The sequence below is a fragment of the Paenibacillus sp. FSL H8-0317 genome, assembly GCF_045040685.1.
Classification (GTDB): Bacteria; Bacillota; Bacilli; order Paenibacillales; family Paenibacillaceae; genus Paenibacillus.
In genome coordinates this window covers 4,670,170-4,900,855 of the sequence record NZ_CP150294.1, presented here as the reverse complement: position 1 = coordinate 4,900,855, position 230,686 = coordinate 4,670,170, and the positions used below count along the sequence as shown (strand labels likewise).

Sequence of the window (230,686 nt, the reverse complement as noted above, 5' to 3'; positions counted from 1 at the left end):
ATTTTGCTGTTCGTGCAGGGCTCCTTCCAGAAGGTGCAGGTAAGCAGCTGGTTAGCGCGCTTGAGCGGAATTTGGCAATTCTATATGAAGCCTTGAACAAGAAGAATGAGCAATAGCCTGCAAATGCGCGGGTCAGAATAGAAGGCATGCAGGCGTTTATGCATGCTTTTTTTGTGCGTCTGAACGGGGATGGAGATATAGCCAGGCGGAAGGCGTATACAAACAAAGAGACAGCACCGAATATATATTCGGGCTGCCTCTTATAGTTTAGATCGGAAGGTTGTTCTGTCATCGGAGTGTTCAGTGTAAATATTCTTTAGTTCAACTTATATCGCTACGTGAGGGCCTGGTTACACCAGGAAGAAGGATACACCGAGTATGATATATACCACGAGCAGGAGTAAACCTTCGTACCAATTCGTTGAACCATCTTGGGTAATGGACTTTGCAATAAATACGGATACGCCGATGGCGACCAACTCAATCGTTGTAAATACGATATCCATGGTTCTGCCTGTGAAGTAGCTGACAAAAATCAGAACAGGAGCAACGAAGAGTGCGATCTGCAAACTGCTTCCAACCGCAATCTCAACGGCGGCTCCAATTTTATTTTTCATGGCAAGCATGATGGCTGCACTGTGTTCGGCCGCATTACCGATGATGGCGACAAGGAATGCACCGACAAACAGTTCGCTAAGTCCAAATTCCGAAGTGAAGACTTCAAGCGTGCCCACCAGCCATTCACTGACGAAGGCAACCATGACTGTTGCGAGCACCAGGTAGAGAATAGATTTTTTCTTGGACCATGCCGGAGCATGCTCATGAGGTAGCTCTTCATCGCGATCCTCAGTGACGTCTGCAAGGTAGTTCTTATGCGTAACCATGGAGAATAGCAACCACGCAATATACGCGAGAATGAGCAATCCGGCCACGATGAGACTAAGTGTATTGGTGTCTTTCTGTGTAATGGAATGTGTATTGAGAAAGACTGCTGGAATAAACAGGGCAATGATGGCAACAATCATCAGAGAACCATTCAGACCTGCAAGTGAAACATTATAATTCTGAATTTTGAACTTGAGTCCCCCGGCAAAAATACTTAACCCGAGCACTAACAGCAGATTTCCGATGATGGAACCTGTCAGACTTGCTTTGACCATGTCGAACAGTCCCTCTTTGACGAGGAAAATGGCGATGATCAATTCGGCGGCATTGCCGAAGGTTGCATTCAAGAATCCACCCAGCCGCTGTCCGGCGTAGTGGGCCACATTTTCGGTGGCTTTGCCTAAAAAACCGGCCACAAAAATAACCGAAATGGCTGATATCACGAACTGTAGAATCGAATCCCATTTCAAGTAGTGGGCGATGGCACTGAGTGCAAAGAATGCAATCAGCAAAATGGATGAAATCCGGTTTCTCACAACAAACACCTCGGTTATAAATTATTTTGTTTTGAATTACACTGTAAATCGCTTATGAGATTATTTTCATATTTCAATATAACCAAATGGTGGTAGGTTGTAAACGCATCTTTTTGAGTTTAATTTGCTTTTTGGGGTGGAAAGGATTTAAAATACGAGTAACGAAGTGAAGGAGGATGTGGCATGGCAGAACAACTTCAACTGGAGAGCGGAAACATCCGGATTGCCGATGACGTGGTTGCAAAAATTGCCGGAATGGCTGCAATGGAAACGCCCGGAATTGCCGCAATGTCTGGAGGATTGTCAGAGGGCTGGGCGAAGCGACTCAGCGGTAAAAACGTACAGAAAGGCGTGAGCGTTGAGGTCGGCCAGCTGGAAGCAGCCATTGACCTGCGCATCATCGTCCTGTACGAAACCCCGATTCATGAAGTTTCCCGTATGCTTCAGCAGAATGTAAGAGAAGCGGTAGAGACCATGACCGGATTACGCGTGGTTGAAGTCAATGTAAAGGTAGAAGGCGTATCTTTCAAAGGCGACGATCTGTAGAATTCGCAATCCGCAATGGAGGACAGAGCGATATTGACCTGTTCTTCATCTTGATAGACAGAATTGTACCGAGTACACAGAAAAAGGCTGCGCATCCATTGGGTGCACAGCCTTTTTTGTGTTGTTTTTTTATCGAATCCGACGGATGGACTCCCGTGAACGAAGAGCAGGAGAGGTGCGAGTCTGCGTCTGTACAGTCACGGACTTGGTTTTCTCTTCCTTAATCACGTCCAGATTGTTGGTGCGTGAGATACTGAGCAGAATGCCCATGGCAACCATCATCACAAAGAGTGAGGTACCTCCATAACTTATAAACGGAAGCGTGACCCCCGTCACCGGAATGGTCTGAGTTACACCACCGATGTTGATAAATGCCTGAATCGCGATCAGTCCCATGATGCCTATGCCAACCAGTGTTCCGAATGGATCGGGACAGCGCAGAGAGACAATAATTCCTCGCCAGATGAAGTACAGGTAAACAAGCAGGAATAATGCACTTCCGATGAATCCGAGTTCTTCCCCAATTACGGAGAAAATAAAGTCATTATACGCATTTGGCAAATAGTGCAGCTTCATCGTACCTTGTCCAATCCCGGAACCTGTCATGCCGCCATCACCAATGGCAACAAGAGAACGGTAGAGGTTAAGACTTCCGCCATTAATATCGGATAATGGATTCAAGAAAGCCTGAATACGTCCGATCTTGTAGTTCTGCTCCGCAGTGACTGCTGTTGTAGCAGTTGTTGTGTCGGAAGGAGACATGGAAGAAAACAAGGAATTTGCTCCAAACGCCAGTGCCCCACCGAGCACAACCAGGAGAATCGAACCCAGGATATGTTTCATACTGGCTCCACCGGCATAGATCAAGAGACCACAGGTGGACACCAGGATGAAGGTGGTACCGAAGTCTGGCTGCAGCATAATCAGTCCTGCGATGAATCCAACGATGAACAGGACGGGAAAATACCCTGTCTTGAGAACTCTAAATTTCTCGCCTTTTTTGGTAATCAGAGCAGAGAGGTACAGAATAATAGCAATTTTGGCAAACTCGGCAGGCTGAAGACTGAAGCCGACAATTTCAATCCAGCTTCGGGCACCGTTTACCTTCTTACCTGCGACCAACACAATGAGAAGCAGTACCGTAGTGAACAGGAAAAAGGGTGCATAGAGCTTTTTGTACTTGTTGAAGCGGATATTCATGGCAAAAAACATGCCAAATAGACCGATAATCGCCCACATAAGTTGTTTTTTCGTGAAGTAAAGGGCATCATTGTTAAATCTTTCGCTTGCGATTGCAATGCTGGAACTGGAGCTGAATACCATCACCAGTCCAAAGCCCACCAACAATAAAGTGAGGATTAGCAGTTGAAAATCCGGCGTGCCTCTCTTCGTTTTCGTTTGGGCCGTTTGTTGTTTCATCGTTTGGCCCAGCCTATGCTTCCAGCAGTTCTTTGAGCTGCTGTAATTTTTCGGCTGCCAGCTTCACGACTGGTTGCGGAACGGAAGAGTCATAATCCAGGCCGTGAGGGAAAGTGGCTTTGCCAAGGTATACTGCTTCAACAGCAAGAACGGTATCCGGTTTTTCCAATTTGCCTTCCACAGCGCGGGTATTAATGCGTACAAAGTATTCTGAGTTGGTTTGTTCATCTTCAATTTTGTAGTCATATGTAGCACGGTAATATTCCCATTGCCACCGGACAAATCCGACTTTCTCGGCGCTCTCATCCAGGTATGCCAAGTCGCTCTTCAAGCCATCCAAGCCTGTATTCTCAAAAATCATAAGCGTTTGATCCTCCTCATAAGCTTCCGAGTATAATTTCTCGAGTATTTCTCTAGTTCATGATAGTATGTTTCCCCTTCCCGTGCAAGCTTTCCAAAGGCGTTTCGTATCGGTTTTCTTCCAATTCTGCTACAATATACAGCAATAGGTTTGAAGAGGAAGGTTCGGGCTTGATCCAAGTCCCGTTTAAGATTGAAAGGGTGGAGAGACATGACTAATAATATATGGTGGGAAGATCTGCAGATCCACATGGTGGAATGGCGGCGTCACCTTCATCGCAATCCAGAGGTTTCCTTTCATGAGGAGAAGACATCCTCTTTTGTAGCGGATATGTTGGAGAGCTTTGGCGTGGAAGTGAGGCGTCATGTTGGTGGTCACGGGGTCATCGGTACCATTCGTGGGGACAAGCCGGGTCCTGTCGTCATGCTGCGAGCTGACATGGACGCACTGCCAATTCAGGATGAGAAGAATATTGAGTATGCATCACAACAAGCAGGGGCGATGCATGCATGCGGCCACGATGGTCATATCTCAATCTTGCTCGGTACGGCATTGTATTTCAGCCGTCACAAGCAGGAGATCCAAGGCGAGATTCGTTTTTTGTTCCAGCCAGCAGAAGAACTGCTGCCGGGCGGTGCAGTTCAGGTCATTGCGGATGGTGCGCTTGAAGGCGTGGATGTCATATACGGAATTCATCTGTGGACCCCGCTGCCTGTAGGTGTTGTTGCCAGTAAAGCAGGACCGATGATGGCGGCGGCGGACGATTTTTACATTGAGATCAAAGGCAAAGGTGGACATGGCGGGATGCCACAATCCACGATAGATAGTCTTATCGCGGGTTCTGCGCTTGTGATGCAGCTTCAGACCGTTGTCAGTCGTTCGGTTGATCCATTGCAACCCGCGGTGCTGACCATTGGTACAATGCAGGCGGGCTCGGCTCAGAATGTAATTGCAGAGCAATGCAAAATGAGCGGTACGGTAAGAACGTTTGATGAAGAGACCCGAAACGGGATGAAAGAGCGTGTGCTTACCATGGTAGCCCAGACAGGGGCAGCTTATGGAGCAGAAACGCAAGTGAAATATATTATGGGATATCCGCCTGTGGTGAACGATGAACAGGAGACAGCACGTTTCTTCAGAGAAGCTACAGAATTATTTGGGGCAGAACGAGTGCAAGCTTCCCCAATGCTGATGCCAGCGGAAGATTTTGCTTATTATCTACAGAAGGTTCCAGGGTGCTTTATGTTTGTTGGAGCAGGTAACCCGGATAAAAATGCGATCTATCCGCATCATCATCCGATGTTTGATTTTGATGAAGACGCGATGCAGACAGCCGTGAGATTATTTATCGCCATGGCTAAGGGTTACACAGCCGAATGACTTTATAGCCAGTTGGGCATCCTGTTCATACCGAGGTATGGGCAGGATGTTTTTTTGTGGATTTTTATAGATGTTGTTCAAAAAGTCCATCTTCTCGGTACTGAAAACCAGACTTTTTGAACTCGCAATTATAGAGGTTCATTTTCGGAAGCTGCCGGAACTGGACTTTTTTTGTGATAGGAGGAAGGCTCCAAATGGAAGGAACAGAACATATGGTAAGGACAGATGCTTGTATCGTTCAGCGAGATTTTACAGTTTTGCTGGAAGTTGGCCACCCCGGATTCGAAAGAGCAAGAGAGCAGCTTGGGATGTATTCAGAACTGGTTAAGACACCGGCAGCGTTTCATACCTACCGAATCACTCCGTTATCGCTCTGGAATGCGGCTGCGCTGGGATGGAATGCAGATCAGGTCATCGCAAGTTTGGAGCTGGTATCCCGCTGGAACGTACCTGCTGCACTCATACAGGATGTTCGGAGAATCATGGATCAGTATGGCAAATTAAGGCTGCATTCCGAAGCAGATCACACCAGAATGCGTCTTTACAGTGAGGATGAGCGGTTGCTGGATGAATTAAGTGGATTGAAAACGATAGCTGCCTTTCGCATGGAACGCAAGGACGCTCATGAACTACTGCTTCCAGGAGAACAGCGAGGGTTATTAAAAAGGGAATTAACAAGGTTAGGTTACCCCGTACTTGATTACGTGGGGTATCGGGAGGGAACCAAGCTTTCATTCCAATGGCGAACCAATGGTCCGGGGGACCACTCTGAGCAATTTGCGCTGCGTTCTTACCAGAGAGAGGCTGTGGATGCATTCGAAGGTAGTGAGGGCATGGGAGGAAGTGGTTTACTCGTACTTCCTTGCGGGGCAGGCAAAACGGTCATTGGCATGGCCGTGCTGGAGCGGCTTCAATGTGAATGCTTGATTTTAACGTCCAATACAACGTCTGTGCGACAGTGGATTCAGGAAATTCAAGACAAAACCACGATTACCAGCGAACAGATTGGTGAGTATTCAGGTCAGAAAAAACAGGTAAAACCTGTGACTGTAGCTACATATCAGATTCTTACACACCGGAAATCAAAGGATGCTGATTTTACCCACATTAAACTGCTCAGTGAGCGGCAATGGGGGCTGATCATATATGATGAAGTACATTTGCTGCCAGCACCAGTGTTTCGTGCAACTGCGGATATTCAAGCTACGCGAAGACTGGGATTAACGGCTACATTGGTTCGAGAAGATGGCTGTGAACAGGATGTTTTCTCGCTGATTGGTCCAAAGCTCTATGATATGCCGTGGAAACAACTGGAGCAGCAAGGGTGGATTGCTGATGTACAATGTCAGGAGATACGTATCCCGTTTTCCCCGGAACTAAGATCGAATTATCTGCAAGCTGAGGTTAAGCACCAATTTCGATTGGCTGCCGAGAATCCGGCAAAAGTACGTGTAGTCAAGCGTTTGCTGGAACGTCATCGAGATTTACCTGCGTTAGTGATTGGACAATATCTGGATCAACTCGAGTTGATTGCCCGGGAAATTGAAGCACCTCTGATCTCGGGAACCATGTCACAGCAAGAGCGAATCAAATGGTTTGCCGCTTTTCGACGAGGGGAGATTAAAACGATTGTTGTATCCAAGGTTGCCAATTTTGCTGTGGATCTACCCGATGCTGCTGTTGCGCTTGAGATATCCGGAAGTTTCGGGTCAAGGCAGGAAGAGGCACAACGTTTGGGGAGAATTCTGAGACCGAAAGCTGGAGAAAACAAAGCATATTTCTATGCACTGGTATCAGAGGATAGTAAGGAACAGGAGTTTGCATTAAATCGTCAGATGTTCTTGGTGGAGCAAGGATATGAATATGCCATCGTGCATGAGAACGAATAGTTCATTTATACTCGCGAAAAGAGGAGGGATTGGGATATGTCTTCATTTGAACCAATAGATGAGCCTATGGTACTGAATCTTGATTCATGGTCAAAGCTTGCTTTGGTGGAGCAAAAAGTGCTTGGTGCAATTTTTCACAAACATGCCGGTCAGCCTTTTTCCTCCCTCCTGTCGCGAGAACAGTGGGCCATCGAAGGACTAAGTGTCGCAGAAGTCAAATCCTCATTCGTCAACCTTAGGCAGCAAAGATGGATTGAATCTGCATATAAGAGCTGGGGGGAGCAATTATTCTATATTCCTGCTTCACTGATGGAGACATTGACGAGTGCTTACGCACAAAGAGTGGGCATAACCGTTGAACAGATAACACAACATGCTCAAGTACTACAGGAGGGAAAGCCGGATATTGCTGCAGAGTTACTTCATTTGGTCGCGTGGATTGAAAGAGAAGGACTTCCTTTGACAGGTAAAGGCACTATACATAAAAAAAGTGTTCAAAAATTAAGTGTGATCACGGTATTATCTTCGACAGACTTTGAAGGTCTGGGTATCCAATATGAACATTCGGATTTGTATCCGACCCACGTAGCAATCCTTCTCGATCTACTGCTCAGTCTGAATCTCGTTCAGAAGTCAGATGGCCAAATTCAAATTGTAGATCATCGATTACAAAAATGGTTGAAGCTTTCGTGGAGACAGATGCATCGGGAAATATATCAAGCGTGTATGGAAAGATACGGTGAAGCTGAACCCGCGTTGCAGCATTTCCGTTATCAATTGGCAGTGCTTGCTCCAGAAAAAAACATATGGTGCCATATAGAGAATTCGGAATTGAAACCACGAGTCAGGGGCTGGCTCTGCGCACTGGCTGGCTGGGGTTATGGTGAAGTAGGAGAAGATCAGTCGGGAGAGCTGGCATTCCGCTGGTTGATCGAACCGCAGAGCCTGTTAAATCGGGAACAAGAGATGGTAAGTGAGACGGAGCCGTCTGGATTTTACATGCAGCCTGATTTTGAAATGTTGGTGCCGCCGGAAGCAGGGCCTGATGTGATCTGGATGCTTGAGCAATACGCAGAACGGGTGACACGTGATCAAATGTCCATCTACCGTTTGACAAGAGAACGATTCATTTCGGCCATTGCCAGAGGGTATGGACTACATGAAGTGATGGAGTTTCTGGATCAATATGCTCTGACAGGCATACCGGAGAATGTACGGATTGCGTTAGCAGATTGGGGAAAGGGGACGGGTGCTACACCGTTGACTGTAGATCGGAGTATGAAGGTAATGGAGGCAAGTACAGGCCCCACAGATGATCCGAAGTTATCAGAAAAAGATATGTTGAGCGGTGTATATTCTTCTTTCTACACACCCGATAATCAAGGTCTGGTTGATGTTCCTGCTTCTCTGCATGGGTTGGAGCGTGATCATTCTGTCATTGAGAAGAAGTTCTCTCTGTTGGGATTTGAGGAGATACCGGAGACCTGGTACAGGGGGTGGCGTCGATATCATAGTTCAACCGCACGACAGATTGCTGCCAAAGCCATTGAGTGGCAGACCAAGCTGGGTATACAACAGGAAAATCGTACGCAATACCTCATTCCACATCAGGTAGAGGGTCATGAACAATGGACTTTAAGCGGTTGGTGTATGCTGGATTCAAGTGAAAATACATCAGAGACGGAATGGCGTACATTCTCCCCGTCAGAGTGGGATACAATGCGTCTTATCCTGCCAGATGATGTCATAACCTGACTATTTCACGTGAATATCAGGTTGAAAGGCGAATTTTCGAGTTCCCCGTATTTCTAATTGCAGGAAAAACTCTTCTTAACTATTCATGGATATGCTATGATGAGGTAGTCTACGTTAAGTAGAACTTTATATATAGATAGGATGAATATTTCATGAGCGTAGCGGAAATGAACACGGTCGATATGGCCCAAGTGTTAACGGGCGCATATGAACTGGGCGACATGATTAACCAATCTGCCGAAGTATCGGATTATTTATATTGGAAGCAGCAAGTCGAGACTACCCCTGAGATTCAGATGGGGATTCGGAAGCTGAATGCCAAGAAGGAATTGTTTGAAGAAACACAACGTTTCGGTCATTTTCACCCGGATTATCATGCAGCAAAAGACCAGGTGAAGGCTCTGGAACAGGAGTTGGAAAATTTCGAGGCGGTAATCCGCTTCAAACAGGCAGAGAAGTCCCTGGATGATATGTTATTCCAGATGTCAGAGACCATTGCATTTGCAGTGTCAACGACCATTAAGGTACCGAGCAATGATCCGAATCCGAAGGGCGGCTGCGGTAGTGGCGGCAAGTGTGGTTGCAGTTAAGTAATCATTATAGAAGGGCGGGGAACGATGATGTTTGCGGAAAGGACAGGATTCATTATTTGGGTCAGTGATTTGAAGGCTGCCCGTAATCTCGAAAAATATGGCACCGTGCATTATATCTCCCGCCGTATGCATTATGTAGTCATGTATGTTAATGCAGAACGGGCTGATGATACGATGAAAAATGTGAAGCGACTTTCCTATGTGCGCAAGATCGAACGCTCGTATCGTAATGAGATCAAAACCGAGTATGCCAGCAAAACGATGGACAAAACGAGCTTTTACGGAATATAGACGAGAAACTGGAGGGACCCTTTGGGGTCGCTCTTTTCTTGAATTATACACAAATTGGCTATTGTGAAAAAAAGTTAAACTTACGCCTTGAGGTTGCGGGACTAATGTTGTAATATATTTGGTAATAAATAGATAGAAAGTCCTATCTGGTGGAGAGTGATTCCCATGCGTGATAAGGTGATGCAACGTTGGAGCACCTACGAGCCGTTTTTCGTGGCTCTTGGAGACAAGAAAGTGGCCGACATCGTCATTACCCATCATGCCAAGATGCGGTATGCAGACCGTATTGAGCCTGCACGTAGTGATGATGACCATATTGCGGCGTGGTTATGGGAGTGTCTGAAGCAGGACCGAATAACACCATACTACCGTAATGAACAGGACGTCTACCTGATTGATGAGGATCTGGTGGTGGTCGCCGAATTTTCCGAACTTGAAGGAGAATATGATATTGCGGGCAACCCGCTGCACAAAATGATTGTAGTTACGTTTCTGGGACGTATGTCGGAGACCATTGAATTAAGGGACCTGAAGTCATATTATTCATGGTTAAGACATTCAAGAAGAATGACGCTGGTCAAAAATAGCCGTAAGCATAAGTAAGTTGGAGTAGATTCAATATGTTGAACTCATAGATTCAAGTATTATCGCATGCAGACAAGCTGCATGCTTTTTTTGTTGCCAAGCGGGAAATCGGCTACAATGTAGAGAGTGTAATCGAAGAGGGGCGAAGATATGAATTTTCACCAATTGCATATTTTTTATACGGTAGCAGAGAAGGGGAGTTTCTCGGCTGCTGCACAAGCATTACATATGACTCAACCGGCAGTAACGATGCAGATTCAATCATTGGAAGACTATTTTGGCACCAAGTTACTGCATCGTTCCACCAAAAAAATAGAATTATCCGAGGCGGGCCGGACGTTATTACCTCATGCGAAACGGAGTGTAGAGCTGGTCAGACAGACGGACGAAGCGATGTCGGCGTTTACCCAGATGTTACAGGGCCGACTCCAGTTGGGAGCCAGTTTAACAATCGGGGAATATGTGCTTCCACGCATGCTCGGACCATTTGCACTTCAATATCCGGATATTTCCATCGTCATGAAAGTGATGAATACAACGCAAATTATGGATGATATATTGAAGCACCAGCTTAATTTTGGTCTGATTGAAGCGCCAGTGAACCACCCGGACATGATTGTAGAGCCTGTCATGCAGGACGAGCTGAAACTGATTGTACCTGCCGGGCATGATTTGGCTAAGCGCAGCAAAGTGAATATTGAGGATGTAATGAATTATCCTTTTGTGTTGCGTGAGAAGGGCTCGGGTACTCGTCAGGTGATGGAAGACCAATTGCAAAAGAAAAAGATTGATCCACAGGATATGAATGTTGTAATGGAACTTGGCAGTACAGGAGCGGTAAAATCGGCCGTAGAGGCAGGGGTAGGCATTACGATGTTATCTCCTTCTTCGGTGCAGCATGAACTGGCTCTGGGACTTGTTCATATTGTGGATATCCGCGGACTCGAATTCAAAAGGCAGTTCTATGCCATCCATCTAAAATCGTCCTTGTTGCCCCTGTCAGCAGTCGCTTTCCTGAATTATCTGCGTCAGCAGGAGCAGCCTAAGTCGGTACATAAGACGGGAAAGGCATAATCGTTGGCAACATCAATGATAGATAAGATTGAATCATAATCAATTTACACAAAGGAGCTGTTGTTCATGGATCAGCGCCAAGGACGCTGTGATCTTCATACGCATAGTCAGGCTTCAGATGGAATGCAGCCACCTGCTGATAATGTGAAGCTTGCCAAACAAAAAGGGCTATCTGCGGTTGCCCTAACAGACCATGATACAGTAGCCGGTGTAGCGGAAGCGCAACAAGCGGGAAAAGAGTACGATATTGATGTTGTTGCCGGAGTGGAGATCAGCACTCGGGCTGGTGGGAAAGATATTCATGTGCTTGGGTATTATGTGAATACAGAGGATGAGCAGTTCCTGCAACGGTTGCGCGGATTACGAGAAGCGCGAGATGAGCGCAATCATCTGATTATCGCCAAGCTCCAAGAACTTGGGCTTGATATAAGCTGGCAGGAGGTACTGAATGAGCTAGGACGACCGTTAGAGCCGGATGAGAGTATTGGCAGACCTCATATGGCCGATGTGCTGGTGAAGAAGGGATATGCGGTCGACATGCGGGATGCATTTGATCAGTATCTTGCTGAAGGCAAGCCAGGTTTTGTATCTGTACCCCGCGTTGCACCAGAGGATGCGTGCGAGTGGATCAGAGCCGCAGGTGGAGCCGCTGTAATTGCCCATCCGGGTCTATATAATGATGATGAATTGGTGCGACGTATCATCGAAGACTCTCGTCCAGATGGCATTGAGGTGTTTCATTCGGACCATGGCCCGGAAGAGGAACGCAGGTATGGTGAGCTGGCCAAGGAATACGAACTCATTGAAACAGGTGGATCTGATTATCATGGTAAACGGCAAGGTGTTGTTTTCCACGGGGATCTTGGTAGCAAGACCGTAACGGTCGATGTGTTGAAAAGATTGCAGGCGGCTGCAAACAGCAAGAGGTAGTCTAATCTAGACAGGTTAACACTTTATAGGGCTATGAGTTTTTTGTTGTTTATAGAGATACATTCTAAGGTAGGAAGAGCATAGGACATGGAAACATAGTAGGCTAAACCTACATGTATTCATGTCCTTTTTTTGTTAAAAAAAGTCTACGTGATCGAATAGTTTACCCAATCGCCACGTGTAGCCCCAAGACGTTCGAATAATTGCTGTGCCCGCTCATTGGTCACTGCTGTGATCCAAGACATATATGCACATCCATGGTCACGCGTATATTGCTGACAGTGTGCAAATAATTTGGCTTCCGCTTCGCCTTCTCTGAATGTTTCCGTAACGAATAGGTCATTCATGATGGCGAAACGCTCTGCTTTCATCGTGCTGTATGTAAAGAACAGGGTGGAAAATCCAATAAGCTTCCCGTCCTCTTCTGCCACGAATTGCGCACCGATCTGCTGATTAAGCAGGTTGTTGATCAAAAGCTGGATGGATTGATCACCAGGCCAGGGGTTGTTGTAGAATCCCACTACATAGTCATGCATTAATGCCATCAGGGGTTTCAGATCATCAGGTTGAGTTTCTCGAATATGTATGGTCATGGTACACTTCCTTTAACGACAAATTTTATTCATCAATTGAATTATTATACATATAAATGAATTAACATTCAAAAAGAAAGCTAAATAAGCTGAGCTTCACATATCATTCAAACAAGTACTGCAACCGCAAAAATCCCCTGAACCGTTAATGGTCAGGGGATTCTGTCTTTGTTACTTTTACATCTATATAAGTTGAACTAATCATTTACACGATAACGGAGGATAACAGCGATTGGAAGGTTGTTCTGTCATCGTAGTGTCAGTGTAAATAATCTTTAGTTCAATTTATATAGCCTTATCCATTTTTAATCGTGGATGGCAGACTTTTGATCAATTCATCATTTGGCGTAACAAATAAGGTCTTCTGATGATCATAGATGACAAAACCGGGCTTCGCACCACTTGGTTTGCGCACATGACGGATAAACGTGTAATCCACAGGTACACTGCTTGATTCTTTGGCTTGGCTGAAATAGGCAGCAAGCTGTGCTGCTTCTTCCAATGTAGCTTCACCAAAGTCCGTACTGCGAATAACAACATGTGAACCTGGAATGTCTTTGGTATGCAACCAGGTGTCGTTGGAAGAAGCGAGACGGTTGGTCACGTACTCATTCTGCAGGTTGTTTTTGCCCACAAGAATATCAATCCCCTCGGAGGAGGTGAACTGGTGTACGGTTGGACGGTCACTTTTCTTCTTCTTTTTACCCTTTTTATTGCGGTCACGAAGGTATCCTTGCTGCACAAGCTCGTCCCGTATTTCCTCAATGTCATTCATCGATGCAATAGAGAGCTGCTGTAACAGGTTATCGAGATAGTCAATCTCGTCTTTGGTTTTGCCAAGCTGCTCATGAATGACAGCCAGACTGTTCTTGTATTTGTTATACCGCTTGAAATAACGTTGTGCGTTGTCAGATGGTGTAAGCAGCGGATCAAGCTGAATGGTAATGTTGGCTTGGTCTTCATCGTAGAAGTTCACAAGCTCCACGCTCTTGTCCCCTTTGTGGACCTGATGCAGGGAGGCAAACAGCAACTCACCCCATAGTTTGAACTTGTCCGCATCATCCGCTTCCAGAAGGTCCTTGTTCAAGTTGTCCAGCTTTTTGATGTTCTTGCTTCGCTCATTCTGCAGAAAACGGAGCAGATCACTTACTCTTTGTTTTACCGTGTCCCGTTCAGCCTTGTCTCCGTAATAATCTTCCATGCACTTGCTCATCGTGTCATAGGTTTTCTCCACGTCCTGAATGCTCTGAAGATGAACGGCCGAGAAAATCATTTTGCCTTTGGCGTTCATTCCGGTTACAGGCGTGTAGATATGATCTCTGACAGGCCCCATCACGGCTTCAAAAGCGTTCCAGAGTGCACCAGCCTCAACTTGGCTCTCACCCTCCACCACAGCCTGAGTGCTCACTGGGCCTTCAGCAGCAATCCCACGTGCAGCAATCTCTCCCGCAATTAACGGGCTAAGACCGCTAAAGGAGTTCACAAGCCAGCGTGATGCCTCTTCTTCAGCGGCATGATAGCTGTCCTCGAATGCCGTACGACTTACTTCGAGCGGATTACTTTTATGTTGTTCGGGGGGAGCGGTATACGAGAATCCAGGCATGATTACCCGGTAGCTGCTGATGGACGGAGTCACATGATGAATACCATCCAGAATCGTTCCAGTTACAGGATCAAGCAAAATAATATTACTGTGACGCCCCATCAATTCAATGATGATCCGTTTAACCGATACATCCCCGAGTTCGTCGCGCTGGCGCACATTGATGTGAATAATACGCTCCATGCCAATCTGACGGATCTCCTCAATGATTGCACCTTCACAGTGCTTACGGAGCAACATGCAGAACATGGGTGCTTCCGTCGGGTTAAGGAAAGTCTTTTCTGTATAATGCACACGGGGATAGGTTGGGCTAGCCGAAACAAGCAATTTACTATTTCCGCGCTGAGCACGCAGGGTGAGAACTACGTCATGGCCATTCGGCTGATGGATTTTGCTGATACGTCCACCAATGCAGCCTTGCAGTTCATGAACAATGGCCCGTGTTACAATGCCGTCCAATGCCATTTTTTCCACTTCCTCTCTCTATCGAGCATCTGCATTTATCATGCCAAATGCTTCATCTATATAACTGAAACGTGCAACCAGGTATGTAAAAAAACAAGGACTGGCTACAGATTCTTCGTTGCTTGCCTGTTGAACGCTTGAATTGGTACTGCGCAGAACATCGCAGACTTTTATTTTAGCCTATTCTGTCCATCAGGGAAAGGATTCACCTTCCGGGTGCTAATCACAGACCTGTCCGAATACATATAGAGCAGGTAGTTTGTCCGGCATAGTGTACAGCCTGTCGACCAGCGCGCCGGTGAGTCATGTGAGCTTATTTTGCAGATGAAATACAGACTGGGAGGGAAACTTGAAGCATGGAACATACCAAGTGGCATCAACTTAGTGATGAAGAGCTTCGTAACACTCTTGGCGTCAGCCCGCAGGAAGGATTGACGGATGAAGCTGTAGCAGAGAAGAGGAAAGTGGTCGGTTCGAATGAACTGAGCGAGGGGAAACGCATTTCTCCAATTACATTGCTCTTGAATCAGTTCAAGGATTTTATGGTGCTGGTGTTGATGGGAGCAACGTTGGTATCCGGATTACTGGGTGAGTATCTGGATGCAGTAACGATTGTGGCTATTATCGTACTGAATGCAATTCTGGGGTTTGTACAGGAATTCCGGGCTGAACGATCTCTTCGTGCATTGAAACAGTTGTCTGCACCTCTTGCCAAAGTGCTTCGTTCAGGCCAGGAAGTACACCTTGCCGCCAAACAACTTGTCCCCGGGGATATTGTCATGGTGGAGAGTGGGGACCGTATACCCGCGGATGTGCGCTGGCTGCAAACGAACAGTCTGGATGTCGAGGAGTCGGCACTTACCGGGGAATCGGTTCCTGTAAGCAAACATTGCTTGCCGATTGCGGACGAGGACGTTCCGCTGGGTGATCAGAAGAATATTGGTTTTATGGGTACCATGGTCACTCGTGGCACAGCCAAAGGTGTGGTCATTCGTACAGGGATGGAGACGGAGATGGGGAAAATCGCCGATCTGATCCAAAATACGGAGGAGCAAGAAACACCTTTGCAGCACAGGCTGGAGCAATTGGGCAAAATTCTGATTTTTGTCGCATTGGGATTAACCATAATGGTTGTCGTCGCAGGGATATTGCACGGACAACCAGCCGTTGGCATGTTTCTGGCTGGGGTCAGCCTCGCGGTGGCTGCCATACCGGAGGGTCTGCCGGCCATTGTAACCATTGCACTCGCACTAGGCGTACAGCGTATGATCAAACGTAAGGCCATTGTACGCAAACTGCCTTCCGTCGAAACTCTGGGCTGTGCATCTGTAATCTGTTCGGATAAGACAGGTACGCTCACCCAGAACAAGATGACAGTAACGGATGTGTGGCTGGAGGGACGTAACATCAAGGTTACCGGGGATGGTTACACACCTGAAGGACAGATGCTGGAGAACGGTCGCATGGTGGAACTGAAGAGTGACCAGTCCCTGCGCAGAATGCTTCAGATTAGTGCGCTTTGCAACAATGCGAGTATTGTGGAAAGTGTTGCAAGCGAGGTGGGGAGCAAGAAAAAGGGCAAGGATAACAAAAAGGACAGCAAGAAAAACACGAAAAAAGGTGATCTTCAAGAAGAAACCGTTCAACGAGATAATGTACTCTGGGAGCTGAAAGGTGATCCGACGGAAGGGGCACTCGTCACACTGGCCTCCAAAATGGGGCTTACTCCTGCCGGACTCAAAGAGTTGTATGCCCGCCAGCAGGAATTCCCGTTTGATTCGGAGCGAAAACGCATGTCGGTCCTGGTTCATCATCAGGGAGGCCGAATGATCTATACCAAAGGTGCCCCGGATGTGTTGATCGGACACTGCAGTTATATTTTGTGGGAAGGCAAGGTCGTACCTTTCACTGGAACGCTGCGACAGAAAGTGATGGCAGCTAACGAGAGCATGGCCGGAGCGGCACTGCGTGTCCTCGGAATGGCCTATCGTGAAGTGCGACCGGAAGAAAAAGTGGCTGACGAACACGCCGCCGAGAGTCAGCTTGTCTTCGTAGGACTTGCAGGTATGATAGATCCACCGCGTCGTGAAGTGCGAGATGCAATTGCAACATGCCGCAAAGCAGGCATTCGTACCGTCATGATCACAGGTGATCATGGAACAACGGCAGAAGCCATTGCGCATCAGTTGGGGATTCTTCCACGCGGAGGCGCATCGTTAAGTGGTCAGCAACTTGCAGGCATGACAGACGAGCAACTGGATAAACAGGTAGAGGGCATATATGTGTTCTCAAGAGTGTCTCCTGAACACAAACTTCGCATCGTGAAATCGTTACAGCGCAAAGGGCATGTCGTCGCGATGACGGGTGATGGAGTGAACGATGCTCCGGCGATTAAAGCGGCTGACATCGGGATTGCGATGGGCATCACAGGCACAGATGTGACGAAGGAAGCTTCGGCGCTCATTCTGAGTGATGATAACTTCTCAACGATTGTGGCTGCGATTGAAGAAGGCCGTAATATTTATGAGAACATTCGCAAGTTTATCCGTTATTTGCTGGCGTCGAACGTGGGCGAAATATTGACAATGTTCTTTGCAATGATGATGGGCTTGCCGCTGCCACTCGTGCCTATTCAGATTCTGTGGGTTAACCTGGTGACGGATGGTTTGCCTGCAATGGCGCTGGGGGTAGATCAGCCTGAAAAAGATCTGATGGAACACAAACCCCGTGGAGCAAAGGAAAACATTTTTGCCCGCAGACTGGGTTGGAAAATCGTCAGCCGGGGTGTGTTGATTGGATTATGCACACTCGGAGCGTTCTGGCTTACCTTACAGGCTGCACCGGAGAATCCGGGTCAACTCATCAAGGCACAGTCTGTAGCTTTTGCTACACTCGTTTTGGCGCAACTTATCCATGTTTTTGATTGCCGTAGTTCACGGTCCATCTTCCACCGGAATCCTTTACAGAACAAATATCTGGTTCTTGCGGTGATTTCATCGGTTGTACTGATGCTGGTTGTCATGTACGTTGAACCATTGCAGCCAATCTTCAAAACCGTACCTCTGGGATTGCGTGAATGGGCGCTCTGTATCGTTGCTGCGGGCATTCCAACGTTCCTTATGGGCGCAGGCAGCGTGTGGGGTGGTCGTCGTAACCGCCGCCGTATGGGTGGTTCTGGCCGCTTCGTACCGAAAAGTACAAAGTTTTCAGCATAAAATCAATACCTTTTCCTTACCCATTTCGTTATGCTATCCTCAAAATGATTCAAAGCGGCAGCTTTGGCATTTTGCAGGATAGCTTTTTTTGTGTAAATATTGAATATGAATTTCTATGGTAATCCTGTAGAAGAGCAAGAATATAGCTTTGGCAGCAGACTGCCAAAAGGAGTGGGCAAGATTATGGAATTTACGAAAATGCATGGACTTGGTAACGATTTTATCGTTGTATTTGGTGAAAAGGAGCTTCCGGCAGATGCAGCAGAATTGGCTGTGAAATGGTGCAGCCGTTTCTTTGGCATTGGTGCGGACGGCCTGGTTTATATACTGCCTTCGGAGAAGGCGGACTTTCAGATGCGTATCATGAATTCGGACGGTTCGGAAGCAGAGCAGTGCGGTAATGCCATTCGCTGTGTATCCAAATATGTATACGATCATGGTCACGTGAACCAGGAGCAGATCACCATTGAAACGATTGGTGCAGGGGTACAACCTGTGAGTCTCAACATTCGTGATGGTAAAGTGGAAACGGTACGTGTCGACATGGGTGAGCCGATCCTGAATGGTCTTCAAGTGCCTACAACGGTGGATGCCAACCCAGTGGTTGATCACTACATTGAAGCGAATGGACATGCGTTCAAATTCACTGCCGTATCCATGGGTAACCCACATGCGGTTATCTATGTAGATGACGCTGTGAATTTTGACCTCACAACTTGGGGACCACTTCTTGAAGTGCATCCGATGTTTCCAAAAAAAATCAATGTGGAATTCGCCACAGTTCGTGACCGTGGATATGTGGACATGCGTGTATGGGAACGCGGAGCGGGTCCAACACTCGCTTGTGGAACCGGAGCTTGTGCGACACTGGTATCCTCTGTCCTGAACGGACATACAGATCGTACAGCTGTTATCAGCCTCAAGGGTGGGGATCTGCACATTGAGTGGAATGAAGCTGACAATCATGTGTACATGACTGGACCTGCTGAAGTTGTTTTTAAAGGAATCACTTCATAAAAAAGTGAAAGGTTTAACCAAAGGGGCCTGTGGGCCTCTTTTTTTGTCAAAAAGGATAGGTCGTGTCTCCTGTACAGAGACATATTGGGGGCTGTATGGCAAGAAAGTCCATATGAGCTGGATACTCATTAAAAACCTGTGTTTTTCTTCGTTTTTTAGCGTTTTTTGTGTTACATTAGTATGTAAATGATCACAGCTAGGCGGGGGGAAATGGGATGAAGGCGGATTTGCGCAAAGTTATGCAGGAACGGGTTCTCGTTGGAGATGGGGCCATGGGAACATTTCTGTACCAAATGGGGTTCCCGGTAGGGATTTCATATGAAGAATTAAACTTGATTTCACCTGAAGTGGTGGCGGATGTACATCGCCGTTATCGGGATGCAGGTACAGAAATATTTGAAACAAATACGTATTCTGCCAATTACGACAAGTTGTCCAAGTTCGGTCTGGAGTCCAAGGTGGAGGACGTGAACCGTGCCGGCGTTCGCATTGCCAAAGAGGTAGCTGGGGATACCGGTTATGTGCTTGGTGCAGTTGGTTCCATTCGAGGTGGCAAGCGGACAAACGTGTCAACGAGTGAACTGAAACGCTTTTATCAACAACAGATCTCTGCACTGCTTGATGAAGGCGTGGATGGCATTTTGCTTGAAACCTTCTATGATATCGAGGAAATGGATATTGCCCTTTTGCAAGCGCGCAAGCTGAGTGATCTGCCGGTGATTGGACAGTTCGCGGTAGAGGATGTAGGGCATACACTGGATGGATATACAATGCCTGAAGCCTTCCGGATCATGCGGGAGCAGGGTGCGGACGTCATTGGTTTTAACTGTCGCTCAGGTCCAAACGGGATTATGCGTGCCATGGAAACCGTCTCCGGACGTATTGGTATTCCAATGTCCGTCTACCCGAACGCGGGTGCAGCAGATTATGTGGATGGTCAGTTCCGTTATGGTGCGACTCCGGAGTACTTTGGTCAGACGGCAGTGCAATTTGCTGAACTGGGTGCTCGTATTATCGGCGGTTGCTGTGGTACGACACCTGATCATATTACCGCTATGAAAGAGGCGCTTGCTGACTATGTGCCTTCGCCTATTTTGGAGCCTGATCCGTCAGAATCCAAACCGCGTATTGTGTTGCATGAACATGTGGATGAGCGTTCCGGACGTGGAGGACAGCCTACAATCGTTGATCTGGTCAAGCAGCGTCACACGGTCATTGTTGAACTTGACCCGCCGCGTGACTTGGACATTGCCAAGTTCATGAAAGGTGCCGAGACATTAAAAGCAGCAGGAGCAGATGCCCTGACACTGGCTGATAATTCACTCGCGGTTACACGGATGAGCAACATGGCGCTGGGTCACCTCGTTCAGGATCGCACGGGCCTCCGTCCACTGGTGCATATTGCCTGCCGTGACCGGAATTTGATTGGAACGCAGTCCCACATGATGGGGTTTGATGCTCTGGGTATTAATCATGTACTGGCTGTAACAGGAGATCCTGCAAGGTTTGGTGATCTGCCGGGTTCAAGCTCGGTGTACGATCTGACTTCTTTTGAAATCATACGCATGATCAAACAGTTGAACGATGGAGTGGCTTTCTCAGGTAAACCGCTGAAGCAAAAAGCTGGTTTTGTCATCGGAGCAGCATTTAATCCCAATGTGAAATATTTGGAGAAAGCTGTACAACGTCTGGAGAAGAAAATTGCCTCTGGTGCAGATTACATCATGACACAACCGATCTATGATCCTGAGTTGATTGTAGCAATGCATGAAGCCACCAAACATCTGGATGTGCCCATTTTTGTAGGTGTAATGCCACTGGCAAGTGGACGGAATGCAGAGTATCTGCACAACGAGGTTCCCGGAATTCAGCTTTCGGACGAAGTGCGTTCCCGTATGGCAGGTCTGGAAGGCGAAGAAGGCCGTGCGATGGGGGTGAAAATTGCCAAGGAATTGCTGGACGTAGCAACAGCGCATTTCAAAGGCATCTATCTTATGACACCGTTTATGTTCTATGGCATGACGGCCGAACTGACTCAATACGTATGGGAGAAGTCGGAGCATCAATGTCCTACTTGTTTCAACCCTAATAATCAATTACAATAGTAAAACGGATGTGATGCCGATGTCATTCAGTATGACCGGATACGGTCAATCCGCCTTTCATTTTGGCGGCTATAAGGTACAATTAGAGATCAAATCTGTTAATCATCGTTATTGCGAAGTGATGATGCGTCTGCCAAGAGAGTGGACGTATTATGAAGACGGTTTGAGGAAGATCGTACAGAGTCGTTTGAAACGCGGGCGGATTGATGTTTATGTAATGAAAGAAAAAGTGGAAGACCAGGCTCTTCCCGCTGTTCTGAATGAACAGACGGTCAGGGCCTATCTGCAGGCTGCAGAGCAACTGGAGACCCAATATGGATTGCAGGGCAAACCAAGTATTGTGGATATGCTTGGGCTGCCGGACGTCATGGTTCATTCGGATGGGACAAGTTCCATTCCCGAAGAGCAGAAGGACGAATGGGAGCGAGTTCTGCAGGAAGGATTGAAAGAGGCTCTGTCCAGCCTTGAACAGATGCGCGCTCGCGAGGGTCTTCATCTGGCCAGTGATCTGGAACGGCGGATTACCCGTCTGGAGTCACTGCATACCGAAATGCTTGATCTTGCACCGACTGTGGTAAGTGATTATCGCAACAAGCTAAGACAAAGGCTTACGGAAATGCAGGAAGAAGGCTCTTTCCCTTTTGATGAGCATAAATTGGGTATGGAAATTGCAATGTTTGCCGATCGTTCTAACATAGAAGAGGAGCTTACGCGTCTACAGAGTCACTTTGGACAGAGCAGGGAACTGCTGAAGAGTGATGAACCCGTAGGTCGTAAGTTGGACTTTCTAATTCAAGAGATGAATCGGGAAGTCAATACGATTGGATCAAAAGCCAACCATTTGGCTCTGGTGAATCGTGTTGTCGAGATGAAGGCGGAGCTGGAGAAGATTCGTGAGCAAGCTGCGAATATCGAATGAACGGCCACATTTCGGCAAAAGAGTCGCATGTATAGGGGGAAGAACCTGATTATGGCAATCAAACTCATTAACATTGGATTCGGTAACATCGTATCGGCGAACCGGATTATATCCATCGTGAGTCCGGAATCGGCGCCGATCAAGAGAATTATACAAGAGGCAAGAGATCGTCACATGCTGATTGATGCAACGTACGGAAGACGTACTCGTGCCGTAATTATTACGGATAGCGATCATGTCATTTTGTCTGCAGTTCAGCCTGAGACGGTCGCCCATCGTCTTTCTTCGAAAGATGATGATAACGACGAATAAAATGGAGTGTAATATGTCTAAGGGATTACTGGTAGTGTTGTCCGGCCCATCTGGGGTCGGGAAGGGTACTGTATGCAGCGCTTTGCGCAAACGGGTGCCGGAATTGATCTATTCCGTATCGGCAACAACCCGTCAGCCTCGTCTTGGTGAAGAACATGGTGTGAACTATTTCTTCAGAAGTCATGAAGAGTTCCTGAACATGATTGCTGAAGATCAATTGTTGGAACATGCGGAGTATGTTGGTAATTATTACGGAACACCGCGTGATTTTGTGGAGAAAACGATTAACGAAGGCCGCGACATCATTCTGGAGATTGAGGTTCAAGGCGCGTTAAAAGTGAAAGAGAAATTCCCAGAAGGCATCTTTGTTTTCCTGCTTCCTCCTTCATTGGACGAGCTGAAAGATCGCATTCAGGGTCGTGGTACCGAAAGCCAAGCGACCATTGATCACCGGATGTCCGTGGCGGTTGATGAGATCAGTCTGCTGGAGCAGTATGATTACGCTGTTGTTAATGATGAAATTGATTTGGCGTGCAAGAGAATAGAAAGCATCATAATCGCCGAACATTGTAAGATCAATAAATAATCCCTTTTGCCGCTGCAGAATGCGATATAAGTGGGGCAGTTGTCATATCATATACTGAAGCACTCCTTCTCGGAATGCCCGGGTGTGAAGACATGCCACATCAGTTCTGTCAGGCGGCAACTTGCGATTATACTAATGCGAAGAGGTGTTTGTTAATATGCTGTATCCTTCTATTGATGAAATGATGAACAAAGTCGACAGCAAGTATTCCCTTGTTGTTGCTGCTTCCCGCCGGGCTAGACAGCTACGTGAAGGTGAAAAAACGGATTTAAGAGGTGCGAGATCGCATAAACAAGTTGGCGTTGCACTGGAAGAAATCTATGGAGACCTGCTCGTTGTCATCAAAGGACAGGACGAAGAAGAAGAGTAAGCCGCTTGCGGCTACTCTTCAACTGCATACGGCGTAAGCCGGATTAATTGACAACCGCGAGGTTGTTATTTTTTTACGAATAAGCATATTTTAACGGAATCTTCTTTAGACGTCGTATAAATATCGGGGGAAATAAACATGTTGAACGGTAAAAAAATCGTGCTTGGTGTGACTGGCGGCATAGCCGCTTACAAAGCGGCAACATTATGCAGCAGACTGGTGCAAAAGGGAGCGGATGTTCATGTGATCATGACAGCTTCCGCTACACAGTTTATTACCGAATTGACGCTGCAAACGTTGACCCGAAACACCGTATATACCGATACATTTGATGAACGTGAACCCGCAGTCGTATCTCATATTCATCTGGCCGATCTGGCGGATCTTGTTCTGGTTGCCCCGGCTACTGCGAATGTGATTGCCAAGATGGCACATGGCATGGCAGACGACATGCTCTCAACAACTCTTCTTGCCACGACAGCCCCTGTCATGATTGCTCCAGCGATGAATGTACATATGTATGATCATCCAGCTGTAAAGCATAATATGAACCTGCTTGTTGAACGGGGAGCCATGATGATTGAACCGGGTGAAGGTCTGCTTGCGTGTGGATATGTGGGCAAGGGACGTCTGGAAGAACCGGAGAGCATTGTGGATGTGGTGGAACGTTTCTTCGAACAGCGCGATTCTGCAGACATTAGTGGGCAGGGACAAGCTTCATTGTTAAAAGGCAAGAAGGTTGTTGTTACGGCTGGCGGTACGATTGAGCGCATTGACCCAGTACGATACATTACGAATGATTCATCTGGCAAAATGGGATTTGCCATAGCTGCAGCTGCGCGTGATCTGGGGGCAGATGTGAAATTGGTTATGGGCAATACCCAAGCCAAGCCACCGGAGAACGTTGAGTTGATCCCTGTACAGTCTGCACAGGATATGTATGAAGCCGTAACACGCGAGTGGGACGATGCTGATATCGTGGTTAAGGCGGCTGCAGTTGCCGATTATCGTCCAAAGGAAGTTTATACGGAGAAGATCAAGAAGAAAGGCGACACATTGTCGCTCGAACTTGTTAAAAATATAGATATTCTTGAAACGCTGGGCAAACAGAAGACCCATCAGTTTTTGATTGGTTTTGCTGCGGAGACTCAGTCGGTTGAGATGTATGCACGTGAAAAATTGGAACGGAAAAACTGTGATCTGATCGTAGCCAATGATGTAACCCGCACGGGTGCAGGATTTGGAACAGACACCAACGCGGTACATATCTATGACCGGGAAGGTTTGGTGGAGGAGCTTCCAGTGATGGCCAAGGACGATGTGGCTCATCGGTTGCTCCGGATTGCGGCGGAGCGCATTGCCGGGAGGAATTAGGATATGGAGATTGCCAAGGTCATAGTCGATGTTCCCGTGAAGGAAACAGACCGGCCGTTTGATTACCTGGTACCTGAATCGATGAGGGAATGGATCGAGATTGGCAGCCGGGTGGGTGTACCTTTTGGTCATCGGACGGTGCAGGGATTCGTGATTGATCTTGTGCCGCGTACCGGTGAGGAATCATTCAAGCTTAAGCAGATTCAGGAGTTGCTGGACATTGTTCCCCCGTTGTCAAAGGATTTGGTTGAGTTGGCCGAATGGATGAGTGGACGTTACGCCAGTAACCGGATTTTGTCATTACAGGTCATGGTGCCGACGGCATTGAAAGGGAAAGCAGAGCGATACATCTCGCTGGGAGATGCACTTGATGGACAGATGGCGGGTGCACAACCGGATGATGAGGTGTTATTTGTATGGGGAGAAGAGTCTACGACCGAGAAAGTACAGCAGGATATCATCCGTTTTGTCAAAAGTCGGGGTCAGGTACCGCTGCAACAACTGAGTCGAAAGTATCCCAATCATGCTGCACTAATTAAAAAATTATTGCTTGGTGGCGTGCTGCTGGAAAGTCAGGCCATCAAGGACAAGTTAAATAAAAAAACGATGAAGTCCGTTGATCTGGCTGTAGATATTGCTGCTGCTCAGGAAGCACTTGCTTCATTCCCGGCGAAAGCACAGCGGCAGAAGGAGATTCTGGCTTTTTTGCTGGAAATGAAAGAACTGCTACCCATGCCGATGAAAGAAGTGTTATCTACACTACAGGTATCGGCCGCAACAATTAAAGGTCTTGAGGAAAAGGGACTGATCGTCACCGAGGACGTTGAGGTCTTCCGTGACCCTTATCAGGGCAGGACGTTCAAAGCGACTGAACCGCTGGTTCTGACCGATGAGCAAAAACTTGTCTACGATAATATCAATGGCCGATTGCAGGAACAACGCCATGGGGTATTTTTGCTACATGGTGTTACGGGAAGTGGCAAGACGGAAGTCTATCTTCAAACCATTCAACAATGCATCGAACAGGATCGGCAGGCTATCGTACTGGTGCCCGAGATTGCACTCACACCACAGATGGTAGAACGTTTTAAAGGGCGATTTGGAGACCAAGTTGCTGTTATGCACAGTCGTCTGTCTGGTGGTGAACGTTATGATGAATGGCGCAAGATTCGTGAGGGTCAGGTCAAGGTTGCGATTGGGGCGCGTTCAGCTGTATTTGCTCCATTCAGTCGGCTTGGGTTGATTATTATGGATGAAGAACACGAGACTTCCTACAAACAGGAGGAAACGCCGAAATATCATGCTCGTGATGTGGCGGTAAAAAGAGCACAGCAGCACCAAGCCGTGGTTGTTCTGGGTTCAGCGACACCTTCGCTGGAAAGTTATTACGCGGCACGCTCGCAGAGTAATGATGATTTTGCACCACTCTTGCTGGAGATGCCAACACGGGCGCTGGGTAACAAGTTGCCTGAAGTGCGGATCGTTGACATGCGTGAAGAGTTGAAGGATGGCAACCGTTCCATGTTCAGCAGGGCTTTGCACAAAGGGCTGGAGGAGCGCTTGGAGCGTGGTGAACAGACGGTACTGCTGCTGAATCGCCGTGGATATTCGACCTTTGTCATGTGCCGAAGTTGTGGATATGTGGCAGGTTGTCCCGAATGTGATATTTCATTAACGTATCATCAGCGCTCGAATAATCTCCGTTGTCATTACTGCGGATATGCGGAAGCGGCTCCTGAAGTGTGTCCGGATTGTGGAAGTGAGCATATTCGATACTTTGGTACAGGTACACAACGGGTCGAGGAAGAACTTGCAAAGCTCTTTCCGGGCATTCGGGTCATTCGGATGGATGTGGATACAACAACAGAAAAAGGGGCGCACGAGAAGCTGCTGAAACAGTTTCGTGAGAAAAAGGCGGATGTATTGCTGGGCACCCAGATGGTGGCAAAGGGACTTGATTTCCCGGATGTAACCCTGGTTGGTGTGATAACAGCGGATTCAGCGTTGAATTTACCTGATTTCCGTGCTGCGGAAAAAACGTTTCAGTTATTAACACAGGTAGCTGGCCGAGCGGGTCGGCACCAATTGCCTGGTGAAGTGTTTGTTCAGTCCTATACGCCGGAACACTACTCAATCGGGCATGCGAGTCAGCATGACTACGTGTCGTTTGTACGTGAGGAATTGCTGCACCGTCGCAATTTGCAATATCCCCCATACTGTCGCCTGATTCTGGTCACCTTTTCGCATGAGCAGCTTCCGGTATTGATTCGTCTTGCCGAGAACTACACGCGAATACTGAAAGAGAAGGCTAATGCGGCCGGATGGCTCGGCAGTCTGGATCGATTCAGCAATGATGCCTTTGATGTGCTGGGGCCAGTAGCATCTCCGATTCCTCGGATCAAGAATAGATACAGATTCCAATGTATGATAAAATGGCGGGGGGATGTAGACGCCATAGGACTCGCTCTGGCTACGGCCCGGCGCATGGACGATGATGTTCAGGCGCAAAAATTGCTTATTAGTCTGGATGTAGACCCGCAAATGTTAATGTAAGCATTTTGCAGCAATGCGGATGTAAACAAGCGGTATAAACATAGATTAAATTGAATACCCCAAAATACAGATATCGTCCTGAAATTATGATGAGGATTAGGAAGGTGCTTACAACATGTCGATTCGCATTATCGTGCAAGAACCAGATGAGGTGCTCCACAAGAGAGCCAAAGAAGTAACCAAAATTACACCAAATGTACAAAAATTGCTGGATGATATGGCTGATACCATGTACGATGCAGAAGGTGTAGGTCTTGCTGCGCCACAGGTTGGTATTCTGAAACGTCTGATTGTTATCGACGCAGGTGATGAGCAAGGGCTGATCAAGATGATTAACCCGGAGATCATTGCAAGTGAGGGAGAACAATTTGGACCGGAAGGTTGTCTGAGTATCCCTGGAATTAATGGTGATGTTCGCCGTTTCGAGACCGTTACGGTTAAAGGTCTGGATCGTGAAGGCAAAGAGCTGATTATTACGGGTAGTGGCTTGCTGTCCCGTGCATTCCAGCATGAGATTGATCATCTGGATGGTGTACTCTTTACGGATGTCGCCGAGAAAGTGTACGAAATTGCAGCCGATCAAACGGGACCGCGTCGTAATTAAGGAGTGATCGATTTGAATATTGTTTTTATGGGAACACCTGAATTTGCAGTTCCTTCTCTCGATATGCTGATGGCAGAGGGATACAATGTGGTGGGTGTGGTGACTCAGCCTGATAAACCACAGGGACGCAAAAAAGTACTTACGCCAACACCGGTTAAGGCCGCGGCAGAACGCCACGGTCTGCCGGTGTTTCAACCTGTTAAATTGCGTGATCCGGAAGCCGTAGCCCGCTTGGCTGAATGGAAGCCGGATCTGATTGTGACCGCGGCTTTTGGACAGATTCTGCCCAAAGCCGTGCTGGATATGCCTGTTCGCGGTTGTGTGAACGTGCATGGCTCTCTTTTACCGAAATATCGGGGAGGAGCACCGATTCAACGTTCCATTATTAACGGGGAATCCGTGACAGGAGTCACATTGATGTATATGGCTGAAGGCCTGGACACCGGAGATATGATCTCGCGTGTGGAACTGCCAATTACGGATGAAGATACATCAGGATCGATGTTTGATAAATTAAGTGAGGCTGGTTCCAAACTGCTTCAGGCAGAAATGCCACGATTGATTGCAGGCGAGACAACGGCGGTCCCTCAGGATGATGCCGAGGCTTCGTATGCTCGCAATCTGACTCGGGATGACGAGAAAATGGACTGGAGTCGTACTTCACGCGAACTGTTCAATCAGATTCGTGGTCTTGTGCCGTTCTCCGGTGCATTTACGATGTGGGATGATCAGGTCTTCAAAGTCTGGGCAACGGCTAATCCCGATCAGATGGATCTGGCAACTTCTTCGGATGCTGGACAAGCAGAGCCGGGAACCGTGCTGCAATTGAACAAGGCAGGGATTGAAGTTCGCACTGGGGATGGGTCTCTGTGGTTGACTGAAGTGCAGCCTGCAGGCAAAAAGGTGATGCAGGCCGCTGACTTTGCTCGCGGTGGTACACTGAAACCTGGAACGGTGCTGCGATGAGTGGTAACATACCAGGTCGTTCGTCAGGAAAAGGCCAGAAACCTACTGGAAATTCATCCGGGCGTGAAGGAAACCGTCGTCCTAATTCGGGTAAATCGGGTGGTGCATCTCGCTCCCAGCAACCCAAAACATCTGCTCGTGCATTGGCAGTCAAGGTTCTGAGTGCTGTTGAGCAAGATGGAGCATACAGTAATCTGGAGTTGAACCGTCGTCTGAAAGAGGCGGATTTAAGCCCCGCAGATGCTGGACTAGCTACCGAATTGGTGTATGGAACAATCGCCAGATTGAATACACTTGATTATTTTCTGGAACGTTACGTCGCCAAAGGAGTAGCCAAACTGCAACCATGGGTTCGTAGCCTGCTGCGAATCAGCGTATATCAGATGATATACCTTGATCGTATTCCGGAGCATGCCGTGGTGAGCGAAGCGGTTAATCTGGCGAAGAAACTGGGCCATCAGGGAATCTCGGGTATGGTGAATGGAGTGCTCCGCAATATGATCCGCAATCGGGATGAACTTCGTATTCCAGAACATCTGCCTGTTGCCGAACGTATTTCACTGGAGCATTCCCACCCGTTATGGATGGTTGAACGCTGGATTGCCCAGTATGGCGAAGAGACGGCGGAAGCGATCTGTCGTGCGAATAATGAGCCGCCAGCGGTGAGTGTCCGGGTCAACACCACAATGACCACACGGGAGAAACTGATGCATGAGATGACCAGTACAGGTGCAATCGTTGAAGCTTCTCGCCTGAGTTCCGATGGTATTCTTGTACGTAGTGGCGGAAATATGGCTCTAACGTCCTGGTATCGGGACGGGTTGTTCTCTGTGCAGGACGAAAGTTCCATGCTTGTCGCTGAAGCAGTTGCGCCAGAAGTAGACCAACTTGTATTGGATTGCTGCGCAGCTCCAGGTGGTAAAACAGCTCACATGGCGGAGAAAATGCAGGATCGCGGTCGTATTGTCGCGAATGATGTACATCCTCACAAGCGCCAGCTGATCCTGGATCAGGCGGAGCGTCTCGGTCTGAGTTGCATCGATGCTGTAACTGGAGATGCGCTAGATCTGAACGAGCGGTATCCGGAAGCGTTGTTTGACCGCATTTTGCTGGATGCACCATGTTCAGGTCTGGGTGTTATTCGCCGCAAACCAGATGTGAAATGGACCAAAACCGTAGAAGATATCGAAGATATCGCAGGCTTACAGCGTGAATTGCTTGATCATGTTGCGCCGTTGTTAAAACTAGGTGGTATTCTGGTGTATAGCACGTGTACCATTGAGCCTGCTGAGAATGAGGATATGGTTGCTGACTTCTTGAATCGACATCCGGAATATAGTCCAGCAGAAGCATCCGTCTGGTCTGAATCGGAGACAGCGAACTTTAAGGTTGTGAACGGAGGCGTTCAGATTTTGCCACAATACGCTCACAGCGACGGGTTTTTCATCGCACGGTTGACAAAAACAACGGAATAACAGTTTAATAGAGCACGGAAGCATGACCGCCGAGGGGAACTTCGGCGGATTTCTTTGTGATGGGACTTCGATATAATTGTCAGAGAAAAGTGATGACAGGGTGCGATGGTGGCATTGAGGTGTTATAATGCATGAAGTACAGATATCAAGGGTATACATGGATGTAACGTGGTCTTTGTGATAGAATAGGACGAATGGAACGAAAAGAAGGAAGCCAACGAAAAGAAAAGAAGGAATAGGTGTTGACAACAAAATGAAACCTTTTATATATGATTATTCTCTGGAACAACTGCAGCAATGGGCTGTGGAGAATGGGGAGCCGGCGTTTCGCGGTGGCCAAATCTTTGACTGGATTTATGTAAAACGCGTGAATGATTTCAGTGAAATGACCAATCTGTCCAAGCCATTGCGTGAAAAACTGACAGAGCAATTTGAATTCGTAACGCTTAAGGAAATTACCAAGTTTGAATCCAAGGATGGAACGGTTAAATTCCTCTTTGGTCTTCATGATGATCATGCCATTGAGACGGTAATCATGAAGCATAACTACGGGAACAGCATCTGTGTAACCACACAGGTTGGTTGTCGTATTGGTTGTACGTTCTGTGCATCCACATTGGGTGGACTCAAGCGTAACCTTACGGCTGGGGAGATTGTTGCCCAAGTTGTGCAGGCTCAGAAAATTCTGGATGAACGCAACGAGCGTGTCAGCAGCATTGTAATCATGGGTTCAGGTGAACCTTTCGAAAACTATGAAGCTACGATGACTTTCCTGCGCATTATGATTCATGAAAAAGGGCTGAACATCGGTCAGCGTCACATCACGGTATCCACGAGTGGAATCGTTCCGAACATCTACAAGTTTGCGGATGAAGATACACAGATTAACCTCGCCATTTCGATCCATGCACCAAATGATGCACTTCGTTCGAAATTGATGCCGGTTAACCGTCGTTTTCCTTTTGAAGACGTGATGGAGTCCCTTCGTTATTATCTGGCCAAAACAGGTCGGAGAATTACGTTCGAGTATGCACTTATTGGTGGGGTAAACGACCAGCCAGAGCATGCAGCTGAACTGGCAAGTGTGCTTAAGAACATGTTGTGCCACGTGAATCTGATTCCGGTTAACCATGTACCTGAACGCAAATACGTAAGAACATCGAGAAACGACATTTTCAATTTTCAGAAGATACTCTCGGAACAGGGTGTTAATGTAACCATTCGTCGTGAACAGGGACATGATATTGCTGCCGCTTGCGGTCAGCTTCGTGCAAAGCATATGGAGTTGAGGTGAGAACGTTTTGATCAAAACAGTTCATGTGAGCCATATCGGACGAGTGCGTTCGGTGAATGAAGATTCAGCCTGGATTCGTAATCTCGATACAGGATATATTCTGGGTATTGTTGCCGATGGCATGGGTGGACATCTTGCAGGGGATACGGCAAGCCGCTTGGCAGTAGAGACGTTGGTGAAAGATCTGGGAACACTGGAACCAGGTCTGTCACATGCGTCTCTGTCTGCGGCTCTCAGCGATGCTATTTTGCATGCCAACGAAGTTATCTTCCGCACGGCATCAACAGATGACAAGTATCACAACATGGGAACAACGGTAGTTGCGGCTTTATTGAACGATACGGAAGGTGTTATTGGACACATCGGTGATAGCAGAGCCTACAAAATTGCGAACAAAGCTGTGATCCAGCTAACCGAGGACCATACACTGGTGAATGAATTGTTCAAAAATGGTCAGATTAGCAAAGAGGATGTGTCCCATCATCCACGTCGCAACGTACTAACTCGTGCGCTTGGAACAGATGCCGAGGTGAAGGTAGATCTGGATACCGTCAAGCTGGAGGAAGGCGAAGTTCTTCTCCTGTGCAGTGATGGTCTCAGTAACCTGGTCAGCAATGAGCAGATTATTCAGGTTGCCGGCAATCTGGAACTGGCATTGGAAGATCGTGCAGACCGACTGCTTCAGTTGGCTTTACTTGCTGGGGGAGACGACAACATCACGCTTGCTTTGTTCGAGTTGCAGAGGGAAGGTTCCGTGGATACGGAAACGGGGTGTGAGTCATGATTGGGCACCAACTAGGCGGACGCTATGAAGTGATTGAGCGTGTCGGCGGTGGCGGCATGGCTCTTGTGTACAAAGCCCAGGATCTTCTCTTGAACCGGAATGTAGCGATCAAAGTCCTTAGACAACAGTTTGTGCATGACGAAGAGTTTATTCGCCGTTTCCGCAGGGAAGCACAGTCGGCAGCATCGCTGTCTCATCCGAATGTAGTTAGCATTTATGACGTGGGGCAGGAAGATGACGTTCATTATATTGTCATGGAGTACGTGGAAGGCAAAAACTTGAATGAAATTATTAAAGAACGCGCCCCTCTGCAGGTGGACGAATCGGTGCGAATCGCTTCCCAGATTGCAGATGCTCTTGATCATGCACATCATAATCAAATCATTCATCGGGATATCAAACCCCACAATATATTAATTGGCCGGAATGGCCGTGTGAAAGTAACGGATTTCGGGATTGCCCGTGCGGTTACATCTACAACGATTACGCAGACCGGTTCCGTAGTTGGTTCTGTACATTACTTCTCACCAGAGCATGCCAAAGGCATCGTTACTGGTGAAAAATCGGACTTATATTCTCTTGGGATCGTACTTTACCAAATGCTTACCGGGCAACTTCCGTTTCTGGGTGAAAGTCCAATCAGTGTGGCATTGAAGCATTTGCAGGAAGAGTTCGATGAACCACGCAAATTCAATCCATTGATTCCGCAAAGTGTGGAAAATGTCATCTTAAAATCCATGCGTAAAAATCCGCAGGAACGTTATCAGTCGGCCAAAGAAATGCAGACCGATCTGGAAACTTGCCTGATGCCGGAGAGACGTAATGAAACGAAGATTGATTTTCCGGATGAGGACGATATAGACCAGACTCGCGTTATGCCAGCGATCAAGCCTGAACCTCGTGGAGTTACATCGACGGGTGCAGTGCCTGTGATGGAGTCTGATGAAGAAACTGGCAAGGGTAAGGCAAAATCCAAGAGCTGGAAGAAGCCAGCTCTACTCATTTCATTAACCGTTCTTATTCTAATCGCCATGGTGGGCGTTGTATGGTATGTCAAAGGTATGCTGGTTGTACCTGAAGTAACCGTCCCTAACGTGATCACCCAGACAGAAGAAAAGGCTCGGGAAATGCTTGAGGAGAAAGGACTCGTCGTAAGTGATGAGGTCATCCGTCTGTACCAGGAAGGCGTCGAACCCGGTATCGTCTATGAACAGAGCAGAAAAGAAGGCGATGTTGTCAAAGAAGGCTCCGAGGTCCAGATCAGTGTTGGTGCAAAAAAAGAACTGGTGAAGATGATTGATGTCAAACAAGAGACTTATGACGAGGCTGTCAAGAAATTGACTAAGCTTGGTATTAAGGAAGATCAGATTCAGCGGAAAGATGAGTTCTCCAATGATGTGGCTTCAGGTACTGTTATTTCCCAGACACCTGGCGTTAATGAGAAATTCGATCCAGAGGCGGTTCAGATTGAGTTAACCGTAAGTAAAGGCACTGAAACGGTCAAAATGCCTGATCTGAAAAATCTTACCCGCAGTGAAGCTGAAGAAAAGCTTAAATCTGCTGGACTGGAACTTGCTCAGGTGCAGGAAGAACCAAGTTATACGATGGAAAAGGGCAAAGTGACGCAGCAATGGCCTGTGGAAGCGGGCACAGAGGTGAATCCTGGTGATAAGATTACGATCTTTATTAGTACAGGGTATCCACCTGAAGCGCTGCAATATCCTTTTGATATTAATGTATCACCCAAAGAAGAGGGCAAAAACAGTAAAATCCGTATCACATATGAAGACGCACGTGGCAAGAATCAGGAATGGGGAACACGCACCGTGAACTCAACCCAGACCTTGACCATTCCACTTGTGCTCGCTCCAAATGAAAATGGGGCTGTGTCCGTATATCGTGATGGACAGTTCCTGGATACGTATCTTGTCTCCTACAGTGAAGCCAAAAACGGAACAGTAAACGTACCTTCCATTGACCCGGAACAAAGCACCGAGACGCCGCCAGAAAATGAGCCTGATCCAGGTGAAGGTAGCGTTGATGAGGGAAGTGTTGATCCCAATCAGGAAGGTGAACCTGAGTCCACACCGGCAGACGGTGAAGGTGACAGTGTAGATGAGGACACTTCTGCCATGAATAATGGTAAGGGGCACGGCAAGGAAAAAGAGAAGAAAAAGGAAGTCATTAACGCATCAAGCCGTCCATAAGGGCGGCTTATGCTGGCGTCTGGAGTAAATGTACCACCATCTAAAGGAGGGCGACGGAGCTATGCCAGAAGGTATCATCGTTAAAGCGCTAAGCGGTTACTATTATGTCATGCCAGTGGAAGACAACGGGGTTCCTTCGGTTGAAGGTTCCGCCGTTCAATGTCGAGCCAGAGGTATCTTCAGAAAGCGGGGAACGTCACCGCTTGTAGGTGATCGCGTCAGCTACATGTTGACTGAGAACGGAGAAGGAACGGTTGATGAAATTCGGAAGCGTGAGACGGAACTTATCCGTCCTCCTGTAGCGAATGTAAGTTTGGCTGTTCTCGTGTTCTCTGTGAAGGAACCGGATATGAACCTGAACCTGTTGGACAAGTTCCTTGTTCACATCGAGCAGGCGGGGCTGGATGCACTCATTGTTTTGACCAAACTGGATTTGGCTGATCCATCCAAAGACACTGTTGCTGAAGTGAAAGCATTGTATGAACAGGTTGGTTATGAAGTGATTTCCACAAGTTCACGTACCGGTGAAGGAAGTGAATTGCTCAGAGATCGTCTGGCTGGTAAGATCAGCGTATTCTCCGGACAATCCGGTGTAGGCAAGTCTTCGATGTTAAATGCATTGATGCCGGGCCTGACGCTGGAGACAAATGCAATCAGCATGCGTCTGGGGCGAGGGAAACACACCACCAGGCACGTGGAGCTTATTCCGTTGGATAATGGTGGATTTGTTGCGGATACGCCAGGATTCAGCCAACTGGACTTTCTGGAGATCGGTGTGGAGGAACTCTCCACTTGTTTCCGGGAATTCGCCCAGTTTGCAGATCAGTGCAAATTCCGAGGTTGTACCCATACACATGAACCAGGCTGTCGTGTGCTTGCGGCCAAAGAGGAAGGTCTGATCTCCGAAAGCCGATATCAGCACTATGTGCTGTTCCTGACCGAAATGAAAGATAAGAAGCGGAGGTATTAACATGATTAAAATTGCCCCATCGATATTATCAGCTGATTTTGCCCGCCTTGGTGCGGAAGTTGCAGAAGCCCAAGCTGCAGGAGGAGACTGGATTCATGTTGACGTTATGGACGGTCATTTCGTCCCTAATATTACACTTGGACCTGCTATTGTGAAGGCAATTGCTCCACATACAAGCTTGCCGCTCGATGTGCATTTGATGATTGAGAATCCGGAGCGTTATGTTGAGGAATTTGCCAAAGCGGGTGCAGCGGTAATTACTGTTCATGCTGAGGCTTGTGTGCATTTGCACCGCGTTATTCATCTCATTAAGGAGCAAGGAGTGAAGGCAGGAGTTGCCCTTAATCCAGGAACGCCAGCGTCTGCCATTCTCGAAGTTCTGGATGATGTGGACATGGTTCTTGTTATGACGGTCAATCCTGGCTTTGGCGGACAGGCATTTATCTCGGGTACCATGAACAAAATCAAGCAGATTCGTACCTGGTTGAACGAAAAGGGACGCCATGATGTACATATCGAAGTAGATGGCGGGATTGCAGCCGATACAGCTCCACTTGTAGTGGAGGCTGGAGCAGATGTGCTCGTTGCTGGGAGTGCCGTATTTGGACGTGAGGATCGCGCTGCAGCGATTACTGAAATTCGCCGTAGCTACGGAGGCTGATCTATGACCTTCAAGGAGACACTGTGGACGATGGCTGCGAGTCTCGTGACGGGACTTGTGCTTGCTTTGTTTGCGGTTATTCAATCCCCGTTTAATGCCATTACGTCATTAATCGGGGTAGGCGTTGTTATTATGTATTTCCGCAAATTTGATCGTACCGGACATCGGGTTACTTTTGTCATATTCAGCATACTGTATTATGTACTGAGTGTTTTCATGATCGCTGTCTATCAATATATTCCTTCCCAAACGTAAATGAACTGATCTTCGGGCTTGTCATTGTGGAATAGGGATCGAAGGTTCCGCATAAATATGGTTACATGAGCAGGTTTCTCATGTAGCCTTTTTTGTCGTGTTTGAGGTGAAGAAGGCCTGAAGCATAGGATACGGCGGACGCATGAGCATGATGGGGAGGGTGAATTATGAAATTTTACACATTCAAACTGCCGAAGTTTTTGGGAGGGTTTGTAAAGGCGATACTTAATACGTTTCAAAAGAACTGATCCGATTGATAAGGTAACAGGGAATACCGCCGCTTTGGCTCAGGCTTATCTGGAATTCGTACCTGCGAAGCGCCATGCGGCGGCCATTCACATGTTAATGAGCGTATTCAAGAATCCTTTTTTTGAATACCAAAAAAGCACCTGCAAGGAACAAGGTGCTTTTTGCTTACCCGATTTATAGTAGCTTTGCGTGATTATACGCGAGTCACTTTACCGGCTTTCAGTGCACGGGTGCTTACGTATACACGTTTTGGTTTGCCGTCAACGAGAATGCGGACCTTCTGAACGTTTACGCCCCAAGTACGACGGTTACGGTTGTTAGCGTGGGATACGTGGTTACCGGTGCCCGGTTTCTTACCTGTCACATAACATTTGCGAGACATAGATTACACCTCCTATCCTAAAATAACCAGTTGCCTTCAGAAACGAAAAGTCATTCCATAAGGGCTAAATTGTTCTTCCTGATCATAAAGATCAGGTTTCAGTAGCTAATGGCGTTGTTTAAGCCGGCATGAACCGGATCATTTCCATTACTTAACCTGCATAAAACAATACTTGAATATAATATCATAATTAAAAAAGCTTCGTCAACTGATCCAAAAACTTTATTTATTTCTCCTGTCTAATATAGTACAATGTTGAGTAGTCCATAATACAGTGGTGAACAGGCTGTTGCCGCGAGGAAGTCGGAGAATAAACCGTACTTAGAGGTCGGTGGTCTGCTTTTTGGCAACGCTGTGAGCTGCGGCATTCCATCATTGGCACCAGTCTCCATGCGGCATTCATGCCGGCTCTTGATACCGGTGCATATCCGTATGCCCCGAAGTTAGGGGTGCAGAGAGTGCAGGATATTGGTAGTCCGGCCGCCCAGACCGTTAATCCGGCTGACATGTTGTATTGTATGCCTGTGCCGGACAAGGTATGGACGAAGAATAACGCAGTCCGCGTTAGCGCATGAACAGACCAGACACATCTTGGTGCAAGGTGTTCGTGTATCAAGCTAGGAAGGGGAATTCTCACTTGAGTATACGTTCTTTAAATGGAACAGATTTCACCGCAATGGTACTTGCCGGAGCGGAACAACTTGGACAGCATGCAGAGCACGTCAATTCCCTGAATGTTTTCCCTGTGCCGGATGGTGACACGGGAACGAACATGAATTTGACAATGAGTGCAGGAGTCGCAGAGATTAAAAGAAAAAGTTCTGCCTCCATCGGCGAAGCTGCCGGTATTCTATCGAAAGGCCTGCTTATGGGCGCACGGGGGAATTCAGGTGTTATTCTGTCGCAATTGTTCCGTGGTTTTAGTCGTTCAGCTGCTCCCTATGAGGAACTGAATACGCTCCAATTTGCAGCAGCCCTGCAGAACGGTGTTGACGCAGCTTACAAAGCAGTCGTAAAGCCCGTTGAAGGGACCATTCTTACCGTAGCCAAGGAAGCGGCGAAACATGCCAACTACTACGCAAGACGGACGAATGATATTACTGAATTAATGAATGAAGTTTTGTTAAAAGCAAAAGAAGCACTGGCAATGACTCCGGAATTACTGCCTGTACTGAAACAGGTTGGTGTTGTGGATTCAGGTGGTCAGGGGCTTGTATATATCTACGAGGGCTTTATGGAAGTATTGCTGCAAAGTGACGGAGGGAGTCATACTTCGCTGAACAAAGAAGTAACCCCATCCTTGGCAGCATTTGCTTTGAAACCGGCTGCACCGACAGAAGTGGATATCAAGAAGCCTGCACAGCAGCAGGTGATTGCACCAGAGATGCCATTGTCTGCTCAGGCGAGATTGGAAACGGAAGATATTGAGTTCCTTTATGATATGGAATTTTTCATTAACCGTGAGCTTGGAGAGAACGCAGGAGTGGCATTTGATGACGAAGCATTCCGGAAAGCATTGTCAGTTAATGGAGATTCGATCATTATTATTGCCGATGATGAAGTCATTAAAGTTCATGTCCATTCCAAGACACCAGGCGATGTATTAAACCTGGCGCTGCATTATGGGGAGATTACACAGATTCATATTCTTAATATGCGTGAACAGCATCGGGATCTCCTCACAGCAGGCATGGACATCGCTCCATCACCTGAATTGTTTGCAGAGATTCCACCTGAGGCGGCGCGCAGTATGGAAGAGGCTGTGCTTCCTGCAGATGAGATGGCACCGTATGGTTTTATTGCGGTATCCTCCGGTGACGGTATAGCAGAGATCTTCCAAAGTCTTGGCGTTGATGTTGTTCTGTCCGGTGGACAGACGATGAATCCGAGTACTGAGGATTTTGTAAAAGCCGTTCGTTCCATTTCTGCGGAGCAGGTGTTTATACTCCCGAATAACTCGAATATTGTACTGGCTGCGGAGCAGGCTCGTGAACTGCTTGAAGATGAGCGCCGGGTTACGGTTATTCCAAGCAAAACCATTCCACAGGGGATGGCTGCTGCCTTTGCTTTCCAGGAAGATGAGTCTGCGGAAACAAACCGTGATCAAATGTTGGAGGCCATTAGCCGGGTACAGTCCGGTCAAGTGACTCATGCGGTTCGTGATACGCAATATGATGAATTAGATATTAAGCTGGGGCACTATATCGGTATTCATAACTCCAAAATTGTAGCGACGGATGAAACCATGCTTCAAGCATGTGAAGGTCTGCTCAAACAGATGATGGAGAGTGGAGATGAAGTGGTGACGATCCTTGAAGGGGAAGAAGCGGACCCTGAGGTTACTGCTGCCCTCGCTGCATGGCTTGAAGAACAGTATCCTGATGCTGAGGTAGAGGTACATCTTGGAGGACAGCCTGTATATTATTATTTGTTCTCCGTAGAGTCCTAATAGCACTCTAGCGAAGAGGAGGAGAGTCATGAGCCACAAGGTTGCGATAGTAACAGACAGTACGGCAGATATTCCCGAAGAACTCATTCGCAAATACGGAATTCACATTGTTCCGCTGCGTGTTCTTTTCGGTGAAGAGACCTATGCAGATGGCGTTGATCTGACTTCGGAACAGTTCTACGAAAAGTTGAAGAAGGTATCTGTGTTGCCTACAACTTCACAGCCATCTCCAACTGACTTCATGAATGTGTACCAAACACTTCTTGATGAGAACCCGGAACGCCCGATTGTATCGATCCACCTGTCATCCGGCATGAGTGGTACCTACCAATCGGCCATGCTTGGCAAGTCTTTGCTGGAGCGTGAGGGTGACATCACCGTGCTGGATTCGAAGTCAGCATCGTATGGATACGGTCTAATGGTAGTACAGGCTGCTGAACTTGCCGAACAGGGCAAGTCAGCAGTCGAAATCACTACTGCCATTGAAGGGATGCAACAATCTCGCAAATTGTTCTTTCTCGTGGATACCCTTGAGTATCTGCAAAAAGGCGGTCGGATTGGCAAAGCTTCAGCCATTTTGGGAACGTTGCTTAACATTAAGCCGATCCTGTCTATTGATGAAGAAGGCGTTATCTACGCAGTTGAGAAAGTCAGAGGTCATAAAAAAGCAATGGCACGCATTATTGAGCTGTTCCAGAAGGATCTTGCAGGCAAACGGGTTAACCTGGCGGTAGGTCATACCGCTGACCCGGGATCAGCGATCGCTTGTGCAGAACAGCTGCGGGGTCATTTTACACTGAATGAAGTGATCTATACCAATATTGGAGCCGTAATAGGCAGTCATGTTGGACCTGGTGTCATTGCGATCTTTATGTGGCCTGTTCCGGAATGAGGGATTAGACATGAAATTGGAAGAAATATCAGTTAAGCAAATTAACGGCGTGAGTGCTCTCAAAGAGGGAGAGCTTCACGCCTTTGGCATCTCTACTGTTAAAGACCTGCTTGAATATTATCCGTTCCGTTACGAGGATTATCGTCTGCGTTCCCTTAGTGAAGTGAAGGATGGGGACAAGATTACGGTCCAGGGACAGGTGATGGGTATTCCTGTATTACAACGATACGGTAAAAAGTCCCGTCTGACCTGTAAGATCATGACGGAAGAGTGGATGATTACAGCAACGTGGTTCAATCGCCATTTCCTCAAAGAGCAGCTTACGCCCAATCGGGAGATTGTGATTACGGGAAAATGGGAACAAAAACGTATGCAGATGACCGTGACTGACTCGGAGTTCCCCGATAAAGGGGATGGGCGTTCAGGTACACTGCAACCTGTATACTCGGTAACCGGCAAGCTGACGCAACAATGGATGAGGAAAACGATCAATCAGGGATTAATCCAATTCGGAGATATGATTCCTGAGATTCTGCCTCAGTCCTTGATGAAGAAATATAGCTTGATGCCTCGTAAACAAGCGATTGCTGGAATTCATCGTCCACAGGACAACCGGGAAGGTCAACAGGCCAGACAGCGGATGGTGTATGAAGAGCTGTTTCTGTTCCAGTTGAAAATGCAGGCGTATCGTGCGTTGAACCGAAATCGCATGGATGGTGTAGTGCATACCACGGACAATACGACGATTCGTGAGTTTGTACGAAGTTTACCTTTTGAATTAACAGATGCACAGAAAAAGGTGGAGCTTGAAATTCTGCATGATATGCGTTCGCCCTATGCGATGAATCGTTTATTGCAGGGTGATGTGGGATCGGGTAAAACGGTTATTGCGGCAATTGCGCTATACACAACTGTTCGATCCGGTTTCCAAGGGGCTCTGATGGTGCCTACAGAGATTCTGGCGGAGCAGCATATGCGCTCACTGCAAAAGCTGTTTGAACCGTTTGGGGTAACCTTAGGGCTGTTAACGGGCAGTGTAAATGGACGCAAACGTAAAGATCTGATCGCCTCGTTGCAAATGGGCATGATTGATATCGTGGTGGGTACACACGCCCTGATTCAGGAAGATGTTTTCTTCCGTGATCTGGGTCTTGTGGTGACGGACGAGCAGCATCGCTTCGGGGTGAATCAGCGCAGCGTTTTACGACGCAAAGGATATAATCCGGATGTGTTAACAATGACGGCAACGCCTATTCCCCGGACACTGGCCATTACAGCTTTTGGGGATATTGAAGTATCCACGATCTCAGAGCGTCCGAAAGGACGGATTCCCATCTCCACGTATTGGGTCAAACACGATATGATGGAGCGGGTGCTCGGGTTTATCTCCAGAGAAGTGGATCAGGGGCGTCAGGCTTATCTGATCTGTCCGCTCATTGAAGAGTCGGAGAAGTTGGATGTGCAGAATGCCATTGATCTGCATGTGCAGATGCAGCAGAACTTTCCAAAATATCGTGTAGGTCTGCTGCATGGACGGATGACAGCCTTGGAGAAAGAAGAGATGATGCGATACTTCTACAGCAATGATATTCAGTTGCTTGTCTCCACCACCGTTGTCGAGGTCGGGGTCGATGTGCCAAATGCCACGTTGATGGTCATTATGGACGCGGACCGCTTCGGTCTCTCCCAGCTGCATCAGCTTCGTGGTCGGGTCGGTCGTGGTGCGCATGCTTCCTATTGTGTACTCATTGCTGATCCCAAGACGGAGGTCGGACAGGAACGTATGAAGGTTATGACGGAAACGGAGGATGGATTCGAGGTATCCCGGCGTGACCTCGATCTCCGGGGTCCGGGTGATTTCTTTGGTACCAAACAAAGCGGATTGCCTGAGTTCCGTCTTGCCGATATGGTTGCCGATTTTGCTGTGCTGGAACAGGCCAGAGATGACGTGACCCACTTAATTGAGGATGCGACCTTCTGGACCTCTATGGACTATGCACCTCTGCGTGATTTCCTGCAGCAACAGCAAGTATTCAAGGGTGATCTGATTGACTAATGTATGCCATAATAGCGAGTTTTTCGTATTACCTTTGTAAAAAATGACAAGTGTACAAGCCCTCCCGACATATGAATAAGAAGTGAGTTCATTCTTTTGGGAGGTGCTATACGTTTTGGGTTACCAACAATATGGAATTAGTCCGCAGCTGGTGGAGCGGATCAAATTAAAGATGAAAAATCCCGCTGTCAAAGAGCGTATCAAAAAGTTGATTGATGGCGTAACCAAGTCTGATCTGCAAGATAAGGCCAAGGTCAGAAGGTTGGTTAAGTCTTCCGCTGTCATTATGAATGAGAATTTCTCTCCGGCGCAGGAGGAGCAGTTTGTTGCGTTTGTGCTCGCGCAGAAGATTGATCCAAACAATACGTTTCATTTGATTAAGCTGTGGGGGATGTTTAGGTAGGGATTCGATGTAATGTTGGGTGGGATAAAGAGCGTTGTTTACACGGGGGCACTACGAGTGCAGTACCATCTTTCGATCGCTGTTATCCCCGGATTTTTTTGATTCCCTTTTCTAAAGGGTAAAATCCGGGGATAAAGGCGCACGCTTCGCTTCTTCAGATTGGTTCTGCCCTCTCTGTTGTTGTGTAAACGAAAGTACTTTAGAAAAGCCAAATTACACTCAAGTTGGTGTGGTAATGTAAAGAAGGGTGTTCCATTAAGTCATCTGACTAATGGAACACCCTTTTTTTGGTGGAGGTAGGGATGAAGATCGTTTTAGTTGGGCTTTAAATGGTGTTTATGTATTTTCATCCGCTACATTTTTACTTTTATCCTGGAAAGAGCTGATGAATATTAAAGTTATGAGTAGAACTACAATTATAGTGCTATTGGAAGGGGATTCTTTGAGTATGTAGTCTTGCACAAGTAAGACCAAGATTGAGATAAATATAATAATTTGCAGGACAAGTCTTGTTGAGCGATCAGGGTTATTGGATCGTCTGGAGACAGCATATAGGGTAAGCCATATTAGGCTAAAAAGTAGAAGTGAACCCAGGAGTAGAATGGCAAGCATGCATGAACACCTTTCTGTGATTAAATTCATCAATAATTGGAATAACATGACAACTGATTATAACATAGGTTTTTCTGGAGTCGGACATTTTCATAGAAGTTAAGGGATGAACTATGGTGTGCTTGGTGCAATATAGTTGATGTATTTTCACAGGATGGACTTTGCTTTCCTTCAGGTGGAGCGGTAAACTGTTGCATACGAGCCTTTTGGATTAATGTCCTGGATTTTACTCAAAAAGGCGTGGCTATGTCGGTATGTATTTTATTTTCAGATAGATGTGGAGGAAGTACGATTGGAGATGTTTACGATGCTGCTGGGTTTATTTGAACGGGCGGCGCTGTTGATTATATTTTTATTCTTTCTGTCGAGGGTGCCGAGATTTAGGCAGATTCTGCAAAAGGGGAAATTAAGGTGGCAGGAATATATTGCGGTTACCTTGTTATTCTGTGCTTTTGCCATCTTCGGGACATATACGGGCATTAATGTTGAAGGTTCACTGGTGAACGTGCGGATCATCGCCGTGTTATCGGGTGGTATTTTGTTCGGAGCGCCTGTGGGTATTATTACGGGTATTGTATCTGGGGTGCATCGGTATTTGATCGATATGGATGGAGTCACAGCTATACCGTGTCTAATCACAAGTATCCTGGCAGGTCTGGTCTCTGGATATATACATAAGTACACGCCCAAGCCTAAACGATGGATTATCGGCATTGGTGCCGGAATGATCTGTGAAGCGCTGACGATGTTATTAATCCTGCTATTTTCCTATCCCGATCCACTGGGTGCCGATATTGTCTCGCAGATTGCGCTGCCTATGATTCTGGGTGAAGTCAACATTGGGCTGATTGTGCTCTTGGTGCAGAGTGTTGAAGGGGAAAAGGAAATGATTGCAGCCCGTCAGGCGAAGCTTGCATTGGAGATTGCGAACAAAACCTTGCCGTATTTCCGTTCAATTGATGAGGATTCTCTGCGCAAGATCTGCCGAATTATTCAGGAGGATATTCAGGCTGATGCGGTTGCAATTACGGATACCCGGAATGTACTGGCTTATGTAGGATTTGGTGAGGAACGATATCATATTGGTAATGAAATTATAAGTGAGATGACCAAGAAGACGATATCTAGCGGGGAGATTACGATCAGTAATGATGTCATTGATGAAAAAACACCCGATATCCACTCGCTGTTAATCATTCCGCTCAAAGAACGAGGAGATATTACAGGTGCGCTCAAAATCTATTATCGCAAAGCGTACAAAATTACGTATCCATTACAAACGATGGCTGTAGGTCTATCGCAGATCATCTCGACCCAGATGGAGGTATCGCGGGTAGAAGAGATCAAGGCTGCTGCCAAGAAAGCAGAGCTGCGTGCATTGCAGACGACCATACATCCTCATTTTCTATTTAATGCGCTAAATGCGATTGCATCGTCCATCCGAACCAAACCGGATCGAGCGCGCGAGTTGATTGTGAATCTATCCGGGTACATGCGTTACAATCTGGAGCTGTCGGATGAGTTAATTGATATTCATAAGGAACTGGAGCAGGTCCGCAATTATGTAGAGATTGAGAAAGCTCGCTTTGGCAGTCGACTTAATGTGATCTATGAGATTGATGAGGTCGCGGTGCATATTCCGAGTCTTGTTATCCAACCGCTCGTCGAAAATGCAATTATTCATGGCATTCTCAAGGTCAAAGGACCCGGGACTGTTCGAATTCGGGTACAGGATTATCCGGAGTTTGTACGAATCAGTGTCAGTGATACAGGAGCAGGCATCAGTGCAGATATTATTGAACGTGTCTACCATGACCGTATGCCTGGTAACCAGATCGGGCTATATAATGTGCATCGCCGGGTCAAACTTATTTACGGACAAGGTGTAACCATTACTAGGCTGGAACAAGGAACCGATATTTTATTTGATGTGCCCAAAGGAGATGTCGTAACAAGGTGATGATGGATCAATGAGAGCTCTTATTGTGGAAGACGAGATTCTGGCAAGTGAGGAATTGAATTATTTAATCCAGGAACATAGTCAGATTGAGGTGGTGGATCGCCTTGAAGACGGGCTGGATGTACTGAAGTTTTTGCAGGAACAAGAAATTGACGTCATTTTCCTCGATATTAATATTCCCTCGCTGGATGGCATGATGCTGGCCCATCATATTGGGAAGTTTGCAATTAAACCCTATATTGTATTTACTACGGCGTACAAGGAACATGCAGCAGAAGCTTTTGAGTTGGAGGCGTTTGATTATATTCTGAAGCCGTATGACGAGAAACGAATTGCTGCAATGCTCCATAAGCTGGAGCTCGCATTCAAACGTGATCATACGCCGGTGGAGCAACATGTTGAGGATGGACCAGCTACTATGGTGGACGGATCTGCTGCACAGGGAGATCTGTTACGAGAACGAGATACGAATTCCCATACAGACAGAAGAATTAATCTGCTGCGGAATGACAATATTATTGTTACGGATACGGCAGACATCTACTATGCGGAAGCGCAAGAGAAAGTGACGAAGGTATATACCAAAAATGGGGAGTTCACCATGCCAGTGAGCATATCGGATTTTCACAGCCGTCTGCCACAGGATATGTTCTTTCGCTGCCACCGTTCGTACGTCGTAAATCTGTCGCAAATCCGTGAAATTGTACCTTGGTTTAACAATACGTATCTGCTCCGTCTGCGCGATTTGGAAGCTGAAGTGCCCGTGAGTCGCGGGAAGGTCAAAGAATTCAGGCAACTCATGCGCATCTAGAAGCATTTCATTCCGCATCTGATGCAACTCATGCTCAAAACGGTGTGATGAATCCCCTTTCATGTATGATTAGCTTGTGAACGCATTCATGTATATGACATCGGCAAAGGGGAGATCACGATGAAAGCAACAATTTCATCCGTTTCATCAACACCTGAATCAACATCTGCACTTACAAAAATGAACCGCTGGCTTATTGTTTTGGGGACCATCATTGTACAAATGGGTCTTGGAACCATCTATACTTGGAGTTTATTTAATCAACCGTTGTCTGATCGTTTCGGATGGGACGTCAGCTCGGTCGCGATAACTTTTTCAATTACCAGTTTTGCTTTGGCATTTGCCACATTGTTTGCAGGCCGGTTGCAGGAACGTTGGGGTCTTCAGCGCCTGATCCGTGTAGCCGGGGTTGTGCTTGGGCTGGGTCTTATTCTGAGTTCCCAAGTCACCTCGTTAACACTGCTGTACATTTTGGCTGGATTTGTCGTTGGTTTTGCAGATGGTACGGCGTACATTACGTCGCTGTCTAATCTGATCAAATGGTTCCCGGAGCGTAAAGGTCTGATCTCGGGGATCTCGGTCGGAGCCTTTGGTACTGGTAGTTTATTGTTCAAATATGTGAACACGGCATTGATTGGTGCCGTTGGTCCTGCTCAGGCATTTATGTACTGGGGCATTATCGTTCTGGTTCTGGTCGTTGCGGGATCATTCCTGATCCGTGAAGCGGTTGTTCGTGAACAGGCTCCGGCAAGCAAGGAAGGATCCAAACAAGTCGTGGCACGTCATGATTACACGGTGAAAGAGATGCTGCGTACAAAAGAAGCGTACATGCTGTTTGTTATTTTCTTCACGGCGTGTATGAGCGGTTTGTATCTGATCGGTATTGTCAAAGATATCGGTGTACAGCTTGCAGGTCTTGATGTAGCTACCGCTGCGAACGCAGTGGCCATGGTTGCGATCTTTAACACGGCAGGACGTATTATTCTCGGTGCGCTGTCGGATAAAGTAGGACGAATGAAAGTCATCGCTGGTGCGCTGCTGGTTACAGCCGTAGCGGTCATGACACTTAGTCTGGTTCCACTGACCTTCGGGATCTTCTTCGCATGTGTGGCGGCCGTTGCATTCTGCTTTGGCGGTAACATTACGGTATTCCCGGCGATTGTGGCCGATTACTTCGGACTGAAAAATCAGAGCAAAAACTATGGTGTCATCTATCAGGGATTTGGATTTGGTGCTTTGGCTGGATCATTCATCAGCGCCCTGCTGGGCGGATTCCATTTAACCTTCATCGTGATTGCTGTACTCTGCGCTGTCTCGTTGTTGCTCGCACTGATCATCACCCCTCCAGGTGAAGGTCGTCGTGCACGTCAACGTGAAAAACAGATGAATCTTAACCCTTCATCACGGGCAAGCTAACAACATGCACTGGAAGTACGGAACAGAGAATATTTCTTCATCTTAAAAAGCAAATTAAAAAATAAAGTAAACAAAGCGGTCTCCAGATGAGGCCGCTTTTTGGTATCTACAGTTGTCAGATTGCCGGACTGTTAGCCTATCGGACCATCTGGCTGCCTGCAAGCGTGGTGCCTTGTGTGCATTCCATCATTCGCATCTGTTATACTCTAGGTGAATTCATCAAGACTAAGACCAAGTTATGTACCCCAGAGGAGGCATATCATGAAGTTCATTAAATACACACAACCTGATTTTGATGATTATTATGCATTGGTTTCCAATATGGAAGTAATGAAACAGATTACAGAACGTGCAATACCTGAGCAAGAGGCGAGAACACAATTCGAGTCCATGCTGGAGTTTAATGAGCGTTCCACTTGCGGACATTACCGGGTATTCAGTGAAGATGGGGCCGGTGTAGCGTATGCCAAATTGATTCCGGATCAGGAGGACCCGACCAGGGCTGAGATAGGTTACATGATCCTGCCTGAACATTGGGGCAAAGGTCAAGGCACATCCATAGCGTCACGGTTGATTATACAGGCACAAGCCGCAGGGATGGGATCACTCTATGCAGTTATCGATCCGGGTAACGCTGCTTCCCGCCGGATCTTGACCCGCCAGAACTTTGTATCCACCTGGACAGGCGATTACGATGGTCTCCCCGGCGAGATTTTGGAGTTGAATCTTCAAATGAAGCGGTAAAGGAACTGTTCTGAGGGTAATCAGATGTTTATATAGAGATGTGGAGGAGATGACATATGAGCAATTCAACCATGGAACGTCTGAATGCATTGCTGCCGGAGTGGCTGGAGACCAGTCGTTTGCACACCGGGCAGGGTAAGGTGGCTTCTTATATTCCAGAGCTTGTCAAAGCCTCTCAGGATGAGCTTGGTATACATATCATGGACGCTGAAGGGAACTATGTGTCGGCAGGGGATTGCGGTGTCCCATTTACGATGCAAAGTATCTCCAAAGTATTTACCCTTATTCTGGCTTTAATGGATCATGGAGAAGAAGCGGTCTTCTTTAATGTAGGAAAAGAACCCACAGGCGACGATTACGATTCGATGGTTAAGCTTGAACTAGTCGAACCCGGTATTCCATTTAATCCCTTGATTAATGCGGGTGCGATTACGGTGTCCTCGCTTGTTGGAGGAGACTGTAAGGAGGAGAAGTCACGGCGCATTCTGGAGTTTTTCCGCAAACTGGCACACAATGATCGTCTGGGCTATAACGAAGAGGTATTCCAGTCCGAATCGGAGAGTGGTCATATGAATCGTTCACTTGGCTACTTTTTGAAGCACAACGGAGTCATTAAGGATGACGTTGAAGACGTGCTTAACGTGTATTTCCGTCATTGCTCCATTGAAGTGACGTGTGCAGATCTGTCTCGAATGTCACTCGTTCTGGCCTATAATGGAACAGACCCAATTACGGGAGAAGAACTCATCCCTCGTCGCTATGTTCAGATTGCCAAAACCTTCATGACCACCTGTGGTATGTATAATGCATCAGGCGAATTTGCCATCGAGGTCGGATTGCCCGCCAAAAGTGGAGTATCTGGAGGGATACTGACCCTTGTACCGGGACAATTCGGCATAGGTCTTGTTGGCCCGGCTCTGAACCGCAAAGGCAACAGTATTGCCGGCGTGCATCTGCTCGAGCGTCTGTCGAAGGAATTTGACTGGAGCTTTTTCTAAAAGTTTTTCAGAAAAAAGAAGCTTTACCCTTATATGTAGCCGATGAATCACGTATCTGATATTTTGCTTCTTTAGAACGAAGTGAATGGTCTGGATATGTCTCGTCGGCTACTTTTGGTATTCACTTGGAAGTGTAGGAAGACAGTCCTGCATGGCAACGGGGATGCTGCATCTATCATGGAATATCCACAACATCGGGGTGAGTATATCTCCCTTCAGTCATCGGCTAGGGCCACATCTGTAATGAGGTTCATCTGAATATTCCGGGACCCATCTTCCATCAGTAGTCTGAGGGTTCGGGCAGGGCGGTCCAGCCGAAGCACCTGCCCCGTGTAACGGATATCGTCATGTTCGTGAAACAACGTAATAGTGACCTTATCTCCAAGCATCAACGAGTTGCTAAGCAAACGGGACATTTCTTCCGCGGCCTGGGCATCCAGGGATGGGCGGGTACGAGGAGCAAGTTGTTCCTGATGAAGAATGTAGGCTTCCCGGTGCTCGGGAAGCATCATGCGTGAGGATTCGAAGATACCGTTTTGCTGCAATTTTTTACTCATTTATAATGACCTCCAATTTTATGAGAACGTTCATGGGCTTGGGCGGACGAGCAGAGGGAGGATGCCCGCATGATGGCGGTTTCTCCGTACCTGCGCTTGATATCATCCGTGGCACGTTCCAATTCTCTTTTACGTTCGCGGTCATCAAACCAGGACAGCTGTACTTCGGAATCGGGTACAAGTCCGGTCAGTGACACGCTGATACGGCGGATGGGTAATCCGTCCCAATGGCGCAGGAACAGAGCTGCGGCTGCATCATATACTTCATCCGTAATGTTGGTGGGTTCATTCACCTTCATCTGGCGGGAGAAACCGGTTGGCCGATCATAATCCTGTCCGCGACATCCAACCGAGACCACATGGCCCATGAGTGATTTGTCCCGGGAACGTCGACTGACGAGTTCCGCCAGTTCAAGCAGTACCACTTTGATATCTTCCCAGGAGTCATAGTCCCGGGGCAGCGTCATCTGATGTCCGATCCCCTGCTGCTGATGAGCATATGTCCCGGGTTTGACCGGAGAATCGTCGATACCACGGGCAATACGCCACAGTACCTCGCCATTCACCCCCCAACGTTCTCTTAGTCGGGACAGTGGGGTCTGGGCCAGATCACCGATCGTATGGACCCCCATCTTGTAGAGATGCTGCGCCATGCGGGAACCAACCATGAACATGTCTCGCACAGGCTTCTTCCAGATGGTTGAAGGCAGATCTTTGCGAGGCAGCGTGCAGATGCCCCCGGGGACTTTCTTGGCGTACAGATCACAGGCCATCTTGCTAACAACCTTGGTATCACTGATGCCGATCCGAATGTATACACCCGTCTCATCCATCACTCTGGATTGAATGCTGCGTGCAATCGTCTCGGGACTGCCAAACAGATCCAGGCTTCCGGTGACATCGAGGAACTGTTCATCAATACTATAGGGTTCCACCAGATCGGTGTAAGACTGAAGGATACGCGTAATATGAAGGGACACCCGAATGTACTCGGCCATCCGGGGGCGAACAACAACAACATCCGGACATTTGGCGAGCGCTTCGCCCAGTCGTTCTGCTGTCGTAATTCCATAGGACTTGGCGAGTGGGCAGGCCGCAAGAATAATACCCGAACGGCGAGCCGGATCTCCCGCAACAACGAGGGGGCGGTCATTGTATTCGGGATGTGCAGACTTCTCCACACTGGCATAGAATGACTGGCAGTCTGCCAGCATGATGACACGTCTGTCTTGGCGGGGCATAAGACTTCTCTCCTTATCCGTGATGCTAAGCTCTTCTGTTAAGCATTCATTATCTTCATTTGTTCATTTGAACATCGATAATTAACAGTTTATTTACAGTATGGAACAAGTGTTCTTGTTTTATAAGCATATCTGACAATTCGAAATGCGGCAACCGGAATTATTTTGAAAATTGGACACAATTATGGATTAGCTATATTAGAGGCAGAAATTAGGAAATAAGATGTGCTTTTTTACATTTAATGTGAGAGATCTGTGACCTCTGGGTGATGACCGGGCGTTCATTTAGGTTTTTGTAAAAGGGTTATAAATGGGTACAGTCCTATAGAGGGGGACTGACGTCCTTTTTTGGTTTTCTGCATTTTTCAGAAAACCTTGATGTGACGCGGAATATCGCTGATGCGTTATCGGACTATAGTATCAATTTTGTAATCTTTATGGTTAATACTGTAAAAAGGTCCGCAACTTTAACATATGACTCGCGTTTAATGGGGTATGTGTTCAAACGTAAAACGATGCCTGTACCCGCGTTGCACATAACAATAAAGGTTCCAGAAGTGCAAGATCAGCAGGCATCTAATCCATGCAATTCGAGCAATTATTAGTGTTTGGGAATCAGAGGTATCCCAGAGGCTTCCGAGTGGTAGTTGATGGACCTTTTTACGAATCATGGGCAGAATGTTCCATTTCATGTTTGCTTCCATCAGCCTAGTTACAAATGCAGAGTCTTAGCGCTATAGTGAGAACTACACCGCTGACATCTCTACCAAGCGGACATCCGAAGCGGAATGATTCCTATGCTTCATGTTGGACCATTCGGTGTTGAAGCAGGATGCATAATAGAGAGGTGAGCAATCTAAAGACATGAGCAGACAAAGACGAAGACGCTGGTTATTAACGGTGTTGACAGGAGCAGTGGTGGTGACTGGCGGGATATTTGCCGGATGGCACTATATGCAACCCAAGCTCGTTACGTACACAGCGGAGAACGGCACGGAGATGAAATTCAAGACCGATGGAGACCGGTTCATGGAATACGGGCCAGATGGAACGTGGAGGGAGATGTTCGTCAAAGGTGTCAACCTGGGCGCAACTTCACCGGGGCATTACCCGGGAGAATTCCCGCTGACCAAAGAGGATTACTTGCGGTGGTTCCAGCAGATCGAGGATCTGGGAGCCAATGTAATCCGGGTATACACGGTTCACGAACCGATTTTCTACTCCGCATTAGTCGAATATAACCGCGGCCGGGAGCAACCGTTATATTTTATACAGGGCATATGGTCACCTGAAGAAGAGCTGATTGAGAAACAGGATGCCTATGCAGCCCATATTGAGCAGACGTTCAAGCAGGAGATTGAAAAGGCCGTATCTGCTGTCTATGGCGATGCGGACATTCCTGCCAAGCAGGGAGAGTCCAGCGGCAAATACAAAACGAATGCAGGAAAATACCTGATGGCCTGGCATGTGGGGACTGAATGGGACCCGGCAATGGTAGACAACACAAACGCACAACATGCGGACGTGCCGCAGTACAAGGGAGTTCATTTCTCGGCGAGTCCAGAAGCGTCACCGTTCGAGAACTGGCTGGCAGAGCTGCTGGATCATACGGCGGTCCTGGAGAAGAAGTATGGGTGGGAACATCCGATGACCTTCACCAACTGGGTAACGACCGATGTGCTGGATCATCCCGGCGAGCCGCTGTATGAAGAGGATCTCGTCAGTGTGGATGCCCGACATATTCAGCCGGAGGCGTGGCAGGGAGGTTATTTTGTAGCCTACCATGTGTACCCGTATTACCCGGATCTGTTCCATATCGATAAAACGCTCCAAACCATCAAGGATGAGAACGGTGAGTACAACACGTACAAAAGTTATCTGCGCAAGCTGAAAGCCGAGTTTTCCGATATGCCTGTAATGATTACGGAGTATGGCGTACCCTCTTCTCTTGGTATTTCCCATCTGGGTATGGGAGGACGGAATCAGGGTGGACATAACGAAGTAGAGCAGGGAGATATCGACGCGTCACTGACGCAGGATATCTATGATGAAGGATACTCGGGAGCAATTGTGTTCATGTGGCAGGATGAATGGTTCAAAAAAACATGGAACACGATGCCACTGGAAATCCCGGCTGATCGCCGTGCATATTGGTTGAACGTGCTGACAAACGAGAAGATGTTTGGTCTGCTTGCCATGGACCCGGGTAAACAGGAACAGTTGACCATCGACGGATCACTGGATGACTGGGATGATCTGAAGGATGAAGAGGTCACGACCTGGCAGGGCCAAGTGGACGGCATTCAGGAAATGAAGATGACCCATGATGAAGCCTATCTGTATATTGGGCTGACCTTGGATCAACCGTTTGACTCGGCTAAGACAGTGCTGCGAATTGGGACCGATACACTTGCTGGAGGCAGTCAGCCTGACAAGTTACTCCCGGGCCGGACGCTCAGTGATGGTCTTGAGACGGTGATTACACTGGGGCAGGATGAAGAATCTCAGGTGGAGATCGCCAAGGATTATGACTTTAATCAGCGTCTGTATGGCAAGGATGGATACGACATGCTGCCAGATCAGCAGTCAGACTCCACAGATCCGTTCCACCCATGGAATCTGGCAGTTAGCCTGAGGATGACACCGCCGGATACCCGATCTGCTCAACCGTTCATGAATGAAAAGGTCGGAACATTGAAACGGGGAACGACAGCTCCCGGTCAGTCAGATACGGATTCATTAACGGCATGGCAGTATAACGGCAATCAAGTGGAGATGCGAATTCCCTGGATGCTGCTTGGGTTCGGTGATCCGAGTTCGCTGCAAGCGATTGACTATGGACCGCTCAAGAATGGACGTGAGTTCTCCACAGTTGCTGTGGAAGGCGTTACCCTCATTCCGTGGTTAACGGACCGCGCCACGAAGAAAGTATCTTGGCCTGGGGGTGAACAGACGACCCTGGATCTGAAGACATTGCCGGTATATAGCTGGCAGCCTTGGGAGCAGGTGCAGTATAGTGAACGCCTGAAGCTAAGCTACGAAAAAATGAAGAAGAGTTATGAAAAAATTCCTAGTTTTCAGATCGAATAAATGAGTATAAAGGAGGACCTTTTCACATGTTTCCAAGTTTGGCTTTGGCCTATCTGTTTTTGTACATCTGTATCGCACTTGTTGTTGTAGGCGTCATCGTATTGTTTGCCATGAAAATGTCCCACAATGGCAAACGACGTAAGACGGCGTTTTATGAATTGAAGCAGCGTGACTATTTCACCTATCTGCAAACAGCCTTGACTGAGAATAGTCCACTCAGATTGCCACCAGGCAAACTGGCTCCGCTGGAACGCAGAGTCATTCAGGACAGACTGATTGAATGGATCGACCAGTTCAAGGGTGAGTATCGCGACAAATTAATCGCACTGTGTCGTGAAGCAGGATTCGTAGAGCATGATCTGAAGGAACTGGGCCGTCTGCGTTATGGTCGTCAGATTGATGCGGCTTATCGCTTGGGTGGCATGCGTTGTCCCGAAGCCGTTCCGGGTTTGATGGAATTGCTGAAGGATGAGAAACCGGGCCCGATGGCCATTATGATTGGTCGATCCATCTCCAGATGTACGACTCGGCAAGGTGAACTGAAAGACATGCTCGCTTTGCTGTTAACCAAAGGTAAGTCCATTCACCATCTGGCAGCAGATATTCTGCTCGAAACGAGTCTGGATACGAGCAGAATTCTAATTGAATTGCTGGAAGACCGGAATCCTGATTTTGTCAAAGTCGGACTGGTTGCCATGTGGGGACAGGCTGTACCTGAAGTGATGCCTGCACTCGACAGACTGGTAGGCGCAGAACATCAGGATGTACGTGCCGAGGCGGTGAAGCTGTATCTTAGCGCAAGTCCGGCACTCCGGGATGAGACAATCCTGAAGCTGATCCAGGACCCCGATCCGGAAGTTCGCGCCGAAGTGGTACAAGCGCTTGGTTACAAGCATGCATCTGGCAGCATTCCATTGCTGCGCAAAGCGCTTCGGGATGAAGACTGGAGAGTTCGATATAACAGTGCGGAGAGTCTGAGCAAGCTCGGTGAACCGGGATTCGAAGCGCTGTGTCAGGCTGCGGTGCAAGGTACAGTTGCTGAGCGCGAGATTGCGATGCAGCAGATTGAGAGTACCATGCAGCACACGAGAACCGATGACAGAGCTGTAGAGCAGATGATTGCACATAACAAAAAAAGACTGCTGTACGATCGCTATTTTGGCCCTGTACGAGAGAACAGAACCAGCAAGAAGCGCACAGGTGTCGCTACGGTAGGAGGGGATTACACTGCTTAGGGATCTACTATTAATCTACGGCATGGTCGCAATCTACTATGTTGTTTTTGTAAATACGCTCTATTTTTCCATTCTGGCCTTATCGTTCCGTAACATCTGGACGATCTTCCGGCGGTCGCATTATTCCAAATACAATACATTGTCAGGCTCGGAACTGGTACCTTCGGTTTCTCTGCTGGTACCGGCATACAACGAGGAACTGACGATTATTGAAAATGTAAACTGCCTGATGACGCTGAATTATCCAACGTATGAAGTCATTGTTGTGAATGATGGCTCCAGTGATGCGACACTGAATATCCTTTTGGAAGAATATCGTCTGAAGCCAGTACCCAATACGAAGATTCGGGGCAAGATCGCCTGTCAGAAAATTCGTGGGATCTACCATAACCCGGAGTTCCCGGATCTGTATGTCATTGATAAGGAAAACGGCGGTAAGGCCGATTCCCTCAATGCCGGGATCAACCTGTCCCATTATCCGTTGATCTCTTCCATCGATGCCGATTCGTTGCTGGAGAAGGATGCCCTGATCCGCATGGCACGCATGTATATGGAGAATCCGGAAGAGACGGTAGCCATCGGTGGAGATGTAAGGATCGCCAATGGCTGCAAAATTGAAAACGGGGCAGTGCAAGATGTATCGCTGCCACGCAAGATCTGGCCCATGTTCCAGTCGATTGAATATCTCAAAGCCTTCCTGGGCGGACGGATTGGCTGGAGTCACATGAACGGGCTAATCATTGTCTCCGGTGCCTTCGGCATGTTCCGTAAGGACGCTGTAATCGCCGTGGGTGGATACCGGGATGGTTATCCTGGGGAAGACATGAACATCATCATCAAACTTCACCGTTACATGCTGGAAAACAAATTGAAGTACCGCATTGCCTTCTGTCCTGAGGCCGTATGTTGGACGCAGGCACCGGATTCCTACCGGATCTTGTCCAGTCAGCGTAAGCGCTGGGGCCGCGGGAATCTGAAGAACATGATCGAGAATCGTGGCATGTTGTTCAATCCAAAATATAAGGTTATGGGTATGGTGACCATGCCATATAACGTCCTTTTTGAAGCGCTCAACCCGTATTTCCGGATTACCGGACTTCTGGCTCTCGCTGGATATGTCCTTCTGGATATGACGCAATGGCCGATTCTGGTTCTGTTCGGACTGCTGAACTTTGTGAGTGGTTATCTGCTGAGTGTAGGCGCACTTGTCCTGGAGGAGATTGCTTTCAAACGTTACAACAAACTCTCCGATCTGGTCAAAATGCTCGTCTACTCCGCGCTGAAATTCGTGGGTTACCACCAGCTCGGCGTACTGTGGAGATTGCAGGGTCATGTGCAGTTCATGCAAAACAACAACTCATGGGGTACCATGACACGTCAAAGCTGGTCCGAGGATGAGAAGAAAACAAGCGAAGCCGCTTGATTAAAGAATAATCAAAGCAATTATATGTCCAACTAGACATTTACACGATAACGGAGAGGGCAGAAAAAGTCTGAAGAAGCGAAGCGTGCACCTAAAAGCTTTCTGAAAGAAAGCTGCATCGAAAGCATACCTTTATCCCCGGATTTCCCCTTGTATAAAGGAATCAAAAAATCTGGGGATAACAGTGATCGAAAGGCTGTTCTGTCATCGGAGTGTCAGTGTAAATAATATTTTTTGGACTTATAGATAATCGAGGAGAAGGGTGGAAAAGAACATGCCAAATACGGCGACATTGCAGCGTGAGGCTGCCGTTAATGTGTACCGAAGTGTAGAACAGGGATTGAAGGAAACGGGTGCCGAAACATGCGGCTTAATGTTCATCCATTGTGCAGGAAACTCTCAACCTGAGCAGCAGGTCAGGACACATCTGGAACAAACGAGTGAGTCTGCCTTCCAGGTGTGGAAGGATGGGGCTACCCAAGCGATTGCCGTCCTGTTGCCAGGTTTGTCACTGGATGAAGTTCATTATGAAGGACTTCGGATCAAACATGAGTTGCAAGAGACTGTACCCGGTGCCGATCCACAGATTACACTGGCCAGTTTCCCGGAAGGGGAGCGCCCTTCGAAGGCAACTATTCAGCATATGGCTGAGTCCTCGAAGCTCGTAGATTCGTCGGAGATTCATATCTACACGCTGGACAATACGGCGGACGAGCCGGAACGAATTTTGATTGTGGACAACGATCCGACGGTACGCGAATTCCTGCAATTGCGGTTGAAGATGCAGGGATACGAAACCTATGAAGCCGTTGATGGACTGGCTGCACTGGAGTTGATCGAGAAAGTCACACCAGATCTGGTGCTCACCGAACTGAATCTGTATGGCATCGATGGTCTGCCGTTCATCCATCATATTCAGAATCTGGAGATGGAGCAGCCGCCCAAAATTGTCGTGTTGACCGAGCAACGTGTCGAGCAGACGATTAGTCAATGCTTCCGCAGCGGAGTCGATGATTACATGACCAAACCGTTCTCGCCTGTAGAGCTGGATGCCCGAATCAGACGCTGCCTGCATTAGAAGACGGCTTGAATAAGCTGATTGTGTGAAGTGCAAAGTAAGAGCTTTTTTTACACTATGAATCAGATAGATTAGAGCAACATTTAGAGCACAGACACTCATCTATTTATATGGATTTTAAGCACCACCAAATACACTGCCCGGAGGGAATATCATGGAGAATCAACAATTCCACACATTACTGAATGCGATTGAAAATAAAGAAGCTGTACTCGGCGTCGTCGGGCTCGGTTACGTAGGACTTCCACTTGCCGTGGAAATGGTCAATCAAGGTTTCACGGTAATCGGAATTGATCTGGATGCGTCCAAAGTAGACAGTATCTATCAAGGAGATTCCTATATTCACGATATTTCGTCCGATGAGTTGAAAAAAGTAATGCAAAGCGGTCGTTTCCAGCCAACGACAGATTACAGTATGCTACGCGTGATCGACGCACTCAGTATCTGCGTACCAACACCGCTTAGTGAGAATCAGGACCCGGATACGTCTTACATCGAGACTGTTGTAGATCAGATCAAACTGCATATGAAACCAGGCATGCTGATTACGCTGGAAAGTACCACTTATCCAGGTACAACCGAAGAACTGATCCAGCAGCAGCTGGACAAGATCGGACAAGAAGCAGGTAAAGACTATTTCCTCTGCTTCTCGCCTGAGCGTGTGGACCCGTCGAACGGACGTTTCACAACATTTAATACGCCGAAAGTAATCGGGGGCACGACTGAAGCTTGCTTGAAGCTCGGAACAGCGCTATATGGAAAATATGTAGAAACCGTAGTACCGGTATCCTCACCAAAAGTGGCCGAGATGTCCAAACTGCTGGAGAACACATTCCGCAGTGTGAACATTGCCTTTGTAAATGAAATGGCGATGATGTGTGACCGCATGGGCATCGATATCTGGGAAGTTATTGACGCGGCGGCGACGAAACCATTTGGTTTCATGCCATTCTATCCAGGCCCAGGCATCGGTGGACACTGCATTCCACTTGATCCGATGTACCTGTCATGGAAGGCCAAAGGCTTCCGTTTCTATAGCAAATTCATTGAGCTGGCGCAATCCACCAATGACAACATGCCATATTATGTGCTAAACAAAACGTCAACGATTCTGAACGAATACGCTAAATCCGTACGTAAATCCAATATTCTGCTCCTCGGTATGTCGTATAAACCAAATATTGCCGACCTGCGTGAATCACCAGGACTGGAAGTATATGAACTGTTCAAGGAAAGTGGAGCTAACGTTAGCTACTACGATCCACATGCGGATTCCTTCCAGGACAAACATGGCGAGACCGTACACAGCGAAGCGTTCAATCTGGAGCAGTTCAAGAAGTACGATTGCATCGTGCTGATCACCAACCACAGCGATTTGCCTTACTTTGATATTGCCGAGATGGGTGTGCCGATTCTGGATACACGTAATGCGTTCCGTTCGTACACACATCCGCATATCTACAAGATTGGTCACTCGGTACAGCATCCTGTGCTTGAACCAAGTGAAGCGTTGCTCGTCTGAGGAAATATATGAGGCAACGGGGCAAACTGGTGGGTATGGCGAAATGGGCTATTCTGGCTGTGGTGTTGTGCCTGCTGCTTCTGTCCTGGATGTTCAAATGGTTCTCGGCAGAGGAACACAAAGCGACCTGGCTGTGGGACGCGTCCATTATTGCAGAGCAGACACCTGAGATTATTGCTTTCTCCAAAGAACAGGGCGTGGATACCATCTTCCTGCAAATCCAGGATGAGTTGCCTGACGCAACATACCGCAAATTCATTGCGGCTGCCCGACAGGCTGAGATTGAAGTGCATGGACTTAACGGTCATGCAGACTGGGCCTACGAGGAGAAGCGGGATGAAGGACTTGCTTTTATCGAGCGAGTACGAGCATACAATGCAGCTTCGGCCAAGAATGAACGCTTCCAAGGTATTCAACTGGATGTGGAGCCGTATCAGTTAAAGCGCTGGGAGAACGAGGAGAGCAGCGTCATTGCAGAGTGGCAGAACAACATGAAGGCCTGGACAAAAGCCGGCGAGGATGCCGGACTGTACATGAGCGCTGCCATTCCGTTCTGGCTTGATGCCCGTCAGTCGGCTGAAGGTGAGGGTACATTCAGTCGCTGGATGATCTCCCACTTTGATGCGGTGGCCATTATGGCTTACCGGGATAGTGGGCAGCAGATGTATGATCTGTCCAAGGAAGAACTGGACGAAGCGGATGATCTCGGCAAGAAAGTCTGGATCGGAGCGGAACTCGCGGATACACACGAGGGGGATCACCTGACCTTTTTCCGTAAACCGGTTAGCAATATGAATGAAGAGATGGCAAAGGTGTTTGATCTCGGTACCTCTCATTCTTCTTTTGCAGGTGTGGCTGTGCATCATTATGAAGCATGGTATGCCAAGGAGAACGGTATTCCGCTTGCGCGCAAGGATGAAAAGAAGGAATAGCGTTAGGTCAACGTAAAAAAGTTTCTAGTTTCAGGTAGTACGTGTAGTCAAGACTATAGTATAGAAAGAAGGCAAGTCCCGGGTAGATGGGGCTTGCCTTTTTGGTGGTGGATTTCGTAATGGGTTTGGCAGCACTATGATGTGCAGGATATGAAACTCAGGAGTCCGTTGTACTTTGGTAGAGGGAACATCTTACACACAGCACACAAGGCGTGGTGCATGAGGCATGGAGTATAGGCTGAGGAGGGAAAGTCGCTCCCTCATTCTTTCGTGCTCTCCGCTGTGCGATAGCGATTGGGCGGCAGACCAACTTGCTTTTTGAACGCTTTAGAGAAGGAGAACAAGTCCGGGTAACCTACCGAATGAGCCACTTCAGTTAAGCTTAGCGGCGTCTGCACGAGTAGACGTTTGGCTTGGGTCATTTTCAATTGCTGGATATATTGCACAGGGGACAGACCATAGGCTTTGCGGAACTGTTTGGCAAAATGGGTTCGATCCACACCCGCATGAGCGGACACACCTTCCACGGAGATGCCGCCTGCAAAATGAATGTCCATGTATTCCTTGCCTTTCTGGAGCCAAGGTGTAGCTGAATCCGGTTGCAATCCTTTGGTTCCGGGGGAGCGGGCAATCCGGTCGAATAGAGTTAGAAACCGGGTGAGTCGTCCCAGATCACTCGCTCCGTCCTGCGGTTTGCGAACATCCTCCATGAATGAGCGCATGGCACTTGCAGTCTCCGGGGTAAGTACACCTGAACGGTATGGTGAGTCGGGTGTAAGTCCAATTCGGGAAAGCAGTTCGGCTGCATGTGCACCATCAAAGGCAATAAATATTTTCTGCAACGTATCCTCGGGGTCCGTCCAGTACTCATGGGTAACATGTGGAAACAGACAGAACGCATCCCTGGGACGAAGGGCGTGACACTGTCCGTTCTGTATGAATGTACCTTCCCCCTCCAGCACAAACAGCAAATAATAATAAGGTGTGGTACGCGGGCCAATATGATAGTTGGTCTTGGCTATATTACGGCCGATGCGGATCGGCCAGGCGCCACCAGCTTTCTCGAATTCAGATGGAGTGAAGAAATTAAGTTCCAAAAACTCATGGTGGTCCTCCTTCATGCTCTCGGTCATCAGGAACACCTCTTTATTGTATAAGTATCGTTTGTACATTCTAAAAGTTTCACTTATAGATGTAGTTCAAAAAGTCCACTTTTGATTACGAATCATGCCTAGTGGCATCATCAACATCGAAGCTGAAATTCAGCCGAAATAAGCAGGAGGCTTACGAAATATGTTTCCTTTGGAAACATTGTGGTTGCTCACGTAGTTTTCCTACGCTCCGCTACTCCATTTCTAGCTTCATTCCATCTTCTCGGTACTAAAAACCAGACTTTTTGAACATGTATTTAAACCTATTATACAGGTGGGTTTTATATATATTCAAGATCAGGAAGACCTAAATCTGAGAAAAGACCACAAAATGACAAAATAAAATTGCCGCGAAATGACATTGATCATAGACAAATCAATTGTTATGATGTCCATACCTATTAAACCAAGTTAATTAATCGGCATTTGAGTTTGGATATGCCTAATAAATCATTTTAAAGAATGACACGACAACGGAGGGTACAGAAAGGACCTGAAGAAGCGAAGCGTGCGCCTTTGTCACCGGATTTCCCCGTGAAAGGGGAATGAGAAGAAATCTGGGGACAAGAGTGCTCGAAAGGTTTTCTGTAACCGAAGTGCTTGAGTGAAACATTTTTAGAGCAATTTATCATAGAAGGGATTGACTTTTGTGAGCGAACAGGAAGAGATGAAGTTTGGATGGTTTTTGCCTACAGCAGGGGATGGTAAGTATGTAGGGGTTGCCCCGGAGCGGGAACCGAGTCTGGAGTATCTGGTCGATGTGGCACAGACGGCGGAGAAGGCAGGATTCGAATTTGTACTGATTCCGACAGGGGGAGCCTGTCTGGACGCGTGGGTGGTTGGCTCGGCTGTGATGAGTCACACGAAGACATTGCGTCCCCTTGTCGCCATTCGCCCGGGATTGGTTACCCCCGTACTCGCTGCACGAATGGGAGCCGCACTGGATCAGCTCTCTGGTGGTCGCGCCATGATCAATGTGGTGACAGGCAGTTCTGTTCGAGATCTGGAGGAGCTCGGCGATCCACTGGCACATGCGCATGATGAACGGTATGTACGAGCGAGCGAGTACATGGAGGTCATGAAGCGTTCATGGACCCAATCGACGGGACTGAATCTGACGGAGTTTGCAGGAAGTGATTCAAAATCTGGTGCAGACGCACCCAGCGATCCCAATCCTGAATTCAACGGCCAGTATTATAATTTCAAAGGACCGGTAGGCATGCCGGAGACGGTGCAAAATCCGCATCCACCATTCTATCTGGGAGGAAGTTCTCCGATTGCGAAAAAGGTCGCTGTTGAACATGCGGATACGTTCCTCATGTGGGGCGAGCCTCATGACTGGATTCAGGAGCAGATCGAAGAGATTGAGGTCATTCGTCAGCAGGTGAAAGAGGAAACGGGACAAGATCGTCAGCTCCGTTACGGCATGCGTGCTCAGGTACTCATTCGGGATACCGAAGAAGAAGCATGGGCAGCAGCTTGGGAGATTATTAGCAAAGTACCACCAGAAGCGATCGAGAAAGCCAAAGCCGCTTTTGCCGAGACGGATGCAACCAACCAACGCAGACAGAACGAGTTACGTGAACTGTCCGAGAAGCAGCAGTTTGTCGTAGGTCCTAACCTGTGGACAGGCTTGTCCGTTGTGCGTTCCGGCGGTGCGATACTCATTGTAGGTACAGCCGAACAGGTGGCAGAGCGTTTGATGGAATATGGAGATCTGGGCGTTACGACTTTCATTCTGTCCGGTTACCCGCATCTGGAAGAGGCCGAAATCTTCGGACGTACCGTGATGCCGATCATTCGCGAGAAATGGAAAACAAGACAGAAGCAACACTCAGTTACTACTAACTAAGTAAGTTTAACTAATCTTTTTATACGAAAACGGAGAGGACAGAAATAACGTGAAGAAGCGAAGCGTTCGCCTTTATCCCCGGATTTTTCCTTTTATAAAAAGGAATCAAATAAATCTGGGGATAACAGCGATCGGAAGGTTATTCTGTCATCGGAGTGGTCAGTATAAACATTCTTTAGTTAAAATATCAAGCATCCTCAGGAGGTCGTCTTTCATGAAAAAAAATAAAAAATTGATCCTGCCGCTTGTCAGTATGCTGGTGATGTCCATCCTGCTGTCAGCTTGCGGCGGTGGAGATAACGCGTCATCTGGAGAGAACGGCTCCTCGGGTTCAGGTAAAGTTACGATCAGCTTCATGCACTGGCGTGGAGAAGATGTGGAAGCACTGAACAAAACCATTGACGCTTTTGAGACAGCAAATCCGAACATTAAAGTGGAGATGCAGACGCTGCCTTCCGATCAATATCAGTCCACCGTACAATCCAAAATCAGTGACGGTTCGGTAGGAGATGTATTTGCCTCCTTCCCGGGTGCACAGTTCGAAGCTTTCACCAAAGCCGGCTTGTTCACGGACCTGACCGGATCATCGTTTCTGTCGGCCTACAATTCAAAGCTGATTGAATCAGGACAGCACGATGGCAAGCAATATGCGATCCCGTATCAACTCGTATATAACGATCCAATTTATAGTGTAAAACTGTTTGAACAATACGGCTTGACGCCGCCGACCGATTGGGAAGGTTTCCTGGCCCTTTGCCAGAAGCTGAAAGACAATGGCATCATTCCGATTGCCTTTGCCGGAGCGGACATTGGCCCAGGGCAATTCATGAATACAATGGTGATGAACAATGCACCGAGTGACGACATTTTTACCAAAGTAGAAGCGGGCGAAGCCAAACTGACGGATGAGTTTTGGGTGAAAACGTTGACTCAAATCAAGGAACTGAACGATAAAGGTTACTTCCAGCAAGATGCACTGGGTACGAAGGACCCTGCGGCTGGAGCACTGTTTATCCAAGAGAAAGCAGCGATGCTGGCAAGTGGATCGTATCAATTGGCTCAGAACAAGCAGCAGAATCCGAACCTGGAGCAAAAACTGCTTGCACCGATTACAGTAAGTGCCGATCAAGCGAAGTATGAAGGGGTGCATACGACCACATTCATGCTAGCCGTGAACAGCAAGTCTAAACATCCGGAAGAAGCGAAGAAGTTCCTCGAATTCCTTAGCAATCCCGATGTAGCGAGTAACTATGCCAACCAAACGGGACAGAATGTAACGGTGAATGATGTGAAGTACGATACGCCTGAGCTTCAGGTAGCCGGAGAATGGGCAACCAAAAAGACCGTGTTCCAGCCACGGTTCACCATCCTGAACGGAGATAATCAAAAAGCAGTAACCAACTCCATCCAGTCTGTACTGAGCGGCACTTCTCCAGAAGAAGCAACACAGCAGGCACAAGCGATCATTGATCAGCATATCGGGAAATAAACGATGAAAAACCGTCTTCAGCTATCCCTATTTCTGATCCCCGGGTTGCTGCTGTACGTTGGATTGTTCGTATTTCCTACATTGACGGGGCTGTTCTATTCCTTTACGGACTGGGATGGGGTATCCCCGTCGTATGCATTTGTAGGGCTGGATAATTACAAGGACAGTCTCAGCAGCATCGTATTCCGCAAAGCCTTTGGCAATAACGTGGAGTTCATGTTAACGGTTGTTATAGCACAAACCTTTATTTCACTTGTCCTGGCTCTGCTCCTGGTACGCAATACCAAGACACGCATTGTGCTTCGGGCATTGTATTTCCTGCCTGCGATTCTGTCCTCCGTATCGGTCGGACTGATCTGGGCATTTATGTATGATCCATCCATTGGATTGATCAACTATGGACTGAATGAGGCCGGGATGAGCAGCATCGCTCGTAACTGGATTGGTGATCCCAAGATCGCCATCTATTCCATCGCTGCGGTACAGGTATGGGCACATGCCGGACAGATGATGATTGTATTCATCGCAGGTCTGCAAGGCATTCCAGCAGAACTGTATGAAGCGGCTCGCATGGATGGCGGTAGCAAATGGCAGGTATTCCGTACCGTGACCTGGCCGCTGCTGGCACCTTCGGCAACGATAGTTGTGGCTTATACGACCATACAGTCGTTCAAGGCATTTGACCTCATTTTCACAATGACGGACGGAGGCCCGAACTACGCAACTGAAATTTTGACAACATATATCTATCATACCGCCTTTGGCAGCTATTCATTTGGTCTGGCTTCTGCCGGTTCCATGATCTTCCTGGTGTTGCTCGCGCTCTTGACGCTGTTGCAGTTCAAGGCACTGCGTGCCGACCGGGTAAGTTATTGAGGTTGATGTTGGAGCATTCATCCTGCAACCGAGGCAGAAGGGAGTTCACATGTTTTTAAAATGGTTCAATCGCCTGATCCTATTAGTGTACGCGCTGCTGATTCTGGTGCCGCTGTACTTTGTATTTGTATCTTCGTTCAAAACAAGCAGCAACTTCTTCACCAGTCCATTCAGCTGGCCGGACCCGTTTACGTGGGATAACATCACTGGCATGTTCCGCAATCAGCCGATGTGGCAATATTTCGGGAACAGTCTGGTCGTGACGCTTGGTACGGTTGCCATTGAGTTGTTGCTGAGTAGCATGATTGCTTACGCCATTGTCCGCTGGGGCGGTAGTGTAGGTAAAATCGTGTTTGCTCTGTTCGTAGCAGGTCTGATCGTTCCATCCCAAGTGAGTATGCTGCCGATCTATTCTCTCACGCGTACACTCGGGTGGTCGGACAGTCTCACGGGATTGATTGTCGTATCCGCGGCTATGCTGATGCCTGTCTCAGTATTTATGCTGACAGGTTTCATGCGCATGCTCAATTCGGAGATTCTGGAAGCGGGTAGTATGGATGGAGCAAGTGAATGGAGACTCTATACCCGGATTGCACTGCCACTCGCTGCACCTTCACTGGCGGCAACGGCTACGTTCCTGCTCGTCATGGTCTGGAATGACTTGCTTATTCCGATGTTAATGCTCAGCAGTAAGTCCAAGCTAACGTTACCACTCGCGCTTATGCAGTTCCGCGGAGAATACGTGACGAACTATCCGATGATGCTTACGGGTGTACTGGTAACGACCATTCCGATGATTGCGCTGTTCCTTATACTCCAGCGTTACTTTGTAGCAGGTCTGACAGCGGGTTCACTCAAGGGGTGAGGTATCGCAGAAATCGGAAGGAAAAGCTTATTTTGCATTGATTTCTGGAGCATTCTGCATAATAATGATTTAGTGTCAGAATGACTACATAGAGATCAAGGGAGCTATAAGTGATGAGCAAACTGGAAGTATTGCGGAATCCCAAGCAGCGCAAGCTGCTGTTCAGTGCCGGCATGAGCTGGCTGTTTGATGCGATGGAAGTTGGTATGATCTCCTTTATCGTGGCTGCACTCGCCAAGGAATGGAGTCTCAGTCCCGGACAAGTCGGCGTGCTTACGAGTATTAACTCGATCGGTATGGCGCTCGGTGCTTTGCTTGCAGGTGCACTTGCGGACCGTTTTGGACGGAAAGCCATTCTGATGTGGACCTTGTTAATATTTACCATTGCAAGCGGTCTATCTGCATTGGCGACTGGATTCGCCGTATTGTGTGCACTGCGTCTGGTTGCAGGTATTGGACTTGGCGGAGAGCTGCCCGTGGCATCCACACTGGTATCGGAGTCGATGCCTACAGCGGAACGGGGACGTGCCGTTGTATTATTGGAAAGTTTCTGGGCAGGGGGCTGGATTGTATCCGCGCTGATTGCAAACTTTGTTATCCCGGAGTACGGATGGAGAATTGCTTTTGCCATTGGTGCACTTCCGGCGTTCTATGCACTATATCTGCGTCGTGCCATTCAGGACCCGCCGCGGTACAAGAATCATACCAAGCTTCATAAAATCACGTTCCGCGAGAAAGTGGCTACCGTCTGGTCAGCACCACATCGCCGTACAACGTTGATGCTCTGGATTTTGTGGTTTACCGTCATTTTCTCTTATTATGGTATGTTCCTGTGGCTACCTTCGGTTGTGATGGCAAAAGGATTCACGTTGGTTAAAAGCTTCCAATACGTGCTGATCATGACGATCGCACAGTTGCCAGGTTACTTCACCGCGGCGTACTTCATTGAACGTTACGGTCGCAAGTTCGTACTTGTTGTGTACCTTACCTTAACTGCATTCAGTGCGATTGCGTTTGGACTGGCAACAACGGAAGCGACAATCCTGACCGCAGGAATCTGTCTTTCCTTCTTCAATCTGGGAGCCTGGGGTGGTCTGTACGCCTACAGCCCTGAATTGTATCCGACTTCCGTTCGTTCGACAGGTGTTGGACTTGCCACATCGGTTGGCCGAATCGGTGGTGTACTTGCCCCATTAATGGTCGGTATGCTGGTTCAACGTGAAGTTGCGATCAGCCTGATTTTCACGATTTTCTTCGTGACAATCCTCATTGGAGCAGCGGCTGTACTGTTCTGGGGCCGGGAAACGAAGGGTCAGGAACTGGCCGAGTAATTGTCAATAAATACAACGCAACTTTTGTACGGGTCTGCCTGCCTACGGAAATAATGGGTTGGACAAGCGGTATATGGTTGATACAAGAAGGGGCATGACCATGGTGTGACCATGGGCTCATGCCTCTTTTTGCTATGTTCAGCGTCGTTTTTTCACTGCGTCATCGGTCCGATAGACTTCATTTTTTCTATATCCTATAATGACACTCGGGATGTCCAACCGTGAGGATTCAGGGCAAAGAAGTGGGATCTGGATTCAGAAAAGTGGAGGTTAATGGAATGATGAAGAACAATATTGGAATGGATCAACCGAATGAAATCAATGAAAAGAATATGATAAGTGAATTAGATAGCGTGAGTGAGATGAAAGAGATGAAGGTGGTTAGCCATATGAACAGTAATGAACGCACTACAGTTGATAGCACGAATAAGGGGTTAGATCTGTTAACGATTGCTGACAACATGGAGCCTATCACTGTCAGTCGGAAAGTCACTCATGGGAAGGGGAACATGGCTGGCAAAAGAGCAGGGCGGGTCAGCATGCTTCTCGGTGCCTGCGCATTGACTCTGGGATTGACCGTGGCAGCTCCTTCAGCGGGAGCACAGAAGTTGGAACAGGGCGTTCGCAGCGAGCATGTACTGCAATTGCAGGAGCAATTAAGCGATCTGGGCTACTTCGATGCTGGAATGACTGGATATTACGGTACCATCACCAAAGGTGCTGTCCGCAAGTTCCAGCAGGCGCAGGGACTGAGTGCAGACGGCATTGCAGGTCCAGCGACGCTGAATAGGCTGAACAAAAAGGCCAAAGCCGAAGGCGAGACGTTACGCCAGTTGGCGAAGCTGATCCATGGTGAAGCGCGCGGAGAATCTTTTGAAGGACAAGTCGCAGTAGGAGCGGTTGTGTTGAATCGGGTACATTCGAGTGAATTCCCGTCGTCTATTTCGAAGGTTATTTTCCAGAAAGGGCAATTCACGGCTATAGATGATGGGCAGTTTAATACCAAGCCAACCCAGACTTCTTACAGGGCTGCTCGTAAGGCATTGAATGGCGCTGATCCGACGAACGGAGCGCTGTATTATTACAATCCGAAGATTGCCACTTCAGTGTGGAGTAAGAGCAGGCCGACGCTGCTGACTATTGGGCAGCATGATTTTACAAGATGAGTTTAAGTAGAGATATGTGGTGTAATATTTGAAATGATAATGGTGAACCTCGGCCGTACGCTGCTGAATGCAGACGTGTACCGGGGTTTGTTTTATATTTTGGTTGTGTAGGCGAGGAGTGGCTACTCATCCTTTAACCGCCATTGATACAAAATAACAGACACAATCGTTAATACAACCGTCCATATCAAAATAATGAGGAGGGGTTTAAATAGGTCTCCAAATGTAAAGCCTGCGTTGGGTATATTTAGCAAAGTCACAAGTTGAATGCTTGGTGTATAATCCAGCATTTTAAAAATCGGGAAATCTCCAAACAAGATTGTTGCAACAGGAGGAGCAGAAAATACCATTGCTGCAGGAATGATTGATAATGAAGCTTCAAGGACCGTTTTAGAGAATAAACCACATATCGTTCCTACTGCTGTGTATAGAATTATTGAAAGAATGATTGCAATTGCAAATGCCCATATACTAGGTGGCTCATAGCCTAATATATACGTAGCAATAGCCAGAACAATAGCAGACATGACAAAGACTAAGGTGCTTTTACCAACTAATACATCCATCGTTGTGGCTGGAGTCATCATTAATGATCGTAAGGTGTTACGTTCCTTTTCTTCCGCGATCAAACATGCTTGTGCGAAAGAGGTTAAGAGCACAAACGAAATATTTAGAAGAAAACCTATTGCCCCAGGGAAAGAAGGGCCTGCAGTGCGAAAAAGAAATGCGAATAGAATCGGAACAAGCAACATGATGGAAATGCCATAATTGCGTGAAAACTCTTTGTAGTCCTTTACAAATATTGCTCTCGCACGTTTTAACGAGATACTCATAACAGTTCACCTCCTGTCACTTTAATAAAGATATCGCCTAAACTTGGCTCTTTCGATTCCAATCGCTCGATTAAGCCTCGCTTCATCCAATCGGCAATTTGCTCAGCCGTTCCTTCATTCATCGGGAGCTCGTAGGTTTCCCCGTTTACCAATTCTACACAAACGACGTTTTCCCGATGCTGTTTTCTAAGCGCCTTAGGCGAGCCAATAGCTTGGATTTCTCCTTGATACAAAATCGCTACACGGTCACATAACAATTCCGCTTCTGACATATCGTGTGTCGTTAGAAAAATTGTTGTCCCTTTCTCATTTAAGTAGCGTAGCCCTTTATAAATATGTGTGGAGTTTACCGGATCCAAAGCTGAAGTAGGTTCATCTAAAAATAATAATTCCGGCTCATGGATAATTGCGCATGCCAGCATAACACGCTGACGCATCCCTTTCGATAAGTGGATGACTTTCTTTTTGCGTTCTTCGCTTAAGTTTACAAACTGCAATACTGTATCGATCGAAGTTTTAGGAAGGTCATATAATTGGCGATACAACTCCAGATTTTCATCTATCGATAATCTTTCATATAGACCACTGTTATCTGACAAAATACCAAAGCGCATCTTCTGTGCAGACTGATGCATCATCGCCACTGGCTGGTTAAATACAGTTGCCTGTCCACTTGTCGGATTTAATTGCGCAGTTAAAATCTTAATTAAAGTTGTTTTTCCAGAACCACTTGGACCCAGGAAACCTAAAATTTCACCTTTTGGAATTGAAAAAGATACTTCTGATAATGCATTCTTATTTCCAAATCTCTTTCGAATACGTTCTACTCGGATAACATCCATGCATATCACTTCCTTGGAGTTGATGACTTAAGCATATAAAGATTACATGCCTCCAACCATCGAAATCCGCCGAAATGTAGCTGTTAACGGCTGAATGGTACCATTAATTGCTGGATAGATTCGATATTTCCCCGGAAATCAAATATTAAGATGTGTTTTTAATTCTTGTAATTTTGAACGAGATAACGGAACAATCGCATCTTGTCCTGTATTTAATCGCAAGCTGTAGCTATTTTTCGTCCATGTAATAATCTCTCTTACCTTCTGTAGATTAACAATATAGGATCGATGACATCTAAAAAATCCGAAGTTAAACAATTTCTGCTCGAGCTCGGTCAGCGTCAGCGCACAGATAAAACTTTCTCCACCTACATGAACAAGAACTGAACCATCCATACTTTCTATGTAATCAATTTCAGGCGGATTAAATAAAATCACTTTGTCATTTTTTTTCGTATAAATCTTCTGCAAGGTTATATTGGCTCGATCTTGTTCCTGCACTGATTGCTTATCCTCTTCTGAATCACGAATATCCAATAGATGAAATCCGGATTCATTCAGACGATAAATTGAATCACAGGAAATCATAGCATCCTCTAAATTAGAAGTTAAAATTAAAATCTGTATTTGTTTCGAAAGATCATCTAAAATCCGTTTAAACTGGCGACGATCTTGTTCTTCCAAATAAAAATAGGGTTCCTCCAGTACCAGTGTAGGCTGATGTGCAAAATAAACGCGCAGCAACGTCACATACATTCTTTTGATGGGCTTAGATGCTTGATTTTTACCTTCTGTTCTTCTTTCAAAGCGAAATAATCCAATAACATAGTGGCACGATCATTCCGCTCTGTTACGTTGATTAGAAAAGTGATTAATTCTTCCACCGTTAATTGTGTATACTCGTTTTGTTGAGCTCGAAGTATGTAATATTGGGAACGATCCTGCAGTTGATTCATTAAAATCTGTTTTCGCTTCAAGTCTGTTATAATGCCAATCGATTGGTTACATGCCATATTTAATTCGATTTTGGGTAAAAATAGTCCCCCATCATGATACACTGGTTGAAATTGCATCTTGTCCTCCTGGTCATCACTGCTTTTAGATAATATGTAACAATTATAATGTTGAAGTTATTTTTTGTCAGCTTCAATTGAGATGATTTAGATCCTCGATCAGGCATATCAATAATGAGAGTCTCCAGCAATCGGTTGGACGTAGCAGCATTGCATACGAAAAGCGATTGGATACCATGGATATATAAACAAAAAACCACTCCAAATGAATGAACTGCACCCCAATTGTTAGACACAATTACCAATTGGAGGTGCAGTTCAATGAATTAGGGTGGTTTTTAGAGTAGTAGTTTTGTCATAATGTGCGATGGAGCTGTGTTTACACTACTCTTGAACAGCAAAAGGAATTTCCAACAAAGTGGGCTCTACAATGGTTTTTCCAGTATCGTAGTCATAGACTTTGTTGAATACAAGTTCAATGGATTCCAACTTATCAGGGTCATCGGTATATACCAAACCGTAATTCGTATTATCAATAACTACGCCATCATACTGATTATAGACATATGATTTTCTCATAAAATTGCGATCTGCGGAGATCGGCTTTCCCGTGTTTGGATGAATGGAGTTTAAGCCGTAAAAACCGATATTCTGATCCGTAGTATTTTCAACAGTATAGAGAATATTAATATAAGTGATCTTGGAACCGATATCTTCTCGATTTAGAATGGAAATGTTTTTCTGTGAATCCTCAGGAATGTCACTAGCCTCTAATAATTGGGCATGAACAATATGAATGGTTAGTGGGCCACGTTCAAAACGTGTATTCAGAGGCACAGACTTTAGTAATTTCAGATTCCCGCCATAATCAAATATTCCTGTATCGCCAGGTTTGGATAGGATCGGTGACACAACACTTTCAAATAGCCTGTTCTGAAGACTGCTGGCGGCCTGCTCGAATTGATCTAGTTCTGGCTCCCATCCATTATAATTGCGTTCGGACCGGAAAGGTTCTAAACCGGTTTCCATGACTTGTCCAGAAGAAGCATCCATAGGCTGTATTTGATTGATTTCTAGTTGTGTAGAAGTGGCATGATTTGAGCTACCTGAGCTACCCAGAAGTGCGATAGCGAGCAGTAATTGAACAATAAACATAGGATGAGACACCCTTTCTCTCTAAAATAAAATTAAATAAGTTCATCAACCCACCTAGTTGTTATCTGAAAATAATATGGCCTGATATGATATTGGTGGAATAGATTTACGGTCAAAGTAATAATAATCATAGCAAAATGGCGCATTGAGATAATGAGAATAACGACCTAACTTCAGGTAATAGAAGATTGACGAGTGGATATAGTGATTTAGATATAAGGACCCATGCGACAAAGTGGGGATTTCTGTTCGGTAAGGACCAGGGTCGGTTATGAGTGGATACATAGAACCATTTTAGAAGAATAACAATGAAATTTATCGGAGGAACAGATCGAACAGATTCTACAGGCTGGATCGGTTGTGTTAGAATATAGGAATTATGGAAGTTGGAGGGTTGAAGTGGGAATACATAAAGAGTTAAGTCAAATTAGAGCTGAAAACCAATCCACTACTAAACAAAAAGTTTTTTCAATTGTATGTGCGATAACGATCGGAGTGATTTTAGGTTTAGCGGCAAAGCTTGTGGATGCTCAGGGGATTAACCCCATATTTGACGATATTGGTGGGCGTCTAGGTATTTGGATTTTTGTTGCCACACTCATATCGGTTATTAGTTATTCTCCTAAACTAGCAGCAGTTAAGGTATTCTTCTTTTTTGTGTCGCTACTAACTGTTTATTATCTATACACCGTGTTTTTTCTACATTTCGTTCCAATGAAAGAAATTATTTTTTGGGGGATGTGTGCAGTAGTATCTCCGATGTGTGCTTATGTGATGTGGTATGCACGAGGCAATGGAACTGTACCTAGTCTAGTGTTATCCCTTCCAATCACAGCTCTACTGTCCGAAGGGTATCAATTGCGCGATGCTTACTTGCCCGAGCATACTCATTACTATTTGATCCCAATACTTATGGGAATATATCTAATCATGGTCATTATTTTATTATTTATTGTTCCTACGAAAAGACTTAAATTTTTGATTATACTACCAATATCTATAATAATGTCTTTCATCATCATATATTTTGATGTTCTAGGGCGGTTATTCGGTGGCTTGAACGGAGTGTTATAGATCACTTTGGCAGATTGTCATACAAATGCGACAGTCTTTTTTACAATAGTATATTTGCTTGTGTCAAAGTCTGGTTCGTCCTGTGTTGCCATAACAGGATTGATATTTGAAAAGATGAGAGTTACTGCAAAAATGGCGACCATAATCTTCTTGAAATTCATGTTAATTCTCTAATTTCCTTAGATGTAATTTGTTATGATCTCTTATTTTGCTAATTTATTATTTACTATAGCTTGACTATAAAGGAGGATTTATTATGAAGAGAGTATCCTTTTTTTTGCTTTTTCTTCTTCTATTGACAGCATCCGCTTGTTCAAACAAAGTCACTTCATATACAGGAGAGAGTGAGAATTGGCGTGTCTCATGTACAGTTCAAAGTAATAGCGATGTAGCAAGCTATGAATATGAAATTAGGTACTTAGGAGATAATCCTTCATTAATTGAAAAAGTTAAAACCAAATTTATGAGCGAAAATATTCATTCTACAGGAGAAGTTCCTTTTAATACTGTGATCAGAGGAAAAGCTGAAGGGATGTCCCCGTTTTTGGATGAGAATGAATTTCTAGTTCAGATTGATTGGGAAGGAAAATCGGAAAAGATAGTGGTTACCAAATGATGGTGATAATAAGCGGGAATATTAATAGAATTACAAACTACAGGCTAAAGTGAGGTGAATAAAATGAAATTTCTAAAGGGAGCATTGATTGTAATTGCACTAATAGTTGTAGCTTCAGTCACATGGTATGGCTCCTATAAGAATGATATGAAGGAGCTTGAAGATGGTTTAAGAACGTATTTAATCGTTGAAAAGGGTATGGATGAACATGATATCATTAGCATCACTGCTCGTCGCAGTAAAATGCCACAGTATCCTGTAGTCGTCAAATTGGAGGATAACCCACAGGAATATGTCTACACCTACAGAGAAACGAAATGGGTACAACTATGGCCTGATCCATAATTCTTCAATGGTATGTCCGATATTATTCGGTTTTATGGAATATTACGTCCTTTGGATGGGTTAGACCTTATCTGTTGGATATGCAAGGATAAGTTGCAAGGTCCGGGTTTCAGCTCGCTTTATCAATTTTGGGGTAGCAAACTCTCAGATCATCTTTAATCTGAAAGCAACTGCATCCCGGGCCAAGATGGAAAGAGGGTAAATGGTACGTTGCTAAATAGAAGGAGGGTCATATTTGAGAAAAGGATTATTTATAGGTTTATTATTGATTACAGTAATCATTCTGGTGTTTTTTATGATGAAAGATCCGGTTCCCGTAGAAACTAGCAGGCATGTAAAATCTGTTGAACTAAAAGGTAATGTGTGCTTAGTTACCGTCAATAACCCTCAAAAGTCTACAGAGAGTACTCAAACAGAACAGTTCGAAAGTCAGTCATGCACAAATTTAAAAGAAGGAGATGCAATAAGCTACCAATCTCTAAATCAAGGTAAGTATCTACACATCGTTTCAATTAATAAAGAACTAACAAGAGATCCTCTGTCAGGCTCAATAACTAAGAAGTTTGAGGAGGGTGGAAATATGTATATCTCCGTTGAATTACCTGGTGTAGGGGAAGAAATCTTCTTAATAGATAAATCGGACATTACTTTTTACTTGGATACTTGGGGACTTCCTATTCATTTAATTTAAGTCTATTGTTCAACCAATACATATCTGAAGACTCACCAGTTGCTTTTACTACATGGGGGAATATGTCGAGGGACAAAATGTGGTCATTTAAAATTCGCTAATTTAAATTTAAAGATAAGTAAGATGTTCAAATATGATAATAAAATGTATCAATAAAGAAGGTAGTACTCTTGCAGTTCAGGTTTTTGATATATGAATAAAGTTGGGAGGATCATATATGGACAAAACGAATATTATGGCTGAATTTATCATTACAGGAGATCATTTCGAACCGAAGTTAATCACAGAACAGATTGGAATTGAACCATCTGGAACCTATATAAAAGGAGAAAAGATTGATGATAGAGATTTGTATCGAAAGGAAACCTGTTGGTTTTTGGAGACGGACTATCAGGAATCTTTTGATATCAATCAGCAATTGAATCACATACTCAATCTTTTGGAGCCACATATAGAAAAGTTGAAAACCTTGAGAATGAAGCATAATTTGAATTTTCGGTTTAGCTTCTCGATTAGGATTATGCATAATGAGACCCCTGCGATTACTATTGAGAAAAAGGCAATTGGTATAGCCTATGATTTGAACGCAGAGTTTGATTTTGATTTGTATATTCTGTAGCAATGGAAACAAGTCATTCTGAAAATACATACAGAGGACAAGGGAAATGATTAAATGAATATTGGAGATATTGAGAAATTAGCGGATAGGTTACCTACAGAAGTTTTACTGTCTTTGTTCAGGAATGCTTTAAAAGATTTTGAAAATAAGATTCTTGATAAAAAAGTTTTTTTGTTAATCCTATCCGAATTAACAGATCGACAAATCATGACTTATGAGCTTTTAGAGGATAAAACTAGAAATGAGATAGATGTCTTAATGAGGAAGTTATGGAATACTAATTACTACGAAGATGTAGATATCATACTCTCTATTGTTGTTAACCTTGGTTTGAAGAATTGTTTTATTAAAATTAAAGAGTCTATAAGTAAAGAAGATAATATAGATTTGATAATTTTAAACGAGATTAAAGAGACGATTATGGAGGTTGGAGATCATATTTCAAATCCATACTATGACTTAGAAAGGTTTAAATCATCTAAAAGTGAGTTTTAGCTCATAAGATGGTAACCTGTGATATAAATTTATAGTTTTAATTTTGGTTCGTATCATTACTCATTCGAAGATGCCATTAAACATTTTGATGGCTCTTTTTTTGTGACAGTAGGGCAGTTTATTTAGAATATGTGTACACCTACAGAGAAGAGCAATGGATACAACTCCTGATCCATAATACCCAGATGAATTGATGATTACTTTCTTTATATAGAAATAACCGGGTACAGGACGTCACTATCACTCACTATTTTCTTCTCTACTTTACCTAATAGTAGTTCAAGCGCGGAATATCCTTGAAACCTAATATGAATTTACAAAGTATATATAAAGGAGGATATAATTAGTTACCATTTATAAATTTGTACTCGGTTACATCCATAGAGGGGAGGACGGATATGCCATTTATTGGGGGAATCATTTTAATTTTTATCCTAGCATTTATTCTATGGTCATTAATGTTCCCGCTATTCAATAAAATAGGTAGTAGAATTCTGAAGAAATACAATAAATTCAAACAAGAGGAGAATGGTGATGAAAAATTCAAAGACGTTTAGGGTAGGGGCAATTGCGGTTGCATTAGTTATTATTGTGGGAGTGCTAATGGTGACCTTCTTTTTAACACGAATTCCTAATGGATATGTTGGGGTCGTTTATTCACCAAATGGAGGCGTAAAAGATAGCACACTGAGTCAAGGGTGGAAACTCGTTGGAGCGTTTGATAAAGTGACGAAATATCCGATCCGAATTCAAACGGTGGAATACAGAGATATTCAGATTGCTACTTCTGACGGGAAAAACATCACAATCGATTTTGCTTACAACTACCAAGTAGAACCAAGTAAAGTATCTTCTATCTTTAATACATTTGGGCCAATTAGCATTCAAGAAATTGAGGATACATATCTCAAAACACGTTTCCGTGACGCAGCTCGTAAGGGGATTTCCAAGTTTACAGTCATTGATGTGTATGGTGAAAAGTCATCCGAAGCAGGAGTGGATGTGCAACAACGTTTTTCTGATGACGTTAAAGAATTAGGCTTTATTGTATCCAACGTTACTGTAGGTGTTCCTCAACCTGACGCCAAGACTCAGGAAGCAATCGATAAGCGTGTTGAAGCTTCTCAAGAACTGGAACGTAAAACGACTGAACTGGAGATCGCCAAGAAAGAAGCAGATCGTAAGCGCGTGGAAGCGCAGGGTAATGCAGACAAACTATTGATCGAAGCAGAAGGTCAAGCTAAAGCAAATAAAGAACTTCAACAATCATTATCGAGTCAACTCGTTGAATATGAAACCATTAAGAAATGGGATGGAGCCCTTCCATATGTAAGTGGGTCAAATACGCCAATGATTCAATTGCCGACTACAAAAACAGAGCAAAATAGCGGCGGGGGGAGCGTATCTCCCTAATAGCGGTTTGAAATGCATCCCTTGCTTTCTCACCAATTGAATGTGTTGAATTCTAATGAACAAGCCGGTCCAATCGTGGGCTGACTTGTTCATTTTAAGTCTTTTCAAAGGTACCATGAGGGATTTAGTTAAGCCTTGGCATTGGATTCGCCTGTCCAATCCTGTACAATGGATAACGACAAAAACAACGGTAGATTAAGGATGGATCAGCACGATGAGAATTATCATATCACCAGCTAAAAAGATGAAGATTGATACCGATCTTATGGCTATCGCACAGATGCCGCAGTTTATAAACGAGTCAGAACAGCTATTGAGTCTGCTTCAAAAGTTATCCTATGACGAACTCAAAGCGATGTGGAAGTGTAACGATGCAATCGCCGAACAGAACGTGGAACGGATTCAGAATATGAATATAAAAGCAAATCTTACGCCAGCCATCTATGCCTATGAGGGCATTCAGTATCAATATATGGCTCCGGGTGTTTTTCAAAATGAGGAATTAGAGTATCTTCAGCAGCATTTACGCATATTATCCGGTTTTTATGGCATGTTGCGGCCTTTGGATGGGGTTACCCCTTATCGGTTGGAGATGCAGGGCAAGCTGCAAGGTCCGGGCTTCAAAACGCTCTATCAATTCTGGGGTAGCAAACTCGCAGATCAGCTTCAATCAGAAAGCAATTATATTCTGAATCTGGCTTCCAAAGAGTACAGCAAAAATATCACACCTTTTCTGAGTGAGGGAACCCGGTTCATTACATGTGTATTCGGACAAATGGTCAATGGGAAGCTTGTTGAAAAGGCAACCTGGGCTAAAATGGCCAGAGGTGAAATGGTACGTTATATGGCAGAGCATAAGATTACAGATGTGAAGGACGTAAGAAACTTTAATCGGTTAAACTTTGCTTTTTCAGAAGAACGATCCGACGAGAGTACGTATGTATTCATACAAGCAGAGGGACAGTAGCCTGCTGTACAATGGTGGGTTCCTATAAAAAGTCGGCCCTTTAAGGTCACAATGAGAAAAGACGCAGGGGTTGTATATCCCTGCGCCTGATCAAGAATCAAATCCATGTCCAAAGCTGATGAGCTTTTGGGCTTATTTCCCGTATTCCTCAGGATAGAACCAGGATAGCCAATTCCTCCAATATTCATATTACATCCTTCCTGTTAACGAACATTAATCCAAGCGGTCCACTGTGTTGGAATATTAATGGAATAGACTGTACCTACAAATTGTCCCCCTGTAGTAGGCGCTTCATAAACCCAAGAATAGGCCCAAGCATCTACGACACGGTCACCGTCCAGATCAATAGCTTCAGACCAGTTGTTTGTCATTGTATTGCCGGCGAGTGTGCCGTAGTGACTGCTGTCATAACCGATCTGGAAAGTAATACACTGAATCCAAGCCCCACCATGATCATTGGTTGTGGACAGTGGGTTGTTATTGAAGCCGTAAATTTCTTGACCGCCATTAGGAGATACGACACCGTATACATTAATGTGAGATACTTTCGGAGCAGGCGCAAACAGAACTGGACCACCCACATTATCAGCCTTCTGCGATTCAAATTCAGCCTTAGCCGCTTTCACAGCTTCACGGAATTCTTTGGAATTAATAATTTCTTCCTTTGTCATAGGTTTGGCTTGAGTCACATCACCGTTTGCATAGGCAGCTACATTAAATGAAAGCATTAGAACAAGAATAAGAGCTAAACTAATCAATTTTCTCATAGCAATAAATTCCACCTTTCTTGTTATGGGTATTCTTTTACAAGAACATGCGGTTACGACAAATAGACCTGCTTGCAGCTTAAAGCCTCTTGCCCTCCTCTCTTATGAAAATGATAGAACTCTACAGGCTAGAAAACTCTATGAAGTAGGAATGTATATGTAAAATGAATGCCTGCCAATGATTATGTGTTGCAGACAAAATGTAAAACTCATTTATACGCATTGATATCTTAGTTATGATAGGCTCTGATACCCATCTTGATAATATAAGATTCCAAAATAGATATTTAAATTGTAATATATTCCATTTATACAAACATATAGTACCCCTATCTATCACTTTAAGTCAAGTATTTCATTAATTCTATTATTTATTAAATCATGCTGCTCATCGCAGTAAATTGCCATAGTATCCTTTAGTCGTCAAATTGAAGGACATTCCTCAGGAACAATATATACCTACAAAGAGATCCTATGGGGCTGAAGGACGGATATAAATCATTCTGAGCGTAGATTCATGCAGTGAAATCAGGAGGTTAGGCGGATGTATTGTACTAGTACTTCTGCTAACATAGGTTAATCATATATCAGATGAGCGGTGAAAACGGATGAGTACAATTAAGGTGACTCCTGAGCAACTACATCATGTATCCAATCAGGTGGATCAGGCCAGACAACAGTTGGAGCATATTCGCAGTGAACTGACGAGACAGATCATGTTCGTTCAGATGATGTGGACGGGGGCGACGCAGGAGCGATTCTACTATGAGTTTGAACAGTCGCGCCCTATATTGGATAAAGCACTGGAGAGTATGGTGGGCATCTCCAAGGAACTCAAGGAGATCGCTACGCGATTTGAGAATGTCGATGCTGAAAAGGTGAGTCTTGGAAGTGCTGTTGGCGCTGTGGGTGCGGGAGTAATGATGAAGACCTTGGGTAATGATGCGAGTACGGAGGATAAAGGCTACCGGATGGCGCAAGTCAATGTGTATGGGAAGCTGATGTGGATGCCTGTGAACGAGAATGGTGTTACGGATCAGGCAGCCCTTCAGGCATATATGAAGGATCAGGGGCATTTGGATATCAATCGGATGCAAGCTACGGATGCTGAAGCGCCAGGAGAAGATATTTATGCGATGCAGATCAAAGCCTTTGAAAATGGAATTCATCCCTTCACAGGCGAGCCTGTATCCGATAAATATGCTCAAATCATGTTGACTTCTCTGAAGTTCAGCCAGCTATTTATGGCATTTCAGATGGTTCGCGGGAGTATGCCGGGTGGCAAAGGGCCGTTTCGTTTGCCTTCTTCTCATCCAGCTGTGGCGAAGATTAAAAAGAATCTGGAAGCGAGGAAAGCGAATGAGCAGAAGAAGGGTTCTGAGGTCACAGGGCAAGCTTCTAATATCGGTAGTATAGTTAAAGAAGGAAACAAAACGACATACACCAATCCAGTCGGTAATGTGCTGCATTGGGATGATCAGCATCCCAAAAATATTAATCGAGACATTGATCAATTGTTAAACAGTAAGGACTCAGGAAAAGCAACTGAAGCCAAAGCTGCTTACGCTGTAAGAGAAAGTAAGGAAGTTACAGCCTTCAGCCAGAAAATTCAAAGGGCCGATGGCAATCCTGCAGGGGATTTTGATGTAGTAACTAAACATGAGATTATTGAAGTTAAAAAATCATTGAAAGCCATCACGGATGTGGAACAGTTTGATAAATACGTTAATGTAAAACACCAGGATTTCTTTAACTACGACCAGAAGAAGGTTATTTTATATATTGACAAGCCGTTGACTAATCCACATCCGAATGATTTGATAAAATTGGAATTAATCAAATCTAAAGGTGTTACTGTTGTGAACTCTTTAGATGAACTCAAGGAGGTATTGAAGTAAAACATGGGGACTTCAGCTGTTATTTTAACAAAGAAAGATAAATATTCTCCAGAGCAGCTTCTAGCTGATACTATTGTTGCAGCTTTTCATTCGGACGCAGCTCTTTATTTCTATAATAATAAAACATATACAAATGAAGGAGAGTTCCTATATACAACGCTGAATATTAATCATAAGTCATTTACAGGGGACAATGAATCCTCATTGATTTTCCATATTCACAGCATTAGTAGCCCAAGCACTGAATTTTATTATCACGAAGATTTAGGTTTAGATCCTAATGTATCACTATGCCAAGTTGGGCACATTGAGGATATCTATGATAATCAAGAATTAATACTTCATTTTATTTATGAATATCTCAAGCTGAATCCCGATAATTTTTTTTGGATTGCAGACAATGATTGGGTATACAGCTGGGAGGACATACAAAAACTGAAATCTTTACCGTATGACCCGGATTGGTGTTATAAAAATCCCAAAGACTAACTTCTAAATGACGACAAAAAAACATAAAGCATATTGATTCTGCATTCCGATTAATATTTAGGAAGAGATAGATGATGTATAAATTATTGACAAAAAAATCTGAAATAGATAGATTAGTCGAATCTTATTTCTGGATTATTGATTTTCCGAGAGCTTTAACACACTTCGGAGATCATGAGAGACATGGGTATGGTTCAGGTCCACTGGAGGTACAATTTTCATCCTATCATATGCCAGAACAGGAAGAGTATATTGGTGATCAGAAAGTGTGTTTTATTGGAGAGCCGCCAGCATATGATGAAGATGTAATGGCGGTGATGGAGCATGATGAATTTTATAACTATTTGATGATTTACAGTGAGAAGTACGTGGAGGAGCACCCAGAAGCTAAACCGGAGATTTATAAATTATTAGAAATGGTTAAAAAAAGATTGGGTTTACATTCTTAACTCACTGATTGTGAATCATAAATCATTTGCGAGGAACAACGAAAGTTCGTTTATCTTATACGTCCATAGTATTCATAGTCCAAGTATTGGCTGTACAGTTGGGAAGATATGCAAGCACTAAAAACGTTACTGTATGACCCCGATTGGTGTACTAAAAATCCGAAAGCTCTTCCCACCTGAATGTTGTGAGGAACGAGCTTTTTGTATGCAGAAAATAACCAAAGAAGGTGAGAGAACAGCAAATAAAGGTGCTGAATAAATTATTGTGGGCTATATTGATGTGATCACATCCGCCATTGTATTAAGAGGATTGGAGATAAGAACATGATTAAATATAGGTATACCATTGAATATAAAGAAGATTTCAACGAAGTTATCGTGGAATTAGGCATCGATCCATCATTAAAGAATGGTTATCTGATTAGTAATTCTTTGGGATCGGATATATTTGAAGACTTCGCAACGATCCAGGAAGAGAGCGGAAACTTAATCGAATTACTGAAAGGGAAAATAACGGTATACGAGGGAGGAGGGAATGTTAACTTAATAAAATCTGACAAGTCTTTCACAACTTTTGAAGATATCTTTGCAGAAGAAGATGAAGAGGACAGTGCATGTGAAATTGAGACGTTAGAATATGTAAAGATACTATTGTTATGGGCAAAAGAGAACTTTCAGTATAAAAGCCAGCGAGGGGTTATCTTGAAAGAAGAAGCGGAATTAGCATTAGAGTGGATAATCAAAAAATATAGTGAGGTTTGCGTTCTGGGTCAAAAGATGGAGCTTGAACGTATTTGGCCACCAGAGCCTATAATGATCCACGCCCAGAGACTCAAGCAGAACGGATCGTCATAAATCTGAATGACTATAAGAGGGATATCTCATAGAAGACTTAATAAAGCAGTTTGAGAAGGTTAACTATGTTTACATATTTTATTGGTCCGTAAACATGAACTTTGAACAGTTGAAGCAACTAATAATCGAGACGGTAAGCAAAGGGGGGGCGTTGAAAATTCGGATCGCCGAATAGAGCTATCCACCCGTGGTTTAATCTTAGTTTAAAAGAAGGAGGAGATGGCGTCAGATTCATAAGCGAAGACTATGGAATAGATTTCAAGTTCGAATTTTGGTTTGACATCTACAGTTATCATAAACTTAAAATACAAAAAAAGCCTAACCCCTCAGTATCTTGAACGAGGAATTTGGCTTATGGTCTTCAGCTTAAACAGTCGCGTCCGATGGGTGATTAAAATAATGATTTATTTATCCATGTATAATTAATGAATTTTAACATTTGCCCATTCATTTCAAATTCTTTATCACTAGTTTCTGTATGCTCGAATCCGTTTTGCTCTAAAACTTTTTGAGATGCTATATTGTTGGTGGTTGTTTTTGCCTTAACTTCTTTTATATCTAAATCAACTATTGTATTGAGTAATAATTTTAATGCTTTTTTAGCAACACCTTTTCCAGTGTGGATTTGTCCCACTCTATAGCCGAGAAATCCTATTTTATCTGAATCATCAATATCAACTAAATTTATTCTTCCAAGAATCGAGTTATTTTCGTCTTTTATTAAATAAAAAAAGGAGAGTCCTTTGACTTGTTCATCAAGCAGAGATTCATTCCTTACTTTAAAAACCTCAGGTATGTAATAATCATCTCCTCGAGACGGTACCATCTCCTCAAAAAAAGTTCTGTTTTCAATTTCGAATTCATACAAGCTTTCAATATCTGTGACTTTTAACTTCTCAATTACTATATTCATGATCCTTTCCTCCAATCGACTTTAATGCAAGATACTACGAATCTGCTTATGTAAACTATAATTTGTACTACGATAGTTTGTTCTAGTTCCGTATTTTGGATATGTTGAATAAATACTGAATTTATTGCAATTAAGTTTTTGTACAGCAAGTATAACATCCTATTTCGTTATTCAACATTATGGGCGATTAATGGATATTCAAATCCCTAGTAAATTTGAGCAATCTTTAGATGAACATTATGGAAACCTAGGCTCGAAGATATGGGCGTATATTATGGGGCTTTTTGAACACATGAGCAATTATATGAACAATGACCCTGCGGTCTTACAATTACCCGATGACGATGTACTTACTTCCCAATTGACCGCAAGAAAATGGTCAATGACCAGTAAGGGGAAGATCCTCCTTGAAAGTAAGAAGGACATGAAGAAGCGTGGATTAAAGTCACCTGACCGAGCTGACGCATATGTTCTCACATTCGGTGAATATTTGATGGGAACCCCTCAGTCTATTATGCTTCCAACAATAGGAGGTGTATCAATAAAAAGATAACAAGAAACTTTGAAATCATATTAAGAGGGAGGGTGATTATAAAGTAACTTGAATCTTCAATAAAACTGATCTGCTGCGGGCAAGACGGCAAACGCTACGATTCTTATAGAGAAACAGCGCTGGGTGTACAAAAGATATGACTTCTATACACAACAGTTGGAAAGGGCGCAGCGGCTAATCAAAGACGAAGAAGCCTGTAAAGCCGTTGACTACAGATACATTCAAGGTTATTCACACAAAGAAACGATACTCTTCTTCCGGCGCGCTCTCAGTGATAGTACAATCAAGCGCAAGATCGATGAGGGGCTGGAGAGTGTCGCAAATACCTTGAAGCTAATCGGCTTTTTTGAGCAAGATGATGCAGAATACTAAAAGAGAAGCTGACGATTAATCGTCAGCTTCTCTTTTTTGCACTGTTATCCTTTAATGAAATCTTGCAGTTCGCTCTTAAAGAATTCCAATTTTCCTGGAGTGTTGTTTAACACTAATTCAGTCAGTTCCATTCCATGAACTATTTTATTGTAGTGTAAAGAGTAGCTTTCAAATAAGCGTTCTAACACTTCACTTCCAACGACATCTTTTAATACATTTGTAGAACCTTTTTTAGGGAATAATTTATTGTCATCGATTGATAATAATAAATGGTCGATTTTGCTCTTTATTAGATCTGGATCTGCAGCAGCTATTGACGAATTTCGATTAATGATTTCAGAAAGCTCATGATAACAGTCTAAAAAGTAGTTCTCGTACTCTCGTCGTCCCAAGATAATTATACTATCTCCATAGCTTTCTCTTAATGTGAGAAGTTTTTCGTCGGTTTTGTTATCTGCATCAATAATTATTTTATAAGGTATTGGACTCTCTGATATGCCACTTAGAATTAAGTCAAGTTTACCTTTATACTCTCGCATAGAAGAATTCTTAGTGAAATAATTACCAGTTCCCTTCATATTTAATACTCTGTAATTATAACCGATCTGTTTTAAGCCGAAATGAGAGAGGATCATCGGAATTACAAGTTCTTCAGTTTGTCCTTCTACAAATATTACTTTATCAGACAAAGCATAGTCGCTATTGTTGACACCAATGTCGGATAATACTTCTTGGATATGGCCTAGTTGTGTGAAGACACTTTCTCCATTTAATTTGCTAACATGGACTAAACGTTTTTCAACCGGGTAATTTATCAAAATAGGAGAATGAGTAGTGAATATGTATTGGTGCTCACTGTTATCACATACTAAATCATAAATTGCTTTCTCAGCAGAAGGGTGTAGGAATACTTGTGGCTCATCAAATAGAACTATACTATTATTTTTTGTAAACAGAACACACAACAATAATAGAACATGGGTATAACCACTACCACATTGTGATAAGGGAATTGGTGCTTGCATACCTTCAAAAAAAATACTTATATGAGTTTGATCGTTTTCATTCACTGGAGTGCTAATGTAAGAAGCGTCATTAAATATTTGTATGAAAGTTTCGTTTATTTTAGTGAAAATTCTGGGAGCATTATTATTTAACGTATAAAGTAAAGCATTAAGATTTGTTCCTTCGATATGTAAAGAGTTTTGTAAATTAATTCTCTCCGTTTGCTGCACATATCTTGATCCATTTATATATATAACCTTGTCTTTCAACAATTTGTGAATATTTTTAAGAAAAGTAGGAATTCCAGCTAGGTCATATTTTTGATTTTTGTTGAAGACTTTATATCTAAGATCTTGATCACTTGTAGAAGAGTAATAAAATGGTATGCTTGCGTCATCAACAATTCTTTCAACTTTTTCTATAAATGATTGATTGGATTTAATATCGAATTGATAACTCAATCTTAAATGATTTAAATTTAATAGTATATGTTCTTCAAATACATCATTATTCAATAACGATTTTTCTTCATTCGATAAATTGATGTCCATCACTAAGTTTACTGTATCAAATTCACTATTTAGATTATCTACCAATTCACCATGAGTAACTTTATATATTGCTTCAATGAAAGCAGATTTTCCTGTGTTATTTTTACCTGCGAAAGCATTAAGAGTATAGTTCAAATCAATGTTGTCTGAGTCTTTGATACTTTTGTAATTTTTAATACGTACACTAAGTATTTTCATTATGTATACCTCTATTCTTTTTTCTATTAAATATAACAATACCATTATAGTCTATCTTAGCATGTAATTAAGAGAGGGGATTATTGACTCGAATGTGAACCGAGCATGACCTCATCTTGAGACCATGTTGAACCCCACATGACTATTTTTCCGTGATACATTAGGAGCATAGAAAAAGGCGCGAATGAAACGCACAGCTGCACATGCTGCATATGACTGGGGCGTTCCTCTTCTTGCTTTTTCCTATTTCTATTGAAAAATAATAAATTGTCGATAATAATAAGGTGGGACATTTTTCCTATAACATACATAAAGGAGTTGCAGAGAATTGAAGAGATTTAAAGGTGTGCTCTGTCTGGTTCTGACATTAGTCATTGGATTCACGTTGACTGCTACTGAAACTCAAGCGGCATCGAAGAAGGTTTCATTGAAGATTTCAAACGGAGGTACTTACTACGGAGAAGTCAGGAATGGCAAGCCTCATGGAATGGGCACAGCTACATGGGGTGATTACAAGACATACTCAGGAGAATGGAAACACGGTAAGCGCTCTGGGAATGGCAAATTCACAGAATATTTAATGAGTGATGCTTTTAAAGACGGTGATCGCTTTTTTAATTTAGGGAAAGAAGTTTACACAGGAGAATGGTTAAATGATAAGAAATCAGGCCATGGCACCCTTACTTTTTATTTTGAATGGAGAAGTGAAGATCCTGTTCGTGAAGTGAAGAAAGGTAATTTCAATAATAACAAACTAATTCAAGGCTATGTTTACTCATATAACGAAGGATTTAACAGCGAGACTTTTTATACCTCTGTTGATGGTGACGTTGTGAAGAACCTAAAATATAACAAGCAGTTTTATTCTTTAAAAAAGGCTGCTGATGAATTAACTTTGTCGTTACCGACTAAAATAAAAGAAAAATTTAATGATGAAGGCCTGTTGAATTAAGCAATCATATACTTGAAGGAGATAAGTTATGAAAAAACTAATTTTAGCTCTAGCTTTTATATTCACGTTTAGTATAGCTTTGGATATTAACATGACTGATGCAGCTTCGAATAAAGTATCTTTGAAGCTTTCCAATGGAGCTACATACTTTGGTGAGGTAAAGAATGGTAAACCTCACGGAAAAGGGACTGCTCGTTGGGGTGTGAACAAAACTTACTCAGGAGACTGGGTCAATGGTAAGAGATCTGGATATGGAGTATATAAACTAAACGGTAACGGTGAATCAGTGACCTATACAGGTAATTGGAAGAATGATAAACAAAACGGGCAAGGTACATTCATCAGCAAAGCTACTGAGGAGTACGGAATATCACGTATCCAAAAGGGAACATTTGTTAACAACCAATTTAAAAATGGCAATTCTTTAACTGTGTATTTAGATAGTTATTATCAATTCTCATATGAGGATAATAACAAACATATCCATTTTATGGCATTCAAAGAGAATGTTAATAAAGTACTAAGTGGTAAACAAGGTAATAGTCTAATTACTCAGATCAGTTACTATAAGAAAAAGGTAAATGGTTTATATGAAGGGTATAGATATGGTTACGAACCCGAATCCTCAGGGGCAAGTTACTCGGTGGGGACATTTAAAAAGGTAACAGAGGCTGAATACAGTTATTATAAATTATATAATGGTGTACATAATTCCTTTGAAGAACTTTACTATCTCAAAGAAAAGTATACAAGTGGAAAACTATCAAAAGCAGAAAAAAATAATGATATAGATGAATTTTTTACTACTTTAAATAATAGCTTGGCCAAGCGTCTTCCAGATATGAAGCCATATTTAAAAACTTTCACAACCCTGAAAAATGAATTGAAGTGATCTGATAAATCACCAGACAATAACCTAATAGTTCATTAGTATCCTGACTAAATGTGATTTTCTATAGGGCACTTTACATATCATTTATCGTAATAAATTTTACTTTGGAACATCGGGCGGGAATGGAACGCGCAGCCGCAAAAGGCGGGAATTCAGCGTTCTTCTTCTCGCTTTTTGTAATTCTATTGAAAAAAAACATATTGTCGATAATAATAAGGTGGGACATTTTTCCTATAACATACATAAAGGAGTTGCAAAGAATTGAAATGGTTTAAAGGTGTATTGTGTTTGATGTTAACCCTAGTCATCGGATTTACATTGACTACGAATGAAACTCATGCGGCATCAAAGAAGGTGTCGTTGAAGCTTTCAAACGGGGCTACTTACTATGGGGAAGTCAAGAATGGCAAACCTAACGGGAAAGGGACTGCTCGTTGGGGGGAGAATAAGACCTATTCTGGTGACTGGGTTAATGGGAAGAGATCAGGCGAAGGTAAATATGTATTAAGAGATGTAACTACTCTAGCTTCTTCAAATAAAACAATTGTAAGTACTTATACAGGCATATGGAAAAATGATACGCAAAATGGGAAAGGCATGCTTACATCGGTTGTAGATAGACCAGAAGATGATAGAAATGAAATCATTTATGCAATAAAAAAAGGAACGTTTAAAAACAATAAATTTGTTGAAGGTTATTCATTAGAGTATGCTGATAATTTAACCATAAGCTTAAGTTATAAGAATTCTAAAAAATATATGATAATCGATGTAGAAGGATATGATCCACGCAAGACGATTGAAAGTTTTATTAATGATAAGAATCATTTTATTTATTATTATGTACTAGACCAAAATGAAACAGGTAATGCATATTATCCATTTGGGTCCGAAGCGTTAGAAGGGTTCTATATCAAAAGAGCAATTAATGGAAAATATGATGAGAGTCAGACAAAGGAAACAGTGAATAAAGAACAGTTGCAAAGTATCTTGAAAAAAATGAGAAGCGAATTCAAACCGTATATTAAAGGTATGGAGGATATTTATCAAATTTACAATAAATTAGAAAGACAAGTTAGAAATTATTAATGATGATACAAAACGTACTATGGGTACTAAAGTCTATAAAATGTTAATATATCGAAAAGATAAATAATGATTAAATTGGAGAAAGCGACGGGTTTGTTCCGATATTAACGGGACTCACCCGTTTTCTGTTCCTTGACTCATTTTTAGTAGCTTCAGTAAATTGTCCTTGCTCTAAATGAAGAGCATAGTCTTTTTTACTGCAAACAGTACAGAGTTTGAATCAAACATGAACCAAAAGCAGTACAATCTTGGTACATTTTGAGACCATGTTGAACCCCACATGACCACTTTTCCGTGATACATTAGGAGCATAGAAAAAGGCGCGAATGAAACGCACGGCTGCACAATGCGGCATATGACCGGGGCGTTCCTCTTTTCGCTTTTTCTGTTAACTTATGAAGGTGATTCAATTCAGATACCGAATTAGTTTTAGGGGAGGTGTCGATCATTGGATTTCTGGCAACTATTAATTGCGTGGATTTGTATCATCTGCTGGGTTATCGCGTATAAAGATCGGGTAAGCAAATGGATGCTATATCCTGTGTCGCTTTGCGTGTTTGGTACATTCATGTTTTGGATTCTTGATCAATAAAGTGAGAAAATAGACGAGATCAGGAGCTAACGAAAAGCTATACTACTGTAATGAAGCATCGTGTTTTTGACTCAATAATGTAATCTCAGTAAAATGGTCTTGTTCTTCCTCTATAGTTACATAGTATGTATGCATTTAAAGCAAAGGGCGCAGCGTTTTTGCTGCGGACGGTACGGAGGCCAATTTTTTAAAAGCGTCACACGATTATCCAAAAGCGTCATTTTATACATCATAAACGTATTTTAATTAGCCATTATTGTACATATAACAGCCGAAGTCGTTCCTCATTGGATCGGCTTTTTTTATTGGAGGAATTGGAGTGATCCGCAGCAGAAGACGTAAGAAGATACGCATTCGCCCTAACAAGCAGCCGGAGAAGTGCAAAAGTTGTGTATGGGGGGGATGGGATAAAGTGAAACAGTTTTGTTGTAGACCTGTTTGTCCAAAGGAGGTAAGATAACCCTATTATATTTGAAAACAGGAAGGGAATTTTAGATGAGTGAAATTGATTATACAGGATTATTAACTATACCTGTACTTACTGCAATCATTACTACTGGAGCGTTGCTGATTAAAGAATGGTTTCAAAGCAGTAACGCTACCAAAAGAGCTCTAACCGAAAAAAAGCTGGTTGAACTCTATAATCATCTGTACAGTATTGTTATTCGTTATGAAAAGAGATTGCATTTCACGTATCGTGAAGAGGTATATGCTATTGATCCTAACGGTAACGAAAAGACTCACGAAATCCCAGAAACTGAGGACCCTGAAGTATGGGAGGAAGCTATTAAAAAAGCCTCAGAAGAAATATACAATAAGATTCATTTGTTGGAATACGAAGATCTTGTTTTGTGGATTAAAGTTGAGAATGGTAAGCAAGAAGAATATGCTATAGAAGATTATTCAGTAAATAAAGCTTTTTCTTATCAAAATTTCAGTAAGAGTGTTAAGAAAAGCTATGGACGTTTATATAACGAATTTCATTTAAGTACGCGAAAAAGAAAGAAAGCGAGAATAAAGGAATTAAAAATCGATCTTAAGAATATTAAACGAAATCCTATGGAGAAAGATGAAAAAACTAAAAAGAAGAAAACTATAAAAGAAGAGATCAAAACGATCAAGAGAACGTTACACTGGTACCCATAGACTGGACACTTTGAAAAAAGGTGTGCGGACTGTGGGTACCTTTTTGTATACTGAAGAAGCAATGGAGGGGATTACATCGTGAGCAAGAAGCGATTCACAGAAGAAGAACGTGAACAGATATCAAAGAACAGATATGTAAGGAATGTTAGCGACAAAGCGATAACCTATGCAGATGAATTTAAGCAGTTATTCATTGACGAATATATGATGGGAAAGACACCTAGAGAGATCTTTGAAACTCATGGGTTTGATGTTACCGTAATTGGAATGAAACGAGTAGAACAATCTGCCGGACGTTGGAAAAAAGCCTATGACCTTGGAGGGATTATTGGGTTGTCTGACTCCCGAAAAGAAGCCTCGGGTCGCCCTTTACATAGAGAGTTATCGCAGGAAGAAATCATTGCAAAACAAGAAGCACGGATTCATCTACTCGAATCTCAAGTAGAACTGCTAAAAAAGCTAGATACGAAAGAAAGGTTGCTGGTAGCAAAGGGAATGAACCTAAGCAAGATTAAGTTGTTCGAGCTCATAAAGGAAGCCGTGGATCAAGGCTTGGAACGTATGACGGGATACCTCTGCTCATTGCTTAACGTATCTCGTTCGGGGTATTACAGCTACTTACAAGCTGCAGATTTACGTTTAGAGCGGGTCCGTTCGGATGCTGAGGCAGGGAAGCTGATTAAGAAGGCTTTCGAACGAAGGGGTTACAAGAAGGGCTCACGCTCCATCAAGATGATTCTTGAGCACGAGTTTGGTGTCATCTATAACCTAAAGAAAATCCGTAGATTGATGAAGAAATTTAACATCGTATGTCCGCACAGAAAAATCAACCCTTATAAACGCATGGCCAAAGCTACGCTGGAACACCGAACCTTACCCAATACTCTGCAGAGGGACTTCAAGAAGGGCATACCGGGTCTGGCCTTGCTTACGGATATCACGTACCTTCCATACGGCCGATCCGGGATGGCCTATTTGTCGACCATACTGGATGCCTCAACAAGTGAGGTCCTCTCTCACAATATATCCCATCGGCTGACATTAGACATTGCCACGGATACTGTTGACGCTCTCAAGAAACAGAAACGTCTAAAGCTCCAAAAGGATGCTTTCATCCACTCAGATCAGGGCAGCCATTATACCAGTCCCATCTATCAGGAGTTGTTAAAGAAGAATGGGTTAGGCCAGTCGATGTCCAGACGCGGGAACTGTTGGGACAATGCTCCCCAAGAATCGTTCTTCGGCCACATGAAGGACCATGTCGATCATCGTAGTTGCCGTTCCCTTCAAGAGTTAAAGCAAGAAATCGATCGTTACATTCGCTATTACAACAACCACAGATATCAATGGGGATTAAAAAAGATGACCCCTGTTCAATACAGGAATCATCTATTATTCGCCTCGTAAATCTTTAATGCCACTCTTTTTTTAGTGTCCTTGACACGGGGGCCAGATTACGTAGCACCATCGTGGTGCTTTTTCTTTTGCTCACATATGACGGAATTTGAGCCGTTTTAAGCCTGATTCAGTGAGAACGTACGTTTGCAGGGATCAGTTCATTGAAGAGCGGAGAACAGGACCTGAGTGAGCTTACGCACGTATATGACGGTTACCCAAACGCCGATTCCAACACAACACAATTATTGAAGGATAAACTCACCAATTCATGTTAATCTAAAGAATAGGAGGGATGCAAATGACTAAGGTGAAACAGACTCTATTAGCAGTGAATGAAATTCCGAAAAAGGTAATTGAGGGTGTTCCTTTCATAGGGCCTGTATTAGGGCATGTATACGAAGACTTTATTACCAGACAATTATCAAAATTAGAGGAAAGACGAATTGATGATGCTCATAAATACTGTATAAGAAAAATTGAGGAAAAGATAAAACTGGGTTTTAGACCTAGGGACGATGATTGGTTCTTCGCTAACAATGAGAACTATCGTTCAAATGCTTCAGAGATTTTCGAAGGTGTTTTAACAAAGTGTAAATTAGAGCATGAACAGAAAAAATCAAGATACATAAATAACCTTTTTATTAACATTTCTTTTGAAAAGGTAAGTTTAGCACAGGCGAATTTTCTCTTGAAATTAGTCGGAACAATGACTTTTAGACAGTTGTTGCTATTGAATCTTTTTAATGTGAACAAAGGTAATAATCTGATGCTTAATACTAAAGAAGTTACTATAGTTTCTGAGAATATCTCAATTTATCAGGAAGTTTATGAGTTAACCCAACTAGGGCTCTTACAAAAGCTTATGGACGAAGGGCAACCGGGGGTAACATGGAAAGATCTACAGGAAAAATCGTTTAATGCAATGTTTGGTTGGGATGAAGTTATACCTGGACTTATGGAATTAACTCCACTAGGTGATGAAGCTTGTAAATTGCTTGGTCTAGATGAACTGACTGAAACTGAACTAGAAGAATTGATAAGAAACTTTAAATCAAGCTAAGATAATTAAACAATTTTAAAATGTCGTTTGATAAACTTGAAGGAGAAAATTATGGACAAAGAACTTATCCCAATATTAAGTGCTGCTATTGTTGCTGGGACTACCTTGATCGTTCTAATCATTAACAAAATCGTAGAATATTCCATGTGGAAGACCAATTTAAATAGAAAGGGTGAAGAAAAATACCTCGAAAGAAAAATTGATACTTTGCATATAACCATCGTTGATATATTTGAATTGACGGCTGAAACATTAACTCTCGGCAATCAATCAGATCAAGGAATTAGGTCAATAATAAAAGAAGGATTTAAGAGTGTAGATGATACTTTTAGAAAAGTAATAGCAAAAGCTTCCCCTTTTTTAGATAAGAAAATAATGGATAACAAAGTAGATCATGTCTACATGCTTACAGCATCTATCAGGGAACTTATGAGACAACATGATAAAGAAGGAAATGTTAAACTTTCTATTATTGAGTCTCAAGATTTCGGATACAAGGAAATTAAGACGCTAGAGGAAATAATACGTACTCATATTTTCTGGTTAAACGAAGCTCTCCATGAACTAAAAGATGAATTGGCAATACTTGTGAATCCTATACAAAAATCGGCACCACAATGGAGAAGTTTTGCTATGATTTTAAGTATGATTGTTAATTGTTTACTTGCCATTGCCTTAATCTTTTCATGGGTATAAAAATTGATGAATCATCACGCGTTTCCTTAATTCCATAGTGCGGCTTTACCACCTACTGTAAAGGTGGTTTTCTTTTATCTACGTCTAATAATCAAGTTGAATAAAATAAAAAGGGAGGGCACAGTAATGTCCTCCCCATCACCCAGGGTACCCCAGGCTGAGATAGCGGCCCGCCGCGCGGAGCTTTATCGACAACATCCGCTATCTCGCATTCCATCAAAACGGAAAGCTGAGAGGTACGCATGAGAACACCAGATAAAGATTTATTGCAACATGAACTCGCTGTAATTGAAGGTATCCTTGAGAGCAAAGAGCAATACCGTAAGATCATCAAGGCAGCTATCGCCCAATGGTTAAAGACCTGCAGGCTGGAAATATAAAGATGCTGACTGTCCAGGATCTGGAACGTCTCATCGAACTGGATATCAAGTTTCAGCAAGACGAGGTTTTTCTTCCTGATAACTGACTGCGAGGAAGTGTTTTCCACATTCCTTGCACTCATAGTCAATCAAGCCATGAGCATTGATCGAAATTAAAACCAGTGATCCTTCCTCAATACTATGAAGACACATGTTATTTACCATCTAAGACATCTCCTTTTTTTTGTTGCATATATAATAATGTCCGATCTACATCGATTTTCTCATATGGAAAATCAAATTATTTTCTTGTTGGGGGTGGTGATGAATTTAAGAAGATTGCTGGGTAAATCCGTAGTAACATTATAGCAACTCGATGATATTATAAATCCATAGAAGTATGAATAAATGTAGAAGGTAAGGAAACTTTTCCTGCCTTCTATTTTTATGTCTGGAGGTGAAACATTGAAATGGTATCATAAAGCCATTTTTTCATTTGCGAATTCGGTTCTTCCGGCTGCTGTAAAGCGACAGATGATGGGTTTTGGCAGGATGACATCACCAAGATCATCAAACGGATGGGATATATTCAATTGGCTCCCGAAAAAGTACCAGAGTGTTCATAATATTGATCTGACCAAACTACAGAATCATACAGCAGAAGAATTGCTTGAGATTCTTGTGTCTGTTCATCCCGATATTTCGCATGCGCTCTACAATTTTTTACGTATGGGTGACACTCCACTTACATTTACAGCTAAGAAGCAGAGTGGTAGTGACGTCAAGAACGGGCAGCATCGTTAGATGCAATCAAGAACTTACTGGACCCTCCACTTCCGTCACCTGGTTATCAGCATGGAAGGTACAAGCTTGATACGATTCAGCGGATGATGATCATGGTACGTGTGGTTTGTTCTGGTGAAATAGTTCTGAATCAGCGTTATAACATCTGTTTGATATCGTGCCTGTTTGGTTCAGGAGAGAAGAGGATATGAATCGACTTGTTCCTTGGAAATACATCAAAAAATCCACGTCCCCGTGCTTTTAAGGAATGGTTGGTCAATAGAAAAAGATTAATACGCCGATATTCATCTATAGAGAGTTCGATCTTATGGTTGATGATCCTTACGGACGAACGCCCATAGCAAGTTTGAAAGGGTGAATACATTACCAGGGTACTAGTTTGGCGTTGCTTTCAACATGAGAGGAATTATTTATGTAAAACTCAAGCCGAATCACTTTGATGGATATGGTCTTCTTACATCCGTCCGATTCAAAAGATAATCTGTACTGGTCTGGTGATAGTCGGCCAGTTTTATCAATATAGCGGTTGGAATGTCCAACTCGCCACGTTCATAGTTGCTATAAACACGTTGGCTACAGCCAAGATAGGTGGCCATCTGTGTTTGGGATAAGTCTTTGTCTTCACGCAAATTGCGTATACGAGCGTACATTATCATCACCTCACCAATATCATACTTTAGCGTGTTATCCGCTATTGATTTTTAGCGGAAAATCCGCTAAAGTATAGTGAGAATAGTTGGTAAAAAGACTAGGTGGGGATAACATGTCAAACCTGATCGAAGATTTGTTTCACGGGAACCTGCGGTTGGATGAGTCAATTCATCCTGAGCATGCCGAGTATCAGGATATCAATCGCCAGATTTCAGACCTCATGCAAGCCTATAAAACACAGCTTACCGAGAACGAATATGATGCTTTGGAACAACTGGTAGACCTGATCGGACAGTCCACATCCATGTATGTGGAAGCAGCGTTTGAGCAGGGTTTTCGCACAGGCGGCAGACTGATGATTGAGGTTTTAGCCAAACCGTGAGTATATCTTTCAACCTAGAAGCCAGCAGACAATACACAGCAATTCAAAAATCCCCTCCTCCATTACCACCGCTTAGGCGGAATGGGGAAGGGGATTTTGCTTTTAAATTACTCCTTTATCTCAATAACTACTACCTACCGTGCCCCAATATTCTTACCCGCTGGTGTACCCGATCCAATCAGATCACTACCACCCGCAAGCTTGAGGAAATTGCCCAGGACAGGTGTTCCGTCCGCGCTACGTGTAACCGAAGGCACGAGGGAGACAAAGTCGGCTACGCTAGCGAGCAGGCCTTTGGCGTTCTCGCTTTTTTTGTTTTTCCACCAGACGTTGGTGCTGCTGACGTCGGTTCCGCTTGTTTTGTCACTGGCGCCGCCTTGGAAGGACAGGTTGTTGGTGAAGATGTGGGTGCCTACATCAAAGGCAAAGTTGCTTTGCCCATTGTTCCAGGAGGTGTTATTTTTCATCTGGATCGAACCGGGATTGCTGTTGTAGGTGAAGCCGTGCTTTTTATTATTAAACGCAATGCTGTTCTCAACGATATGATTCACTGCAATCTTCTCGCCACCAAGCTTGAAGCCGTTGCCATCACTGTTGGAGGTAGAAGTACCGTCTGATGTTGCACCGTTCGCGTAGGCGATGCTGTTACGGATCGTAACCGCGCCAATGGCACCTGTGTCTGTTTTGCTATACAGATCCCAGCCATCATCCACGTTATAGGCCGCAATACAACCGTCGAAGACATTGCCCGGGCCTACGGTCAGTTTGGCTGCAAAACCGTCTGCATCCTCGCCGTCATCGGGGTCATAGTTGTTGTGGGAGTAAGAACGAATCACTTCATTATATGCAGGCCATTCACTCTTGGCGGCTGTGGAAGCATAACGTCCCATTTGAATACCCGTATCCCGGTTGTGATGAGCCTCGATCTGCTCCAGGCGGTTGTAGCTGCCCCCGATGAAGATGCCGTTATCGCCTGCACCCTTTACCTCAAGCCCTTTGACGAACCAGTAGTCTCCGAACATTTGCAGTCCACGATTGGTGGAAGCGAAGGCTTGGGCTGAGAAATCAAAGGCCGGTTTTTCCGATCCATACGCCACGAGGTTTTTACGTTGGCTCGATGTGCCGCTATTGCCACGTTCTATGGTTATGGTCTGGGAGAAGTTATAGGTACCGCCGCGTAGATAGATCGTTTTGCCCGGTGCGATCTGGGTCAATGCGTTAGCCAGTGACGTTGGACTGTTGATCGTACCCGGATTGCTGGCTGAGCCGTTAGGGGAGACATAGAGATCACCCGCAGCAAGTGTCATACTTGAGGTGGCGGCTGCTTCTGATGGGTTATTTTGCAAGCTACTCTCGATCAGTTCTGCCGCACCAACCGACCCACCACCAATCAATAATAGAGGGAACGCGGCACTCAGACAGATATGGGCCATTTTGGATTTGAGGGAGCGTTCCTTCAGGGAACGTGCAGATCGTGCAGATACATGAGTGGATGTGGATGGGAATAATTTCATTACGTAAGCCTCCTTGGTTAATTGGGAATAGAATGAAGAGCATGTGGTAGCCGTGTACCAGACCGTTACCTATGAGATAGGTCATGCCGGCTGGTTAGATGTAATCTCTAGGACACAGCTTTATGGTAAATGTTGTAAGCGTTATCATCAATAATCATCTGATCAGATGGAGGTACATGCAGGCAGGTCAGGCCTGCAAGCTTCCAATGCCTGTAATATCACGTGAATTATGTAATCTTTCCATTGGGCGATAGCTCTCATTTAACGAAGAATCATCTGAAATGAACGTAGAGAAGTGCGCCTTTCCATCCCCAGAGCACAAGTCTTACCTTCGATCCACTCATATGAACTTCATTTAATTTAAAATACATAGCTGCATGCATCCTGAAGTGGAGATTACACTCCAGCTAGTCATGAAAAAGCCCTGATAGCAGCTGCAACTGGCAACTTGACGATCAGGGCTATGTTTAATTCAGAACGTAATCTGCTTACTCAACATACTCGAATGTACTAACGGTGTCAGACTTATCAGTCTAAACGCTGTCCAGCTATTTTAATATCCGTCCGTCTCACGACTCTGTTTCTTCGCTTGCTCCACGCTTGGTTCATGTTTCGGTTGGACCGTTGCACTATCATCGGTTGGCACAGAGGCCAACCCTTCAGAGACGCGACGACCGTAATCCGCATCTGCTTGGGTGAAGTAAGAGATCATGCGCTCCCGGATATCCGGTTTGCATTGTGCCAACGCGCCGACCATGTTGCTGATTAGCTCATCCCTCTCCCAATCTTCGAACGCCCGGTACGTATCACCCGCTTGTCCAAAGTCATTGGTGCGCTCAATCTTCTCGCGGACAAGTCGGCCCTCCACCAGTGGTTCATGCTCCTTGCCACGAGGGGGTGCTTCCTTTAAGCCACCAAGCGAAGAAGGTTCGTAGTTCACATGTGGATTCTGACCCGGTGCACGATCCACCTGATACTGCATCTGCCCGCCGCTCTGATTCGTTGCAACCCGGTTCTTCGGTGCATTTACAGGCAATTGCAGATAGTTCGCACCCACCCGGTGACGCTGGGTATCCGAATAGGAGAAGGTGCGCCCTTGCAACAGTTTGTCATCTGAGAAATCCAGCCCGTCCACCAGGACACCTGTCCCGAACGCTGCTTGCTCCACTTCATTGAAATAATCTTCGGGATTACGATTCAACGTCATTTTGCCCACAGGTAGAAAAGGGAACTGCTCCTGCGGCCATAGCTTGGTTGGGTCCAGCGGGTCGAAGTCCAACTCTGGATGCTCGCCGTCCTCCATCACTTGAACGCACAGCTCCCATTCGGGATAGTCTCCTTGTTCAATGGCGTGATACAGATCCAATGTCGCATGATTGAAATTCAGTCCCTGAATCTCGGTCGCGTCTTTTTGCAGCAGGTTGCGTATCCCTTGATTGAGCGGTTCCCAGTGGTATTTGATGAGTACGCCCGTGCCTTCCTGATTGACCCATTTATATGTATTAACACCCGAGCCTTGCATCTGCCGATAATTCGCTGGAATGCCCCATGGAGAGAAGAGGAATGTCACCATATGGGTAGCTTCAGGACTCAGTGAGACAAAATCGAAAAACCGCTCCATATCCTGTGCATTGGTTAACGGGTCGGGTTTGAAGGCATGTACCATATCCGGGAATTTGAGCGGGTCGCGAATGAAAAAGATTTTCAGATTGTTACCCACCAGATCCCAGTTGCCATCTTCAGTATAGAATTTTACAGCAAACCCGCGCGGGTCCCGAAGGGTCTCCGGTGAGTGCCCACCGTGAATAACGGTAGAGAAGCGAACGAATACCGGCGTTTGTTTGCCTTTTTCCTGGAACAGACGTGCACGTGTGTACTTTGATACAGGTTCATCCCCGGCCGTTCCATATGCTTCAAATACGCCATGAGCACCAGCGCCGCGGGCATGAACCACCCGTTCTGGAATACGTTCACGGTCGAAGTGAGTAATCTTTTCGAGAAAATGATAGTTCTCCAGCGTAGTCGGTCCACGGCTGCCAACGGTTCGTACATTCTGATTGTCCGTGATCGGATGACCTTGTCGATCCGTTAATGTCTCAGCTGATTTGTCTGAGGAATGCTCTGGTTGTGAAGACTGATGATTCATGGGTTGGAGCACCGCCTTTCCTTAAAGTGGATTCCTGTATATATTTTCCCTGAAAAATGGTTCTATACATTCAACCTTGCAAATAACCTAACAAAAAAAGCTTGTCACCGGCCTCGCCGCGTGAGATAATTAACTTTTGCCCAGCGGCCTTTTTGGAACGGGAAATTGAAATTGGACCGCTTTGTCTAAGAATGGAGGCTGACCTAGGATTGTCTACACAACGTTATCCTTTTGCATATGATCCGGCTGAACCTTTTGTATCCCGTCTTGGGGAATGGGTTGCCGATGTTTTTTACGATATTTTGCCAGAGTTCGGCTTCGAGGTGCGGGATGAACAGATTTTTATGGCGTACCAGCTCGAACGGGCCTATGGAGATAAAAAGACCATTATGGCGGAGGCCGGTGTCGGAACAGGCAAGACGTTAGTCTATCTGCTCTACGCGGTCTGTTATGCACGTTATACGGGCAAACCGGCAGTGATTGCTTGTGCCGATGAGTCTTTGATTGAACAGCTTGTGAAGCCCGGCGGAGATATTGCAAAGCTGGCTGCACATCTGGACTTGGAAGTGGACGCACGTCTGGGCAAATCACCGGACCAATACGTCTGTCTGAACAAATTAAGTGCGATGCGATTTGCGGATGAGGATGCGCCTGTTATTGAAGAAGTGCATGAGAGTCTACCGGATTTTGTGAACACGCCGGGTACACTTCAGGCTTTCCATCCGTATGGTGACCGCAAACAGTATCCACATCTAAATGATCGTCAGTGGAACAAAATCAACTGGGACCCGTTCCAGGATTGTTTTGTTTGTCCAAAACGTCAACGCTGCGGCCTAACGCTGTCGCGTGACCATTACCGTCGTTCCAAAGACATCATCATCTGTTCCCATGATTATTACATGGAGCATGTGTGGACCTATGATGCGCGCAAACGCGAGGGACAATTGCCACTCCTGCCTGATCACAGCTCAGTTGTATTTGATGAAGGACATTTGCTGGAAGAAGCAGCCCTGAACGCACTGAGCTACAAACTGAAACACCGTATCTTCGAGGAACTCGTCACTCGCTTGTTAGAAGGAGAGATTCGTGAATCCCTCGCGGAGCGTGTGGATGAAGCAATTGAGAGCAGTGAGCGACTGTTTGCGTTGCTGGATACCTACACGGTGGCGATTCCGGGATCGGAACGGAAAGAAGTTCGGGTAGAGCCGCCACTGCTACGTGAGATTGAACGTCTGACGAGTGTGCTGGATGCGATCGGCGAGGAACTGGTATTTGAGAGCGGATTGTTCTCGCTGGATGGTTATCAGATGCGTGTCGTGGAAGAACATCTGGACATGATTCAGTCTGCGCTTGCCTTGTTCCGCAAGGAAGATGGTTACATCTGTTGGGCGGAAGAGAGCGAGGATGAGACGACCTTATCGATCATGCCGCGCACCGTGAAGGAAATGCTGAACGAGCGTGTGTTCAACACAGGTATTCCAATCGTGTTCTCCTCTGCCACGTTATCTGTGGACAGTTCATTCCGTTATGTGGCGGACAGCCTGGGCATTGATGATTTTGTATCATTCTCGGTGGCTTCCCCGTATGATTATGCGGACAAAATGAAGATGAAAATTACCGATGAAGCTATACCGGGTCACCCGGAGAACGAAAATCGCATGCGTGATGCGGTGTCGTTACTTCAGGAGAGTGGAGGACGTGCCCTGGTTCTGTTCCGTACGATGGAAGAACTACGCGCATTCAAGCAGGACATCGTTCATGTACCTGAAGCAGAAGGTTTGCGCTTTATGTACGAAGGCGACCGGGAGATCAGTGATCTGATCGCGGCGTTCCAGCAGGATGAGGAGAGTGTGTTGTGCTCCGTTAATCTGTGGGAAGGACTGGACGTTCCGGGTCCGTCATTATCCAATGTCATGATCTGGTCGCTTCCGTATCCACCACAGGACCCTGTCTTTAATGCAAAACGCAGTGCGTCGGCAGCACCATACGAAGAGATCGATCTTCCGTATATGCTCTTGCGTGTGAAGCAAGGTCTCGGACGTCTGATTCGGACAAGCACAGATTCTGGTTCCGCGGTCATTCTCGATGAATCGCTGTATACCAAAAAGGAAGCCAAAGACCGCATTGCGGCCCTGCTTCCTGAAGGTGTGGAATGGACAACCCTGACACACTAACCAGCTTAGGTTACATGTTCTTGCTTTATTTTTGATGATAAAGTTTCTTGCCAAAATAAGTTCTTGTTCTCTGCGGATACACCATCCGTATGTGAGCAAGAGCTTTTTTTGTTTTGATGGTTCCTCCAATGTATTTCTATTCCCTTTTTTTCGAGGAATTCCACTCGCTCCTGGCTCCCAATCTCTCCAACATTCTAACGAATCTACCACACCTTATTAGGGTGATAATTAAATAATGTGAATTCTAGCGAATCTCAGTAACGTTATCCCGTCCGAAAATGGCTTTTAAGCCTGTAAATCGACCGAATTTTGGAGAAATAACGTCGCTGTGATTCGTTACACGTCAGACCCACGCAAAGAGGAGCGAATAGCGTGTGTCAGGTTCATTTGAACCAATGACCAATGAGCGCTAATAAGGGAGGGCCTCTGTCATGCTCATGACTTATGGGAGATGGAAGCCCCTTTTTGATGTGTATAGATGTTAGCTGTGTTAAAAAATACCCATGCTCAGATACCGTTCCCCGGTATCCGGCGCAATGCAGAGCACCCGGTGCCCCGGCCCCAGTTCCTTTGCGATGCGAAGGGAGGCCCACACCGAAGCACCAGAGGAAGGGCCGAGCAACAGCCCTTCCCGGGCAGCAAGCTGCCGCATCGTATCCAGTGCGTCCTCATCGGACACCTGGATGATGGCATCCCATACGTCGGTATTCAGGATGTCCGGAATGAACCCCGGACTTGTACCGACGAGCTTGTGTGGTCCGGGCTCGCCACCGGACAACACCGGAGAACCTTTGGGCTCCACCGCATAGATGCGGATGTCAGGCAACTGCTTGCGCAGTTCTTCCCCGGTGCCGGTAATGGTTCCGCCAGTTCCCGCCGTAGCGATGAAGGCGTCCAGCTTGCCTTCCATCTGCTGCATAATCTCGGGAGCCGTTGTGATCCGGTGAATGTCCGGGTTTGCCTGATTCTCGAATTGCTGCGGAATGAAACTTCCAGGAATATCTGCCTGAAGTTCTTTTGCTTTGCGAATCGCACCAGGCATCCGCTCCACAGCAGGGGTGAGCACCACATCTGCGCCGTAGGCTTTCAGAATGTTGATACGCTCCTTGGACATATTGTCCGGCATGATCAGAATGGCTTTATATCCTTTGGCGGCGGCATTCATCGCAAGACCAATCCCGGTATTGCCGCTCGTCGGTTCGATAATGGTAGCACCAGGGAGCAAGTGTCCCGCACGTTCAGCCTGAACGATCAGGTTGTAGGCGGCACGGTCTTTGACGCTGCCACTTGGGTTGAAGTATTCCAGTTTCACGTATACATCAGCGGAGTCGCTGCCTGTGAGTCGGTTTAGTTTAACGGCAGGTGTCTGGCCGATCAGTTCGGTTACATCTGCGGCAATGCCTGTATGTGCGGGTGTTCGTTTAATCGAATGTGTATTCAAATCCATGAATTACAGCTCCTTGATTGATAAGACGTTGGGAGTATATCCGGTTGAAATCAATTCATGCCTTATTGGAATGGTTGGATATCTCTTCTCCATCTTAATGAACGTAACCTTCCGTGGTCAACTTGTTTTGCTGGGGATGGGTTCAATATTGTCAGAGTTGTATCAAGTCTGCGCCAAGTCCATCTGCAGATGCCGACTGAGTTCTTTTTTGACTTCATTGCGTGCGAATGTCCACAGCATATAGAACCGTTGCCAATACCCTCTGCACATATACAGAGTTTCGATACCCTCGGATTCACGTTTCTCTTCCAGTACTTTGACACCACGGGTTCTCATCTGTTTACGAAGGGTCAACATCTCCTTGAGCACATTGTTCTGAATGCGGGTCAGCGATAGAATGTAGACTTCAGGCATCTTCAGCAGCAACGTATCCAGTGTGTGAATATCTCGTTCAAGTACATCCAGCAAAAGCGTGCGCACAACCAGACCTTTAATCAGACGATGGTCTTCATCCGCAGGGGATGGGGCGGAAGTTGAGGATGTCATATGTTCACTTCCTTAACCTTTAATTGGAATTTTATATTTACAGAACATGTGTTCCTATATTATAATCAATATATGTAATGGAGATACACAATACAACCGAGAAATATTGGAAGCACACATTATCGCATTTTCCTAAAGGTACAGATAGTGAGTGAGGCTAGGGATTTAGGGACAAGCCTGCTCCAAAATAAGGTATAATTTATGGGTTTTGCAGGAAACCTAAGGCCATAAACCAAATAAGCCTTATGCAGCGCATTCTGCTACAGAAGTAATTAAAAGCAATGAATTACTGCAATGAATTGCGATCATGATTCAAGGATGCCTTGCCTTAACACGATGGCACCAGGTCAACGAGTAGAAGCAGCTTTATTTTAGTGAAAATGAGCAACAAAAAAGCCCCTGCCTTGGGCGGCGGGGCCTATGGAATACTGCCGATTCAGCGGCAGGTTTGATGATGTGTTCAGAAATTAAGCAAGATATTGAGGCTTTTCGTAGAACGCCTCTTTTTCAAGGATGACCTTATAAGGTCTTTCCTTGCCCTTCAGGGAGGGCCCAATGGTAGTTAGCGGTACGGCCGGCTTGTGGAAACGATCTTCTTCCTTGGGTTCCGGAACCGGTCGTGATGATTCGGGCGCAGAACTGAGGCGTACCTTTTTTTCGCTGCCCCAGCGCTTGCTTATTTTTTTCGTGTCCGGTTTCATTCCGGTTCGCCTCCTAACAAATCGTTGATGGCGTTGAACAGTTGACGATTCTGTAGGTCAATCTGCTGAAATACCGCCTCATCCGCTTCAATATGTCCAATAATGTGAACGGTGATTACATACCTCTTGGCTACAGGATAGCATAGCAGATACTCTTTCTCAAGGTAATCATCATACAGGTTAATCTTGATTTTATTCTCCCGGTAAGAATCAATCACCAGGATGCGCTTGGGATCATCCGGTTGTTTGTCGTCATTAGCGGACAAGTCATACTTTCTCCCCGGTTCTCCAACATTACCACATAATTGCTCAATATAACCACTGTCATCTGTACGGTATATGGCTGTGCCACGTACAGCGAATGGAGGATGAGAGACAAAGGCAGTACGCAAGGCATCGCTCATTCTCTCCAGCATCTTGGCATCTGCTTTGCGGGTACGCAGCAATTCCCTAAAGAACCGCAGCAACTTAAGCAGTTGTAACCTCGCTTCTCCCTCAGTGCGTTTATGCTTCTCAATGATGTTCTCCAATTCTGGGTCACTCCAGCGTCCTTGTTCCTCAATACTGTCTGCGATTTTGGAACATGCCACGGATACAGCTGGTGCCCACTTTCCGTCAGAACGGATTTCATATACGAGTGGATTTAATCCCAGCAGATCTGTGGGCATACGCAATCCTTCAACCTTGGTTGTGTCCTTAATGTCTGTAATATCCTCAGGAAGAATGAAAAAGATACGTTTTCGTCCCAGACGACCCATAAACAGACCCATTTCCAGCATTGTATTATCCCGGACCGACGCGTAGTACTTCCCGCGAATTTTGGATATATCATCCGGATGAAAAATAAAAATGGCAAAGTCAGTCGTACGGACCTCTACTTCCAGATCGTCCATGGTATAGCTGCTTGGATTAAAAACCCCAGAATACCAAGGGGTAACTTCGGCTGAAAAACGCAAGTTTTCGTGTACTGCGGCTGCAATCGGCTTCGCTTCCAGCGAGCAGCCAATAAAGACTCTTGGCTTTAACGTTTTCATCAATCCGCCTCGCTTAAACGGTAGTGGGATTCAATTGTTATATTATACCATAAAAAGCAGAGTAAGTCTGGAAACGTCTGAACTGGACAAAGAATAAGCCGATTACGTTTTGCTATAGTGTATGTACGAAAGGAAAATGATTCCTTTAAAAAGCGCAAGAAAATAAAAAAAGGCCCCAATTTGTCACAGTTGGGTGACTGACAGTTATTTTTGGAAGCTTTGGTCATAGAATAAAGGAGCAGGTTGCACCATTAGCAAGCATTGCTTATCCTGGTGTTGCCGTATGACTGCTGGTGCAGTCCAAAGGCTGCTTTATGCCTGTTTTTGAGGGGTCTGCTGTTTAGACCCGGTCACGTTGGTGTTATATAATAGAAGAACAAGCAAGTTAGCTTTGGTGTTTAAACTGAATGAACTTGCAACTGCTGTAAGTTGGATTTACAATTTACACAGGAACGAAGAGTGCAGAACCCATCTGTAGAAGCGAAGCGTTCGCCTGAAAGCTTTTTGAATGAAAGCAGCTTCGGAAGCATAGGCTATCACCGGATTTTCCCAGAGGGAAAATGGAATTCCAAAAATTCGGGGATAACCGCGATCAAAAGAGGGTACTGTAATCCAAGTGTAAGTGTACAATTAAATGTTCAAGCTTATGCATTGTAGTTATTTTTCAGTTTAACTGAGCACAGCTAACCACAACAGAACAGAAAGGATCAGGATACCATGAGTTCCCGAAGGACAATCTCCCCAAGGACGATCTGGAAACGTTACGATCTCTCATACACATAGCGCCCCTTGTAGAGTACACCAACCGGTTCAAAAAAACGGCTGACTCTGCGAAAGAGGGGATTGGAATGAATATTCGAAGGACGTACACGATGATTTCTTCCAGGCTTACCTTTTGCAGGGTACGGTCGGTCTAAAAAACCAACCTACAAACTGCGAGGGAACCTGAATGAAGAGAACATCGTTAACCTTACAACACGTTAAAACAGAGGCGATCAAATTCGCCATTATGCTACTCGGTACATTTATTTTAGCTTTTGCTTATTATCACATTAACTTTCAGAATCATTTATCGGAGGGCGGATTTGTTGGTCTGGCCCTGCTCGGAAAATACGCAACAGGCTTATCACCTGCTATCGGTATGTTGTTACTGGACATTCCGGTCATGATCCTGGCTTGGTTCCTTAAAGGCTGGAAATTCATGATTCAGGCATTGCTTGGCGTCGGTGCATTTTCCCTATTCTATGACGGCTTTGAACGATACTCCACACTGGTATTGTCGTTTAACGGAAATCTGTGGATTCCGGCAGTTCTATCCGGTATATTGACTGGGGTAGGCGCTGGGATCGTGCTTCGATTCGGTGGAGCGACAGGCGGAGACGATATTCTCGCCGTGCTGGTTAGCCGCTGGAAGGGATGGAAGCTGGGAACAGTTTTCTTTGTCAGCGATGCTTTTGTATTGGGATTGTCGCTTTTCTTTCTTCCGGTAAAAGAAACTTTATATACGATTCTGGCCGTATGGATTGCCAGTAAAGTCATCACGTACGTCGTTAGTGTTCCGGCTCGCGGAACCGTGGTTACAACTTCGGCTGTGAAATTGCCGATGCCATCGGCTGCAGCCAAGGCAGTTAACGCTGCTGCTATTTCACAACGGACTACGGTGGCTAGAGGGGTATCCAATTAACCATACGTTTCAGAACAACCATAACCTGTATACATCACATTCAGGTCTTGATAGTTAAAGTTCATACAAAATCCCTTTTGACTGCTCTTCAGCAGCAAAAGGGATTTTATTGTTTTCCGATTCATTCAGGGTTTGATCGAAGAAGCAATCTGACCATCCTGATTATGGATAATCGCTCGAATATTTTGTTTGCCACTCAGTTCTTTGGCCTTATCTACAGCTTCTGCCTTAGTATCAAATGTCGATAGATAGGTAGACTTTCCTTCTTCCTTGATCGCCCAACCGGAGTCAGTAGGCACGACATGGATGTTGTCATGACTTTTGGACGAAGAGACGGGCTCGGAATGACGACGATCCGTGGAAGACGACTTTTTAGGGTTGGAATTATCGGAAGAAGATGTGGAGTCCGACTTCGAACTTTCCGGCGCGGGATGGTTTTCATCCCATTCTTCTGCCTTAGCTGTCGCTATAGCAATCGAGCGTCCTTCCTCATACCCGTCATCGAGCAGAGCATTGGCAATCTCAATTGCTTTATGTCTGACACGTGGTTCCAGGTTCTTCATGGATACCGGATAATCCTGTTTGTTCCAAGGCATATGAACCCCTCCTGTAGAATTATGGATTAATGGATTAGTTGTATATTACCCTCTGAGGGGAGGGATAAACGATGAACAGCCGAGGTCGTAAGTGCATTTACCGATGATCTATATAAATTGAAATAAACATTTACACGAAACGGAGAGGACAGAAAAAACCTGAAGAAACGAAGTGTTCGCCTTTATCCCGGATTTACCCCTTTATAAAAGGAATCAAAAAATCTGGGGATAACAGCGATCGGAGGTTTTTCTGTCATCGGAGTGTCCAGTGTAAACATTATTTATTTCAACTTATATAAAAGGATCTCGTTCCTATACTTTTGCAAGCCAGAGGAGTATAATGCTGTCCATGAAAGAAATAAGTTCAATAACAGGAATATAAAGGAGTACATACATATGTTTAGTCTTAGTTTGGCAATCCCTATGCTGTTCACCATGCTGATTCATGCCGCAGACAGCTTGTCATACGCGCTCCGCCTTGGTGGACTACGCACCCGCAGAATTGCGCTAGCCATTTCTTTGGCGGGTATCTTGCTGCTGGTTTCTAGAACCTCGAATATGGCCCAAGGTCCGATGGTAGGTAATCTAGTGGATACTGCAACACGTGGAACCAATCCACACTTTGCGGCGCAGTTGCACTGGTTAATGGGTGCGGCAACAATTGGAACGGCATTAGCCATATTGTGTTTTCCAACCATGGTGAAGCTCTCATCAAGAATGGTTGTACATTTTGAAGCAGCCGGTTCCATCCCTGCGATGGTTCGCGGTATGCTGAAGCGAAGCAAGATTAGAAATGCAACGTATTACATCACCCCGCCATCCTGGAAGATGGCCAAACGATTGGTACAACATGGGATGCCAAGACGGTTAATGATGCTGAATGTAGCGGTAACCGCAATCTATACCACAGGTGTCCTGTCCAGCTTATACGCAGCGTACCTTTACCCAGGGCAGGCTGTAGCTGCATCCCAATCAACCGGGTTAATTAACGGAATAGCGACTATTTTGTTAACCATCCTGATTGATCCGCGGATTTCCCTGCTTAGTGACAAATCATTACGTGGCGAGATCCGTTTGGATCGCATGAATCAGATTTATGGCTGCATGCTCGTATCCCGTCTATTCGGTACACTGTTGGCACAGTTGTTATTAATTCCATTTGCGTATTGGATCGGTTGGATCGTAAGTATGATGTGACGACTCTTTCCTGAATTTTAGCCAGGCACTCTCTTGTACATCTTTTTGAAACAGCAAATGAGAGGGTGCCTGTGCAAATTGAATTGACGGACTATTTGTGCTGTGATACTATTAGACCGAATAGTCGGTTTATTTTATGGAGGTTTTTCCAATCGAAGTTAAACGAAGAAAAGATGTTACCCAGATAAAAAAAGACATTGCACGTAATACCAAGGAACTGTTTGCCCAAAAGGGATATAGTGCAACTTCCATGGAAGACATATGTACGATTAACAATCGGAGTAAAGGCAGCATCTATTATCATTTCAAAAGCAAAGAAGAGTTATTCATGTATCTAATCAAGCTTAACAATGAAGATTGGATGGATGCTTGGCTGGACAAAGAATCCGGGTATAAGACTGCCATAGACAAATTGTACGGACTTGCTGATCATTACGTGGATGATTTGGCTAACCCGCTGAATCACGCCATTAACGAGTTTGTCTCGGGTCAGGTCGTTAGTCAGGAGATGCTTGATGAGATGCTTTCCCTGATCCGAATTCCGTATGCGACATACGAGTCCATTATTACTAAAGGGATGGAAGATGGAGAGTTAAAACAGGATGACCCACAGGATGTAATGCACATTATCTACGGTCTGTTTAGCGGATTGACTACACTCTATTATGAGAAGGACCTGACGGATATTCGTCGTATTTACCACAAAGGCATGGCCGCTCTGCTGGCAGGTATTCAACAACGTTAACCATGAAAAGCTGATGTAACGTCAGTTTTTCTTTTTAAATATTAATAAACCGGACAGTCGGTTTAAAAAAGGAGATGGAGAATGAACACATTGTTCAGGAATAAAGCTTTTTTAATCGTGACAGGGTCTGATCTGCTGCAAAATCTGGCGATATGGATCCGAAATATGGCAATCCTCTATTATGTAATGGATCGAACTCAAGGAAGTCCAATAGCTGTCTCGCTGATTACCGTACTTGAATATGCCCCGATTTTTGTTTTCTCCATCGTTGGCGGTGCACTTGCTGATCGCTGGAATCCCAAACGTACGATGATACTGGGGGATATTCTGAGTGCGTTGTCTATTGTCATGATTATCGGTGTTTTATCTTCCGGGTATTGGCAGATTCTATACGTAGCCACGTTTGTATCCTCTATCGTTAGCCAGTTTTCACAGCCATCTTCTCTAAAGATTGTGAGGCGAAATGTAAAGGGAGAACATTTGCAATCTGCAATTGCGATTACACAGAGTGGTCAATCGTTGTTTTTAATTCTCGGACCAATCGTTGGAACGTTTATATACACTGCAATGGGAATTCAGGCATCCATGTACGCATTACTCATTCTATTCCTTACCTCTGCGCTTCTACTCACATTTCTGCCTAAAGACGCCACCCAGCGGGAAACAAATACCTCATTATTAGCGGATATCAAAGAGGGCTGGCAATATGTTGCTCGATCTCGCTCGTTAAAAATGCTTAGTCTGGTATTCATCTGTATAGGGCTTTCTGCGGGTCTCATCAGCCCCCTTGGAATATTTCTGATCACCGAACGTCTGGGACTTGAAGCAACGTCGTTACAGTTTCTCTCTGGAGCGTCCGGATTAGGTTTATTGATTGGAGGAGGGATTGCGGCTGCTGTAAGTGCCAAGCTGAACCAGACTCTAACTCTGATCGTAGGTGTGCTGTGTCTGGCTGTAGCCACGATGGGGGAAGTGTTATCCAGTTGGTTCTGGCTGACCCTTTTGATCAGCTTCTTGAGCTCAATCAGTTTGGCATTTATCAACGTCATCATCTCTACGTACCTGGTCACCCGGATAGATGAGCACTTGATCGGGAGAGTGAATGGCACCATCACACCTTTATTCATAGGAAGCATGCTTCTTGGATCTTCCATGGCAGGTGTACTGATGAACAGCACATCCATTTTTATCGTCTACGCAATCTCGGTTACCGTGATGATCATGGGTATTGTTCCAGCGATGCGAATTCAATTTCATAATGATCAGACGGCTCCTGCTAGCCAATTGATTTCGGAAATCTCTTCGAGCCAAACCTAACCAGTTCATTCTCGTGCAACAATAGTTCGTCTATGAAAAACAAGAACTTACAACAAAAAAGCAGCGGGATCATCCCACTGCTCTTTTTGTATTAGTATTATAACTTATTGGAAAAGGACGGCGTACTCACCGTATCCTTCTTTTTGCAAGTCTTCTTTGGGTACAAAACGAAGTGCCGCAGAGTTGATGCAATAACGCATTCCACCTGCTTCGGCAGGACCATCGTTGAACAGGTGACCCAGATGGGAATCGCCCTCACGACTTCTCACTTCGGTACGAATCATGAAGTGGCTGAGATCGGTTTTTTCCTTCACGTTGTGGTCACGCAATGGACGTGTGAAGCTCGGCCAGCCACAGCCGGAGTCGTATTTGTCGGTAGAACTGAACAATGGCTCGCCAGATACGATGTCCACATAGATACCATCACCGTGGTGATCCCAGAATTCGTTATGGAATGCAGGCTCGGTCGCGCTGTTCTGCGTAACTTCATATTGAAGCGGCGTCAGACGCTCTTTCAGCCCGTCTTTATCCACGTTACCGGTCCAGTTGCGTTCGATGAAATCTACACGTCCAGAACCTTTGCTGTAGCGTTTGTAATGGGCAGGGTTCTTCCGGTGATAATTTTGGTGATGTTCTTCCGCTTCATAGAACGGTTTGGCTGGCAAAATCGGAGTGAAGATTGGTTTGTCAAAACGTCCGCTTTGTCCCAGCTCCGTTTTGGAAGCTTCCGCAATCTGGCGCTGTTCTTCGCTGTGATAGAAGATGGCCGTCTGATAGGAAGATCCACGGTCATGGAATTGCCCGCCTGTATCCGTAGGATCAATCTGCTGCCAGAACAGTTCAACCAGTTTCTTATAAGGGAAGATGGCAGGGTCAAACGTAATTTGCACAGCTTCTACATGTCCTGTTGTCTCCGAGCAGACCTCTTCATATGTTGGATTCTCGGTATGTCCTCCTGTATAACCCGATACGATCTTATGAATACCGGGCAGTTCTTCAAAGGGGGATACCATACACCAGAAGCATCCGCCTGCAAAAGTTGCTAACTCACTTGAATGTTGTTCCATGCTATAGTCACTCCATTTCTGATGAAGATTTAGCGCTCGTGTTCGAGCTCCAGCAATCTACCGTTTTATTAAAACTTGTTACACAAGCATTAGCTCGCTCTTCTATTATATCCTGAATTGGCAAGCCAACCAAGCCGGAATGAAAACAAGCTGAATCTGAACGGTTTGCGAATTCTGAATTCAGGCTTTGTTGCGTGACCGAAAGCGAAATAAGAGCAATACAATGGCCATGAACACCAGATATCCGGCAAGGATGGCCAGGCTCAGCCAGATGGAGGTTTCAGCCTGTGCACCTGCATAGGCAAAAACAAAAATCGCTGGCAATTTGCCAATGGCCGTGGCAACCATGAAGACCCAGAATGGCGTGTACGTTATACCTGCGTAAATATTAACGGCCATCTGAGGCACGATCGGCAACAGTCGCATCGACATGACACCCATGAACGGATGTGCTTCCATCCATGTGGTAAAACGGTTCAGACCCCGAATGCGTTCGAGGTACGATCTCGCCTGATGTCTGAAGATGGTTCTTGCTCCACCATAAACGAGCATGGCTGCAAGTGTGGTGCCAAGCCAGCATATCCAGGCTGCCGTGGTGGTACCGTAACTGTAACCAAAGGCGATAATAACAAACTTATAAGGAATTACAGGCACAAGAGCAAACAATGTTGCCATGGCGAGTAACAGCGGTATGGACTGATGAAGATCGGTCCAGGCCAGCAGTTCATATCTGTAAATAAACGTGACTCCAGCAAGTAAAACATATAGGAGGAGCCATAACCATTTTCGCAAAATCCCAAACGCTCCTTTCAGATCAGGCAGGTCTGGTCGTGTCCCGATCTGTACTGCTGTTCCTCCTAAGTTTACCACGTTCGCCCATTGTCTGAACAATTCGTGCGAAGTGTGCTGCAATCACTGGCAAGTTGCTGTCCGAAGGGTTACACTATAGGACGTGGAAATATAGAACCGAACTGAAGGTGGAATGATCATCATGGAAACAACCCAACGTAAACGAGTTGCAATTATCGGCCTGGGCGATATTGCACGTAAAGTATATTTGCCTCTGTTAACAGCTCATCCGAACGTGGAGATTGTAGGCATTATGAACCGATCTCCGGAGCCGGTCAAAGCCGTTCAAGAGGCGTATCGATTAGAACGGGGAACAACGGATCTGAAAGAACTGTTGTCCTGGGACTTGGATGCCGTGTTTGTACATACAGCAACGGAAGCGCACTTTGACATTGTCATGCAATGTCTGGAACAGGGATTAGCCGTGTACGTAGACAAGCCGTTATCCTATACAATTCGGGAGTCGGAAGAGATGACTGCTTTTGCCGAGGCACAAGGACTGTTGCTGGCAGTGGGCTTCAACCGCAGATTCGCACCGATGTACCAAAAAGGGAAAGAATGGATGCAGGGTGGAAAAGGTTTTGAATCCTTGACAGTGACCAAACATCGTACAGGCATTCAGGATCGTCCTGCGGCAGAAACCATCTATGATGATCTCATCCATATACTGGATCTGATGTTGTGGTACTCGGATCATAATGTGGAGTTGCTTCATCAATGGATTCGGAAGAATGATCTGGACAGACTGCTGCATGCAACCGGAACGGCCAAGCTGGGCAGAACAGCTTACGGTCGATTCGATATGGTGCGTGAGGCTGGGGCAGACCTGGAGAAGATCGAATTGCATGGTGGTGGACGCTCTGTTGAAGTGGTGAACATGGACACGATCCGCTGCATGGAACAGGGGAGTCTGGAAACCAAAGAAACGTTCGGGAGCTGGGACACCGTGTTAACACGCAGAGGTTTTAGCGGAGCAGTTGATAATTTCCTGGCTTGTCTGGACTCGCCTGATGATTGCCTGATCAGTGCAAGTCACGTCATGGACAGTCATGAACTGGCGGAACAATTGATTCGCAAATAATTGCAGAATACACTTACGGAGGAATACAAGTCATGGATGAATATGAAAAGGAACGTAATAAACAGATCGAGGAAGCTGTTGTAGAAACCTATAAACAGGAAGAAGAGATGATGATCCTCGTATTTGCCCAGTGGTGTGTCAATAATGGTTTGGACCCGGAAGAGATGTACCGGCAAGCCTACCCGGATCAGCAAAGCAACGAGCGTTTGCAGCAGGTGCAGAAGTTGATTGTATCCAAGGAGGAAGCCGGTGAGATCCCGGATGATACGGTACTTGGCGTGTTGTCCATGTTTGGCAATGAAGATCTGGCGATGGTTGTATCCGAGGCCATAGCCGCGCGCAAATAAGTTCAACTTACGTATACTAATATGATTACATCTGTTCCCGGTGAATGACGCGGAATTCCTTCGGGGACATGCCGAACCGGGAACGGAATACCCGATGAAAATAGGTATAGTTGTTAAAGCCGGAAGACTCAGACACTTGCTCCAGGGTCATTGGACTGAAAATAATCCGTTCCCTGGCCATATTCAACCGTACGTCAAGCGTGTATTGCATGATGCTTTTGCCAAATGCTTCTTTGAAGAGATGAACACCCCGTGAGACACTGATGCCAATATGTGTTGCCACATCATCCAGCTTGAATAAAGAGGAAGCGTTCTCTTCAATGTAATTCTTGATCTCATAGGCCACATAATTGGTGTTGGTTATCGTGGGATGCTCCGCGAGCAGACGATCCACTTCAAGACATAAAATTCGCATATAATAACTTGAAATTTCCGGATAAGGATTGGAGATGCGGCGCTGTTCCAGCACGAGTTGTCGAAACAGGACCAAGAGGCTTTCCGTCAGTTCGACTTTGATTCGGGTCGGCCGTTTGTGACGCTTCCACCACTCATCCACCCAGGAACCATTAAAGAAGATGTGATAGTCGCCACTCTCCACCAGTCGTTCTCCCATCGGATTGGTTTCATTGTCTATTCTCAGCTCATAGGGCTCGTCAGGATCAAAAAGAAGCAGATCGCCCGCATCTATCAGGGACATGTCCCCGTCTATGCGTGCACGGCAACGTCCGTCTGTTTGCAGTCTTAACAGGTAGTTCTTCACGCCTTCAGGCTGCACCATAGCGTAGGGTTTACGATGAAATGAAAAGCCTGCTGTAAGAACTTGGCAGGATTGATCTGTCGGCATGGGCATACTCCTTGCAATTTGAAAATTATGACCAGATAGTTCATGTTTCAATCATATTATTCATTTTAATTGAAGCTGAAACGGAATACCATAGTATTAGATTCAAGGAACAGGAAACATCCAACAAAACATAAGTATCTCAACCATTCAAACGCAGATTTTCACCATGCGTAAGGAGATGAACGTCACAGTGGAGAAAATGAAAGCAGGCATCATCGGGTGTGGTAACATCAGCGCCATCTACTTGGAAAATCTCAAAAACAACCCGGTCATTGAAGTCGTGGCTGTTGCGGATTTGATTCGTGAACGCGCTCAGGAACGGGCAGATGAATTTAATATCGCAAACGTTTACAATGTAGATGAGTTGCTGCAAAATAACGAAATTGAACTTGTGTTGAACCTTACGGTTCCTGGCAGTCATGCCATGACCGATCTGGCTGCACTCGAAGCAGGCAAACATGTGTATGCCGAGAAGCCGCTGGCAATTTCTCTTGAGGATGGTCGCAAGGTTGTTGAGTTGGCTGAGGAAAAGGGATTGTATGTTGGTTCTGCACCGGATACCTTCCTTGGTTCAGGCATACAGACAGCTCGTAAGGCCATTGAGGATGGGCTCATTGGCAAGCCGGTTGCAGCGACTTCATTCTTTATGGGTGGAGGACCAGAAGCTTGGCATCCTAATCCGGAGTTCTTTTATGTCGCAGGTGGCGGACCGATGTTTGATATGGGACCTTACTACCTGACCGCTCTGATTACGTTGCTTGGACCGATACGCAGAATCAGCGCCTCGGCAGGCATACAGATTGCAGATCGCAAGATTGGCTCTGGGCCGAAGGAAGGCACAGCACTGCAAGTAGAGACGCCTACCCACTTGGCAGGAACCATTGATTTTGCAGAGGGTGCCATTGCAACCATGATCACCAGTTTTGATATTCGTGGAGCTTCGGATCTGCCACGTATTGAAATCTATGGTACAGAAGGTACGCTTAGTGTACCGGACCCCAATTATTTTAACGGGGAAGTGAAGGTTCGCAGATACGGTCAAGACACTTGGGAGACGGTTAAACCAGTCTTCGAAAGTGGACAAAACGAACGAGGCATCGGCGTAACGGAAATGGTTGAATCCATTCGTGCCGGACGGGAACACAAAGCCAGTGGCAAGCTTGCTTATCACGTACTGGAAGCCATGCATTCATTCCAGCGTTCTTCACTTGAAGGCAAGCACATACATCTGGTAAGCAGCTATGATTCTTTTGCAGTAACTCGCACAGTTCAAACTGAGATTGAAACCGTGGAATCCCACTAGTCTGAGCAATAAGTGTTCGAAGCTTGATGCTCTTACGGGTGAAGCAGAATAACCAGTATTCTTACGTTCAATTTCAGGATAGAAACACTCTCGATTTTCCACACTAATCAAACAGGCATGTGATCTGAACGGTAATTGTATACAGTTCAATATTCATGAATTCAGCAATCATACGATATCTAATCCAGGGAGGAATCGCACTTGAAACTCGGCGTATTTTTGGTACTATTCGGAGGACGTAAATTGGAGGATGCTCTTGATTATGTAGCATCCAAGGGATTAAAAGCAGTAGAGATCGGAACAGGTGGACATCCAGGCAATGCACATTGTAAGCCAGATGAGTTATTAAGCAATCCTACAGCATTGAAAAACTTCAAAAATGCAGTGGAATCACGTGGTTTGACGATCAGTGCACTCAGCTGTCACGGTAACCCGCTACATCCGCAAAAGGATATTGCCAAAGGATTTCACGATGATTTTGTTAAATCGGTAGAACTGGCTGAGAAGCTGGAAGTACCTGTAGTGAATACATTCTCCGGTTGTCCGGGAGACCATGAGGATGCTAAATATCCGAACTGGCCTGTTGCACCATGGCCAAATGACTTCCAGGAGATCCTGAAGTGGCAATGGGAGAACAAAGTGATCCCTTACTGGACAGAGTGGGGTAAATTTGCAGCAGATCGTAACGTAAAAGTTGGATTGGAGCTGCACGGTGGATTCTCCGTTCATACACCAGCAACCTTGCTGAGACTGCGTGAAGCAGCAGGTGAAGTGATCGGAGCCAATCTGGACCCAAGTCACATGTGGTGGCAAGGTATTGATCCGGTTCAGGCAATTCACATCTTGGGACGTGAAGGAGCCATCCATCACTTCCATGCAAAAGATACAACGATTGATCCGGTAAACGTGAACAAACACGGTGTAACGGATATGCAGGACTATACCAATATGCTGGATCGGGCTTGGCAGTTCCGCTCGGTCGGTTATGGACATGATAACAAGACTTGGGCAGATATTATGAGTGCCTTGCGTCTGGTCGGATATGATTATGTAGTAAGTATTGAGCACGAAGACGGTCTGATGTCGGTTGAAGAAGGATTCTCTAAAGCCGTGCAAAATCTCCAGCAAGTATTGATCGAAGAACCGCTGGGCGACATGTGGTGGGTTTAGAGCTACACTAGGGGGAAATTGAATATGATCAACGTCACCATTTGGAATGAATTTGTCCATGAGAAAATTCACGATGAAGTAAGGGAAGTCTACCCGGATGGTCTGCATCGAGCACTGGCTGACGGACTTGGCGGCGAAGGCTTTGCTATTCGTACAGCTACACTGGATCAGCCTGAACACGGATTAAGTGATGAAGTGCTGAATTCCACAGATGTGCTCATATGGTGGGGACATATGGCACATGATCGCGTAAGCGATGAGATCTCACAGAAGGTTGCGCAGCGAGTGCTGAACGGCATGGGAATGATTGTGCTCCATTCAGGTCATTTCTCCAAACCTTTCAAAGCGCTGATGGGAACAAGCTGCGATCTGAAATGGCGTGTAGCTGACGAGCAGGAAATTGTATGGTGTGTTAACCCATCTCATCCGATTGCGGATGGCATCGAAGGCAAGATTGTATTGGAAAAAGAAGAGATGTACGGTGAATTCTTCGATATTCCAGTGCCGGATGAACTGGTATTTGTAAGCAACTTCCAAGGTGGGGAAGTATTCCGGAGCGGATGTACGTTCCGGCGTGGTGAAGGTAAAATCTTTTATTTCCGACCAGGTCATGAGACGTATCCGACCTATTACAAACCGGAAATATTAAGAGTAATCAGCAACGCAGTGAAATGGGCATATCCTGCCCGCAGTTTTAAGCCGGAATTTGGCAAGAGTGAACCTGTAAGACCATTTGGTGGCGTGCTGGTTTAATTCATAATTTGCTTCGTGAAAGAGATATATCAGTTCAACTAACATTTACACATCAACGGAGAGGGCAGAAATAACTTGAAGAAGCGGAGCGTGCGCCTTTATCCCCGGATTTTTTTCCCTATAGAAAGAAATCAAAAAAATCTGGGGATAACAGCGATCGGAAAGTTGTTCTGACATTGAAGTGCTAGTGTAGATATTCTTTAGTTGAACTGATATAGATAACGTAAACGCAAGCATATACCCAGGAACCCTTCTCCGAGTCAATGATGACTGTGGCAGTTGGGTTCTTTTTGGGTAAGATAGTACTATGGGAAGTTATACGATATTTCCCATGGTTACGACGCAGCGTGTAATGTATACTGGGATATATGATCCATTTTGGATATTATGCTTCTAAAATTTAAACTTTTTAGTTGCAGGCGTTTTCTTTGAAGCTTAAATATGTTATTATGAAATATACTAACAAAATGTAAGTTGAGTGATCTCTAAAGAGGTGATTAATGTGGAAGGTCAAGACTTGCGGATGTGTCCGCGTTTTGAGACGGCGTTTTCTTTTTTGGGCAAGCGCTGGAATGGTTTAATTATTCAAACGTTGATGAGTGGTTCGAAGCGATTCAAGGATATCTCCAATCTGATCCCATCCATGAGTGATAAGATGTTATCCGAACGGATGAAAGATCTGGAGGGTGAAGGTATTCTGGTTCGTCACGTCTATCCCGAGACGCCGGTTCGTATTGAATATGAACTGACGGATAAAGGTAGAGCGCTCCAGCCTGTCATGAATCAAATTCAAGACTGGGCTGAGCAGTGGGTTGACTAACGTATAAGCATCACCCGCATTCGTTGCATGAATGACATAGACTCCTGATTTCCGTGGAAATCAGGGGTTTTTGTCTTAAGGATTAGGTGGAGCGGCGTTTTTCTCTTGGGCTATGCACATGTTGTCATGAGTTGTAGTATAATCTATAGAAAATGGCCACAGACGGCCGGAGCGAAGGAGGCCCACTCGTCATGAGAGAAGAAAGCTTATCCCGTGAAGTACGCTACGGCAAGAAAGATATTGCAGAACTTGAGAGCGCATCCATTCAGGTCCATCTAATTTACAAAAAAGCTGCAGAGTTATTCAAGCGCACAGCATATTCCCGATCGGTTAAGGATGATCTTGCCCAATTGAATACGCATTCTGTGAACAGCGATGGTCCGAGATTAGCTCCGGCGGTGCTGCAAAAATGGATTCAAACGTCCAGGGGCTGGAAGTGTATCGGATGTGAGCTGGGGCAACCTGATTCAACGATGTCTCAGATGGAAGAAACTATCCATGGTAAGCAATGGGTTCTGGATGTGGGAGAAGGTCGGCTGGTTCAGGCAGAAATGCTGATTCAGGCGGTTGTCTGGTCTCAATATGAGAAGATTCGAATGTTTGCACCATGGCTTGGTGATGAACCCTTTTATAGCGTGCAGGAATTGGATGTCATTGCCCGTTATATTGTGCCTACCTATTTCTCGGAACGACCTTTGCATGAGCAAGGCAAGGTATTCAAGGTACATCAACAATATGGGCAGATTCCGTTGTATCAGGAGTATGTAGATGCACCTTCATGCTGCGTACAGGTGGATGGTGGATTACTTGAAGGGCGATTGCTGACAGGGGTATATGTGTCTGAGGAGCAGTTCTTCGGACTTAATCCATATCTGAAAGATGGCGATGGAGGACGGACATACATGCAGGCTTGTGTCCAATGATAACGCAACCAATGATAACGTGAAAATAATTTAGATTGGAGAGCCTGTGTGCAGGCTCTCTTTCTTGTACAAGCCTTATTTGGAGGCGGAACCCTATAAAAGTAACGGCTTTGACACTTTTTTTTGCCGAAGGTTGTGCCATAATAGAGGTTATGGACAACAGGGTGAATGATTTTACGCAGGGTGGTGTTACCTACATGATGAAGAAAATCCCCGGTTACATAGGTGTATGTTTGCTCCTACTGGCGATCTTGGCTGGTTGTAGTGAGACACAGCCTTCTGAGCAGCCAATTGTCAAAGAGACAGAAACAGCGAATACAATCACAGTGGCTGTAGATGGCAGTACGTTTTTGCCTGATGCAACAAAGTCCATTAAGCGAGATTTTAGTGAGGGTTTGACAATCAAAAAAGCATTACTCAATAGCGGACTGGTTGATTTTACGGCAGATGGCAAACGGATTCAATCCGTCGGTGAAGTTTCTCTGGATTCTTCGCTTAGCTGGGCTGTCAAATTAAATGGCAAGGATATTGAGCAGGAAGATTGGGACATGGAGCTTCATGCCAAAGATGAAGTGATCATTTACGTGAAAGCCGCTGACAGTGGGGGGGATGGCGTTGCATATCAGACAACGTTACTCAAGGTTAGCGGTGGAAACATTATGCCAACTCTTAATCGTCAATATGCTGGCGTCTATGTTCAGGAGTGCACAGTTCGCGATGTGTTGAAGTCCAGCGGCATTGTAAGAATGTCGGAGAATAACAAATTTGTCGTTTCGGTCGAGAATGTCACGCCTCGTATGAATGAGCGGTGGGTCATTATGGTGAATGACAAAGAATTAATGGAAAATGGTTTGGACATGAAATTGAATCCACGTGATGCGGTAAAGCTTGAATTGACCAACGCATCCTAAGTATACCAAGAAGCCCAATCTCTTTTTAGAGAGATGGGCTTTTTTTCATTGAAATATATAAACAATTTCCGATTGCATAGTCAAATATTAAATACGACAGATCTCGTTCGGGCAAAGCTCACAGTGACAGATCCCTTGCAGCATCTTCAGATCTTTGATGACAATCATGCCATTGTCATATTCAATCCCATCTTTCTTACGCAGGTCGCTTAACATGCGGTTTACACTTTCACGAGTGGCTCCAATCATATTGGACAGATCCGTGTGGGTAATTTTTTTGTGAATAATGACATGCTCTCCATGAGGCTCACCATACGAATTCGACAACCGAATGAGGGTGGAGCAGAGTGCACCCGGTTTGCCGTATAACATGAGATCCCGGAATTTGGTCTGTGTCAACCGGTGGTGGATGCCCATCCATTTCATAAAGTCGATCGCAAAGTCACAATGCTGGCAGATTAACATCTCCAGGTCTTTATGCTCCAGTACACCGATCTCACTATCCTCTAATACTTCCGCAGAGAAGCTGTGTTTAGAGCCAAAGAAGGGATCAGCCTGCCCAATCATATCACCGGATTGATACATGTACATGATCAGTTCCTTGCCTTCATCCGTGGATTTGGTGATCTGGGCACGACCCCGTTTCATATAATAAAGTTTGTCAGAGATGTCGCCTTCCCAGTACAGATGTGTACCTTCCGGATAGGTTCTATCTTTCATGGTAACCAACAGATGGTTGAAATTTGCTTCCGAGAAACAGTTGGTATTACCGCGCTTTTCCAGTACAGTTGTTAGTTCTCTCATAAATCTATCTCCCCTTTGTGTCCATCGGACGACCTTCTGTAATAAGCAGTAGCCTCCGAGGTTCGCCGCAAACCGTTGCCGTCCTGATCAGGGTCATCTCGGCCGGGAGGAAGGACGGTACAAATTGCGGTGGTTCAATTTTTAAGTTCAGTATATACCTAATCTTACCGTTTGAGGGGGAAGGAAAGGGGGCAAAAATGACGAAATTTCAAACATTGTGATAAAATTCACTTTTAATGGGGAGGATGAATTTTACAGCCCTATATTTTAAATAGGAAGTGAAAATGGTCGTATGAAGGACACTACAAAACTTAAATTAAATTTGTTATACTTTGTGAAAAAAATCACATAATTAAGTTTATTGTCATGTTACGATGTGAATGTAAACGAGAGAGACAAACTAATACGAACCTTTAGGAGGATGAGGGAGATGGCTGTAAAGAACGAAGTCGCCCCAGCAAAAGAACCGACAGCAGGTCAGTATATTCAAACGTTAATCGACAAAGCGAATAAAGCACACGCTGCATTCATGAAGATGGACCAGAAGCAGATTGACCGGATTGTGCAAGCGATGGCGCTTGCGGGTCTGGATAAACACATGATGCTCGCTAAGATGGCCGTAGAAGAAACAGGCCGCGGAGTATATGAGGATAAGATCACCAAAAATATATTTGCAACAGAATATGTGTACCACAGCATCAAGTATGACAAAACCGTAGGTGTGATTGAAGATAACGAATATGAGAGCTTCCAGAAAATTGCGGAGCCGGTCGGCATTATTATGGGGATTACACCCGTTACCAATCCAACATCAACGACGATGTTTAAAGCACTGATCTCCATCAAGACGCGTAACCCGATCATCTTTGGTTTCCACCCATCTGCACAGAATTGTAGCCGGGAAGCCGCCAAAATCCTGCTGGAAGCGGCTGTGAAACATGGTGCACCAGCAGATTGTATTCAATGGATTGATGATCCTTCCATGGATCGTACAAACGAACTGATGAATCACAATGATGTGGCTCTCATTCTGGCAACAGGCGGATCAGGCATGGTACGTGCAGCGTACAGCTGTGGTAAACCTGCACTGGGCGTAGGACCGGGTAACGTACCTTGCTTCATCGAGAAAAGCGCGGATATCAATCAGGCAGTAACGGATTTGATCCTGTCGAAGTCTTTCGATAACGGCATGATCTGTGCTTCTGAACAAGCGGTCATCATTGAAGAACCGATCTTTGATCAAGTGAAGAAAAAAATGATTGCAAACGGCTGTTACTTTGTTAACAAAGATGAAGCAGCAAAATTGACAGCGGGTGCGATTAATGCCGAGAAATGTGCGGTGAACCCGGCGATTGTTGGTCAATCTGCGGTAAGCATTGCGAAATTGTGCGGTATTGAAGTTCCAGCAGGCACCAAAATTCTCGTGGCCGAGATTGAAGGGGTAGGTACAAAATTCCCATTGTCGGCTGAGAAATTAAGCCCGGTACTGGCTTGTTACAAAGTTAAAACGGCAGCAGAGGGAATTGAACGTGCAGCAGAAGTGGTTGCTTTTGGCGGCATGGGTCACTCCTCGGTTATCCACTCCACAAATGAAGAAGTGATTGGCAAATTCGCAGATCGTCTGCAAACTGGACGGATTATTGTGAACTCACCATCCACACACGGTGCCATCGGGGATATCTACAACACAAACATGCCGTCATTGACACTGGGATGCGGATCATACGGACGTAACTCGACTTCTTCCAACGTAACCGCTGTGAACTTAATCAATGTGAAAAGGGTGGCTCGCCGTACCGTGAATATGCAATGGTTCAAAGTGCCGAACAAAGTCTATTTCGAAAAAGGGGCAACGCAGTATCTTGCCAAAATGCCAGACATCACACGTGTAGCGATTATTACGGATGCCATGATGGTGAAGCTTGGATATGTTGAAAAGGTAGAACACTATCTGCGTCAACGCCAAATGCCAGTAGCGATCGAAGTATTCTCCGATGTTGAGCCAGATCCATCCACAACAACGGTAGACCGCGGAACCGAAATGATGCGCCGCTTCCAACCAGACTGCATTATCGCACTCGGCGGTGGATCACCGATGGATGCTGCCAAAGCCATGTGGTTGTTCTATGAATACCCAGACACGGACTTCAACGACCTGAAACAAAAATTCATGGATATTCGCAAACGGATCTACAAATATCCACGTCTCGGCGTAAAAGCGAAATTTGTTGCGATCCCAACCACATCCGGTACAGGTTCTGAAGTGACATCGTTCGCGGTTATCACAGATAAAAATCAAGGCAACACCAAATATCCATTGGCCGACTATGAGCTGACACCAGACGTAGCGATTGTTGATCCGGAGTTTGTATACTCCCTGCCTAAAACAGCGGTTGCCGATACAGGTATGGACGTACTGACGCATGCGATTGAAGCTTATGTATCTGTTATGGCAAATGATTACACGGACGGACTTGCGATCAAAGCCATTCAACTGGTGTTCCAATACCTGGAGCAATCGGCACTGCAAGGAGATAAACTGGCACGTGAGAAAATGCATAATGCTTCCACGATTGCAGGTATGGCGTTTGCCAACGCATTCCTGGGCATTAACCACAGCTTGGCGCACAAATGGGGCGGTCAGTATCACACCGCACACGGACGCACTAATGCAATCCTGATGCCACACGTCATTCGTTACAACGCGAAAAAACCGACCAAATTTGCATCGTTCCCGAAATATTCGCACTTTGTAGCGGATGAGCGGTATGCTGAAATTGCCCGCATCTTGGGATTGCCTGCTCGTACGACAGAAGAAGGCGTAACGAGTCTCATCAATGCCATTCGCAAACTGAACAAAACATTAGGCATTGAAGCATCGTTCCAGGAAATCGGATTTGATGCCAAAGACTTTGAAGCACATGTAGATTATCTGGCAGACCGTGCCTTCGAAGACCAATGTACAACCGCCAATCCGAAGTTACCGTTGGTAACTGAACTGGCTGATGTATACCGCAACGCTTTCTACGGAAAGTTTGAATAACAAATTTAGAACGAAGCGTGCCTTACGGCAAGAAGATCAGGGTTCCCCGAGAGGGGAGCCCCGATTGCCGTCTTTCACACAATAACGAGAGGGCAGAAAAACAGAAGAGCAAAGCATCTGTTTTTCAGGAGTATTTTAAGATTTGGTTTGCTCCGAGCATAGAGGAGCAAAGGGGTTCTCAAAGAGGTTACACGGAACCCGTGATGGGGCCGTTTGAGCCAGATGTTCACACAATAACGAAGAGGGCAGAAAAACAGAAGATCGAGCATCTGTTTTTCAGGGTTTATTTTAAGATTTGGTTTGCTGCTCCGAGCATAGAGGAGCAACGGGTTCTATAGAGGTTACACGGAATCCGTGACGTGGCTGTTTGAGCCAGATGTTCACACAATAACGAGAGGGCAGAAAAACAGAAGAGCGAGCATCTGTTTTTCAGGTTTTATTCTAAGATTTAATTTGCTCCGAGCATAGAGGAGCAAAGGGGTTCTCAAAGAGGTTACACGGAACCCGTGATGGGGCCGTTTGAACGAACCCTTTACACGACAACGGAGGGGCAGAAATAACCTGAAAAAGCGAAGCGTTCGCCTTTATCCCCGGATTTTCCCTTTTCAAAAGGGAATCAAAAAAATCTGGGGATAACAGCGATTGGAAGGTTGTTCTGCCACGCAGTGATCCTGTGTAAAGTTTCAATTTCAATGGGACACAGCGCAGGTGGAGTGAGTTAGTTCACTGGCTTTGTGACAAAAATCACAGATGATGAAAGCCCCAAGTCGTATACTGAAAATGTAAGAAAAACATTCATCCCGCGGTTCCGGTTCCCAAGTAGAGAGAACATGTTCCGGTTTATGTGAAACAATTCACATTAATCGCGGCTCTGGGCACACAATGCTACGAATGAAGCAAGATGTTATGTGTCCAGAAATCCAAATTAGTGGAGGGATTACGATGTCGGTGATTGAAAAAGATGTCAAACAACAAACAGGCTGGAGAAACTTTACCAAAGGAACATGGACCAAATCCGTAGATGTGAATGATTTTCTGGCACACAACTTGTCTCCGTATTACGGTGACGAAGCATTTCTCGCAGGTGCAACCCAGAATACCAAAGAATTGTGGGAGATCGTATCTGATCTGACCAAAAAAGAACGGGATAACGGCGGTGTCCTTGACGTTGACGTGAACACACCAGGTACTATTATTTCTCACCAACCCGGTTATCTGGATCAATCCAAAGAGCAGATTGTCGGCGTTCAGACCGATGCTCCGTTCAAACGTTCCATTCAACCAACAGGCGGAATTCGCATGATGATTGACGCATGTGAGGCATATGGCTTTGAAATGCCACAGGGCGTCATTGATATATTTACAAACATTCGCAAAACACACAACCAGGGTGTATTCGATGCTTATACTTCCGACATGCGTGCAGCGCGTAAAGCAGGAATTATTACAGGTCTGCCAGATGCTTACGGCCGTGGCCGGATCATCGGTGACTATCGTCGTGTAGCTTTGTACGGGGTAGACTTCCTGATTCGTAACAAAAAAGGCGAACTGAATGCACTCGAAGTTGATGTTATTGATGAAGATGTCATTCGTCTGCGGGAAGAATTGTCTGAACAGATTCGTGCATTGCAAGAATTGAAACAATTGGGCGATATGCACGGGTTCGATATTTCCTTGCCAGCGACAACAGCAAAAGAAGCATTCCAATGGTTGTACTTCGGTTATCTCGCTGCGATCAAAGAACAGAACGGTGCTGCGATGTCACTCGGACGTGTATCTTCTTTCCTGGATATCTACATTGAACGTGACCTGCAAGAAGGGATTTTGTCCGAAGAACAGGCTCAGGAATTGGTTGACCATTTTGTAATGAAACTGCGGATTGTCAAATTCCTGCGTACACCGGATTACAACGAACTGTTCAGTGGAGATCCAACATGGGTGACTGAGTCCATCGGCGGTATGTCCGTGAATGGTGAAACACGCGTAACCAAAAACAGCTTCCGTTTCCTGCATACACTGCACAACCTGGGTCCTGCACCAGAACCAAACTTGACTGTTCTCTGGTCAACGAAACTTCCAGAAGCTTTCAAAGATTATTGCAGTAAAGTATCCATCGAAACCAGCTCAATCCAGTATGAAAATGATGATCTGATGCGTCCGATCTACGGTGACGATTACGGTATTGCTTGCTGTGTGTCGGCGATGAAGATCGGGAAACAAATGCAATTCTTCGGCGCTCGTGCCAACCTGGCAAAAGCTCTCCTGTATGCGATCAACGGTGGTCGTGACGAGAAATCCGGAGCACAAGTTGGACCTGAGTATCCTGCCATCACTAGCGAAGTACTGGATTACAATGAGGTTATGAAACGCTTCAAACCAATGATGGAGTGGCTGGCTAAGCTGTATATGAATACCCTCAACGTCATTCACTACATGCACGATAAATACAGTTATGAGCGTATCGAAATGGCATTACATGACCGTGACATTGTACGTACGATGGCTTGCGGTATCGCTGGTCTGTCGGTTACAGCAGATTCACTGAGTGCGATCAAATATGCCAAAGTAAAACCAATTCGTAACGAACAAGGCATCGCTGTTGATTTCGAAATCGAAGGAGACTTCCCTTGTTACGGTAACAATGAAGACAGCGTAGACAGCATTGCTGTTGAACTGGTCGAGAACTTCATGGGCATGATTCGCAAACACAAAGCTTACCGTAACGCAGTTCCAACACAATCCGTTCTGACGATCACTTCCAACGTGGTATATGGTAAGAAAACAGGGACTACACCGGATGGTCGTAAAGCAGGTGAACCATTTGCTCCAGGTGCAAACCCAATGCATGGTCGTGACAAAAAAGGTGCACTGGCATCCCTTGGCTCGGTAGCCAAATTGCCTTATGAACACAGTCTTGACGGGATTTCCAATACCTTCTCCATCGTGCCAAAAGCATTGGGTAAAGAGGAGACTACACGTAAATCCAACCTGACTGCGATGATGGATGGTTACTTCGGTCAAAACGCTCATCACCTGAACGTTAACGTATTTGATCGTCAGCAATTGATTGATGCGATGGATCACCCGGAAAACTATCCACAACTGACTATACGGGTATCCGGATATGCCGTTAACTTCATTAAATTGACTCGTGAACAACAGTTGGATGTCATCAACCGTACGTTCCATGGCTCGATGTAAGTAATTTGCTAGTAGAAGACCGCTAGAGCAAGGTATTCCAAATCATATTAAACGCACAGCGGATGCGGATACAGAAAGGAAGAGGCAGCATGGTTAACGGACATATTCATTCACTCGAAACTTTCGGGACGGTTGACGGCCCAGGCATCCGCTTTGTGCTTTTTATGCAAGGATGTCTACTCAAATGTCAATATTGCCACAACCCTGATACTTGGGCGCTGGATGGTGGAAAAGAAATGACGCTTGAGGAGGTACTGGCTGAAATTGAGCCTTACCTGTCTTACTACCGCAGCTCCGGAGGCGGGCTCACGATATCTGGCGGAGAACCAACGTTACAGGCCCACTTTGTAGCCGAGATCTTCAAGGAAGTGAAGCGGCGCTGGGGATTGCATACGACACTGGATAGCAACGGTTTTAACGAACCGGAACGGATTCACGATCTGTTGGATCACACGGACCTGGTTCTGCTGGACCTCAAACATATTGATGATGAGAAACACATCAAGTTGACAGGCAAATCCAACGAGAGAACGTTGAAAACGGCCAAGTGGTTATCGGAGCAAGGTCGGAAAATGTGGATACGCCACGTGTATGTGCCTGGCATTCATAACGAGGAAGAGGATCTGCTTAACCTCGGACGGTTTATCGGAACATTAAATGGCGTCGAGAAGTTCGAAATTCTTCCATACCATCAGATGGGGATCTACAAATGGGAGGCGCTCGGTAAAGTATATCCACTGGATGGTGTTCCTTCACCAAGTGAAGAAGAAGTGGAGCGGGCGTATCGCCTGATCGAACAAGGTCGCCAGGAAACGGCTGGCATGGCTTGTTCAGGTAAGTAATCTGACCTTTATATATAATAAAAACAATCAACCAAGCAGTCCTTGCGAACATGTTTCGCAGGGGCTGTTTTTTTGCTGTTATCCATTGGAAATGCAAGATTATGGGTCCAGTGAAGGATTTTATCCCTCCATTGATGAATTGTCATCCTTACGATGTAAGCTCCGGCTTTTTATAATCAGAGTGTAAAGCCAAATGCTCAATATCTTGAGGAGGGTCAACCAGATGAAAAAAAGAATGACGTTACTGCTTTCATTATTGCTTATCACTTCATGGACTTTGGCGGGATGTGCAAGCTCAAGTAACGAGCCACAGCAGGGCGCAGGCAATACACCTGCGGGGGAGACAAGTAAGGAACCGATTGAGATGCTTCTCCGCCACACGCAGGTGGGAGCCGACAAACAGAAAAGACTGGCCATTCTGCAGGATGTTGTGGACAAAGTGGAGGGAGAGATACCCAATCTGACCTTTACGCTGGATGGTGTCGAATCCGATGTGAATCGTAAGGAAAAGCTTCGCGGAGAGATGGCGGCAGGCAACCCGCCGGATATATTTGAACTGTTCGGTAGCCCGGATTCCAAAGTTTATGCCAAGGAAGGTATGCTGCTTGATCTGACCCCAATCCTGCAAGAGCTGGGCATTCAGGACCAGTTTACATCCCTTGAACCGTTTACGTATGAAGGCAAAGTATATGGACTGCCGATTGGCGGTTCGGGCGAAGGTTTTTTCTATAATAAAGAGTACTTTGAACAAAAAGGATGGAAAGCCCCAACCACCATGGCTGAACTGGACAATATATTGGCCCAGATCAAGGCTGATGGCAAAGTGCCACTTGCTTCCGCATCCAAGGCGGGCTGGGTACCACTTATGTTAACCAACCACCTGTGGTCCCGTTATGCCGGGCCGGAGATTACCGCAAAGTTTGCAACAGGTGAAGCGAAGTGGACCGATCCGAGTGTTGTGCAAGGTTTTGCCAAACATAAGGAATGGGTGGATAAGGGTTATTTCAAAAAAGGTGAGCTGGGCTTTGAGTATGCCGAATATACCACGCAATTTACAAGTGGAGAAGCGGTGTTGATGTATGACGGAACATGGAAATCATCTGTATTCAAGGAAGGTCAGAGTGGCGAATCACTCATTGGCAAGGTTGGATTCTTCAATATGCCTCCGGTAGAGAACGGAGCAGGTGATCAGACGTCATTGATGCGTGATGTGAACAATGGATACGGATTCTCGGCAGCTGTGGCGGATGACCCGCAGAAGCTGGAAGCAGTAAAGGCTTTTATCAAGAACTTTTACAATGAAGATATGCAGGTCCGTGGTCTTGTGGAAGATGGTGTGCTGCCTGCCATGAAGCTGGACGAGAAAGTGCTGACCGATAGCATTACCGATGATCTGATGAAAGAAATTGTGGCCGTGCTTAATGCGTCCAAGACGTCGTTCCCGGCATTTGATGCACTCGTTCAGGCCGATGTGACGACAGAGATCAGCAATCTGCAGATTCAGAAGTTGATTGGTGGGCAGACCACGCCAGAGAAAATGGCAGAAGAGTTGCAAAAGGTGCAAGAGGAAGCAAACGCCTCAGTGGAATAAACCAATTCAAGTTGAAACTGCGATCGTTGAAGTGACTGAAGGAGGCTGACCATGAATACTTCACTCCGCAGCCCGTTAATCTATACGCTGTTTGTAATGCCAGCCCTAATTCTGTTTGTGATGTTCTTTCTATACCCTATTGGTAGCTCCCTGTATTACAGTCTGACGAGTTGGAATGGGGTATCGGCTGAGCCACGTTTTGTGGGTTTATCCAATTATGTGAAGGCACTGACAGATGAACGTTTTTGGATTTCCACAAGGAATAACGGCTTTTTCATCGGATTTTCGGTACTGATTCAGGTACCCCTGATCGTCCTATTTTCACTTCTGATTGCCAATGTGAAAAGGCTAAAGGGCCTGTATAAAACAGCTGTTTTTTTACCATCCATCATGTCGACAGCCGTTATCGGTATCTTATGGGGATTCATCTATGAACCCAATATCGGACTATTAAACAAAATGCTTCATGTGCTGGGCATCGATCCAATCTACTGGTTATCGGATAACCGATTTGCCATGTTGTCCATCTTGGTGACCAATGCCTGGCAGTGGACGGGGTTTTACATTGTCATGGTGCTGGCGGCCATACTGGCGATTCCCCGTGATCTGGATGAAGCGGCTGCCATTGATGGGGCAACGGCGGTACAACGAGCAATGCGAATTACGTTGCCGCTGATTCGGCCGATCATTTCAGTGGTGATCATGTTGTCCATCGCAGGTGCCATGAAAGCAGCCGACATCGTGATTGTCATGACCAAAGGTGGGCCCGCCGGGTCCACCGAGGTTCTGGCAACATACATGATCAAATATGCGATTACCAACTTCAAATATGGTTATGGCAATACCATTGCAGTGCTGATCTTTGCTCTGACGCTTGTGCTCACTGCGGTGTATCAACTGCTAGTGGCGAGGCGGAGCGAGAAGGTGGAATATTGATGGCGAAAAGCATAAAAAGCAGTATACCTCATGTGTTGTTAATGTTGTATTTGATCGCGATTCTGTTTCCCTTTTTATTTGTAATTTTCTCTTCCTTCAAGCAGGATAACAATGAAATCGCTCTGAATCCATTCGGTTTGCCTACAACATGGGAGTTTAACAATTACGTGGAGGCTTGGGTGAATGCCAAGATTGGCACGTATTTCTGGAACAGCCTATACATTTCGGTTCTATCATCGGCGTGTACGATTGTGCTGGGTGCCATGTTTGCTTTTGCCGTAACCCGGATGAGACACCGGAGATGGAGTCTGTTTCTGTACAGTCTGATTCTGGCGGGTATGCTTATTCCCAACAATGCACTTATGCTGCCAATTTATCTGCTTGTTCGCAAAATGGGCATATTGGATACGCATCTGGCATTGATCGTGCCCTATGTGGCCAATGCGATCCCTTTTACCATTATTATCCTGGCGGCTTTTATGCGTTCTCTGCCTGGAGAAATTGAGGAAGCGGCGGTCATGGACGGCTTGAGGGCCCCGGGTATCTTTGCTAAAATAGTGATACCTCTTACAGTTCCGGCTATTGTTACGGTTTTTATCGTTAATTTCCTCGGCAACTGGAACGAATTTTTACTCGCCAACTATTTCTTATCCACCGATAAATTGCGTACGCTGCCAGTGGGCATGGTTCAGTTTCGGGATCAATATCAGATGAACTATGCCCAGATGTCGGCAGGTATTGTATACAGCGTTGTACCTGTACTTGTGATCTACGCTATACTCCAGGAGAAAATTATAGAAGGAGTAACTGCAGGTGGTGTCAAAGGTTAATACCATGAACCAGTGAATAGGGAGAACGGGATATGAACTTGCGAATGAAGCTGGCCTTGGCATTTCTGCTGCTGATTATTGTACCGATGTGTGCGCTGGGCATTGGCATGTTTCTGGTCACATCACATACGATTGAGAAAAAATACAATCAACAGGCCGAATATGCGCTTCAGGCCATCAGCTACAATATCGAGAATGTATTTCAGCAGATTAACAATGTGACCGATAATGGGATAGCGACCTCGGTTTTTCAAATGGCGTTGAACGCCAAAGATCCGACCAAGCAGGATCTGGGGACCGGTAATCAGTTATCCCTAAATGCCAGCCAGCGCAATTTCCGTTCCCTTCTATATAACTATCCGTTCATCAGTTATGCCTTTTTATATGATTTGCGTTCGTCCGAGAACAACCAGATTGTCTCCATTTTCACCAAAGAGAACTTTCAAGCCCTTCCTTTTCAGCAATTCAAAGTGCATCCCTTATTCAACGAAATTCAGCAACTTAATGGTGTGCCCAAATGGCTCGCACCTCTGGAATATCCCGAATTAACCGGCGTAGAGCCTGTCTTCACCCAGATCAGACTGGTCAAAGAACTCAGTTATTTTCAAAATATCGGCGTGCTTGTTGTTCAGATCAAAAAAGGAGAGATCGACCGGATCTTCCGTCACCTGCAAATCAGCGATTCGGCACAGGATACATCATTCCTGTTAATTAATGAAGAAGGACTGATCGTTTATGATCCTGCAGGGATTTACAACGGTGAGAACATGCAAAACCTTGGTGCTGAATCCGGCAGTTACGGTCCTGGCTTTAGCAGTGTCAGAACGGTCTTTGACGGCAAGGAGAGCATCCTTTCGCAATATCATCTGAAGAACTATAACTGGAGTCTCGTCAGTGTGACTTCATGGGAAGCCTTATCTGCGGAAACCAATGCCTTTGCCGGTTGGTCTGTCATCATTATTCTGTTATGCCTGCTCGCAGCAATGATCTTTAATCTTTTTTTCATGAATCGCATTACGGGTAACATTGCTGTACTTGTACGGTTTATGCGTCGTGTGGATGATGGTGACTTTAACGCGAGGGTGGAAGGAAAAGGATTCGATGAAATGCAGCTGCTTGCGCAAGGGTTCAATGAACTATTGGATCGGATCGGGGGATTATTCCGTCGTGTTCGGGCAGAGCAGGAGCAGAAGGCCCAAGCGGAACTGCGTGTACTACAGGCCCAGATCAAACCTCATTTTCTGTTTAACACATTGGAATCCATTAATGGATTAGCGCTGCGTGGGGAGGGCCGCAAAGTAAGCGAGATGGTGACCAGACTAGGCAATATGCTTCGTATCAGCATTCAGGATCAGGAGGAGATTCCGCTGGGTGAGGAAATCAGGCATTTGCAGAGTTATCTGGAGATTCAACAGTACAGGTTCAGTGATTTGTTCACCTATGAGATTGACATTCCACCCCATCTATACAGCTCAATCCTGCTCAAGCTTACCCTCCAGCCTCTAGTGGAAAATAGCATTCAACACGGGTTTGAGGGGATCACCTATCCAGGTGTACTACGGATAAGCGCATACGCAGAACGGGATTATCTGGTGTTATGTGTTGAGGATAATGGGATCGGTATTCCCCAGGAAATGCTCGCACGATTTGAGTATATGGCAGAAGATCCGCCGGAAGATATGCTCGCGGAAGGGGCGGAATCATTGTCGTCCATAACGGAACGCAGGGGATTGGGATTACGAAGTGTGGCAGATCGAATTCGTATTCAATACGGGGCCGGGTATGGCATATTTATATGTTCAGCACCGGGGTATGGCACAGTTATTCGATGTATCATTCCATTATATGAGCAGGAGGAAGCCGGATGAATCTGACTGCAATGCTGGTTGACGATGAGCTGCCGATTTTGGAGAATCTGAACTACATTTTACCCTGGGAAGAGATGGGGATTGAAATCACAGGTACAGCGAGAAGTGGTGTAGAAGCGCTGGGGAAAGTAACAGAAAGTCATCCAGACATTCTCTTGTGTGATATTCGGATGCCGTCTATGGATGGATTGGAACTTATTCGTTTACTGCGAGAGCAGGGTGAAACGTGTGAGATTATTTTGCTGACCGGTTATCAGCAGTTTGAATATGCTCGAACCGCTATCAAGTATAACGTACATGAATACATATGTAAGCCAATTGATTATTTGAATCTGGAACATAAACTGCGTGAGCTTGCCGGGCAGATCCAGAAGAGACGTCTGGAAAACGAATCGCAACGTTATCGCAACCAAGAGATGGAAAGCTGGATCAGACACAAACAGTTGATTGACCTGTTGCGAGGAGAAGCACCATTGAAGGTTGCCTATCCTGCCTCTGTTCCTGAATTCATAACAACTACTGCACCGTATACGTTGCTGCTGGTGGATGCAGTCGGTTATTTTCGCCATTCGATCGGCTGGTCCGAACTTCAGCATCAACGATGGCATGAGACCGTAAGTTCCACACTTAGGGAAGTAGCGGAGAGAATTAGGGGGAACTGTCAGATTCTTTCGACCCGCAAAGGGGAGTGGTGCATCCTGCTGGAGGCATCGGGGGACTGGAAACGTCGCTCAGAGGATCTGGCCCATCAACTGTGTCTCGAATTAAATGAGATATTATCCCTGGATTCAAATGTGAAGGTTAGGGTTGTTCAGGATGCTGTGCCCGTGAACTTGGAAAGTCAAATTCTGGAGCGATTCCGGCATTGTCAAAAAATACTGATGTCCCATTCGGAGAGTGAAGACAGGGTGCTGAAAGCCAGTTGTCCCGAAACCACCTTATCGGATGATCATACGGCCTCCAAAGGGGCTAACTCATGGATTACAAGAGAAGATCTGGAGCTTGTTACTCGGTGGATTCGGCAAGGGAACAAGCAGGGGGTACGTGATGTATTGGAGCGGCTTAAACAGCAAATGGGGAATTCAGGACAATCTTTCAACAGGATAGATGAAACCAATCTTCGGTTTATGCTTGTTCACATGCTTCGGGAACTGCGTGAGGTATATTCCATCGCTGAAGAGCACGAAGTGAATTATTGGAATGCACTGCAAGGGGCCGGATCCATGAGGGAACTCCTTGAACTTGCAGAGGTTGTTGCCCATGCCTGTCAGGGCAAACAAACGCAGCCACGTCCTTCCGTATCGGAACTGATCCTGTCTGCATGTGAGTATATGGACGCACGGCTGCAACAGGATTTGGGAATAGATGAAGTCTCAGATTGGCTCGGAATCAGCCCGGGTTACTTCTGCCAGCTATTTAAAACTCAAATGGGTGTTACTTTTGTGGAATACATGACGCAGAAACGGATGGAAAGTGCCGCTTTATTGTTGACTACAACCGAATGGAGCATTACAGCGATTGGGGAAGCAACAGGTTTCAAGGAGCGCCGTTACTTCTCCAAGGTGTTTCATAAACACTTCCACATGAAACCCTCCGAGTACAGGCAGAGTAAACAATTGGGTTTGTAGTAGCAAGGGAAACGGGAGGAGAGGTCGAATGAAACCCTTGAATGATCTGACATTGGAGCAAAAGGTAGGCCAATTGTTGATGTGTGGATTTCACAGTCAGCACGCAGATGAACAGATTACTCGCTTAATCCGTGACTATCACGTCGGGGGTGTCATTTATTTCCGGCGCAATGTCGAAAGTATAGATCAATTGACACGGCTGTCCGCCGAACTGCAAGATATGGCTGCTGAAGCGGGGGCCCTACCACTCATGATTTCGGTGGACCAGGAAGGTGGCATGGTTGCACGGATTGACCAAGAGGGAATGACCCAAGTGCCGGGTAATATGGCACTTGGTGCTACAGGCAATCCGGAATATACCCTGGAGTGTGCCCAAATTCTGGGTCATGAGTTAAAAAGTATCGGTATTGATATGAACCTTGCGCCAGTGGTCGACGTGAATAACAACCCGCTTAACCCGGTCATCGGTGTGCGTTCGTATGGTGAACATGCTGAAAGTGTGGCCGCTCATGGCGTAGCTGCCATCACCGGATATCAATCACAGGGCATAGCTGCTACTGCCAAACATTTTCCGGGACATGGAGATACCGCCGTAGATTCTCATCTTGGTATGGTTACGGTACCTCATGATCGAAACAGGCTGGAACAGATGGAGTTGTTACCGTTCCGTAAGGCGATTGAGGCCGGAGTTGATGCTATTATGACAGCTCATGTGATGTTCCCTTCGATTGAGCCCGAGCCCATTCCGGCAACGTTGTCACATAAGGTGTTAACGGGCCTATTACGTGAGGAAATGGGGTTTGAAGGCATTATTATTACAGACTGTCTTGAAATGCATGCGATATCCAAGCCATATGGGGTAGCTGAAGCTGCCGTTCGTGCTGTGGAAGCAGGAGCAGATCTGATTCTGGTGAGTCATACCTTGCAAGATCAGGTTGCTGCGCTGGAAGCCATTGTGGAAGCAGTTCGAACGGGGCGCATTTCGGAAGAGGTTATTCATCAGGCGGTTGAACGCATTATGACATGGAAAAGAAAGCGCGGCGGGCAGCAGAATGATCATCTGGTTTCGCCGAAAGCGAGTGAAACGGTCGAAGCAACCGATGTCGAACCTGTTGATTGCACTAAATCCACTAAACCCACTGAGCCCAGTGAGCCCAACGAATTGACGTTGTTCAAGATTGCTTCAAGCAGTATCACCATCGTTCATAATGATGGGCTGCTGCCGTTGATCCCAGAGAAGGACGTATATGTCATCTGGCCTGAGGTTGTGCAACGGACAGAGGTGGATGAACCATGGTCCCATACAGAATCGTTGGGTATGGCGCTATCGCAGCTGCGAGGCAAAATTCGTGAGCGTAAAATAACGACTCAGCCTTCATATGAGGAAGTAGATCGCATATGGAAGGATGTGTCGGATCGTGAACAAGTTATCGTATGTACGTACACATCGGCAGGTCAACTTCCGAAAGGGCAACAGTATTTGGTTGAAAAGCTTAGTAAGAATCATTCCCTGATTGTAATTGCTCTACGCAATCCATATGATCTGCTGGAGATTTCGAGGCCGGGAAGTTATGTGTGTACGTATGAAAATACACCTGCAGTTGTTCGGGCCCTGTCCCATGTGTTAACCGGAGGACTGCAGCCAACAGGAAGTCTGCCTGTCCGTTTGCGCTAGGCCTATTCAATCCTTACATCTCTCTGCGATATGGTGCTGATTGACCATCTCCCGGAGAGATTTTTTTGTTGAAATTTTATATTGGTTAATTTTGGGATATGAATGCCAAAAAGATAATTGATAGATAACTATTTTCATAGTATTTTCCTTCTATTAAAAGTTTACAATTCTCCTCTTAACTTTTTAGCAACTTTTCCCGGTTCCAAGCGTCTAATAATATGACTTTTTGAGGGGGATATTTATAAAATGGGAGCAGAAGGAGCCAAAGACAAAGAATGAATTTGAAGAAGAAATTGTCCATACTTACCGCTTTTGCTGTGTTTCAGGCGTTTGCAGTGATTCCTGCCAATGCACAATCAGCAGATCAGAGCGATACTACATCAGTGAATACAGCCAAAGTTAAATCCGTGGAGGTTGTGAAGAAAGAACAAACCATCGCGGAATCCGAAGTGAAATCCGGAACAAACACGCCAACATCAAATAATGAAACAACTGAAGAAGTGAACCCTGAGACAGATGTTCCTACAGGAACAGACGCGACTCCTGTTGAGCCGGTAATTGAACCTACGGACGAAGAAGGTACAGCTGAGGAAACACCAGCACCTGCACCAGTAGAAGTGGAGCAACCATCTACAGGCGGTTCATCTGTTGCTGGAGGCGGGGGTGGAGACCTCACTCTTTATATGAACAGTAATAAAATGATGCAAGATGGCAAAACATATCTTGCTGGACAGCCAATGGCTGTTAAAAATGGTGTATCCTATGTAGCGATCCGTGCTCTCGTTGATCGGGTTGGCTATGATGTAAAATATGATAACACAACCAAAGAAACGATCATTATTAGTGGTGAAGATGAGCTGCGTTTCAAAACAAACAGCAAGATATATACCGTTAATGGTGTGTCCAGAACGATGAAGGGCGCGGCTTATCAACAAAAAAATACGTTCATGGTGCCGTTGACTTCAATTACACAGGCTCTGGACATTACGTATAAAGTAAATCAATCTGCCAAAACGGTTGTATTGAATTTGAGTACCAAACCGGTGGCAAGCTTCACGGTACAAAAAGAGGTCTTTGCCGGAGATCAGGTAACCTACACAACCAGATCCAGCTCTCCCAAGGGACTCAGCATTGTAGATGAGCGTTGGACAGGCCGTCAGGATTCATTCGACCAACCAGGTGTATACACAGTAACCTATGCGGTCCAGGATTCGAGTGGTCAATGGAGCGATCCGTATTCGGTTACGATTAAGGTTGAAAGACCAAATCTGCCTCCTGTCGCGATGTTTACGACAGATAAAGAAGAATACAAAATGGGTGAGAAAATCACTTATATTGATCAAAGCACAGATGATGAGAATGCAATTGTTAAAACCGAATGGGATAACAATGCACTTGCATTCTTTGTTCCAGGACCGAAGACCGTAACGATTACAGTTACCGATAAACATGGTGCTAGCGATAGCTATACCAAGATGATCAATATTACGGGAGAAACACTTTATAGTGTGACTGACTTCAATCAATTGTTCACACCAGTCGGTGAGAAGTTCACTTTTGATGGTGGTGGAGTACCGGCATTGGAGAAAGTTCCTTTCACGTATTATGATGAACCAAGTCTGCTGATCCGCAGTAACAGCCCGGAAACCGTGAATACGGAAGGCATTGTGTACAAGGAATCTTCCTTCGGACAGACACGCTTCATGATTCACCATGTGAACAACACGGGCAAAAACGTGAAAATGTATGTTGTAGCGACAAACAACAATGCATACACGGCATCCATTGACCAGCAAAACATGGGTTTTGCAGGACCGTCTCCTTTTGCAACGGTAGCTGGAAAGCTGTCGATTGACCGTTGGTTCCAATCCATGCAGAATGGTACCGGACAAAAGAAAGTGTACATCCAGCCAGGAGAAAGCAAGCTGATTCTCAATGATCTGAGCGTTCTTCCGATGAAACAGGGACAAGTCATTTCCTTGTATTCCGATGTATTCAGTGATTATGAACTGGATTACAACATTATCATGATCGAAGAAAACAAGGACCCGATGGAAGTGTTGTCGAGCCTGCCGGTTCTGGATCGTGATGGTGTTCACAACCGCGGAACGTACCCGAATGCAACACGGATCATTACGTATGATCAGGAAATAGGATCGAAGCCTGCACGTCTTCCACTTGGAGACAATGCAAGTGATCCAAACCTTGTGGGAACGGACCCTATGGCTTTCACAGAAGCTTCCAACGCAGGTAACTTCGGTGTATTGTACAAAATTACATTGAATAATGTTGCTCCGCGCACGTTGATTTCATTCAACCCTCGTGGAGGCAGATACTCAGGTGTTGCACTCGTGAACGGACAGGTTGTTCAGATTTCCACAGGTAAATCTGTAACTGCGCCTAATGAGCAAAGCGTTATGTATCGCACAGGTTCGTACGGCGAGAGTGTAACTATTCTCTTCTCTGCGGCACCAGGAAGTAACTTGCCTGTTAACCTGCTGTTCACGCCGCTTCCGGCTGAAAAGTAATAACATGAACATGCACGGACGGTTTGGAGTGAAAGCTTATATCATATATACCCGTTCACCCCAAAAGTCGCCCGAACGATTGATCATCTGAACCGTCAGGAAGGGACTCCATCAAAATGTAATGCCATTAGCTCAAGCTAGACTAATGGCAATGCATGTGCATGGAGTCCTTTTTATGTGATGTTGGAATGACCTAACCCGTTGTCTTCGTTGACTCTAATCGTAATTTGATGCATTATTAGAGGTATACAAGAAAGCGAAAGTTTTCCCTTTCGCCGAATAAACTGTCGCTCTATGAATGATGCAAAATGCTCGTATGACAGGAGGTGCTTAAGATCATGCTGTCGACAGAACAGATTATTTCGACCATGTCCTCACAGGGGCTTCGCATTACCGATCAGCGGAAAACACTGGCCCGGTTATTTGCCGAGTCCCCCGGGTATCTTACACCCAAGGACGTCTATGAATATATGGGTAAGACTTACAGCGGACTGAGTTTTGACACAGTATATCGTAATTTGCGGGTGATGCAGGAACTGGGTGTACTGGAACAGGTCATCTTCGAAGATGGCGTTAAATTCAAAGCACACTGTAGTGAAGATCATCATCACCATCATATGATCTGTCTGAATTGTCAGAAGACATATCCAATTATTTTTTGCCCGATGCAGCTTGCGGATGCGCCTGAGCAATTTCAGGTTGTGGACCACAAGTTTGAGGTATTTGGATATTGCAAGGACTGTGCTGAGCATGCCCCGGCCAAAGCTGCATCGGGACATCAACACGCTCATGGGAAGCACTGACCATGAAGTTATCGCGCAGAATTGCTCAGGCACCCATTCGGGTGTACCGCAACTATATCTCTCCATTAACACCGCCAACATGTCGGTTCTATCCGAGCTGTTCGGCTTACGCCATGGAGGCGATTGAAGTGCACGGTGCGCTCAAGGGCTCGTTGTTAACAGCGAAACGTATTGCCAAATGTCACCCGTTTCATCCAGGTGGAGTGGATCTGGTGCCACCAAAGGCGGAGAAATCCATGATGGTATCGGAGTAACGATGTAACTTGAAGTGTTCCGGTGGCCTGGAAGCAGGCCAGGATTGAACTTGAGGATGCTGTCCACTTGACAAAGGGGTCCGCATTTCAGTATATTTTTCCTATATATGCGAGTTCAAAAAGTCTAGTTTTCAGTACCGAGAAGATGGGATGAAGTTAGAAATGGAGTAGCGGAGCGTAGGAAACCTACGTGAGCAACGGACATTTCGGCTGAATTTCAACTTCGATGCTGATGATGCCGGTAGGCATGATTCGTAATCAAAAGTGGACTTTTTGAACAACTTCTATATGATTTTCCAGTGAAGGGATAAGTACAGACACACCCCCAGTGCAGAGAGCCGGATGAGCTGAGAACCGGTCTGGGAGGAGGATGGAACATGGTCCCGGAGGAACCTCTTTCGAGCGTGCAGACAGTGATTTCAGAGCTGCTGTCGTAAGGCTGAGGCGTGATCCAGCGTTAATGGGCGGTCGAAGGACCGACAGAGCCTGTGTTTTGTGAAAAACATGGGGAATTTGGGTGGTAACACGTGAGAGCAACTCTCGTCCCATAGGGGCGGGAGTTTTTTGTGTTCTTTTTTAGTTGTTTTGGACGAAGGGATCACATGAAGCAGGAACATTAGAAGGAGGAGAAGTCATTCATGGCTGACCAAAAAACATTTTATCTGACAACCCCGATTTATTATCCGAGTGACAAATTGCATATTGGGCATGCGTATACAACGGTGGCGGGAGATGCGATGGTTCGTTACAAGCGTCTACGCGGTTACGATGCTCATTATCTGACAGGAACCGATGAACATGGTCAGAAGATTGAGCGCAAGGCACAAGAGAAAGGACAGACACCGCAAGCTTTTATCGACGATATCGTTGTGGGGATCAAGGAACTGTGGAACAAGTTGGACATTTCCAATGACGACTTTATCCGTACAACCGAAGAGCGTCACAAAACCGTCGTCCAGGATATCTTTGACCGTTTGCTGAAACAGGGAGATATCTACAAAGGTGAGTACGAAGGCTGGTACAGCATTCCGGATGAGACGTATTACACGGAGACTCAACTGGTGGATGTAGAGAAGAATGAGAAGGGTGAGATTATCTCGGCCAAGAGCCCGGATAGTGGGCACCCGGTTGAATTGGTCAAAGAAGAATCCTACTTCTTCCGTATGAGCAAATATGCAGATCGTTTGTTGAAATATTATGAAGAGAACCCGGGCTTTATTCAGCCGGAATCCCGTAAGAACGAGATGATCAACAATTTCATCAAGCCAGGTCTTGAAGATTTGGCCGTATCGCGGACTACATTTGAATGGGGCGTTAAAGTTAAAGGCGATCCAAAACACGTGGTCTACGTGTGGATTGATGCGTTGTCCAACTATATTACAGCACTGGGCTATGGTTCATCCGATGCATCCCTGTATAACAAGTTCTGGCCTGCGGATGTTCATCTGGTAGGGAAAGAAATTGTTCGTTTCCATACGATCTACTGGCCAATTATGTTGATGGCGCTGGACTTGCCTTTGCCGAAGAAAGTGTTTGCGCACGGCTGGTTGTTGATGAAGGATGGCAAAATGTCCAAATCAAAAGGTAATGTCGTTGATCCAGTGACTCTGATTGACCGTTACGGTCTCGATGCACTGCGTTATTACCTGCTGCGTGAAGTGCCGTTTGGTTCCGATGGTACGTTTACACCAGAGAGCTTCGTAGAGCGTGTTAACTCCGACCTCGCGAACGATCTGGGTAACCTGTTGAACCGTACAGTTGCGATGGTAGACAAATATTTTGAAGGCAAAGCCCCGGCGTTTGCATCGAATGTAACGGAATTTGATGCTTCGCTGGAAGAAGCAGGCCATGCTACAGTGGAAAAAGTGGAACAGGCGATGGAAAACCTGCAGTTTTCCGTAGCACTGACAGCGATCAGCCAGTTTGTCAGCCGCACCAACAAATATATTGATGAGACGCAGCCATGGGCGCTGGCTCGTGATGAAGCAAAACGTGATGAATTGGCATCCGTTATGGCTCACCTGATCGAAAGCTTGCGAATTGCTTCGATTCTGTTGCAACCGTTCCTGACACGTGCTCCTCATAAAATTTGGGCACAGCTCGGCATTCAGGAAGGTGAACTTACGGCTTGGGATACAGCCAAACAATGGGGTCTGGTTCCAACTGGAAACGCATTGCAAAAAGGTGATCCAATCTTCCCGCGTTTGGATTCCGAACAGGAGATTGCTTATATCTCCGAAGCGATGACTGGTGGCCAAAAAGCAGTACAGCCTGAAGCAAGTCAAGCAGATGCTGGAGCTTCAGCATCTGTTGAACCGGTAACCGCACCTGAAGGTACCGAAGAGATCGGTATTGACGATTTTGCTAAAGTAGAACTGCGTGTCGCGCAAGTCATTGCCTGCGAACCGGTCAAAAAAGCGGATAAGTTGCTGAAATTGCAGCTCGATCTGGGTTATGAGCAGCGCCAAGTCGTATCGGGAATCGCGAAGTTCTATTCGCCAGAAGAGATGATTGGACGCAAAGTCATCTGTGTGACCAACCTCAAACCCGTGAAACTTCGTGGTGAACTGTCTCAGGGTATGATCCTTGCAGCATCCCATGGCGACCAACTAACACTGGCTACAGTGCCGGACAACATGCCTAATGGGGCACAAGTGAAATAAGAATTGAGTTATGAAATTGATTCAAGTTCTGTCGTAACTATGACTCAAGGTGGCCCGATGTAATTCGGGCCCCTTTTTTTTGTTGATATAAATCGCATCTTAAGGGAAGAGAACAAGCATATACTGTTATGAACTCCGTACTTCAGGAAAGAATGAATAGGACGGGATAGCTTGACAAGTAGGTTCAGGTTACCTATAATTCTTTCAGTAATGTTTACGATTAAGAGATGCGGAGTGAATCATAATGACATTTTATAAAGAGCAACATCAAGTTCAGGATAACCGGACAGGGAAGACGAGCAAAAGAGGCAACATGAAGTTAATGTGGACGGGTTTGCTTATTCTCATTTTGCTGGTATTGTCAGCGTGTGGGCAGGATAGTTCCAATAGTGCGAAGATTGTGGAAGGCAAGGTAAACGTTGTGACGACATTTTATCCTGTATATGCTTTTACGACTGCAATTGGTGGTGAGGATGCCAATGTCATTAACCTGCTGCCAACGGGAGTAGAGCCACATGACTGGACTCCGAAGAGTCAGGATATCGTTAATACGTCCAAGGCACAGCTGTTTTTCTATAATGGAGCTGGACTGGAAGGATGGGTGCCGAATTTCCTGAAGTCGTTGAATAGCGATACACAGGTGAAGTCTGTTGCCGTCAGTGAAGGGGTTAAGCTGTTAACCGCTGAGGGTGATGATGGGCACGGTCACGGCGAAAAGCACGAAGACGAGCATGCAGATGAACATACTGATGAGGCTGCAAGTGAAGATGTCGCTGATCATCATATTGATCCACATACGTGGGTTAGTCCGAAATCAGCCATTATCATGGCTGAAAACATCAAAAATAGTCTGGTCGAGGCAGATCCTGATCACAAAGCAGGTTACGAACAACGTTATGAAGAGCTTCGTACCAAGCTTGAGACGCTGGATCAGCGTTTTACAGATGAATTGGCTAACGTACCAAACAACGAAATTGTTGTCTCGCACCAAGCGTTTGGCTACCTTGCACGTGATTATGGATTAACCCAGCATGCCATTATGGGACTATCCCCGGATGCTGAACCGACAGGACAGGATATTGTGAAGCTTGCGAAACTCGTTAAAGATGAAGGCATTAAATACATTTTCTTCGAAGAGCTGGTATCTGACAAATTGGCGAAAACACTGGCAAGTGAAGCAGGAGTGGAGACCATGGTCCTTAATCCGGTTGAGGGATTGACCAAGGAGCAGGCAACAAACGGGGATGATTATTTCACCCTCATGGAGAAAAATTTGCAAAATCTGCTGATCGCATTAAAATAAGATATAATGAAGAATTCAGATCGAAGAGTCTTTACCGTTCACGGTGAAGGCTCTTAGAACGCTATGGGATTCTTATATATAATGAAGGGCGGCTTTGCCATGCAGCAAATCATGCCACTATGTCATGATCCAATTATAGAGATCGAGAAACTATCATTTTCCTACGGGGACCAGCGAGTGATTGAGAATCTCGATTTTATGGCCCAGGAACGGGACTTTGTCGGGATTATCGGTTCCAATGGGGCGGGTAAAACGACATTGCTGCGCATGCTGGTAGGACTTCTTCCTCCTGCGCAGGGAGATATCAAACTATTCGGACAGTCGATCCGCAGGTTCAAGGACTGGGACCGAATCGGGTATGTGCCTCAAAAGAATGCATTTAACCCGTTGTTTCCTGCGACCGTTCGTGAAGTGGTCATGTCAGGCTTGTATAATAACAAAAACATGTTCCGTCGTATGTCTCGCAAATGTCAGCAACAGTGCACGGATGCGATGCAGGTCATGCGGATCGAGGATCTGGCGAACAAACGTATTGGTCAATTGTCCGGCGGACAGCAACAGCGTGTATTTTTGGCACGAGCGCTTATCAATCACCCTGATCTGTTGATTCTGGATGAACCTACCGTAGGTATTGATGCTGAATCACAGGCCAGTTTCTTTGAACTGATTACGCATATGCATGAACATCACCGAATGACTTTTCTAATGGTGTCTCATGATATGGATCGGATGGAGAGTTATCTGGGTTCTGAAGCTGTGGTAACGAATGGCAAAATTAATTTCCATGTCCGTCATTCGCATGAGGTACAGGATTGTGCTGAGACCAATCTGCAACATACCACTGCACAGGTTCGCTAGCCGTATTTATGGCCCATTAGATTAGAGTAAGGCCGAAGGAGTCGTGTTTGTTTTGGAAATATTAATGAGTGATTTTTTTCAGCGTGCCCTGGCGGGTGGGTTGTTAATTGGCATCACCGCTCCGTTAATCGGACTGTTCCTGGTCTTGCGGCGGTTATCCATGATCGGAGACACCTTGTCTCATGTGACCATTGCCGGTGTTGCACTTGGATTCCTGATTGAAGTGTATCCCATTGCAGTGGGCTTGATATTTGCGGTGCTTGCTTCATTTGCGATAGAGAAATTGCGCAAAGCGTACAAGAGTTACGCCGAATTATCGATTGCCATTATCATGTCCGGTGGTGTGGCTCTTGCTTCCTTGTTCTTCACGCTGGGCAAAGGATATAATGCAGATGTCATGAGTTATTTGTTCGGCAGTATATATACATTAGACGCTACGGATCTGAAGCTTGTAGGTGTGGTTACGCTGATCGTGGTGATTGTAGTGGCATTGTTACATAAGGAATTTTTCCTGCTCAGTTTTGAGGAAGATGCAGCAGCGGTTACAGGGTTGCCTGTGAGAATTCTGAACATGTTAATCACTGTGATGACAGCACTTGTCATAAGCACGGCGATCAAGATTGTCGGTGCGCTTCTGGTGTCAGCACTATTGACGATTCCGGTAGCAGTCAGCCTGTTGATGGCCCGAAGTTTCAAATCCGCCATTATTTTGTCCGTGGTGATTGGCGAAATTGCCGTAGTCCTTGGACTGGTTGTAGCAGGTATCTGGAACCTCGCACCTGGAGCAACGATTGTATTATTGCTGATCATGATGCTGATTCTGACGATGATTGGAAAAAAAGGGTTCCGAGCCTGACGGCTAAACGAACAAGCACGAGAGCCCGGGGAAGGGAGACATCCGCTTCATGCCTGATGTTAATGTATGGATGGCTTTTGTAGCAGGTTTGGTCTCATTTATATCACCATGTTGTCTTCCGTTGTACCCATCATACCTCTCCTACATTACAGGTATGACGGTGCAACAATTGAAGGATGACCGCAATCAGCGAGAAGTCCGTTTTAAGACGATGACGCACACGCTGGCGTTTATTTTAGGCTTCTCGGCTGTATTTTATTCGCTTGGCCTGGGTGCTGGACTGTTTGGCCAATTTTTCAATGATAACCGAGAACTGATTCGGCAATTGTCTGCGATTTTAATTATGCTTATGGGATTATTTTTGCTTGGTGTGTTCAAGCCACAGTTTCTGATGAAGGAACGCAAGCTGGATATGAAATGGAAACCAGCAGGCTATCTGGGCTCTTTTATATTTGGCATCGGTTTCTCAGCAGGCTGGTCGCCGTGTATTGGTCCCATTCTGGCAACAATCATTGCTATGGCTGCAAGTGAGCCCACAACCTGGCTGGCGTTGATTACAGGTTATACGGCAGGGTTTGCCATACCGTTTTTCATTTTGGCCTTTTTCATCGGTTCGACACGCTGGATCTTACGGTATTCCAATGTCATGATGAAAGTCGGGGGAGCATTAATGTTGTTTCTTGGCATATTGCTTTTTACAGATCAGATGACGAAGATTACGATCTGGTTGCAGCAGATTACACCAGACTGGATGATCATTTAAACGGATGAACTGAATTTGAATTTAAAAATGCACGACAAAGCAGGCTACATGTTACCAGAGTCAATCTGGGTCATGTAACCTGCTTTTTAATCGTTTGTTAGGAATGTTTTTAACTGCATATGATTTTGGGCAATCCTGTTGTTCGTTTAGGTGAAGTAATCAATATTGGCTAGTGGGAAATGTTCAAAGATCCGTTCCGTAATGAATTCGCGCAGCGCATCTTGCTGGTCATCCTTATACACATACTTGTACTGACCCCAGCGGCCCCATTTCATCTTACGTTTCTCAATATCCATCTCCAACTTGGTTTTAGGATAACGTTTCTCGATGGTTGCTTTGGCCGTTTTGGTAAAACGGTGCTGGATCATCTCAAAGGTAAGATCCTTGGTTGCTTCTTCTGGAAGCGTATCTGCCAGCTTCTGCAAAAGATCCGAGTATCCTTCTTCCCAGCCTTCATACCACATGATCGGAGCGATAATGAAGCCCAGGGGGTAACCGGCGTGTGCAATTTTACCAGCAGCTTCAATGCGTTCCTCAAATCTGGAGGTAGCCGGTTCAAAGTTTTTGATGACATAATCCGAATTGACACTAAACCGGATACGGGTGTGGCCGTTATGTTTAAGGTTCAGCAACGGATCAACGTGATGATATTTGGTTACGAAGCGCAAGCGCCCATATTCTTCTTCCGCCATAAAACGGATCAAGTCACTTAAATTCTCCGTGATATGCTCGAGTCCTACGGGATCAGACGTACAGGCAGCTTCAAACCGTGTGATTTCTGGCGCGCGTTCTTCAATGTATCCTTTTGCAGCCTGAATGATCTCCTCGGTATTAACATAGACACGGACATAAGGTTTCGCACCAAGAGTAGTTTGAAGATAACAATAATGGCAGTGCCCCATACAGCCAGTAGAGATGGGAATGGCATATTCCGCTGAAGGTTTCGACTGGTCGAACTTAAGTGTTTTGCGCACACCAACGACAAGAGTACGCTTTGCCATCCGATATTTTTCTTGTTCGGTTTCACCCGGCAAGTTTGTGATTCGGTTATGGGATGTGGTCATCTGATAAGGTATGTTTTTGGATGTGACCCATTCCATAATCCGTTTGCCTTTATCATATTCCAACGCACCGGGTTCAAAATACACCAAATCGGGAATAAAGGGTTTAGTGCCTTTTGCTTTACGAACTGGCGGTGAGGCTACACTTGTACTCACGAAATCACTCCTTTCGATGCGGAACTTTGTTTAGTTTGCCTCGTATGGGGAGAAGTCACGCCTGCCAATTACTTGTGTAACAGCGCGCTCCGAACTGTGCAGGACTTGCCAATGCGTATTGATAACATGTATCATTATAAGATAGGGACCAGGCACGAATAGGGGCCGGTCAGAGAGAAAAGAGGGAAGCAGATGCCAACGCCCAGTATGGAAGATTATTTGGAGCGTATATACAAATTAATTGATGAAAAGGGCTATGCTCGTGTGTCTGATATAGCTGAAGGACTGGAAGTACATCCTTCATCGGTGACGAAGATGATCCAAAAGCTGGACAAAGACGAGTACCTGATCTATGAAAAGTACCGCGGACTGGTGCTTACGCCAAAAGGCAAAAAGATGGGCAAACGTTTGATGGAGCGCCATCATCTGCTTGAACAATTTTTGACAACGATTGGTGTTCAGGAACAAAATATCTACAATGATGTTGAAGGCATTGAACATCATCTGAGCTGGGACTCCATTACATGCATTGAGTCCTTGGTTGAATACTTCCGTCAGGATGAGAGCCGGTTGCGTGACCTCAAAAACCTTCAGGACGTCATGAGTAATACGGAGTCTTAAGTTTCAGCAGTGGAATACACATGGTGATATACAATGAATCGTATCCCGTGATCAAAGGATGCTTCTTGCCGTTTCAATGGCAGGAAGCATTTTTTTGTTTGTATTCACACCATAATTTGGTGATTTTCGCAACTAAACGAACGGTAGGAGCGTCTATTAAACTAGTAGAATTTACCGCAAATTTATAATGATTTTGGAGGACTGCACTAATGAACGTTCGTAAAGGATTGATGCTGCTGCTCATTTTTGTACTTGGATTACAGACAGCAGGCATGACGGCACAAGCGGCCGGGCAGAAGGAAATCGCTATTTTTCTAGACAGCAACCGTTTGGAATCGGATGTATCACCCTACATCTTGCCCAAAGTAAATGTAACGATGGTGCCTCTGCGTGTTATTAGCGAAGGACTGGGTGCGTCTGTTCTATGGTCTCAAGCTACTCGTACCGTGACCATTAAGAAATCCGATTCGGTCATCTCTATGACGAGCGGACGCCAGCAGGCGACGGTGGATAACGCTGTAGTTGGTCTGGATGCATCGGTCGAATTGAAACAGGGTCGGGTCATGGTACCCATTCGATTCGTCAGTGAGAACCTGGGCATTCGAGTGAACTGGAATCAGGCTGCCCAGACCATTGATCTGTACACAGGAGACGAATCAGTCCCAACTCCTGAACCAACTCCGGTAACCCCAGCGGAGCCTGAAGGCACGGGCACTGTACCAGCTTCTGAAGAGATGCGGGGAGCCTGGATTTCCACTGTGAATGGAGACTGGCCTACATCCGGTGCCAAGGGAAATGTGGAGAAGCAAAAACAGGAGTACACGAAACAGCTCGATACGTTGCAAGGTATGGGCATTAATGCCGTATTCGTTCAAGTGAGAGCCAACGGGGATGCCATCTATCCTTCAGGTCTGGTACCTTGGAACAGCGTATTGACAGGAACACAAGGTAAAGATCCAGGTTATGATCCCCTCGCGTTTATGGTTGAGGAAGCACATAAACGAGGCTTGGAGTTCCACGCTTGGTTTAATCCGTTTAGAGCAACGAACTCAGCGAGTACATCGAACTTGGCTGCAAACCACATCTCGAAGCTTCATCCCGACTGGATTGTGAATGCATCCGGCAAATTGTACATTAACCCGGGCATCCCGGAAGCCAGACAGCATATTATCGATACGATCATGGAAGTGGTCAATCAGTATGATATTGATGGCGTACATCTGGATGATTATTTTTATCCGTCCAATGTGACTTTTAATGATGATGCAGCCTTCAAAACCTATAACACATTGAATACCAAAGACCGTGCTGAATGGCGTCGGGACAATATCAATCAGTTCGTTAAGCAGCTCGGGCAGAGTATTCACAGCGTGAAAGCTAACGTTGAATATGGAATTAGTCCATTTGGTGTATGGCGTAACAAATCTGTTGATCTGACAGGTTCTGATACCAAAGCAGGAGTAACCGCGTATGACAGCATGAATGCAGATGTGCGGACATGGATTAAACAAGAGTGGATCGACTATGTCGCTCCGCAGGTGTATTGGAGTATGACACTGAGTGTAGCCCGATACGACAAAGTCGTGGACTGGTGGGCGAATGAAGTGGCTAACACAAATGTAAAATTGTATATCGGCCACTCACCTTATAAGTTAGGTACGCCAGAGATTGGCTGGCAGACATCACAGGAGATCATCGATCAGCTGAACTACAACAAGAAGTATTCTTCAGTAAAAGGGGATATATTCTTTAGTTCACAATACCTGACGAAGAATCCTCTCGGCTTGATTGCCAAATTAAAAGCCTACTATGGTCTATAAAACATTTTAACAATACAGTGATAAGACAAACCCTTGTTCTCATAGAGTGGCAGTAGAAATGTGGCTGCCTGGAGAACGGGGGTTTTGTTGTGTTAATTAACGCGGTGTTTGAAGGTGGAGGCGTGAAGGGAATCTCACTTGCGGGAGCTGTGCAGGGTGCTCAAGACTGCGGCATTCAGTTTAATCGAGTGGCAGGCACATCATCCGGTTCCATTGTAGCTGCTCTGCTAGCGGCCGGTTACAGGGCCGAGGAGATGAAAGTCATTATTGAGAATACCCCCTTTGTTTCATTGCTGCGTCGTTCCCCCATATTTAATACCCGATGGATCGGACCGGCAGCAAGGCTGTTCTTGAAGAAAGGTTTGTATTCGGGGGAGGCGCTGGAATCATGGATTCGCAAGATGCTGGAGCAGAAAGGGATTCGCACATTCGCTGACTTGCCGCAAGGCAAGTTGCTTATTACGGCGTCCGATATATCCAATGGGACCATTCTGGTGCTGCCGGACGATATTCGGCGGTTCGGCATTGATCCTGCCAAGCTGGATGTTGCAAAAGCGGTGCGTATGAGTTGCAGTATCCCGTATTTTTTCGATCCGGTAGTCATACGCAAATCGCCGGTATTCTCCAAAGGTTTACCTTTTCAAGATCAGTTCGTTTATGTCGTGGATGGTGGATTGCTTAGCAATTTTCCGTTGTGGCTCTTCGATGGTGATCGCTCGGAACGAGGAGGAGACGTTATTCCGGTTGTTGGATTCAAAATGGTGGGGAAGACGGAAGTAGAACCCGCCCGGATTAAAGGACCGCTAAGCATGCTTCAGGCCCTTGTGGAGACGATGCTCACAGCACATGATGAACGCTACATCGAACAGATTAACCGGTTTCGGACAGTGAAGATCCCAACGCTTGGCATTAAACCGACGCAATTTCATTTATCGTTACAGGACAGCACAGCCTTATATCGATCAGGCGCTACCGCAGGGAGCGAATTTTTCAACGGATGGAATATGAAAATGTATGATGAACAGCTGGATAAACAAAGAAAAGAATTGCGCAAGAAACAGGCAGAAGCTCACCTCTGATCCCTGTATAAACGTGAAAAAAGCAATTCTCCGGAAGTTGGGAGAACTGCTTTTTTGGTTGTTCAGTAGCTTTTAGTGAAATTTCGGTATATCTTCATCGCTTTTACCTTTTTGTCCTTGAATCACTTGGAAAGGATAATCCTTACGTTTCTTTGAAGAGCCGCTGCTCTTTCTGGCACTGGACTGTGCATTAACTTTTGCCATGGTTCGTGCCGATGGTTTAATCTTCGGTGATTTGGTTTTGCTTGCCCAGCGACGAGGCGGATATTTGTACAGCAGGAATACGGCTCCGAACACGACCAGAGGAATAATGATCCTGGATGGACTAGCGTTCCCCAGCCAAGTCAAGACTCCAACAGCAGCTAGTGCGATGAACGTCCAAAATAAGATTGCCTGCTTGTTCATATCATTCACCCTTTCACAGGATCGAGTGTTGCAACAGGTACTTCTGACATAGCAGAGACATTGGCAAGCTTGGCATCCAACTCACGCATACGGTTAAACGAAGCAATGGAGACTTCTACCTGTTCGTTGGTCGGTTCTTTTGTTGTCAGCAATTGCAGCCACAATCCCGGGTATCCGAGATAACGCAGTACAGGAATATCACGTACCGAATTCGTGAGCTTTAACAGTTCAAAAGAAATGCCTAGCACAACTGGCAATAACAACAGACGCTGACCCATCCGTTCCCAGAGGTTATCGTACGTGAATAGGGAGTATAGAAACACTCCAATAATAACAGTCAACATAATGAAACTGCTTCCGCAGCGGTAGTGCAGTCGGCTGTACTTTTGCACGTTCTCCGGTGTCAGTTCTTCACCAGCTTCATGTGCGCTGATTACTTTGTGTTCCGCTCCATGATACTGGAAGAGACGTTTAATCATCGGCGTCTGTGAGATTAACCACAGATAAGCGAGTAACAGGATCAGCTTAATGCCGCCTTCCAGTAAATTATGCAAAAACTGATTGTCGAATGCATTTTTGAATAGAAAATTCTCGATAACAACAGGAAGCAAAGTGAGCACCACTTTACCAAAGAGGAATGAAAGAATGGCTACGGCGGTCACACCAATAATCATGCTAAGGCTCCAGCCCGAACCTTCTTTCTCTTTTTGCTTGGCTTTCTCTTCCGGTTCCAGTTCATCATCAGCATAAGCGTCAGCAGAATAATTAAGATGTCTGCTACCTTTAACACTTGAATCTATAATGCTGACAATTCCGCGTAATAAAGGAATCCGCCGCAATTTCGTGACCCAGGACTTGTCTTGCTTGGGAACTTCCAGATACGTAATTTCGCCGTCTTTTCTACGAACAGCTGTAACGTTGACATGTTTCCCACCGAACATTACGCCTTCAATGACAGCTTGCCCCCCATAGCTGACAGGCTTGGATTGTTGAGGCAAATTATTCACCTTCCTATTCTGTTCTAAGCCTTCGCGATCAAAGGCAGTTTAATAACCCTATTGTATCGAATTTTAAGCGCAATTTCTAGTTTGTGAGTCAATCCTTGAAGGATGTTGTTAAGATTGCCCTGTTTTGAACATACTACCTCGTAGAATCAGGCAGAAAATTCGAGGCATAGTACGGGATTATCAACTGAATGAAGGAGAATATCGATGACAGAGCGTACGCATGAAGATACATCGCGAGATGAAGGCCAACGTCCGAAAGAACGGCAGCAAAAAGACAGGGGCAGGCGCCCTACCCAGAGGCAAGGTCAAGCTCACTACTACACGAAGCCATTTTCCTTTGCGTTAGAGCTTGGCTTCTTTGCCGGTTTTATCTGGGGCGGGCTGCATTGGCTATTCTATCTGCTGCATTTTACGATTGTACCTGTCGGATTTCTGGCCGAGCCTTTTTTCAAACATGAATATATATATACCGCAGCTGGACATTTGACAGGCTGGTTGTTTTTTATCGTTTTTTCCATATTGGCTTCCTTGCTCTACACGTTCACGATTAGAAAATTAAAAGGACCGGTACCCGGCATGGTGTATGGAATTGTCTGGTGGCTGATTCTCTTTATACTGGTAGGACCGAAACTCGGGATGATGAAACCTTTGAACGGTTTAACGTGGGATTCGATCATCACGGAACTCTGTTTCTTTTTGCTATGGGGGCTGTTCATTGGTTACACGGTAGCCATGGAGTACACGGATGAACGTAAACGCGAGCCGGAGCAAGCGGGGGCATAGCGCAAAAAAGCTTCTCAATCCGGCAATGGCTGTGTTAAAATAGCAGATGGTTATTTGCAGAGAGGGTGGAGCAGCGATGAAACGAATTATTGTGATCAATGGTCCGAACCTGAACATGCTTGGTGTACGTGAACCGGGCATCTATGGAACGCTTAGTCTGAAGGATATTGAGGACAAAATTCGCAGACAGGCTGATGAAATTGGCGTCTCCATCGCTTTTTATCAATCGAACCATGAAGGGGACATCATTGACCGCATTCATGCAGCGATGGGTGAGGTAGACGGAATAATACTGAATGCCGGAGCATTTACCCATTATAGCTATGCTATACGTGATGCAATCAATGCTGTAAAAGTCCCTACGGTGGAAGTACATCTATCCAACATTCATGCACGCGAAGCGTTCAGACATCATTCAGTGATTGCAGCGGAAACAATCGGGCAGATTGCCGGATTTGGTGAAGTAAGCTATGAACTGGGATTGCTGGCTCTTGTGCGTCATCTGGACAAACAAACCTGAGCCGGGAACCCGGGAATGTGAGAGAAAGAAGGGTTACCGATGGAAAACAAACGAGTAAATAAGTTGCGTGAAGCCATGCGTGAGCGTGAACTCACAGCAATGCTGATTACAAACCCGATTAACCGTCGTTATATGACGGGTTTTACAGGCTCTGCGGGATATGTGCTGATTACGGAACAGGACGCATATCTGCTGACTGATTTCCGTTATATGTCTCAAGCGCCTCAGCAAGCCAAAGGCTTTACCGTTGTTGAGCATGAAGCTAAGCCGATGGATACTGTGCGCGAACTACTGGCATCCGCAAATATCAAAGCAGTTGGCTTCGAGCAGGATAGTGTTACTTTTGGCACGCACTCCGCTTATGCTGAAGCACTGCAGTCTATTGAACTGAAAGCTGTATCCGGGATTGTGGAACAACTTCGTATGTTCAAGGATGAAGACGAGATCGCGGTTATGCAGAGAGCAGCAGATCTGGCGGATGCTACGTTCAGCCACGTTTTGCAGTTTGCAAAACCAGGTATGACGGAGCGTGAAGTGGATCTGGAGATGGAGTTTTTCATGCGCAAGCATGGAGCAACGTCCTCTTCGTTTGACACCATTGTAGCATCGGGTGAACGTTCTGCTATGCCTCACGGTGTAGCGAGCAGCAAGGTCATCGGACAGAATGAGTTAATTACATTTGACTTTGGTGCACTTTTGGACGGATACTGTTCAGATCTGACACGTACCATTGCAACAGGCACACCAGTACCTGAACTGCGCAAAATTTATGACATTGTACTGGAAGCTCAGTTACATACGCTGGAGAACCTGAAACCGGGCATGACCGGACGGGAAGCAGATGCATTGGCTCGTGATATCATTGCAGGTCACGGATATGGAGATCAATTCGGACACAGCACAGGCCACGGTCTGGGTATGGAAGTTCACGAAGCTCCTCGCTTGTCCAAGCTTAGCGACGATATATTGAAACCGGGTATGGTTGTTACCGTTGAACCGGGTATATATATTGATGGGCTTGGCGGCGTGCGTATCGAGGATGACGTAGTGATTACCGAGACGGGTATTCATATTCTCACGAAGTCGGACAAGAAGTTCACCGTAATCGGCTAAATTACAGCCACAGGGATATAAGACGATTTTTAATATAAAGGTACAGGTTATTGCTGATTGTTATGGACCATTGCAAAAGTAGTGAAGGGAGCGGAATCGATTCTGAAGAAGCGAAGCGCTCGCCTTTGTCTCCTCATTTTAAACCTTATTAAAATCTAGTCGGGAAAATGAGGAGACAACAGCGATCGGAGGAACGATCCGAACCCGTAACGGTCACATCGCACATGGTCATCAATTCAGAATAAACCCACCATTACATTAACCTATCGTCTTATATCACCTACTTTTTAACCATATCAGGAGGGATTTTTTGTGATTTCAGTAAACGATTTTAAAACAGGCTTGACCGTGCAAGTAGATAACGATATCTATACCGTGCTTGATTTCCAACACGTTAAACCAGGTAAAGGCGCTGCCTTCGTACGTTCCAAATTGAAAAACCTGCGTAACGGAAACACCGTTGAAAAAACATTCCGTGCAGGCGAAACGATTGGTCGTGCCATCATCGAAAATCGTGGCGTATCCTACCTGTATGCAAGCGGTACAGAGCACACGTTCATGGATAACGAAACATATGATCAGTTCACATTGACTAGTGATCAACTGGAATGGGAATTGAACTTCCTGAAAGAAAACATGGTCGTTAAGATTGTTAGCTACCAAGGTGAAATCCTCGGAATCGACTTGCCAACAAGCGTTGAGTTGAAAGTCATCGAGACTGAGCCAAGCGTTAAAGGTAACACTGCACAAGGCGCTACCAAAAATGCAAAAGTGGAAACAGGTTTGAACGTACAGGTTCCTTTGTTCATTAACGAAGGTGACGTTCTCCTGATTGACACACGTGAAGGTAAATACTCTTCCCGGGCGTAACTTTCACAAGCTGTAAGCTAATAAACGGTATTAACAACCCTCTGCCATTCCTTTGGCAGAGGGTTTTTTCGAAAAAAGATTAGCCTATCAGGCGCTTTCGTAATATACTGGGTTAAAGTCATTTCTCGTAGAGAATAATGACGATGGACATTAATTATGCATACTGCACAAGGTAGGGAGTGGATTTGCGTTGTCATTGTACGTCATGAAATTTGGGGGCAGCTCGGTCGGAGATACAGAACGCATGAAGCGTGTAGCCGGACGTGTTGTAGAAAAAGCTGATGAAGGACATCGGTGTGTAGTTGTGGTTTCGGCCATGGGGGATACAACAGATGATTTGATTGATCAGGCAAAACAACTGAATAGTGATCTGCCTGCTCGTGAGATGGATATGCTCTTAACGACAGGAGAACAGATTTCGATCTCCTTATTATCGATGGCTATTCAAGCGCTTGGACGTAAGGCAGTATCGTTTACGGGCTGGCAAGCGGGATTCCGCACAGAGCCGGTTCACGGAAAAGCACGTATTCATGATATTCAACCTGACCGTGTGAATGCAGCACTTGCCGAGGGCAACATTGTTATTGTTGCAGGCTTCCAGGGCATGACGGAAGACGGCGAGATCACAACGCTGGGTCGTGGTGGTTCGGATACAACAGCTGTAGCGCTGGCGGCAGCCATTAAGGCTGATGCGTGTGAGATCTATACGGATGTAGACGGAATCTATTCTACGGACCCGCGGATCGTTAAGGTTGCGCGCAAGCTGAAGGAAATATCCTATGACGAAATGCTGGAACTTGCTAATTTGGGAGCAGCGGTGCTGCATCCGCGTGCAGTAGAGTACGCGAAGCATTCCGGTGTACCTTTAATTGTAAGATCCAGCTTTAACCATAATGAAGGAACGGTTGTGAAGGAGGAAGCAGCAATGGAACAAGGCGTAGTGGTTAGTGGTATTGCCTATGACAAAAATGTGGCTCGCATCAGTATTCTGGGTGTGCCGGATGTACCAGGAGTTCTGGCCGAAGTATTTGGTGCGCTTGCATCCAATCAGCTGGATGTGGACATTATCGTTCAGAGCGGTGTGATGGATGGCAAAGCGGACTTCTCTTTCTCTGTGGCGCTGTCTGATCGTGAGAACGCATTACGTGTCATTGAAGGCCTTCATAGCCGTTTGCCTTACCGTGAAGTCACATCAGAGGAGAACCTCGTTAAAATCTCCATTGTTGGCGCAGGCATGGTCAGTCATCCTGGTGTAGCTGCGAAGATGTTCAAAGTCATTTCCGCTGAAGGCGTGAGTATCAAGATGGTGAGCACTTCCGAGATCAAAGTATCTTGTGTTATTGACGGAGATAAGCTGCATGACGTCATTAAGGCATTGCATACAGCATATGATCTCGACACTGCGGAGCAAGCCGTTATCGGTGGACCTCAAGATCGCAGATAAGTATTTGCTATGTATGTAAATTAGCAAAGGTGTACTGTTGCCAACGGGCAGCAGTACACCTTTTTTTTGTTTTTCTCATGGCAATTCTCACATCAACTTGAACATCTTTCCGCCGCGTATGCCTCTATAAGGTTGCATGAGGTTCCCCTCCCCCATCTCGGGAACACAATCCAGCAAGTTTAATTGAGAACAATATGAAATGTCATGAACTCTGCCTAACTTTTCAAGCCTACGCCCGCTAACAGATCCCTGCACCAGCTCCGGGATCCTCTCTTGACATTGGGATACCGCCTGATGAAGTACTATGCCGAGATCGTTTAGTTGGATGGGAGAACAGGATTGACGGTGCAGTTCGTCGATGATACATCCAGCACACAAGGCGTCCTCCAGTGCAAATTCATCCTGATTCCCCGCACATAACAGCAATACATCTCGTTGAAGTTGGCAGAGAACTGCTGCGACAGCCCTGACATTGAGAAATGATCCAGCTAGTACATGTTTCGCCTTAGAAGCTTTAATCAAGGCTCGGGTTCCATCGGTTGTGGTCAGGATGATCGTTTTATCTGCAATGTCCTCAGTCATATATTCATAGGGGGAGTTACCCACCTCGAATCCGGTGATTTTTTTGTCAAAACGCTCCCCACCTCGAATGCAATCTTTCACTTCCATTTGTTTGGCTTGTGGAACGGTCTCTACGGCAATCACAGCCGAAGCGTCATACGCCAGAGCCGTAACAATTGTACTGGTCGTACACAATACATCAATGACAACTGCACTTCGCCCTGCAATATCAATAGTACGTACTTCATTCACATTGCCAACGACATCAACTCGCACTCCCCACAACTCCTTTCTTTATCTGGGGATCGGTAGTTCTGTTTTGAACCGAAATGGAACTTACCTATCTCCAATTACTATATGCATGCACATCTAGACGGGTGCCTAGAACAGAAGGTGCATCTATGGTTTCAAACTCTCAACCGTATTCTGAAGAATTGATAGATTTCAGCGTCATAAATTAAATGTACAGGCATAAACTTGAGATATGAACAAGCGCCAGAAGTGTGAACCAAATGATCTCAAGGTTGGAGGAGCCTACTCATGAAGGTGAACTGGAGGGAACTTTTTCCGGAACCGATCCGAACCATTCTTGGAAGAATGCCACCCGCTCTATTGGAACAAGTGGAGGAAGTACGTATTCGTGAAGGCAGACCCCTGGAGATTAATGCAGGCAACACATACCACTTCCTGACACCTCAAGGTTGTCCGACCGGGAATCCTGAAGAAGCGTATGTTCCTCAGAAAGAAGTGACGCACAGGTTGCTGGATCTGATCAGTAACCATTCACTTTATACATTGGAAGAGGAACTGCGTAAAGGGTTCATCACCATACCTGGGGGACATCGAATCGGGCTTGCTGGACGAACGGTGCTAAGCGGTGGGCGTGTCGAATACCTGCGTGACATTAACGGGTTTAACGTTCGGGTAGCCCGTGAGGTACATGGAGTGGCTGATCGTATCCTTCCTTATCTTCTCGATATGAAGAGCGGACAGGTCCTGCACACGTTGATCCTATCACCACCACAACAAGGGAAAACGACGTTGCTACGAGATCTGGCGAGACAAATTAGCAGTGGTACAAAGCTTACAGGGGGAACTGAACTGGTTCAGGGAATACGTCCGCGTCTGAAAGTGGGCATTGTGGATGAAAGGTCCGAAATCGCTGGTAGCTACAAAGGAGTACCTGGCTTCGACGTAGGTCCCCGAACAGATGTGATGGACGGTTGTCCGAAGGCTGAGGGCATGATGATGATGCTTCGCTCCATGTCACCCGATGTCCTGATTGTGGACGAGATTGGTCGTCCGGAGGATGCCGAGGCGGTGATGGAAGCCCTGCATGCAGGAGTCTCAGTGATTGCGACTGCGCATGGCCGTGACCTATCAGAGCTGTCGGCCAGACCCGCCCTCAGAACCTTGATTACGGAGCAGATGTTTCAACGTTATGTCCAACTGCAACGGACGAGCCGGGGCATGACCTTTCGGCTGGCTGATGGCAAAATGCGTGGGTTGCAGCAGACCGGGGCAGGAGGTGAAGCCTTTGGTTAACATGTTTGGTGCGGTAATTATTCTGTTAGCCAGCACCCTCGCCGGTTTTTACAAGGCCAGACAGTATGCATTAAGACCGAGACAGTTGCGAGAACTCATTGCAGCCCTCCAGCGATTAATGACGGAGATTAACTATGGGCTCACTCCACTTCCTGATGCCATGGGCAAGATGGGAGCACAGACCAAAGAACCTGTAAAGACGCTGTTCCTTCATGCAGCTTCTCAGATGGAACCTCCTCATGGACTCACTGCCCGGGAAAGTCTGCAGTCAGGCGTAGATCTGGCGTGGGGAAGATCGGCCATGAAGGCTGACGAGAAGGAAGTGATGCTGCAATTAAGCTTCAGCCTTGGCACAAGTGACCGTCAGGATCAGACCAAACATATATCGTTAGCCATTCAACAACTAATGCATGAGGAATCCCGCGCCCAGGCCGATCAAATGAAATATGAACGAATGAGCCGAAGCCTCGGGATGCTTGTCGGAGCGTTAATCGTCATTCTGATCTTCTGAAATAGCCGGGATAGTGAGGTGCCAAGGTCATGAATCTAGAAGTGAACGCAATCTTTCAAATTGCGGGTATCGGAATCATCATTGCCATGATTCACACGGTACTGAAACAAATGGGAAAGGAAGATATGGCTCACTGGGTGACCGTAATCGGATTTGTCGTTGTATTGTTCATGGTGGTCCGTATGCTGGACAGCCTGCTACAAGAGATCAAATCGATATTTCTTTTTCAATGAAAAACGGTCATAAAGCCGGATGGTGGTGACCTGTGGAAATTATTCAAGTTGTAGGTTTGGCGCTCATCGCAACCGTGCTCATTCTGGTCATTAAGGAACAGAAACCGATGTTTGCTTTTCTGATTGCTGCCGCGACTGGCATTGTCATCTTCATGTTGTTGATTGGCAAAATCGGTGCAGTCATCGAAGTGTTGAAGCGACTTGCCGAGAATTCAGGCATGGAAAGCATTTATCTGAAAACAGTGCTGAAAATTATTGGCATAGCGTACATCGCTGAATTTGGCGCGCAGATTGTCAGGGATGCAGGCCAGGAAAGCATTGCGTCCAAGATCGAACTGGCTGGTAAGGTACTGATCCTTGTACTTGCTATACCGATCATCAGCATTATTATCGAAACCGTCATGAAGCTGATGCCGGTGTAGAAAGGGCGTGCGGACTTCATATGAAATCAATGCATCATAAGCCGCAGTGGCGCCTTACGGTTGTACTGATGCTCTGTTTTCTGTTTGGTATCCTGGGACAGGTTACTGCAACCTCGCCTTCCGGTGAGTGGATGGAGCAGCAGGCCGATCAGCTTCCCAAGGATCAGGTGGAGAAATACTGGGATCAACTGATGCAACAATACGGTGGTTTCTTCCCGGATGGGAAGACCCCTTCCTTCATGGATATGTTAATCCCCGGCAATGAAGGGTTCAGCCTGAAATCGGTGTTTGTGGCGATCGGAACCTTCATGCTGCATGAAATTTTATATAATGGCAAACTTCTGGTCACGATTGTGATGTTAAGTGTACTCAGCATGATTCTGGAGACGCTTCAGACCGCATTTGAGAAAAATAATATTAGCAAAATCGCCTATTCCATCTGTTATATGGTCATCATCATCATTGCAATTAACAGCTTCAGTGTGGCGATTGGATACGCCAAGGATGCCATAACTGGCATGATCAACTTCATGATGGCCATGGTTCCGTTGTTATTCACACTGCTTGCGTCCATGGGTAATGTCATCACCGTCTCGGTGACACATCCACTCATCATTTTCATGATTCATCTGGTGAGTACGTTGATTCACTTGCTGGTATTCCCGTTACTCTTCTTCTCGGCTGTACTGCATCTCGTCAGTTCATTGTCTGACAAGTACAAGCTGACACAGCTGGCAGACCTCCTGCGCAATATTAGTGTGGCACTGCTGGGTATCCTGCTGACGATGTTTTTGGGTGTAATCTCGGTGCAGGGAGCATCGGGATCGGTAGCGGATGGGGTCAGCCTGAAGGCCGCCAAATACATCGCAGGAAACTTTGTCCCTGTCGTGGGCAGAACATTTGCGGATGCGACGGATACGGTAATTACAGCTTCTTTACTTGTCAAAAATGCAATTGGACTCACCGGGGTGATCATCATTTTGTTTCTATGTGCTTTTCCGGCACTCAAAATCCTGGCTCTTGCCTTGATATACAACGTAACTGGTGCCATTATGCAACCGCTAGGAGACACCCCGATTGTAGGATGCCTCCAGGCCATCGGCAAGAGCATGATCTACGTATTTGCGGCGCTCGCAGCCGTCGGGCTGATGTTTTTCCTGGCCATTACCATCCTGCTGACCGCGGGAAATCTGACTGTCATGATGCGCTGAATGTATGTTGGCAAGAAAGGGGATGGAAAGGATGGGGTGGCTGAGCAACTGGCTCCAGGAATTGATTATGATCGTTCTGCTGGCGACCTTTGTGGATATGCTGTTGCCCAATCGATCCATGGAACGTTATGTCAAGCTTGTGCTGAGCCTTCTCATCCTGCTGACCCTTTTATCACCCATAACCAAGCTGCTCAAAAGTGATCCGGTTGGCGAACTGAAACGGGCAATGTCGGCAATGGATGCTCCAGCGGATGGAAATGCAACACTCGAACAGATATTAGCTCAGGGCAAGCGGCTGCAATCCAATGAACAGGAACAATCCTTACAATGGACAGCTAAAGAACTGGCTAATGTCATGAAAGGCCAGATTGAAGAAACAACAGGAGCCAAGGTGCGGTCCGTAGAGGTACAGCTGACCATGAGTAAATATGAAACTCAGATGGAAGCTGCCTCATCAGTCGAACTGCCTGTAATCCAGCGTGTATTGGTCGAGATGGCCGGAGAGGGTGCAGGAGGAGAAGTGAAGGCAGGGCAGCAAGAAATCGCTGCAAATACACAACCCATATTTGGTACAAACACAGAATCCGAGAAGGATGAAACACATCAAATACAGCAGCCCATCCAGATCGGTCAGATTGAAGTGCCTGATGTACAGATTGATGTGAGTAGAGGGCAACGTGATGAAAATGAAGTGTCTTCGGAGCCTGTTATACGTGATCAGGCAGATGAGACGAAGCAGCAAGGTGAGACATCCACACGGTCCGAGCATGCGGTGCAGATTATTACATTGTTGACTGAAAAGTGGGATGTTGATGCGAACAACGTTCAAGTGACAGAACCCAAAAGTGCTGAAGTGCTCTGAGAAGGAGGGTGTCCGATGAAACAATGGTTCAAAAAGATGGAAACCTGGATGGGTGGCGGAGAGGGTGGGGCGAGGCGAAGTCAAACCTTCCGCTGGCTGATTATCCTGGGTTTGATCGGGGTGGGAATCATGCTGTTCAATTCCTTCGTCAATGTCAAAAAAATTGATTCCGAAAATATCGGTCGGGAACCACCGGACCCGGCAACATCCATGGCATCCATACAGAGTGATCCGTCAGAACAGAATCCTTTTCAGGCAATCGAAATTGCATTTGAAGACAAAATCAAAGGTGTGCTGGAAAACATTGTTGGTGTGGGAACGGTTGATGTGATGGTTACCGTGGATTCCACAGAAGAATTGGTCGTTCAGCGGAACGTGAAGGATTCTCAGCAACTTACCGAAGAAACGGATGCTAACGGGGGCAAACGACATATGACGCAATATACCCGTGATGGCGAGATTATTACGTACGAAATATCAGGGGATCAGACACCTATAGTGACCAAAAAGCTCAAACCGCAGATTCGTGGGGTGCTTGTGGTTGCGAGGGGTGCAGAGAACAAGGTTGTGAAGGACCTGATAACCGATGCTGTGGAAAAAGGACTGAATGTGGCAGCCTACCGGATCTCGGTTGTACCGCGCAAACAAGACTAATCTGATGTGTTGAATCACAAGATTCAATTCTCATAAGATTGAAGCCAATTTGAGGAGGAAGTTCTAATGAATAACAAACGTCAAACGGTATGGCTCGTTTCCATGCTGAGTCTGATGGTCATTTTGTCCGCGTATTATCTGTTCACTGAGGATTCCGGTCCAGTCAACGCGCCGGTGGCTGACAGTCAGCAAGTGGATGGAATCAAGCAAGGGGAAGCCAAGGAGACGGCAGGCATTCTTGATCCTACAGAAGGTTTGGTTGTGAATGAAGTGGTGAATAGCGGCGAAGTTGAAAGTGATCCAAATGCGGCTGGCGCTGTGGAAGAACCGGCGGCTACGGAAGGTAAAGAAGCTGGAAATGCAGAGAAAACACCTGCTGTCGAACCAGGCGAGAATAAGGGTGAGGCAGGCAAAGAAACCAACAAAGAGACCGACAAAGGCGCAACAACTACACCCGAGACAGACGGTCAGGCAGGCGGCACCGCTACCAAGACAGATGAGGAAGTCCTCAAGGAAATGGAAGAGCAGAATACGACAGCATCTGCAAGCAGCCAGTTCCAGAACTACCAGTGGCAACGTGAGGAAAGCAACAATCGCAAGTATGAGGAACTGATGACCGTGGCAGGTGATCTGAGCAAAACGCCAGAGGAGAATGCCAAAGCAACGGAGCAACTCCGTACACTGGAAGAAAAAGAAGCTAAAATCACTGGCATTGAGGAGACGCTCTCTCAACAGTTCGCTAATGCGATCGTTCAAGAAGATTCCGACAAGTATAAAGTTGTGGTCCTCAGTGACAAACTGGATGTAAAACAGGCGGTATCCATTGTGGATCTGGTGATGAAAGAATTGGCGGTTTCACAGAACAAAATCAGTGTGCAATACGTCACAGAACAGTAATCCAAAATGATGGAAATGCAGTCCCGGGAGCTGGTTGTACTCTCGGGCTCTTTCCATTTTTAATGATTATGATATAATACATAAAGCCATATGACCGTCCTAGTGAGACTGGCATGATGCCGAAGGAGTGAATAATGGAAATGTTTAAATTGAGTGAGATCAAAGAACTGATTAAACTGGTAGATGAAAGTTCCGTTCAAGAGTTGGAAATTGAAAATGAAGGATCACGGTTATCAATCCGCAAACCGGGCAAAACGGAGTATGTTCAAGCAGCTGCTGTGCAACCGCAAATGATTGCTGCTCCGCAAGTACAGCCGGCCGCAGTGGTAAGTGAAGCTGCACCGCAGGTCGATACTACAAGTCATTTACATAAAATTGTATCTCCGATGGTAGGTACTTTTTACAGAGCTTCCTCGCCGGAAGTGGGTCCTTTTGTGAGCGCTGGTGATAAAGTTGTTGAGAAAACAACGGTATGTATCATCGAAGCTATGAAGCTGATGAACGAGCTTGATGCGGACATCAAGGGAGAAATCGTTGAAGTGCTGGTTGAGAACGGACAGCTGGTCGAGTATGGGCAGCCCCTTTTCCTGGTGAAACCGGAATAACCGTTATAGCTGGTTAACAGCTAACCGCATGAGCTTCGAAGGAGGACAAAACGAAATGAAATTTCAAAAAATACTGATTGCGAACCGTGGAGAGATTGCGGTACGTATTATTCGTGCCTGCCGTGAAATCGGCATCTCAACGGTAGCCGTCTATTCGGAAGCGGACAAGGATTCTCTGCATGTTCGTCTTGCAGATGAGGCTTATTGTATCGGACCGACACTGTCTAAGGACAGTTACCTCAACTTCACAAACCTGATGAGTGTAGCTACGCTGACGGAATGTGATGCAATCCATCCTGGATACGGTTTTTTGGCGGAAAATGCTGATTTTGCAGAAATTTGTGAGTCTTGCAATATTACGTTTATTGGACCTTCTCCTGAAGCCATCACCAAAATGGGTGACAAGGCTGTTGCCAAACAGACGATGAAAGATGCAGGTGTACCTGTTATTCCTGGATCAGACGGCCTTGTTGAAAATATGGATGAAGCCATCATGATTGCTAGAGATATCGGATATCCTATCATTATCAAAGCTACTGCTGGTGGCGGAGGTAAGGGAATCCGTATTGCCGAAGATGAAGAAACGCTGATTAAGCAGATTACCGCTGCTCAGCAGGAAGCACAAAAGGCATTTGGCAATGCAGGTGTATATCTGGAGAAATTCCTGACAGGCATGAAACACGTGGAAATTCAGATCATTGCTGATAAACACGGAAATGCAGCACATCTGGGAGAGCGTGATTGCTCGGTTCAGCGTCGTCGCCAGAAATTGGTAGAGGAAGCGCCGTGTCCGATTCTCTCCGAAGATGTGCGTACATTGATGGGTGAAGCTGCGGTACGGGCTGCCCTTGCTGTGGATTACTCGGGAGCGGGTACATTGGAGTTCCTGCTCAGCCCGAACGGCGAGTTCTATTTCATGGAGATGAATACGCGTATTCAGGTAGAGCACCCGGTAACTGAGATGGTTACTGGCGTGGATCTGATCCGTGAGATGATCTCGGTAGCTGAAGGCAACCCACTTTCATTCCGTCAGGAAGACGTGGTTATCAATGGCTGGTCCATTGAATGTCGTATCAATGCAGAAGATCCGGACCGTAACTTTATGCCATCCCCAGGCAAAATCGGATTCTACCTTGCACCGGGAGGACCTGGTGTTCGTGTAGATAGTGCTGCTTATCCGGGTTATACCATTTCACCTTTCTATGACTCCATGATCGCAAAATTGATCGTGTGGGGAGCGAATCGTGAAGAGGCGATTGCCAAGATGAAGCGTGCGCTTGGGGAATTTGCGATTGAAGGCATATCCACAACCATTCCTTTCCATCAGAAATTGCTGGAGCACCCAACGTTCATTCGTGGTGACTTTGATATCAAATTTCTTGAGGAAAACGAGATTTAAAAGGTATATTGGGCTTGTTTGTCATAATGTAGCCCAAATGATATAGTATGAATAATAAGAGCGCATGTCTCCTGCAAAGGATAAGCCCGCACCTCGCGGATGTTTGCAGGAGTTCCGGTAAAGCCGGACCGGAAGGGTTCTGAAGGTTGATTAACCTGAGTCCAGCGCCCTGACGGATGGCCGCAAACTTATCTCGCGAAAGGTGTGTTGAACAGTTATGAGTACACTACCGACTGAATTTGAACGAACGGATATCGGTGAAATCCAGATCGCACCTGAAGTTATTGAAGTGATTGCTGGATTGGCGACCCTTGAAGTGAAAGGTGTTGCAGGCATGAGTGGCGGATTCGCTGGCGGATTTGCTGAATTGCTTGGTCGCAAAAACCTTTCCAAAGGCGTTAAAGTTGAAGTGGGCCAACGTGAAGCGGCAGTTGATGTTTCCGTAATTATCGAGTACGGATACCGTCTGCCACAAGTAGCTACGGAGATTCAACAGAACGTGAAACGTTCCATCGAGAACATGACAGGATTGAATGTGAATGAAGTGAATGTGCACATTCATGACGTTCAGTTCAAGAGCACCGAGAAAGTGGAAGAGATCGACCTGAACAGTCAGCGCGTAAAATAAAAGAAGACAGATTCCCCCGGCATCATCTGCCGGGGGTTATCCCGTCTTGGACAGGTCTTCATTATAGCGAAAGCTAGATGAGGATCTGATTTTTTGCTAGTGAACTGGTTAAGTAATGTTAGTGAGCAAGGGAGGCTGTGCAGTTCGTGGCTAAAATACTGGATCGGCTTCTGTTGTTTATATACAGCATAAGCGTTGGAGCAATATCGGCAGCCGTCATTCTTCTGATTAGCGGTGTGCTGCCTTACGAATTGAATTACCAGCAGGAACAAAACGTTATTGTTGCGTCTGTTATTGCAGCAGCGATTTTGTTTATCCTGAGTTTGCGATTTTTCTACATCTCGGTTCGACGTGAGCGTGCATCGTTGCCGTCTGTAGATCAACGTACTGAGTTTGGTGATGTACAGATTTCGATGGAGACGATTGAGAATCTCTGTTTGAAGGCAACTTCCCGTTTCCGGGGAGTACGTGATGTCAAGGCACGCATACGCGTGGTTGAGTCAGGACTGGAGATTATGATCCGTGCGGTAGTGGATGGTGAGAAACCTATTCCTGCGCTGACTTCTGATCTGCAAAAGGCGATACATGATCATGTACAAGAGATTACGGGCATCCCGGTTTCTTTTGTCACGGTGTATATCGCTAATGTAACCCAGTCGCCTAACTACAAGAGTCGAGTGGAATGAGGTGAGTTTCACTGATGCTGTGGAAAGAGATTTGGGATAGTCACAGAGGCCGAATTACCGGAATTATCGGCGGCATCTTTTTTGGATTTCTTTATGTATGGATCGGTTTTTGGGATATGTTGTTCTTTGCACTCTTGGTGTTCATCGGTTATACATTAGGCAGACGAAGCGATTCAAAGCTGGGTTCGTTCATTCCCTGGAGGGAGTGGGGGCAATGGCTTGGCGATCGCTGGCGTCCGTTTAAGTGACCTACCTGAACCCTGCAATATGTTTCTTCCGAAAATAGAGCTGTAGTTTAGGTTGCCCGTTTTTTGGAGGAAACGTATTGCAGGTTTTTTTGTGAAAAGGGATAACAATAACAATACCATGGAAGCCATTGATTCAACCGATACTGGATTTGATGAGATGGATGCATGGATTATAAAATAAGCATGATGACGCTCCAGACGGAGCGCTGCAGGAGGCAGGACATGAAAAGACGTTTGGCAAGGGAAATTGCAGTACAAAGTCTGTATCAGATGGAAATGAATGAGGTGGGTGCAGCAGAAGCTGTAAACATGTTGATCAATGAAGCCGCTGAAGATAATGAAACTGAAGTAGTTATCCGTGATGCAGATGTAATGCGTACTTATGTTACTGAGATTGTACAAGGAGCCTGGAACAATAAGGAAGCCATTGACGGGCTGCTTGTTGATTATTTGAAAGGTTGGCAGATTAGCCGTCTGTCACGTGTAGATCGCCAGATTCTACGACTGTCTACGTATGAAATGGTGTTTCGTGATGACATTCCGGCAAAAGTATCTGTCAATGAAGCAATTGAGTTGTCCAAATATTTTGGTACAGAAGAATCCGGTAAGTTCGTCAATGGCGTACTTGGACGCATGATTCAGGAAGTTGACGCGATTAAAGCAAAATTATCTTAAGTTATGATTAACTATTTGAACAACCTCTAAATTTATATTCACATAAGGGAGAGAGAGTACAATGACAGCATCTATTATTAACGGTAAAGAAGTATCCCAAGAGATCCGCGCAAGCATGACAACAGAAGTAAAACAGCTTAGCGAACAGGGGGTAGTACCTGGTCTGGCTGTTGTGCTCGTCGGGGAAGATCCGGCATCCCAAGTATATGTGCGTAATAAAGAAAAAGCATGTCACGACCTCGGTTTCTACTCTGAAGTGCATCGCTTGGATGCAGACACGTCCCAAGAGGATCTGCTTGCGCTGGTGGACAAGCTGAACAATCAACAATCCATTAACGGAATTTTGGTTCAACTCCCATTACCGAAACATATCGAAGAGAAAGCGGTCATTGATGCAATTGCCGTGGATAAAGACGTAGACGGATTCCATCCAGTCAATGTTGGTAATCTTGTTATTGGTGACGATAGTCTGCTTCCATGTACCCCAGCGGGTGTAATTGAGCTGATCAAACGTACTGGACTGGAAATGTCCGGTAAACATGCAGTGGTCATCGGAAGAAGCAACATTGTCGGCAAACCGGTATCGCTGTTACTGCAACGTGAGAATGCGACGGTAACCATGTGTCATTCCCGTACAGCCAACATGAAAGAAATTACGCGTCAGGCGGACATTTTAGTTGTAGCCATCGGCCGTGCTAATTTTGTGGATGCTGATTTTGTGAAACCGGGTGCTGTGGTTATTGATGTCGGCATGAACCGTTTGGAGAATGGCAAACTGGCAGGAGACGTCGATTTCGAGAGCGTGAAAGAAGTTTCTGGTCCAATTACACCCGTTCCTGGTGGTGTTGGTCCGATGACAATCACAATGCTGATGCAAAATACATTGATCGCTGCCAAGCGCGCTCACGGATTGGCCTAGGGTTTTGTCTGTGGCAGATCAGAAGATATACTCCATCAAAGACCTGAACCGATACATCCGGATGAAACTGGAATCGGATCAGGTCCTGTCGGACGTCTGGCTGCGCGGGGAGATTTCGAATTTCACGCATCACTCCAGCGGCCATATGTATTTTACATTGAAGGACAAGGACAGCCGAATCAAGTCAATAATGTTTGCGTCCCATAACCAGCGATTACCCTTTGTACCGAAGGAGGGTGCAAGGGTTATTGCCCGTGGTAATGTCTCGGTATATGAACGGGATGGGCAGTATCAATTCTACGCTACCCATATGCAGCCGGACGGAATTGGAAGTCTGTATCTGGCTTACGAACAGCTGAAGAAAAAGCTCGAGGGTGAAGGGTTATTTTCACCTTCGCGAAAAAGACAGATCCCTCGTTATCCACAGACCATCGGGGTTGTAACTTCACCGACGGGAGCGGCGGTGCGAGACATCATGATCACACTTCAGCGTAGATACCCTTCTGCCAAAGTTGTTTTGTATCCTGTTCTGGTACAAGGCAAAGGTGCAGCACCTTCCATCGTCAAAGCGATTGCCAACTTGAACCGGATGGGAGAAGCTGACGTACTTATCGTTGGACGCGGAGGCGGTTCACTGGAGGAGTTGTGGGCCTTTAATGAGGAGATTGTGGCAAGAGCAATAGTTGCTTCGGATATTCCTGTCATTTCTGCGGTTGGGCACGAAACGGACTTCACTATTGCTGATTTTGCAGCCGATTTGCGTGCGGCTACACCTACAGCAGCTGCTGAATTAGCTGTACCTAATCGAGCTGAGTTGCTTGATCAGATTGGACAACGTCAGCGCCAGTTACAGCATAGCTTGCGTCAGCGTGCTGTACATAATCGCGAACGGCTCGCAAGATTACAGCGTTCGCCAGTGCTGGTTCATCCAAGACGTACCTTGATGCAGCATACGGAACGACTGGATATGATGCACCAACGGCTTTTGAGAACAGTGGATACGCGTATGAAATGGACAGGAGAGAAGCAGGAGCGTCTGAGGGCAGCACTGCAACGATTCAATCCTCGTGAGCAGGTCAATGCAGCACGCCGTGAGAATGCGGCAGCACGCAGACAACTTGAACTTGCGATCAGGTCTATAACCAGATCGAAGCAGCAACAGTGGAAATCATCTGTGCGGCATCTGGATGCGCTTAGCCCACTTAAAGTCATGTCACGGGGATATAGCCTTGTCTATGACGAGCAAGAACAGCGATTGATCAAGTCAACGAAGGATGTACAGCCTGGAGATTCAATTAAGATTAAATTAACAGACGGACAGCTGGACTGTCAGGTTTGGGTAATGAAGGAGGACGACAATACCCATGGCGAATGAACCGGAATTGAATTTTGAAGAGGCAATGGCGGCATTGGAAGACATCGTAGGTCAGCTGGAACATGGTGATGTTCCGTTGGAACAGGCCATCGATCTGTTTCAGCGCGGGATGAAACTTTCGCAACTTTGCGGTTTGAAGCTGGAACAAGTGGAACGCAAGATCGAAATGATCGTAGAAGAAGATGGAGAGCTTCGCAAGAAGCCTTTCGGAACTGCTGACGATGAGAGCGGTGAAGTCCATGAGTAATCGTCCTTCGTTTCAAGCATACCTCGAAGAGGTCACAGCTGAGGTGACGGAAGCGTTGAAACATACGCTTCCCGATCACTGGGATGTACCCCAATCGCTGACGGATGCGATGCAGTACTCACTCATGGCCGGAGGCAAACGCCTTCGTCCTCTTCTGGTCGTTGCTGCGGCGGAAGCCTTCGGTGCACAGCGTACAGCTGCAATGCCGGTAGCCTGCGCCGTGGAGATGGTTCATACGTATTCACTGATCCACGACGACCTGCCTGCTATGGATAATGATGATTACCGTAGAGGAAAATTAACCAATCACAAGGTATATGGTGAGGCAACAGCCATATTGGCAGGGGATGCGCTGTTAACCCATGCTTTTTATAGCATTGTTCAAGCTGGACGCCGTAGTGGTGTGGCGGCAGATGCGTTGCTGTCCATCGTAGAGGACATGTCCGAACTTGCTGGAGCAAGAGGGATGGTCGGCGGTCAAGTTGCGGATATGGAAGGCGAGCAGGGCATGACTGATCTTGCACAGCTCCAATATATTCATTTGCACAAAACGGGTGACCTGATTGTTTTCTCACTCATTGCTGGAGCACGAATCGGTGGAGCAACGGAAGGACAATTGGAAGCACTGCGTGTGTTTGGACGTGATCTGGGGCTGGCGTTCCAGATTCAGGATGATATTCTCGACCTGACGGGCGACGAGCAGAAGATGGGCAAGAAAACACAGAGCGATGTGAATCAGCAGAAGGTAACGTATCCTTATTTTATCGGCATGGAGGCTTCTGTAGAGGAAGTGAAATCCCTTACCCAATCTGCAAAAGATGCACTTGAAAGAGCCGAGTTACCTGATTCATCCAGATTGCTGGAAATTGCGGATTATCTGATGAGTCGTGACCATTAGATTCTGACGGAGCGGTCTGTTTCAAAACCTGTATAACCGTGTAATGAATGTAATGTCCTTTTTCCGAGTGGATGGAAAAAGTCTGTCCCGAATGGATGCGGGAATACATATGGAGAAGAATTTTAAATAACTTGCTGGCGAGAATGCTCGTTATCGGGAGTATAGTGCAGTAAATTATGATTCTTGTTCTTTTATGTTATAATGATTTAATGTCATTTGATTCATAATGTATATATCGATTTACAACAATAACTAAACAATCTAGGAAAGCGGGGAGATTCTCGTGCTGCTTCCACAAATTAAACAACCCAGTGATCTAAAGTCGATGTCTCAGGATGATCTTGCCCTTTTGTCGGCAGAGATCCGGCAGTTTCTGATTGAGAAGCTGTCTGTTACAGGTGGGCATCTCGCACCCAACTTAGGCGTGGTTGAGCTCACGGTAGCCCTGCATTACTGCTATAACAGTCCAGCAGACAAAATGATTTTTGATGTAGGGCATCAGGCTTATGTGCATAAAGTCCTGACAGGGCGTATGGATCGCTTTGATACATTGCGTCAACATAACGGCCTGTGCGGGTTTGTCAAACGCAACGAAAGTGAACATGATGTATGGGAAGCTGGACACAGCAGTACTTCATTGTCCGCTGCGATGGGGATGGCTCTTGCACGTGATCTGAAGGGTGAGAACAACCAAGTTATCGCGATGATTGGTGATGGAGCGCTTACAGGTGGTATGGCTTTTGAGGCCCTTAATCATATCGGTCATGAGCAGAGAAAACTGATGGTTATTCTGAATGATAATGAAATGTCCATTGCTCCAAATGTTGGGGCCATGCATAAATATTTGAGCAAGATTCGTTCGGATCGTCATTATCTGAAAGCGAAAGATGATGTCGAGGGGATGCTTAAAAAAATTCCTGCTATTGGGGACCGTTTGGCCAAATCGGCAAGCTGGATCAAAGATAGTGTCAAATATATGATGGTACCAGGTGTTCTTTTCGAAGAACTGGGCTTCACGTATTTGGGACCGATTGATGGGCACGATATTCCCAAATTGATTGAAACCTTCAAACAGGCAGATAACGTTGATGGTCCTGTGCTCGTTCACGTGCTTACGACCAAAGGCAAAGGTTATCAGCCAGCAGAAGCTGATTCGCACAAGTGGCACGGGATTTCTCCGTACAAAATTGAATCTGGGCAAGTGCTGAAGGCAGTCGGAAAACCGATGTACACGGAAGTGTTTGGTCAAACACTAATTGATCTTGCGAAGCAGGATAAGCGGGTCGTAGCTGTAACGCCAGCAATGCCTACAGGATCAGGTCTCATCCCTTTTAGTAAGGAATTCCCTGACCGCATGATTGACGTAGGGATCGCAGAACAGCATGCGGCAACCATGTGTGCTGCACTGGCTATGGAAGGCTTGAAGCCGGTCTTTGCCGTGTATTCTACGTTTATGCAACGTGCATATGATCAGATCGTACATGATATTTGCCGACATAACGCTAATGTGATGTTTGCCATTGACCGTGCCGGGTTTGTTGGTCCGGATGGGGAAACACATCAAGGGGTATATGATGTGGCATTTATGCGCCATATTCCAAATATCGTTCTGATGATGCCAAAAGACGAAAATGAATTGCGTCACATGATGAAAACGGCGCTTGATTATAATGAAGGTCCAATTGCTTACCGTTATCCGCGAAACAATGTGGTTGGTGTACCTCTGGATGATGTACTTGTTCCGATTCCGATCGGATCATGGGAGCAACTGCGTCCATCCGAAGGATATGCTGTCATCGCTTCAGGGTCGATGGTACAGCTTGCAGAAGAAGCAGCAGAGATGGTGAAGCGGGAAGGGATTACAGCAGGCGTAATCAACGCTCGCTTCCTCAAACCTCTGGATGAGCAAATGCTGCGTGACCTAGCTGTTCGAGGCACCAAATTGATTATACTTGAAGAAGCATCCCAAGCAGGTAGCATGGGAAGTGCGGTTCTGGAATTCTACGCAGAACAGGGACTGCATGACGTACATGTGCAACTGATGGGGATTCCGGATCGTTTCATCGAGCATGGCAGTATTAAGGAACAACGTGAGGAAGTGGGTCTTACCGTTGAAAATGTATGTGCTGAACTGCGCAAGATGGCTGTTCAATCATCTTACGGCATACCCAAAACACGTTTTCCTTCGTAAATTTACATGATAGGAGACAGACATGTCACTCCCGAAAGAACGAATTGATGTTCTGCTGGTTGAGCAGGGCTATTATGAAAGTCGTGAGAAGGCAAAAGCTGCAATCATGGCTGGACTGGTATATGCCAATAATGAGCCAATCGAAAAGGCGGGCATGAAAATTCCAAGGGAAGCCGAGCTGAAAGTTAAAGGCTCGGTACATCCCTACGTCGGCAGAGGCGGATTGAAGCTCGAAAAAGCGATCCGTCATTTCGGCCTTGATATGAATGGACTTGTCATGCTCGACATTGGTTCATCCACCGGTGGATTTACGGATTGTGCACTTCAGCATGGCGCGTCTCACGTCTACGCTATTGATGTGGGGTATAATCAGCTCGACTGGTCTTTGCGTAATGATGAACGGGTTACTGTAATGGAACGAACCAATTTCCGCTATGTGACTCCTGAAGATCTGGCAGGTCCCGTACCGAACTTTGCGAGCATTGATGTGTCGTTCATTTCACTGCGAATCATATTGCCGCCACTTCTGGCTCTTTTGAAACAACCTGCAGATATCGTTGCATTGATTAAACCGCAATTTGAGGCAGGGCGTGAAAAAGTAGGCAAGTCCGGTGTGGTACGTGATACGAAGGTACACAAGGATGTATTGCAGACGATGCTTCATTTTGCCAGTCAACTTGGTTTGCATCTGCAGAATTTAACTTTTTCACCGATAACCGGTGGAGAAGGTAATATCGAATTTCTCGCACATTGGCGTCTGGAAGCACCAGAGGCAACACAACCAGAGATCGATCCAGCTTCACTTGACGCACTTGCAGAGCAAGTTGCAAAGGAAGCAGCTCATACATTTAAGGGAAACTCATCATAAGATGGGTTTCTTTTCGCTGGAAAGGTGATTGATGTAAAGGGAAATCGTTACTGAACCTCGAATATGTCTTCGAGGTGAGCGATAATGGATGGTCAATATGACACAATCGTTATAGGTGTACTTGCTGTCTGTTTGATCTTGTGGTTGTTCTTTGGCTTACGTAATTGGGTGAATCGACCGATGCCAGTAAGCTTGTCTGGAATGCAACTGAACGTGAAGATTCAGGATTCCCCGGCATTGGACTTGCTTGAAGCACAGGGTTACGAAGTCATTGGTGGCAAAATGAAAGTCCCTCTGGCTTTTGAGGCCAATGAATCCATTTATTACAGCAGATTATTCATTGATTATGTTGCAGAACGTGAGGATCTCAGATACCTGGTGAAAACGTCTCGTCGCAGACAGCCAATTGAAATGACCGGCCCTGCGCTAAGGGATCGCTTCCTCAATTATCTGTTGTTATATCCTGGCTGTGAAGGATTGCTGTATGTTGACGTGGAGGATTCCGATATTAAGTTAATCAGGCTCATGGACTATCAGGAAGATGTGTATGATGGGGATGATCTGGACTAATATAAAAGAATGAACATTGCAGGGCAAAGTCTGCGGCGAATTACAAATGCTGCTTTATTGCAATACATTTAACTGGAGGCATGTATGAAAGGACAAAGGCACATCAAGATTCGTGAAATCATTAGTCAAAATGAAATTGAGACCCAGGATGATCTGGTTGAAGCACTACGCAAATCAGGTTTTCAGGTGACTCAGGCGACGGTATCCCGGGATATCAAGGAACTTCTGTTAATCAAGATTCCAATGGATGACGGAAGATACAAATACTCTTTGCCAACAGATCAACGATATAATCCGATTCAAAAGTTGAAGCGTGCACTCGTTGACAACTTCTTGCACATTGATCACACAAACAATCTAGTTGTGATGAAATGTCTGCCAGGAACAGCCAACTCCATTGCAGCTTTGCTTGATAATATTGAGTGGAATGAAGTCATGGGCACGATCTGTGGAGATGATACCATTCTGATTATCTGCCGGACTGAAGGTAACAGCGTGACCGTTATTGAACGCATCATGGGTTATATTGCTTAAAGTGCGTGTTCAAAAAGATCGGTTTTCAGTACCGAGAAGATGGGATGAAGCTAGAAATGGAGTAGCGGAGCGTAGGGAAAACTATGTGAGCAACGGACATTTCGGCTAAATTCCATATTCGATGCTGATGATGCCACCAGGCATCCTTTGTAATCAAAAGCGGACTTTTTGAACAACCTCTTGAATCAATGGTTCAAAAACATAATTTCTGAGTTAGTCATCCGGAGGTGTTTTTGCAGATGTTAGTTACGTTATCGATTCGAAATCTGGCTGTGGTGGAAGAAGTGGACGTTGTATTCCATCCGGGATTCCATGTACTTTCAGGGGAAACGGGTGCAGGAAAGTCGATTATTATAGATGCACTTGGCTTAATTGCTGGTGGACGAAGTTCAGCGGATCTGATCCGGTACGGCTGTGACAAGGCAGAGATGGAAGCCTTGTTCGAGATGGAGCAGAGTCATCCGGTATGGCAGACATTGGAGAAGCTGGGTATCCATTGTGAGCCTGAAGAGCATCTGGTCATTCGACGTGAACTGAACACACAGGGGAAGAGTACGTCCCGCATTAATGGACAGTTGGTCAATCTGACCATGCTGCGGGAAGTAGGCGAGAAGCTGATCAATATTCATGGACAACATGAACATCAGAGTTTGCTGCGTGCAGAGAGCCATCTGGGGCTTCTCGATACTTATGGCTCGGAAGTCATCGGACCTGTCAAAGCGACGTATCAAGAGCGTTACAGCAAGTTTATCACGGCGGAAAAGGAACTGCGTGCGCTTCAGGAGTCCAGTCAGCGGGCATATCAACTCTTGGACATGTATCGCTTTCAGCTTGAGGAGATCGCAGCGGCAAGCCTTACACGAGGCGAGGATGAATTACTCGGGGAAGAACGGGTCAAACTATCCCATAGTGAGAAAATGATGGACAGTGTTGCTGGTGCATATGATCTGCTCAGTGGTCAACGCGGACTTGAAGCTGTGAGCATTGCCCTTTCAAGAATTGAAGACATTTCTGGATATGATAACAAAGGACTGCAACCAATCGTAGAACAGCTTCAATCCGCATTTTATCAATTGGAAGATGCGACATTTCAGTTAAGGGATTACCGGGAGAAGATTGAATTTAATCCGGCAAGGTTGGAAGAAGTGGAGCAAAGGCTGAATCTGATTTCTGGCCTCAGACGGAAATACGGGGACAGTGTTGAAGTTATTCTGAGTTATTATGAGCAGATTAGCCATGAAACCGACCAACTGGAGAACAAGGACGAACGGCTGGAGAAATTGCGAGCTGAACGTGACAAAATGCTTAACCTTGTGATGGAGTCTGCTGAAGAGCTCAGCAAGGTTCGCAAACAATGCGCCGAGGAACTTGCTGCACAGGTGGAAAGCGAGCTCAAGGATCTGCAAATGGAGCGGACTACACTGCGTGTTCAGATAACTCCTTTCGAAGATCCAAAGGGCATTGAATGGAATGGACGTCGTATTCGTCTGAATCGTCAGGGTGCGGACAATGCGGAATTCCTGATCTCACCGAACCCGGGCGAGCCATTACGACCACTTGGCAAGATTGCTTCAGGTGGTGAGTTGTCGAGAATGATGCTGGCGATGAAGAGTATCTTTGCGCGACATGACCGGATACCTGTATTGATTTTTGATGAAGTTGATACAGGAGTTAGCGGTAGAGCAGCTCAATCTATTGCGGAAAAACTGTTCCGCTTGTCTTCGACTTGTCAGGTTTTCTCAATAACGCACTTACCACAAGTGGCTTGTATGGCAGATCATCAGTATCTCATTGAGAAACATGTCTACGATGGACGGACGATGACGCAGGTGGAATCGCTGTCAGACGAAGGCAGAGTGAAGGAATTGGCACGTATGCTGGGCGGCGTGGAAATTACAGAAAAAACATTGCATCACGCACAGGAAATGCTGAATTTGGCGGAAGCCAAAAAAGGGTGAAACGGACGGCTGGCGTAATGATTGACAGTAATAAAAGCCTGGGGGCGAGGTTATCTTAAAGGTACGCAATTGGCGACCACCTTTCGTCAAGCGAAAGAAGCAAAGGGAGTGTGACAGCCATTGAATTCCCCCCTCAGGAAGAAATTGCTAGGTCTTTTATTTGCCTTCTTTCTTTGTGTGATTAGCCAGGCCATTCAGCCTGTGCAAAGTTTTGCTTCACTGCCGGATGAATTACAGGTGTTTGCTGGCAGGCAAGCGGATGTCCGGCTCGCTGTACCTGCTGCTTCAAGCGCCGTTGTAGATCGTCCTGATATCGTTGGTTTGGATGATCGGGCAGCGATGCATGTTACCAGGCAACAACCTTTGCATCTTCACCCCCAACAGACGGGACATGCCAAATTAACGTTGAAATTGTGGGGTAAAATTCCGGTCAAAACAGTCCATGTGAATGTGATACCGGATTTGCGTGTTGTACCCGGTGGTCAAACGATTGGCGTTAAAGTTAAATCGGCAGGCATTCTGGTGGTAGGTCATCATCTGGTCCATTCTGGGCAGGATGAGCGTGTATCGCCAGGAGAAACGGCTGGCATTAAGCTCGGAGATCTGATTACGCATATGGATGGTAAACGCCTTGATGGCGTGGCAGGTGTCTCTGAAGCCGTTGAACTTGCAGGTAAAAGTAAAAAAGGTATTGATGTTGTGTTAAAACGTGGTAAGGAAACGGTGAAGACACGATTAACTCCGGCGTATGACTCCGAGGATCAAGCGTGGAGGCTTGGATTGTACATTCGTGATTCTGCAGCCGGTGTTGGCACACTTACCTTCTATGCTCCAGATCAGGGCGTATACGGCGCACTGGGCCATGTGATTACAGACATGAACACACAAACATCTATTGTTGTGGGTAGTGGTCAGATTGTTCAGTCCAATGTGACGTCCATTTCTAAAAGTGAGACCGGTGATCCCGGTGAAAAACGTGCTCATTTCCTCAAGGAAAGCAAAATTTTGGGCAATATTGAACGTAATACGGCTTTTGGTATCTTTGGTAAAATGTCCGGAAATCCTGAGCACAGTCTGTATTCGAAAGGCATTCCCGTAGCTTTTTCTCATGAAGTCAAGGAAGGACCGGCCGAAATACTTACCGTGGTTGACGGTCAACAAGTTGAACGCTTCTCCATTGACATTGTTCATGTGGCAGATCAAACCGAACCAGCAACAAAAGGTCTGGTGCTTCGAATCACGGACCCGAAACTGCTGGATAAGACCGGAGGTATCGTTCAAGGGATGAGTGGCAGCCCCATTGTACAAAATGGTAAGTTGATTGGTGCAGTTACTCATGTATTCGTGAATGATCCCAAATCGGGTTACGGTTGCTTCATTGAATGGATGTTACAAGATGCTGGCGTTATGATGAAGAAGGAAAACGATAAGAACCTCAAGGCTGGCTAAACAGCCCTGAGGTTCTTTTTTGTCGAAAGCAAACATAATATATCGGATAATGAAATAAATTATTTATTATATAGGATCAAGAAAAAAAAATAAAGAAAAATAATTTTCGACAGGAGGAATTTAACTGGCTGTGTCGAAAATTAAACGTGTAAGGAAATGTACGAAACGATGTTTAATTTAAAGGAGGATACCGTTTTGCAAAAAATTGAGGTATTGCTGGCCGATGATAATCGTGAATTTACGAATTTGCTTGCCGAATATATATCTGAGCAGGAAGATATGGAAGTAACCGGTATTGCATACAATGGAGAAGAAGTACTGCAATTGCTGGAGCAAACTCGGGATGTGCCGGATGTATTGATTCTGGATATTATCATGCCTCACCTGGACGGACTGGGTGTGCTTGAGCGCTTGCGCGACCTGAACCTGTCTCCACAGCCTAAAGTCATTATGCTTACGGCATTCGGACAAGAGAATATCACACAGCGTGCCGTGCAACTCGGAGCTTCTTATTATATTCTTAAGCCGTTTGACATGGAAGTGCTTGCGAATCGTGTGCGTCAACTGGTGGGAACACAGACGGCGATGTCCACAAGTAGCGGATCATCCATGTTCATGAAATCATCCAATGTTGTGCCAATGGGCAAACACAAAAATCTGGATGCAAATATTACGTCCATCATACATGAAATCGGCGTTCCTGCGCATATTAAAGGATATCAGTATTTGCGCGAAGCCATTACGATGGTGTATAACAATATCGAAATTTTGGGAGCCATCACCAAAACACTGTATCCGGCGATTGCCGAAAAATTCAAAACCACGCCGTCCCGCGTCGAACGTGCCATCCGTCATGCCATTGAAGTGGCATGGACTCGCGGTAACATCGACAGCATCAGCCACTTGTTTGGTTACACGATCAATATCAGCAAGTCGAAGCCGACAAACTCGGAATTCATTGCGATGGTTGCTGATAAGCTGAGAATTGAGCATAAGGTAAGCTGAAAGGATCAGGAGTTGTGAGCTGGCAAGTATAGTTTGGATTCAGTTTTGATTCTAACCAAATGACATTTCATGCCGATAAACTTCTGTAATATATGCCAACGAATACCGTCAATTATTGGATTAAAGATATCCAGTAAAGGACGGTATTTTTATGAATGATAATGAATTTCAGTTAGATAACTTTATGCTATACTGTTCATTCCAAAATCTTTATCGTAAGACCTTGTCTAGCTACGAGCAAACGCTGAAGGTACTGTCAGGGAATATCCATCTTATAAAAGAAACAAAAATGGTTAAAAAACAATATTCTGATGCAGTTTAATTTGTTTATGTGAAGTATGCTAAATATAGTTGGAACTTTAAGTTTTTATGAATAAATTGCGAAATCGAATTATATCAGGTGTTTTAAGAGATTTATTTATATAATATGGATATTATAAGGCCCTTAGTGTCGTCTAATCCATATTAGACAACACTTTTGAGGGACTAGGGGAGGGGCGTTAGATCATAATGACATTCTTTTTTTACAATTGACACTTCCACCGCGACGGGCTGATTTGTCTAGAAAATCATGCCTACTAATAAAATAGCTCTTTCAATGTGAAAGAGCATCAAAAGTGGTTATAGTTTAATTGCACAGATAAGTATCGTCACCGTTTTGGTTCCCAAAATACCGGAGACGGTAACCTTCTTTATAACGTGCTATCACTTTGTCAATTAATTGATCATTTTCAAAATAAATGTGACCAGTTAAATAGAGAGCTACCAGATACTCTTCAAATAGTAAGTTTCCCAGAACCATCTGTTCCTTGGGTATCTCTATTTGTAGTACACTTATCTCAACACATAGCATGTGAGAAAAACCCTGTATTGTTGAATTTATGATCCAAGCAAATTCTAAAGGCTCATAAATTTCCTCTTTGTTGTTCAGTTTTAATAGTTCAATAATTCCGCGCTTGTCTTTGAACACATACGCAGCAATAGCTTGATCGAAGTCAGCATAAGGATCACTACTTAAATTTGAGAAAAGGCTAAGATCCACTTTCTCAGCGTGATATTTATTGGTCAGGTGATCGTGAATTTGCTCTAATGAAAAAGGATTTGGTATATTTAGGGTGAGATATCGCTCATATAGTTGTTGTATGTTAATATGCAATTCTTCTTCATCCTCTTCTCTTAAATTAATTAGGTTAAGAAGACAACTTCATGCAATTGCTGAAGTTGTCTCGAAATATAGCATTTAGTTCTGGAGATGGTATATGTATTTCTAGAATATCATATGCTTTACGTTAATTGCTCATTATTTTGGTTTTGGTATCTGTCCCATTTGACCTTCAGTTCCTTGAAAAATATGTCCTGAGCGAACTCCGTTTGACTTCTCTCCATGGAAATGCCAAAAATAGCGAGTATCATTATAATTTTTCTTGGAATGATTTTCTGAGATGATTTTTCCATTTTTACCTGCAAATTTAGCTGCGAGAATTCTACCGTCATTATAACTTGGTGTCCAAACTTCACCATATGGGCTAGAAATGATTGAAAAAGCTTGGTCATCTGTCAATGGGGCACCAACATACAGGTTTAGTTTATCGTATTTAACTCTATAATATTTAGGTTTATCTTTCTGTTTGCTCTTTGTGAGTTCACTCACAAACGCTTTAGCTTCTACAAAGCCTTCGATAACAGTTACTCCAACAGCGGCTCCAGCAGCCAGCCAAACTATAACTTTTCCGATTTCCCAACCAACCCAAGGGAGTACCCATGCTACTTTCGACTCTTCAAGTGGAACATCTTCTCCAATAATATCAAAGTCGCCAATGTTTACATTATGGTAGTTTTCATTAGACGGAGATTCTGCAACGTTACTCTGACTTTGACTTTCATCGTCTGTGGTGCGTGCATCCTCTGTGATATTTGAGCTTTCATCAGCAACAGTTTCTGGAACAATATTATCCTCTGTGCTGGTTACAACTTCTTGATCACTTTGCAACTTTTCTACACCTGCGGCTAACGAATAAGATTGTGCACCAGTTACAGCAAATAATAAGAAAGCCATAGTTAGAGCAGTAATACGGAAAAACGATTTTAAAGATGCCTTTTTAAACAATTAAATTCCCTCCGAAATTTTTTATTTACACCATCTCCAAAATGGGTTATCGATTCTATATAGTTAATATTAGAACCAATAATTAGGAGTATAATGCAGGCGACATTAATAAGCAATGATAGTAATAATACGTATTATTTGGTAATGTAAAAATTTATTGGGTATTAATTTACATAAGGAAAAATGTAGCTGTTCCAATTTTCACAATTTCAGTTATCTACTAAGCATGATTTTGGCTTTTGTTGTACAAGATTTAATAAATCTTAAATAGAATTAATTCTGTGAATTGTTTTCTCGCAACGCATCTGGTAGAATTTAATAAAGTATGGGATGGTGAGCAATCTCCTTTTGTAACAAGGAGGAAATTAATCTATGCAATATTACAAGAAAGTATTCTTTTTTGTGAGGAAGATTATGGAAAGTAGATTAAAGGATGTTTTAAGGATCAAGACAACAACAACAGTAAAAACAACAAGAACAACGGAAACAGTGACAACAACAAGAACAACAACAAGAAGGTTGAGATTGTAGTCACATTCTTCTCTTAGCCTAAAACACAAAATATCAAATGGTCATTGCTCACCTGTAATTCCCTTTTCAAAAGGGCAACAGGTGAGCAATATAATAAAATAATACAATGAGAAGACCGCTGATGTTTTAAATTGGCGGTCTTTTTGTCCACTATAGAGCAGTATTTAATGAAGTTGGACTAATGAATGAAAGCCAATGAAAACATTAATGTTGATAAAAATGAATTTACAACGCTAGAAAATATTGAAGTGGAGGGATATTGAAATAACACGTCTTCGAGAATGAGAGATCGTTCGTCTATTGTATGTGTAACGATCGTTGCATTAAGGGAATCCGAAAAACTGAGTCTGTTGGAGTGTCCTAGTGGTAAGAATGCGATTTAAAGGATAAATGAAGTTACTGGTTTAGGAATAACAAGGGGCATGATAAAAGGAAATCTATCAAATGGAAAAAGGTTTGATAACAAAGAGTATTCTATTTTGATTATAGGGAAAGAAAGCTTAATGGGTACTCCAGAAATCATGGGAGTACTGAGATCCACGAAGAGAAACATAATAGTCTTATTGCTTGCCCGAATGGTAGCGTTACAAAAATTATACCTACATAGATGAAAAGGATTCTGTACGTATCGATTGGATAGATGAAGAAAAGACAATCAATTATGTGAATATAATACAAGGAGATGTATTGTTCAAGTGTGGATATACATTTACAGGACTGAATCCTGGTACGAGCTGTTCTCTTGGAGTAAAGGCTTTTGATACCAGTGGGAATATATCAATTATGACGCAGCACGGAGCAACTACAATGCCAACGAATACCGTCATTTTATTGGATTGAAGATATCCAATAATTGACGGTATTTTTGCATAACGAAATAACACAGATCATGGGGATAAAAATTATCTTTCATAAACTTTTACCCTCAGTTAACGCTTTTTCAAGTAAAAAGTGGTACGATGTGACCATTGACAAAGACCTACATATATATTTAAAAAGTTGGATTAGATGCTACGAACAGAGGAGTAGAATAGTATGTTTACGCAAATAGGCCAGATTGCTGAACCAATTCCTGTAGTACAATCTGATACAAAATGTGATATCGTCTATCATCTTTTCAAGTCCAATCCTAGTCTGGAAGGTATAGCTGTTATGGGAGAGAAGGGTGTGTCATTAATGATGCGGCCCCAATTCTTTCAGCAGATAGGCACCCAGTACGGCTATAATCTGTATATGGGACGTCCTGTAGAACTGGTGATGAACACGCAGGCACTGGTCGTGGATTATTCGGAACAGATTACAGATGTCAGTGTTCTAGCCATGGACCGAGATGAAGGGGAGATATATGATCTTGTGTTGGTCACGTCAGGGGAAAGTTTCTTTGGAGCTGTGAGTATTCGACGTTTGCTACTCGCTGTTGCTGATGTACGGGCTGAAATGGCGATTTTTATGAACCCGCTGACTGGTCTTCCAGGTAATCATATCATAGATGAAAGGCTGTCTCAGGCTCTTCAGATGGACCATTTTAGCGTATTGTACGTTGATCTCGATCAATTCAAATCCTACAATGATAGCTACGGCTTCAAAATGGGGGATCAGCTTATTCAGGCGACAGCTAACTTGCTTCGCAAGTTATTTGTTCCCCCTGAAGCTTTTCTTGGACATATTGGTGGGGATGATTTTATTACGATCCTGAATCACCATGATTACAAACATATTAGTGAGGAAGTCATCTCAGATTTTGAGGAAATGAAAAAGACGTTTTATAACGAACATGATTGGCATCATCAATATGTTCTGGGGGAAGGACGTTCCGGGCTAAATCGGCCCATTCCTCTTGTGTCGGTATCCATCGCCGTTGTAACCAATAACAAGCGAAAATATGAAAACATAGATCAGATTATTGATGAGGCCACACGCATCAAAAAAGGTTGTAAAGCGATTGCTGGCAGTATCATTTGTGCAAATGATACAACTGGTACTCCGTGTTAAAGATAAGAAATACTCATAGTAACTACAGCTACAAACGTTAAAGATACAAGAAAAACCGCTATTTATCAGGAGTTAGTCACCTGTAATAGCGGTTTATCTATTATGTGATGCGAGTCGATTGTTTTGTTGCGAAAACACGTCAACCTCATTATGTATACATATAAGTATGTTTGAACAAAGGGTACTCAGATTCGAATATCGACGGATGGATATGAAGCAGCAGGAGATGCAGAAGCCGTAGTTTGTGGACCATTTCCTGATTCCTGATCTGTGGTTCCGCCATCTGATGGGTGCTCTTTACTTCCCGTTTTCTTTTCGTTAATAATCTCCTGATCTTCTTCCCCAGGTGCTGCAGAGATGGGAGGTTGGACCGATTCTTTAGGCGCGGATTGATGGATCTCTTCTACCAATTCCCCAATCTTCTGATTGACCTTGTTTAATTGGGAGTTGATGTCCTGGACGGTCTCTCGCCTTGCCTGAAAGACGGTGCGTTCTGAATTTTCCAGCATCATTGATTTGCCAAGATCGAGATCATTTGCGGGATGATTGATCTCCAGAACAAGTCGGTCGAAGCGGGTTTCTCCTTCGGTGGTCTGAATGGAGCCCTGCATGCGATCCCGCAAACCGACCAACTTACTCAATTGGCAGCGTGGTTTACGGAGATCTCTGAATCAAAATAAGCGTAACAAGGAATTGTCGAGATGAAATACAATTCCACTCTAAATTTCAGTTGATAATGAAAATTATTATCATTTATAATAAAGGTATATTAGGAACCTCTGCTACGCATATGTTATCGGATGTGTGGCGGAATGATGACCTTGTAAGGCCTTTGTTCCGGGTGAGGCTGGGATTGGAGAGTATTCAATGCAATTAGATGAACAGATGAAATGCTGGAATCATGCCGCTATTAAGGTTCTGGATATACGCCGAATCGTTATGGAGGCAGGGGCACAACTGAGTTCCTACACACTTCCGGCCAATGGTTTTATATATACAATACGAGGATCGGCTGTGCTTAAGTTGAATGGACAAACATACAAGGCAGAGCGGTTCTACATGCTTCATGGGGCCAAAGGATCTTCACTGGATATCCAAACCAACGAAGATTTCGAATATATTCTGCTCTATTACAGAGCATTCCTTGCCTTTCCCAGTTATCGTAAAAAGTGGTTATTGGCAAAGCCGGAAGTTGCACCGTTCTCTTTGCAATATGGATTTACGCCAAGTAGTCCGCTGGGGTTGTTACGTTACCTTGATGAGCTTGAGGGTGCATGGATTCACTCTGGCAGTCTGGATCTGCTTCATACAAAAAGTTTATTTTACCAATTCATTCATGAAATGATGGTTCAGTTGGCAGATCAGGAGATCAAAACAGAGTTTGCTGACCCGGTGAAACAAACACTTCGTTATATACAGAAGCACTATAGAGAACAGGTCACGCTTGATTTCCTTGCTGAACAATTCAACTACAGCTCCCGACATTTATCTATGCAATTCAAACGACAGACGGGTTACAGTCCCATTGATTATTTAATTCAGACTCGAATCGCCAAGGCTCGGAATTTGCTTGTACGATCTGATGCAACGCTGAGTGAAATTGCAGCAGAAGTGGGTTATTCGGATGTGTACTATTTTAGTCGTATCTTCAAAAAACATGTGGGGATCTCTCCGATTCAGTATCAACAAAAGATAAGAGAAGAAGCGAGAGCAGAGGATCGTCCATTGGTAATCTCTGAATCGTCCATTGGCCGAAGATGGAAGTCGGGATATATTGATTATGAGAATCATTATCAATATATAGACGGAGGGTCTACACCAATGAAAAGAAGAAAAACAAGTTCCAGTATGATTATGGTTGCATTATTGAGCATAACGATGCTCCTCGCAGCCTGCTCTTCAGGTACAGCGACAACACCAGCAGCTGGCGAAGGAACGGGTGCCAGTTCCAATAACAGCAGTACGGCAGTATCATCAGACACAGGAAGCCAGACGAACAAAGACAATGAAACACGCACGGTCTCGACGGTTAAGGGTGACGTAGTTGTTCCAGCGAATCCAAAACGGGTTGTTGTATTGTATCTCCAGGGGGATGTCGTCGCACTTGGAGTTAAGCCAATCGCTACCTCAGATGTATATGACGGAGCTGCATACAAGAGTGAGCTAGAGGGTGTAAATGCATTGGGTACCTGGTTTGAACCGAATCCTGAAGCTGTCATTGATCTTGATCCGGATCTGATCATTGTTCCTTCAGAAGAGACGTATACGTTATTAAAAGATATTGCACCTACGGTATATATTCCGTATGAGAAATTGACTACAGAAGAGAGACTTCATGATATAGCAAGTATCTTTGGCAAAGAGCAGGAAGCCGAGACGTTAATCACCAATCTCAATAACAAAGTTGAAGAGAGTAAGAAAACTCTTGCAGATGCAGGCATACTGGACAAAACAATCTCCATTGTGGAGGGCGGTTTGAAAGGTATGGTTATTGTAGAGAGCAAACAATTTGGCCGTGGATCTCAGGCGGTATATGAGTACTTGGGAATGAAAGCACCTGAAGTCGTACAGAAAAAAATCGACGTGGTTTCGGACGCGGCAGGCTCCACGATCTCCATGGAAGTCCTTCCTGAATATATCGGAGACTATGTGTTTCGCTCGGTATATGAAGGGGCAGATAATTTGACGGATAATCCAATATGGAGCAGTATCCCTGCCATCAAGGAAGGTCGTCTGATTGAGATTGATTTCGATTTCTTCTATTATTCGGATATCTATTCAATTAATAAACAACTTGATTTTGTCGTTGAAAAGCTGTTGGCGGCTCCAAGAGCGCAATAGTAAAGAGAATGTGTTCATAGAATTTTTGTACAAGAAATGTTTGTTTTTTAGCCATTGTATTTTGATAAGATTACCATTACACTAGGATTTAAGTGATAATGAGAATCGATATCAAATACTCGATGTTCTGGATCGAATTAACGGAGGTATTTTTAATATGAATCAGCAGTTGGAACTTTATGATGTAACCATTATCGGCGGTGGCCCTGCGGGCATGTACTCTGCCTTTTATAGCGGCATGCGGGATATGAAGACCAAGTTGATTGAGGCACGTGACAGATTGGGCGGTCGCATGCTCTTTTATCCGGAGAAAATGATCTGGGATGTCGGGGGTGTGACGCCAATTCTGTGTGAAGATCTGATCAAACAATTGGAAGAACAGGCAAGAACTTTTGAGCCAACCCTCGTATTTGAACAACAGATCGAAGGATTCGAGCGTCAACCTGATGGCACAATTCTGTTAACTTCTGCAACAGGTGAGCAACACTGGACACGGACCGTCATTATGGCAATCGGATATGGCATATATAAAATGGCCAAGTTGGAGCTTGAAGGTGCAGACCGTTACGAAGTTAGCAATCTGCACTATACCGTGCAGGAACTGGAGCCATTCCGTGGTAAACGTGTGCTGATTTCAGGTGGAGGCGACTCTGCTGTGGACTGGGCGAATGAACTGGAAGCCCTGGCAGAGCAAGTTACGGTTGTGCATCGTCGTGACCGTTTTGGCGGGTTGGAGCGTAATGTACTGCGTATGAGAGAATCCTCTGTAGATGTCCGTACACCTTACGCGGTAGAGACACTACATAGTATGAGTGGTGATGTGATTGAACAGGTGACCATCTCACACGTGGACACAGGTGAAACTGAACTGCTTGAAGTCGATGCTGTCATTGTAAACCACGGCATGAAGAGTGACTTTGGTCCAATCCGGGATTGGGGACTTGATCTTGGCGAATGGCATGTCACTACAACGGAGAGATTACAAACCAATATTCCTGGTGTTTTTGCCGCAGGTGATTTTGTAGATTATGGTAGCAAACTGTACCTGATTGCGGGTACTTTCACTGATGCAGCCCTAGCGGTAAACAGTGCGAAGCTTTACATGGACCCTGAAGCGGAGAAAGTGGCTTATGTTTCTTCCCATAACAGCCGCTTTAAGGAGAAAAATAAAGCTCTTGGTGTTGTAGAAGAATAAATGTATACATTTGGATACGAGTAAGATGACTTCGGGTTAATCCCGAAGTCATCTTTTTTTGCATAAAATGGGTAATAAGAAGGCATAATTTCAACAGATACAATGGTTGCCGAATTGAATATACACTACCAAATGTCTATAATAAGCCTGAGAAACTGTAGAATAACAACAAGTTATTGATAACTAGATCAGAGTGGAGTGCAGCGTATGAAAAAGGGATCACAGCCACAACGAGGTTTCGCCTTCATCCAGCGATGGTTCAAACGATCTGATAAAAAAAAGATCAAATGGTCTGAAATATATCTCGCACTTGCTGGTGCCCTTCATCGCTTGTTGGTTGAAGGGCGGCGTGAACGTTCAGCATCCAAACGGCTTCATCAGGACTTGCCAATTAACGTGTTGGGCGAAATGAAGCTAGAGCCAGGGGATATTGTGTACACGCCAAGCTCGGAATCGACATATTATGCCGGGCATATGGGCATTATCGGTCTCGACGGCAAGGTGTATCATGTGCACCCTTATGGGCCTGTTTTTGCTGATTCATTAGAGTGGTATCTCACGCGGTTTTATGAAGGAGATCGTTTCATTGTATTCCGCTCCAGATTGAATGAGGCAGGAATGAAAGCAGCCGGGTGGGTACATGACCATTACAAGCAGGTAAAATTCTACCGTTTGCAGACCAATCTGCGCAGTATTGAGCGTAATTACTGCTCCAAGTTTATATATCAGGCCTATCAGTTCACATCGGGACTGGATCTGTGGAGTCGCAAATTTACCCGAATGAATCAGGGTTATATCTATCCATTTCGAATAGAGCGCTCATCAGAGCTGGACGTTCTGGGAACTTTTTATAAATAAGGCTGGAACCGACTAAAATACTGTTCTTCCGAAAATAAGGAGAGCAGGTTCTGTCGGTTTTTTTTATACGTGTAGAGATTAAAAACAGGAAAAACGCTCAAAACGTCGAATAGATTATGAGATAGGCACGCACAACTTGGAATCGTATACATAAAAAAAGGCGAGATAATTTTTAGCCCACAGCAAAAAAATGACTACGAAGTAGACGAACAAGAAAGAGTGAAGCGAGATGAAATGGCCGGGCTTCTTACAACGATTCCGACCGAACAAAAACGTGGTTAAGCTATCGGACTATATCCCAAAAAAGGAAAGGAGGCACTACTGTTCCATATGCAAGAAAAACGTTAAATCGGTCGTGCATTATGCGGCACCACAGGGAAATGTTTCAGGTGTATGCAGTTCTTGTAAGTCTTTGGCGGATGAACGTGGAATGTTTCCCATTTAATAAGAAGAGATGCGCTCAGGAAATAAGAATTTTTTGATTTATGCGCGTTTTTGTAGTACATTAGCAAATGTATTCGAAGGAGGATTCTAATGTACTCAGGTAGACAAGACGATACTTTATACATCATGACCTACACCTTAAACAGCGGTATCAAGGGTACGGTTCCACTGTCTAATAAGCAGATTATTGAGTGGCTGGATTGCTACAGAAATGAGAAGCGCTTCGTGACCGAAATCGGCAAGGAGTTTTTTGGATTGAATGCAGGATTGGTAGCAGACTTCAAGGTTCAAAATCATTTATCGGATTATCAGCAGACCATTATGCCTACACAGCAGCAGGATAACCTGGAACGCTTGTCCAGTGCTTATAAATCAACCGAGTTATTAATGAAGATTGATTGTAAATGTGGCACGGCTTATGTGACGGAATCCCCATACAAGCGCACAAAATGGTACTGTACAAAGTGTAAAGAGATTGTATTTTTGGATGCCAAAAAAGGAATGGTGGAAACGTCGCGTGGTGACGCTTACTACATGACCAACAAATATTTTGTTTCCCGGGACTAGCGGGAAGTGACTCTGGAAGCATCGCTGCGAAGCGGTGCTTTTTTGTGCGAATGTTTGCTCTATAACAAAAAAAGCCCCAAGGGGCCTTTTTGGAAGATATCTAAGATCTTTTAGGAATTACGATGAGCATTCAACTTTGTGAGGAGGAATGAAGCAGCAACGACAGCGTGGCTCGTAAGCTTCTGAATCGCCAATCATGACAACCGGACCCAAGGTAACGGGCTCCCCATTGACGATACGTTGCGTAAAGGCTGCATCCGGGCTGCCACATACCGCACAGAAAGCCGAGAGTTTCTCAATGTCATCTGCCATGGCAAGCAAACCGCCGACATATCCAAATTCCTTACCACGGTAATCCATATTAAGTCCGTCCACAATGACATGTTTGCCACAATACGCTAACTCCGAGACAAGTTCCATAATGGCACTGCTGAAAAATTGTACTTCATCAAATGCAACAACATCAGCATCTATGGTTTGGTTCAAGATCATTTCTACGGATTCCGGGGTTAATTGCCGGGGAATGGAATGGGCAGGGAGTCGATAACCAATTCGGCTTACGATCTCGTCCTGGGCAAACCGATCATCCTCGGCTGGTTTGTAGGCCACAACCTTTTTACGGCCAAATTGTATTAATTTCTGACAACGGCGAATGAGTTCACCGGATTTTTCACTGAACATGGGTCCAGTAATTACGGTAATACGTCCTGTTTGCACGGTGCTGCTACTCCTCTCACATACGGGATTCAACAAAAAAAGCGACCTTTACAGAGTACCACAAAATCTTTGGAAAGAGCCAGAACTAATCTGCGCAGCTTTGTGTTACTATATGGATTGTTAAGGTATTGGTTACGGCAGCTAATTAACAGGAGTTGTGAAAAGAGGTGTTTAGTATGAGTGAAGCATTAACATCCCTGCAAGTGCAATATGAAAGTCTGAAAGAACAGGGATCTCTGGATGAAGCGGCGCAGGCATTATTTGCAGAACTGTTCGCAGAAGCGGAGAGACTGCGGGCAAGTAACTTGACCTTGCGTAGAACGATCTTGAAATCTTCTTCCAAAGAATCACGTATGTCTACCAAACTGCGGGATGCCTTATACGAATGACCCGGAGATTACTCCGGGTCCTCTTCTGTCTTTAATTTGCGAGGGAATAGAATACCTGCTGTAATTCTGGCAATCATGGCAAAGGTAAGCCCAATGCCGGCAAACATGTAAATCACGGTAAAGGCTTTGCCGAATCCGGTGGATGGCACAAATTCAGGATGTCCCACCGTAGTCAGGGTAACTGCACAGAAGTATAACGCATCGATCCAGTGCAGACCTTCAACACGAGTGTAAAATAAAGTGCCTGACAGCAACGTTGCTGCCGTTAACGCGAACAGAGCCAGAAACTTGGGGTCTTTGAACGCATGGAAAATGCCTTTGAGCAATCGTTGTAACGTGATTAGAAATGATACCATGATGATCCATCCTGTCTATGTAAAGTAGGCGGTGTGTTGTATAAACACACAAAAAGCCCGGACTCATGGAGTCCTTCCGGGCGTCTCTGCTTTTTCGGGTACACTTTTGGACCGGAAACGGGGACCTACATAATTACGCTTGCGGTCACGGAACAGGATCCAGCCTCCCAGAAAACTCATACCTGCGGCAAAAAGGACAAGTCCACCGCCAAAGGAAAGCCACTGGAACCCTGGTGAAATCAGTTCGTTCCCGTGCTCGGCATAATATAGGAACAGGGCATCTTTCATCATCAGAAAACCCTTCATTGCCATTAACCCGGGGATGACCAGAACAACAATTGCCAAAAATCGCGCAAAGACCAATCTTGTATTCATGAGCATTATACCCTTTCTGCCAAAGTCGACATTAAATAAAGGTTACGCTTACAGATCATACCTGATTCCATCATAGCTTGGAATGCATAGGCTGTCCATGTGTGATTGCTTCAAACTTTGAGTTGACCGCTCAAGGAGAGTACAATGGCATATAGAGGGTATAAGCTAAACCATGATTTAAGCCATCATAAATTATATTGAAATTTGATTCATAGAGGAGAGCATGAGAGATGCCAATTACATGTGATGTTGCAATTCTTGGAGGAGGAACCGGTGGATATGTAGCCGCGATCCGGGCTGCACAGCTGGGAAAACAGGTCGTTATCATTGAGAAGGACAAGCTTGGCGGAACCTGTCTGCATCGTGGCTGTATTCCGAGTAAAGCTTTGCTGAAAAGTGCTGAAGTATACGCCGAGATCCAGGAGAGCGAGACGTATGGTATCGAGACCGCTGGAGCCACACTTGTATTTCCCAAAGTACAGGCGCGCAAGGATGCAATTGTCGAACAGCTCCATCAAGGCGTTCAATATTTGATGAAAAAAAATAAGATCCAAGTTGTACACGCGAAAGGTCGCGTCATCGGACCTTCCATCTTCTCCCCGCAGAGCGGAGCGGTCGCTGTAGAGTTTGAAGATGGAGAGATGGATACGGTAGTTCCAACCAATCTCATCATTGCTACTGGTTCGCGTCCTCGTGTGTTGCCGGGCCTGGAACCGGACGGCAAATTCATAATGAGCAGCGACGAAGCCCTGCGTATGGATGAACTTCCTGCATCACTCATCATTGTCGGTGGGGGTGTGATTGGACTGGAGTGGGCATCCATGCTGAATGACTTTGGCGTAGACATCATAGTAGTAGAAGCAGCTGCTCACGTGTTGCCTGCCGAGGATGAGGATGTTGCCAGAGAAATGCAGCGATTGCTCGGCAAACGAGGTGTTCGTTTCCTGACAGGTGCCACTGTTCTAACGGAAACATATAACACGGATCAAGAGGGCATCCAGATTGATGTGCAGCTTGGTGAAGATAAGCAGGAAACGCTGAGAGCGGAGAAAATGCTCGTGTCGGTTGGACGTCAGGCTAATGTCGAAAATATCGGACTCGAAAATACAGATATCAAACTGGAGCGTGGGTTCATCGCTGTGAACAAACAGTTACAGACCGGTGAAGGACACATCTACGCCATTGGTGACTGTATCGGCGGTTTGCAGCTTGCACATGCCGCAAGTCATGAAGGCATTCTCGCTGTTGATCATCTGGCGGGCGAAACGATACATGCTGTAGAATCCCACCGTATCCCGCGCTGTGTGTACACACGTCCGGAAGCAGCAAGCATCGGATTCACCGAGCGTGAAGCCAAAGAACGTGGCTATGACATTAAAACAGGGAAGTTCCCATTTTCGGCCATTGGCAAATCACTTATTCACGGAAGTCGGGATGGATTCGTGAAGGTGATTGCAGATGCCAAGACGAATGATATATTGGGGGTACATATGATTGGCACCCATGTAACGGAATTAATTGCTGAGGCTTCTCTGGCTCAGATGCTGGATGCCACACCTTGGGAAGTCGGACAAACCATTCATCCGCACCCTTCTCTGTCGGAAATCATGGGTGAAGCCATGTTGGCGGTCGATGGAAAGGCCATTGGGATGTAATCCAAACAAGCTTATGAGAAAGGTCCTTTCCTTTTTTGGGTAAAAGGGATTATAATAAGGTTAAGCCAAGTCTTAGTACCAGGTTATAAGATCGGGTAGTAAGTATGGCACAGGCTCTGATTAAAAGGAGGTACCTCATATGAGTTCACAAGGTACTGCAGACGCGGTCCACCGGCATCAACAGCTGGGACTTAGCGATGGTGAAGTATTGGATATGTACAAATACATGCTGCTCGCGCGCAAGTTTGACGAGCGTTGCTTGCTCTTGCAACGGGCTGGCAAAATTAACTTTCACGTATCCGGTGTAGGACAGGAAGCTGCGCAAGTAGGCGCTGCTTTTGGTCTGGATCGGGATCACGATTATTATTTACCTTATTACCGCGATTACGGCTTTGTACTGGCGGTAGGCATGACTCCGCGTGAGTTGATGCTGTCTGCTTTTGCGAAGGCAGAAGATCCGAATAGTGGCGGTCGGCAAATGCCGGGTCACTTCGGTCACAAAAAGCTGCGGATTGTGACGGGTTCCAGCCCGGTTACAACACAGGTTCCGCACGCTGTTGGATTTGCACTGGCTGCCAAAATGAAGAAGCAAGAATTTGTCTCTTTTGTTACCTTTGGCGAAGGATCAAGCAATCAGGGTGACTTCCATGAGGGCGCCAACTTTGCAGGTGTGCATAAATTGCCTGTCATTATTATGTGTGAGAACAATCAATATGCAATTTCGGTACCGATTCACAAACAGTTGAGCGGCAAAATATCCGATCGAGCACAAGGATACGGGTTCCCCGGACTGCGTGTAGATGGTAACGATGCATTAGAAGTATATGCCGCAGTGAAGGAAGCGCGTCGCCGTGCCATAGCCGGGGAAGGCCCGACACTGATTGAAGCGATGATGTATCGGTTGTCACCTCATTCCACCTCCGACAATGATCTGGCTTACCGGACCAAAGAGGAAGTTGAGGAGAACTGGAAGAAAGATGGCGTTCCTCGGATGAAGAACTACTTGATCGATTGCGGCATCTGGGACGAAGCCCGGGATGCGGACCTGGCTTCCCAGCTTGCGCTGGAAATGAAAGAAGCAACTGAATATGCAGACAACGCGCCATATCCTAAACCTGAGGACACTCTTACGCACGTTTATGCGGACAGCGAAGAAGGGGGACGGTAAGTATGGCAGTAATGGAATATATTGATGCAATCCGTCTCGCGATGAAAGAAGAGATGGAACGGGATGAGAATGTTTTTATCCTTGGTGAAGACGTAGGTCTCAAAGGTGGTGTGTTTACCACAACTAAAGGGCTGCAAGATCAGTTTGGCGAAATGCGAGTGATGGACACACCATTGTCTGAATCCGCTATTGCTGGGGTTGCCATTGGTGCAGCAATGTATGGCATGAAGCCGATTGCCGAGATGCAATATTCGGACTTCATGCTGCCGGCAACCAACCAGATCATTAGTGAAGCGGCCAAGATCCGCTATCGTTCCAACAATGACTGGAGCTGTCCGATTGTTATACGCGCGCCGATTGGTGGCGGGATCTTCGGTGGGTTGTATCACTCCCAATGTCCGGAGTCGATTTTCTTTGGTACACCTGGTCTGAAAATTATAGCTCCCTACTCGGCATACGATGCTAAGGGACTGCTCAAGGCCGCTATTCGCGACCCGGACCCGGTACTCTTTTTTGAAAATAAAAAATGCTACAAACTTATCAAGGAAGATGTGCCTGAAGATGATTACATCGTTCCGATTGGTAAAGCCAACGTACTTCGTGAGGGTGCGGATATTACGGTGATCGGTTACAGTCAGCCGTTACATTTTGTCATGCAGGCTGCTGAGGAGCTGGAGCGTGAAGAAGGCATTACCGCACACGTTCTGGATCTTCGCACATTGCAACCGTTGGATCGTGAAGCGATTATTGCTTCCGCTCGTCTGACAGGTAAGGTGCTGATTGTACACGAAGATAACAAAACCGGTGGTGTAGGTGCCGAAGTTGCCGCTATTATTAGTGAGGAATGTCTATTTGATCTGGATGCACCGATTCAGCGTCTCTGCGGACCTGACGTGCCGGCCATGCCAATTAGCCCAACATTGGAGAAATTCTACATGCTGAGCAAGGACAAAGCCAAAGCAGCAATGCGTACACTTGCCGAGTTTTAATTTCGTTTTTTGGATCGTTTAAAAGTAAAGTTTGGAGTGATAATCAAATGGCTGAACGTATGAAATGGATCGAGGTCATTATGCCGCAGTTGGCGGAATCGCTGGTCTCGGCTACCATAGGAAAATGGTTGAAAAAACCGGGCGACCGTGTGGAACAGTACGAGCCGATCTGTGAAGTAATCACTGATAAAGTTAATGCCGAGATTCCATCCACTGTGGATGGAATTATGGGTGACCTTTTGGTGGAAGAGGGCACAACGATTGCTGTTGGTGAAGCAATCTGCCGCATGCAGGTCGCAGCTTCGGACGAAGAAGCGGCTGAGCAAGTAACACAAGTATCGCAGCAACAGGAGCAAGTGCAGCAACATACGAGCCACACTCCTGTTGCCGCCTCAAATACAGCAGCACATGACCCCAACCAGCCGATGCGCAATCGGTATTCCCCGGCAGTGCAATCCTTGGCAGCAGAGCATGGCTTGAACTTGCAAAGCATCCAAGGCACTGGGGCCGGTGGTCGTATTACCCGCAAAGATGTGCTGGCATTTGTTGCACAGGGAGGTAACGCGGCTGGAACGTCTGCGTCTGCACAAGCATCATCTGCAGCAGTACAGCATACACCTTCTGGTGTGCCGTCTGCTTCTCCATTCAGCGGAGTGAATCGTGGAAATGGAGAAATGGGTTTAACCGCTGGAGAAGCGATCTCAGCGTCCGATGCAGGTGTTCCTGTGAGACATTCAGGCATTCATTTAACCGAAAGTCCGAAAATTCCACAGATCGAAGTAGAGGGTGGCGGCCAAGGAAGATCGGAGTATTTCATCGATGTTACCCCTGTGCGTAATGCCATTGCCCGGAATATGCGTCAAAGCGTATCGGAAATCCCGCATGCATGGACAATGATCGAAGTGGACGTAACAAACCTTGTGATGCTGCGCAATAAACTCAAGGATGAGTTCAAGCGTAAGGAAGGTATCAACCTGACATACCTGTCCTTCATGATGAAGGGAGTCGTTAATGCGATCAAAGACTTCCCAATCATGAACTCGGTATGGGCAGTGGACAAAATTATCGTCAAACGGGACATTAACTTGTCCATGGCGGTAGGAACCGAAGACTCCGTACTTACACCCGTAATCAAACATGCCGATCAGCGAAATATCGCAGGTCTGGCCCGTGAAGTGGATGAGCTGGCTCGCAAAACGCGTGAGGGTACGTTGAAGCTGGACCATATGCAAGGTGGTACGTTCACGGTGAACAACACAGGTTCATTTGGTTCGATCCTGTCCCAGCCAATTATTAACTACCCGCAGGCAGCGATTCTTACATTCGAGTCGATTGTCAAGAAACCTGTGGTTATTAATGATATGATCGCTGTTCGCTCGATGGCTAACCTGTGTCTGTCGCTGGATCACCGAATCCTGGATGGTGTAATTAGCGGACGTTTCTTGCAACGTGTCAAAGAAAACCTTGAAGGATATACCATGGAGACCAAGGTGTATTAAGTAAATAGTTGTCGGGGAAGTGTATGTGCCGGAGGCCGTGCACTTTTCCTGCTGTCTACGGACAGGTGCTCAATTGTACACTGAACCTGAAGCAGAAGGGTGTGGGGAATCATGAGCAAGCCGCTGGATGTTGCATACATACCAATGCTTGATTATGAAGAGGCTTGGAACCGCCAGAAAGCGATTGTGCAGCGATTGGACGAGGGCGAGGGAGCGGAGCAGATGCTTCTTTTACAGCATCCCCCAACGTATACGATCGGCTCACAGAATCATCCGGAGCATCTACTTCTCAGTCCGGAAGAGTTGCGAGAGCAAGGGATTTCCTTGTTTCAAATTGACCGTGGCGGTGATATTACTTATCATGGCCCGGGCCAGTTGGTAGGTTACCCGTTATTGATTCTTGGTCGGGATGAAGACCTGGATCTGCACGGCTATTTACGGAAACTTGAGCAGGTACTTATGGATTATCTCGCAGACCAGGGCATTGAAGCCGGACGCAAAGAAGGTTACACGGGTGTGTGGATTGGCGATATGAAGATTGCTGCAATTGGCATCAAGTTTAATCGTTGCAAACACCGCCGCGGTTTTGTAACCAGTCACGGGTTTGCTTTTAACATCAGCTCAGGCATTCAACATGCAGGTTTTCAGGGGATTGTTCCTTGTGGGATAGAGCAGTATGGCGTTACCTCACTGGAGGATATAACGGGTAAGTCCTATACAGTGGAGCAGGTTGCGCAGGAAATTGTTCCGTACTTTAATCGTATTTTTCCATATAAAATTAATTGGGTCACGGAAAAAGAAGCCCTTCAACGTCTGTAAACAGTTCGTCAAAAGGCTTCAGGGGGTGCTATCCGAACAGCAACGGTTCGAGAGCTATGAAAAGGGTGGACCCGATCATGGCAATCAGCATGAGATAGATGATGATTTTGAACCATTTCTTTTTTTGCATGATGAGAGAACTCCTTTCAACATAAAGTGTGTGTTCAAAAAGACTGGTTTTCAGTACCAAGAAGATGGGATGAAGCTAGAAATGGAGTAGCGGAGCGTAGGGAAAACTACGTGAGCAACGGACATTTCGGCTGAATTCCATATTCGATGCTGATGATGCCGCGAGGCATCCTTCGTAATCAAAAGCGGACTTTTTGAACAACCTCATAAAGTAAACAAGCCATAGTAATTGTATTGTACCGTATCTACGAGAGGGAGGAAAGTCCTATGATTAAACAACAACGTGTTATCGATCAGTTCATGGAACTGGTGCAGATTGATAGTGAAACGAAAAATGAACAGAACATCTCGAAGGTGTTAAAAGAACAGTTTGCAGAGCTTGGTCTTCATGTCTATGAGGATGATACCATGGAGCAAACCGGACATGGCGCAGGAAACCTCGTCATTACCTGGGAAGCCGAAGGAACTGAAGGGGTTGCACCGATCTTTTTCACATGTCATATGGACACCGTGACGCCGGGACAGGGAATCAAGCCTGAACTGGGTGAAGATGGCTGGATCAGCAGCGATGGAACAACGATCCTGGGAGCAGATGACAAAGCAGGGATTGCGGCATTGTTTGAAGCGATTCGTGTGATCCAGGAAAACAACATTCCACATGGTAAAATTCAATTTGTCATTACGGTCGGCGAAGAGTCTGGCCTGGTGGGCGCACGTGCAATGAATCCGAAGGATATCGATGCCGAGTTCGGTTATGCGCTGGATTCTAATGGAGCTGTAGGCACGATCTGTGTTGCTGCACCAGCCAGAGCTGAAATTCAAATGAGCATCTATGGTAAGTCTGCCCATGCGGGCGTGAACCCGGAAGACGGGATCAGCGCCATTCAGGTTGCAGCCAAAGCGATTGCTGCGATGACACTGGGCAGAATTGATGATGAGACGACAGCGAACATCGGTAAATTCCAGGGTGGATCAGCACTCAACGTGGTATGTGACTTTGTACAGCTTGAAGCGGAGGCTCGCAGTATTGTGCAGGAGAAAGTTGAATTGCAGGTTGCACAGATGCGTGACGCGTTGGAAACAACATGTCGCAAATACGGTGCAACAGCTGAATTCAGAAGTGAGATCCTTTACCCTGCATTTGGTTTCCATGATGAACACGAAGTTGTACAGCTTGCGCAGCGTGCCATCCGCAGTATTGGGCTGGAGACAAGTACGTTTGCTTCCGGTGGTGGCAGTGATGCCAATATCTTTAACGGATTCGACATTCCAACAGTGAATCTGGCGGTAGGGTATGAGGATATCCATACAACCAAAGAACGTATTCGTGCCGAAGACATTGTGAAGTTATCCCAAGTGGTAGTGGCTATTATTCAGGAAACGGCAGCTGACAAGAAATAATATACAGCACATGTTACCTCACATGTTGTTAGACAAAAGTCCGAACCCAGTCTATCTGTATCGGATTCGGACTTTTTGTGAATTCATGTTATATTTCAAGGGAGAAGACTCGTTAATTTAGGGTCAAATTGAATCAATGGATGAATGGATCGATGACCCATTCATTTGCGTCCAGCGAGCAGATCGACTAATTTGGCATCCGGGCCCCACTCGCGCAACCATTGTTTGAGTATGAGCTGTACTTGCCGGGCTTGTCCTACCACGTGTACGGATTGAGGCGTCATATAACTGTTCATCGAAAGTCCCCCTGATTCGTTTATATTTGCTGTGAGAGTTCTATACGCTCACCTTATGCCCAAAATCAGAGATATATACATTAGCCGAATATATAATCCTACGATATGGAGTTGAAGAACCAATGAAACCAAACCAATCTGCCCAATCCATCCACGCAGCGCAACCTGCCAATCCAAAGCTGGATGAAGTGACCGTATCCACCAAGCCGATCTTCGAGGGAAAAGTGATTTCACTTCAGGTCGATACGGTAAAGCTACCAAACGGACAAACGGCTACACGTGAGATTATCCGGCATCCTGGTGCTGTAGCTGTACTTGCACTAAACGGGGATCGCATGCTTGTTGTGGATCAGTATCGTCAGGCAATGGGACGCACCGAAGTGGAGATTCCTGCGGGGAAACTGGACCCGGGAGAAGAGCCGGAGGTGGCCGCAGCACGTGAATTGCGAGAAGAGACGGGATTTGTGGCCAAGTCGTTGCGTCATTTGCGTTCGTTCTACACGTCACCGGGGTTCGCAGATGAGATCATTCATCTATACATCGCTGAAGAGTTGGAAGCAGGGGACATGGCGCTGGACGAAGATGAATACCTTGAAGTTGCCGAAATAACTCTGGAGGAAGCCTACGCTCTCATGGATGAGAATCGGATTAGTGATGCCAAAACGATGATGGCTGTATACGCGTGGGACCTCTACAGAACGACGGGACGATTCTAGGCATGCAAGACCAACTGGAAACGTCCACGACGTGGGAGCCCTGTTATACAGACCTGCATATTCACATCGGACGAACCTCTCGCGGTGAGGCCGTTAAAATCAGCGGCAGTCGCGATCTGACATTTGAGAATATTGCTCGGGAAGCATCGGATCGCAAAGGAATTCATTTGCTTGGTGTTATTGATTGTCATTCTCCGGTTGTACAGCTGGATATTGAGCAATTGCTGGAGAGTGGTACCATGTCCGAGATTGAGGGCGGCGGCATTGCCTATCAGGACACCACCATTCTGCTGGGTACAGAGATTGAGCTGCGCGAGCCTGGAATGCGTGAGTTCCATATACTGGCGTACTTCCGTGATCTGAAAACGATGAAGTCCTTCACGGACTGGATGAAACGTTATATGAAAAATGTGAATCTCAGTTCTCAGCGGGTATACGTGCCCGCTCTAGAGATGCAAGCCGAGATTAAGGCACGTGGTGGGCTTATTGTACCTGCACATGTGTTTACACCGCATAAAGGCATCTATGGCAGTACGGCGCCCCGTATGGGCGATGTATTGGATACTAGTCTCGTGGATGCGGTAGAGCTAGGCTTAAGCTCGGACTCATCCATGGCCAGTTATATTCGGGAGTTGGATCATGTACCGTTTCTGACCAATTCGGATGCCCATTCTCTCGGTAAGATTGGACGGGAGTATAATGAACTGCAAGTGGCTGCACCTTCTTTTGATGAATTCCGCATGGCACTTCAAGGAGAAGCCGGCAGGAAAATTGCTGCCAATTATGGACTGAATCCAAGGCTGGGCAAATACCACCGTACTTACTGTGCCGCATGTGGCAGCATAATGGACGAGCAGGCGATGTCAGCAGAGCGTTGTCCGCACTGTGGCAGTCTGAAGCTGGTGCAGGGGGTGCTGGATCGCATTCTGGCAATCTCTGATCGGGAGAGTCCTCATGTTCCTGCAAACAGACCGGCCTATCATTATCAGGTACCACTGGAGTTCATCCCCGGACTTGGCAAAGCCAAACTGCGCCAGCTACTGGAACATTTTGGTACAGAAATGAACGTACTTCATCGCACGCGTGAGGAAGAGCTTGCTGCGGTTGTTGGACCTGTGCTGGCAGGCCTGATTGTGGCTGCACGGAACGGACAACTGGAGTTGTCCTCCGGTGGTGGCGGCACGTACGGTAAAGTTGCTGTTCAGCAAAGAGCTACGGAGTGACCCGTGTAAAAATTTTGTAGTTCAACTCATATAGCTTTTGCTTTACAGAGGTCCAATCTGGACAAGAAGTCATACAGGTGCATTCCGGTTCATAAGAATGACTATGAGGATGTAACTGAGAATCCTTGCAGCATGATACTGGAAAGGGGACTCGTACCTGTATGCGCTCTTCCTACTTTACATTTAAAGGTCAGACTTCGTTATATGTATTCGTGGCTGTCTTGTTTCTGGTCGGCGTCATTTTTGGCGCGCTCATGGTCAACGCATTGTCTCTTGAGCAACGTCAGGATCTGGAGGGTTATCTCGGCAATTTCTTCATGACCGTGCAGCACAGTGCACAAGTGACTGAGACCGGGGCATATTGGGACATTGCCATGCTCCATCTGAAATGGGTGGGTCTGATCTTTATTCTGGGTTTATCCGTTGTTGGACTGCCCGGTATACTGGTTCTGGATTTTTTGAAAGGTGTGCTCATTGGATTCACAGTGGGGTACCTTGTTGGACAGTATTCCTGGAAAGGGCTGCTGTTTGCACTGGTGTCCGTGGCACCGCATAATCTATTTGTCATACCGATCCTCCTGATCTGCAGTGTGGCGGCGATGACGTTCTCGTTATACATCATTCGCAATCGTGTTTTGATGCAGCGAACACCTGGTCGACAAAGGCCTTTTGCTTCATATATAGTGTTAACTTTGGTTATGGCTGCACTGCTGCTCGGCGTGGCGTCTTTTGAAACATGGGTTACACCTGCGATGATGCGTTGGGTCACGCCAATGTTACTACCGGCCTAACGTGTACCGTATAGTGTAAAATGTTGACTTTAATTACGCACTCCCCCTATAATGAAAAGAGTGGGTTAAGTTGCAGTGTGCAGTGATTTCCTAGGGGGAGGGAGAAAATGGAAGCACGGATTGATAAAATTAAGCAGCAACTACAGTCCCAAGGATATAAATTAACGCCCCAGCGGGAAGCCACCTTAAGAGTACTTCTTGAGAATGAAGAAGATCATCTGAGCGCAGAAGATGTATTCATGCTCGTTAAAGAAAAGGCTCCCGAAATCGGTCTGGCAACCGTGTACCGTACCCTCGAACTGCTGAGTGAGCTGCATGTTGTAGAGAAAATCAACTTCGGCGACGGTGTAGCGCGTTATGATCTGCGCGGAGATACATCCAAGCATCACCATCATCACTTAATCTGTGTTCAATGCGGAAGTATGGATGAAATACGTGAAGACTGGCTTGGACCGCTTGAAGAGCGTTTGGAGCGGGAATTCAACTTTTCGGTAGTAGATCACCGACTGGACTTTCATGGAATTTGTTATCGTTGCAAAGCTAAAAATGAACAGAAACCCAAAGATGAAGAATAACATAGCATATCTTCAAGCTCTCACCGGCGGTTTTGACGGGAGAGCTTTTTTGGCACCGGACATGATCTGGAGTTTCCCCCGAATGGCATAAACCTGTGTTAATGGACATACCCTGATTCAAGGACAATACCGGATTCGAATCAGGAGGGGACGCGCCCATGATTATATCAGTGCGGAGAGGGCTCCGTTTTATTCGATTTATCATAGTTTTTGCCGCATTAGTTTATCTGTTCTATCATGTTCTGGATCTTTTTAATGGCTGGGTCTCACCTGTGGATCAGTATCAGATGCCAACTGGCAATGCAATCAAAGTATTTCAGGAAACGGATTGGCCGGGTAATGGAGAAGGACGTCCTACGATGGCAGAGCGTCTCCGTTTGTTCTATTGGTACGGGGAGTAGCTTCGAACAGCCAGGGATGCAAATACGGGAGCAGTCTGCCAGAGCGGCAGATCTGTCAGTTGAGGAGCGTTGTACATGAAACAGACGATACACGCCTATGCCTTATACTTGGAAGATGATAAAGGGATGTCGAGCAGCACGCTTGAATCGTATCTCCGAGACGTGGACAAGTTCATTGAATTTGCTGATAAGGAATATGGCATACGCGAAGCCGATCAGGTCAGACGCACACATGTCGTCCTGTTTGCAGGTCAGCTCAAACAGGCAGGACGTGCCAATGCAACCATTGCCCGCAGCATCGTATCTCTGCGCTCCTACTTTCATTTTTTGATGCGGCGGGGTGATATTATACAGGACCCTACGTTTGATGTGGAAGCTCCCAAGGCGGACAAAACGCCTCCACAGGTGTTAAGTATCCAGGAGATCGAACAACTGCTGACAGCGCCTGATATTCGTTCACCGCAGGGTGTGAGAGATCAAGCGATGCTTGAACTGTTATATGCTACAGGCATTCGGGTCTCGGAATTGATTGCCCTTGACATTCGGGATGTACAGCCAGGCATGCGTTTTATACGATGCGGTGGGGCGGGCAAGGAACGCATCCTTCCCATCGGTGCACCAGCTGCACATTGGGCAAGTGTATATGTGGAGGAATTCCGCAACAAGTTGCTCAAAACCGATTCGGACGAGCAGGCACTATTCGTGAATGTATCTGGTAGACGTTTAACCCGGCAGGGCTTCTGGAAGCTGCTCAAAAAAGCGGCGGTGGACGCAGGAATCTCGGAAGAAATTACGCCGCATACGCTGCGTCATTCCTTTGCAGCACACCTGATTGCCAATGGGGCGGATACACGTGCGGTTCAAGACATGCTGGGTCACGTGGAGCAGCCTGGACAACAATATGGCAATCATGGTCGCAAAACCATGAAAGAAATCTATGAAACCCATCATCCGAGGGCAAGATAGATTTTGACGCATGGCATTCACAAATAAATGCGGAACATTGGGCCGATTTAGGATAAAATAAATTGAATACATCCAAACGCCGTTATACATAAGACGGATCGTTTCAACTCAAGGAGGAACATACATCGCATGACAGCATTAAACCAACAAATGATTTCGGAAGCAGCATCTTATATTCAAAGCAAAAGCTCCATCAAGCCGGAAGTCGGTTTGATTTTGGGTTCGGGTCTTGGTGTACTGGCAGAACTGATTGAAGATGGCGTAAGTATTGCTTATCAGGATATTCCTCATTTTCCAGTGTCCACAGTAGAAGGACATGAAGGTGAACTATTGGTTGGAACCATTAAAGGTCGTCCAGTTGTGATGATGAAAGGCCGCTTCCACATGTACGAAGGATATGGTCCGGAATTGACAGCTTTCCCTGTACGGGTTATGAAAGAACTGGGTGTAAGCAGCCTGCTTGTAACCAATGCTGCGGGCGGCGTGAATACGTCGTATGAAGCTGGAGACTTGATGCTGATCTCTGATCACTTAAATCTCACAGGTAAAAATCCACTGATCGGACCAAATGACGCTGCACTGGGCGTGCGTTTCCCGGATCTGTCCGAAGCATATAGCCGCCGTTTGCGTTCGCTGGCGAAGGATACGGCCGCTTCACAAGGTTTTAACGTACGTGAAGGGGTATACGCAGGTATGCTCGGTCCGAACTATGAGACACCAGCAGAGATCAGAATGTTGCGTACATTGGGCGCAGACGCAGTGGGCATGTCTACTGTATCTGAAGTGATCGTCGCACGCCACGCAGGCCTGGAAGTACTCGGTATTTCCTGTATCAGCAACATGGCTGCCGGAATTCTGGACCAGCCGTTGTCACATGATGAGGTGATGGAAACGACGGAACGTGTGCGTGAGTCGTTCCTGGCGCTGGTATTGGCGGTTATTCCACAAATGTAAGCAAGATTTGAGTAGATAGGGTTACCTCTTTAGATGAGAAATCATCGGGGGTAACCTTTTTTTGTTGTGATAAACGTACGGTTACTCATTCGTTGAGTGCAGTGTTTTTTTTGCTTTAACCACATTTTCAATAAAAGTTCGGGAAATCATGCTTTACATGGAATAATTTACTGGAAACGGGCCGACAATGATTAGCAGTACATGCATGGAACATGCAGTAAGCAAGTCATTTGAGGAGGTAACCTTGTGAAGAAAAGAATAATGGCATCGTTCATGACCCTTTGTATTCTGCTGTCCCTTATGGCATCAACAGCATTGGCTGAAGAAAAACCGAAGGCAGCAGGAGGAACTGATCTGGCCCCGTCGGCACGCTCTGCGATCTTAATGGATGCAGATACGGGAACGGTCATTTATGAGAAAAACAGTCATGATCAACTGCCTCCGGCGAGCATTACAAAAATTATGACAATGCTGCTTACGATCGAAGCGATCGACTCGGGCAAGCTGAAGCTGACGGACAAAGTAAGAACGAGCGAATATGCAGCTTCCATGGGCGGTTCGCAGATCTTTCTGGAGCCTGGGGAAGAAATGACGGTCGACGATATGTTAAAAGGGATTGCCATGGCATCAGGCAATGATGCCTCTGTTGCTATGGCCGAGAAGATTGCTGGCTCGGAAGAAGCTTTTGTACAGCTGATGAATGAGCGTGCGAAGGAGCTTGGCATGAAGGATACTCATTTTGCCAACTGTAACGGTCTGCCGGTCGATAATCATTATTCGTCTGCCCATGACATTGCTGTCATGAGCCGTGAACTGCTGAAGCATTCCGGGATTACAAAGTACACTGGTGCATATCAGGATTATCTTCGCAAAGATTCGGAAAAGCCATTCTGGCTAGTGAACACAAACAAGCTGGTTCGTTTTTATCAAGGGGCAGACGGTTTGAAAACAGGTTATACCTCCGAAGCGAAATTCTGCTTGTCTGCAACAGCGTCCAAGGATGGACTGCGTGTCGTTTCCGTGGTACTCGGTGAACCAAATACCAAAACACGGAACAGCGAAGTATCTTCGATGTTTGACTATGCGTTCAGTCAATATACGATGAAGGCGCTCTACAAGGCAGGGGATCTGCTGGGCAGTCTGAAAATTGAAAAAGGTGAAGTTGCCGAGTTGCCTCTGAATGCCACGCAAAATTATAGTGTGCTGATGCGCAAAGGAGCCAAATCCAATGACATCCGGCATGAATTGCTGGTCGCCAAAGAATTGAAAGCTCCGATCAAAGCCGGGCAAAGTATTGGTAAACTGGTGGTCTACCAGGGCAATGACGTGATTAAGGAGTTCGACATTCAGGCTCCGCAGGATGTGAATAAGGCTGGCTGGTGGAAGCTGTTCAAGCGGACAACGTCCAACCTGTTTGACTAAACGGCGATTTCTGCGAGTTGCACGTATCCTTCGAACATATTTTGTAGTTAAATAGGGGTTTTCTTCTAGTTTTGTCGGGGGGCAGGAAAAGCCTTCGGAAGCGTAGAAATCCTTGTTCTAAGACAGGGAGGAGAGTGAGCAAACGTGAACTTGCATGTGGAAATGGAACACCATCGCGGGATTCTGATTGTACGATTATCCGGGGAGCTGGATCACCATACAGCTGACATGGTACGGATGCAAATGGATGAAGCTATCCAGCGGAGACAAAGCGAGCATCTGGTACTCAGCCTGAAAGATCTGCAATTTATGGACAGTTCAGGTCTGGGTGTCATTTTGGGAAGATACAAGCTCATTAAGAATAAAGGTGGCAAGATGGTGGTCTGTGACGTCAATTCGCCAGTGTACCGTTTGCTGGAAATGTCGGGTCTGTTCAAGATTATGCCGATATACGAAAATGAGGGAACTGCTCTCTCAGGTCTGGAGGTCGTCTCATGAATGAAGGAACAGGGACAAATTTCATGAATCTGCAATTCGCGGCCAAGTCAGAGAATGAATCGTTTGCACGGGTAACCGTTGCTGCATTTATCTCCCAGCTTGATCCAACGATGGACGAGCTCAGTGACCTGAAGACGGTCATTTCGGAAGCCGTGACCAACAGTATCATCCACGGATACAACAATAACTCCGAGGGTGTTGTGTCTATCCAGGCCGAGATTCGGGAAGACATGATCACCATTATTGTGGAAGACCGCGGTGAAGGAATCGAAGATCTTGAACTGGCCAAGCAGCCACTATATACGTCCAAACCCGAACTTGAGCGGTCGGGCATGGGCTTCACCATTATGGAAAACTTTATGGATGAATTCGAAGTCAGCAGTGAGCCCGGCAGAGGCACCTCCATCAAGATGAAAAAAAGGATTGAATCCAAGAAAGCATTGTATAATTAGGGGTTGGTGTTCTTATGGATGCTGAAGTGAAACCATCTTCACAGACCTATTTGGACGATGCCGAGGTCAAACGGCTGATTGCGCTCAGTCAGTCGGGTGACCATGTCTCACGGGATACGCTGGTGAACTGCAACATCAGACTCGTCTGGTCCGTCGTACAGCGTTTTATGAACAGGGGATATGATCCGGAAGATCTGTTCCAGATTGGTTGTATCGGTCTGCTCAAGTCAGTAGACAAATTCGATCTCAGTTATGACGTGAAGTTCTCAACCTACGCGGTACCGATGATCATCGGAGAAATCCAGCGATTCCTGCGGGATGATGGTACCTTGAAGGTCAGTCGTTCACTGAAAGAGATGGCGAATAAAGTCCGCAAAAAAAGGGACGAACTGTCCAAACATCTGGATCGTTTACCAACGATTAAGGAAGTTGCCGCAGAGCTGGGGGTAACCCCGGAGGAAGTTGTATTTGCCCAGGAAGCGAACAAACCACCGACCTCCATCCATGAGACGGTATTTGAGAACGACGGTGATCCCATTACGTTAATGGATCAGATTGCCGACGAGTCTCAGGAACGTTGGTTTGACAAGCTGGCCCTGAACGAAGCCATCGGTGGTCTTAGTGAGCGGGAGCGGTTAATTGTTTATCTTCGGTATTACCGGGATCAGACCCAGTCCGAGGTTGCCAGCAGATTGGGAATATCTCAGGTGCAGGTATCACGTCTGGAGAAAAAAATACTGCAATCCATCCGCGACCAGATCGCGCAGTGATTCTGGGATTGCAACAACAATATTGGCGCTTATGCACCAATATACGACAACTAACAACCTTCTATCGCGCATTATGGCGAGGGAGGTTATTTGTTGTTAATACGGGAAGATCCTGAACGATTGGACTGCATGACCAGCATCATGCCAAGAATACATGCCATGCCAATCCATTGATAGAAGCCAAAAGGTTCATGGAGCCATATGACGGTTGTTCCAACAGCAGCAAGGGGCTCTGCACTCCCCAGCAGGCTAGTTTCCTTGGGTGTAAGACTTTTGAGACTCGCAATATAAAACCAAAAAGCAATCATGGTTCCAAAGAGGATCGTAAATATTAAATAACCGTAGGTTTCAAGCGTGATGCTAGCGAAATTCATTTTCCAGGGCGGGTGAATAAAACTCATTCCCAAACCACCGATGATCATAGCCCAGCCAACCACAACAAGTGAATCGAACTTTTTAATCAGTTGCACGGCATACAGCGTATAAAATGCAGCTGAAACCCCAGATAACAGGCCCCATATCACTGCGAGCGAGGAGACAGATAACCGCGTAAGTGAGCCATTCGTCAGCAGGAAAAAACACCCACCGAGAGCCAGAACAGCGCATGCAAGGTCATTGCGTGTGAGGACAGACTGCTTACGGAGTGCGATGTAAATCATGATCATGACCGGGGACAGGTACTGCAGGAGTGTAGCCACCGCTGAATTGCCGTGTTTAATGGATGCCATGTACGTATACTGAACGGCAAGCATGCCCACCAATCCAAAAATGATCAGCTGTCCAGCCGTTTTTTTATTTCTCCACACATCAAAAATCTGAAATCGTCCATTTGTAAACGATTGAATAACCAGTAATAGTAACCCAGCAATCAACAATCGTACAGTGACATACCAATTGACTTCAATTCCATCCAGTTGAAACAGTTTTTGAGATACTGTCCCCCCAATGCCCCAGCAGATGGCTCCCGTCAGAACGAGTATGATGCCTGAAATTTTGGATTTTGCAGAAGTTGTCATTCTTGTTCGCCTCACCTTAAATATAAGAATAGTGTTATATTAAGGAGAAATGAGGTACATTTATATCAATATTACACTTAAAAATATAACTATATTGAGATGAGGGCCATGCAGAAGATTGAATTTATCATTGATCAACATTTGAAAGAAATGACGCAACACCGTACCGATACATTATCTATAGCCTGTTATGAGACAACCATTGTTCAAAATGTTCACGGACATATTCCTCTCCACTGGCATGATGAATTGCAGTTTGTTGCCGTTCTTCAGGGTACGGCGTTGTTTCATATTAACGATCAAAAGATGATTTTGTCCAAAGGTGACGGGATTTTTATCAACAGTGGAGTAATGCATATGGCTGAGGATCGCGGTGTGAGCGAGAACTGCATTTATTTATGTCTGAATTTGTCCCCACATGTTATCATGCCTTCGGATTTGTATATAAAGTACGTACATCCATATGTTACGGCAACTAATTTGCCTTTTCTGTATATCGAAAGAGCTAACGCTTGGGGAGAACAGATCCTGGATGCTATTGCACGGATTAGAAAGGAGCTAGTGCACCAAGATCCTTTTTACGAAGTGAATGTTGCTTCTATGGTGTTGAATATTTGGAAACTGCTGATTATGAACGGATACTCTCTAAAACATGATCCATCAGAGATGAGCAGAAACAATCGAATGAAAGACATGTTGCAATGGATTAATCTCAATTATGCCGATCCAATTAAGCTGGAAGATATTGCAAAGTCCGGACAGTTAAGTCGATCAGAGACATGCCGTTATTTCAAGCAAATCCTGAAAACTACACCCATGCAATATGTGATAGAGTACCGCATCCAAAGAAGCATTGAACTATTGCAATCCTCCAAGCGTAGCATCACCGAAATTGCCTATGAGGTCGGTTTTAACAGCACAAGTTATTACATTAACCAATTCCGCAAAACAATGAATTCAACCCCTCTACGATTTAGAAGGGAATTGAACAAAAGAGAAAAAGAACATAATTGTTGAGTTATTGTTACATGATCCGTGACTATCTACCAATATCAAAAAAAGTCGCCCATACGGCGACTTTTTTGATATGTAAAATAATGCTTCACACTCCGTTACGCCTCAAACCCCCAAATTTCTAAAATTAATATCCCGAAGCTACCTTCACAAGTCATTAAATTCTTGAGCAAAATAACCCCAAAAGCTCATCGTCCAATTCCCTTCCTGCCTACTCCCAGCATATTTATTACAAACGTTTGGAAGCGGGAGGACGATGGGTAGCGGAGGGATGGAATCGGTCAAAAGGAGCGAAGCGTGAGGGCTTACCTAAGGATACACAAGCAACGCAGGCGGCAGATTAGACCTAAAGAAGCCAAGCCTTCGCCTTCGGCTCCAAATCTCTACAAAGTTGTAGTCAATGTTGTATTCAGAAGATAACTTCAGGAGTCATAGAATTTTGAGCCAAATAACCCCCAAAAGCTCTTCTTTGAATTCCCTTCCTGCCACCTCCCCAGCATATTTATTTCAAACGTTTGGAAACGGGAGGACGATGGGCAGCGGAGGGATGGAATCGGTCAAAAGGAGCGAAGCGGGCTTGCCTAATAATACACAAGCAACGCAGGCGGCAGATTAGACCTGAAGAAGCGAAGCGTTCGCCTTTGTCTCCAAATTTCTAACAGTTGTATTCTAAGATGCATGCAGAAGACAACTTCAAGAGTCATAGAATTTTGAGCAAAATAACCCCAAAATGCTCATCTTTTAAATTCCCTTCCTGCCTACTCCCCCAGCATATTTATTTCAATCGTTTGGAAACGGGAGGACGTAGGTAGCGGAGGGATGGAATCGGTCAAAAGGAGCGAAGCGTTCGCCTTTAGCACCGGATTTCCTCCTTGAAAAGGAGAGTTCAAGAAATCCGGGGATAACAGCGACCAATGACCGATCCATCCCGCAGCGCCAACTCACCCTTCCACCTTTTTTCCAACCCGTTTGTAATAAATTTGCACATTCTTCAAATACTAACCTAAATTACGCAGTAAAGGAGTGCTATGGATGTCCCAGACACCCACTCCAATGGTCTATATTCGTCTGCGCAGCCGTATTCGCATCCAGAGGGGCAGAGCAGTCAAGCTTGGAGACATTGCACATGTACTGACCTCATCTGAAGACCAGGAGGGCAGGCTACTGGAGCTTGAACTGCTGCGCCCTGGACCGGAGGATGGCAATCTGATCCTCATTGATATATTGCAGATTATTCCCCGAATTCGGCACATCTTGCCGGAGGTAACTGTGGAACTGATGGGATCAGGTCATACGTTGGTTGAAGTCATTGCGGGAAATGGTCAACCTTCCAAGTCCCTATTCATTCTGGTTTGGCTGCTGCTGTTCTTTGGATCAGCCTTAACCATCATGAATTTTCATGCCGATGTGAACATGCAGGAAGTACAGATTCGTATTGTGGAGATGCTTACTGGGCATCGGGACGAACATCCCTATTTGTTCCAAGTGGCGTATTCCATTGGCATTGGATTCGGAATGGCAGTATTTTTTAATCATTTGTTCAAGAAAAAGTGGAATGAGGAACCTACCCCGCTAGAAGTGGAGATGTTTCTATACCAGCAAAATGTAGATAAATATGTGGTGATTGAAGAGAGCGAACGGATGCATGAGCAGGAACGCAGGGAGATGAATGCGGATGAGCGTTCTTAATGGAGCAATCAGCATTGTATTGGGTATTGCAGGGGGAATTGCCGTAGGGAGCGGCGTAATTGCGCTCATTCTGGTGCTCGATATGATCCCAAGGTTGGCTCAACTTACGCAATCGTATGACAGGACTCACTGGTACGAAGGGGCGCTAATAGGTGGTTCACTGCTCGGGACCGTGGCGGACTTCTGGCACTGGAAAATGCATGGGGTGCTGCTGCTCAGCCCGATTGTTGGTTTGTTCTGTGGCGTGTTCATCGGCCTGCTGGCCGCGGCGCTCACTGAGGTACTCAATGTACTGCCCGTATTAGCCAAACGATTGGGCATGAAACCTTATTTGTTTGGATTACTGCTCGCCATGATTTTGGGCAAAATGACAGGTTCCCTGTTTGATTTTTTTATATATCAGCGGTAACTCGTGGCCATAGGAGGATGGAAGATGGATGAACGAACGGAGCACACAGGCCAGGAAAATAGTGAAGGTATAACGGAAGAGATGTTACACAAGTCTGCTTATGAGATTCAGAAGGAAGAAGAGGAGAAAGCGTACAATAAGAAAAAACAAAATGAGATGTCCGACAGCATTGAGGAATCCGTACAATATTGGCAGGAAAACGATGATATCTCCCCACGCATGAGTGAGAACAAATATACGCTGCAACAGGTACTGGGGCTTGGAGAATCGTTCGACGTGAATATGAGGGAAATGGTCCTGGGGGGCAAGCACGTTGGATTGCTGATGATCACGGGCTTTGCCAAGGATGAGATTTTGCTTGAAGTATTGAAAAGACTGACCTATCTCACGCCAGATGACGTGTCCGGACATGCTCTCAAATCCTATTTTGAATGTTACATTCCCCATATTCAGGTGGAAAAAGTCGACAAGATGAGTGCGGTCATCAACAAGGTTCTTACCGGGATGAGCGCAATGTTCGTTGAAGGGGACCGCTCGGTCTTAATTATGGATACCCGGAGTTATCCGGTACGTTCACCCGAAGAACCTTCATTGGAAAGGGTAGTCCGAGGTTCCAGAGACGGCTTTACCGAAACACTCCTGACCAATGTAACCCTGGTGCGCCGCAGAATACGCGACCCAGGACTGAAATTCGAAATTATGCAGGTGGGGCGGAGAACACAAACCGATGTCTGTGTGGTGTATATTGACGATATTGTGGATAAAGTGCAGGTAGATTCCGTTCGTGAAAAAATACAGCGAGTGGATATCGATGGTATTCCCGCAGCCGACAAGCAGCTGGAGGAAGCGATTATCAACAAGGGTTGGAATCCGTTCCCGCTCGTTCGTTATTCGGAACGACCAGATGTTACAGCTTCCCATTTACTGGAAGGGAGAGTTGTCATTTTTGTAGACACTTCCCCAAGTGTGATGATTTTGCCTACGACCTTCTTCGATCTGTGTGAACATGCGGAGGAGAACAGACAGACGGCATTGATGGGGACGTATTTACGATGGGTGCGTTTTGCAGGGATTCTCATATCGTTGTTTTTGCTACCACTATGGCTTCTCATGGTTATTGACCCTTCGATTAAACCGATGGGGCTCGACTTCATTGGTCCGCAGGAGAATGTAAAGCTGCCACTGATTCTACAGTTTCTACTGATCGAACTGGGCGTCGATTTATTACGGATGGCAGCGGTCCATACGCCTACACCTCTGGCATCGGCTATGGGCTTGATCGCGGCAATTCTAGTCGGGGATATCGCCGTCAAAACAGGATATTTTGTCAATGAAGTTGTACTCTATATGGCTATCGCAGCCATCGGTATGTTTGCTACGCCGAGTTACGAGCTTGGACTTGCCAACAGGCTAGTCAGGTTGGTTCTGTTAATTGCTGTTGCGATATTCAAGGTTCCGGGATTGGTCGTGGGCTGTACCTTGCTCATATTGGCCCTTACCGTTCACCGGTCGTACAATTCTTCGTATCTCTGGCCTTTTATACCGTTTAATGCAAAAGCCCTGGGCAATTTTTTATTCCGGCTACCGTTGCTGGAAAATAAAAAACGTCCATCATTTAATAAAACCCGTGATAACACCAAAATGTCCGATGATCCGGACGGGGAACTGCGAAAAAGTAAAAAACACAAATGATCTTCCGAAAAATCCATTCATCTCGCTGTCTAATTTGATATACTGGTGTAAAATCATTGGAATATCAATTGTTCCAGTATATAAAAAGTGAGGAATGCAGATTATGTATTTACATGGTACAAGTAAAATAAATGCGCAAGGACATCTGGAGATTGGCGGAGTTGATGCAACAGATCTGAAAGAACAATTTGGAACTCCCCTGTATGTTGTGGACGAGCAATTGGTTCGCGAGCGTTGCAGAGAGTACATGGAAGCATTCCGTGCTTCCGGACTGGGCTTCCAGGTTGCTTACGCAAGTAAAGCATTCTGTGTAATGGCGATGTGTGCCCTTGCAGCAGAAGAAGGACTTTCCCTGGATGTTGTATCTGATGGTGAACTGTTTACTGCACTGCAAGCAGGATTCCCAGCTGAGCGCATTCACTTCCACGGTAACAACAAAACGTTGGAAGAGATCGAAATGGCTCTTGATGCGGAGATCGGATGTTTTGTTGTTGATAACTTCAATGAATTGCATCTGTTGCAGGCTGTAGCAGCGGACAAAAATCGTAAAGTGAACATTTTGCTTCGTGTGACGCCTGGTGTTGAGGCACATACGCATGAATATATTTCCACAGGTCAAACGGATTCGAAATTTGGATTCGATATCGGCAATGGTACAGCATTTGAAGCGATTGACTTGGCTTCCAAGCAGTCCAACCTGGTATTGCTCGGTGTGCATTCCCACATTGGTTCCCAGATCTTCGAAGTTGAAGGCTTCCAGATGGCTGTTCAACGTGTTGCTGAATTTGCAGCAAGTGTATATGAGCGTCTTAATGTTGCTTTCAAAGTGGTTAACCTGGGTGGTGGATTCGGAATCCGTTATATCGATGGAGATACGCCGCTTGAAGTTGCGCAATACGTGAAGGCTATTACAGATGCCGTTAAAAATCATTTTGCTCAAATCGGCTATGCCGTACCTGAGATCTGGGTTGAACCAGGCCGCAGCATCGTGGGTGAAGCGGGAACAACGCTGTATACCGTTGGAACAAGCAAAGACATTCCAGGCGTGCGTAAATACGTTGCCGTGGATGGTGGTATGACTGATAACCCACGCCCTGCTTTGTATGAATCCAAGTACGAAGCTGTGCTTGCCAATCGTGCAAATGAGGCTGCTCAGGAAACGGTATCTGTTGCGGGTAAATGCTGCGAGAGTGGCGATATGTTGATCTGGGATCTGGACCTGCCAAAAGTGGAAAGCGGCGATCTGCTCGCTGTAGCTTGCACAGGCGCGTATAACTACTCCATGGCGAGCAACTACAACCGGATTCGTCGTCCGGCAGTTGTATTTGTCAAAGACGGTCAAGGAGATGTCGTGGTACGCCGTGAGACGTATCAAGATATCATCCAGAATGACCTGGTACCTGCACGTATTGGCAAACAGCCAGTGACTCGCTAATTCGTCAAAAGATAATGCGGTTCTGCATTATTCAAGATATAGGGATTTTGCAGTTGAAGCAGATGAAAAGGAACCTTCCTTTTTCGTCTGCTTTTTGCGTATTTGAGCTAAATCATGAAAAAAGTTGTCGTTTTTTTTGCGATCCAGACATTTTCGGTGTACACTAAGAAAAGTGCTGTAATGCTTGGCCCAGGGTCATGCGTTCTGGCACAATTAACGATGGTCAATACGAAAGGAGTCATTTACATATGGCGAAACAAGCGAAAATTAAATTGGCAAACGGCGGAGAAGTTTTGATCGATCTGTTCGATCAAGAAGCTCCAAACACAGTAGCAAACTTTGAGAAACTGGCTAACTCCGGTTTCTACAATGGTCTTACATTCCACCGCGTTATCCCGGGCTTTGTAGCTCAAGGCGGATGCCCTAACGGTAGCGGTGCAGGTGGCCCAGGTTACACAATCAACTGTGAAATTAACCCAAACAAACATGAGCGCGGAACACTTGCTATGGCACATGCTGGCCGTAACACAGGTGGAAGCCAGTTCTACATCTGCTACCAACCGCAACCACATTTGGATGGACAACATACTGTATTTGGTAAAGTAACTAAAGGTATGGAGTTCGTGGACGCTTTGGAAGGTAAAGACAAAATGGAAACTGTTGAAGTTGTAGAAGCTTAATACCTTCACCTTAACTAGATCCAAACATGAAGTGCTTCTTTTAAAGAAGCACTTTTTTTATTTTATGGCTTTAGCCAGTTGAGTGCGTGAAACGCGCGAAACAAAAAAACCACCCGCTATGCGGGTGGAGGGATCAAGGGTTTGACCACCAAGACCATTCCGATAAAATTGAGATGTTCAGGCTCAAAGAAAGGAATGGTCTTAGATGGCAAACAAGAGCTATAGCCTAGCTCACACAAAGTGGATGTGCAAATACCACATTGTATTCACCCCGAAGTATAGACGGAAAGAAATCTATAATCAAGTGAGAAAAGACTTAATCGAAATTTTTAGACGTCTGTGTAAGTACAAGGGAGTAGAAATTATAGAAGGTCATATGATGCCCGATCATGTTCACATGTTGGTAGCGATTCCACCGAAAATAGCTGTCTCAACGTTCATGGGATATCTAAAGGGAAAAAGTTCGTTAATGATATTCGAGAAGCATGCCCAGCTCAAGTATAAATACGGCAATCGAAAGTTTTGGGCAGAAGGGTACTATGTGAGTACAGTGGGTCTAAATGAAGCAACGGTAAGAAAGTATATTCGTGAACAAGAAGCACATGATCAAGCGTTAGATAAGCTGAGTGTAAAAGAATACGAAGATCCATTCAGCAGTAATCGGACCAAAAAGAAGTAAAACCAGTTTAACTGGTGAGTGAAAGTGACAAATAACACTGAGCCTGAACAGCCCTGCTGTCAGGCTAGCGTCTTTAGGCGCAGTTTGGCAACAGGGGGTTATACCCCAAGAGCAAACCACCCGTTGGACGGGTGGTCCTGATTTTTTTACATACTTGAAATCGATGATTAGAAAGGATGAATAAAACCTTGGATATGGTTACTCAGCTAAGCTTGTTAAAACTAATTTATAGTGAGCGCACGTTGTGGGATGAAGAACTGCAGGCATCGCGGCATGTCGTTCCGGATAGTCTATCCGTAAAGGATCGAGAAGCGCTTGAGGCAGCCGGGCATGAACCGAATCGATTTGTACGTCCGCAACATGATGAAACGATTACTGAGCTGAAAAAAGTTGCAAATCAATGGACGATCAATGATGCAGCGCAGGCCTTTGTATCCTCTTTGTGGTCAGCACCCATGATTTGGCGCTCGTTGCTTACAAGCAAGCTTATTGCGAGCAGTATGCCAAGTCATGAACATACGCCATATCCATCTTCGAACACTTGTAAGATCTGCGGATTAAGTGTAGATCAAGCAATCGACACGACGCTGCAATGGTATTGGCGGATGACCAATGGAACCCCGTTGGACGGTGATCCTTTTGGAAGCGTGTTGGCACTTCGAGAACTGGCTACCGCGAAGGAGATTCCAATACCCAATGATTACGACCGCTGGACATTCCGTGCGGTGTTAACGGTGCTCCGCGAGTTACCTCCCAAAACACGTTACAGCAAGGCAGCAGTAGCGCTCAAGAAGGAACGTCTTTTGCCTACACAGAAGGAATATGTCTACCGTGATTTGCTTGAGACGTTAGCTCTGATTGGCATACTGGATACGCCGGAGCATCCTGGTATGATCACGGAATTTACCTCTTATATGCAACGTGACGCACGCCCCAATGTGCGGGTTGAAGTGCAGGCCCCTCTGGCGTGGTGGGATTCATCTGTCGGAATTAATGAGAACAACCTGAACAAAATATTTCAAGATTTTGATCTGAATAATATATCTCTTGCGGATAAGCCTGATGAGAGTCCAGCAGTAAAGGACACGATCTTAGGTGCATTGGAGAAGAAGAGAAGTGTTCGCGGAAAAGTGCCAAAGGCATCTCCTGATGCAGGTACCGGGGAGGTACAGTCTGGCGATGTGTATGCTGTTCGGGTCCGGGAAGGTGTATGGGTGACAGTATATTGTCACGAAGTCAGAGACAAGCGCGTCATCGTCGAATATCTGGATGGTGTCTTTCCAGAGATGCCGGGAAAAGCAGATTTGCATGGGACGTTTCGACCGAGAGCGAATGGACGCTGGAAATGCTCGGCTATTGCGATTGATTCCACAAGTTGGGTCAGAAGGGTGGCAAGAGAGTTCCCGCTTCCGACTTCGCCCCTGCAAGAACCTGACCGCATTCCATTTCATAATGCCAAAGAATTAAAGCATATGGCGAGCTGGTGTTTTCCTGATATGTAGAATGATACGATGGATGTGAAAATGTGCCTCCAAGCAAAAACCGTACCTCCTGAGAGGAAGCGGTTTTTTGTTGTTTCTTAGCTTATTAAAAGTTAGTATGTGACAAAAAGGAACAAAAAACAATTGATTTTTTGGCATTAAAGTGCTAACATCCAAGTAATAACGAAAGCAATCCTTCAGGGCAGGGTGCAATTCCCTACCGGCGGTGATGCAGGAAGTGTAAGGACCTATGTGTCCAGCACTTGATGCAAAGTCCGTGACCTGTCTGCCATTGGCAGATGGCTGATCTGGTGTAATTCCAGAACCGACAGTATAGTCTGGATGGGAGAAGGAGAGGTGCAGACCTAACAGGTTAGCATTCAGCAGGAGTATTGCTGCACGGTCACGATGTGTGATGTCTTGCACTGTGCAGGGAAGATCCGGTTACGCCGGACAGTTCCATACATATGCCGCACTATAAAAGCTCTTTACCTGTAATTGATGTTCATTAAGGTATGTGTCTATTTTCACTTGCCCGAAATGAAGTTTTGGGCAAAGTGTTGGCGTGCTGTATCCATTTCACTCCTGCTGTTGACATTTGTCTCTCATCATCCCCATCGAACTGATTGTTCGACGGGGATTTTTTAATAAACAAGACTTTAAACCGCGGGGTGAACGGATTTGGAAATGATCAATGATGAATTTTATATGGCACTGGCATTGGATATGGCGGAACGAGCACAGGGACAGACGGGGATCAATCCGGTCGTTGGATGTGTAGTTGTGAAAGAAGGTCGTATTGTAGGCCTGGGGAGCCATCTGAAACGTGGAACCGGTCATGCAGAGGTGCATGCACTTAACATGGCAGGCAGTGATGCAGAAGGAAGTACGGTATACGTTACACTTGAGCCTTGTAGTCATTATGGCAAGACGCCACCTTGTAGTGAACGCCTGATTCATGAAAAGGTGAAACGTGTTGTGGTATGTTGTGAAGATCCAAATCCGCAAGTATCCGGCAGAGGCATAAGCATGCTTCGTCAACAAGGCATTGAAGTTGAAGTTGGCGTACTGCGTGAGCGTGGAAGACGCATGAATGAAAAATTCATTAAATTTATTACAACGGGTCTACCTTTTGTGACACTGAAGACAGCTACAACTTTGGATGGGAAAATTGCTACTCGCAGCGGAGACAGCAAGTGGATCTCGAACGAGCCTGCTCGTGAGATTGTGCATGCCCTTCGTCATCGTCACCAGGGAATTATGGTTGGCGTGGACACAGTGATTGCCGATAATCCAGAACTTACAACCCGTTTGCAAGTCGAAGGCATTAGTCCGGTGCGCATTGTGGTGGATTCCAAGTTACGTCTTCCCGTAGGTGCCAAAATGGTTAAGGATGGTCTTGCTCCAACATGGGTGCTAACAACAGACGAAGCCAGTCCTGAAGCTGCTGAACGTTTGGAAGCCTACGGCGTCGAAATTATACGCTGTGGTCCTGGACCACGTGTGGATCTGTTAAACGGACTTAGCAAGTTGGGTGAGCGTGACATTGGTTCAATTTTGCTTGAAGGTGGAGGTACCTTGAATGGAGCCATGCTGGAGGCAAGGTTGGTCGATCGACTGCTGATGTTTATCGCTCCGAAGATTGTAGGCGGTTATGATACACCTGGAAGCTTCCGCTTCGAAGGTGTGGAACGTATGAATCAGGCGATTCAATTGAATCAGTTGGAGATCGAACAAGTTGGAGATAATATCAGCATTGGTGGTATTCCGGTGTGGCCTGAATAAATAAATGGATTTGAAAGTAGAAAGTTAGGTTTTTTATAACTTGAAAAAGGGAGGCGGCAGCATGTTTACCGGTTTGGTGGAAGAAGTCGGTCAGATCCGGCGTATTGGTCGGAAAGGCGAAGCGATGGTCCTGAATATCGGAGCTTCCGCCATCATGGACGATCTGAAGATTGGTGATAGTGTAGCAGTGAACGGCGTGTGTTTAACTGCGACAACACTCGAAGGTGGAGGTTTTACCGCCGATGTAATGCCTGAAACCTATCGCCATACCAATCTCAGGCAGCTGCAATCTGGCAGTAAAGTTAATCTGGAGCGGGCCATGCAATCAGGCGGTCGTTTTGGCGGACATATCGTTCAGGGTCATGTCGATGGTACTGGAGTGATTGGCAGTATAACACGTGATCAGAATGCAATTGTGTTTGAGATCAAGCCTGATGATCACCAGTTGTTCAAATATCTGATCCCCAAAGGATCGGTTACACTGGATGGCATTAGTTTGACCGTTGTCCATACGTCGGATACGGCATTCACGGTTTCCATTATCCCGCATACCATTGGTGAAACTGTACTAAATGTGAAAAAGACAGGGGATACCATTAATATCGAATGCGATATTTTGGGCAAATATGTGGATCATCTGCTCCAGTATGGGAGAGGACATCGGGAGATGGGTGCTGGCAAGCCGCGCAGTATCAGTGAAGATTTTCTCGCCAATCACGGATTTGCATAAATAGAGAACAGAAATTAACTGGAGGTGGGCCAATGTCAGAACAATCCATTCTGGACACAATAGAAGAAGCCATATATGATCTCATGCGTGGTAAACCCGTCATTGTTGTGGATGATGAAGATCGGGAGAATGAAGGCGATTTTATCGCTTTGGCCGAAAAGGCGACACCTGAAGTCATTAATTTCATGATTACTGAAGGTAGAGGTCTGGTCTGTGTTCCGATTACACAACAACGTGCGGACGAACTTAACCTGAAACCAATGGTTCAACAAAATACGGATTTCCATGGAACAGCTTTCACCGTTTCTGTGGACCACAAAGATACGACAACAGGTATCTCGGCACATGAACGTTCTATTACTGTGAAAGGTCTGATTGATCCTGAGGCGAAAGCCGGGGACTTCCGTAAGCCTGGTCACATGTTCCCGTTGATTGCAAAAGACGGCGGTGTACTTCGGCGTGCCGGACATACGGAAGCTGCAGTAGATCTTGCTATCATGTGTGGTTCCTACCCTGCTGGCGTTATCTGTGAAGTGATTAAGGAAGATGGCACAATGGCCAGACTTCCGGATCTGCAGGAGATTGCCCGCAAACATGATCTGAAGCTGATCAGTATTCAGGACATGATTCGTTACCGTAACGAAAAAGAACAGCTGGTTCAACGTGAAGTGGCTGTGCGTATGCCAACAGACTTTGGTGAGTTTCAAGCGGTGGCTTATACAAATGCTGTGGACAATAAGGAACATGTGGCTTTGGTCAAAGGAGAAATTGATGGTTCGAAACCTGTGCTTGTACGTGTGCACTCTGAATGTTTGACAGGTGATGTATTCCATTCGCATCGTTGTGACTGTGGTCCGCAGTTTGATGCGGCACTCAAACAGATTCACGAGGAAGGCAATGGCGTACTGTTATATATGAGACAGGAAGGTCGGGGGATTGGGCTGATTAACAAGCTCAAAGCCTATAAGCTGCAAGAGGAAGGTATGGATACTGTTGACGCAAACCTGAGTTTGGGTTTTGCTGCCGACTTGCGTGATTACGGAATTGGCGCTCAAATTCTAAAAGACCTTGGAGTTCGTCAGATCAGACTGTTAACTAACAACCCTCGTAAAATTAAAGGCCTTGAAGGATATGGACTTGAAGTGGTAGAGCGTGTCGCGATCCAGATGGAGGAGAACGAGGACAATACGGTGTATCTTCACACCAAGCAAGCCAAGTTGGGGCATATGCTCAAGTTTGATGATATCGAGCAGAACGAAGAGTAAATAATTTTAGATGAATAACGTTCACCATGTAATTTATGGAAGAGATTGATTAGGGATTTCCGTTACTTACATTACATTATACCGTTAGGGAGATGACATGAATGGCACAATTTTTTGAAGGACATTTAGTATCAGAAGGATTAAGATATGGAGTTGTTGTTGGACGTTTCAACGAATTCATCACGAGCAAATTGCTTAGCGCAGCGCTCGATGCATTCAAACGTCACGGCGTGAAGGATGAGGAAGTGGATGTAGCCTGGGTTCCAGGTGCGTTCGAAATCCCTTTAATAGCGCAGAAAATGGCGGAGAGCGGCAAGTATGATGCAGTAATTACCTTGGGAACTGTCATTCGTGGGTCCACTACGCATTACGATTATGTGTGCAACGAGATGGCTAAAGGGGTAGCGGCAATCAACCTGAAAACAGGCGTGCCTACAATCTTTGGACTGGTTACAACAGAAAATATTGAACAAGCGATTGAACGTGCCGGAACCAAGGCGGGTAACAAAGGTTGGGATGCGGCTACGGCGGCAATTGAGATGGCAAACTTGACGAAACAGCTAAAATAGTGCTTATTTAATAGTAGTGCCCTGCTTTGCGCAGACGAACACGGGAAACCGGATTCGGACGGCTTAGCAGGGTTTTGTATTTTTCTGGCGGGAGGATTCGTCTAGTGACGGTAGTTACATACAAACTGGAGACTTTTGAAGGGCCTTTGGATCTGCTGCTTCATCTGATTGATAAGGCTGAAATTCATATCCAGGATATTCCCATCAGCGATATTACCGATCAATACATGGCGTACCTGCATTCGATGCAGGAACTGGAACTGGATATTACGAGTGAATTTCTGGTCATGGCAGCAACATTGCTGTCGATCAAGAGCAAACTTTTATTGCCCAAACCACCGGTCATTGAGGATTTCGAGGATTATGATTATATGGAAGAAGAAGATTATGATCCACGTGCAGAGCTGATTGCACGTCTGATAGAATATCGCAAGTACAAGGGAATTGCACGTCATCTTCATGAACGGGAGTGGGAACGCAGCCTTATATTTTCCAAAGAGCCCGAGGATTTGCGCCTCTATATGCCCGTAGAAGCCCAATCGAACCCGGTTGAGGGTTTACACACCTCTGACCTGATTGCAGCATTCCAGAAGGCGCTACGTAAGGCTGAGAAGCGTACAACTGTAACCCGAATCAAACGGGATGAGATTTCGGTTAAGGACCGGATACGGGATGTCATCGGCGCTTTGGAAAGTATGGGGCCGGGAGGCAGACTGTTATTCTCCAAGTTGATGGATGAGCATATCTATCGCCATGAGATTGTTGTCACTTTTCTGGCGGTGCTGGAACTGATGAAGATGAAGCAGATTGTCTGTTATCAGGAACGGATGTTTGAGGATATCGTTATGGAGTGGAGAGGGGAAACAAAGAATCATGGATTTTCCGAAATTGAAATCGATTATTGAAGGCCTGCTGTTTTTGTCCGGAGAAGAAGGCCTGAGTATCAAACAAATCGCCGAGATCGTCGACCAGCGAGTGGAGCTTGTAACGGACGCGATTGAGGAGATGATTCATGAATTTTCACAGCAGGGACGAGGTGTACAGATTCTCAAGATCGCGGGTGTAGTTCAGTTGGGCACCTTGCCTGAGCATGCTGTGTATTTTGAGAAACTGGCGTACTCTCCGGCACGAACATCCTTATCCCAAGCGGCTCTGGAGACGCTGGCTATTGTGGCGTACCGGCAGCCCATTACACGGGTAGAGATTGAGGAAATCCGCGGTGTAAAATCGGAGCGGGCCATTCATACGCTTGTGAATAAGGATTTGATTATTGAAGTGGGACGAGCCGAGGCGATTGGACGACCAATTCTGTACGGAACGACCAAGTCATTCCTTGATTATTTCGGATTGGCTTCAATTAAAGACCTTCCGGAACCAGGCTTGTTTGAAGATTCGGAAAACCTGGAGGAAGAGACACAACTCTTATTCAACAAACTGGATCTGCAACAACTGGAACCGGAAAGTGCTGATCCGGCGGATGATCTAAGTCATATCGACAGCGAAGATGATAGCACGGATTCTTCACTCTAATTTGAAAAGTCATATTAACCGACACCATTAGTGGAGTCGGTTTTTTGTGCAATGTTTTAGATAAATGGTGAATAAAGCGGTTTCCAAATAAATATGAAATGGGATTTTTAGGTCAGACGTGAATTTTTTCCTATTCAAAGTGCCATACTAGACGAGAAAAGAATTGAGGGCTTGGAGGTAAGGCCTGTGTGGATTTGGCTTGGAGGAATCGGTTTGTTGTTCGCATTGCTGATTGCCGCAGTCCTCATCTCAAATGTTCATGTACATTTTACATTCAGTAAACATAAAAGTGATGATTACGCCAATATTAATGTTCGTCTTCTCTATGGAATTGTGCGGATTAACTATGAGATCCCGAGTATTGTTTTTCGCAATATGAAGGAAGGTTTTCTGGTCAAGACCGAACAATCCATGAATCATTCGAGAGGGGAGGTCCAGGGAAGCGAGAGAGTCAACAAACGCAAAGTCAAGAAGTGGGCTAAAGATGTGAAAATCATGCTTAGGGCAACGGACGCGCTCAAGCTGTGGCTTAAGCAAACACTCACACGCGTACATATGACTCAATTGTCCTGGGCTACCCACATCGGGGTTGGTGATGCAGCGTATACGGCTGTCCTTACGGGTTGGGTATGGGGAATCAAGTCCATTATCATTGGTTTTCTGACCTATCAGGTTAAGTTTGAAAAGACGCCAATGCTTGAAGTTATACCGGTATGGTCAGATGAGATGGAGTTCCGGACGGAACTTGAATTCCGATTGAAGATCCGGATTACAGCCATTATGGTTGCAGGAATAAGGTTATTAACCCGAGTGTTACAAGTCGAGGGCGGATGGCGGATGTGGTTCAAGCTACTGCGGGAGCAGCGTCGTAAACACAAGGAGAAACAAAAGCTCGAAGGGGCAAAACCGTAACTCTTTGAAGACAGCAATGTGTTATTCGTTCATGTTTTCTCAATTTGGACTGGCAGTTTCTGATGGGTACAGTGATGTGTAGAACACTCGTTACACATTTTAGCCCAGATGAGACTGAGAAATCGCAGGATATGGATAAAATGCATTTGTTACATAAGTCCCCTGGAGTTTGGGGATCATATGGTTAGATCAAACCTAGCTTACATTGAAACTGGAGGGAATTCAGATGTCAGATCATCCAATTCAAGGCTTAATGGAAACTGCAATGGAAAATATCAAGGCCATGGTGGATGTCAATACTATCGTTGGCGATGCAGTTGAAACACCTGACGGTACAGTCATTCTGCCGATCAGTAAAGTGGGTTTCGGATTTGCAGCAGGTGGTAGCGATTTTCGCGTGAATGATGAAAAGAACAAGGAGACTGGTTCCACGACAGGAGCGAAGACAGAGCATGCCTCTGTATCTTCACCTTTTGGTGGAGGTAGTGGTGGTGGAGTTTCCATCCGCCCAATCGCATTTCTTGTCGTTGGTAAACAAGGGGTACACATTGTACCACTCGATAACTCCACGCATTTGTTTGAGAAGCTCATTGACTCTACCCCTTATGTTCTTGACCGAATCCAGGGCATGTTCCAACGTAATACAACACAAACGAATACATCAGATGTACCGGATACACCAGATCCATCAACGTATAGCTGAATCATTTCGTCATGATCCCTCCCGCATCCAAGCGGTGAGGGATTTTTGCTGTTTTTGCCTGATGGGACATACTCCAAGTTGTCCGGACATAAGATAGTACAAGATTCCAAGTGACCCGGAGGAATGAATTGATGCGAAAAATAACGAAAGTCATTGCATGCATGCTTATCCCTGTCTTCTTGCTGTCTTCATTTGGGGTTACTCAAGCCCAGGCAACAATTCAAGGTCCGTCTACACATGCGCAAAGCGCTGCTCTCATTGATGTGACATCAGGCCGGATCTTATACAGCAAAGATGGGGATAAGGAACTGCGAATTGCCAGTTTGACCAAAATCATGACGGCAATCGTTGCGATTGAACACAGCAAGCTGGATGAAAAAGTTAAAGTGACGCCCACTGCTTTTGCCAAAGAAGGATCATCTCTCTATCTCAAGTTAGGTGAAGAGATGACACTGGAGAACATGTTGTACGGGCTAATGCTCCGTTCAGGCAATGACGCGGCCTCTGCGATCGCAGAACATGTCGGTGGATCGGAAGAAGGCTTTGTCCTGTTAATGAACAAAAAGGCGGAGCAAATTGGTCTGACGCATTCCCATTTTATGAACCCTCATGGACTGGATGCAGAAGGTCACTATTCTACAGCCAATGACTTGGCCCGATTAACGGCATATGCGTTGCACAATCCGGTGTTCAAACGCATCGTAGCCACGGAGGACAAATCCGCACCGAACCCCAATGAAAGCTGGGAATACTCTTGGCACAATAAAAATAAAATGCTGCGGATGTATGAAGGTGCGGATGGAGTGAAGACGGGTTACACAAAAAAAGCTTTCAGATGTTTGGTCAGCTCCGCTACACGTAATGGACAGC

General features: G+C 45.6%; 219 protein-coding genes, 1 pseudogene and 1 riboswitch (2 of these 221 running past the window's edge). Of the genes and pseudogenes, 177 read left to right on the top strand and 43 right to left on the bottom strand.

The window, feature by feature from the left end; all coding sequences use genetic code 11:
- Positions 1-116: the end of a YlaN family protein gene (locus MHB43_RS21965; protein ID WP_017687426.1), read on the top strand. The gene continues 178 nt to the left of window position 1, outside the view; the window shows 116 of its 294 coding nt (coding positions 179-294); its start codon lies beyond the left edge, outside the window; the stop codon is at positions 114-116.
- A gap of 234 nt (positions 117-350) precedes the next feature.
- Here MHB43_RS21965 and cax read toward each other — a convergent pair whose 3' ends face one another.
- On the bottom strand, positions 351-1,421 hold the full coding sequence (gene cax / locus MHB43_RS21960; RefSeq protein WP_036674882.1) for a calcium/proton exchanger: 1,071 nt from the start codon (positions 1,419-1,421) through the stop codon (positions 351-353).
- Between the two features lie 183 nt (positions 1,422-1,604).
- On the opposite strand from cax, the gene MHB43_RS21955 reads away from it, so the two are divergent.
- On the top strand, positions 1,605-1,967 hold the full coding sequence (locus MHB43_RS21955) for an Asp23/Gls24 family envelope stress response protein (RefSeq protein ID WP_017687428.1): 363 nt from the start codon (positions 1,605-1,607) through the stop codon (positions 1,965-1,967).
- A 129-nt stretch (positions 1,968-2,096) separates the two neighbouring features.
- Here the strand turns inward: MHB43_RS21955 and ftsW are convergent, their stop codons facing one another.
- Entirely contained in the window at positions 2,097-3,386 is a 1,290-nt protein-coding gene (gene ftsW, locus MHB43_RS21950) for a putative lipid II flippase FtsW (protein ID WP_339177830.1), read from the bottom strand.
- Between the two features lie 13 nt (positions 3,387-3,399).
- Complete coding sequence (locus MHB43_RS21945; protein WP_074095774.1) at positions 3,400-3,747, bottom strand: YugN family protein; 348 nt, start codon at positions 3,745-3,747, stop codon at positions 3,400-3,402.
- 210 nt (positions 3,748-3,957) lie between these two features.
- Here MHB43_RS21945 and MHB43_RS21940 point away from each other — a divergent pair, with 210 nt between their 5' ends.
- The 8 genes from MHB43_RS21940 to MHB43_RS21905 all read left to right on the top strand — a co-directional run bounded on the left by MHB43_RS21940 (position 3,958) and on the right by MHB43_RS21905 (position 12,244).
- Positions 3,958-5,127 (top strand): M20 family metallopeptidase, encoded by a 1,170-nt coding sequence (locus MHB43_RS21940; RefSeq protein ID WP_076318910.1) that lies wholly within the window; start codon positions 3,958-3,960, stop codon positions 5,125-5,127.
- A 194-nt stretch (positions 5,128-5,321) separates the two neighbouring features.
- Positions 5,322-7,016, top strand: coding sequence for a DNA repair helicase XPB (locus MHB43_RS21935; RefSeq protein ID WP_339177826.1), 1,695 nt, complete (start codon positions 5,322-5,324; stop codon positions 7,014-7,016).
- Positions 7,017-7,052: 36 nt separating this feature from the next.
- Entirely contained in the window at positions 7,053-8,771 is a 1,719-nt protein-coding gene (locus MHB43_RS21930) for a helicase-associated domain-containing protein (protein ID WP_339177824.1), read from the top strand.
- Between the two features lie 152 nt (positions 8,772-8,923).
- Complete coding sequence (locus MHB43_RS21925) at positions 8,924-9,361, top strand: YlbF family regulator (RefSeq protein ID WP_036614642.1); 438 nt, start codon at positions 8,924-8,926, stop codon at positions 9,359-9,361.
- A 30-nt stretch (positions 9,362-9,391) separates the two neighbouring features.
- Positions 9,392-9,655 carry a YlbG family protein gene (locus MHB43_RS21920; RefSeq protein WP_026080981.1) on the top strand — a complete coding sequence of 88 codons (264 nt, stop codon included), beginning with the start codon at positions 9,392-9,394 and terminating at the stop codon, positions 9,653-9,655.
- 165 nt (positions 9,656-9,820) lie between these two features.
- Entirely contained in the window at positions 9,821-10,258 is a 438-nt protein-coding gene (locus MHB43_RS21915; RefSeq protein ID WP_017687436.1) for a hypothetical protein, read from the top strand.
- Positions 10,259-10,390: 132 nt separating this feature from the next.
- Positions 10,391-11,314, top strand: coding sequence for a selenium metabolism-associated LysR family transcriptional regulator (locus MHB43_RS21910; RefSeq protein ID WP_221825328.1), 924 nt, complete (start codon positions 10,391-10,393; stop codon positions 11,312-11,314).
- Positions 11,315-11,380: 66 nt separating this feature from the next.
- Positions 11,381-12,244 carry a PHP domain-containing protein gene (locus MHB43_RS21905; protein WP_339177819.1) on the top strand — a complete coding sequence of 288 codons (864 nt, stop codon included), beginning with the start codon at positions 11,381-11,383 and terminating at the stop codon, positions 12,242-12,244.
- Between the two features lie 146 nt (positions 12,245-12,390).
- Here MHB43_RS21905 and MHB43_RS21900 read toward each other — a convergent pair whose 3' ends face one another.
- Positions 12,391-12,837 carry a GNAT family N-acetyltransferase gene (locus tag MHB43_RS21900; protein ID WP_339177816.1) on the bottom strand — a complete coding sequence of 149 codons (447 nt, stop codon included), beginning with the start codon at positions 12,835-12,837 and terminating at the stop codon, positions 12,391-12,393.
- Positions 12,838-13,132: 295 nt separating this feature from the next.
- Complete coding sequence (locus MHB43_RS21895; protein WP_339185422.1) at positions 13,133-14,905, bottom strand: NFACT RNA binding domain-containing protein; 1,773 nt, start codon at positions 14,903-14,905, stop codon at positions 13,133-13,135.
- Between the two features lie 356 nt (positions 14,906-15,261).
- Here MHB43_RS21895 and MHB43_RS21890 point away from each other — a divergent pair, with 356 nt between their 5' ends.
- The 19 genes from MHB43_RS21890 to spoVM all read left to right on the top strand — a co-directional run bounded on the left by MHB43_RS21890 (position 15,262) and on the right by spoVM (position 36,820).
- Complete coding sequence (locus MHB43_RS21890; RefSeq protein WP_339177814.1) at positions 15,262-18,120, top strand: cation-translocating P-type ATPase; 2,859 nt, start codon at positions 15,262-15,264, stop codon at positions 18,118-18,120.
- Positions 18,121-18,303: 183 nt separating this feature from the next.
- Positions 18,304-19,137 (top strand): diaminopimelate epimerase, encoded by an 834-nt coding sequence (gene dapF, locus MHB43_RS21885; RefSeq protein WP_339185421.1) that lies wholly within the window; start codon positions 18,304-18,306, stop codon positions 19,135-19,137.
- A 215-nt stretch (positions 19,138-19,352) separates the two neighbouring features.
- Positions 19,353-21,242, top strand: coding sequence for a bifunctional homocysteine S-methyltransferase/methylenetetrahydrofolate reductase (locus MHB43_RS21880; protein WP_339177812.1), 1,890 nt, complete (start codon positions 19,353-19,355; stop codon positions 21,240-21,242).
- 19 nt (positions 21,243-21,261) lie between these two features.
- Positions 21,262-22,161, top strand: coding sequence for a YicC/YloC family endoribonuclease (locus MHB43_RS21875; protein ID WP_339177810.1), 900 nt, complete (start codon positions 21,262-21,264; stop codon positions 22,159-22,161).
- 51 nt (positions 22,162-22,212) lie between these two features.
- Entirely contained in the window at positions 22,213-22,473 is a 261-nt protein-coding gene (remA, locus tag MHB43_RS21870) for an extracellular matrix/biofilm regulator RemA (RefSeq protein ID WP_006209218.1), read from the top strand.
- 13 nt (positions 22,474-22,486) lie between these two features.
- Positions 22,487-23,059 carry a guanylate kinase gene (gmk, locus tag MHB43_RS21865; protein WP_024631121.1) on the top strand — a complete coding sequence of 191 codons (573 nt, stop codon included), beginning with the start codon at positions 22,487-22,489 and terminating at the stop codon, positions 23,057-23,059.
- A 157-nt stretch (positions 23,060-23,216) separates the two neighbouring features.
- Positions 23,217-23,429 (top strand): DNA-directed RNA polymerase subunit omega, encoded by a 213-nt coding sequence (gene rpoZ, locus MHB43_RS21860; protein ID WP_036614619.1) that lies wholly within the window; start codon positions 23,217-23,219, stop codon positions 23,427-23,429.
- A gap of 138 nt (positions 23,430-23,567) precedes the next feature.
- Positions 23,568-24,803 carry a bifunctional phosphopantothenoylcysteine decarboxylase/phosphopantothenate--cysteine ligase CoaBC gene (gene coaBC, locus MHB43_RS21855; protein ID WP_221825318.1) on the top strand — a complete coding sequence of 412 codons (1,236 nt, stop codon included), beginning with the start codon at positions 23,568-23,570 and terminating at the stop codon, positions 24,801-24,803.
- A gap of 3 nt (positions 24,804-24,806) precedes the next feature.
- Complete coding sequence (priA, locus tag MHB43_RS21850; RefSeq protein WP_047843685.1) at positions 24,807-27,356, top strand: primosomal protein N'; 2,550 nt, start codon at positions 24,807-24,809, stop codon at positions 27,354-27,356.
- Positions 27,357-27,471: 115 nt separating this feature from the next.
- Entirely contained in the window at positions 27,472-27,960 is a 489-nt protein-coding gene (def, locus tag MHB43_RS21845; protein ID WP_017687449.1) for a peptide deformylase, read from the top strand.
- Positions 27,961-27,972: 12 nt separating this feature from the next.
- Positions 27,973-28,926 (top strand): methionyl-tRNA formyltransferase, encoded by a 954-nt coding sequence (gene fmt, locus MHB43_RS21840; RefSeq protein ID WP_221825315.1) that lies wholly within the window; start codon positions 27,973-27,975, stop codon positions 28,924-28,926.
- Entirely contained in the window at positions 28,923-30,401 is a 1,479-nt protein-coding gene (gene rsmB, locus MHB43_RS21835; RefSeq protein ID WP_339177804.1) for a 16S rRNA (cytosine(967)-C(5))-methyltransferase RsmB, read from the top strand. The genes fmt and rsmB overlap by 4 nt, the downstream gene beginning before the upstream one ends.
- 253 nt (positions 30,402-30,654) lie before the next feature.
- Entirely contained in the window at positions 30,655-31,695 is a 1,041-nt protein-coding gene (gene rlmN, locus MHB43_RS21830) for a 23S rRNA (adenine(2503)-C(2))-methyltransferase RlmN (RefSeq protein WP_405117975.1), read from the top strand.
- Between the two features lie 7 nt (positions 31,696-31,702).
- A complete protein-coding gene (locus tag MHB43_RS21825; protein ID WP_017687453.1) occupies positions 31,703-32,479 on the top strand; it encodes a Stp1/IreP family PP2C-type Ser/Thr phosphatase in 777 nt (258 codons plus the stop codon).
- On the top strand, positions 32,476-34,686 hold the full coding sequence (gene pknB, locus MHB43_RS21820) for a Stk1 family PASTA domain-containing Ser/Thr kinase (RefSeq protein ID WP_339177802.1): 2,211 nt from the start codon (positions 32,476-32,478) through the stop codon (positions 34,684-34,686). Before MHB43_RS21825 ends, pknB begins: the two co-directional genes overlap by 4 nt.
- A 61-nt stretch (positions 34,687-34,747) precedes the next feature.
- Complete coding sequence (rsgA, locus tag MHB43_RS21815; RefSeq protein ID WP_047843681.1) at positions 34,748-35,656, top strand: ribosome small subunit-dependent GTPase A; 909 nt, start codon at positions 34,748-34,750, stop codon at positions 35,654-35,656.
- 1 nt (position 35,657) lies between these two features.
- A complete protein-coding gene (gene rpe, locus MHB43_RS21810) occupies positions 35,658-36,317 on the top strand; it encodes a ribulose-phosphate 3-epimerase (RefSeq protein ID WP_017687456.1) in 660 nt (219 codons plus the stop codon).
- A gap of 3 nt (positions 36,318-36,320) precedes the next feature.
- Positions 36,321-36,572 (top strand): hypothetical protein, encoded by a 252-nt coding sequence (locus MHB43_RS21805; protein ID WP_221825304.1) that lies wholly within the window; start codon positions 36,321-36,323, stop codon positions 36,570-36,572.
- 167 nt (positions 36,573-36,739) lie between these two features.
- Positions 36,740-36,820 carry a stage V sporulation protein SpoVM gene (gene spoVM / locus MHB43_RS21800; RefSeq protein WP_019424875.1) on the top strand — a complete coding sequence of 27 codons (81 nt, stop codon included), beginning with the start codon at positions 36,740-36,742 and terminating at the stop codon, positions 36,818-36,820.
- Between the two features lie 194 nt (positions 36,821-37,014).
- On the opposite strand, the gene rpmB is transcribed toward spoVM, so the two are convergent.
- Entirely contained in the window at positions 37,015-37,203 is a 189-nt protein-coding gene (rpmB, locus tag MHB43_RS21795) for a 50S ribosomal protein L28 (RefSeq protein ID WP_017687459.1), read from the bottom strand.
- A gap of 637 nt (positions 37,204-37,840) precedes the next feature.
- Between rpmB and MHB43_RS21790 the strand changes: the two genes are divergently transcribed.
- The 9 genes from MHB43_RS21790 (at position 37,841) to glsA (ending at position 49,544) form a co-directional block, all read left to right on the top strand.
- Positions 37,841-39,652, top strand: a complete 1,812-nt coding sequence (locus MHB43_RS21790) for a DAK2 domain-containing protein (protein ID WP_405117974.1) — start codon at positions 37,841-37,843, stop codon at positions 39,650-39,652.
- Positions 39,653-39,680: 28 nt separating this feature from the next.
- Positions 39,681-40,544 (top strand): DegV family protein, encoded by an 864-nt coding sequence (locus MHB43_RS21785; RefSeq protein WP_339177795.1) that lies wholly within the window; start codon positions 39,681-39,683, stop codon positions 40,542-40,544.
- A 10-nt stretch (positions 40,545-40,554) separates the two neighbouring features.
- Complete coding sequence (gene recG / locus MHB43_RS21780) at positions 40,555-42,600, top strand: ATP-dependent DNA helicase RecG (RefSeq protein ID WP_339177792.1); 2,046 nt, start codon at positions 40,555-40,557, stop codon at positions 42,598-42,600.
- Between the two features lie 115 nt (positions 42,601-42,715).
- Positions 42,716-43,003 carry a stage VI sporulation protein F gene (locus tag MHB43_RS21775; protein ID WP_036614589.1) on the top strand — a complete coding sequence of 96 codons (288 nt, stop codon included), beginning with the start codon at positions 42,716-42,718 and terminating at the stop codon, positions 43,001-43,003.
- 919 nt (positions 43,004-43,922) lie between these two features.
- A complete protein-coding gene (locus tag MHB43_RS21770; RefSeq protein ID WP_405132458.1) occupies positions 43,923-45,575 on the top strand; it encodes a LytS/YhcK type 5TM receptor domain-containing protein in 1,653 nt (550 codons plus the stop codon).
- Positions 45,576-45,585: 10 nt separating this feature from the next.
- Positions 45,586-46,386: a LytR/AlgR family response regulator transcription factor gene (locus tag MHB43_RS21765; RefSeq protein ID WP_405117973.1), complete on the top strand. Its 801-nt coding sequence runs from the start codon at positions 45,586-45,588 to the stop codon at positions 46,384-46,386.
- A 180-nt stretch (positions 46,387-46,566) separates the two neighbouring features.
- A complete protein-coding gene (locus MHB43_RS21760) occupies positions 46,567-47,802 on the top strand; it encodes an OFA family MFS transporter (protein ID WP_036675050.1) in 1,236 nt (411 codons plus the stop codon).
- Positions 47,803-48,063: 261 nt separating this feature from the next.
- Positions 48,064-48,546, top strand: a complete 483-nt coding sequence (locus MHB43_RS21755) for a GNAT family N-acetyltransferase (RefSeq protein WP_405117972.1) — start codon at positions 48,064-48,066, stop codon at positions 48,544-48,546.
- Positions 48,547-48,602: 56 nt separating this feature from the next.
- Positions 48,603-49,544, top strand: coding sequence for a glutaminase A (glsA, locus tag MHB43_RS21750; protein WP_405117971.1), 942 nt, complete (start codon positions 48,603-48,605; stop codon positions 49,542-49,544).
- Positions 49,545-49,759: 215 nt separating this feature from the next.
- Here the strand turns inward: glsA and MHB43_RS21745 are convergent, their stop codons facing one another.
- Entirely contained in the window at positions 49,760-50,101 is a 342-nt protein-coding gene (locus MHB43_RS21745) for a YolD-like family protein (RefSeq protein ID WP_405117970.1), read from the bottom strand.
- On the bottom strand, positions 50,098-51,342 hold the full coding sequence (locus tag MHB43_RS21740) for a DNA polymerase IV (protein WP_339177784.1): 1,245 nt from the start codon (positions 51,340-51,342) through the stop codon (positions 50,098-50,100). The genes MHB43_RS21745 and MHB43_RS21740 overlap by 4 nt, the downstream gene beginning before the upstream one ends.
- Before the next feature lie 864 nt (positions 51,343-52,206).
- Here MHB43_RS21740 and MHB43_RS21735 point away from each other — a divergent pair.
- The 6 genes from MHB43_RS21735 to MHB43_RS21710 all read left to right on the top strand — a co-directional run bounded on the left by MHB43_RS21735 (position 52,207) and on the right by MHB43_RS21710 (position 60,622).
- Positions 52,207-54,432, top strand: a complete 2,226-nt coding sequence (locus MHB43_RS21735) for a hypothetical protein (RefSeq protein WP_405117969.1) — start codon at positions 52,207-52,209, stop codon at positions 54,430-54,432.
- Between the two features lie 26 nt (positions 54,433-54,458).
- Positions 54,459-55,667, top strand: coding sequence for a HEAT repeat domain-containing protein (locus MHB43_RS21730; RefSeq protein WP_036614555.1), 1,209 nt, complete (start codon positions 54,459-54,461; stop codon positions 55,665-55,667).
- Between the two features lie 22 nt (positions 55,668-55,689).
- Entirely contained in the window at positions 55,690-57,090 is a 1,401-nt protein-coding gene (locus tag MHB43_RS21725) for a glycosyltransferase (protein WP_174806433.1), read from the top strand.
- Between the two features lie 274 nt (positions 57,091-57,364).
- The gene (locus MHB43_RS21720) at positions 57,365-58,168 is read left to right on the top strand and encodes a response regulator transcription factor (RefSeq protein ID WP_036674925.1); all 804 of its coding nucleotides are present in this window, start codon (positions 57,365-57,367) and stop codon (positions 58,166-58,168) included.
- 154 nt (positions 58,169-58,322) lie between these two features.
- Complete coding sequence (locus MHB43_RS21715; protein WP_339177779.1) at positions 58,323-59,690, top strand: nucleotide sugar dehydrogenase; 1,368 nt, start codon at positions 58,323-58,325, stop codon at positions 59,688-59,690.
- A gap of 8 nt (positions 59,691-59,698) precedes the next feature.
- Entirely contained in the window at positions 59,699-60,622 is a 924-nt protein-coding gene (locus MHB43_RS21710; RefSeq protein ID WP_405117968.1) for a hypothetical protein, read from the top strand.
- Between the two features lie 260 nt (positions 60,623-60,882).
- Here MHB43_RS21710 and MHB43_RS21705 read toward each other — a convergent pair whose 3' ends face one another.
- Positions 60,883-61,755, bottom strand: coding sequence for an AraC family transcriptional regulator (locus tag MHB43_RS21705; RefSeq protein ID WP_405117967.1), 873 nt, complete (start codon positions 61,753-61,755; stop codon positions 60,883-60,885).
- A gap of 685 nt (positions 61,756-62,440) precedes the next feature.
- On the opposite strand from MHB43_RS21705, the gene MHB43_RS21700 reads away from it, so the two are divergent.
- The 6 genes from MHB43_RS21700 to MHB43_RS21675 all read left to right on the top strand — a co-directional run bounded on the left by MHB43_RS21700 (position 62,441) and on the right by MHB43_RS21675 (position 69,352).
- Complete coding sequence (locus MHB43_RS21700) at positions 62,441-63,625, top strand: LLM class flavin-dependent oxidoreductase (protein ID WP_405132457.1); 1,185 nt, start codon at positions 62,441-62,443, stop codon at positions 63,623-63,625.
- Between the two features lie 214 nt (positions 63,626-63,839).
- On the top strand, positions 63,840-65,114 hold the full coding sequence (locus tag MHB43_RS21695; protein WP_339177769.1) for an extracellular solute-binding protein: 1,275 nt from the start codon (positions 63,840-63,842) through the stop codon (positions 65,112-65,114).
- A 3-nt stretch (positions 65,115-65,117) separates the two neighbouring features.
- Complete coding sequence (locus MHB43_RS21690; protein ID WP_017687487.1) at positions 65,118-65,990, top strand: carbohydrate ABC transporter permease; 873 nt, start codon at positions 65,118-65,120, stop codon at positions 65,988-65,990.
- A 49-nt stretch (positions 65,991-66,039) separates the two neighbouring features.
- The gene (locus MHB43_RS21685) at positions 66,040-66,855 is read left to right on the top strand and encodes a carbohydrate ABC transporter permease (protein WP_336763637.1); all 816 of its coding nucleotides are present in this window, start codon (positions 66,040-66,042) and stop codon (positions 66,853-66,855) included.
- 113 nt (positions 66,856-66,968) lie between these two features.
- On the top strand, positions 66,969-68,186 hold the full coding sequence (locus tag MHB43_RS21680) for an MFS transporter (protein WP_036614537.1): 1,218 nt from the start codon (positions 66,969-66,971) through the stop codon (positions 68,184-68,186).
- 278 nt (positions 68,187-68,464) lie between these two features.
- Positions 68,465-69,352, top strand: coding sequence for a cell wall hydrolase (locus MHB43_RS21675; RefSeq protein WP_405117966.1), 888 nt, complete (start codon positions 68,465-68,467; stop codon positions 69,350-69,352).
- Between the two features lie 122 nt (positions 69,353-69,474).
- Here MHB43_RS21675 and MHB43_RS21670 read toward each other — a convergent pair whose 3' ends face one another.
- The 5 genes from MHB43_RS21670 to MHB43_RS21650 form a co-directional block, all read right to left on the bottom strand.
- Complete coding sequence (locus tag MHB43_RS21670; protein WP_405117965.1) at positions 69,475-70,185, bottom strand: ABC transporter permease; 711 nt, start codon at positions 70,183-70,185, stop codon at positions 69,475-69,477.
- Positions 70,182-71,027 carry an ABC transporter ATP-binding protein gene (locus MHB43_RS21665; protein ID WP_339177761.1) on the bottom strand — a complete coding sequence of 282 codons (846 nt, stop codon included), beginning with the start codon at positions 71,025-71,027 and terminating at the stop codon, positions 70,182-70,184. Before MHB43_RS21665 ends, MHB43_RS21670 begins: the two co-directional genes overlap by 4 nt.
- Before the next feature lie 138 nt (positions 71,028-71,165).
- Entirely contained in the window at positions 71,166-71,711 is a 546-nt protein-coding gene (locus tag MHB43_RS21660) for a LytTR family DNA-binding domain-containing protein (RefSeq protein ID WP_405117964.1), read from the bottom strand.
- Between the two features lie 62 nt (positions 71,712-71,773).
- Complete coding sequence (locus MHB43_RS21655) at positions 71,774-72,100, bottom strand: hypothetical protein (RefSeq protein ID WP_339177756.1); 327 nt, start codon at positions 72,098-72,100, stop codon at positions 71,774-71,776.
- Between the two features lie 324 nt (positions 72,101-72,424).
- On the bottom strand, positions 72,425-73,195 hold the full coding sequence (locus MHB43_RS21650; RefSeq protein ID WP_339177754.1) for a hypothetical protein: 771 nt from the start codon (positions 73,193-73,195) through the stop codon (positions 72,425-72,427).
- A 399-nt stretch (positions 73,196-73,594) separates the two neighbouring features.
- Between MHB43_RS21650 and MHB43_RS21645 the strand changes: the two genes are divergently transcribed.
- The 8 genes from MHB43_RS21645 to yaaA all read left to right on the top strand — a co-directional run bounded on the left by MHB43_RS21645 (position 73,595) and on the right by yaaA (position 79,415).
- On the top strand, positions 73,595-74,269 hold the full coding sequence (locus tag MHB43_RS21645) for a hypothetical protein (protein WP_339177752.1): 675 nt from the start codon (positions 73,595-73,597) through the stop codon (positions 74,267-74,269).
- A 256-nt stretch (positions 74,270-74,525) separates the two neighbouring features.
- On the top strand, positions 74,526-74,885 hold the full coding sequence (locus MHB43_RS21640; RefSeq protein ID WP_339177750.1) for a hypothetical protein: 360 nt from the start codon (positions 74,526-74,528) through the stop codon (positions 74,883-74,885).
- 63 nt (positions 74,886-74,948) lie between these two features.
- Entirely contained in the window at positions 74,949-75,230 is a 282-nt protein-coding gene (locus tag MHB43_RS21635) for a hypothetical protein (RefSeq protein ID WP_339177747.1), read from the top strand.
- A 235-nt stretch (positions 75,231-75,465) separates the two neighbouring features.
- Positions 75,466-75,921, top strand: a complete 456-nt coding sequence (locus tag MHB43_RS21630; RefSeq protein WP_339177745.1) for a hypothetical protein — start codon at positions 75,466-75,468, stop codon at positions 75,919-75,921.
- A gap of 217 nt (positions 75,922-76,138) precedes the next feature.
- Positions 76,139-76,540, top strand: a complete 402-nt coding sequence (locus tag MHB43_RS21625) for a DUF4279 domain-containing protein (RefSeq protein ID WP_339177743.1) — start codon at positions 76,139-76,141, stop codon at positions 76,538-76,540.
- Positions 76,541-76,594: 54 nt separating this feature from the next.
- On the top strand, positions 76,595-77,035 hold the full coding sequence (locus MHB43_RS21620) for a hypothetical protein (RefSeq protein ID WP_339177741.1): 441 nt from the start codon (positions 76,595-76,597) through the stop codon (positions 77,033-77,035).
- Between the two features lie 534 nt (positions 77,036-77,569).
- Positions 77,570-78,448: a prohibitin family protein gene (locus MHB43_RS21615; RefSeq protein WP_083669817.1), complete on the top strand. Its 879-nt coding sequence runs from the start codon at positions 77,570-77,572 to the stop codon at positions 78,446-78,448.
- A gap of 214 nt (positions 78,449-78,662) precedes the next feature.
- Positions 78,663-79,415, top strand: coding sequence for a peroxide stress protein YaaA (gene yaaA, locus MHB43_RS21610; RefSeq protein ID WP_405117963.1), 753 nt, complete (start codon positions 78,663-78,665; stop codon positions 79,413-79,415).
- 203 nt (positions 79,416-79,618) lie between these two features.
- On the opposite strand, the gene MHB43_RS21605 is transcribed toward yaaA, so the two are convergent.
- On the bottom strand, positions 79,619-80,182 hold the full coding sequence (locus tag MHB43_RS21605; protein WP_405117962.1) for a DUF4879 domain-containing protein: 564 nt from the start codon (positions 80,180-80,182) through the stop codon (positions 79,619-79,621).
- 608 nt (positions 80,183-80,790) lie between these two features.
- Between MHB43_RS21605 and MHB43_RS21600 the strand changes: the two genes are divergently transcribed.
- From MHB43_RS21600 to MHB43_RS21585, 4 genes are all read left to right on the top strand, one after another.
- Complete coding sequence (locus MHB43_RS21600; protein ID WP_405117961.1) at positions 80,791-82,080, top strand: WXG100 family type VII secretion target; 1,290 nt, start codon at positions 80,791-80,793, stop codon at positions 82,078-82,080.
- 3 nt (positions 82,081-82,083) lie between these two features.
- Positions 82,084-82,569 (top strand): hypothetical protein, encoded by a 486-nt coding sequence (locus tag MHB43_RS21595; RefSeq protein WP_405117960.1) that lies wholly within the window; start codon positions 82,084-82,086, stop codon positions 82,567-82,569.
- Between the two features lie 71 nt (positions 82,570-82,640).
- On the top strand, positions 82,641-83,018 hold the full coding sequence (gene cdiI, locus MHB43_RS21590; RefSeq protein ID WP_405117959.1) for a ribonuclease toxin immunity protein CdiI: 378 nt from the start codon (positions 82,641-82,643) through the stop codon (positions 83,016-83,018).
- A gap of 324 nt (positions 83,019-83,342) precedes the next feature.
- Positions 83,343-83,873 carry a hypothetical protein gene (locus MHB43_RS21585; protein ID WP_405117958.1) on the top strand — a complete coding sequence of 177 codons (531 nt, stop codon included), beginning with the start codon at positions 83,343-83,345 and terminating at the stop codon, positions 83,871-83,873.
- A 391-nt stretch (positions 83,874-84,264) separates the two neighbouring features.
- Here the strand turns inward: MHB43_RS21585 and MHB43_RS21580 are convergent, their stop codons facing one another.
- On the bottom strand, positions 84,265-84,786 hold the full coding sequence (locus MHB43_RS21580) for a GNAT family N-acetyltransferase (protein ID WP_405117957.1): 522 nt from the start codon (positions 84,784-84,786) through the stop codon (positions 84,265-84,267).
- Positions 84,787-84,976: 190 nt separating this feature from the next.
- Between MHB43_RS21580 and MHB43_RS21575 the strand changes: the two genes are divergently transcribed.
- Positions 84,977-85,339, top strand: coding sequence for a hypothetical protein (locus MHB43_RS21575; RefSeq protein ID WP_405117956.1), 363 nt, complete (start codon positions 84,977-84,979; stop codon positions 85,337-85,339).
- Positions 85,340-85,755: 416 nt separating this feature from the next.
- On the opposite strand, the gene MHB43_RS21570 is transcribed toward MHB43_RS21575, so the two are convergent.
- Positions 85,756-87,465, bottom strand: a complete 1,710-nt coding sequence (locus MHB43_RS21570; RefSeq protein ID WP_405117955.1) for an ATP-dependent nuclease — start codon at positions 87,463-87,465, stop codon at positions 85,756-85,758.
- Between the two features lie 328 nt (positions 87,466-87,793).
- Between MHB43_RS21570 and MHB43_RS21565 the strand changes: the two genes are divergently transcribed.
- From MHB43_RS21565 to MHB43_RS21530, 8 genes and pseudogenes are all read left to right on the top strand, one after another.
- The gene (locus tag MHB43_RS21565; protein WP_405117954.1) at positions 87,794-88,417 is read left to right on the top strand and encodes a hypothetical protein; all 624 of its coding nucleotides are present in this window, start codon (positions 87,794-87,796) and stop codon (positions 88,415-88,417) included.
- Positions 88,418-88,445: 28 nt separating this feature from the next.
- On the top strand, positions 88,446-89,309 hold the full coding sequence (locus tag MHB43_RS21560; protein ID WP_347397903.1) for a hypothetical protein: 864 nt from the start codon (positions 88,446-88,448) through the stop codon (positions 89,307-89,309).
- 261 nt (positions 89,310-89,570) lie between these two features.
- Complete coding sequence (locus MHB43_RS21555) at positions 89,571-90,398, top strand: hypothetical protein (protein WP_405117953.1); 828 nt, start codon at positions 89,571-89,573, stop codon at positions 90,396-90,398.
- A 1,087-nt stretch (positions 90,399-91,485) separates the two neighbouring features.
- Positions 91,486-92,136, top strand: coding sequence for a hypothetical protein (locus MHB43_RS21550; RefSeq protein WP_405117952.1), 651 nt, complete (start codon positions 91,486-91,488; stop codon positions 92,134-92,136).
- A gap of 78 nt (positions 92,137-92,214) precedes the next feature.
- Positions 92,215-93,543, top strand: a complete 1,329-nt coding sequence (locus MHB43_RS21545) for an IS3 family transposase (protein ID WP_338539556.1) — start codon at positions 92,215-92,217, stop codon at positions 93,541-93,543.
- Between the two features lie 289 nt (positions 93,544-93,832).
- Positions 93,833-94,594 (top strand): hypothetical protein, encoded by a 762-nt coding sequence (locus tag MHB43_RS21540; RefSeq protein WP_405117951.1) that lies wholly within the window; start codon positions 93,833-93,835, stop codon positions 94,592-94,594.
- Positions 94,595-94,645: 51 nt separating this feature from the next.
- Entirely contained in the window at positions 94,646-95,290 is a 645-nt protein-coding gene (locus tag MHB43_RS21535) for a hypothetical protein (protein ID WP_405117950.1), read from the top strand.
- Between the two features lie 242 nt (positions 95,291-95,532).
- A pseudogene (locus MHB43_RS21530) lies at positions 95,533-95,756 on the top strand (hypothetical protein).
- Here the strand turns inward: MHB43_RS21530 and MHB43_RS21525 are convergent.
- Positions 95,716-95,874, bottom strand: coding sequence for a hypothetical protein (locus MHB43_RS21525; RefSeq protein ID WP_405132494.1), 159 nt, complete (start codon positions 95,872-95,874; stop codon positions 95,716-95,718). The pseudogene MHB43_RS21530 and the gene MHB43_RS21525 overlap by 41 nt on opposite strands.
- Before the next feature lie 240 nt (positions 95,875-96,114).
- Between MHB43_RS21525 and MHB43_RS21520 the strand changes: the two genes are divergently transcribed.
- The gene (locus tag MHB43_RS21520) at positions 96,115-96,453 is read left to right on the top strand and encodes a hypothetical protein (RefSeq protein ID WP_405117949.1); all 339 of its coding nucleotides are present in this window, start codon (positions 96,115-96,117) and stop codon (positions 96,451-96,453) included.
- 431 nt (positions 96,454-96,884) lie between these two features.
- On the opposite strand, the gene MHB43_RS21515 is transcribed toward MHB43_RS21520, so the two are convergent.
- A complete protein-coding gene (locus tag MHB43_RS21515; protein WP_315372765.1) occupies positions 96,885-97,103 on the bottom strand; it encodes a helix-turn-helix transcriptional regulator in 219 nt (72 codons plus the stop codon).
- 113 nt (positions 97,104-97,216) lie between these two features.
- Here MHB43_RS21515 and MHB43_RS21510 point away from each other — a divergent pair, with 113 nt between their 5' ends.
- Positions 97,217-97,486 carry a DUF6809 family protein gene (locus tag MHB43_RS21510; protein WP_405117948.1) on the top strand — a complete coding sequence of 90 codons (270 nt, stop codon included), beginning with the start codon at positions 97,217-97,219 and terminating at the stop codon, positions 97,484-97,486.
- 134 nt (positions 97,487-97,620) lie between these two features.
- On the opposite strand, the gene MHB43_RS21505 is transcribed toward MHB43_RS21510, so the two are convergent.
- Together MHB43_RS21505 and MHB43_RS21500 are read right to left on the bottom strand one after the other, a co-directional pair.
- Positions 97,621-99,000, bottom strand: coding sequence for a right-handed parallel beta-helix repeat-containing protein (locus MHB43_RS21505; protein WP_405117947.1), 1,380 nt, complete (start codon positions 98,998-99,000; stop codon positions 97,621-97,623).
- Between the two features lie 553 nt (positions 99,001-99,553).
- Positions 99,554-101,146 carry a catalase gene (locus tag MHB43_RS21500; protein WP_405117946.1) on the bottom strand — a complete coding sequence of 531 codons (1,593 nt, stop codon included), beginning with the start codon at positions 101,144-101,146 and terminating at the stop codon, positions 99,554-99,556.
- Positions 101,147-101,355: 209 nt separating this feature from the next.
- Here MHB43_RS21500 and MHB43_RS21495 point away from each other — a divergent pair, with 209 nt between their 5' ends.
- Positions 101,356-103,320 carry an ATP-dependent DNA helicase gene (locus MHB43_RS21495; RefSeq protein WP_405117945.1) on the top strand — a complete coding sequence of 655 codons (1,965 nt, stop codon included), beginning with the start codon at positions 101,356-101,358 and terminating at the stop codon, positions 103,318-103,320.
- A 490-nt stretch (positions 103,321-103,810) separates the two neighbouring features.
- Here the strand turns inward: MHB43_RS21495 and cysK are convergent, their stop codons facing one another.
- From cysK to MHB43_RS21475, 4 genes are all read right to left on the bottom strand, one after another.
- Positions 103,811-104,767: a cysteine synthase A gene (cysK, locus tag MHB43_RS21490; RefSeq protein WP_405117944.1), complete on the bottom strand. Its 957-nt coding sequence runs from the start codon at positions 104,765-104,767 to the stop codon at positions 103,811-103,813.
- Between the two features lie 162 nt (positions 104,768-104,929).
- Positions 104,930-105,313 carry a hypothetical protein gene (locus MHB43_RS21485; RefSeq protein ID WP_405117943.1) on the bottom strand — a complete coding sequence of 128 codons (384 nt, stop codon included), beginning with the start codon at positions 105,311-105,313 and terminating at the stop codon, positions 104,930-104,932.
- Between the two features lie 467 nt (positions 105,314-105,780).
- Entirely contained in the window at positions 105,781-106,014 is a 234-nt protein-coding gene (locus MHB43_RS21480) for a hypothetical protein (RefSeq protein WP_339297374.1), read from the bottom strand.
- On the bottom strand, positions 106,011-107,048 hold the full coding sequence (locus MHB43_RS21475) for a nucleotide-binding protein (RefSeq protein ID WP_051447360.1): 1,038 nt from the start codon (positions 107,046-107,048) through the stop codon (positions 106,011-106,013). The genes MHB43_RS21480 and MHB43_RS21475 overlap by 4 nt, the downstream gene beginning before the upstream one ends.
- Positions 107,049-107,997: 949 nt before the next feature.
- On the opposite strand from MHB43_RS21475, the gene MHB43_RS21470 reads away from it, so the two are divergent.
- A complete protein-coding gene (locus MHB43_RS21470) occupies positions 107,998-108,732 on the top strand; it encodes a YitT family protein (protein WP_036614465.1) in 735 nt (244 codons plus the stop codon).
- Positions 108,733-108,857: 125 nt separating this feature from the next.
- On the opposite strand, the gene MHB43_RS21465 is transcribed toward MHB43_RS21470, so the two are convergent.
- Entirely contained in the window at positions 108,858-109,328 is a 471-nt protein-coding gene (locus tag MHB43_RS21465) for a DUF2188 domain-containing protein (protein WP_405117942.1), read from the bottom strand.
- A 396-nt stretch (positions 109,329-109,724) separates the two neighbouring features.
- On the opposite strand from MHB43_RS21465, the gene MHB43_RS21460 reads away from it, so the two are divergent.
- From MHB43_RS21460 to MHB43_RS21450, 3 genes are all read left to right on the top strand, one after another.
- Positions 109,725-110,525, top strand: coding sequence for a lipid II flippase Amj family protein (locus MHB43_RS21460; RefSeq protein ID WP_405117941.1), 801 nt, complete (start codon positions 109,725-109,727; stop codon positions 110,523-110,525).
- A gap of 136 nt (positions 110,526-110,661) precedes the next feature.
- Positions 110,662-111,270: a TetR family transcriptional regulator C-terminal domain-containing protein gene (locus MHB43_RS21455; protein ID WP_405117940.1), complete on the top strand. Its 609-nt coding sequence runs from the start codon at positions 110,662-110,664 to the stop codon at positions 111,268-111,270.
- Positions 111,271-111,351: 81 nt separating this feature from the next.
- The gene (locus MHB43_RS21450) at positions 111,352-112,587 is read left to right on the top strand and encodes an MFS transporter (RefSeq protein ID WP_405117939.1); all 1,236 of its coding nucleotides are present in this window, start codon (positions 111,352-111,354) and stop codon (positions 112,585-112,587) included.
- A 104-nt stretch (positions 112,588-112,691) separates the two neighbouring features.
- Here MHB43_RS21450 and msrA read toward each other — a convergent pair whose 3' ends face one another.
- Positions 112,692-113,654 (bottom strand): peptide-methionine (S)-S-oxide reductase MsrA, encoded by a 963-nt coding sequence (msrA, locus tag MHB43_RS21445; RefSeq protein ID WP_405117938.1) that lies wholly within the window; start codon positions 113,652-113,654, stop codon positions 112,692-112,694.
- Positions 113,655-113,834: 180 nt separating this feature from the next.
- A complete protein-coding gene (locus MHB43_RS21440) occupies positions 113,835-114,446 on the bottom strand; it encodes a TVP38/TMEM64 family protein (protein WP_047843643.1) in 612 nt (203 codons plus the stop codon).
- A gap of 199 nt (positions 114,447-114,645) precedes the next feature.
- On the opposite strand from MHB43_RS21440, the gene MHB43_RS21435 reads away from it, so the two are divergent.
- Both MHB43_RS21435 and MHB43_RS21430 read left to right on the top strand, forming a co-directional pair.
- The gene (locus tag MHB43_RS21435) at positions 114,646-115,584 is read left to right on the top strand and encodes a Gfo/Idh/MocA family protein (protein WP_405117937.1); all 939 of its coding nucleotides are present in this window, start codon (positions 114,646-114,648) and stop codon (positions 115,582-115,584) included.
- 32 nt (positions 115,585-115,616) lie between these two features.
- Positions 115,617-115,931 (top strand): hypothetical protein, encoded by a 315-nt coding sequence (locus tag MHB43_RS21430; RefSeq protein ID WP_036674958.1) that lies wholly within the window; start codon positions 115,617-115,619, stop codon positions 115,929-115,931.
- 25 nt (positions 115,932-115,956) lie between these two features.
- Here the strand turns inward: MHB43_RS21430 and MHB43_RS21425 are convergent, their stop codons facing one another.
- Positions 115,957-116,775, bottom strand: a complete 819-nt coding sequence (locus MHB43_RS21425; RefSeq protein ID WP_221822176.1) for an AraC family transcriptional regulator — start codon at positions 116,773-116,775, stop codon at positions 115,957-115,959.
- Positions 116,776-116,965: 190 nt separating this feature from the next.
- Between MHB43_RS21425 and MHB43_RS21420 the strand changes: the two genes are divergently transcribed.
- From MHB43_RS21420 to MHB43_RS21395, 6 genes are all read left to right on the top strand, one after another.
- Entirely contained in the window at positions 116,966-118,078 is a 1,113-nt protein-coding gene (locus MHB43_RS21420; RefSeq protein WP_405117936.1) for a Gfo/Idh/MocA family protein, read from the top strand.
- Between the two features lie 201 nt (positions 118,079-118,279).
- A complete protein-coding gene (locus MHB43_RS21415) occupies positions 118,280-119,248 on the top strand; it encodes a sugar phosphate isomerase/epimerase (RefSeq protein WP_017687548.1) in 969 nt (322 codons plus the stop codon).
- A 24-nt stretch (positions 119,249-119,272) separates the two neighbouring features.
- Positions 119,273-120,001, top strand: coding sequence for a ThuA domain-containing protein (locus tag MHB43_RS21410; RefSeq protein WP_017687549.1), 729 nt, complete (start codon positions 119,273-119,275; stop codon positions 119,999-120,001).
- Positions 120,002-120,524: 523 nt separating this feature from the next.
- Positions 120,525-120,821 carry a helix-turn-helix domain-containing protein gene (locus MHB43_RS21405; RefSeq protein ID WP_221822238.1) on the top strand — a complete coding sequence of 99 codons (297 nt, stop codon included), beginning with the start codon at positions 120,525-120,527 and terminating at the stop codon, positions 120,819-120,821.
- Between the two features lie 191 nt (positions 120,822-121,012).
- Positions 121,013-121,744 carry a hypothetical protein gene (locus MHB43_RS21400; protein ID WP_221822175.1) on the top strand — a complete coding sequence of 244 codons (732 nt, stop codon included), beginning with the start codon at positions 121,013-121,015 and terminating at the stop codon, positions 121,742-121,744.
- A gap of 197 nt (positions 121,745-121,941) precedes the next feature.
- Positions 121,942-122,655 (top strand): hypothetical protein, encoded by a 714-nt coding sequence (locus MHB43_RS21395; protein ID WP_221822171.1) that lies wholly within the window; start codon positions 121,942-121,944, stop codon positions 122,653-122,655.
- Between the two features lie 87 nt (positions 122,656-122,742).
- Here MHB43_RS21395 and MHB43_RS21390 read toward each other — a convergent pair whose 3' ends face one another.
- Positions 122,743-123,459, bottom strand: coding sequence for a Crp/Fnr family transcriptional regulator (locus tag MHB43_RS21390; RefSeq protein ID WP_036614443.1), 717 nt, complete (start codon positions 123,457-123,459; stop codon positions 122,743-122,745).
- Between the two features lie 430 nt (positions 123,460-123,889).
- Between MHB43_RS21390 and adhE the strand changes: the two genes are divergently transcribed.
- From adhE to MHB43_RS21305, 17 genes are all read left to right on the top strand, one after another.
- On the top strand, positions 123,890-126,502 hold the full coding sequence (gene adhE, locus MHB43_RS21385) for a bifunctional acetaldehyde-CoA/alcohol dehydrogenase (RefSeq protein WP_405117935.1): 2,613 nt from the start codon (positions 123,890-123,892) through the stop codon (positions 126,500-126,502).
- A gap of 942 nt (positions 126,503-127,444) precedes the next feature.
- On the top strand, positions 127,445-129,703 hold the full coding sequence (gene pflB / locus MHB43_RS21380) for a formate C-acetyltransferase (protein WP_036614438.1): 2,259 nt from the start codon (positions 127,445-127,447) through the stop codon (positions 129,701-129,703).
- A gap of 89 nt (positions 129,704-129,792) precedes the next feature.
- Entirely contained in the window at positions 129,793-130,545 is a 753-nt protein-coding gene (gene pflA, locus MHB43_RS21375; protein ID WP_036614436.1) for a pyruvate formate-lyase-activating protein, read from the top strand.
- Positions 130,546-130,768: 223 nt separating this feature from the next.
- The gene (locus MHB43_RS21370; RefSeq protein WP_405117934.1) at positions 130,769-132,136 is read left to right on the top strand and encodes an extracellular solute-binding protein; all 1,368 of its coding nucleotides are present in this window, start codon (positions 130,769-130,771) and stop codon (positions 132,134-132,136) included.
- A gap of 51 nt (positions 132,137-132,187) precedes the next feature.
- The gene (locus MHB43_RS21365) at positions 132,188-133,072 is read left to right on the top strand and encodes a carbohydrate ABC transporter permease (RefSeq protein ID WP_076250991.1); all 885 of its coding nucleotides are present in this window, start codon (positions 132,188-132,190) and stop codon (positions 133,070-133,072) included.
- On the top strand, positions 133,072-133,902 hold the full coding sequence (locus MHB43_RS21360; RefSeq protein ID WP_036674968.1) for a carbohydrate ABC transporter permease: 831 nt from the start codon (positions 133,072-133,074) through the stop codon (positions 133,900-133,902). The genes MHB43_RS21365 and MHB43_RS21360 overlap by 1 nt, the downstream gene beginning before the upstream one ends.
- Positions 133,903-133,934: 32 nt before the next feature.
- The gene (locus tag MHB43_RS21355; protein WP_405117933.1) at positions 133,935-135,770 is read left to right on the top strand and encodes a sensor histidine kinase; all 1,836 of its coding nucleotides are present in this window, start codon (positions 133,935-133,937) and stop codon (positions 135,768-135,770) included.
- Positions 135,767-137,398: a response regulator gene (locus MHB43_RS21350; protein WP_405117932.1), complete on the top strand. Its 1,632-nt coding sequence runs from the start codon at positions 135,767-135,769 to the stop codon at positions 137,396-137,398. The genes MHB43_RS21355 and MHB43_RS21350 overlap by 4 nt, the downstream gene beginning before the upstream one ends.
- A gap of 28 nt (positions 137,399-137,426) precedes the next feature.
- The gene (gene nagZ, locus MHB43_RS21345; protein ID WP_405117931.1) at positions 137,427-139,073 is read left to right on the top strand and encodes a beta-N-acetylhexosaminidase; all 1,647 of its coding nucleotides are present in this window, start codon (positions 137,427-137,429) and stop codon (positions 139,071-139,073) included.
- Positions 139,074-139,348: 275 nt separating this feature from the next.
- Positions 139,349-141,601 carry a stalk domain-containing protein gene (locus tag MHB43_RS21340; RefSeq protein WP_405117930.1) on the top strand — a complete coding sequence of 751 codons (2,253 nt, stop codon included), beginning with the start codon at positions 139,349-139,351 and terminating at the stop codon, positions 141,599-141,601.
- Between the two features lie 338 nt (positions 141,602-141,939).
- Positions 141,940-142,404 carry a Fur family transcriptional regulator gene (locus tag MHB43_RS21335; RefSeq protein WP_237174535.1) on the top strand — a complete coding sequence of 155 codons (465 nt, stop codon included), beginning with the start codon at positions 141,940-141,942 and terminating at the stop codon, positions 142,402-142,404.
- 2 nt (positions 142,405-142,406) lie between these two features.
- Positions 142,407-142,658, top strand: a complete 252-nt coding sequence (gene yidD / locus MHB43_RS21330) for a membrane protein insertion efficiency factor YidD (protein ID WP_017687565.1) — start codon at positions 142,407-142,409, stop codon at positions 142,656-142,658.
- A 638-nt stretch (positions 142,659-143,296) separates the two neighbouring features.
- On the top strand, positions 143,297-145,321 hold the full coding sequence (metG, locus tag MHB43_RS21325; protein WP_405117929.1) for a methionine--tRNA ligase: 2,025 nt from the start codon (positions 143,297-143,299) through the stop codon (positions 145,319-145,321).
- A gap of 244 nt (positions 145,322-145,565) precedes the next feature.
- Positions 145,566-146,624 (top strand): metal ABC transporter substrate-binding protein, encoded by a 1,059-nt coding sequence (locus MHB43_RS21320; RefSeq protein ID WP_405117928.1) that lies wholly within the window; start codon positions 145,566-145,568, stop codon positions 146,622-146,624.
- A gap of 99 nt (positions 146,625-146,723) precedes the next feature.
- Positions 146,724-147,482, top strand: coding sequence for a metal ABC transporter ATP-binding protein (locus MHB43_RS21315; protein WP_036614907.1), 759 nt, complete (start codon positions 146,724-146,726; stop codon positions 147,480-147,482).
- Positions 147,483-147,534: 52 nt separating this feature from the next.
- The gene (locus MHB43_RS21310) at positions 147,535-148,338 is read left to right on the top strand and encodes a metal ABC transporter permease (RefSeq protein ID WP_017687569.1); all 804 of its coding nucleotides are present in this window, start codon (positions 147,535-147,537) and stop codon (positions 148,336-148,338) included.
- A 49-nt stretch (positions 148,339-148,387) separates the two neighbouring features.
- On the top strand, positions 148,388-149,101 hold the full coding sequence (locus MHB43_RS21305) for a cytochrome c biogenesis CcdA family protein (RefSeq protein ID WP_127551282.1): 714 nt from the start codon (positions 148,388-148,390) through the stop codon (positions 149,099-149,101).
- Between the two features lie 146 nt (positions 149,102-149,247).
- Here MHB43_RS21305 and splB read toward each other — a convergent pair whose 3' ends face one another.
- Complete coding sequence (gene splB / locus MHB43_RS21300; RefSeq protein ID WP_076327968.1) at positions 149,248-150,318, bottom strand: spore photoproduct lyase; 1,071 nt, start codon at positions 150,316-150,318, stop codon at positions 149,248-149,250.
- Positions 150,319-150,510: 192 nt separating this feature from the next.
- On the opposite strand from splB, the gene mntR reads away from it, so the two are divergent.
- The 3 genes from mntR to MHB43_RS21285 all read left to right on the top strand — a co-directional run bounded on the left by mntR (position 150,511) and on the right by MHB43_RS21285 (position 153,838).
- Positions 150,511-150,939 carry a transcriptional regulator MntR gene (mntR, locus tag MHB43_RS21295; RefSeq protein WP_036614415.1) on the top strand — a complete coding sequence of 143 codons (429 nt, stop codon included), beginning with the start codon at positions 150,511-150,513 and terminating at the stop codon, positions 150,937-150,939.
- A 209-nt stretch (positions 150,940-151,148) separates the two neighbouring features.
- Positions 151,149-152,759 carry a family 10 glycosylhydrolase gene (locus MHB43_RS21290; RefSeq protein WP_339177665.1) on the top strand — a complete coding sequence of 537 codons (1,611 nt, stop codon included), beginning with the start codon at positions 151,149-151,151 and terminating at the stop codon, positions 152,757-152,759.
- 89 nt (positions 152,760-152,848) lie between these two features.
- Entirely contained in the window at positions 152,849-153,838 is a 990-nt protein-coding gene (locus MHB43_RS21285; protein ID WP_405117927.1) for a patatin-like phospholipase family protein, read from the top strand.
- A 72-nt stretch (positions 153,839-153,910) separates the two neighbouring features.
- Here MHB43_RS21285 and MHB43_RS21280 read toward each other — a convergent pair whose 3' ends face one another.
- Both MHB43_RS21280 and MHB43_RS21275 read right to left on the bottom strand, forming a co-directional pair.
- Positions 153,911-154,243, bottom strand: coding sequence for a hypothetical protein (locus MHB43_RS21280; protein ID WP_036614407.1), 333 nt, complete (start codon positions 154,241-154,243; stop codon positions 153,911-153,913).
- 5 nt (positions 154,244-154,248) lie between these two features.
- On the bottom strand, positions 154,249-155,241 hold the full coding sequence (locus MHB43_RS21275) for a DUF1385 domain-containing protein (RefSeq protein WP_017687576.1): 993 nt from the start codon (positions 155,239-155,241) through the stop codon (positions 154,249-154,251).
- A gap of 213 nt (positions 155,242-155,454) precedes the next feature.
- On the opposite strand from MHB43_RS21275, the gene MHB43_RS21270 reads away from it, so the two are divergent.
- From MHB43_RS21270 to MHB43_RS21250, 5 genes are all read left to right on the top strand, one after another.
- Positions 155,455-156,033 carry a YqhR family membrane protein gene (locus MHB43_RS21270; protein ID WP_339177658.1) on the top strand — a complete coding sequence of 193 codons (579 nt, stop codon included), beginning with the start codon at positions 155,455-155,457 and terminating at the stop codon, positions 156,031-156,033.
- 76 nt (positions 156,034-156,109) lie between these two features.
- The gene (aroQ, locus tag MHB43_RS21265; protein WP_339177656.1) at positions 156,110-156,553 is read left to right on the top strand and encodes a type II 3-dehydroquinate dehydratase; all 444 of its coding nucleotides are present in this window, start codon (positions 156,110-156,112) and stop codon (positions 156,551-156,553) included.
- Between the two features lie 39 nt (positions 156,554-156,592).
- A complete protein-coding gene (locus MHB43_RS21260) occupies positions 156,593-157,666 on the top strand; it encodes a Xaa-Pro peptidase family protein (RefSeq protein WP_339177654.1) in 1,074 nt (357 codons plus the stop codon).
- Positions 157,667-157,978: 312 nt separating this feature from the next.
- The gene (efp, locus tag MHB43_RS21255; protein ID WP_017687580.1) at positions 157,979-158,536 is read left to right on the top strand and encodes an elongation factor P; all 558 of its coding nucleotides are present in this window, start codon (positions 157,979-157,981) and stop codon (positions 158,534-158,536) included.
- Between the two features lie 190 nt (positions 158,537-158,726).
- Positions 158,727-159,980 (top strand): aspartate kinase, encoded by a 1,254-nt coding sequence (locus MHB43_RS21250; protein WP_047843625.1) that lies wholly within the window; start codon positions 158,727-158,729, stop codon positions 159,978-159,980.
- A gap of 87 nt (positions 159,981-160,067) precedes the next feature.
- Here the strand turns inward: MHB43_RS21250 and MHB43_RS21245 are convergent, their stop codons facing one another.
- On the bottom strand, positions 160,068-160,817 hold the full coding sequence (locus tag MHB43_RS21245) for a 2-phosphosulfolactate phosphatase (protein WP_221822140.1): 750 nt from the start codon (positions 160,815-160,817) through the stop codon (positions 160,068-160,070).
- Between the two features lie 264 nt (positions 160,818-161,081).
- Between MHB43_RS21245 and spoIIIAA the strand changes: the two genes are divergently transcribed.
- The 25 genes from spoIIIAA to spo0A all read left to right on the top strand — a co-directional run bounded on the left by spoIIIAA (position 161,082) and on the right by spo0A (position 183,131).
- Positions 161,082-162,086 carry a stage III sporulation protein AA gene (gene spoIIIAA, locus MHB43_RS21240; RefSeq protein WP_036674989.1) on the top strand — a complete coding sequence of 335 codons (1,005 nt, stop codon included), beginning with the start codon at positions 161,082-161,084 and terminating at the stop codon, positions 162,084-162,086.
- Positions 162,079-162,597: a stage III sporulation protein SpoIIIAB gene (gene spoIIIAB / locus MHB43_RS21235; RefSeq protein WP_221822136.1), complete on the top strand. Its 519-nt coding sequence runs from the start codon at positions 162,079-162,081 to the stop codon at positions 162,595-162,597. Before spoIIIAA ends, spoIIIAB begins: the two co-directional genes overlap by 8 nt.
- A 29-nt stretch (positions 162,598-162,626) precedes the next feature.
- Positions 162,627-162,830 carry a stage III sporulation protein AC gene (gene spoIIIAC, locus MHB43_RS21230; protein ID WP_017687585.1) on the top strand — a complete coding sequence of 68 codons (204 nt, stop codon included), beginning with the start codon at positions 162,627-162,629 and terminating at the stop codon, positions 162,828-162,830.
- 32 nt (positions 162,831-162,862) lie between these two features.
- Positions 162,863-163,252, top strand: a complete 390-nt coding sequence (gene spoIIIAD, locus MHB43_RS21225) for a stage III sporulation protein AD (RefSeq protein WP_017687586.1) — start codon at positions 162,863-162,865, stop codon at positions 163,250-163,252.
- Positions 163,253-163,320: 68 nt separating this feature from the next.
- On the top strand, positions 163,321-164,463 hold the full coding sequence (gene spoIIIAE / locus MHB43_RS21220; protein WP_397376270.1) for a stage III sporulation protein AE: 1,143 nt from the start codon (positions 163,321-163,323) through the stop codon (positions 164,461-164,463).
- A 31-nt stretch (positions 164,464-164,494) separates the two neighbouring features.
- Positions 164,495-165,325 carry a stage III sporulation protein AF gene (gene spoIIIAF, locus MHB43_RS21215; RefSeq protein WP_339304866.1) on the top strand — a complete coding sequence of 277 codons (831 nt, stop codon included), beginning with the start codon at positions 164,495-164,497 and terminating at the stop codon, positions 165,323-165,325.
- A gap of 15 nt (positions 165,326-165,340) precedes the next feature.
- Positions 165,341-165,979: a stage III sporulation protein AG gene (gene spoIIIAG / locus MHB43_RS21210; RefSeq protein ID WP_221822130.1), complete on the top strand. Its 639-nt coding sequence runs from the start codon at positions 165,341-165,343 to the stop codon at positions 165,977-165,979.
- A gap of 66 nt (positions 165,980-166,045) precedes the next feature.
- Complete coding sequence (locus MHB43_RS21205) at positions 166,046-166,876, top strand: SpoIIIAH-like family protein (protein WP_221822122.1); 831 nt, start codon at positions 166,046-166,048, stop codon at positions 166,874-166,876.
- Between the two features lie 140 nt (positions 166,877-167,016).
- Positions 167,017-167,481 (top strand): acetyl-CoA carboxylase biotin carboxyl carrier protein, encoded by a 465-nt coding sequence (gene accB / locus MHB43_RS21200; RefSeq protein ID WP_221822234.1) that lies wholly within the window; start codon positions 167,017-167,019, stop codon positions 167,479-167,481.
- A gap of 55 nt (positions 167,482-167,536) precedes the next feature.
- On the top strand, positions 167,537-168,880 hold the full coding sequence (accC, locus tag MHB43_RS21195; protein ID WP_036614375.1) for an acetyl-CoA carboxylase biotin carboxylase subunit: 1,344 nt from the start codon (positions 167,537-167,539) through the stop codon (positions 168,878-168,880).
- A 217-nt stretch (positions 168,881-169,097) separates the two neighbouring features.
- On the top strand, positions 169,098-169,508 hold the full coding sequence (locus MHB43_RS21190; protein ID WP_017687593.1) for an Asp23/Gls24 family envelope stress response protein: 411 nt from the start codon (positions 169,098-169,100) through the stop codon (positions 169,506-169,508).
- Positions 169,509-169,654: 146 nt separating this feature from the next.
- Positions 169,655-170,194, top strand: a complete 540-nt coding sequence (amaP, locus tag MHB43_RS21185) for an alkaline shock response membrane anchor protein AmaP (protein WP_405117926.1) — start codon at positions 169,655-169,657, stop codon at positions 170,192-170,194.
- Between the two features lie 14 nt (positions 170,195-170,208).
- Positions 170,209-170,442 carry a DUF2273 domain-containing protein gene (locus MHB43_RS21180; protein ID WP_339304863.1) on the top strand — a complete coding sequence of 78 codons (234 nt, stop codon included), beginning with the start codon at positions 170,209-170,211 and terminating at the stop codon, positions 170,440-170,442.
- Positions 170,443-170,664: 222 nt separating this feature from the next.
- A complete protein-coding gene (gene nusB / locus MHB43_RS21175; protein WP_017687596.1) occupies positions 170,665-171,117 on the top strand; it encodes a transcription antitermination factor NusB in 453 nt (150 codons plus the stop codon).
- 61 nt (positions 171,118-171,178) lie between these two features.
- Positions 171,179-172,036: a bifunctional methylenetetrahydrofolate dehydrogenase/methenyltetrahydrofolate cyclohydrolase FolD gene (gene folD, locus MHB43_RS21170; RefSeq protein WP_017687597.1), complete on the top strand. Its 858-nt coding sequence runs from the start codon at positions 171,179-171,181 to the stop codon at positions 172,034-172,036.
- 10 nt (positions 172,037-172,046) lie between these two features.
- A complete protein-coding gene (xseA, locus tag MHB43_RS21165; RefSeq protein WP_339177634.1) occupies positions 172,047-173,411 on the top strand; it encodes an exodeoxyribonuclease VII large subunit in 1,365 nt (454 codons plus the stop codon).
- Positions 173,401-173,658, top strand: coding sequence for an exodeoxyribonuclease VII small subunit (xseB, locus tag MHB43_RS21160; protein ID WP_017687599.1), 258 nt, complete (start codon positions 173,401-173,403; stop codon positions 173,656-173,658). The genes xseA and xseB overlap by 11 nt, the downstream gene beginning before the upstream one ends.
- A complete protein-coding gene (locus MHB43_RS21155) occupies positions 173,651-174,556 on the top strand; it encodes a polyprenyl synthetase family protein (RefSeq protein ID WP_405117925.1) in 906 nt (301 codons plus the stop codon). The genes xseB and MHB43_RS21155 overlap by 8 nt, the downstream gene beginning before the upstream one ends.
- Positions 174,557-174,839: 283 nt before the next feature.
- Positions 174,840-176,747 carry a 1-deoxy-D-xylulose-5-phosphate synthase gene (gene dxs, locus MHB43_RS21150; RefSeq protein WP_237174549.1) on the top strand — a complete coding sequence of 636 codons (1,908 nt, stop codon included), beginning with the start codon at positions 174,840-174,842 and terminating at the stop codon, positions 176,745-176,747.
- 22 nt (positions 176,748-176,769) lie between these two features.
- A complete protein-coding gene (locus MHB43_RS21145) occupies positions 176,770-177,615 on the top strand; it encodes a TlyA family RNA methyltransferase (protein ID WP_237174550.1) in 846 nt (281 codons plus the stop codon).
- An 84-nt stretch (positions 177,616-177,699) separates the two neighbouring features.
- The gene (locus MHB43_RS21140) at positions 177,700-178,185 is read left to right on the top strand and encodes a hypothetical protein (RefSeq protein WP_339177624.1); all 486 of its coding nucleotides are present in this window, start codon (positions 177,700-177,702) and stop codon (positions 178,183-178,185) included.
- An 84-nt stretch (positions 178,186-178,269) separates the two neighbouring features.
- Entirely contained in the window at positions 178,270-178,719 is a 450-nt protein-coding gene (ahrC, locus tag MHB43_RS21135) for a transcriptional regulator AhrC/ArgR (RefSeq protein WP_017687604.1), read from the top strand.
- Between the two features lie 239 nt (positions 178,720-178,958).
- Entirely contained in the window at positions 178,959-180,677 is a 1,719-nt protein-coding gene (gene recN / locus MHB43_RS21130; protein WP_076215806.1) for a DNA repair protein RecN, read from the top strand.
- A gap of 120 nt (positions 180,678-180,797) precedes the next feature.
- Positions 180,798-182,126 (top strand): SpoIVB peptidase, encoded by a 1,329-nt coding sequence (spoIVB, locus tag MHB43_RS21125; RefSeq protein WP_339177621.1) that lies wholly within the window; start codon positions 180,798-180,800, stop codon positions 182,124-182,126.
- Between the two features lie 195 nt (positions 182,127-182,321).
- Complete coding sequence (spo0A, locus tag MHB43_RS21120; protein WP_036614349.1) at positions 182,322-183,131, top strand: sporulation transcription factor Spo0A; 810 nt, start codon at positions 182,322-182,324, stop codon at positions 183,129-183,131.
- A 628-nt stretch (positions 183,132-183,759) separates the two neighbouring features.
- Here the strand turns inward: spo0A and MHB43_RS21115 are convergent.
- Positions 183,760-184,287: a pyruvate kinase gene (locus MHB43_RS21115; RefSeq protein WP_100527191.1), complete on the bottom strand. Its 528-nt coding sequence runs from the start codon at positions 184,285-184,287 to the stop codon at positions 183,760-183,762.
- Between the two features lie 144 nt (positions 184,288-184,431).
- Entirely contained in the window at positions 184,432-185,238 is an 807-nt protein-coding gene (locus MHB43_RS21110; protein ID WP_339177617.1) for a hypothetical protein, read from the bottom strand.
- A gap of 372 nt (positions 185,239-185,610) precedes the next feature.
- Here MHB43_RS21110 and MHB43_RS21105 point away from each other — a divergent pair, with 372 nt between their 5' ends.
- A complete protein-coding gene (locus MHB43_RS21105) occupies positions 185,611-185,769 on the top strand; it encodes a hypothetical protein (RefSeq protein WP_339177615.1) in 159 nt (52 codons plus the stop codon).
- A gap of 1,035 nt (positions 185,770-186,804) precedes the next feature.
- Entirely contained in the window at positions 186,805-187,761 is a 957-nt protein-coding gene (locus MHB43_RS21100; RefSeq protein ID WP_339177613.1) for a GGDEF domain-containing protein, read from the top strand.
- 185 nt (positions 187,762-187,946) lie between these two features.
- Here MHB43_RS21100 and MHB43_RS21095 read toward each other — a convergent pair whose 3' ends face one another.
- Positions 187,947-188,402: a hypothetical protein gene (locus MHB43_RS21095; protein ID WP_405117924.1), complete on the bottom strand. Its 456-nt coding sequence runs from the start codon at positions 188,400-188,402 to the stop codon at positions 187,947-187,949.
- Between the two features lie 226 nt (positions 188,403-188,628).
- On the opposite strand from MHB43_RS21095, the gene MHB43_RS21090 reads away from it, so the two are divergent.
- The 4 genes from MHB43_RS21090 to MHB43_RS21075 all read left to right on the top strand — a co-directional run bounded on the left by MHB43_RS21090 (position 188,629) and on the right by MHB43_RS21075 (position 193,666).
- Positions 188,629-190,602, top strand: a complete 1,974-nt coding sequence (locus tag MHB43_RS21090) for a helix-turn-helix domain-containing protein (RefSeq protein ID WP_339177608.1) — start codon at positions 188,629-188,631, stop codon at positions 190,600-190,602.
- 157 nt (positions 190,603-190,759) lie between these two features.
- Positions 190,760-191,797 (top strand): NAD(P)/FAD-dependent oxidoreductase, encoded by a 1,038-nt coding sequence (locus tag MHB43_RS21085; protein WP_017687612.1) that lies wholly within the window; start codon positions 190,760-190,762, stop codon positions 191,795-191,797.
- Positions 191,798-192,004: 207 nt separating this feature from the next.
- Positions 192,005-192,655, top strand: a complete 651-nt coding sequence (locus MHB43_RS21080; RefSeq protein ID WP_339177605.1) for a hypothetical protein — start codon at positions 192,005-192,007, stop codon at positions 192,653-192,655.
- A gap of 534 nt (positions 192,656-193,189) precedes the next feature.
- Positions 193,190-193,666: a hypothetical protein gene (locus MHB43_RS21075; protein WP_017687614.1), complete on the top strand. Its 477-nt coding sequence runs from the start codon at positions 193,190-193,192 to the stop codon at positions 193,664-193,666.
- Positions 193,667-193,783: 117 nt separating this feature from the next.
- Here MHB43_RS21075 and MHB43_RS21070 read toward each other — a convergent pair whose 3' ends face one another.
- On the bottom strand, positions 193,784-194,383 hold the full coding sequence (locus tag MHB43_RS21070; protein WP_062835251.1) for a thymidine kinase: 600 nt from the start codon (positions 194,381-194,383) through the stop codon (positions 193,784-193,786).
- Positions 194,384-194,559: 176 nt separating this feature from the next.
- On the opposite strand from MHB43_RS21070, the gene MHB43_RS21065 reads away from it, so the two are divergent.
- A complete protein-coding gene (locus MHB43_RS21065; protein WP_237174563.1) occupies positions 194,560-194,772 on the top strand; it encodes a hypothetical protein in 213 nt (70 codons plus the stop codon).
- A gap of 8 nt (positions 194,773-194,780) precedes the next feature.
- Here the strand turns inward: MHB43_RS21065 and MHB43_RS21060 are convergent, their stop codons facing one another.
- Both MHB43_RS21060 and MHB43_RS21055 read right to left on the bottom strand, forming a co-directional pair.
- Complete coding sequence (locus MHB43_RS21060; RefSeq protein ID WP_339177600.1) at positions 194,781-195,128, bottom strand: potassium channel family protein; 348 nt, start codon at positions 195,126-195,128, stop codon at positions 194,781-194,783.
- A 63-nt stretch (positions 195,129-195,191) separates the two neighbouring features.
- Positions 195,192-195,509 (bottom strand): DUF2627 domain-containing protein, encoded by a 318-nt coding sequence (locus tag MHB43_RS21055; protein WP_017687618.1) that lies wholly within the window; start codon positions 195,507-195,509, stop codon positions 195,192-195,194.
- 224 nt (positions 195,510-195,733) lie between these two features.
- On the opposite strand from MHB43_RS21055, the gene lpdA reads away from it, so the two are divergent.
- The 5 genes from lpdA (at position 195,734) to lipB (ending at position 201,633) form a co-directional block, all read left to right on the top strand.
- Positions 195,734-197,158: a dihydrolipoyl dehydrogenase gene (gene lpdA, locus MHB43_RS21050; RefSeq protein ID WP_339304842.1), complete on the top strand. Its 1,425-nt coding sequence runs from the start codon at positions 195,734-195,736 to the stop codon at positions 197,156-197,158.
- A 139-nt stretch (positions 197,159-197,297) separates the two neighbouring features.
- On the top strand, positions 197,298-198,326 hold the full coding sequence (locus MHB43_RS21045) for a thiamine pyrophosphate-dependent dehydrogenase E1 component subunit alpha (protein ID WP_017687620.1): 1,029 nt from the start codon (positions 197,298-197,300) through the stop codon (positions 198,324-198,326).
- Positions 198,327-198,328: 2 nt separating this feature from the next.
- The gene (locus MHB43_RS21040; protein WP_339177594.1) at positions 198,329-199,315 is read left to right on the top strand and encodes an alpha-ketoacid dehydrogenase subunit beta; all 987 of its coding nucleotides are present in this window, start codon (positions 198,329-198,331) and stop codon (positions 199,313-199,315) included.
- 47 nt (positions 199,316-199,362) lie between these two features.
- Positions 199,363-200,814 carry a dihydrolipoamide acetyltransferase family protein gene (locus MHB43_RS21035; protein WP_221822099.1) on the top strand — a complete coding sequence of 484 codons (1,452 nt, stop codon included), beginning with the start codon at positions 199,363-199,365 and terminating at the stop codon, positions 200,812-200,814.
- Between the two features lie 111 nt (positions 200,815-200,925).
- Complete coding sequence (gene lipB, locus MHB43_RS21030) at positions 200,926-201,633, top strand: lipoyl(octanoyl) transferase LipB (RefSeq protein WP_221822097.1); 708 nt, start codon at positions 200,926-200,928, stop codon at positions 201,631-201,633.
- Between the two features lie 28 nt (positions 201,634-201,661).
- Here the strand turns inward: lipB and prli42 are convergent, their stop codons facing one another.
- Positions 201,662-201,763, bottom strand: a complete 102-nt coding sequence (gene prli42, locus MHB43_RS21025) for a stressosome-associated protein Prli42 (RefSeq protein ID WP_017687624.1) — start codon at positions 201,761-201,763, stop codon at positions 201,662-201,664.
- Between the two features lie 266 nt (positions 201,764-202,029).
- Between prli42 and MHB43_RS21020 the strand changes: the two genes are divergently transcribed.
- Positions 202,030-203,163: a M20/M25/M40 family metallo-hydrolase gene (locus MHB43_RS21020; protein WP_221822095.1), complete on the top strand. Its 1,134-nt coding sequence runs from the start codon at positions 202,030-202,032 to the stop codon at positions 203,161-203,163.
- A 161-nt stretch (positions 203,164-203,324) separates the two neighbouring features.
- Here the strand turns inward: MHB43_RS21020 and MHB43_RS21015 are convergent, their stop codons facing one another.
- Positions 203,325-203,459, bottom strand: a complete 135-nt coding sequence (locus tag MHB43_RS21015) for a Z-ring formation inhibitor MciZ (RefSeq protein WP_091028853.1) — start codon at positions 203,457-203,459, stop codon at positions 203,325-203,327.
- Positions 203,460-203,581: 122 nt separating this feature from the next.
- Between MHB43_RS21015 and MHB43_RS21010 the strand changes: the two genes are divergently transcribed.
- The 11 genes from MHB43_RS21010 (at position 203,582) to sigF (ending at position 212,227) form a co-directional block, all read left to right on the top strand.
- A complete protein-coding gene (locus MHB43_RS21010; protein ID WP_405117923.1) occupies positions 203,582-204,175 on the top strand; it encodes an NUDIX domain-containing protein in 594 nt (197 codons plus the stop codon).
- A gap of 2 nt (positions 204,176-204,177) precedes the next feature.
- Positions 204,178-205,398 (top strand): endonuclease Q family protein, encoded by a 1,221-nt coding sequence (locus MHB43_RS21005; protein WP_339177583.1) that lies wholly within the window; start codon positions 204,178-204,180, stop codon positions 205,396-205,398.
- 161 nt (positions 205,399-205,559) lie between these two features.
- Positions 205,560-206,189 (top strand): stage II sporulation protein M, encoded by a 630-nt coding sequence (gene spoIIM, locus MHB43_RS21000; RefSeq protein WP_017687629.1) that lies wholly within the window; start codon positions 205,560-205,562, stop codon positions 206,187-206,189.
- Positions 206,190-206,296: 107 nt separating this feature from the next.
- The gene (locus MHB43_RS20995) at positions 206,297-206,764 is read left to right on the top strand and encodes a Fur family transcriptional regulator (protein ID WP_036607866.1); all 468 of its coding nucleotides are present in this window, start codon (positions 206,297-206,299) and stop codon (positions 206,762-206,764) included.
- Between the two features lie 158 nt (positions 206,765-206,922).
- Positions 206,923-207,165, top strand: a complete 243-nt coding sequence (locus MHB43_RS20990; RefSeq protein ID WP_339177580.1) for a DUF4227 family protein — start codon at positions 206,923-206,925, stop codon at positions 207,163-207,165.
- 75 nt (positions 207,166-207,240) lie between these two features.
- Positions 207,241-208,131: a tyrosine recombinase gene (locus MHB43_RS20985; protein WP_339177577.1), complete on the top strand. Its 891-nt coding sequence runs from the start codon at positions 207,241-207,243 to the stop codon at positions 208,129-208,131.
- Positions 208,132-208,260: 129 nt separating this feature from the next.
- Positions 208,261-209,085 (top strand): purine-nucleoside phosphorylase, encoded by an 825-nt coding sequence (locus tag MHB43_RS20980; protein WP_221822088.1) that lies wholly within the window; start codon positions 208,261-208,263, stop codon positions 209,083-209,085.
- A 246-nt stretch (positions 209,086-209,331) separates the two neighbouring features.
- Positions 209,332-210,507: a D-alanyl-D-alanine carboxypeptidase family protein gene (locus MHB43_RS20975; protein WP_405117922.1), complete on the top strand. Its 1,176-nt coding sequence runs from the start codon at positions 209,332-209,334 to the stop codon at positions 210,505-210,507.
- A 144-nt stretch (positions 210,508-210,651) separates the two neighbouring features.
- Positions 210,652-211,005, top strand: coding sequence for an anti-sigma F factor antagonist (gene spoIIAA / locus MHB43_RS20970; protein WP_017687636.1), 354 nt, complete (start codon positions 210,652-210,654; stop codon positions 211,003-211,005).
- Positions 211,002-211,457: an anti-sigma F factor gene (spoIIAB, locus tag MHB43_RS20965; protein ID WP_036672324.1), complete on the top strand. Its 456-nt coding sequence runs from the start codon at positions 211,002-211,004 to the stop codon at positions 211,455-211,457. Before spoIIAA ends, spoIIAB begins: the two co-directional genes overlap by 4 nt.
- A 14-nt stretch (positions 211,458-211,471) precedes the next feature.
- Positions 211,472-212,227, top strand: coding sequence for an RNA polymerase sporulation sigma factor SigF (gene sigF / locus MHB43_RS20960; protein ID WP_036607856.1), 756 nt, complete (start codon positions 211,472-211,474; stop codon positions 212,225-212,227).
- Positions 212,228-212,313: 86 nt separating this feature from the next.
- On the opposite strand, the gene MHB43_RS20955 is transcribed toward sigF, so the two are convergent.
- Positions 212,314-213,243, bottom strand: coding sequence for a DMT family transporter (locus tag MHB43_RS20955; RefSeq protein ID WP_405117921.1), 930 nt, complete (start codon positions 213,241-213,243; stop codon positions 212,314-212,316).
- A 108-nt stretch (positions 213,244-213,351) separates the two neighbouring features.
- Here MHB43_RS20955 and MHB43_RS20950 point away from each other — a divergent pair, with 108 nt between their 5' ends.
- The 17 genes from MHB43_RS20950 to MHB43_RS20870 all read left to right on the top strand — a co-directional run.
- Positions 213,352-214,260: a helix-turn-helix domain-containing protein gene (locus MHB43_RS20950; protein WP_405117920.1), complete on the top strand. Its 909-nt coding sequence runs from the start codon at positions 213,352-213,354 to the stop codon at positions 214,258-214,260.
- A gap of 1,029 nt (positions 214,261-215,289) precedes the next feature.
- Positions 215,290-215,946 carry a stage V sporulation protein AA gene (locus MHB43_RS20945; RefSeq protein WP_076215849.1) on the top strand — a complete coding sequence of 219 codons (657 nt, stop codon included), beginning with the start codon at positions 215,290-215,292 and terminating at the stop codon, positions 215,944-215,946.
- Complete coding sequence (locus MHB43_RS20940) at positions 215,927-216,355, top strand: stage V sporulation protein AB (protein ID WP_221822086.1); 429 nt, start codon at positions 215,927-215,929, stop codon at positions 216,353-216,355. The genes MHB43_RS20945 and MHB43_RS20940 overlap by 20 nt, the downstream gene beginning before the upstream one ends.
- 24 nt (positions 216,356-216,379) lie before the next feature.
- Complete coding sequence (locus MHB43_RS20935) at positions 216,380-218,047, top strand: spore germination protein (RefSeq protein ID WP_221822084.1); 1,668 nt, start codon at positions 216,380-216,382, stop codon at positions 218,045-218,047.
- Between the two features lie 103 nt (positions 218,048-218,150).
- The gene (lysA, locus tag MHB43_RS20930) at positions 218,151-219,482 is read left to right on the top strand and encodes a diaminopimelate decarboxylase (protein ID WP_017687645.1); all 1,332 of its coding nucleotides are present in this window, start codon (positions 218,151-218,153) and stop codon (positions 219,480-219,482) included.
- A gap of 248 nt (positions 219,483-219,730) precedes the next feature.
- The gene (locus tag MHB43_RS20925) at positions 219,731-220,162 is read left to right on the top strand and encodes a peptidylprolyl isomerase (protein WP_017687646.1); all 432 of its coding nucleotides are present in this window, start codon (positions 219,731-219,733) and stop codon (positions 220,160-220,162) included.
- A gap of 205 nt (positions 220,163-220,367) precedes the next feature.
- Positions 220,368-220,841, top strand: a complete 474-nt coding sequence (gene tnpA, locus MHB43_RS20920) for an IS200/IS605 family transposase (RefSeq protein WP_405117919.1) — start codon at positions 220,368-220,370, stop codon at positions 220,839-220,841.
- Between the two features lie 194 nt (positions 220,842-221,035).
- A complete protein-coding gene (locus MHB43_RS20915; protein WP_405132456.1) occupies positions 221,036-222,343 on the top strand; it encodes a hypothetical protein in 1,308 nt (435 codons plus the stop codon).
- Positions 222,344-222,511: 168 nt separating this feature from the next.
- Positions 222,512-222,680: riboswitch (FMN riboswitch) on the top strand.
- A gap of 323 nt (positions 222,681-223,003) precedes the next feature.
- On the top strand, positions 223,004-224,107 hold the full coding sequence (ribD, locus tag MHB43_RS20910; protein WP_036607842.1) for a bifunctional diaminohydroxyphosphoribosylaminopyrimidine deaminase/5-amino-6-(5-phosphoribosylamino)uracil reductase RibD: 1,104 nt from the start codon (positions 223,004-223,006) through the stop codon (positions 224,105-224,107).
- 61 nt (positions 224,108-224,168) lie between these two features.
- The gene (gene ribE / locus MHB43_RS20905) at positions 224,169-224,837 is read left to right on the top strand and encodes a riboflavin synthase (RefSeq protein ID WP_405117918.1); all 669 of its coding nucleotides are present in this window, start codon (positions 224,169-224,171) and stop codon (positions 224,835-224,837) included.
- Between the two features lie 32 nt (positions 224,838-224,869).
- Complete coding sequence (locus MHB43_RS20900; RefSeq protein WP_076215865.1) at positions 224,870-226,102, top strand: bifunctional 3,4-dihydroxy-2-butanone-4-phosphate synthase/GTP cyclohydrolase II; 1,233 nt, start codon at positions 224,870-224,872, stop codon at positions 226,100-226,102.
- A 101-nt stretch (positions 226,103-226,203) separates the two neighbouring features.
- A complete protein-coding gene (gene ribE, locus MHB43_RS20895; protein ID WP_076215868.1) occupies positions 226,204-226,671 on the top strand; it encodes a 6,7-dimethyl-8-ribityllumazine synthase in 468 nt (155 codons plus the stop codon).
- Positions 226,672-226,775: 104 nt separating this feature from the next.
- A complete protein-coding gene (locus tag MHB43_RS20890; RefSeq protein ID WP_405117917.1) occupies positions 226,776-227,576 on the top strand; it encodes a segregation and condensation protein A in 801 nt (266 codons plus the stop codon).
- Positions 227,545-228,201 (top strand): SMC-Scp complex subunit ScpB, encoded by a 657-nt coding sequence (gene scpB / locus MHB43_RS20885; protein WP_405117916.1) that lies wholly within the window; start codon positions 227,545-227,547, stop codon positions 228,199-228,201. Before MHB43_RS20890 ends, scpB begins: the two co-directional genes overlap by 32 nt.
- 186 nt (positions 228,202-228,387) lie before the next feature.
- The gene (locus MHB43_RS20880) at positions 228,388-229,113 is read left to right on the top strand and encodes a DUF2953 domain-containing protein (protein ID WP_339177563.1); all 726 of its coding nucleotides are present in this window, start codon (positions 228,388-228,390) and stop codon (positions 229,111-229,113) included.
- 226 nt (positions 229,114-229,339) lie between these two features.
- Positions 229,340-229,816, top strand: coding sequence for a GerW family sporulation protein (gene ytfJ, locus MHB43_RS20875; protein WP_405117915.1), 477 nt, complete (start codon positions 229,340-229,342; stop codon positions 229,814-229,816).
- 131 nt (positions 229,817-229,947) lie between these two features.
- Positions 229,948-230,686 carry the 5' portion of a D-alanyl-D-alanine carboxypeptidase family protein gene (locus MHB43_RS20870; protein ID WP_405117914.1) on the top strand. The gene runs 449 nt beyond the window's last position, so 739 of the gene's 1,188 nt are visible here — the first part of the coding sequence; its start codon is at positions 229,948-229,950; its stop codon lies beyond the right edge, outside the window.

Bases quoted from the DNA above. Each gene is read 5' to 3' on its own strand.
- MHB43_RS21915 (WP_017687436.1), top strand. From the start codon at position 9,821: ATGCGTGATAAGGTGATGCAACGTTGGAGCACCTACGAGCCGTTTTTC.
- MHB43_RS21650 (WP_339177754.1), bottom strand. From the start codon at position 73,195: ATGTTTATTGTTCAATTACTGCTCGCTATCGCACTTCTGGGTAGCTCA.
- MHB43_RS21015 (WP_091028853.1), bottom strand. From the start codon at position 203,459: ATGAACAGTTATATGACGCCTCAATCCGTACACGTGGTAGGACAAGCC.
- MHB43_RS21760 (WP_036675050.1), top strand. From the start codon at position 46,567: ATGAACCGCTGGCTTATTGTTTTGGGGACCATCATTGTACAAATGGGT.
- rlmN (WP_405117975.1), top strand. From the start codon at position 30,655: ATGAAACCTTTTATATATGATTATTCTCTGGAACAACTGCAGCAATGG.
- prli42 (WP_017687624.1), bottom strand. From the start codon at position 201,763: ATGCAAAAAAAGAAATGGTTCAAAATCATCATCTATCTCATGCTGATT.
- spoIIIAE (WP_397376270.1), top strand. From the start codon at position 163,321: ATGCTCTGTTTTCTGTTTGGTATCCTGGGACAGGTTACTGCAACCTCG.
- MHB43_RS21395 (WP_221822171.1), top strand. From the start codon at position 121,942: ATGATGAAGAAAATCCCCGGTTACATAGGTGTATGTTTGCTCCTACTG.
- MHB43_RS21540 (WP_405117951.1), top strand. From the start codon at position 93,833: ATGACTAAGGTGAAACAGACTCTATTAGCAGTGAATGAAATTCCGAAA.
- rpmB (WP_017687459.1), bottom strand. From the start codon at position 37,203: ATGTCTCGCAAATGTTATGTGACAGGTAAGAAACCGGGCACCGGTAAC.
- ahrC (WP_017687604.1), top strand. From the start codon at position 178,270: ATGAAAGGACAAAGGCACATCAAGATTCGTGAAATCATTAGTCAAAAT.
- folD (WP_017687597.1), top strand. From the start codon at position 171,179: ATGACAGCATCTATTATTAACGGTAAAGAAGTATCCCAAGAGATCCGC.
- msrA (WP_405117938.1), bottom strand. From the start codon at position 113,654: ATGGAACAACATTCAAGTGAGTTAGCAACTTTTGCAGGCGGATGCTTC.
- aroQ (WP_339177656.1), top strand. From the start codon at position 156,110: ATGAAACGAATTATTGTGATCAATGGTCCGAACCTGAACATGCTTGGT.
- MHB43_RS20915 (WP_405132456.1), top strand. From the start codon at position 221,036: ATGGTTACTCAGCTAAGCTTGTTAAAACTAATTTATAGTGAGCGCACG.
- adhE (WP_405117935.1), top strand. From the start codon at position 123,890: ATGGCTGTAAAGAACGAAGTCGCCCCAGCAAAAGAACCGACAGCAGGT.
- pflA (WP_036614436.1), top strand. From the start codon at position 129,793: ATGGTTAACGGACATATTCATTCACTCGAAACTTTCGGGACGGTTGAC.
- spoIIIAC (WP_017687585.1), top strand. From the start codon at position 162,627: ATGAATCTAGAAGTGAACGCAATCTTTCAAATTGCGGGTATCGGAATC.
- MHB43_RS21805 (WP_221825304.1), top strand. From the start codon at position 36,321: ATGACCTTCAAGGAGACACTGTGGACGATGGCTGCGAGTCTCGTGACG.
- spoIIAB (WP_036672324.1), top strand. From the start codon at position 211,002: ATGAATGAAGGAACAGGGACAAATTTCATGAATCTGCAATTCGCGGCC.
- MHB43_RS21735 (WP_405117969.1), top strand. From the start codon at position 52,207: ATGAGCAGACAAAGACGAAGACGCTGGTTATTAACGGTGTTGACAGGA.
- MHB43_RS21320 (WP_405117928.1), top strand. From the start codon at position 145,566: ATGACATTTTATAAAGAGCAACATCAAGTTCAGGATAACCGGACAGGG.
- MHB43_RS21350 (WP_405117932.1), top strand. From the start codon at position 135,767: ATGAATCTGACTGCAATGCTGGTTGACGATGAGCTGCCGATTTTGGAG.
- rsgA (WP_047843681.1), top strand. From the start codon at position 34,748: ATGCCAGAAGGTATCATCGTTAAAGCGCTAAGCGGTTACTATTATGTC.
- spoVM (WP_019424875.1), top strand. From the start codon at position 36,740: ATGAAATTTTACACATTCAAACTGCCGAAGTTTTTGGGAGGGTTTGTA.
- MHB43_RS21460 (WP_405117941.1), top strand. From the start codon at position 109,725: ATGTTTAGTCTTAGTTTGGCAATCCCTATGCTGTTCACCATGCTGATT.
- rsmB (WP_339177804.1), top strand. From the start codon at position 28,923: ATGAGTGGTAACATACCAGGTCGTTCGTCAGGAAAAGGCCAGAAACCT.
- yidD (WP_017687565.1), top strand. From the start codon at position 142,407: ATGAAGTTATCGCGCAGAATTGCTCAGGCACCCATTCGGGTGTACCGC.
- lpdA (WP_339304842.1), top strand. From the start codon at position 195,734: ATGCCAATTACATGTGATGTTGCAATTCTTGGAGGAGGAACCGGTGGA.
- MHB43_RS21705 (WP_405117967.1), bottom strand. From the start codon at position 61,755: ATGACCGAGAGCATGAAGGAGGACCACCATGAGTTTTTGGAACTTAAT.
- rpe (WP_017687456.1), top strand. From the start codon at position 35,658: ATGATTAAAATTGCCCCATCGATATTATCAGCTGATTTTGCCCGCCTT.
- recN (WP_076215806.1), top strand. From the start codon at position 178,959: ATGTTAGTTACGTTATCGATTCGAAATCTGGCTGTGGTGGAAGAAGTG.
- MHB43_RS21605 (WP_405117962.1), bottom strand. From the start codon at position 80,182: ATGAGAAAATTGATTAGTTTAGCTCTTATTCTTGTTCTAATGCTTTCA.
- MHB43_RS21485 (WP_405117943.1), bottom strand. From the start codon at position 105,313: ATGACATCCTCAACTTCCGCCCCATCCCCTGCGGATGAAGACCATCGT.
- MHB43_RS21010 (WP_405117923.1), top strand. From the start codon at position 203,582: ATGAAACCAAACCAATCTGCCCAATCCATCCACGCAGCGCAACCTGCC.
- MHB43_RS21680 (WP_036614537.1), top strand. From the start codon at position 66,969: ATGAGCAAACTGGAAGTATTGCGGAATCCCAAGCAGCGCAAGCTGCTG.
- MHB43_RS20940 (WP_221822086.1), top strand. From the start codon at position 215,927: ATGCGGATGAGCGTTCTTAATGGAGCAATCAGCATTGTATTGGGTATT.
- ftsW (WP_339177830.1), bottom strand. From the start codon at position 3,386: ATGAAACAACAAACGGCCCAAACGAAAACGAAGAGAGGCACGCCGGAT.
- MHB43_RS21575 (WP_405117956.1), top strand. From the start codon at position 84,977: ATGGATATTCAAATCCCTAGTAAATTTGAGCAATCTTTAGATGAACAT.
- MHB43_RS21785 (WP_339177795.1), top strand. From the start codon at position 39,681: ATGAGCCACAAGGTTGCGATAGTAACAGACAGTACGGCAGATATTCCC.
- MHB43_RS21100 (WP_339177613.1), top strand. From the start codon at position 186,805: ATGTTTACGCAAATAGGCCAGATTGCTGAACCAATTCCTGTAGTACAA.
- MHB43_RS21945 (WP_074095774.1), bottom strand. From the start codon at position 3,747: ATGATTTTTGAGAATACAGGCTTGGATGGCTTGAAGAGCGACTTGGCA.
- MHB43_RS21515 (WP_315372765.1), bottom strand. From the start codon at position 97,103: ATGTACGCTCGTATACGCAATTTGCGTGAAGACAAAGACTTATCCCAA.
- MHB43_RS21505 (WP_405117947.1), bottom strand. From the start codon at position 99,000: ATGAAATTATTCCCATCCACATCCACTCATGTATCTGCACGATCTGCA.
- MHB43_RS21475 (WP_051447360.1), bottom strand. From the start codon at position 107,048: ATGAAAACGTTAAAGCCAAGAGTCTTTATTGGCTGCTCGCTGGAAGCG.
- MHB43_RS21560 (WP_347397903.1), top strand. From the start codon at position 88,446: ATGAAAAAACTAATTTTAGCTCTAGCTTTTATATTCACGTTTAGTATA.
- MHB43_RS21640 (WP_339177750.1), top strand. From the start codon at position 74,526: ATGAAGAGAGTATCCTTTTTTTTGCTTTTTCTTCTTCTATTGACAGCA.
- MHB43_RS21730 (WP_036614555.1), top strand. From the start codon at position 54,459: ATGTTTCCAAGTTTGGCTTTGGCCTATCTGTTTTTGTACATCTGTATC.
- MHB43_RS20990 (WP_339177580.1), top strand. From the start codon at position 206,923: ATGATTATATCAGTGCGGAGAGGGCTCCGTTTTATTCGATTTATCATA.
- def (WP_017687449.1), top strand. From the start codon at position 27,472: ATGTCGATTCGCATTATCGTGCAAGAACCAGATGAGGTGCTCCACAAG.
- MHB43_RS21280 (WP_036614407.1), bottom strand. From the start codon at position 154,243: ATGAACAAGCAGGCAATCTTATTTTGGACGTTCATCGCACTAGCTGCT.
- MHB43_RS21005 (WP_339177583.1), top strand. From the start codon at position 204,178: ATGCAAGACCAACTGGAAACGTCCACGACGTGGGAGCCCTGTTATACA.
- mntR (WP_036614415.1), top strand. From the start codon at position 150,511: ATGCCAACGCCCAGTATGGAAGATTATTTGGAGCGTATATACAAATTA.
- MHB43_RS21465 (WP_405117942.1), bottom strand. From the start codon at position 109,328: ATGCCTTGGAACAAACAGGATTATCCGGTATCCATGAAGAACCTGGAA.
- tnpA (WP_405117919.1), top strand. From the start codon at position 220,368: ATGGCAAACAAGAGCTATAGCCTAGCTCACACAAAGTGGATGTGCAAA.
- MHB43_RS21315 (WP_036614907.1), top strand. From the start codon at position 146,724: ATGCAGCAAATCATGCCACTATGTCATGATCCAATTATAGAGATCGAG.
- MHB43_RS21720 (WP_036674925.1), top strand. From the start codon at position 57,365: ATGCCAAATACGGCGACATTGCAGCGTGAGGCTGCCGTTAATGTGTAC.
- MHB43_RS21425 (WP_221822176.1), bottom strand. From the start codon at position 116,775: ATGCCGACAGATCAATCCTGCCAAGTTCTTACAGCAGGCTTTTCATTT.
- MHB43_RS21900 (WP_339177816.1), bottom strand. From the start codon at position 12,837: ATGACCATACATATTCGAGAAACTCAACCTGATGATCTGAAACCCCTG.
- MHB43_RS21360 (WP_036674968.1), top strand. From the start codon at position 133,072: ATGGCGAAAAGCATAAAAAGCAGTATACCTCATGTGTTGTTAATGTTG.
- spoIIIAA (WP_036674989.1), top strand. From the start codon at position 161,082: ATGAAGGTGAACTGGAGGGAACTTTTTCCGGAACCGATCCGAACCATT.
- priA (WP_047843685.1), top strand. From the start codon at position 24,807: ATGGAGATTGCCAAGGTCATAGTCGATGTTCCCGTGAAGGAAACAGAC.
- rpoZ (WP_036614619.1), top strand. From the start codon at position 23,217: ATGCTGTATCCTTCTATTGATGAAATGATGAACAAAGTCGACAGCAAG.
- MHB43_RS21535 (WP_405117950.1), top strand. From the start codon at position 94,646: ATGGACAAAGAACTTATCCCAATATTAAGTGCTGCTATTGTTGCTGGG.
- MHB43_RS21430 (WP_036674958.1), top strand. From the start codon at position 115,617: ATGGATGAATATGAAAAGGAACGTAATAAACAGATCGAGGAAGCTGTT.
- accB (WP_221822234.1), top strand. From the start codon at position 167,017: ATGTTTAAATTGAGTGAGATCAAAGAACTGATTAAACTGGTAGATGAA.
- MHB43_RS21655 (WP_339177756.1), bottom strand. From the start codon at position 72,100: ATGCAATTTCAACCAGTGTATCATGATGGGGGACTATTTTTACCCAAA.
- ribE (WP_076215868.1), top strand. From the start codon at position 226,204: ATGGCACAATTTTTTGAAGGACATTTAGTATCAGAAGGATTAAGATAT.
- MHB43_RS21190 (WP_017687593.1), top strand. From the start codon at position 169,098: ATGAGTACACTACCGACTGAATTTGAACGAACGGATATCGGTGAAATC.
- spoIIIAF (WP_339304866.1), top strand. From the start codon at position 164,495: ATGGGGTGGCTGAGCAACTGGCTCCAGGAATTGATTATGATCGTTCTG.
- MHB43_RS21525 (WP_405132494.1), bottom strand. From the start codon at position 95,874: ATGGTAAATAACATGTGTCTTCATAGTATTGAGGAAGGATCACTGGTT.
- MHB43_RS21895 (WP_339185422.1), bottom strand. From the start codon at position 14,905: ATGGCATTGGACGGCATTGTAACACGGGCCATTGTTCATGAACTGCAA.
- nagZ (WP_405117931.1), top strand. From the start codon at position 137,427: ATGAAACCCTTGAATGATCTGACATTGGAGCAAAAGGTAGGCCAATTG.
- MHB43_RS21510 (WP_405117948.1), top strand. From the start codon at position 97,217: ATGTCAAACCTGATCGAAGATTTGTTTCACGGGAACCTGCGGTTGGAT.
- MHB43_RS21620 (WP_339177741.1), top strand. From the start codon at position 76,595: ATGAATATTGGAGATATTGAGAAATTAGCGGATAGGTTACCTACAGAA.
- MHB43_RS21675 (WP_405117966.1), top strand. From the start codon at position 68,465: ATGATGAAGAACAATATTGGAATGGATCAACCGAATGAAATCAATGAA.
- MHB43_RS21040 (WP_339177594.1), top strand. From the start codon at position 198,329: ATGGCAGTAATGGAATATATTGATGCAATCCGTCTCGCGATGAAAGAA.
- MHB43_RS21935 (WP_339177826.1), top strand. From the start codon at position 5,322: ATGGAAGGAACAGAACATATGGTAAGGACAGATGCTTGTATCGTTCAG.
- MHB43_RS21615 (WP_083669817.1), top strand. From the start codon at position 77,570: ATGAAAAATTCAAAGACGTTTAGGGTAGGGGCAATTGCGGTTGCATTA.
- MHB43_RS21940 (WP_076318910.1), top strand. From the start codon at position 3,958: ATGACTAATAATATATGGTGGGAAGATCTGCAGATCCACATGGTGGAA.
- MHB43_RS21020 (WP_221822095.1), top strand. From the start codon at position 202,030: ATGATTAAACAACAACGTGTTATCGATCAGTTCATGGAACTGGTGCAG.
- MHB43_RS21270 (WP_339177658.1), top strand. From the start codon at position 155,455: ATGACAGAGCGTACGCATGAAGATACATCGCGAGATGAAGGCCAACGT.
- MHB43_RS21145 (WP_237174550.1), top strand. From the start codon at position 176,770: ATGTCACTCCCGAAAGAACGAATTGATGTTCTGCTGGTTGAGCAGGGC.
- MHB43_RS21725 (WP_174806433.1), top strand. From the start codon at position 55,690: ATGGTCGCAATCTACTATGTTGTTTTTGTAAATACGCTCTATTTTTCC.
- MHB43_RS21365 (WP_076250991.1), top strand. From the start codon at position 132,188: ATGAATACTTCACTCCGCAGCCCGTTAATCTATACGCTGTTTGTAATG.
- MHB43_RS21355 (WP_405117933.1), top strand. From the start codon at position 133,935: ATGAACTTGCGAATGAAGCTGGCCTTGGCATTTCTGCTGCTGATTATT.
- MHB43_RS21930 (WP_339177824.1), top strand. From the start codon at position 7,053: ATGTCTTCATTTGAACCAATAGATGAGCCTATGGTACTGAATCTTGAT.
- MHB43_RS21695 (WP_339177769.1), top strand. From the start codon at position 63,840: ATGAAAAAAAATAAAAAATTGATCCTGCCGCTTGTCAGTATGCTGGTG.
- accC (WP_036614375.1), top strand. From the start codon at position 167,537: ATGAAATTTCAAAAAATACTGATTGCGAACCGTGGAGAGATTGCGGTA.
- MHB43_RS21880 (WP_339177812.1), top strand. From the start codon at position 19,353: ATGAAGGCGGATTTGCGCAAAGTTATGCAGGAACGGGTTCTCGTTGGA.
- MHB43_RS21770 (WP_405132458.1), top strand. From the start codon at position 43,923: ATGCTGCTGGGTTTATTTGAACGGGCGGCGCTGTTGATTATATTTTTA.
- MHB43_RS21045 (WP_017687620.1), top strand. From the start codon at position 197,298: ATGAGTTCACAAGGTACTGCAGACGCGGTCCACCGGCATCAACAGCTG.
- ribE (WP_405117918.1), top strand. From the start codon at position 224,169: ATGTTTACCGGTTTGGTGGAAGAAGTCGGTCAGATCCGGCGTATTGGT.
- cdiI (WP_405117959.1), top strand. From the start codon at position 82,641: ATGATGTATAAATTATTGACAAAAAAATCTGAAATAGATAGATTAGTC.
- MHB43_RS21925 (WP_036614642.1), top strand. From the start codon at position 8,924: ATGAGCGTAGCGGAAATGAACACGGTCGATATGGCCCAAGTGTTAACG.
- MHB43_RS21685 (WP_336763637.1), top strand. From the start codon at position 66,040: ATGTTTTTAAAATGGTTCAATCGCCTGATCCTATTAGTGTACGCGCTG.
- MHB43_RS21455 (WP_405117940.1), top strand. From the start codon at position 110,662: ATGGAGGTTTTTCCAATCGAAGTTAAACGAAGAAAAGATGTTACCCAG.
- lysA (WP_017687645.1), top strand. From the start codon at position 218,151: ATGTATTTACATGGTACAAGTAAAATAAATGCGCAAGGACATCTGGAG.
- MHB43_RS21405 (WP_221822238.1), top strand. From the start codon at position 120,525: ATGTGTCCGCGTTTTGAGACGGCGTTTTCTTTTTTGGGCAAGCGCTGG.
- MHB43_RS20925 (WP_017687646.1), top strand. From the start codon at position 219,731: ATGGCGAAACAAGCGAAAATTAAATTGGCAAACGGCGGAGAAGTTTTG.
- MHB43_RS21400 (WP_221822175.1), top strand. From the start codon at position 121,013: ATGAGAGAAGAAAGCTTATCCCGTGAAGTACGCTACGGCAAGAAAGAT.
- MHB43_RS21065 (WP_237174563.1), top strand. From the start codon at position 194,560: ATGAGTGAAGCATTAACATCCCTGCAAGTGCAATATGAAAGTCTGAAA.
- MHB43_RS21155 (WP_405117925.1), top strand. From the start codon at position 173,651: ATGAGTAATCGTCCTTCGTTTCAAGCATACCTCGAAGAGGTCACAGCT.
- MHB43_RS21665 (WP_339177761.1), bottom strand. From the start codon at position 71,027: ATGGATGTTATCCGAGTAGAACGTATTCGAAAGAGATTTGGAAATAAG.
- sigF (WP_036607856.1), top strand. From the start codon at position 211,472: ATGGATGCTGAAGTGAAACCATCTTCACAGACCTATTTGGACGATGCC.
- MHB43_RS21205 (WP_221822122.1), top strand. From the start codon at position 166,046: ATGAATAACAAACGTCAAACGGTATGGCTCGTTTCCATGCTGAGTCTG.
- MHB43_RS21550 (WP_405117952.1), top strand. From the start codon at position 91,486: ATGAGTGAAATTGATTATACAGGATTATTAACTATACCTGTACTTACT.
- MHB43_RS21075 (WP_017687614.1), top strand. From the start codon at position 193,190: ATGTACTCAGGTAGACAAGACGATACTTTATACATCATGACCTACACC.
- spoIIIAG (WP_221822130.1), top strand. From the start codon at position 165,341: ATGAAACAATGGTTCAAAAAGATGGAAACCTGGATGGGTGGCGGAGAG.
- coaBC (WP_221825318.1), top strand. From the start codon at position 23,568: ATGTTGAACGGTAAAAAAATCGTGCTTGGTGTGACTGGCGGCATAGCC.
- MHB43_RS21740 (WP_339177784.1), bottom strand. From the start codon at position 51,342: ATGCCCCGCCAAGACAGACGTGTCATCATGCTGGCAGACTGCCAGTCA.
- MHB43_RS21920 (WP_026080981.1), top strand. From the start codon at position 9,392: ATGTTTGCGGAAAGGACAGGATTCATTATTTGGGTCAGTGATTTGAAG.
- gmk (WP_024631121.1), top strand. From the start codon at position 22,487: ATGTCTAAGGGATTACTGGTAGTGTTGTCCGGCCCATCTGGGGTCGGG.
- recG (WP_339177792.1), top strand. From the start codon at position 40,555: ATGAAATTGGAAGAAATATCAGTTAAGCAAATTAACGGCGTGAGTGCT.
- MHB43_RS20980 (WP_221822088.1), top strand. From the start codon at position 208,261: ATGACAGCATTAAACCAACAAATGATTTCGGAAGCAGCATCTTATATT.
- MHB43_RS21390 (WP_036614443.1), bottom strand. From the start codon at position 123,459: ATGAGAGAACTAACAACTGTACTGGAAAAGCGCGGTAATACCAACTGT.
- MHB43_RS21745 (WP_405117970.1), bottom strand. From the start codon at position 50,101: ATGAGTAAAAAATTGCAGCAAAACGGTATCTTCGAATCCTCACGCATG.
- ytfJ (WP_405117915.1), top strand. From the start codon at position 229,340: ATGTCAGATCATCCAATTCAAGGCTTAATGGAAACTGCAATGGAAAAT.
- dapF (WP_339185421.1), top strand. From the start codon at position 18,304: ATGGAATTTACGAAAATGCATGGACTTGGTAACGATTTTATCGTTGTA.
- MHB43_RS21105 (WP_339177615.1), top strand. From the start codon at position 185,611: ATGCAATATTACAAGAAAGTATTCTTTTTTGTGAGGAAGATTATGGAA.
- MHB43_RS20955 (WP_405117921.1), bottom strand. From the start codon at position 213,243: ATGACAACTTCTGCAAAATCCAAAATTTCAGGCATCATACTCGTTCTG.
- MHB43_RS21290 (WP_339177665.1), top strand. From the start codon at position 151,149: ATGAACGTTCGTAAAGGATTGATGCTGCTGCTCATTTTTGTACTTGGA.
- MHB43_RS21595 (WP_405117960.1), top strand. From the start codon at position 82,084: ATGGGGACTTCAGCTGTTATTTTAACAAAGAAAGATAAATATTCTCCA.
- MHB43_RS21450 (WP_405117939.1), top strand. From the start codon at position 111,352: ATGAACACATTGTTCAGGAATAAAGCTTTTTTAATCGTGACAGGGTCT.
- MHB43_RS21410 (WP_017687549.1), top strand. From the start codon at position 119,273: ATGATCAACGTCACCATTTGGAATGAATTTGTCCATGAGAAAATTCAC.
- MHB43_RS21305 (WP_127551282.1), top strand. From the start codon at position 148,388: ATGCCTGATGTTAATGTATGGATGGCTTTTGTAGCAGGTTTGGTCTCA.
- MHB43_RS21435 (WP_405117937.1), top strand. From the start codon at position 114,646: ATGGAAACAACCCAACGTAAACGAGTTGCAATTATCGGCCTGGGCGAT.
- MHB43_RS21890 (WP_339177814.1), top strand. From the start codon at position 15,262: ATGGAACATACCAAGTGGCATCAACTTAGTGATGAAGAGCTTCGTAAC.
- MHB43_RS21715 (WP_339177779.1), top strand. From the start codon at position 58,323: ATGGAGAATCAACAATTCCACACATTACTGAATGCGATTGAAAATAAA.
- MHB43_RS21710 (WP_405117968.1), top strand. From the start codon at position 59,699: ATGAGGCAACGGGGCAAACTGGTGGGTATGGCGAAATGGGCTATTCTG.
- nusB (WP_017687596.1), top strand. From the start codon at position 170,665: ATGAAAAGACGTTTGGCAAGGGAAATTGCAGTACAAAGTCTGTATCAG.
- MHB43_RS21500 (WP_405117946.1), bottom strand. From the start codon at position 101,146: ATGAATCATCAGTCTTCACAACCAGAGCATTCCTCAGACAAATCAGCT.
- scpB (WP_405117916.1), top strand. From the start codon at position 227,545: ATGGATTTTCCGAAATTGAAATCGATTATTGAAGGCCTGCTGTTTTTG.
- MHB43_RS21670 (WP_405117965.1), bottom strand. From the start codon at position 70,185: ATGAGTATCTCGTTAAAACGTGCGAGAGCAATATTTGTAAAGGACTAC.
- xseB (WP_017687599.1), top strand. From the start codon at position 173,401: ATGGCGAATGAACCGGAATTGAATTTTGAAGAGGCAATGGCGGCATTG.
- MHB43_RS21625 (WP_339177743.1), top strand. From the start codon at position 76,139: ATGGACAAAACGAATATTATGGCTGAATTTATCATTACAGGAGATCAT.
- glsA (WP_405117971.1), top strand. From the start codon at position 48,603: ATGAGCAATTCAACCATGGAACGTCTGAATGCATTGCTGCCGGAGTGG.
- MHB43_RS21055 (WP_017687618.1), bottom strand. From the start codon at position 195,509: ATGCTCATGAATACAAGATTGGTCTTTGCGCGATTTTTGGCAATTGTT.
- MHB43_RS21035 (WP_221822099.1), top strand. From the start codon at position 199,363: ATGGCTGAACGTATGAAATGGATCGAGGTCATTATGCCGCAGTTGGCG.
- MHB43_RS20950 (WP_405117920.1), top strand. From the start codon at position 213,352: ATGCAGAAGATTGAATTTATCATTGATCAACATTTGAAAGAAATGACG.
- MHB43_RS21180 (WP_339304863.1), top strand. From the start codon at position 170,209: ATGCTGTGGAAAGAGATTTGGGATAGTCACAGAGGCCGAATTACCGGA.
- MHB43_RS21340 (WP_405117930.1), top strand. From the start codon at position 139,349: ATGAATTTGAAGAAGAAATTGTCCATACTTACCGCTTTTGCTGTGTTT.
- MHB43_RS21260 (WP_339177654.1), top strand. From the start codon at position 156,593: ATGGAAAACAAACGAGTAAATAAGTTGCGTGAAGCCATGCGTGAGCGT.
- remA (WP_006209218.1), top strand. From the start codon at position 22,213: ATGGCAATCAAACTCATTAACATTGGATTCGGTAACATCGTATCGGCG.
- MHB43_RS20985 (WP_339177577.1), top strand. From the start codon at position 207,241: ATGAAACAGACGATACACGCCTATGCCTTATACTTGGAAGATGATAAA.
- MHB43_RS21370 (WP_405117934.1), top strand. From the start codon at position 130,769: ATGAAAAAAAGAATGACGTTACTGCTTTCATTATTGCTTATCACTTCA.
- MHB43_RS21700 (WP_405132457.1), top strand. From the start codon at position 62,441: ATGAAGTTTGGATGGTTTTTGCCTACAGCAGGGGATGGTAAGTATGTA.
- MHB43_RS21080 (WP_339177605.1), top strand. From the start codon at position 192,005: ATGAAAAAGGGATCACAGCCACAACGAGGTTTCGCCTTCATCCAGCGA.
- MHB43_RS21085 (WP_017687612.1), top strand. From the start codon at position 190,760: ATGAATCAGCAGTTGGAACTTTATGATGTAACCATTATCGGCGGTGGC.
- MHB43_RS20935 (WP_221822084.1), top strand. From the start codon at position 216,380: ATGGATGAACGAACGGAGCACACAGGCCAGGAAAATAGTGAAGGTATA.
- MHB43_RS21755 (WP_405117972.1), top strand. From the start codon at position 48,064: ATGAAGTTCATTAAATACACACAACCTGATTTTGATGATTATTATGCA.
- metG (WP_405117929.1), top strand. From the start codon at position 143,297: ATGGCTGACCAAAAAACATTTTATCTGACAACCCCGATTTATTATCCG.
- MHB43_RS20945 (WP_076215849.1), top strand. From the start codon at position 215,290: ATGTCCCAGACACCCACTCCAATGGTCTATATTCGTCTGCGCAGCCGT.
- MHB43_RS21905 (WP_339177819.1), top strand. From the start codon at position 11,381: ATGGATCAGCGCCAAGGACGCTGTGATCTTCATACGCATAGTCAGGCT.
- MHB43_RS21335 (WP_237174535.1), top strand. From the start codon at position 141,940: ATGCTGTCGACAGAACAGATTATTTCGACCATGTCCTCACAGGGGCTT.
- MHB43_RS21765 (WP_405117973.1), top strand. From the start codon at position 45,586: ATGAGAGCTCTTATTGTGGAAGACGAGATTCTGGCAAGTGAGGAATTG.
- MHB43_RS21690 (WP_017687487.1), top strand. From the start codon at position 65,118: ATGAAAAACCGTCTTCAGCTATCCCTATTTCTGATCCCCGGGTTGCTG.
- MHB43_RS21470 (WP_036614465.1), top strand. From the start codon at position 107,998: ATGAAGAGAACATCGTTAACCTTACAACACGTTAAAACAGAGGCGATC.
- MHB43_RS21585 (WP_405117958.1), top strand. From the start codon at position 83,343: ATGATTAAATATAGGTATACCATTGAATATAAAGAAGATTTCAACGAA.
- MHB43_RS21910 (WP_221825328.1), top strand. From the start codon at position 10,391: ATGAATTTTCACCAATTGCATATTTTTTATACGGTAGCAGAGAAGGGG.
- MHB43_RS21140 (WP_339177624.1), top strand. From the start codon at position 177,700: ATGGATGGTCAATATGACACAATCGTTATAGGTGTACTTGCTGTCTGT.
- MHB43_RS21090 (WP_339177608.1), top strand. From the start codon at position 188,629: ATGCAATTAGATGAACAGATGAAATGCTGGAATCATGCCGCTATTAAG.
- lipB (WP_221822097.1), top strand. From the start codon at position 200,926: ATGAGCAAGCCGCTGGATGTTGCATACATACCAATGCTTGATTATGAA.
- MHB43_RS21600 (WP_405117961.1), top strand. From the start codon at position 80,791: ATGAGTACAATTAAGGTGACTCCTGAGCAACTACATCATGTATCCAAT.
- pknB (WP_339177802.1), top strand. From the start codon at position 32,476: ATGATTGGGCACCAACTAGGCGGACGCTATGAAGTGATTGAGCGTGTC.
- MHB43_RS21635 (WP_339177747.1), top strand. From the start codon at position 74,949: ATGAAATTTCTAAAGGGAGCATTGATTGTAATTGCACTAATAGTTGTA.
- MHB43_RS20900 (WP_076215865.1), top strand. From the start codon at position 224,870: ATGTCAGAACAATCCATTCTGGACACAATAGAAGAAGCCATATATGAT.
- MHB43_RS21060 (WP_339177600.1), bottom strand. From the start codon at position 195,128: ATGGTATCATTTCTAATCACGTTACAACGATTGCTCAAAGGCATTTTC.
- MHB43_RS21480 (WP_339297374.1), bottom strand. From the start codon at position 106,014: ATGAAACCGGACACGAAAAAAATAAGCAAGCGCTGGGGCAGCGAAAAA.
- cysK (WP_405117944.1), bottom strand. From the start codon at position 104,767: ATGGATTTGAATACACATTCGATTAAACGAACACCCGCACATACAGGC.
- MHB43_RS21570 (WP_405117955.1), bottom strand. From the start codon at position 87,465: ATGAAAATACTTAGTGTACGTATTAAAAATTACAAAAGTATCAAAGAC.
- MHB43_RS20995 (WP_036607866.1), top strand. From the start codon at position 206,297: ATGGAAGCACGGATTGATAAAATTAAGCAGCAACTACAGTCCCAAGGA.
- spoIIM (WP_017687629.1), top strand. From the start codon at position 205,560: ATGCGCTCTTCCTACTTTACATTTAAAGGTCAGACTTCGTTATATGTA.
- MHB43_RS21875 (WP_339177810.1), top strand. From the start codon at position 21,262: ATGTCATTCAGTATGACCGGATACGGTCAATCCGCCTTTCATTTTGGC.
- pflB (WP_036614438.1), top strand. From the start codon at position 127,445: ATGTCGGTGATTGAAAAAGATGTCAAACAACAAACAGGCTGGAGAAAC.
- MHB43_RS21955 (WP_017687428.1), top strand. From the start codon at position 1,605: ATGGCAGAACAACTTCAACTGGAGAGCGGAAACATCCGGATTGCCGAT.
- yaaA (WP_405117963.1), top strand. From the start codon at position 78,663: ATGAGAATTATCATATCACCAGCTAAAAAGATGAAGATTGATACCGAT.
- MHB43_RS21580 (WP_405117957.1), bottom strand. From the start codon at position 84,786: ATGAATATAGTAATTGAGAAGTTAAAAGTCACAGATATTGAAAGCTTG.